The organism is Streptococcus suis (assembly GCF_046032115.1).
Lineage (GTDB): Bacteria > Bacillota > Bacilli > Lactobacillales > Streptococcaceae > Streptococcus > Streptococcus suis_AJ.
The window spans coordinates 1-199,048 of record NZ_JARQOZ010000001.1 but is presented as its reverse complement, the minus strand read 5'-3'; the positions used below and the strand labels follow the sequence as shown (position 1 = coordinate 199,048).

Sequence of the window (199,048 nt, the reverse complement as noted above, 5' to 3'; positions counted from 1 at the left end):
GACTTCCACTTTTCCGAGATGAATTTTCATCAGAATATCATTTCTGCCTTTCTTCTCAAAGCGGCGAGATAGGGGAACAGTCAATGGGACGATGGGGTGTGACATAATAAATCCTCCAGTTTTGTTTTTTATATCAGTATACAGGAGGAGGGAGTGATTAGATAGATACCTTGTTATTGGGCGGTTACGAAACAATAAGAAAAGGACCGCAATGGTCCTTTTTATCTTGACAGGATTGTCAACTTTCTCCGAAGATTTCTTGTGCCAAGCGACGTCCAGTTGGTGTGGCAGCCAGGCCTCCTTCAGCAGTTTCACGGAAGGCAGTTGGGAGGGCGGAGCCCACTTGGTACATGGCATTGATGACTTCGTCAACGGGGATTTTGGATTCGATACCTGCTAGAGCCATATCGGCAGCTACCATGGCGTAGCTGGCTCCCATAGCATTTCGTTTGACACAAGGAACTTCTACCAGACCTGCAACCGGATCGCAGATCAATCCCAGCATATTTTTAATGACAAAGCAGATAGCTTGGCTGGCTTGATAGGGAGTTCCACCTGCAGCCAGTGTCAAGGCTGCAGCAGACATAGCAGAGGCAGATCCGACTTCTGCCTGACAGCCTCCTTCTGCACCTGAGATGGAGGCGTTGTTGGCAATGACCAGACCAAAGGCTCCTGCTGTAAAGAGGAAGTCAAGTTGTTGGTTTTCGGTCAAGTTTAACTTGTCAATGGCTACTCCAAGAACGGCCGGTAAACAACCAGCTGATCCTGCTGTCGGAGTGGCACAGACTAAGCCCATTTTGGCGTTCAATTCGTTGACAGCCATAGCGTTTCTTGCTGCGGACAGGACAGCGGAATCTGACAGAGTTTTACCAGATTTCATATAGGCATCTAACTTGGCAGCATCGCCTCCTGTTAAACCAGATACGGATTTGCTTTCAGTAAGTCCATCTACGATGGAGGCTTTCATAACTGTCAAGTTTCTTGACATAATTGTCAATATTTCTTCGCGGCTACGACCGGTCAATTCAATTTCAGTAGCGATCATGAGTTCAGCTACATTACCAGAAAAGTTGTCTGCTTGCTGAACTAATTCTTCGATAGTATAAAACATGTCTTTCTCTTTCTAGTTGAAGAAGGTTACATTGTGCAGATGTGGAATTTTTTCAATTTCTGCAATAGAATTTTCACATTGGCGAGCATCCACTTCGATAATCATAATGGCTTTTTCGCCAGCTTGTTCACGTGTCACGTTCATTTGGGCGATATTGATGTCATACTTAGAAAGGACATCGGTCACTTTCGCAATCATACCAGGGACATCTTGATGAACAATAATAATAGTTGGCGTATTCATATTGAGATTGACAGAAAAACCGTTGAGTTCTGTTACTTGAATATTTCCCCCACCGATGGAAACGCCTGTGGCTGAGATGGATTTTTTATCGTTTTTTATGATGATTCTGGTGGTATTGGGATGTGGGGTATTGCTATCCTTGTTGACACGCCAGTAAACCTTAATGCCTCGTTCTCTTGCAATATCAAGAGAGTCAGGAATGCGGGGATCATCCGTATCCATGCCCAGAATACCTGCTACCAAGGCTACATCTGTACCGTGACCGCGATAGGTCTTGGCAAAGGAGTTGTAGAGTTGAAATTCAACCTCTGTCGGCTCATCGCCGAAAATTGAAGACACAATTTTCCCAATTCGGACCGCACCAGCTGTGTGACTGGAAGACGGTCCAATCATAACCGGTCCAATGATGTCAAAAACCGATTGAAATTTTAAGTTGCTCATAAACTGCCTCGCATTTTTTCTTACCCTCATTATATCAAATTTTCCAGTCAGGGAGTATGCTAAGATGAATGGGTTTTCAATGCAAAATTCCTGTAGCTTCTCCCTTTTGTGTGGTATAATACAAGTTGTTCAAAATCGACCTTCAAATCGTTTTTTGGAAAAATTTTGAAATACGACCTTCAAATCGTTATTTCTACGAAAAGATGGGAGAAGATTATGTCAATTGACAATTCTAAAACCCGTGTTGTTGTCGGTATGAGTGGCGGTGTAGATTCATCGGTTACGGCTCTCTTGCTCAAGGAGCAGGGCTACGATGTCATCGGTATCTTCATGAAAAACTGGGACGACACGGACGAAAATGGCTTCTGTACAGCAACAGAAGATTACAAAGATGTGGCTGCGGTGGCAGACCAAATCGGCATTCCTTACTACTCTGTCAACTTTGAAAAAGAGTATTGGGACCGAGTATTTGAGTACTTCTTAGCTGAGTATCGGGCGGGCCGCACGCCTAATCCAGATGTTATGTGTAACAAGGAAATCAAGTTCAAGGCCTTCTTGGATTACGCTATGAACTTGGGTGCGGACTATGTGGCGACGGGCCACTACGCTCAGGTGTCACGCGACGAGGACGGCACTGTCCATATGCTACGTGGGACAGACAATGGCAAGGACCAGACCTACTTCCTTAGCCAACTCTCACAGGAACAGCTGCAGAAAACCATGTTTCCGCTCGGCCATTTACAAAAGCCTCAGGTAAGGGAAATAGCAGAGCGAGCAGGCTTGGCGACCGCTAAAAAGAAAGACTCGACAGGCATCTGCTTTATCGGTGAAAAGAACTTCAAAGAATTTTTAGGACAGTATTTGCCAGCCCAGCCCGGTCGGATGATGACGGTTGACGGTCGTGACATGGGAGAACATACAGGCCTTATGTACTATACCATTGGTCAGCGGGGCGGGCTTGGTATCGGAGGACAAATCGGTGGGGACAATGAGCCTTGGTTTGTTGTCGGAAAAGACCTGTCAAAAAATATCCTCTATGTCGGACAGGGCTTCTACCATGAGTCCTTGATGTCAACTTCTTTACAGGCCAGTCAAGTTCACTTTACACGTGATATGCCTGAAGAATTCACGCTAGAATGCACAGCTAAATTCCGCTACCGTCAACCAGATAGTCAAGTAACTGTCAAGGTAAAAGGTGACAAGGCAGAAGTCATCTTTGCAGAGCCACAACGAGCAATCACACCAGGCCAAGCCGTTGTTTTCTACGACGGTCAAGAGTGTCTGGGCGGTGGCATGATCGACATGGCCTACAAGGACGGAGTAGCTTGTCAGTATATTTAGACAGGTCGGGAGGATATGATGAAGACTAAAAAAGCTTATGTCCAAATTGCTCTTCAAGGCTTGGTGCTCTTTTTTGTCCTTTTTATTGCCAAATTCTTATTAGCATTTATGGATCTTTCACCCTTGAGGAGTGTACTACAAGGTTTCTTGATTTTTGCATTATTTTATCTTATAAACCAGCAAATTTTGAAGGTGAAAGTGTCGTTCTATAGTCAAATACAGCCATTGAAAACTCAAATAAATGCTTTGATACCACTCTGGGTATTTATGCTTTGGGCCAATCTTCCTTTATTATTTGAAGCTAGGTTAGAGTATATTTTTGATGCTTTCGTATATTCGCTTGTTGCCGGTCTACTTGAGGAATATGTCGTTCGTGGTCTGTTTTTGGGCTATTTGGAGGAGAACATTGTTCGCGATATGAAATCACTTTGGCTCAGTCTGCTGTTGACGTCATTTATTTTTGGCTTGGCTCACACATCAAATATTTTAACGCAACCTTTAGACCATACCTTATTTCAAATTGTAACCTCTACTTTTGGTGGTTTATTTTATGGTGCTATTTACCTAAGAAGTAGATCTCTTGTTTGGGCGATGTTTGCTCATTTTTTACAAGATTTTTCTTCTTTAGCAAGTCAAGGCAATATTGAGGCAGTTCAACAAGATGTCAGTTGGTTTTTGTTATTTTTTGCTGTTATTGTTTTTGGTAGTCTTACTTGTATTCTAATTAGACCGAAGTATATGGTACCGATAATTCAAGAGAGAAATTATTGAAAAAAAGGATTTATTTTGCTAAACTAATTTTAACAAGAACTATGATGGTCAAAGCTCATGGGAATTGTAGGCTTTTTTGTCCTGCAGTTTTCGAGAGTTTTGGCTATTTTTGCTATCGAGGAGAGAATTTGGATTTTAGGACCAGAATTGACAATCAGATTTTTGGTGTTCGGGCGACTGCATTGCTTATAAAAAATAGGAAAATATTTCTCACGAGGGACTCTAAGGGGTGTTATTATACTATTGGTGGTGCGATTGCAGTCAACGAAACTGCGCAAGATGCGGTTGTTCGGGAAGTCAAAGAAGAATTAGGGGTTGACAGTTGTGTCAATCAACTAGCCTTTGTCGTTGAAAATCAGTTTACACATGAAGACATAGATTTTCACAATATAGAATTTCATTTTATCGTCGATCCTATCGGAGAAATGCCTAAGGAGATGATTGAAGATAACTTGAAACAAGCTTGTGAATGGATTGAAGTTGACAAGTTTGTCAACCTAGATATCGTACCAGCCTTTCTGGCTCAAGAATTGCCAAACTGGAATGGGCAAGTCAAACACATCATGAATATAAAGGAGAAATAAAAATGACACACACATTTGCAGAAAACTACGATGTCATCGTGATCGGTGCGGGGCACGCGGGTGTAGAAGCAGGATTGGCAGCCAGCCGGATGGGCTGTAAGACCTTGCTTGCGACGATTAACTTGGACATGGTGGCCTTTATGCCATGTAATCCCTCCATTGGTGGTTCTGCCAAGGGGATTGTGGTAAGGGAAATCGATGCCCTGGGTGGCGAAATGGGCCGCAACATTGATAAGACCTATATCCAAATGAAAATGCTTAATATGGGCAAGGGGCCAGCTGTTCGTGCCTTGCGGGCTCAGGCGGATAAGGCAGAGTATGCAGCGGAGATGAAGCGGACGGTGGAGCGTCAGGAAAATCTGACCCTGCGTCAAACCATGATTGATGAGATTTTGGTGGAAGACGGCAAGGTTATCGGTGTCCGCACGGCTACCAACCAGAAATTTTCAGCCAAGGCAGTTGTGGTGACGACGGGTACAGCTTTGCGTGGCGAGATTATCATCGGTGACCTCAAGTATTCGTCAGGCCCTAATAATAGCCTAGCTTCTATCACGCTGGCGGATAATCTGAAAGAATTAGGACTTGAAATCGGTCGTTTCAAGACAGGAACGCCACCGCGTGTTAATGCTCGTACTATAAACTACGACGAAACCGAGATTCAGCCAGGCGATGAAAAGCCAAATCATTTTTCATTCTTGTCCAAGGACGAGGATTATTTGCAGGACCAAATTCCTTGCTGGTTGACCTATACCAACGCGACCAGCCATGAGATTATCAACAGCAATCTTCACCGAGCACCTATGTTTTCAGGCATTGTCAAGGGGATTGGGCCCCGTTATTGTCCGTCAATCGAGGACAAGATTGTTCGTTTTGCGGATAAGGAACGCCACCAGCTTTTCTTAGAGCCAGAAGGTCGTAATACCGATGAAATCTATGTCCAAGGGCTGTCAACCAGTCTGCCAGAAGATGTGCAGCAGGACTTGATCCACTCCATTAAAGGCTTGGAAAATGCCCAGATGATGCGGACTGGCTATGCTATTGAGTACGATATGGTTATGCCTCATCAGTTGCGGGCAACGCTGGAAACCAAGAAGATTTCTGGGCTCTTTACAGCAGGTCAGACCAACGGAACATCAGGTTATGAAGAAGCGGCAGGTCAGGGAATTATCGCTGGTATCAATGCCGCCCTTAAGGTACAGGGTAAGCCTGAGTTGATTTTGAAACGGAGTGACGGCTACATCGGTGTTATGATTGATGACTTAGTGACCAAGGGAACGGTGGAGCCTTACCGCCTCTTGACTAGTCGGGCAGAATACCGCCTGATTCTGCGTCATGACAATGCCGATATGCGTTTGACGGAAATCGGTCGTCAGGTCGGCTTGGTGGATGATGAACGCTGGCAGGTTTTCCAGATTCACAAAAATCAATTTGACAATGAAATGAAACGCTTGGAGTCTATCAAACTCAAGCCAATCAAGGAAACCAACGAAAAAGTTGTTGCGATGGGCTTCAAGCCCTTGACAGACGCTTTGACCGCCAAGGAATTCATGCGTCGTCCAGATGTGACTTACGCAGATGTGGTAGCCTTTATCGGCCCTGCGGCAGAGGACTTGGATGCCAAGACCATTGAATTGATTGAAACAGAGGTCAAGTACGAGGGTTATATTGCCAAGGCCTTGGATCAGGTGGAGAAGATGAAACGCATGGAAGAAAAGCGTATTCCAGCCGACATCGACTGGGATGACATTGATTCCATTGCGACCGAGGCTCGCCAGAAATTCAAGCTGATTTCACCAGAAACCATTGGCCAGGCAAGTCGGATTTCAGGTGTCAATCCAGCGGATATATCCATTCTCATGGTCTACTTGGAAGGACGCAGTCGTTCCATTTCTAAAAACAAATCAAAGGACAGTCACTAAGGCTGTTCTTTTCGCTGTATGTCAGCTATATGTCAACTACTTTAAAATCATGTGAAAAGTAGCTTTTTTACTGAATTTATGGTAGAATGGCAGGCAGAGGTTAGTGATGAAAAGATTTCGATTTTCGACAATTCACTTTGTCATGATAGGTGTCATTTTATTTGGGTTGGTGGCTCTTGTCCACCGACTTTTTCCAATTGGTGCCAGTACAGTTTTTGCGCTACTCATCAGCCTATTGGTGTTGATTGCGCTGTTTATTTATCAAAAACATTCTTATGAATTTAGTGAGCTAGAACAGATTGAATATCTCAATAATCAGGCTAATTCTGGTTTGATGATGCTCTTGGATAAAATGCCAGTGGGAGTTATCAAAGTTCGACCAGATAGTAATCAGGTAGAATGGTTTAATCCTTTTGCTGAGCTGATTTTTGCTCAAGAAAATGGTGAGTTTGATCAAAAAAAACTACGTGAAATTATTGACGTTGGTCTGGATGAGGAGCGAATTTATGCGAACTTTTCAGGCAAGAGATATGCTGTTAACGTTGATTTTGATCAAGGGTTATTTTACTTTTTTGATGCGTCAACAGAGTATTCGGCGACAAATAGTTTGATCGGAAGCCGTCCTGTTATAGGGATTATTTCAGTTGATAACTATGATGAGCTTGAGGATGCTGTAACTGATTCTCAAATTAGCCAAGTCAATTCCTTCTTGGCTCAATTTGTTTCGGAATTTTGCCATGATTACGGTATCTACTACCGACGCGGCACAATGGATCGATTCTATTTCTTTACAGATTATGCTGTGTTGGAAAAATTGATAGAGAATAAGTTTTCAGTTATTGATAAGTTCCGCGAGGAGGCTAAAAAGTTAGATTTAGGTTTGACTTTGAGTATGGGATTGGCGTATGGTAATGAAAATCATCACCAAATCGGACAGGTTGCGCTCCAAAATCTCAATATGGCTGAGGTTCGTGGTGGAGACCAGGTTGTGGTCAAGGAAAATGATGAGAGTAAACAGCCACTTTTCTTTGGCGGTGGCTCAGCTTCTTCCGTTAAACGAACACGTACGCGGACTCGTGCTATGATGACTGCTGTATCAGATAAACTCAAATCGGTTGATGCTGTTTTTGTGGTGGGACATCGTAATTTAGATATGGACGCGCTTGGATCCGCGGTCGGTATGCAGTACTTTGCTCAAAATATTATGAACAATGCCTATACGGTGTATAATCCAGATGAAATGGCACCAGATATTGCACGTGCTATCAAGAAGTTGAGTGATGAAAATTGTTCTAATTTGCTAACGGTTGAGGAAGCCATGAAGATGGTCACTTTCCAGTCGTTGTTAATCATGGTAGATCATTCAAAGATTGGCTTGACTTTGGATAAGGATTTCTATGAGCAATTCAGTCAGGTTGTGATTGTGGATCATCATCGTAGGGATACAGATTTTCCAAGCAATGCAGTCTTGACTTATATAGAGAGTGGTGCTAGTTCTGCGAGTGAGTTAGTAACGGAATTAATTCAGTTCCAAAACGATAAACGTCATAAGCTCAATCGTTTGCAATCTAGTCTCTTGATGGCTGGGATAATGCTAGATACCAAGAATTTCACTTCTCGGGTAACCAGTCGGACTTTTGATGTCGCCAGCTATTTGCGGACACGCGGCAGTGATAGTCTTGAAATTCAGCAGATTTCAGCGACAGATTTCGATGCCTATCGTCAAATCAATGAGTTGATTTTGCGTGGTGAGAAGCTGGAGCCACATATCGTGATTGCCTGCGGTGATGAGGAGTTAGAGTATGATACAATCATTCCAAGTAAGGCAGCTAATACCATATTGGATATGGCGGGCATTGAGGCGGTATTTGTTATAACAAGAAATACCAAAGGGTATGTATCTATTTCTGCAAGGAGTCATAGTAAAATCAATGTTCAACGCATTATGGAGGAAATGGGTGGAGGTGGCCACTTTAACCTAGCTGCCGCTCAGGTATATGACCAGACAATCGCAGAAGTATGTGAAAAGTTGACGGATAAAATCCGCGAAGAAATAAATGGAAATTAGGAGAACAGATATGAAAGTAATCTTTTTAGCAGATGTTAAAGGTCAAGGTAAAAAGGGTGAGATTAAGGAAGTTCCAACAGGTTACGCCCAAAATTTCTTGATCAAGAAAAATTTGGCTAAGGAAGCAACAAACCAAGCGATCAGCGCCCTTCGTGGTCAGGAAAAATCTAAGGAAAAGGCTCATGCAGAGATGATTGCAGAAGCAGAGGCTATCAAGGCTAAGCTGGCTGAGGAAGCTACTTTAGTGAAATTTGTCGAAAAAGTTGGTCCAGATGGTCGTACCTTTGGTTCTATTACCAGCAAGAAAATTGCTGAAGAATTGGACAAGCAATTTGGCATCAAGATTGATAAACGCCATATTCAGCTGGATCACCCAATTCGTGCGATTGGTCTCATTGATGTACCAGTTAAAATCTATCAAGATGTAACAGGCATCATTAATTTGAGTATCAAGGAAGCTTAATTATTTATCTAGCCAGTGAGGAGGTGAGATCTTGGCAGAGTTGGATGAATTGCGGGTGCAACCGCAGGATATTCTAGCTGAACAATCGGTATTAGGAGCTATTTTCCTTGATGAAGGCAAGCTGGTCTTTGTTCGTGAATACATTGAGGCAGAGGATTTTTTCAAGCATGCTCATAAGCTGATTTTTAAAGCTATGATTGCCCTTTCTGATAAGAATGAGGCTATCGATGCGACCACCATGCGGAACTATCTGGTCAACCATGGTGACTTGGAAAATATCGGTGGTTTGGCTTACTTGGCGGAAATCATTAGTTCCGTACCGACGGCAGCCAATGCGGAATTCTATGCCAAGATTGTTGCTGAAAAGTCTAATCTCCGTAAACTGATTGCCCGTTTAACAGATGCTGTCAATCAGGCATACGAGGGGGCAGATGGCTCAGATGACATTATCGCCAATGCTGAAAAAGCCTTGATTGATGTCAGTGAGGGAGCCAGTCGAAGTGGTTTCAAGCGGATTGATGATGTCTTGAATATCAACTTTGACAACCTTGAAACTCGTGCTAAGCAGACGTCGGATATTACAGGGATTGCAACTGGTTATCCTGCTCTTGATGCCATGACAACGGGTCTGCATGAGGAAGAGTTGATTATTCTTGCGGCTCGTCCTGCGGTTGGTAAGACGGCATTTGCGCTCAATATTGCACAAAATATCGGTACAAAACTGGGTTTGACAGTTGCTATCTTCTCTTTGGAGATGGGTGCAGAAAGCTTGGTTGACCGTATGCTCGCTTCTGAGGGAGTTATCAATTCGAGGGCTATTCGTACGGGGCATTTGACACAGGAAGAATGGAATAAGTACATGGTGGCTCAAGCTAACCTGGCTCGGGCTAGTATCTATATTGATGATACACCAGGTATCAAGATTACAGAGATTCGTTCGCGTTCACGCAAGTTGGCTCAGGAAACTGGAAATCTGGGCTTGATTTTGATTGACTATCTCCAGTTGATTACAGGAACAGGTCGTGAAAACCGGCAACAAGAGGTTTCGGAGATTTCCCGTCAGTTGAAGATTTTGGCCAAGGAATTGAAAGTGCCAGTCATCGCCCTCAGTCAGTTGTCGCGTGGTGTGGAGCAACGTCAGGACAAGCGTCCCGTCTTGTCCGATATTCGTGAGTCTGGGTCTATCGAGCAGGATGCGGATATCGTTGCCTTCTTGTATCGTGATGATTATTATGAGCGCGGTGAGCAGGAAGATGGAGGCATTCCAAACAATACGGTTGAAGTTATCATCGAGAAAAACCGTTCCGGTGCGCGTGGTACCGTGGAATTGATGTTCCAAAAAGAATACAATAAATTTGCAAGTATTTCCAAGAGAGAGGATGGATAGAGAATGAGTGATGCATTTACAGATGTTGCTAAAATGAAGCAAATCAAACAAGATATTAAGGACCATGAGGGACAAATCGTTGAATTGACCCTTGAAAATGGTCGTAAGCGTGAGAAGAATAAGCAGGGGCGTATTGTGGAGGTTTATCAGTCTCTCTTTATCGTTGAATTTGAAGATCCAAACAATACCTTTGTGGAATCTTATACTTACTCAGACATTTTGACAGAAAAGATTTTGATTCATTATTTGGATTAATCGCTATATAAGGCTTTACAGAGCCTTTTTTTTGTGCTATACTAATCTTTGTGCGAAATAACAGCAGGGCAAAATGAAGCTCGTCAACAGAAGGTCAGCAAGAAGAGTAATCGTTGCTGTTTCGATGAAGGCCTCCTGCACGAATCAGGTTTGCTTAAAACGTTATTTCCTATAAACAAGTCTTTTTGTTTCCTTTTAGTACTAGGCAAGGAGGGGCAGGCTATACTGAGGTATGCCAAGCCGACTTAACGACGTAATAAAAGAGAAACGAAATGACGGAAATTTTTATTTTAGGAGGACATAACAAATGTCACGTTATACAGGACCATCTTGGAAACAAGCTCGTCGTCTTGGCTTGTCATTGACAGGTACAGGTAAAGAATTGGCACGTCGTAACTACGTACCAGGTCAACACGGACCAAACAACCGTTCTAAATTGTCAGAATACGGTTTGCAATTGGCTGAGAAACAAAAATTGCGATTCTCTTACGGTTTAGGTGAAAAACAATTCCGTAACTTGTTCGTACAAGCTACTAAAATCAAACAAGGTACTCTTGGTTTCAACTTCATGCTTCTTTTGGAGCGTCGCTTGGACAACGTCGTTTACCGTCTTGGTTTGGCAACTACCCGTCGTCAAGCACGTCAATTCGTAAACCACGGTCATATCCTTGTTGACGGCAAACGCGTTGATATTCCTTCATACCGCGTTGAAGTTGGTCAAGTGATCTCAGTTCGTGAGAAGTCAATCAAAGTTCCAGCTATCCTTGAAGCTGTTGAAGCAACTCTTGGCCGTCCAGCTTTCGTATCATTCGATGCTGAAAAGCTTGAAGGTTCATTGACTCGCTTGCCAGAACGCGACGAAATCAACCCAGAAATCAACGAAGCTCTTGTCGTAGAATTCTACAACAAAATGCTCTAATTTTAAGAAATATCTTACAGAAAGCCTACAACAGTGGGCTTTTTGCTTTGTCTTAAAATGTTGATTTCTGGGTTTGCTCCCCTTTTTGCTCCCCCTAGAGTGCTTTTAGTGCTGTTTCGTAAAACGAGACAGCTTTTTTTGCGTTCTCTTTTGAGAGATGGCTATAAATATCCATGGTCATGGATAGAGTGGAATGACCTAGACGGTGTTGCAGTTCCTTGTAAGGTATTCCAGAGTTAAGCAGTAAGCTAGCGTGAGTATGACGGAAACCGTGAAAACCAATGTTAGATACTCCGGCGCGTTTGAAGTGAGTTCTCAGCCGTGTGGCCAGAGTTTTATTATTGGGGTAGTCATGGATAAAGTCCGAAAATACAACCGTTTCAGTCTGTCCTAACTTCCAGGCTTCCTGAATTTGTCTAAGCTGGTAAGCCTTCAGCATGGCAATGGTTGCATGGTCTATGTCTATATCCCGATAGCTTGCTTTTGATTTTGGGCTATTGATTTGCCTAAGGTGGTTTAGTGTCTTGGTAATGCTAATAGTTGCATTCTCCAGATCAATATCGGACCAACTAAGGGCTAGGGATTCATTGATACGGCAACCAGTGGCCAGCAAGAACTTGTATAGGGTGACTTCATACAGATTTCTGTACTTGGCTAGGTCAAGCCCTCCCAGGTAGTCTAGAAACTTTTTTAGGTCTTGATTTTCAAAATGCTTGACCTTTTTTCTCTTAGCTTTTTGGGTGTTACGAGGTAGGACGACATCACGCGCAGGGTTGGAAGATATTGCTTGCATGGTCACGCCATACTGTAAAATACGCTTATTAAGCGCGTGGATTTTATCATAGTGCAGATAAGCCCCAGGCTCCCCCTTGTTGGTCTTGTCAGCCAGTTTGTTAACTATGCTTTGAATGAGTGGCGTAGTCAGTTTATCGAGCTTATAGACCCCAAAGAGTGGCAAAACATGGTTATCTAGTAACTTCTTAACGTTGTCTTGCGTGTTGGGCTTGACAGTATGCTTATAGCTTTCCCACCATAGGCTAGATAGTTCCTGATAACTTGCTATTGACGTAGCTTGAAACCTGGTAAATCCGTCTTGCTGGAAGGCTATTTTTTCTTGTTGGGCTTTCTGCTTAACCTCCTTATGTGTTCTACCCGTTACTTTGGTCTTTACTTTCTTACCCGTTACCTGGTCAACTCCTAGATAGACATTAGCACGGTACACGGTAGTACCGTTTTTCTTTTGTACTTCAATTATTTTCATGATCATAAACCTTTCTAAACATCAGCAGGCAGGCTGTTATTAAAAAGATTTTAGATTAAGTTTGTTTATATCATGCTAGGGCTTACGAGAATAGCCCTATTTTCGTTTGTTTTGGGTGGGGAGGGTAAATATACCAGTCAATAAGAAAATGCGAATATGGGCTTTATATGGTGTTTATCACATATCATCAAAAAGTGAAAGTTGATTTTCGTCCGGTTGTTTATCTAGTTGTTTATGCTTCCTTTTTAAATCTTGGATACTTTCTTGAGGTGTAGGAAGATTTTCTGGCATAGTTGTGCCTAGTTCCTGCATAGTTTTTCTGATTGTTCTACCTACGTTAAAGTGTGTGTCGTTAGCTAGATTTTCGTCGTATATCTGCCGATTTCTTAACACTTCATCAGTTTGAGTAGCGCGGAATAAGTTTGCAGCCAATTCAGCGCTACCCATATAATCAAGAATACTTTGTCCCTTTTCTAGTTCTTTTCTATCATGAATATCTTGCATAGACATTCCACCATAGAGACCTTTATATCCAAAATTCTGAAACTTTCCGTAGTTAGTGACACCCGACATTTTAGCAGCTTCAGCTAATGATTTATTGTGTTCCTTCATCTCTTGGCGAATTGCTAAACGTTTGTGCTCTTCATCGAGTTTGTTGAAATTATCAGCTAGCTCTTGCTGACGGGTTTTAATAGCAAAATATGATTGGCCCAATGCAATGACTTCTTTTCTAGGGTCACCATTTTGGACAATCAAATAGCAGGCATAGCGAGATAGTTTATAATCTTTAATTTCCCTATCTCCTAGAGGGAGCTGTACAATTTTGCTGACCTCGGGAAAATTCATAGCGACGGGGTTTCCAGTGTTTTCACAAGCTATTTTAGCCCGTTCAATGACATTTAAAAAATTGTCCCATTTTGCATACTCTAAAACGGTTTGTAATTCACGGGCATACCAATATTCTACCCCGTCTTCGTCTGTATGCTTTATGTTTTCAAATGCGAGTTCATCATAACGTTGTAAATCGTTCATCGTCTTCCTTTCTCAGATAATAAAATTTAGTAGTTTAGTAATCACGCGCCGACAACCAACAAAAACCAACATAAATCCGATATAGATGCTATAGTTTGCTATGGTTGCTAAAATATACAGCTTGACAAAACCTGACTTTTTTTCAGCTATTGAGAAAAGTTGAGTTTTCCAGCTTCCGACAAAATCCGACTTTCCGACAACTGATAAAACCTGACTTTTTAATGCGGACTTTTTTAAAATGGTGGAAAGATTTCAGCAAGGACATTACTAACAGTAAGGCCCACACAGCCCACTAGAACGCCCTGAGAGCGTGGAATATTGTGGTAGGGTAAATATACCTGAGGAGTGTTTGGATGTGGTGAGAAGGCTTCTAGGCGCGGGGTGTGGTTAAGGCGATTTTTTAAATAAAGAATCAATTAAGTTTAATACAATTTCTTTTTCTTGGTCATCAAGACAAAGGATTTTGTATATTTGAGAAATATCATCCTTGGTGTCATATTTTTTAAAAGTGTACACGAATTCAGAAAAAGCGACCAGAGGCACAGAATCTGTCTTGCTTATCACAAAATCAGCTTTATCCCCTAACAATTCATATAGATAATCCATGGCAAAACTCAAAGTTGCGCCGTTTTTTGTTGTATATAATTTTTTTCCAACAGAATCGGCTACCTCCTTTGGATTATCAGAAGTTACACTATACCCCAACAGATAACCAACACTTACACCAAAATGGTCAGCGAGTGCTTGGGCTTTGTCTGGTTTGATTTGGCTTTCTCCGTTTTCCCAACGTTGATAAGTTCTAAGCGGTACTTGTAATTCAAGAGCTATTTCTTTCTGAGATAGCTTTTTTTCTTGTCTTAATTCTTTCAACCTATTCATAAATTTCACGACCTTTCAAGGTTGATTATAACTAACAAAATAAAAAAAGTCAAAAAATGGCGTAAAAATTTTAAAAAAACTATTGACAACGTCATAAAACGACGTTATAATCATAATCAAGATTTGGTTGCGTCAAAAAATGACGTATAAATTCTTACCCCTCCACAACCTTTCACACTTTCAATCTATGGAGGGGGATTTTTCAAAGAAAGGAGAACGGCATGAGCAAACTCAAAGGCTATCGGGTCATGTTGGGATTGACCCAGAAGAATATGGCGGACAAGCTAGGTATTTCTTTGCAGTCGTACAACAACAAAGAAACAGGCAAGACCCCATTTACTGACCATGAACGCTTAATCATTCGTGATCTGGTTCGAGAAATCAAACCAGACATCACTATTGACGAACTATTTTACAGCTAGAAAGGAGCAAAGACTATGAAGAATAATATGCGTGTATTGCTAGCCAAACGCCGTGAGAAAGTTTCACACGTTGCAGAGGCTACAGGTATTTCAAAGAGTACGCTGACAAAATTGTATTATGAGCGTACCAAGAATCCAGATATTACAGTACTTCAAAAAGTCGCAAACTATTTGGGCGTGACGATTGACGAACTATTAACACCAGAGGAATAAGAAAGGCAGGCAAGTATGGAATTAGGTATTATTTTAAAAAATGATGAGTTGGTTGTGGACAGTTTAACTGTTGCAGAGGTATTTGAGAAAGAACACAGGAATATATTAAAGGATATTCGAAAAATTGAAGAGTATTTTGACACGGCTAATTTTAACCAGCTAAAATCTGAGCCCGTTGAATTTAACCAAGACAATTTTGACTCCGTTGATTTTGAAGACTATTTCTATCTGGAGACATACCGAGATAAAAAAGGACAAGAACGCCCAGTCTATTACATGAACCAAAAGGGCTTTACTTTATTGGTGATGGGCTACACTGGTCAGCGTGCTTTTTCTTACAAGGTGGCATATATTGAGCAATTCGAGGAAATGAAGAGACAGCTACAGGGACAGAACCGCGGGGAAATGACCCAGGCACAATTACTAGCCTATATCAAGCACTATTTGGCAGGCAGTCGGGTGATCATTCAGCCCAAAGATGAAGAAATGTACTTAGATTATTATTGTGTCGGTATATACAGCCTACTACGCTACTACGGTTTCAAAAAGTCCATTCCTTGCAGTTATATCCGTGAGTTACGCCCAAAGGTGATGGAGATTGGTTTGGCAGGGTTTGAGGAAATTGTGAACTATTGTGCTGTTAAGAATAAGCTGAAACTTGCATACGTCAAGGCGACGGCACAGGATTTCCAAGCGTCAGAGGTTGACCAGGCACAGCCCCCACTTTTCAGCATTCTTGGCTTGCTGGACTATACGGAGGAGGTGGCGACATAGGCGGATTGATATTTTTGATACTAAAAAAGACCGCTGAGAAGATAGCGGACTTACTAGAAGCATTATTTGAGTGAAGGAGTTATCAGAATGGCAAAACAGGCACATCTTTTCCCACATCCAACCATTGAAGAATTATGCGAGAGCTTGAACGAGTTACTAGCAGATAATCCTGAGTGGATTTTGACCAACGTGGATATCATGAAGCACGAAGACAGCACTTATACGGGCATTCTTGACTACTTAGAGCCGTTGGAGAGGTAACGAGAACAACAAAAAAAGGCTTACCGAAATGTTGGTAAAAGCCTTTATGGAACTACAAAACTAAAATACCGAATCAGCAGGCAAGCTATGAGGGGCTTTAGTAATATTTTATAGCTAGATTATAGCATATCTAGGGCACATTTGCAAGACAAAATAAAAAAATGAGGTAAGAACTACATGAAAGATAGTAACAGAGATACGATAATCCGTTTTGAAGCGTCTAGCAATGAATACGCACCCGTAAAGGCTGCAATATCGGAAGAGCTGGAAGTTGTTATCAGCAAAGTATATCAGCTAGATCATGACACAGGATGGACATTGCACTATCTAACCGACATCATGCTGAAACACTTTCACGAGGATGTTGTAAGAGTTCCATATGGTGATTTAACAGCGATAGAACTTGCTTTGAATGGTTTCGTTTCAAGAATCGAACGCACTAGGATGCTACTTTTAAAAGCTGGATATGTGGATAATGCAGGGACAGGTAATCCTATGTGGTACTTGAAACTAGCCTTACAAGATTTTGAGCATATGAAAAAATTGGCCAGAAAGGATGCTAAGACATGCAAGAAATGACAATCGAGACAGCTTTGACCCTGCTAGCAATATTTACCCTGCTGAACTTCGTTCTTTGGTTTGGCGTTGGTTTGGGCACTTTTCGAGCCTCTGACAATCCTAAAACAAAGCCAGAGGGTAAATATACCAGACGGCTGACAAATGCGAACTACGGGGCTTATATTCAAGCACAGGGCAGATATTACAATTAACGAATTAGACAAAACACGAAAATAAAAGAAAAAGGTAAAAAATGAAAGATAGAGCAAATGATATTTTAGTCGATTATGAGGGGCTTTGTGGACAGCTTACTGATGTACTGGAAGTGTTGGATTTTGCAACTGTAGGGCCTAGCCAGGCTATTGCATCTGCTATTGTCAATACTTCCATTCACGCATTGCGAAAGATCATCACAGATCACACAAAACTAGCTAACAATTATCGAAAGGGGGGAACGCATGACATACACAATTGACATTTTTCCGAAACCAGAGAACGCACCAGATAGACCTTATTTTACCCAAGAAATTTTCATTAGCAGTTGTCAACGTGAACTTGATAATCTGAAAAAAGTAACCAAGTTACTAAAAGCAGAACATGAAATCCATACTATTCTCAAGCGTACCCAAGAACTTTACAGAGATATGATCTACGGAGTGAAAACAAATCAAATCACATTTACTAACCAAGGACAAGAAAAGAGGGCTATTGATGACAGAAAACCAACTACCACCACACCTATACAAAGTTTTCAAGCTGTTACCACTTGGAATGGACTTGCCTATCACCGCTTCAGATATTGAACGTCTGACAGGTTTGGACATCCGAACCATTCGGGAGCATATACGTCAGCTTATAGTTGATTATGGTATTCCAGTATGTGGTGGACGAGATAACAAGCTAGGGGGCTACTATATCCCGCAGAATGAAACGGAGCGACTTGCTGGAGTGTACCCTTACAGCGACAATATGACCAGGAACACAAGCGCATTCACGCGCTTTTGACTGCTGACTTAGAAGACTGGAGGAAGTACAGAGATGTTTAGCCTAAGCAGAGAGAGCGAGCAGGATCTAACTCATGGCTTGCTGGATATGGTTGGAAAGTACCTGGATGCGCGTGAGAAAGTCAAACCAAGGACACTTGGACTAATGACCGCCGAACAGTTGAAGGATGAGCTAGGCATAAAAAATAAGACCCTGAAGCGTTGGGAAGACAACGGGCTGAGACGATACCAACCGCCAATAGAGGACACTAGGAAAATCTTTTATCGGGTCAGTGATATTCTGATATTTTTGGGGGTGGAGAAATGAGTAAATACAATACGCACCCAGCTACGAGTAAGGGCAACTGGAAAATGAAGAATGTACGTAATTCAAAAGAAAAAGATCGCCTTCCTGGTACTAATGATCAAGAACAACGGCGGTTGGCCAATAAACTTAGAAAGAAACGGAGGAAGTAATATGGGTAGTGATTTTTATACTGGAGAGCTTGAAAATCTTGTCGCAGAACTACAAGAGCGCATTGAGGCACTAGAAGAACGGGTAGAGCAATTAGAAAGAGAGCGATGACATGGTTATTTATCAAGCCAGAGGATTTCAGAGTAACCTAGTCTATCCTTATGAAAAGCTAGAACCATTTGAGTATATCGCACAATTCACCCCCTTGATGGTCCCCAATGGCGCAGATATTGACGAATACAAACGCACACTAGCCCCCTACTGCATCAGCGGAAAAATAAGAGCAGAAAAAACAGGTACATGCAGGCGCAACAACGACAGTTTAATCTATCGTGATTTGATTTTTTTGGACTATGACGAGCTAGAAGCGAGCGTAGACTTTCCCAGAATCGTTTCTGAGCGACTTTCTGAGTATTCCTACATCATTTACCCGACTATCAAACACACGGCTAAAAAGCCCCGTTACAGGCTTGTAGTGAAGCCTAGCGGAAACATGACCGAGGCGACCTATAAGCAGGTTATCCAAGAGATAGCGGACACTATCGGGTTGCCGTTTGACATAACTAGTCTAACATGGTCACAGTTGCAAGGCTTACCAGTCACGACAGGCGACCCAGCAGATTATCAGAAAACTGTAAACCGTGGACTAGACTATCCAGTACCACGTACAGCCCAAGAACGCACTGTAACCACTTCTTACACTCCACGACCTAACGGACAGCGTTCAATCACTATGAGGGTTATAGATACGCTTTTCAATGGTTTTGGTGACGAGGGAGGGCGCAATGTGGCCCTAACTCGCTTTGTCGGGCTACTCTTTAATCGGTGGGTGGATTGTGACCTAGAAACGGCTTACGAGCTGACAAAAATAGCTAATAATGTGACTAGCGAACCGCTACCGATTGAGGAGCTGGACCGCACTTTCACCAGCATAGCAAGAGCAGAATTTAGAAAGAGAGGATAGCACCATAGAACTAGATGAATTGAAAAGCCTAGAAAGCGAAATCATGGAGGCGCGTGAGAACGAGAAACCACCCAAGACAATGAAGGAACTGGAAAACTGTATCTTTCAAGCAGGGGAGGAATGGCGGGCAGAGCATACCGAAACTAAGATAAACGAAAGGACAGGCGAAACAAAAGAGGTTGTCGCACTACCTGGTACTTTCGTAGTGGCTAAGATATTGAGTGAGATTGTAACCTTTACCTTCATCAGCAAGAGCAACCTACCTGATTATAGCCTACTCTATATCTATGATCTGGATGAAGGTATCTATACCGCCAGCAACGACCTATTCAATCTATTTTGTAAAACTTTTGACGTGAGAATCAAGCCTAGAGAATGGCCCCAGATTAAGTTAATGGTCAGAACGTTGACAAAAATAAAGAAACCACTGGAGAGTGCTGACCTTATTCCTGTACAGAATGGCATAGTAAACCTGGGAACTAAGGAACTACTACCATTTAGCCCTGATTACGTGATTACAAGTAAAATCAGTACTGCTTATCACGCGCCAAAAGATATTCCAACAGACAGAGAGGGGAAAACATTTGATGATTGGTTGAACTCAATCGCCTGTAATGATGGTGAGCTGGTGACACTATTTTGGCAAATTATCCTAGAGGCTATCAACCCCAACTACACACGGAACAAGTTTGCGATATTCTACGGAGACGGCAACAACGGTAAGGGAACGTTTCAGCGGTTCCTTATCAATCTGATAGGAGAAAGTAACATATCGGCCTTGAAGCCCGCCCAGTTTGCTGAAAAACATAACCTGGAAACGCTAGTAGGTAAGGTTTGCAATATTGGCGATGAAGCACCGAACGAATACCTAAAGAATCCGTCTGACCTTATGAGTATTACCAGCGGTGACACCGTGTTGGTTAATCCGAAGGGGCGCCCAGCGTTTGAAGCAACCTTTAAACTCTTTAACATCTTTTCGGGAAACTATATCCCAAACGGTGGAAACAAAACCAAAGGTTGGTACCGTAGAATTATGATTGTACCCTTTAATGCTGACTTCAATGGGGAGAGGGAAAAACCTTGGATCAAAAACGAGTTTCTAGCTGATAAGAATGTACTAGAGTATGCGCTATATAAGGCAATCAACCAAAAGCCATTTACACACTTTATCGAACCGCAGGCGGTCAAAGGCTTGCTGGAAGAATACCAGGAGGACAACGATTACTTACTTTCATGGGTCAAAAACGAGTATATGGAAAAAGGTTGGCATGAACTGGAGGTTGTACCCGTTTTTATTGTTACTAGGTCACTAAAGCACTACGCAGAAGATATGGGCATACCTAAGCCGAATGTTTACGGAGCTGGTAAAGAGACAATTAGACATCTACAACAGTTAACGCCGAATAGGTATCAACTTAAAAAGGCAAGGGTAAAACTGGAAGATTATGATAAGTTAGACCCTTTTGAATTCGAGCGGAAAAAGCTTGGACATGTTAACCATGCGATAACCAAAGAAGAATAATGTTGACCTTCTTTTTAGCTGAAAACCCTTGATATTACTGAGTTTCTAGAAAATTTGTTGACCTTCTTGTTGACCTAGTTTCAGAGAAGAGCAACACTCAAAACCCTTGGTATATCTAGCTTTATCGCTATTATGTTGACGTTGTTACCTTCTTTTTAACTCTCTATATAAAAAAAACAGTATATTTTATATATATGAGCTAGGAGTTGAAAAGAAGGTCAACATGGTAACAAACTAGGCTGAACCCTTGGGAGAGTAAGACGGAACCACGTTACCTAGAAGGTCAACAAAAGCAACAACAAAGTCAACAATCTACAAAATTTTACATAAATTACCTTAAAATAAGAAATGGAGAATAACACAATGACAAACACATTCGCATTCAACTACACATTCAAAGACTTTGACACCGCACAAGTTGCAGGTCACGCGCTTATGGGCTATATGACAGGAACATTTGACCAACCAGCTATTGAAGTCTATTATGACAATGACAAGGCAGGCGGATACATGAACCGCTTATCAGTGGAGTATGTGGCAGATGCTGAACTTGTTGAAGTATTCAAGCGAATTTGTGACAGTTTCAAGGACTACTACAATCCTGAAGCAGAAACCGACATTGAAGATCAGTACCGCCTGGAGCGCGTGGAACAACTCAAGCAGTCAGAGAGCTTTGACAGCCTACTGGAGAAGGTAGCAAGGTTAGAGCTGGAGTTGATAGACTATGCGGAACGCTTATTAAGTGATGACCCTGTTCCAATGGATAGTGAAATGGCCTACATGACATTGAACTTGATAGGCGGTAAGGGCGTAGGGTTATTCAAGTCACTAGATGAAGCGAACGAATACAGCGGACTTGCATATTATAATGCAGATTCAAAATAGCAGAGAGAGGCACCAGCCTCTTTTTGCCGTTAAGCCAATAGTTTTGGGTTTTTACAGTATAGGGGTATTTTTTGAATGAAAGTATTGTATATAGAGATATTTACCAGAGTTATGAAAAAGAAAGGAATAACTCAGGGAAAGGCTGAATTAGACGGGTACCCCTTGACTATTGACTTAGACAACTTTTTTATTGTTATGGGTAGAGATAGCTTTGAATTGGCCAGAATACCAGGGACAAAAGGCGGTTATAGGTATTTCTTTCTTTGCCCTGATTGTGGTAGGCGGTGCAGAAAACTCTATAAGCGGTATCTGTATTTTAGTTGCGGGACGTGTCAGCAGATCCATACGCAGACATTAAACCGCAGTAAGACAGATTGTCAGTATTATTGGGAACGTGCACTAAGGGAGGCTAGGAAGGTCCAACCAGGGTGGACCCCTGAACGTGGTGGATATATGTTTGATAACTTCCCCAGTCGCCCCAAAAGAATGAAACGTGATAGATATTATAAACATTATCAAAGGTTTTTGAACTATGTTAGAAAAGGGGATAGCTATTGGTTGAGAGGGTTATCTAGGTGAAGTACTTTGGCAATTTCCAAAACGGACAAATACTACAAACGTTCGCTTTACAAAACAAATAATGGCGGAACGGTTGGGAGCTAAAAAGGCTACTACTATCAAGTGTTTACGAGGTTATAAGTTGCACCCCTAAGCGCAAAATACGGAACGTTTTTTGATTTTTTCAAAACGACGAATAACCGAACGCTATATAATACTTAAAATTTGATGGATGAAAATGATTAGGTTTAGGCTAGGTTTGATATGTAAAGACCAGGGAGGTTTAGGGGAGGTATACGGCATTTTCGGCAGTCTAAAAGAGACAAGGTTTAGACAAGGTGGCGCGTGATTGAACTCAAAGAAAACACAAAAAAAGCCAGCACGCTTGTACCGACTCTGTGAGTAAAACCTAAAACTATTATATCACATGGAGGGCGTATGTTAACTAGACAACAATTACAGGCCTTAGACGATTGGTTGCTATCTCAACAAAACATTGATAGGCAGATACGAATAAGACGGCTAGAGCTTGAAACAAAACACGCTGAGAGTAATATCAAGAGCAACAGACCAAATAGACACGTTGAAACAGTTGCTATACGTCTTGCGGATGATCAAGTACTGAAAGGGTTGGAGAACTTAAAAAACGCTATACAAGAGCTTGAGAAATTCCTGGAAGATAAGAATTATAGTGACTTGCTTGTGATATATCGACTAAGATATAAAGAGAAACTAATGTGGGAAGAAATAGAGGACAGATTAAACTTGAGTAGAAAAACGGTATATCGTAGACGAGAGAGCATTTTGAAACTTTTCGGGGAGTTTGTTGGGGTATATTATGACATCAGTTAAGCAGCTAGCAAAAAGAAAGCTGAAAGAGTTTTATAGATGGTGTAGGGTGGCAGTCCTACATCATGACCAAATACAGATAAGTGAGGACTGGACCGTAAAGCTGTTTGAGTTTGACCCTGAAGACTACAAAGGCAGGGTACACGGCTGGCAACGTGAGGCACCAAACGAGGTTAACGAGATTTTGAAAGCTATCAATGCGATAGCTGAACCAAGACATCGAGCTATATTTATCATGAGTTATATATCGCCCGACAAGATACGAACAACAGAGCAGGCACAACGACTCGGGATAGCTGAAAGCACATATTACTTGGCTAAAAATGAAGCTTTGCAAGAGTTTGCTGAACTGTATCGAGGTGGAGCGTTATTGCAGTACCTGGATAGTTAAGACTGGAAGCGTTCGGAAATACCCCCCATCTTTTTTGAACGGGGCGGGGTTTGTTCGGGGTTCTACAACGCCGGCCTCTTCCGTGCATAATTTTCCCTTTTTGAGAAATAAAAAACATTTGTTTATAATGCGTGTTATATATTGACAAATGTTTTAAACAAGTGTATAATATAATTAAAGATACGGAAAGGAGATAGCTAATGACCACAAGGCGAGAACTTGAGAAGCTAGCAAAGGCTAAAGGCTTCTACCCGACAGATAAGGGTAAAGGTTCGCACACACTTTGGGAGCATGAGGACGGGCGAACAATTCTAATCAGTAACCCGAAACAAAAAGACTACAAACCCAAAACCCTAAACAATGTTCTTAAAGTCCTAAATGAGAAATAGGGGAGCTCCTTCCCCTACTCTTTCGGGTGGTCATTGGCTAACTATCAAATTATGAAATACACTTACCTAGCACTTTTTGAAGCGGATGCAGACAACGGTGGATATACTATCACTTTCCCAGACTTTCCAGGGGCAATTAGTGAGGCAGATACCTTGAATGAGGCTATCTATAACGCCCGTGAAGTTCTTGAAATCTATACCATCATGTTTGAAGACGAGGGCAAAGAGTTTCCAGAGCCTTCTAGCTTTAAGGCTTTGGCTGGTGAGCTTTCTAGCGATGCTGACATCTTGCAGGCTATTTCAGTAGATACTGAACTTGTAAGAGAGCGGGAACGTTCTAAAGTGGTGAACAAGACGGTAACGCTACCTAGTTGGTTGGTAGAGGTTGGGAAAGAAAATAAAATCAATTTCAGCCAACTCTTGCAGAAGGCAATCCGCGAGGAATTGCAAGTATAGGCCTAGTCTTCCATACTTTCACACGCGCACCAAGAAAAACCAAGACGGCGGTGCGTGTTCCATGATATAATACACTTATCAGCAAGTAAAAAAGCGTAGCTGATCACTACGCTAGTCCTGCCTGCTGAACTCATAACTTTGAACTGTTTGGGTTATTTTTGGGGCTACTTTGGTAGCCAATTTTGCTCCCCTTTTGGCGAACTTTTAAGGAGTTTCTAAGACTTTAAAAAGTTAGGTTATTATTTATAAAACATTGTTATATCAAGGGTTTAGGAGCTTTAAAGACATATAAAGTTAAGCGTTTGTTACTATACAACAAAATGTTGTAATATTTTAATGAATAAGATAGGCTGTAAAGCCTTGATACTAAGCACTTTAGGCCTCTATCCTAGAGTGCTTTTTTTGACTTTACTGCCCCTTAGAATACTCCAATGTATAGCAAGAGAGGTAGCCTAGGTGGAAGTGCTGAACTGTGAATATAGGTTCTAATACTAAACCTCAAATATTAAACAATATTTTCATCATGTTTGTGAAAAATATTGCAAAACAGATTGAAAAACATTTCACAATCTTGTATAATGCTAATATCAGATAAAAATTGGAGGTTTATCATGAAAAAGAAAGCTTGGTTAGGCTTACTAATGAGTCTACTTGCTGTGGTATTTTTAGTAGCGTGTGGGGGTAAGTCTGAGAATACAGCGACATCCTCATCTTCAACTTCATCTTCTTCAGAAGAAGCTGTTTCAGGTGCATCTGAGAAAGTTTATACAGATCCATCTGAGTTGAAAGATAGCTATGATGTTATCGTCGTTGGTTCTGGTGGTGCAGGTATGTCGGCAGCTATTTCAGCTAAAGACGCTGGTGCTAGTGTTGTTTTATTGGAAAAAATGCCTGTTATCGGTGGTAATACGGCTAAATCATCAGCTGGTATGAATGCTTCACAGACTAAATTCCAAGAAGCGGAAGGGATTGCTGATACAAACGATAAATTCTACGAAGAAACCCTTAAAGGTGGTAAAGGAACAAATGATCCTGAATTGCTTCGTTATCTTGTAGATCACTCTGCTAGTGCAATTGACTGGTTGGACGGAATGGGGATCACTCTTAGCAATCTAACTACAACTGGTGGTATGAGTGAGAAACGTACCCACCGTCCAGCAGATGGTTCAGCTGTTGGTGGCTACTTAGTAAATGGTCTTTACCACAATCTTGTTGAACGTGAAGTACCAATTTTTGTAAATGCAGATGTTACAAAACTTCAAGATAAAGATGGAGTTGTAACAGGTGTTGAAGTGAAGATTGCTGGTGAAACTAAGAAAGTCTCTGCAAAAGCAGTTGTATTGGCTACAGGTGGTTTCGGTGCGGACTTAGATATGGTTGCTAAATTCAATCCAGCACTTGAAGGTTATGTCACTACTAACCAAGAAGGTTCAACAGGTGACGGTATTGCACTTGCTGAATCAGAAGGTGCTGCGACTGTTGATATGGAACAAATCCAAATTCACCCAACTGTTGAGCAAGAAACTTCTTACTTGATTACGGAAGCTGTTCGTGGTGAGGGTGCTATCCTTGTCAATTCAAAAGGTGAGCGTTTTGTTAACGAATTGGAAACTCGTGATAAAGTTTCTGCGGCTATCAATAGCTTAGAGCCAAACTATGCTTATGTTATCTTTGATGATGCCTTGAAAGATCGTGTGAAAGCTATTGCTCAATACGAAGAAAAAGGTCTTGTAAAAACGGGTGCTACACTTGCAGATTTGGCTAAAGAAATTGACCTACCTGCGGATACACTTCAAACAACACTTGATACTTGGAACAAGGCTGTAGCAGATAAGAATGATGCGGCATTTGGTCGTACATCAGGTATGGACCATGCTTTGAATACTGGTTCTTACCACGCGATTAAAGTTGCACCAGGTGTTCACCATACAATGGGTGGTGTGAAAATCAATACCAATACTGAAGTATTGAAAACAGATGGTTCAGCAATTTCTGGTCTCTATGCTGCTGGTGAAGTAACTGGTGGTGTTCATGGTCAAAACCGTATTGGTGGTAATGCTGTAGCAGACATCATCGTATTTGGTCGTCAGGCTGGTGAACAGGCAGCTGGATTTGCCAAAAAATAAATTTTTATATGAGGGGTTGGCCACAGTCTAACTCCTCTTTTTGTATTGTCGCCATTCATCTAAGATGATATACTTTTAAGGTATGAAGAAGAAAATAGTATTATTGTTAGGAGCTATTGTAGTTACTGTTTTGACTTGGTCTGCTATTGCTAATCAGCATCAGCAATCCTATGTCGAGGCTGAATTAAGAGACCAAGATAAAATTTGGATTATCACAGATTTGCATTATTTGTCACAGGATTTATTTGATGATGGAGAGGCTTTTTCCTATATCGAAAAAACAGCTGCTGGCAAGGATTTACGTTATGGAAAAGAGCGGATGGAGGCCTTGGTTGAGCAGGTTGAGCGTGAGCAACCGTCCTTATTACTAGTCAGTGGGGATTTGACTCTCAATGGTGAAAAGCAGAGCATGGTTGAGTTGGCGCAGTATTTTACTCAGATTGAAGAAAAAGGAACGGCGGTTTTGGTCATTCCTGGCAACCATGATATTGCCAGTGGCTGGGCTAGGGTCTTTAAGGGGGATCAGCAGATAGTGACGGATCAGGTCACCGCTCAGCAATTTTCAGATATATTTGACAATCATGGCTATCAACAAGCCAGCAGTCGTGATCAAGCCTCATTGAGCTATCTGGCCAAGCCATTTTCCAATGCTTGGTTTCTGATGCTAGACAGTAACATCTACTCTGATGGCTACGGTAAAGGAGCTCCGCCATCCAATGGACGTATCAAAAAAGAGACCTTGGATTGGATAGATGTACAACTTCAGGCAGCCAAGGAAGCTGGAGTGAGCTTGATACCTGTTGTCCATCACAATGTCTTGCAACAGCATGCTATGCTCTCAAAAGGCTATACTTTGGATAATGCTGCCGATTTGAAGACCTTGTTCAATCAATATGGCATTCAATTTGGTTTTTCAGGGCACACTCATTCTCAGAATATTGTTGAAGAAGACTTGGGACAAGTCAGCTATACTGAAGTGGTCAATGGTGCATTTTCTATTTATCCAGCAATTATCGGCCAATTGAGCATTGATGATGCAAGCATGCACTATCAAAAAACTCAACTTGATATGGCTTCGTGGGCAGAAAAGCACCAGCCTAGTGATCCAAATTTGCAGAATCACCTAAGCTACTTACAAATCGTCTTTGACAATACCAGTGACATCATGATCCACAATGTGTCGAACGATGAACGGTGGTATGATGGCGAGACAGCAGATGCAATTTCACAATTTATCATGCCGGCCAACCGTGCTTATTTTTCAGGAGAAAAATTGGACCAGACTTGGCTTGATGAGACGGTATTTCCAAGCCAAGCCTATCAGACCTTGCAAGCAGCATCACCGAGAAGTTTCTTGGCTGATTATCTTGATGTGATTATAAAACGGAGTCAAGGTCGAGATGTGGAGCAAGTGACGGTTTCTAAATGATGAATAGAAAGAAAATCCCGCTTTTAAACGGGATTTTTCTATGCTTGTAAGGGGAGAATGATTTTTAGTTGCACCCAATTATCTTCCTTGCTAAGTGTGAGACTGCCATCGTATTTATTGGCAACATACTCCATACTCTTAAGACCGAATCCATGGTAGTCCTTATTTGTTTTTGAAGTTTCAGGGAGTTGTCCTGTGGATAAGTCTAGTGAAGAAGTATCGTAGTTGTCTAATCGAATGATGAGAAATTGCTGATGGCTGGCAACCTTTAAAGTAATCAAGCGTTGTTCAGGGTTATCTATTTTTTCAACAGCCTCGATGGCATTGTCAATGGCATTTCCAAACAGAGCTGAAATATCCATTACATCCATAAAATGGAGGGGTTCTCCCTGAACAATACAGGTAAAGTTGATTCCATTTTGCAAACAGTAATAATTTTTTTGGCTGAGAATGGTATCTAGAACGGGATTTCCTGTTTCAATCTTGGCGTCAAGGGTCTGGATCACCTCGCTCATTTCCTCCAGGTATTGCTCCTTTTTTGTTTTATCCGATTCTTGCTGAATGATGGCCAGTTGATGCTTTAAATCATGGACCTTACGGTCAAGAATCTCACTGTTTTCACGATAGGCTTGGTATTGCTTGTATTGAAGTTGAAACATATTATTGATAGATGTCAATTCCTGCCGTAAATAGCGATCGTATTGTTGAGATTCTTGGGTGAATAGGAGCAGAAGACCAGAGAGATTAACGGTTGTCCGAAGAATGAAAATGCTGGTCGAGTCTTGAAATTGGCGCGTGCCTGAGAGGATGAAGCCAATATTACTGAGAACAAAGATAGATAAGGTTGTAAAGACGGCTACCGTCACATCTCGCTGCTCAATGAATTTATCCAATTCTTCTAAGTGAACCTTTTTATCTTGTAGATAGATGAGCCAGTAAGAAAGTAGAGAAGTTATCAACAGAAACAACCCCTGTGTCCACAAGTTATCCACAGGTTGTTGATAAATCGTCAAACAGTAGAGATGCCAAGTAATGGAGGCTACTAATTCGGCAATAATAAAGGCTTTTGCTGTCAAATAGAGACTAGTCCTCTTGTGGATAACTCCAAGCAATCGAATGGAAACAAACATCCAAGCTATATTGATGCCCATTCCCACAGTCCAAAAGAGCAAGGGAAGTTTGCCAGCCACAAGTTGAAGTAAGATTTGTATGAGAAAAATCAGGAGGATGCGTACCTGTTTGCGTGACCATTTTTCAGACAAAACAAGCGAGGAACAGACTAGTAGGCAGGCCAAGCTTTCTGTTAGAGCAGTATAGAAACGTGGAATATCAGGGAAGTTGATCATAGTAGGCTATCTCCGATGAAGTTGGTTAGAGCTGTCATAAATTCTTTTTTCCTTGGGCGGCTAATCGGCAAGGCTGTATTTGTGACGTAAACAAGGCTTCCTTCCACTTTTTGAACGTGGGATAGATTGATGATATAGGCTGAGTGGGCTCGTACAAACAATTTACTGTCTAACATGGCTTCGAGATTCTTGAGACTATTATGGGTAATCGTTAGGCCACCGTCAACTGTGTAGATGTGGACCTGATGTCCTTGACTTTCTAGGTAAACAATATCTTCTTGATAGAGTTTTACAGTGGATTGCTTGCTTTTTATATACAAACTTTGTTTCTCTTGGCTATCGGGTAATTTTCTAAGAATTTTTTTAAAATGTTCCTCAAAGACAAAGGAGCTCAGTGGTTTGAGAAGAAAATCAATGGCCTCAACAGAATAACCCTGAATAGCGACATGGGAATGATTGGTCACAAAGACGATGAGAACATCTTTATCCACAGATCGAATCTTTTGAGCGGTGGTCATCCCGTCCATAATCTCCATCTCGACATCTAGGTAAATCAGGTCAAATTGTTTTTGATAGTCACTAGTGATATGGAGACCGTCATTAAAACAGCTGATTTCCACTGCAATCCCAGCTTTTTGGCAGTAGGTTTTGATGTAGTTGGACAATCTTTCTTGCTCGATTTTTTGATCTTCTACAATCGCGATTTTCATAAAGTACTCCCTTTTATTTTCTATCAGTATATCAGAATTAAAATGAAATTGTTAGCTATATTTTAGAAAAATCAAATGATAAAATAGCAAGAGTAGGATTATTTTTCTCAATTTACAAATTATGAAGGTTAAATGACAGATTATGAAGAAAGGGTTTTCATTAAGTATGTTAATTGATATAGTGGACTCAAGAAAAAGAAAAGGCTTACATGAAAGCCGAAACGTTTAGGAGGAAGTCTTATGAAGGCTTGGAAAAAACTTGGTTTAGCAAGTTTAGTTACTCTGATAGGAAATGTCGGAGTAACGGTATTTGCGGAAGATTATGCTAGTTCCTATCAAGCATGGGATGCAGCAGGGATTGCAAAGATTGTTTTAATATGTGCTAGTTTAGCAGTCGTAGCTTTATTCGCATACTATATTTATAAAGGTGTGAAGAATAAGGCATTTGTTTCCAAAAAATCAAAGATCTTTACTTCACTTTTGGCATTATTAGGTGTAATAATCATTGGTGCCAACTATGCTGTCAATATGTTTGTCAATGTAATCGACACCTATTTTGCGCCATCTTATGCAGATGAGACAAAAATAGCTGAGGCAGAAGAGGTTTCTAAATCTTTGGTAACAACTATTCAAGAAGAAGGCACTGTCTTGCTTGAAAACAAAAATCAGACCCTACCGCTTGAAAAATCATCTAAGGTCAATGTCTTTGGTATTTCTTCTGTAGCCATTACTTACGGAGGATCTGGTTCAGGTGCTGCAGATGAGTCCAAAAACGTCAATCTGCAACAAGGTCTTGAAAATGCTGGTTTTGAAGTCAACAGTGAATTGACCGATTTCTATACAGAAAACCTCCCAGAAAAAGAAGGTACCAACATCTTCTCTCTCAATGGTGGAGATTACAATATCTATGAGCCAACTCAAGACAAATACACAGATGAATTGCTAACAAATGCGAAGAATTTCTCAGACACAGCTTTAGTAGTTATTTCTCGTAACGGAGGTGAGGGGGCAGACCTTCCACAAAATATGGCAGAATACCAACAAGGAGACAAGGACAAGCACTATCTTGAACTTCAAGAAGTTGAAAAAGCTATGTTGAAAACTGTAACCGAAAACTTTGACAAGGTTGTTGTCTTGGTCAACTCTTCAAATGCGATGGAACTTGGTTTCTTGGAAGAGGCAGGTGTCGATGCGGCTCTCTGGATTGGCGGACCTGGTTCAACTGGTTTGAACGGTGTAGCTAATATCTTGGCAGGAGATGTCAACCCGTCTGGTCGCTTGGTCGATACCTATGCCTATGACTTGGAAACCAACCCGACCTACTGGAATACAGGGGACTTCTCTTATACCAATATTACTTATGAGAAAACTCCATGGGGAGCAAAAGAACCTCAGACCTTTAACTACAAATTTGTCAACTACCAAGAAGGTATCTATCTAGGCTATCGTTACTATGAAACCCGCTTTGTTGACAATGCGACTGGTCAAGTAGATGAGGCAGCCTACGATGCAACTGTGCAATATCCATTTGGCTACGGTTTGAGCTATACAACATTTGACCAAGAAATCACCAGTATGAAAGAGAATGGTGATAAGATTGAGGTCAATGTCAAGGTAACCAACACTGGTGATGTAGCTGGTAAAGAAGTTGCACAAGTTTATTACACTGCTCCATATACCGAAGGAGGTATTGAAAAATCTCATGTTGTCTTGGCTGGATTTGACAAGACAGATGTACTTGAACCAGGACAAAGTGAAGAAATGACAATTTCCTTCGACCGTGATGACATGGCATCTTACGATGAAAAGACTGAAAAAGCCTACGTTTTAGAGAAAGGCGACTACCAAATCAAACTCATGAATAATGCTCATGATGTATTGGATTCAGAAACCTATGCAGTTGACAGCAAGGAAGTCTTGACGCAACGTTCATCTGATAAGGCTGAAGTAACCAATGCCTTTGAATATGCTGTAGGTGATTTCAAGTATGTAACTCGTGCGGATTGGGCAGGTACTTTGCCAACTGAACGTACAAAAGACAAAGAAGCTAGCAAGCAAATTGCTACAGAAATCAATAATTCAAACTTCCGTATTGACGAATCTTCAGAAACACCGATTGATACGGTGACAACAGAAGATAACGGACTTCGTTTGGTTGATTTGATTGGTGCAGATTATGATGACGAGCGTTGGGAACAACTCGTTGCTCAAATGTCTGTTGATGAAATGGTCAATTTGATTGGTTATGGAGGTTATGCAACAGGAGCAGTCAAATCAATTGATAAACCAGCTGTTGTTGACTTGGACGGCCCTGCCGGTATCAACGGTATCTTCCAAGGTATCAAAGGCGTTCAATATAACTCAGAAGTCGTTGTTGCTTCTACGTGGAATACCGACTTGGCTGAAGAAATGGGCGATGCTTTTGCCAAAGAGGCATTGGCACACGGTATCGTTGGTCTGTATGCACCAGCTGTGAACATCCACCGTTCACCATTCTCAGGTCGTAACTTCGAGTACTATTCAGAAGACCCACTGATTTCAGGTAAAATGGCAAGCTCACTGGTAGCAAAAGCTCTTGAAAATGGTGTCTATACCTTTACCAAACACTTTGCCTTCAATGACCAAGAAGATAACCGTGAAGGTGTGGCGACTTGGTCTAACGAACAAGCCATGCGTGAAATCTATCTGAAAGCCTTTGAAATCCCTGTCAAAGAAGGTGGAGCGACTGCTATTATGTCATCCTTTAACCGTATCGGTACCCTCTGGGCAGGTGGTAACGGCGACCTCTTGAATACTGTCCTTCGTGACGAGTGGGGCTTCAAGGGAATGGTGATCACAGACTTTGACGGTCAAGACTATATGAGTCCAGACCAGGCTATCCGCAACGGTGGCGACCTCATGTTGACACCTATGGGTGACCTTCCAACAGCCATTTCAACTGGTACTGAAGAAGGGGTTGCAGCACTTCGTCAGGCAAGCAAAAATATCTTGTACACCGTTGCTCATTCTGCAGCCTTTGACATCTACAAACCAAAAACTAAATGGTGGATTGTTGTATTGGTAGCAAGCAATATTGCCCTCATCGGCTTGACAGGTTTCGGTCTTGTCAAGTTGACAGGTAAGAAAAAAGAAGAAAAAAACGCAGCATAACAAGGGGGCCTCCCCTTGTCTTGCATAGGAGACAGTATGAAAGAATGGATTGCCAAACACCCAGACTTGTGGGAATTTATCAAGTTTAATGTGTTATCAAACATAGCGACCATTACAAATTTCTGTGTTCTTTGGTTGTCAACAAATTTTCTCTTTACAGCCTTGTCAAGTCAGCCATTTCACTGGTTCATCTTCCATTATTCCGTAGAAAATGGCGGTTTAAACGGCTTTCTCTCCTTCCTCTTGGCCTATGTAGCGGCACAGATTGTCAACTATATCGTCCAAAGGAAGTTGGTCTTTGGAGCAGAAAATGATATTTCCAAGACCCTTCATTGGTATATCTTAACTGTTCTAGTTGCAGGAATTTTGTCCATTGTGCTACCACCTTACACTACTCAACTCTTTACATCATGGGGCTTGAGTTTGGGTTGGGCACAGACAGCAGCCAACTGGGTCAATATTTTCGTTCAAGTGGCTGTCAACTATCCAATGATGAAGTTTGTAATCATGAAATAATACTCTTCGAAAATCAAACTCAGCCGTTGTTGACTTGATTTGATGAACTTTAGTTCTATCTGCATCCGCGTCGCCTAGCCTGATTTTGATTTTCATTGAGTCTAAGAAGTAATAGGAGCAATCTCCCTAGTATTTTCTGGGGAGATTTTTTATAGCAGATTATGCCTAAAATCGGACAGATTATGAAGAAAGCGTTTTAATTGTATGCTTGGTCTGATATGATAGTGGTAAAGAAATAGAATGAGGAAAAGATGATGAAGCATCAGGAGATTATTAATCGTTTAACATTGGAAGAAAAAGCAGCTCTCATGTCAGGAAAATCTGTTTGGGAAACCAAGGATTACCCTGAAAAAGGAATTCCATCTATCTTTTTGTCTGATGGGCCACATGGAATTCGCAAGCAAGAAGGTGAAGGTGATCACTTAGGGCTGAATGCCTCTGTCCCTGCAACGTGTTTTCCAACAGCTGCTACCTTGGCAAATTCTTGGGATGTGGATCTAGTTGAACGTGTCGGACAAGGTCTCGGCGCAGAAGCAAGCAGCTTGGGTGTCAATGTCATTTTGGGTCCGGGGCTTAATATCAAGCGTAGTCCCTTATGTGGTCGAAACTTTGAGTATTATTCAGAAGATCCTTATCAGGCGGGAAAACTGGCGGCCGCAATGATTCGGGGAATGCAGTCGCAAGGTGTAGCGGCAACGCCCAAGCATTTAGCTGTAAACAGTCAGGAATTGCGCCGTATGGCTTCAGACTCCATTGTAGATGAGCGTACGCTGAGAGAGCTCTATCTGACAGGATTTGAAATTGCTGTGCGTGAAGGAAATCCAAAGGCAATCATGTCTGCCTATAACAAAATAAACGGCGTCTATGCTAATGAAGACAAGCGCCTCTTGCGTGACATTCTTCGTGACGAATGGGGCTTTACAGGCTTTGTCGTATCGGATTGGGGAGGCTCCAATGACCATGTTCTCGGTGTTGAAAATGGTAGTCATTTGGAAATGCCAGGTACAAAAAAGGTCGGTCAAAAAGAAATTATTGACGCTGTTCAGTCTGGTCGTCTGTCCGAGCAGGTATTGAATGAGCGCGTGGATGAGCTACTTGATGTGGTTTTGGAGTTGGCCAATGCTGAAAAACAAACTGTAGATTATTCTGAACAACATGAATTGGCCCGTCAGGCTGCTGCTGAAAGCATTGTGTTATTAAAAAATAAGGATCAAATCTTGCCCTTATCTAACGAGATAAAAATAGCCCTCATCGGAGAATTTGCTCAAAATCCTCGCTATCAAGGAGCTGGTTCTTCTTTAATCAACACAAGACAATTAGACAAAACAGTGGATTGCATAGCGGATTATCCATTAAATGTCATTGGTTACGAACAAGGCTATCAACGTGTAGATAAAGAGGATGGGGAGTTAGTTGACAAGGCTGTCAACCTTGCTAACCAAGCAGAACTTATTCTTTACTATATGGGTCTGGATGAAATGAGTGAAAGTGAAGGCTTGGATCGTCATCATCTAAGTCTCCCTAAAAACCAGTTATCCTTACTGAATGCCCTAGTAGGGACAGGTAAAAAAATCGTTGTTGTCCTATCAGCTGGTTCGGTTGTGGATATGAATTGGGATGTGGATGTAGATGCAGTTCTTCACGGCTATCTATCAGGAGAAGCTGGCGCTAGAGCCATGTTAGATACCTTGACAGGTCGTGTCAACCCGTCAGGAAAACTAAGCGAGACTTATCCTGTTGAATTGGCAGATGTTCCGTCTTCTGAGGACTATCCTGCTGAGGGAGATTTTGCCCTCTATAAGGAAGCTCTCTATGTAGGCTACCGTTACTTTACAAGTGTTGACAAGGCTGTCAAGTACCCCTTTGGTTATGGATTGTCCTACACAGACTTTTCTTACAGTCAATTAGAACTGTCTGAATCAGGGGTTTCTGTCACTATCACCAATACAGGAATGGTAGATGGGGCTGAAATTATACAATTATACGTAGGCAAAGAAGACAGTCAGATTTACCGACCTGTAAAGGAATTAAAAGGCTTTAAAAAAGTATTTATAAAAGCAGGCGAATCCAAACAGATTTTTATTCCTTTTGAGGAGTATACGTTCCGTTATTTTAATAGAGAAACAGGGCGATTTGAAGTAGAGGCTGGAAATTACCTCTTGTATGTAGGTGCAAGTAGTCAGGATATTCGCTTAGTTGGCGAGATTACCCGACAAGGTACTGTAGACCAATTTCCTGCTTCAGAACAGCTTCCGACTTATCTGACAGCCCAAGTGCAGGCTGTTTCATCACAGGATTTTGCACAATTGCTTGGACGTCCAGTTCCAGAAGAAACCTGGAAAATTGGTCAAGAATTGAGCCTAAACGATCCAGTTTTGAAACTCCAATTTGCGAAGAGTGGGTTGGCACGTGGCGTGCATAAACTATTGGTTAGCTTACTGAAAAAAGCAGAGCAGAAAGGGATTCCTGACTTGAACCTGCTGTTCCTTTATAATATGCCATTTAGGGCGATGGCAAAGATGACAGGTGACATGGTCGATTTACCGATGGTGGAAGGGATTCTAACTATTGTCAATGGTCATTTTTTCAAGGGCTTAGGCCAACTATGGAGAGCCTATCAAGCAAAAAGAAAATATCAAAAGCAACTTTCCTGAAAATGTGATAAAATAGTAACAAATTGTGTCAAATGGAGAGAAAGATGACCTTACTAAGCATTGCCATTCCGAGTTATAATTCGGAGGCCTACCTTCATTACTGTGTTCATTCCCTTGTAATGGGTGGTGACAAGGTTGAAATTCTGATTATCAACGATGGGTCGACCGATCGGACTCAGGAGATCGCAGAGGGACTAGAGAATCAATTTTCAAATGTACGTGCCATCTATCAAGACAATAAGGGTCATGGCGGAGCTGTAAATACAGGGATACGTGAGGCCAAGGGGAAGTACTTTAAAGTTGTAGATTCAGATGACTGGGTTGATATCAGAGCCTATTTGAAGATCCTAGAGAGTTTGCAGGCTTTGGAAGATGCAAGTACGCCAGTTGATGCCTTCATTTCCAATTTTGTTTACGAAAAAGAGGGGCAATCTCGTAAAAAATCCATGTCTTATCAATCCACTCTACCTGAGAACCGTATCTTCGGTTGGGAAGATGTAGGTGCCTTTTCCAAGGGTCAATACATGATGATGCATTCCTTGATTTACAGGACAGATTTATTGCGTGAGGTTGGACTCGTTCTACCAGAGCATACTTTCTATGTGGATAATATTTTTGTGTTTACTCCTTTGCAGGCTGTGAAAACCATGTACTATCTGCCAGTAGATTTTTATCGTTACTTTATTGGTCGAAATGACCAGTCTGTCAATGAATCCGTCATGATTAAACGAATTGACCAGCAGTTGAAAGTCAATCGGATTTTGGTAGATAATTTAGACTTGGAGGCGATTGACAATCCTGATTTACGGAGTTATTTACTTAATCACGTAGAGATTACAACCATTATCTCTTGTGCCCTTCTCAATCGTGCTGGAACAGCTGAACATATGATGAAAAAGCAGGAATTATGGCACTATATTCGGGATAACAATCCAGCTCTCTTTAAAATCGTTCGAAAAGGGTTACTCGGGCAATTAACCAATCTTTACGGGTATCCAGGCCGAAAAATTTCCAATGCTGTCTATAAAATCGCGAAAAGAATTTATGGTTTTAACTAAAACTCAGTTTCGGCTGAGTTTTTCTGTTATAATGAATAGAAGAAAAACGCTTACAAGGAGAAGACATATGCAAGAATTAGGACAGACAGGTTTACAGGTTTCTCGAATTGCTTTAGGCTGTATGCGAATGGCTAGTCTGACAGAGCAGGAAACTGCTAATGTGTTAGATACAGTCGTTGGACAGGGAATTAACTTTTTCGACCATGCAGATATTTATGGTGGTGGTGAGTCAGAAATTCGCTTTGCTCAGGGCGCCAAGTTGGCAGGCCTCAAGCGTGAGGACATGATTCTCCAGTCCAAATGTGGCATTCGTAAGGGCTATTTTGATTTTTCTAAAGACTATATTTTGGAATCTGTAGATGGGATTTTGAAGCGCTTGGATACAGAATATTTAGATGTTCTCGCCTTACACCGTCCGGATACTCTAATGGAAGCAGAGGAAGTGGCAGAAGCCTTTTATCTCTTGAAAAAAGCAGGGAAGGTTCATCATTTTGGCGTCAGCAACCAAAACATTTACCAAATGGAGTTACTTCAATCCTATCTCGATCAACCGCTTGCAGTTAATCAATTGCAGCTATCTCCTGCTCACACGCCTTTGATTGATGCTGGACTCCATGTCAATATGAAAGATGATGCTGCGACTATGCGTGATGGTGGGCTGATTGATTATTGCCAGCTTAAAAAAATCACTATCCAAGCCTGGTCACCTTTCTTGATTGATTTGCAACGAGGTATTTTTGCCAACCATCCAGATTATGCTCTTTTAAACCAGACAATTGGGGAAATAGCAGAGCGATACAATGTTTCACATGAAACCATTGTGGTAGCCTGGATTTTACGACATCCAGCTAAGATTCAAACCATTGTTGGGTCCATGAATTCAGAACGTTTGACCAAGATTGCACAAGCTAGTCAGATTACCTTGACTAGACCAGAATGGTACGAGATTTACAGAAGTGCAGGCAACATCTTGCCCTAGGAGGTGCTTATGCAGTGGGAAATAAAATCATTTGACCAACTAAGTTTACAGGAGCTTTACACTATCTTGACACTGAGAGTTGATGTATTTGTTGTTGAACAGGCCTGTCCCTATCCTGAAGTTGATGGAAAGGACCCAAACTGTCTTCACCTCTTAGGAATGGATAATGGAGAGTTAGTGGCTTACTTGAGAATCTTGCCAGCTGGTCTAAGTTATGACGAAGTTTCCATCGGCCGTGTGGTTATCAAGCCAAGTCATCGTGGCAAAGGCTTAGGTCGACCAATGATGGAGCAGGCAATTCGCTATATTACAAACGAATGGAAAGAAAGTCAGATTAAAATCGGTGCCCAAGCCCATTTAGAAAAGTTCTATAGTTCGCTAGGTTTTGAGGCGGTTTCAGAAGTCTATCTAGAGGACGATATTCCGCATTTAGATATGCTTTATACTAAACCAGTCGTTTAAGGCTGGTTTTTTAAGCCTGTACTCACAAGTCAAGTTCTATAAGGGATAGTTTTTTTTAGGAATACGGACTGTATTTTGAAAAAACTAAGGCTAAGTAGTTGAATAGCTAGTCTTAGATAGGAGTGCTAGACGGTGAATGCAGGTTATTAGATTTTTCTCGGCAATTTCCCCCAAAAATCAGCCATTTTATGGTAGAATGAATAGGTATAAAATCAGTAAAAGAGGAAGAAAATGAAACGTTCTATGTACGCTGGACGTGTTCGTAAGGAACATGTCGGACAGGAAATTACTTTGAAAGGTTGGGTTGGCCGTCGTCGTGACTTGGGTGGTCTGATTTTCATCGACTTGCGTGACCGTGAAGGCATTATGCAATTGGTGATTAACCCTGAGGCAGTTGAAGCTGAAGTGATGGCAAAAGCGGAGAGTCTTCGTTCTGAATTCGTTATCGAAGTAACAGGAACGGTTGTGGAGCGTGAGCAAGCTAACGACAATATACCAACAGGAGCTGTTGAATTACAAGTAACAAACTTGACAGTGTTGAACACGGCTAAGACAACTCCGTTTGAAATCAAGGATGGCATTGAAGCTAGCGATGATACCCGTCTTCGTTACCGTTATTTGGATCTTCGCCGTCCAGAAATGCTCAATAACTTCAAATTACGTGCAGCGGTAACCCACAGCATTCGCAATTATCTGGATGAATTGGAATTTATTGATGTGGAGACGCCAATGTTGACTAAGTCAACACCAGAAGGTGCGCGCGATTACTTGGTGCCTTCTCGTGTGTCCAAAGGTCATTTCTATGCTTTGCCACAAAGTCCACAGATTACTAAGCAGCTTTTGATGAATGCTGGTTTCGACCGTTACTACCAAATCGTTAAGTGTTTCCGTGATGAGGACTTGCGTGGGGACCGTCAACCTGAGTTTACACAGGTGGACTTAGAAACCTCATTCTTGAATGAAGTTGAAATCCAAGACATCGTAGAAGGCTTGATTGCTAAGGTCTTGAAAGATACCAAAGGGATCGAGTTGACCTTGCCATTCCCTCGTATGGCCTATGACCATGCAATGAACTTCTACGGTTCAGACAAGCCAGATACTCGTTTTGAAATGCTTTTACAAGACTTGACAGAGCTTGTCAAGGAAGTTGACTTCAAGGTCTTCTCAGAAGCACCAGTTGTCAAAGCCATTGTTGTCAAGGGTGTGGCGGATAGCTACTCACGTAAAGACATTGATAAATTAACAGAATACGCAAAACAATTTGGTGCCAAGGGACTTGCTTGGGTTAAAGTAGACAAGGGAGAATTAGCGGGCCCAGTTGCTAAGTTCTTGACAGACATTACAGCAAACTTGACAGCAAGTTTACAGTTGGAAGACAAGGACCTGGTTCTCTTTGTGGCAGATGAATTGGAAGTAGCCAACAATACCCTGGGAGCTTTGCGAAACCGCTTGGCTAAGGAACAAGGCTTGATTGATGACAGCAAGTTCAACTTCCTCTGGATTGTAGACTGGCCAATGTTTGAGTGGTCTGAAGAAGAAGGGCGCTACATGAGTGCTCACCACCCATTCACTTTGCCGACGGAAGAAACAGCTCATCATTTGGATGGTGATTTGGCACAGGTTCGTGCAGTTGCCTACGATATCGTTTTGAACGGTTATGAATTAGGTGGCGGTAGCCTTCGTATCAACCAAAAAGATATGCAAGAACGGATGTTCAAGGCTCTTGGTTTTTCGGCAGAAGATGCGCATGAGCAGTTCGGTTTCTTGCTAGAAGCTATGGACTATGGTTTTCCACCACATGGTGGATTGGCTATCGGTTTGGACCGCTTTGTCATGCTCTTGGCTGGTGAAGATAATATTCGTGAAGTCATCGCCTTTCCGAAGAATAACAAGGCATCTGATCCAATGACCCAGGCGCCAAGTACGGTTGCTTCAGCTCAATTAGAGGAATTGGCTCTAGACATTACACTTGAAAATGAATAAATTTTTCAGAAAACAGCGTGTACGCTTCTTAAGAAAGGCCAGAAAGAATAAGTTTTGGTCGGTCATTTTGGGAATTTCTCAGGAAAAATATGCTGAACGGATATCGGGGTCCATTATTTATGGACTCCTATCTAGTATCGCGGTGAATTTTTTCTTTAGACCAGGGAATGTTTATTCGTCTGGAGTTACTGGTCTTGCCCAGATTGTCTCTGCTCTGGCAGCTTCTTACGCTGGTTGGAATGTACCGATTGCGGTGGTCTATTATGGTCTGAACATCCCCTTGCTTATCTTAGCTTGGTATAAAATTGGTTATAAATTTACTATCTTTACCTTTATTACGGTATCCTTCAGTTCTTTCTTTATCCAATTTATGCCGCCAGTTACCCTGACGACGGATCCATTAGTCAATGCTATTTTTGGTGGTCTCATGCTGGGAACTGGGATTGGATTTGCGCTTAGGAACAATGTATCTAGTGGTGGTACTGATATTGTCTCTATTATTATTCGCAAGAAGACGGGGCGACAAGTTGGTTCCATTTCCTTAATTGTCAACATTATGATTATGTTGATTGCAGGGATGACCTTTGGCTGGCAATATGCCCTATATTCAATGGTTGCGCTGTTCATCTCCAGTCGCATGACAGATGCGATTTTCGTGAAACAAAAACGGATGCAGGCCATGATTATTACCGATCATCCTGAACGAGTCATTAAGAAAATCCATAAGAAGCTTAATCGCGGTGTGACCATTATCAATGGTGCTGAGGGTGCTTATAACCATGAGCAAAAGACGGTTTTAATTACCATCATCACGCGAGCTGAATTCAGTGAGTTCAAGCATATTATGAAAAAGGCAGACCCCAAAGCCTTTGTATCGGTAGCTGACAACGTCAATATTATTGGTCGGTTTGTGGAAAGTGACTGATTGACAAACACTACATGTAGGAGTAAAATAGTATTTACAGTCTACATGTAGTGTTTTTATTATAAAGAGGAAATGTATGAAGAAGAAAATATATTTGGTTTACATCAGTTTGAGTGGCAATACAGAGAGTTTTGTGAAACGCCTAAAGTCTTTTTTCCAATTTCAAACTGACTGGGAGATTGAACTGGTCCATGTTAAAGATTTGGTCAAGCAGGATATTCCTTTCTATCAGCTAGATGCACCCTTTGTCGCCTTTTTACCAACCTACTTAGAAGGTGGAAATGGAGTGGACAACGGAGATGTGGAAATTCTGACCAATCCTCTTGGAGATTTTATCGCTTTTGGGACACATGCAGAGCTCTGTCTGGGTGTCGTTGGCTCAGGCAATCGGAATTTCAACAACCAATATTGTCTGACTGCTAAGCAATATGCTGAGCGATTTAATTTTCCTGTTATAGACACCTTTGAACTTAGAGGGATGCAGAATGACATTGAACGCATTGGTCGGAAGATAATGGAATTGATGTAAAGAGCCTCAACTCAGCTTTATGCTGGGTTGTTTTTTTGTCACACAAAAAAACTCACCAGCGTGACCAGTGAGTTTTAAGGAGATTATGAAAAATATTTAGGATTGACTATAGTATACCTCAGACTATATCGTGTTTCATCGGTCTAAAGTCCTATTTGTCTTCTAAAATGCAAATACTCTGTCCTGCAATCGTGATTTCTTGCTGATCACGCTCTTCGACTGGAGGATAGTTGTAGAGAACTGTCTTATTTTTTTCACGTTCATAGGTAAAGTCGCTATCCGCAAAGTTGATGATAAATTGAATGGTCTTTTCTTCACTTGTCACTTGATAGCGAAGAACATATTCAGTTAACCAGTAGAAATCACAAGTTTCTTGAATGGTTTCATAGCTATCTTGGCTGAGAATTGGATTGTTTTTACGGAAGGTAATTAATTCCTGAATGAATTCGATATGTTCCTTATAGCGAATAGCTCGTGTCCAGTCCAGACGGTTGATACGGTCAGGGACATTGTAAGTATTATCTATTTCATCTTTTGTACGGAAAAATTCCTGTCCGCTGTGAATGAAGGCCATACCCTGAGAGATTAAGATGAGCTGGAGACCAAAACTTGCAGCACGTTTTTGCTGTTGAGGTGACCAGTTTGGATTCTCAATATGGAAATAGTCAAATGCTGTAGCATTATCATGGCATTCGATGTAGTTGAGGGACTGTTGAGGCGTTAAGAAATGGCTTAATCGGCTACCAGTCAGGAGATGTTGTACCTTTTCGTGTAATTGCTTATCTACTAGACGATTTGGATTGAGCAAGAGTTTCTTAAAGGTATCACGGTAATCGTCATTGAAGAAGCTGATTTCAGGTAAATGCTCTGCATTGTACTGGTGAGCTAGCTTTTGAAATTCGAGGCCTGTTGCCATTTTCCATCCTTCACCATAGAGGTAGACATTTGGGTGAATGGCAGATAATTCAGTTTGAATCTGGTTGATTGTTTCGCTATCTAAAATACCCATAAGGTCGAAACGGAAGCCATCAAAACCATAGAGTTCTAGCCATTGGCGAAGGGATTGTTTGATGTAGTTGCGGACCATACTGCGCTCGCTGGCAACGTCGTTACCGCAGAATGTCCCGTCTGTTCGCATGCCGTGGTCATCATAGCGATAGAAGTAGCCTGGAACGATAAGCTCAAATGCGTACTTTTCAGCATGATAGACGTGGTTGTAAACTACGTCCATAATAACTGAAATATCTGCATCATGGTAGGCCTGGATAGCTTCTTGTAGCTCTAGAATACGTGCGTAAGGATCGTTTGGTTGGCTAGAATAAGAACCTTCTGGCAGATTGTATTGCATAGGGTCGTAGCCCCAGTTGTAAACAGCTTGGGGTTTATTTTCATCCACACTGCCAAAATCATAAACAGGCAATAATTGAATATGGGTAACGCCTAGTTCTCTGATGTAATCCATTCCTAGCTTCATGCCATCCATGGTAGGAGACTCTGTCAATCCGAGAAATTGACTGCGATGCTTGAAACCAGCTTCTTTTTGCCATGAGAAATCACGGACGCTCATTTCATAGATAATTGCCTGAGAGATAGGTCGTTGGGTCTTAGCACGACGGATTTTATGAAGTTTATCTGGATTGATAACGTAGCTGTCACCTGAGTTGGCTGTGGAAGACAGGGCGTAGGGATCGTGAACGGAAATCCATTCACCGTTTACTTTGTGGAGATAGTGATAGCTGTGCGCTTCTAGGTCTCCTTCAACAGTAATTTCCCAAACTCCTTTTGCTCCCTTAGTCATTGCATGTGGGTTTCCTTCTAGAACAAGAAAAACTTGCTTAGAAATAGGTGCCCATAACTTAAAGGTTGTTGCCTCTGGTCGATAGGTTGCTCCCAAGTCTTGCCCATTGTATGTATAACTTTGTTCAAAAAGTGTCGAGCGAACGATATGACCATAGCCGAGTTCAGCTTTATTACGGTCCTGGTCGTAGATGGTATAGTCCTTGTCCAATGTCAATGCATGGAGGCTGGTTAGATAATAGATAACGAGATTGTCTACTTTTAGACAGGAATGGATAAAAAGTTGAGATGTAGCATCGGATGATTCGAGAGAGAAACTCATATGCTCGGAATCAAATCGTTTTTCCATTACTAGGCGAATAGTAGCTACATCATCCAGAAATGCTTGAAATTGTCGTAATGCCATGAGCCAAAAGGCTCCTTTCTAAGTTAGAGTTCGGTAATAGTATGCGGAATGACACGGCGGTAGCAGACCTGCTTGTCTTCCTTATTGTCATTGATAATTTGGTGGAGGGTATTGAAGGCCACGCGTCCAAGTTTAATGGCATGGACATCGACGTAGGCTTCAATATCCAATTTTGGTTTGACAGAGTCAAAGGAGATGATGGGGAGTTTGGTACCAGCTTCGTTGAGGTATTTGACAATTCCTTCCGCGACCATGGTATCGGTTGTGACGATTGCGTCTATATCCTGTTTGAGTAATTTCTTGGAGATCTTATAGGCACTATCTTCCAATAGGAAACCTGATACAAACTTGACCTTGTTTTCATCCAGAGGGATGTTGTGTGATTTCAAGGCGTTCTTATAGCCTGCATAGCGGTCTTGGGATACGACCAGCTCCTTGTTACCAGCGACAAAGGCGATATTCTTGTAGCCTTTATTGATGAAGTAATTGGTCGCTTCAAATCCAGCTTGGATATTGTCATTGTCGACCAGGGAGATAAATGGAGAATCTGCCTTTCCAAGAATGAGGAAGGGAAATTTATGCTGAATGGCTAGCTGGACCAGCGGATCATCTGGCTTAGAATAAAGGAAAATCAGCCCGTCTACTCGTTTCCCGTAAACCATTTGAGAAATAGCTTCAAGACGTTGCTCTTCATTTTTACCCGTAGAGATTTGAAGGGCGTAATTGTGGTCTGCAGCCACCTGTGAAATGCCACGCAGGGCTGTTGGGAAGAAGGGGTTTTGGTAGAAGACATCGGAATCATCTGGCAAAACCAGTCCGATAACCTGTGTATAGCTAGAAACTAGGCTTCGAGCGTTGAGGTTTGGATGGTAGTTGAGATCCGCCATGGCTTTCCGCACCAAGTCTTTCGTTTTTTGGCTAATGGCAGAGCTATTTTGAATGACACGAGTAACTGTAGATGGCGAGACACCAGCTAATTTAGCCACATCTTTGATGGTTGCACGCATATAGACCTCCTAGATTTCATCTCTGAATTTTGTTTTGAAAAATACCCATAACAAGCATAGCACAAATAGGATATTTTGTATGGTTAGAAGGGTAGTCACAGGTTGACCAAATAGTCCAATTAGACAGGCTATAAGAGTAGGCAGGCCCAGACAGTTGAGAGCAAAATTATAGCACTCTGCAAACGTTTCAAAATGGAAGAAACGAGACTTTTTAGTCAAAAAGAGGAAGAAGCTGGCTCCTAGTAGGATGAAGAGTAGGTTTGTTGTTAAAATAAAGGTCGAAATAAGAGTGATGGACAGTCCGACAGCTGCTCGGTTGGCTTGATACCATTTTTTAGAGATGGCTGCAGTTAATGTCTCCTTACTAGTAAAATCGTCAGTATTCAAACCTTCATAAGTCAATTCGCTTAGAATATCACTTCCTTTACGAATAGTCAGAGACTGATTGGCGAATTGATAAGTAAAGTCAGAACTAGAGCTAACGGTATCACCAAATGTCACTTGCTCCCAGTTAGTATTTCCAGTATAGGTTAGGTGGTTGTTTTCGATGACTGCATGTTGACGGAGGTCATCTACGACCTGATCTGTCAGAGGTGCATAGATACCTTCTACGAAATTTTCTAAAGGATAGGTTTCGAGATTGACAGTCTGTAGGGAGCTCGGAATGAGCAAGAGCGCCACTAAAAAAAGCGTTGTAAACAACCGTTGCCAAAGGTTCATTAGTCTACGATTGGCAAACATATTTCTTGGAGAGAAGATACTAGAAAAATAGGAAAAAGGATATGGGAGCATTCGTTGGACCTTTCATAAATATCAATGTTTCCCCTAAAAAGGGAAAAGGTGGGACAGGGTTATCCCTTGTCGCCACCGCTTGTTAAACCAGATACAAAGTTCTTTTGTAGGAAGAAGAATAGGATACTGATAGGGAGGGCAATAAGAATAGCACCTGCCGCAAAGTAGGCAATCTTCATATTTTTCACATCACTGATGAAGGTTTGAAGGCCGACAGCTACAGTATAGAATTCTTTTTCACGAAGCAAGAATTTGGATAGGATGTAATCTCCAAAAGGTCCCATGAAGGCCCAGAGCGCTTGTACAGCAATCATTGGACGAACGAGTGGGAGGACGATTTGCCAGAAACGTCTGAAGTGACCAGCGCCGTCTAGTTTTGCAGATTCATCAAGTGAGATTGGCACCGTATCGAAGTAGCCTTTCATGAGCCAAGCGTTCATTGGGATACCACCACCGACATAAAGGAAGATGAGGAACCAGCTTTGGTTGAGCGCATTGAGCATGAGGGCCATAACGAAGAAGGCGGTAAGAGCAGCCATGGTTGGTACCATTTGGATAATCAAGAAGAAGACCAAACTCTGCTTACGAGCGATGAAGTTATAGCGACTATAAGCGTAACCCGCTAGTACCACTATACTTGTTTGAATAACCATTGTCAAGAGAGCAATGATAAGCGTATTGAGGTACCATGTTCCGTATAGAGTCTCGCTAAAGAGCTTACTGAAATTGTCTAGTGTAAAGTTGATATTGCTATCCAATTTGAAGGCAACCACGTTACCAGACTTGAAGGCAGACATGATTGTAATCAAGAGAGGATAGATGATGATAACAGACAGAACAATCAGATAGAGATAGGTTAAGGTCTGATTGATTCTACGTCTAAATTTTACAGATACTTTCATCTTATACATCCTCCATTTCAAAAGCATTTAGTTTTTTGAAGGCAATCATGGAAATACTGATGACAATCATTGAGATAATCAATGTAACTGCTGCCGCCATTGAGTATTGAGGTGATGTACCTGTGGTTAATTTATAAATCCATGAAATCAAGATGTCAGTTGAACCTGCTCCACCACCGACGCTACCAGGACCACCATTGTTGAAGAGGTAGATGATAGAGAAGTTGTTGAAGTTGAAGGTGTATTGACTGATTAGTGTTGGAGCTGCTACTGCTAAAATCATCGGAAGGGTGATGTTACGGAATTTTTGAATGGCACTTGCACCATCAATGTAAGCAGCTTCGTACAAGTCGTTTGGAATGGATTGTAAAATACCCAAGGTCAAAACATAGATATAAGGGAAACCAAGCCAAGCCTGCATCATAATGAGAGCAACTTTAGTCCAGAATGGGTCGGTCTTCCAAGGGATAAGGAAATTATCGATGAATGGTAGGAATTTGCTCAGGAATGGCAATACCTGTGTGTTAATAGCGCCGACACTATCGTTGAACATGTTACTAAAAGTCAAGATAGTTACGAAGGCAGGAACAGCCCATGGGAGCAAGAAGATAACACCGAAGATACGTTTTCCTTTGATGAATGGTTGATTTGCGATGATGGCTGTCAAGATACCGATAACAATTTGAGCTGTTGAAGCACAGAGTGCCCAGATAATTGTCCAGCCAAGTACAGAACCAAATGCGGTACGGAATGTGCTTAGTTTCCAGATGTTTGTAAAGTTGGTAATACCAATCCAATCCAACAAGGCACCTGGTGGCAGGTGTTTGAAGTCGTAGTTTGTAAAGGCGATAAACAATGTAACGACAACTGGGAAGATGATAGCAAAGGTCATCGCAATATATGATGGGATAATCAAGAGATATGGGAAACCATTCTCATAGATACCTTTTACCATTTCTTTTAATGTGGTAGCTACTGGCATCCCTGAATTCCATCGTTTCGCAGTATCACGTGCATCTTTTAGGTTGAGTGCATAGAAAGCGAGATAGACAACCGTGATAATCAAATGGAAAGAACCACGAATCAGCATGAATAGCGAATTATCTTGTCCACGAACACTACCGAGGGTAATCAAGTTGCCTAATTCACCAGCTGCAATTGCAATAAAATAAACAAGGAAGGCAAGGGTAACACCCAAAAAGATGTATCCTTTGGCTTTTTGTTTATTGTAGATTTGTCCGAGACCAGGGATCAGGGACAAAAGGAGTGCCTTACCTGGATTTTGTTTCATAGTCATAGTCTCCTTATATAGCTTCTGAATAGATGGTCGATTTTATCTATTCAGTTTATCGTTAAGTAATAAAGTAGACTGGGAGGAACTCCCAGTCCAACTTTAAACTTGACTAGTTGCTGTGTTTTTGAGCAATTTCGTCTGCAATAGCTTTCACAGCGTCTGTTGCAGCAGTTTTAGCGTCTTTTGCACCACTTGCAGCTTCGAAGAGCATGTTACCAGCTGGTGTCCAAACTGAACCCATTTCTGAGATGTTTGGCATTGGTTGAGCTGAAGCGAACTGGTTGATAACTGCAGTTGTCAATTCGTCGTTTTTGCTTACAGCATATTCACGAGCGTCAGTGTTAGCTGGAACTTCGTTTGTAGCGTCGTAAAGTGCTTTTTGTTGGTCTGTAGCAGTCAAGAAGTCAACAAATTTTTGAGCCATTTCTTGGTTTTTAGCGCCTGTAGGAACAACCCACGCTTTACCACCACCGAATGCTGAGTAGTTTTTACCGTTTACAAGAGTTGGGATTGTTGCTACACCATAGTTTACGCCAGCTTCTTTATATGAAGCTGCTTTCCAAGGTCCTTCGATAATAGCAGCTGCTTTACCATCTGTAAATTGAGTGTTAATCAAGTTGTTTGCAGCAGTACCGTCTTGAAGACCTTGAGGCCATTTTTCATACCAAGTTTTAGCGTATTCAATCGCTTTGATGGCACCTTCGTTAGCAAGTCCGATGTCTTTTGGATCAGTACCGTTTTCGCCAAATACGTAGCCACCGTAACCAGCTAGAAGTCCGTAAGTGTAGTAGAAGTTTGTCCAGTCAGCAAGGAAGGCAGTTGTTTTACCAGCTTCTCCTTCGAAGGCGTATTTGCTATCTTTAGCAAGTGTTTCAAGTTCTGCAAATGTCTTAGGAGCTTCAGTCAACAAGTCTTTGTTGTAGTAAAGAACAAGTGTTTCGATAACTGCTGGTGAACCGTAAACTTTACCACCGTTTGTTACAAGAGCAGTTGTTGTGTCATCTGCTTTGCTATCATCTGCAAGTGTCAATTCAGATAATTGACCTTCAGAACCAAGGCTACCTACACGGTCGTATGGTGCCATCATAACGTCTGGAGCTGAACCAGATTGGTTATCCAATGACAAGTTATCCAAACCAGTCAAAGCATCACCAGTTTTAACTGTAACAGTCACACCATTTTCTTTTTCGAAGTCAGCTTTGACGTCGTTGATATAAGATTCATAACCTTGGTCAACGTAGACAGTCAATTCTTTGCTACCTTCAGCAGACTTAGATGCCTCTGTTGATGAACCTGAGTTTGAGCAAGCAGCTAAAACAGCAGTTGATGCAGCTAAGAGAGCAACGCTCTTAAGAAGTTTGTGTTTCATATTCTTCCCTCCAAGAATAAATGTTTTATTGTGAAACGCTTGCTAGCGCAAACGTTTTCCTAAGATGTATTTATTATACACCAGAATGAATGCGTTTGCAAGTGTTTTTATAAAAAAATTAAAAAATTTTTTTAGGTTAATATAAAATATCGTAAAAACGATTCACTATTAATGAAGAAACTTGTAAATGCTATCGAAATTATTTGATAGAACTGTGAAAAAAGCTTGATTTGTTACCGTTTTCATTATATAATGAAACAAAGCAATCGTTTGCGTTTATAAAAAAGAATTTTTAGAAAGATATAGGGGACTATTATGAAAGAACGCCAAAGTGGTGTGCTCATGCATATCTCATCTCTACCTGGTAAATACGGCATTGGTTCTATGGGACAGGCTGCCTATGATTTTGTTGATTTTTTGGAAAGAACCAAGCAGCGCTACTGGCAGATTTTGCCTTTGGGAACAACCAGTTATGGAGATTCTCCTTACCAGTCATTTTCAGCTTTTGCAGGGAATACTCATTTTATTGATTTCGATATATTGATCGATAAAGGCTGGCTGGCAGCAGAGGATTTACAAGGTGTTGACTTTGGGCAGAATCCTACAGAGGTAGATTACGCAGCCATTTTTTATGCTCGCCGTCCATTACTGGAGAAGGTAGTTGCCAACATGAAGGCACAAGGATTGCCAGAAGATTACTGGATGTTCTTAGGGGAGAATGATTTTTGGATTCATACCTTTGCGGAGTATATGGCTATAAAAGAGCATTTTGATCTCAAACCTTGGACAGAGTGGGAAGATCAAGGGGTGCGCTTACGTTACCACGATACCTTGGAATATTATCGTCACTTGTTGGCAGATCGAATTGATTATCACCGCATTACACAATATTTATTCTTTTCACAATGGAAGGCTTTAAAGGCTTATGCCAATGCCAAAGGTGTTGAGTTTGTTGGGGATATGCCGATTTATATCGCGGCTGATTCTGCTGATATGTGGGCCAACCCTCATTTCTTTAAAACGGATGAAGAAGGCAAACCGAGTGTGGTTGCAGGATGCCCACCAGATGCCTTTTCGGAAATTGGTCAGCTTTGGGGCAATCCGATTTATGATTGGGAAGCGATGAAGCATGACGGATTTACTTGGTGGGTGGCTCGTTTACGTGAATCATTTAAGATATACGATATGGTACGTATCGACCACTTTATCGGCTTTGCTTCTTTCTGGGAAATTCCAGCAGGGGAAGAAACGGCGGTCAATGGTTACCGTGTGGAAGCACCAGGTTTCGAACTCTTTGAAACCATCAAGTACCACTTGGGCGATTTGAATATTATCGCGGAAGATTTGGGAACAGTGACAGATAAGGTCATCCAATTACGTGATACGACAGGTTTCCCAGGTATGAAAGTCTTGCAATTTGCCTTTGAACCTGAGGGCGACAGCATTGAGATGCCGCACAATCACCGCAATAATGTCGTAGCCTATACTGGTACGCATGACAATGATACGATTCTTGGTTGGTATGAAAAGGAAACGACGGAAGAATCCCGTGCATTCTTAGACAAGTACAGCAATCGTCGTGATGAAGAAACGGTTAGCCATGCTATGTTCCGCTTGCTGTTCGGCTCACCTGCCTTTATGGCTGTAGCTACTATGCAGGACTTGCTTGGTCTGGATGGATCCGCTCGTATGAATCTGCCAAATACCCTTGGTGGCAACTGGACCTGGCGGATGACTGCTGACCAGCTCACCCCTGCAATTGAGGCAGAATTGCTTGATTTGACAGTGACCTATCGCCGTGAGAATGCTATTATAAAAGCAAAAGAACAAGAAATGACAGAACCATCAGCCTAGGCTGGTGGTTTTTTGTAAAGGCTTGCAAGATATGGTATACTGTTTGGGTAAGGATGAATAGGTGAAGTAGGGGGACTAGTATGGATTTAGGACAAAAAATCGAGCAACTGAGGCTAGAAAAGGGGCTGAGCCGCCCAGATTTTTGCGGAGATGAAACCGAGTTGACAGTACGGCAATTAGCTCGGATAGAAAGTGGTCAATCGCAGCCCTCTATTCCCAAGTTAGAGTACATTGCCCAGCGTTTAGGCATTCCAGCCTATAGCCTGATGCCAGACTATAAGGAACTGCCACAAGGCTATCTGGAACTCAAGTACAAGTTGCTGCGGGAGCCGATATATAATAAAGTGGAGGTGTTGGATAAACAGGAAGGGTATATCGAAACCATATATGATACCTATTTTGAAGAACTCCCAAAATCTGAGCAAAGAATTTGTGAAGCTATGCAGGCTATGGTTGATATGGTGCGGACCAATCAACCAGATTATGCAGTAGGTTTATTGGCAGAAACAATGCCACTTCTTATGAATAAAGAAGTGTGTGATGTCAATGACTTGATTCTTATTCGGCTCTTTTTTGTCCAGCAAACAATAGGAGAGAATACAGTTAGTAGAGTTCAAAATAACTTTGAATCTATCTCGTTTTTAATGAAAAAACTAGCCAGCAGTCAGACATTTGTTCGATTAGAAGATACTTTTTATTTAAGAGATGCGATTATCTCAGGTCTAGCCTGCTTTGAACTGGTAGAATATTATGACGATGCCCCTATCTATATTGATTGTCTTCGTGGAATAATGGAAGAGACGCAAGATTATCAAAAGAAACCTCTCTTGTTTATGCTGGAATGGAAAACGGCTTTGAAATTGGAGGGGAATTATGAAAAAGCTGAAAAAGTTTACCAGTCAGCCAAATTGTTTGCTCAGGTCATTGGAAATGACTATCTGGCACAGAAATTAGCAGAGGAGTGGCAGAAAGATTTGAAAAAATATTTGTAACTATAATTTATCGGTGACATAAATGTCATCGCTGAAAGACCTAAAAGATGAGATTGTTCGTCTTTTAGGTCTTTTTTGATCTCTTGAATGCCTTTTTACGCTTTATAGATTATTTTCGATGACATTGTGGTCATTGGTGATTTTTGAAGAAGACGCTATAATCAAGCCTGTAAATAAGGTACATCAATGTTTAACTTTTTTAGCTTATTAAGTTCTTTTCGTTTTTCGGAATGGTGGGAAATGAGGTGATACCATGAGATGTATTTTTGAAAAGGTGTATATTCTGTGAAAGGAATTATACCTAAAATAAACAATAAGACAGAAACAAAAGGAGAAAATTAAAACGAAAAAAATTGGTAAATGGTTGGCACTTGGTGCTGTTGTCGCTGGTATTGCAGTAGCTCCATCAGCTTCTGCTGTTACAGTTGTAAAATCGTATCGCTATGATGTAAACAAGTATACTGGTGGTGGAAGTAATTACCATGGTTATCAATATGTAAACATTCCAAACTGGTCACGTTACGCTGGTTCTAGCCGTATCTTTGTCAGTCAAGGTTGGAACTACACAAGGTATCAACACATTAACTACTATTCAGGTAGATACTAAGATTTTCGGCAGGAGAGAAAATCTCTCCTGCACTTTTTATGAGAGGTGAGGATAATGACTTTAGAGATTAAAAACATGACCATTGCGACACGGCATCCTGTTTTGACGAATTTTTCCTATCAATTCCATAAGGGGAACTTGTACGGCATCGTCGCTACCAACGGTTCTGGAAAGACAACATTTTTCAGAACAGTGGCAGGCTTGCTAGCTCCTATGACTGGTCGGTCGAGTTGGTCTAGTACTGCTGGTCATCCAAATAGGGACTTGTTTTACTATGAAACGAGCGAATGGTTTGAGGGAAATCTTTCTGGTCTGGACTATTTACGATTTGTCAAACAAACTTGGCAGTCTTCGGTGGACATTGATGCGGTTATTTCCTATTGGGAAATGGAGGACTATATCCACCTACCTATTCGCCAGTATTCGTTGGGGATGAAACAGCGGGTCTTGATTGCCATGTATATGGTCAGCGACGCGACCTATCTGTTGATGGATGAGATTACCAACGGTTTGGATGAAGCGAGTCGAAAACTGTTCTTTAAAGCCTTGCACCAACTTTGTCAAGAAAACAAAATGATTATCTTGACCTCTCATTATAAAGAGGACATTGAAGAATATTGCCATGTGACCTTGAAACTGGTCAATGAAACCATGCAGGAGGTGGACTGATGACTTACAAGAAATTTCTATTTGCTCAATTAGTAAAAAACAAGTTGACCTATGTACCTCTAGTACTATTGTTGCTTGCTTGTTTGGGAACCTTGTTCCTCAATCATCAGGCCTCACAAGCCAATAATCTTGGGACACAAATTCGGCAGAATCAACTGACCAATGCCCAAGCTATCGAAGAAAACAAGGCTCGTTTGGAGAGTCTGGATCCAGAATCTGAGGAATATGTTTATATTTCAAAAAGTATAGAGGATGGGCAAGCGATTATTGCTTCTGATGAGGAATTTCTAAAGGCTTTTACAGCTGGTCAGTGGGATCAAGTCTATAATCGTCAGCTAGACTATCTGTCGTCTGCCAAGGCTTCCTTGGAAGCTCATAGTCCTGAAAAGGATGTTTTGGAGGCTTTGGATAGGGAGATTGCTTATTATACGGCTCTTTCTAAGATTGATCTACCTTTTGAGGATACCCACTTCCCACATACAGCCTTCCAATTTCTCCCGTCCTTGTTTACCTACATCTTCCCTGCCCTTCTTCCGGTTGGAATCGCCTTTGTCTTAACCAATGTCTATGGGGGTGCCTACGCAGGAAAGCTGGACAAGTATCGGATGTTGCCCCTGTCTCGAGGACAACGCATGGTGCAGGAATTAGGAGTTGGCTTTGTTTTTTCTCTCTTGCTGTTTAGTTTGGTTTCTCTAGTTTCCTTTCTAGCCGCAGGTTTGGCATTTGGATTTGGAAGCCTTCAGTACCCAACTCTTGCTTACAGTTTGGATCATTTCCAGCTTTCCTTTGTGACGATTGGTTCTGTCCTTCTGCCAAGTTTACTTCTCCAAATCCTCTCCCTTGTCTTTATCAGTAGTCTGGTCTATCTAATCAGCTTGGTGACTAAAAATCGGATGACAGCCCTCTTTATGTCCGCGGTTAGTTTGTTTGCGTTGGTCTGGCTACCAAGTTTGCTCAATCCTCTCTTCAAAATGGCCCATCTGCTCCCAACGACCTATATGAGAAGTTTTGAAATCACAACTGGTGTTTTCCAGAAAGGTATTGACAACCATGTATTGAGTTGGGGATTGGGTGTGCCTGTAATTTTTGTCTGGACTGCACTGGTTATTGGTTTGTCCTATGTATTTTTGGGAAGAGTAAGTAAAATGTAGGAGGAGATTGGACATGGATAAAAAATTTCATTACTATAGAGTTCCAGAATATACGATTGGACGTAGAAAGATGGATATGCTGGTCATTGAAAATTTGACGGATAACTTGATGTTGTATCAAGTTCGGGTAAATGGGTATTTGCTGGACTTTGTTAGTGCAGAGGGGCGGGTAGTCAGACACTACAGGTTGAAGGATCTGCCCTTGGATGTGGATTTGACGGTAGCGGATGTGGAGGACGATGTGGATTTGACCTTGCCGGAAAATCTGACCTACCGCCAATTTGATTTTTTCCAAAATATCGCCAATAAATAAAAGTATCTCCTCTAGGTCAGGCTTAGAGGAGATGTTCTTATTTCTTCTGCTTACGGATATAGAGCCAGTAGCTAATCCAGTAGTAGATGGTATAGAGCAGGGCGGCAACAAAGCTCCAGAAACCGATAGCAGCCAAAATATTAGTGAGGTCAGGGAAGAATAATTTTGCAAAATAATAAAAGAGTAGGTAGAGATAAAAGTATTGCCAGTAGTATTTTCTAAAATGTTTCATAGTTTCTCCTCCTTACCATTTTTCTATATTATAGCATTTTAATATATTTATTTCAACTTGTTCACAGATTCACATTGACAAAGCATGGTTTTTGGAGTAGAATAAGACTAAAATTAGGAGGTGCTTATATGAAAAGACCAATTCATTTATATATTTTTGTGATACTATCTAGCATTGCCAGTATCTTGAGGCTATTCAGTGCCTTTGTTTCGACCTTTAACGAGGAGCAGGTTCGTTCGGCTATGCAGGGTGCTGTTGGGATTAATGTGGAAGAGTATATTCTTGTTTTGCGTGAAACAGCCAATCTCCAGACCAGCATGATTCAGAAGATAGCAGCTATAGTTATGTTTGGTCTACTGATTGCAGTCATTGTTTTCCTCTTCATGAAGAAAAATGAGCTGGCTTCCTATCTTTACATTGGCTATCTATTTTTAACCTTGCTACTGAACACCTATAACTACCTAGCAGGTAAAGGTGTTGCTCAACTCTACTCAGATGCAGCCTTTCGTGATGGGACAGCAGCAACTATGTTAGGGGGCTACATCATCAATATTGTCTTATTTGCTATTTATTTTGGTGTGACGGTGTTCTTCCATTTACGTAAGCCAAAGGAACAGCCAAGTACTGCTATTAATTCCACAGATATTTAATCATCTAAAAAACTGCACGGTTAGCATGAACCGTGCAGTTTTTGTTTCTTATGGAATTGCAATATAACGACGGACACCGGAATAGCTGATATAGCTGAGCCATTGTTTGCCTTCGGCAGTGACAATGCGGTCATAGCGGACAGATGAGCCGGCGTTATAGTAAGCAACCTCGGCAGAGGATAGGCTTGGTTGATTACGGATACTAGCTCTACTACGGAAGGTGTAAGTACCTGATGCAGGAAGCTGATTGTTAGCTTGAGTAGATGGCTGTGCTACTTGAGTTGTTGTTATTTGCTTGATAGGAATATAACGACGAGCCCCTGAATAACTAAGATAGCTAATCCACTGATATCCATCTGCTGTCAGTACTTTATCATAGCGAACTGTCTCTCCAGAGTAGTAGTAATCGATAGTCGGGCTGGATTGCTTGGCTTCATTTTTAATAGGTGCTTGTTGAGTGAAGGTATAAGTTCCGCTTGAAGCTAAGCTAGAGGAATTAGAAGTGGCTGGCTTTGTTTGGGTAATGGACGAGCTAGATAGGTCTTTGAAATGAATGTAGCCACTAACAGAGTTCTTATGGATAAGGCGACGATTGTAGGAATACCGAGTACCGTAGTTGTATTCTTCGATTTCTACCATGTCACCTTGAATGCCACTGACCCAGGCCACGTGCATAGGAGAGGTCCACCAGGCTACAGCACCGACTGCAGGGGTCATGTCGACACGGTATCCTTCCTGACGGGCTCTGCTTCCCCAGACGTCCGCATTACCATAAGCAGGTGGAATTTCAAATCCATTGACTTTGCTGAGGCGGAAGGCTACGAAGGATGTACATTGACGAGTGTAGAGTTTCCAGGGGTCAACAGCATCAATGGCTGTGTAGGGATAATCGTTCCCCCGTGCAATAGATCCGGTGGTTAGGGAGCTAGTGGTTGTACTTGTAGCTCTTGCTTGATTTGTTGTAGGGCTTTGGCTGTTACGCGTCTGACTTTGGCTTGTATTTTTTTGGGAAATAGCAGAGCTACTTGCTGATGAAGTATTAGTTTGGTTTTGGTTGGTCTTTGTTTGTTTAGTCTGGCTTTGACTTTCCTGTGAAGCAGGCGTCGTTTGTTGAGAGCTTGCTGGACTAGAAGATGGAGTGGTTACTTGTGTAGACGATGTAGTTGTGCCTGCAGGGCTCTTTTCTTGATAGCTTGATGGGGTGGATTGAATGGAAGTCGTAGTACTTGTTTGGTTTGTACTAGACTGATTGCTAGTAGATTGACTGACTTGTGTTTTTATGTCCTGACCAGTCGAGCTAGTCGTCCTTGTTTGGGTGGAAGCCGGGGTTATAGCTGTACCGGTTGTCGTATTGGCAGTAGCCACTGGGCCAGCTGTTAGACAGGCGTAGGCTAGCAAAACAGAGGCGGCGCCGAGTGAATAGGTGCGGATAGAAAAACGTGGTTGGTTTGTTGTCAGTGTTCTTTGTGTCATTCAGACTCCTTTGAAAAAATGTTTTGTAGAGGTCTTAGAACCTGTATTTACAAGTATAGTACTTTTAGATAAGAAATCATTTTTCGCTCATCAAGGAAGTTTTGAGAGAATACGGACTGTATTTTGAAAAAAACGAATGATGAGTAGCTGAAAAACTAGCTTTATACTCAATAAAAATCAAAAATAGCAAGTCTAAGCTACTTATAACATGTGAAACCTTAATTTATAAGTTTGAGTTGAGGATTGTGGATTTCAAGTAGCTGTTTTCTTCTAAAAAAATAACAAAATCGAAACGCTCCATATCCACTGTGAGTGGTAGGTGGCTATTTTTGATTTTAAATGAGTATTAAATGGAAGTGCTGAACTGTGAATACAGGTTCTTATTCCCCCTCGCTAAATCTATTCGCACTTGTCTGATATTTTTTGAAATTTTTTAGTCGTTTACTGAAATTTATTGGTTGCTGGCAACGAAAAATCCTCAACCAGTAAGATTGAGGATAGGATGTAATTACATTTTTTCAGGTGCTTTTACGCCGAGAAGACGTAGAGCTTCTTTGAGGACGACACCGGTTGTGTAGGCAAGAGCCAAACGGCTGTCACGCTCTGGGCTTTCATCCAAGATTCGAGTATGTGCATAGTACTTGTTGAAGGCTTGAGCTAGGTTGATAGCATATTTAGCGATGAGAGATGGGTCAAATTTGTCACCAGCACGTTCTACAACGTTTGAGAAGTTTTGGATGTGCTTGATGATGTCCCAACTTTCTGCATCAGCCAGTTTGTAGTCATTTTCTGCGCTTGGTACAAAGTTTGCCTTGCGTAGGATAGACTGGATGCGGGCGTATGCGTATTGTACATAAGGACCTGTTTCGCCCTCGAAGGAAACCATGGCTTCTAGGTCGAAGTCGTAGCCATTGTCACGGTCGGTTTTAAGGTCGTAGAACTTAACAGCGCCGACACCAACTGCGTGTGCCACTTCTTCCTTGTTTTCAAGGTCAGGGTTTTTGGCTTCGATTTGAGTAAGGGCGCGTGAAATGGCTTCGTCAAGCGTTGGCTCGAGTAGGATGATATTTCCTTTACGAGTGGATAGCTTTTTCTTGTCCTTGGTAACCAGACCGAAGGTGATATGGGTCATATCGTCGCTCCAGTCGAAATCCATTTCTTTCAAGACAGCCTTGAGCTGTTTGAAGTGGTTGATTTGCTCCTGACCAACGACGTAGATGCTTTTCACAAAGTCGTAAGTGCGTTTGCGGTACATAGCTGTTGCCATATCGCGCGTGATATAAAGTGTTGCACCGTCTGTTTTCATGATGAGGGCTGGTGGAAGATTGTAGCTTTCAAGGTCAACGATTTTGGCCCCTTTAGATTCTTGAAGAAGTCCTTTTTCTTCTAAGATTTGGATGCCTTCGTCCATCTTATCGTTGTAGAAAGCTTCGCCGTTATAGCTGTCGAAGGTTACATCCAGCTTATCGTAGATGCGATTGAATTCAACCAAGCTTTCATCACGGAACCATTGCCATAGCTCGTGAGCTTCTGGATCGCCATCTTCCAATTTTTTGAACCATTGACGTGCTTCTTCGTCCAACTCAGGCTTTTCTTCCGCCTCAGCGTTGATACGCACATAGAGTTTGAGGAGTTCTGAAATTGGGTCTGCTTCGACCGCAGCCTTGTCACCCCAAAGTTTGTAGGCAACAATCAACATACCGAACTGTTTACCCCAGTCACCCAAGTGGTTGATACGGATTGGGTTGTAGCCAAGCTTTTCGTGGATGTTAGCAAGGGCATCACCGATAACGGTTGAGCGCAAGTGTCCAACTGAGAATGGTTTAGCAATGTTTGGACTAGACATGTCGATGGTTACATTGCGTCCTTGACCGATGTTGAGTTTACCGTATTGGTCTTTTTCCGTAATAACATCTGTTAAAACTTGGTGGGAGATAGCAGCCTTGTCCAAGAAGAAGTTGACGTAAGGACCCGTTGCAACGACTTTTTCAAAACCAGTCGTATCCAATTTTTCAACGATGTCTGCTGCGATAGCCTGTGGAGCCTTGCGTTCTACTTTTGCCAAGGAGAAGGCTGGGAAGGCAATATCGCCCATTTCTGATGATTTTGGTTTTTCTAGCAGATTGTAGATAGCTTCCACTTCCAAACTCGGAAGGATAGCAGCTAGTCTTTCTGCAATCATTTGTTTTTGATTCATATAGGATTTCCTCCAACGTTATTGATTCTATTTTATCACATTTCTAGGCTAATAGCGGGGAAAAGTGTTATAATATTTCTATAAATATACATTCTGAGGTAAAATGATGAATAAAACAGGACGACATGATTTGATTCGGGCCATGATTCGTCAGGAAAAGATTGGACGTCAAACAGATATTCAGCAGGCATTGGAGGCTCAAGGAGTAGTGGTGACCCAGACCACATTGTCACGGGACTTGCGTGAATTAGGCGTGATAAAAATTCATGAAAATGGGCATTCCTTTTATTCTTTGGCAGTGGAGGAAGACGGAGTTAACTTTATCCAACTATTGGCACAATATGCATATAAAGTCGACAGGGCTAGTTTCATCCTAGTTCTCCATTCGGAACTCGGTGAGGCAGCCTTGATGGCCAATATTATCGATGCTGAAAAGCCAAAGTCGATTTTAGGAACCTTGGCAGGCGCAGATACCTTATTGGTTATATGTCGAGATGAAGAGGCCGCCAAACAGGTTGAGGCTGAAATAAATTATTACTTGAATTAGAATTGAGAGAAAGAATGGCAACAGATAAAATTTCTCCAGGCATGCAGCAGTATCTGGATATCAAAGCAAACTATCCAGATGCTTTTTTGCTGTTTCGCATGGGTGACTTTTACGAATTATTTTATGAAGATGCAGTAGAGGCTGCACAGATTTTGGAATTGTCCTTGACCTGTCGGAATAAAAATGCGGAAAATCCCATTCCTATGGCTGGTGTTCCCTATCATGCGGCCCAGCAGTACATTGATACATTAGTTGAGCTGGGGCACAAGGTGGCGATTGCCGAGCAGATGGAGGATCCTAAGCAGGCAGTCGGTGTGGTTAAGCGGGAAGTGGTGCAGGTCATCACACCGGGTACAGTCATGGATTCCACCAAAATGGGAGCTGACAGCAACTACCTGGTCACCATTGACCGTCAGGGCGTACAATTTGCTCTTTCATACATGGATGTGTCAACAGGCCAGTTTTTCGTGACTAGCCTAGACGATTTTACCAGTCTTTGCGGTGAGATTCGCAACCTGCGAGCACGGGAATTGGTCATTGGCTATGCGCTGTCGGAGGAAGAAGAGCAGGTCTTTTCTAACCAGATGAACCTGTTGCTGTCTTTTGAAGATGAGGTGATAGAGGATGTTCAGCTGATTGATAATTCGCTGACAGACTTGGAAAAGGCTGCGGCGGGCAAACTCCTCAGCTACCTACACCGGACACAGATGCGGGACTTGAGTCATTTGCAGAAGGTGGTCCACTATGAAATTAAGGACTATCTGCAAATGGACTATGCGACCAAGTCCAGTCTAGACCTGCTTGAAAACGGTCGGACAGGTAAGAAGCATGGTAGTTTGTACTGGTTGCTAGACGAAACAAAGACAGCCATGGGTATGCGACTATTGCGGACATGGATTGATCGTCCCTTGATTGACCTTAAGCGGATTGAGAATCGTCAGGCTGTCGTTCAGGTTTTTCTGGATTACTTCTTTGAACGGAGTGACTTGGTCGAGGCTTTAAAAGGTGTCTATGACATCGAACGTTTGGCTAGTCGGGTGTCTTTTGGAAAAACCATGCCCAAGGATCTCTTGCAGCTCTCCCAGACTTTGGGAAATATCCCAGCAATCAAGAATATCTTGCAACAAATCAATGAGCCAGCTCTAGGCAATCTGGTAGCTGGATTGGACCCAATCCCAGAACTGCACGCTCTGATCAGCTCTGCTATTGACCCAGAAGCCCAAGGGACCATCACAGATGGAAACATCATCCGTACGGGCTTTGATGAAACGCTGGATCAGTACCGTCTGGTCATGCGTGAGGGAGCGGGTTGGATTGCGGAGCTTGAGGCCAAGGAGCGTGAAGCGTCTGGTATCAACAATCTTAAGATTGATTACAATAAAAAAGACGGTTACTATTTCCATGTGACCAATTCCAATCTGGGCAATGTGCCAGACCATTTCTTCCGCAAGGCGACCTTGAAAAACTCGGAACGCTATGGTACGGAAGAGTTGGCTAAGATCGAAGGGCAGATGTTGGAGGCGCGTGATAAGTCTGCTAATTTGGAGTACGAGATTTTCATGCGGATTCGCCAAGAGGTTGAGAAGTATATCGGTCGCTTGCAGAAGTTGGCTCGGACCATTGCAACCATCGATGTTTTGCAGGCCTTTGCAGTTGTGGCGGAGCAGCAACATTTGGTTTGTCCATGCTTTACAGATCAAAGAGAACTGACCATTGACCGTGGTCGTCATGCGGTGGTGGAGAAGGTTATGGGCAAACAGACCTACATTCCCAACTCTATTCACTTGAATACCGATACGCATATGCAATTGATTACTGGTCCAAACATGAGTGGTAAGTCTACCTATATGCGACAGTTGGCGGTTATCGTCATCATGGCGCAGATGGGTTCCTATGTGCCTGCTGATCAGGCTGTATTGCCGATTTTCGATGCTATTTTTACCCGTATTGGGGCAGCAGATGACCTGGTCAGCGGTCAATCGACCTTCATGGTCGAAATGATGGAGGCCAATAAGGCGGTCCGTCTGGCGACAGATCGGTCGCTCATCCTCTTTGACGAGCTTGGACGGGGAACGGCCACCTATGACGGTATGGCTCTGGCCCAGTCTATCATCGAGTACATTCACGACAAGATTGGTGCCAAGACTCTCTTTGCCACCCACTACCATGAGTTGACAGACCTTAGCCAGACCTTGGAACACTTAGAGAATGTCCATGTCTCGACCTTGGAGAAGGATGGCCAAGTCACTTTCCTCCACAAGATTGCACAAGGTCCAGCTGACAAGTCCTACGGGATTCATGTGGCTAAGATTGCTGGAATGCCAGAGGAGCTATTGGAGCGGGCGGATAGGATTTTGCAGACGCTTGAAAACCAAGCCCCTACTGCACCAACACACCCAGTTCCGACAGTTGTAGAAGAGCCGTCTGGTCAAATCGACCTCTTTGCAGACACGCCTTCTCACCCAGTCCTCGATGAACTGGCAAAACTGGACATCTACAATATGACCCCGATGGAAGTCATGATGAGGGTGGCAGAATTGAAGAAAAAAATATAAGGTAATGAAAGTCAGGACAGCTGTTCTGGCTTTTTTGGTCAAAAAACGAACGATTGGAGATGTCTTTTGAAAATATCTTGTTGTTTTTGATGTACATAGGCTATACTGATGAAAGATAAACATAAAGAATGGGAGATGACTGGCTATGCAACATAATCAGGACCTGCGTGTGAAACTGTTTCAATTGGAGCAATTGGTTTTGGATATATATGCTGAACTAGAAAGGCAAAATCCGCAATTTGCCCCAATCAGCTGGTATGTGTATCATCTGGGTTTGGATGATGAGCAGACTAGCGACATCATGCAGTATTTTCTCTTCCAACAGGACAAACCTCTTAATGAGTTGACAACTTGGTTGGAAGAGTGGGTTGCGACCAATCGTTACCCTTATCCTCGTGATTTTATTGAAAAGATGGCTCGTCGCTACTATGAAGAAGTCACACGGGCAGTTGATAGGTCGGATGCCAGTCTGTCCTTAGAAGATTTGGAGCAGTTGAAGGCAAGCGGAGCCTTTGATGGGTTAGATGAGTTTGAAGAGTAAAGCTCCAGAGGTTTCTAGTTCCTCGCATAAAAAATGTTGATATAACAGACTAAGTCAGGACAGCTGTTCTGGCTTTTTTGCGATAAAAAAACTGCTTCTGTAAAAAAGCAGGAGTGGATTGGCTATCAGTTTAAATAGTCTTGTAAGCTGTTGATGAGCTCTTGATTAGACTGGATATAGGCTTGTTTTTTTTCCATGGTCAAGCCGTCAAGTTGACGAAAACAAGAAAGCAGTTTATCTTCAAGGCTTACTTGGAGTTTTTGACCCTCTTCGGTAAGGTAGATGAGGAGTTGTCGCTTATCTTCCTTAGGAATCATGCGGCGGATAAAGCCTTTTTCTTCTAGGCGTTTGACAAGAGGGGTCAAGGTGTTGCTGGAAAGGTCTAGCTTTTTACCAATTTCCTTGAGGGATAGGGGAGAGTTTTCCCACAGAACAACCAGTACGAGATATTGGGTATAGGTCAAGTCAAATTCCTTGAGATTTTTCAAGTAAAATTGATTAAAGAGTTTATTGACTTGGTAGAAGGAATGGCAGAGCTGTTTTGAAAAATGATAATCGGACATGGTTTCTCGTCTTTCTAATCGTTTGCGATAAAAATATCTTATCAAAATTCTTTTGTCTTGACAAATCAAATGAATAAGCATAGACTATACACATATCAAAAAATAATCGCACGCGATTAAATAAAAGGTGAAAAAATGAAAAAAGTATTGATTGTCTTAACAAATGTCCAACAGTATGGTGAGCATGAGCGACTTACAGGCCTTTGGCTCAGTGAATTGACTCAGTTTTATGATGAGTTGGTCAAGGCAGGATATGAGGCGGATTTTGTTAGTCCAAAGGGTGGTTACATACCATTGGATCCACATAGCCTGACCATGATGGATGCTGTGGACCGCACTTACTACACGGACGCTGATTTTCGCAATCGTGCCCTGGGTCAAACGCTTCGACCAGATCAGGTTAAGGCAGCTGACTACGATGTGATTTTCTACACAGGTGGTCATGGGGTTATGTGGGATTTTCCACAGTCAATGGAAATAGCAGAGCTGGCCAGCCAGATTTACCAAAATGGAGGCCTTGTAACAGCAGTTTGTCACGGTGTGGCAGGACTCTTGCCTATTAAAGATGAGGCAGGTCAGGCCTTGATTGAAGGGAAAGCTATTACTGGTTTTACCAATCAAGAAGAAGAACTAAACGGGACTACCGATTTAGTACCATTTTTAACGGAAACTGCTCTTCTTGAAAAAGGAGCTAAGGTTGAGATTGGAACAGCCTTTACACCGGTAGTTCGCCAAGATAGTCGTGTCTTGACAGGTCAAAATCCTCAATCTGCTCGTGCCCTGGGTCAGATGGTCGTTGCTGTGTTAGCAAAAGAAGGAGAGAAATAATGTACCAATACGATGTTACTTTTATCGGCTCTGGTCATGCTAACTGGCATGCTGCTGTTGACTTGGCCAAGGCAGGTAAAAAAGTTGCCATTGTCGAAAAAGATATTATAGCTGGAACCTGTACAAACTATGGTTGTAACGCTAAGTTCTTGCTAGAAAGTCCGTTTGAATTTATGGACGGCTTGGCTCGGTATGAAAAGGCAGGGATTGCCAAAACAGGTGAGATTTCTTGGGAGAAGCTCATGGCTTACAAAAAAGAGGAAATCCCGACCTACTCTCCTATGCTAGAAGGCATGTTTGCCCATCTATCGATTTACGTCTTAAAAGGTCACGGACAGTTAAAAGATGCTCATACTGTCTTGGTTGATGACAAGGAAATTTCGACAGACTATGTCGTCATCGGAACAGGTCAACGTCCAGCACGCCTCAATGTTTCTGGTAATGAATGGTTCCAAGATAGCCGTGCCTTTCTTGATATGGACCATCTGCCTGAGAGACTGGTCTTTATCGGTGCTGGGATTATTTCACTAGAATTTGCGACAATGGCATCACTGCTGGGTTCAGAAGTCCATATCATCGAGTTTGCCGATCGGGCATTGGCAGCTTATCCTGAAAAAATGGTAGCCACTGTGGTTGAAAAAATGACAGCTGATGGTGTTAACTTCCATTTTAATCAAGCGGTTTCTTCCGCTGAAAAAACTGCAAGTGGCCTTCTTGTCAAGACGGCTCAAGGATTAGAAATCGAAACAGATACGATTATTGATGCGACAGGCCGCGTGTCAAACGTAGAAGGTCTTGGCTTGGAAACTGTGGGAGTGGATTTTGACCGAACAGGTATCAAGGTAAATGAGTTTATGCAGACATCTCTATCCAATATCTACGCATCTGGAGATGTGGTTTCAAAAACCATTCCTCGCTTAACACCGACTGCCAGCTTTGAGTCTAGCTACATTGCAGAGCACATTTTGGGAAATCCAGATCCAATTGACTATCCAGTAGTTCCAAACGTTGTTTTCACTCTGCCGCGTCTGGCACAAGTCGGTGTCACTGTGGCAGAAGCCGAGGCCAATCCGGAACAATATCAGATTATCGAGGTTCCCTTTGGTCAACGATTGAAATTCCAAACGAAGTTAGAAGCGGAGGCTCGTTTTACGCTGATTGTTGGTAAGGATAAAACCTTGAAAGGGGCAGCTTTGTTGGGACATGAAGCAGGAGAGATGGTAAACTTGCTGACTTTGATTCTCAATCAGAAGTTAACCGCAAAAGACTTAAATCGTATGATTTTTGCCTTTCCTGCAACGACCTACGCCCTACTTTCTAATGTCATAACAGCACTATCGTAAGGGGGGATAAATCAGTATGCAAACGAATGATTTTAATGAGATTATGTTTGGTCGCCGTTCGGTCAAAGTTTATGATGAAACGGTGACAATCGACCAGAAAGAAATGCTCGACATGCTGAACAAAGCAATCACAGCTCCATCTTCTGTCAATTTACAGCCTTGGCGGTTTGTAGTTGTGGAAAGCGAGGCTGCTAAGGCCAAGTTGCGTCCTATGGTACGTTTTAACACCAAGCAAGTAGACACTGCTTCAGCTGTCGTTTTAATCTTTGCAGATATGCAGCCGCAGGAACACACAGAAGCTATCTACGATCGTGCTGTGACTGAAGGCAAGATACCTCAAGAAGTACGAGATTATCAGGTGCCAGCTATTAAGAACATGTATGATGCCTTGTCGCCAGCCACGATGAGAGAAGTCGTGAAAATGGATGCTAGTCTAGCTGCTATGCAGTTGATGTTGGTAGCTCGTTCTCACGGCTACGATACTAATCCTATGTCAGGGTTTGACCCTGAGGAGATGGCAGCAACCTTTGACTTGGATCCAGAGAGAGATATTCCTGTGTTGATGGTTTCAATTGGGAAAGCCAAGGAACCAGGCTTTGACTCTGTTCGTATAGAGGCAGAAAAGAAAACAGTCTTTAAATAATTCTGTCAGTAAACACAAAGAGAAAGTTGAGTAAGGAAATGGTGAGAGAAAGTCATCTACAAAAATGGGGAGCGATTGGTTTTCTGATCAATGCCAGTATCTACTTAGGGACAGAATTGATTGCTGCGATTGGAACTGGTTACCCACTTGGTTATGTTTATAGTCGGCAATTTATTTCGGCGCTTGGAGTCTATAATGGTCAGCAGGTCGCAGGTGTGCCAGAGAATTTTTCGAATTGGGCCATTGTCATGAATCTAGGCTTCATCCTGACTGCGATTGGCTTTGTTCTCTCCTACGCTCTGCTTATTTTTCCAAAAATAAGGCAGAGACATCCCCTTGTGGCAATGTTCTTATTATTCATTGTCACTCTATTTGGGCTGGGGAGCTTGTTAGTTGGTTTCTTCCAAGGTGGGGTGCCTGGTCAGGATGGTCTTCATGGACTTGGGGCTAGGCTGTCATTTATGATGGGAAATGCTACCTTGATCTTAACAGGTGTTTTCCTGACAGAGTCTAAAATAACCTATCGTTCATTGAGCGTCCTCCTTGGAGTATGTGGTTTTATTGCAGCAGGCTTTTTACAGATGGCGATTTCAGAAAATCAAGTGACTGTAATGGCGATCTATGAGCGCCTGACTGTTTACCCAATCACTGCTTGGCAGATAGTAACTGGTTTAACACATATGAAGCAATGAAAGTCAGGACAGTTGTTCTGGCTTTTTTGCCGTTTAGCTTAGGAATATGACCACATAGTCAAAAGCCCTTGAAACCAGTTAAGAAATGGTGTTTAATAGGGACAGAAGGGAGAGAATATGAAAGTAAAACTAGCTATATCACCAGAAATTTTGGAAGACTTAGTGACTATTGAAGCACAGGCTATGTCTGAGCAGATTACACAGTTGGTGGCCTATGTTCAAAACCTAGACAAGCAGACATCTAGGCTGACAGTCAAAAAAGGGGAGCAGATATATCTTTTGGAGCATGATGAGATTGTCAGGCTCTACTTGGAAGACAAGGTTTTACAAGTGGAAACAGTGGGAGATTCCTTTACTTCCAACCTACGCTTGTATCAGGTTAAGGAGGAGTTGCCTGTCAACTTTTTGCAGATTTCCCAGTCGGAAATCATTCACATCAAGCAATTGGACCACCTCAAGTTGACAGCCAATGGTTTGGTCAAATTGGTCATGAAAAACGGCTCTGTCACCTACTCGTCTCGACGTTATTTAAAATCCATCAAAGAAAGGTTAGGACTATGAAAAAATACATCTTATCAGCCAGTTTAGGCGTTACAATTGGAACAATGATTTCTATCATCACATCGGCTGTCTTTGGACAGGGAGCTTATCTTCCGCTCAATCCTTTTTCAACCATTGGGGCTTACTACCTAAGCAATTTTAATCAGGTAACCGTTATGTTGATTTGTGTGCTGATTTGGGCGGCAATTGGTCTTTTGTTTCAACTGGCAGACAAGATTTTTGAACAGGATTGGAGCCTTTTACGAATGACTGCAACACATTTTTGCATCACAGCTTTAGGTTTCACACCGCTGAGCATTTTGGCTGGCTGGTTTCCCGTGAAACTAGGTGCTCTCCTCTTCTTCTGGTTTATCTTTGTCTTGGTCTACGCTCTGCTATTCTTCCTAAACTATCGAAAAATGGAGCGGCAGATTAAGGACATCAACGGTCGTTTGTAGTATAATAGCACTATCATTTAGTTGGAGTGTTTTATGAAAATTATACTGACGATTGTCTATAGTTTGGGAGTGGTGTGGAATCTCCTCATTCTTGCTGTGAATATTGGAAAAGTTCCCCTCTTAAATTTGCTTTGGCCTACTGTGATTTTAGTGGCCTGTGCTATCAATTTGTACTTCTTATGGACCAGAAAGCAAGAGTCAGAATAGGCTCTTGTTTTCATTTGCTTTTCAGAAAGAAAAACTACATTTAGTGTAAAATGATAGAATTTATATTTTTTAACACAAGATATTGATTTTTGATTTGTGAAATGTTACACTAGTAGCAGTGAAAAAATGGAGGCCAGTCAGATGAAGGTGCGAGAAAATGATGTAGAAAAACTGAATTTAGACGTCTTGAAACGGGACGGTCGGACGGTGTCCTTTGATGAGCAAAAGATTTTTTCTGCTCTTTCGCGGGCCAATCAGGAGTTAGAACACCCAGTGTCAGAGGCTGGTTTGCAGCTGGTTTTAGAGGCAAGCTTGCAAGAGATTGGACGCCGTTTTACAGGCGACATCCAGATTTATGAAATCCAGACCATTGTGGAGCAGGAGTTGCTCAAGGCTCATTTGTATGAGTTAGCAGAGCGGTATATCCAGTACCGGACTCAGAGGGATTTCCGTCGGCATCAGGCGACCGATATTAACTTTGAAATTCACAAGTTGCTGAGCAAGGATCAGGCCTTGGTCAATGAAAATGCCAACAAGGACGCCGATGTTTTCAATACCCAGCGGGATTTGACAGCGGGGATTGTCGGAAAATCCATTGGCCTCAAACTCTTGCCTGCCCATGTAGCCAATGCCCACCAAAAAGGTGATATTCATTATCATGACTTGGATTACAGTCCTTATACTCCTATGACCAACTGTTGCTTGATTGACTTCAAGGGGATGTTGGCTCAGGGCTTTAAGATTGGGAATGCGGATGTGGAGAGTCCCAAGTCGATTCAGACGGCTACGGCACAGATTTCGCAAATCATTGCTAATGTGGCCTCAAGTCAGTACGGGGGTTGCTCGGCTGACCGCATTGATGAGGTGCTAGCTCCCTATGCGGAACTCAATTACCAGAAGCATTTGAAGGAGGCTGAGGACTGGGTTGTGCCAGACAAGCGGGAAGATTATGCCCGTGCCAAGACCCAAAAGGATATCTATGATGCCATGCAGTCTTTGGAGTATGAAATCAATACCCTTTTTACTTCCAATGGACAAACACCCTTTACCTCGCTCGGTTTTGGCCTCGGAACTTCCTGGTTTGAACGGGAAATTCAAAAGGCCATTCTCAACATTCGTATCAAGGGTCTGGGACGGGAAGGTCGGACAGCCATCTTTCCTAAGTTGATTTTCACAGTCAAGCGGGGCTTGAACTTGGAGCCTGATTCGCCCAACTACGACATCAAGCAATTGGCGATTGAATGTGCAACCAAGCGGATGTATCCAGATATGCTGTCTTATGACAAGATTGTCGAGCTGACAGGTTCCTTCAAGGTGCCAATGGGCTGCCGTTCTTTCCTTCAAGGTTGGAAGGATGAAAATGGGCAGGATGTGACGTCTGGTCGGATGAACTTGGGTGTCGTGACCGTCAATCTGCCACGGATTGCCATGGAGTCTGCAGGAGATATAAATAAGTTCTGGGAAATTTTTGCAGAACGGATGTCCATTGCCAAGGATGCCTTGGTCTATCGAGTGGAGCGGGTCAAGGAGGCGACACCTGCCAATGCTCCGATTTTGTATCAGTATGGGGCATTCGGCAAGCGACTGGTCAAGACCGATGCGGTGGATGAGGTGTTCAAAAATCGCAGAGCGACCATTTCGTTGGGCTATATCGGGCTCTATGAAGTGGCAGCTGTTTTCTACGGTGGCCAGTGGGAGGATAATCCAGAAGCCAAGGACTTTACGATTGCCATTATTAAGCGGATGAAGGAATTGACAGAGGCTTGGTCGGACCAATACGGCTATCATTTCTCAGTATATTCGACACCATCTGAAAGCCTGACAGACCGCTTCTGCCGGTTGGATACGGAGAAGTTTGGTCTGGTTGAAAACATCACCGACAAGCAGTATTACACCAACTCTTTCCACTATGATGTACGGAAAAATCCGACTCCCTTTGAAAAACTGGACTTTGAAAAGGTCTATGTGGAGGCAGGTGCTAGCGGTGGCTTTATCCACTACTGTGAATACCCTGTACTGCAACAAAATCCAAAGGCCTTGGAGGCTGTTTGGGACTATGCCTATGACCGTGTGGGCTATCTGGGGACCAATACTCCGATTGATCATTGCTATGCCTGTGATTTTGAGGGGGACTTCGAGCCGACAGAGCGTGGTTTCAAGTGCCCAAACTGTGGCAATAGCGACCCCAAAACAGTTGACGTGGTCAAGCGGACCTGTGGCTATTTAGGCAATCCGCAGGCCAGACCTATGGTCAATGGTCGCCACAAGGAAATTTCGGCGCGTGTCAAACACATGAATGGGTCTAGTTTATAAAGAATGGACATGAGGGCTTCCGTGGTTTTGAGGAACTACGGAAGTTTGTTATAATAGTGGAAACACTTAATAGCTCTGCTATTTCATCGTCATCCAGTTTATCTTTTATTACGTCGTTAACTCGCTTTCGCAAGTCTCATTTCCGGCTGTCTGCAGCTTTTGAGGCGAACGCGGTTCGCCCTATTTCCAGCCTTCAAAGGTTCCCTAAACCTTTGAAGCGAGTACTAAAAGTAAACTGAACGACTACATAAAAAGGAGAAAATAATGGGAAAATACCAATTAGACGACAAGGGCAAGGCCTTGGTGGCACGTTATCATGAGAAGAATTCTAATGTGAAACAAGACAAGAAGGCGCGTGTGCAGGAATTGCTCAAGCAAGCAAAGAATAAGAAAAAGTAATATGGATTGAGAGACGAGAGTATGGAACTAAGAAGACCAACTGTGGCGGATAAGGAAACGATTTTGGATATGCTGGCAGAGTTTGAAGCAGCAGGTTCAGCTATGGACGGAGGCTTTATTTCCAAAGATGTGGATTTTGCGGACTGGATTTTGCGAAACCAAGATTATGAAGCAGGCCTAAACCTGCCAGACGGTTTTGTCCCTTCCATTCAATATGTGTCGTTTGACCAAACAGGTCGAGCCCTTGGTTTTCTCAGTCTACGCCTACGTCTCAACGATTTCCTGCTCAATAAAGGCGGTCATATTGGCTATTCCATTCGACCGTCCGAGCGTGGCAAGGGCTATGCCAAGGAACAACTGCGACTTGGTTTGCAGGAAGCTGCAACCAAAAACATTTCTAAAGTCCTTGTGACTTGCTCGACAGACAATCAAGCCAGTCGCCGCACGATTGTGGCTTGTGGCGGTAGCCTAGAAGACGTCCGCGAAGGAGTAGAACGTTACTGGATTGGCTAAGAGAAGGAGGCAGCTATGACGGAGCAGACCTGGAACAATCCCAAACCAGGCGAGTGGAAGAGTGAGGAACTCAGTCAGGGACGGATTATGGACTACAAGGCCTTTAATTTTGTGGACGGCGAAGGCGTGCGGTGCTCCCTCTATGTCAGCGGCTGCCTCTTTCACTGTCCTGGTTGCTACAACGTGGCCACCTGGTCCTTCAAGGCCGGCATTCCCTACACCAAGGAGCTGGAAGACCGCATCTTAGCAGACTTGGCCCAGCCCTATGTACAGGGCCTGACCCTCTTGGGTGGCGAGCCCTTTCTTAATACAGGTACGGTCCTCCCACTCGTCAAGCGAGTTCGGGAGGAATTGCCAGACAAGGACATTTGGTCCTGGACAGGTTACACATGGGAAGAATTGATGCAGGAAACGCCAGACAAACTGGAGCTGCTCAACCATTTGGACATTCTCGTAGACGGTCGCTATGACAAAAGCAAACGTAATCTCATGTTGCAGTTTAGAGGCTCTTCCAACCAACGCATCATTGATGTGCAGAGGTCCCTCAAACAAGGACAGGTAGTTATTTGGGAGAGCTTGGAGAAATGATGGGTATTCCTTTCATTTATTTCCCAGATACTTGGAGTGAGTAGCAAAATTAAGGTAAATAAAAGCATAGTTCTAGGGAGGCAGTTGCCTCTTTTTACTTGCCTTCCTGCAAAAAAAAAAGATTATAATAATATTCAAAATAAATTATATTGAGAAAGTGAGGCAATCTATGTTAGTGGCGAAAATTGACCAGTTTTCTTACGGTAAAAAGCTCATTTTCAAAGATATCCATATGGAAGTCCCGTCCTCGAAAATCATCGGTCTGGTTGCACCTAACGGGACAGGGAAGTCAACCTTGGTTCGAATTATTTCTGGGCATATTACTGGATCAGGGATAGAGGTGAACTATCATGGAAAGAGCTATCAAAAGGACAAGCAATATATGCGTCAACAAATTGTAAAAATGCCTGACCAGGCAGATTTGTACGACGAACTAACTGGCTTACAGCACTTGGAATTTTACGCTGCTATGTGGGGAGTAGATGTCACTTATCCACAAGAAATAGTGACGGTCTTAAATATGGGGACCTATATTCATAAAAAAGTTGGGACCTATTCATTGGGAATGCGTCAGCGCTTGTGTTTTGCTTTGGTAGTAGTGACTCAGGCTAGCTACATGCTCTTAGATGAAGTCATGAATGGTTTGGACCCAGACAATGTAGAAATGATTTCAAGTTTATTGAAAGACTTGCGGGCCCAGGGAAAGACCATGCTTATTGCTTCTCACTTGTTAGATAATTTAGACAGTATTGCTGACAGTATTTACTTTATCAAGGATGGTCATTTTTCAGTTGTCTACCACCCCCAGGAGCAGGCTTTGGAAACCGTATTGCTTTCCTTTTCATCTAAAAATGCAGTGCAGGAATTTTTAGCCTTAAAGCCACACTTTACTTGTGTGAATAATGAGGAATGTCAAGCCACTATTCAACTGGATGAGCTGGGGGAAAGTCTTTCTGATTTTTTGGATTGGGCAAGTCGCAACCTAGATGATGTGAGAGAGATAAAGGTCGGTCGAAAAGGTAGTTATCTCATATATAAGGAATTATATGGGACCGAGGAGGAGGGAGACTAGTGGTGCGGACTTTGAAAACACAATTCCTGCTCATCATCAACAATCGTTTATTGAAGATGCAGGCTATCGGAATGCTTCTCTGCTTGCCAATGTTGATTTTGTTCCTTTTTAGCTCTTTGGAACATCAGTCGATTCAGTATGCTGAAGATGTAGCTAGACAGAGTGAATATGCGCAAGAAGATATGGAGTTTATGAAAACGACCTTTGATGCGTCCTTGCAAGAAAAACATGCAAGAGAAATCCAGTTAGATAGTATGGTGGTACAAAAGGCAGAGTATTTTGCAAAGGGACAGTATGTCAGTTATCTACAAGAAGCAGTCAATAGCTGGAAATTATATTTCTCCCTCCAGAAGGTGAGAGGCTACAATATAACGGAAAGTCAATTTCCTGCACTTCATTATGGAACAAATATGGCCTTTGATGATGTTAAGCGAGCTACTTTAAACATCAATTTTGCTAGGCAAAGAGTGGCCATGTTCGAAGGAATGCTAGCTTCTACCAAGGAGGTTACAATCAATGAACTTGTTGGTATTACTGCCAGAGGGCAATTTTATCGCTGGTTGGGTCACGCAGGCCCTGAGGTTTTGTATCTGCCCCTATTTTTCCTGCTGACACTTTTGTTTTCAAGTCCCATTTTTTTAGATGATAAGCAACATGAGAGCCTCTTGGAAGTAAAACCGATTAGTCACTTGAAGTATTTATTGGATAAAATCATTAGTTACTGGTTGCTGATCAGCGGTTTTGAAATCTTCTTGCTAGCCATCATTCTTTTTGCTATCAGTAGCAGGTTTGGAGCTGGCGATTGGACGCTAGGCATTTTGACCTTCGTGGGGCAAGAAGAAGCGCAGATTTCTTCAATGGAGTTTTATGGAAAAGCAGTTCTATTTTTCCTTTTAATCAATTTTTTTCTGATTACATGTTTGGCTTCTTGCAATAAGATTTTCTCCAACAAGCCCCTGACGATCTGTCTAAGTGGACTTGTCCTATTTTTAGAACCACTTTTGCGTTTTTTGCAGATAAACTTTTTGGGGCAAGATCTTCTCCCTAGTTATTACATTAGTTTTGGTCCAGTCTTACATGGTGTGAAAGATTATTTTTTCTATAGAGGAGATTTTTCGGTTGAAAAAGGATGGATTGTTCTATCTCTTTGGACGCTAGTTCTATTTACAATGATGTATCTTAGTGTTCTTGTAAGGGAAAGGTTTCGACAGGAAAGAGGGAGAATATGGGGATAACAAAGATAGATTGGAATTTCTTGTGTTCAAAAAATTTTATTTTAAAGGCAATGTTATCAATCGGCTTCTTATTTTTGCTATTTGTAGGCTATAGTCTTTTTTTCCCAAGTCCAAGTCCTCGAGACTTAGTTGATCGCCAATTCCAAGTAATGGATAGTTTAGTGACCATTTATAAAAGCGACACGGAGCTGACTGCTGAAAGAAAGGAAGAAATAAGAGAACAAACCAACCGTATTTTTCAAAATTATGCCCAAGAAGATATGGTATATGTTTCAAATGATTCGGTTGAAAAATTAGTCCCAATCTTTGAAGAGCGCCTGACATTACTGGAGGAGTATGAACAACTATTTCCAGAATATTATCAAGAATATTTGCCAGATAAGAAATATGTAGAGCAAGAATTTATGGTGGTGCAATTTCTTGTTAAGCGTCATCAAGATTATACAATTTATAAGCTCTATGGTTCCTTCTTTGAAAAACTCTTGATCTTTTTGGGTTATGGGGGCAGTCTGCTGATTTTTACTTTATTGACTGGCTCCTATTTTCAGAGAAAATATGCTCATTATACTTTGTTGGAAATTCTTCCTGTCACGAGAAAAAGAGAAGTTCTTATAGAACTCCCCTACACAATCGTATTGTTTTATCTATTTCCGACATCCTTAATTTTTTTGTATGCTGGGCTGTACTCCATTTTCATAGCTAAGACCAATCTGTTTACCTATCCCGTCTATCAAATGAGGACCGAAGGACAAGTATTATTGTCCATGGCTGAACTTTCTATCACCTATCTCTTATTTCCATTTCTATCTTGTTTATTGATTTATATTTTACAAGATTATTTAATCGGGTGGATGAAAGATAGTACGGTGACTACCATTCTAATTTATGCTATTTCACTACTGTCCATATGGAATAAACACTTTTGGTCACCCTTGTTCCACATGTTTCCCTTGCCGATTTTACAGTCGGATACAAATATATGGCTAAGCCTTGTAATTCTTTTGATAACGACTCTTGTTTTGCTTATAGGGAGAGAATATTTGTCGGTTAGGTCATTCCTCTTTCCAAACTAGTATAGTCTTTTAGTTTACTTTTAGTACTAGGCAACGAGCCGCAGGCATAACTGGAGTTAGGCAAGGCGAGTTAACGAAGTAATAAAAGAAAAACTAAATGACGATATAGCGTCTAGGCTATTCTAGCGGGAGTACTTTGACTGCACTGTTTCTAACCTCCAGCGATCTCCCAGATAGTTGGAGTTAAAAGCAAACAATAATAACCAGTTGTCCTCTTTGCATGGATAGCTGGTATTTTTTAACCAAGTGAAGAACAAATGTAGAACAAATTCACTCAAAAAACGAGAAAAAGCCTTGATAAATCAAGACTTTCCTCATATCAACCAATCCTCCCTGTAGGGATCGAACCTACGACCCACGGATTAAGAGTCCGCTGCTCTGCCAGCTGAGCTAAGGAAGGGCAAAATAAAAATGCTGTATTGGTACCGGTTATTCATGAATTGTATTGATCCCGCACGCTAGAAGCAGGTGGGTGACGTGTTTTTGACTTAGTTGCTTCTGGGTGTACCAGCCTGCATACTGCCAAAAGATCTTTGTCTCCCTAGTAATACAAAAATAGTCGGTCAACACATAGGTATGAATTCGTATACCACAGCAGTTCTTATTTATGATTTAATATTACCACATTTTTTAAAAAAATCAAGAGAAAATCGGTAAAAAATGAAAACGTTATCAACTTTTTTTCTTATTTTGTTTTAGCTGCTTGATTTTTTCTTGGGTCATGCCCAAGGCACGCTCGTATTTGCCGGTGTCGTTGGCGGTGAAGTAGTCCGCATTCAGTAACTTATCGGGCAGGTATTGCTGGTCCACCCATTTTTCAGGATAGGCATGCGGATACTGGTAGCCAATAGCATTTCCCAGCTCCTTACTACCAGCATAATGACCGTCTCGCAGGTGATTTGGAATAGGCAGATGACCGTTTTTCCGTAAATCAGCCAGAGCTGCATCCATAGCCAGATAGGCAGAATTGGACTTGGGTGAAAGGGCCAAATCGACCACCACATTGGCAATCAAAATCCGTGCTTCTGGAAAGCCGATTTTCTGGGCAGCTTCAAGTGCAGTCACCGTATGAATCTGTGCCTCTGGATTGGCCAAGCCGATGTCTTCGTAGGCGATGACCGTCAAGCGACGAGCCAGGCTAGGCAGGTCTTCCGCCTCAATCAAACGAGCGGCGTAGTGGAGGCTGGCATTGACATCGCTGCCCCGAATGGATTTTTGCAGGGCGGAGAGGATATCGTAGTGGGCATCGCCGTTCTTGTCCATGCTGATGTAGGACTTTTGCAGGCTATTTTCCACAGCGTCCAGATCAATGTGGCGGCTACCGTCGTTGCTTTCCTTGGTCGAAAGCACAGCTAGTTCTAGTGAATTATAGGCGGCACGAAGGTCACCGTTGGTAGCATTAGCTAGGAAGTCCAGAGCCTCAGGCTCAATGGTAATGGGAAAATCAAAACCACGTTCGCTGTCTGTCAGAGCCAGTTCTAAGGCCTGTCGGATGTGGCTGGTTTGCAAAGGCTGCAATTCAAAAATCTGCACCCGACTACGAATGGCAGGCAGAATTGAGAAGAAGGGATTTTCCGTTGTTGCCCCAATCATGATGATATTGCCATTTTCCAAGAGAGGAAGCAGAAAGTCCTGTTTGGTCTTGTTGAGGCGGTGAATCTCATCGAGCATGAGGACCAGGCCACCAGAAAACTTGGCCTCTTCAGCGATTTCCTGCAGGCGTTTTTGGTTGTCGGTCGTGGCATTAAAGGTCCGAAAGGCATACTTGGTTGTGCCAGCAATGGCGGACGCAATCGAGGTTTTGCCAATCCCTGGCGGACCGTAGAGAATCATGGACGACAGCATATTGGCATCAATCATGCGGCGGATAATCTTTCCAGGACCGACCAGGTGTTCCTGACCGATGACGTCATCAATGGATTTTGGCCGCATACGAAGGGCGAGATTGGCTGGCATAGGCTTCCTTTCAGTGCATTTATGGTATAATCATTATACTACAATTTTAGGATTTGGAGAGAAACGAAGATGGCGGAGTTGACGGTGGGGGTTTTGGAAGAATACTTGCGTGACCACTATGGGACGACAGTTCCAGAGCAAAGTCTCTTTATGAAATTAGTGGAAGAAATTGGTGAAGTGGCAGAGCTACTGAATCAACGTGCAGGCCGCAAGATGATGGATGGCGAAGACGATAGCTCTGCTCGTCTAGCAGAAGAATTAGCTGATGTTATTCACTATGCTGTAGCCTTGGCAGCGATGAATCAACTAGATTTAACCAAGTCCATTTTGGAGAAAGACAAGCGGGCTTCCGTCAAATATGGTCGAGAAATAAATTTATTGGAATTTATAGAAAAGAGGAAATAGAATGGCAAAACATGGCTTTTTAGATGTGCTGGAAGCGGCACTGGACAAACATTTTACTTACGATTACGAGCTTAATTGGGACAAGAAAAACCACGCAGTTGAGCTGGCTTTCATATTGGAAGCACGGAACGTGGCTGGGATTGAAACGGTGGACGACGAAGGTAATGCCTCTGCGGAGGATATTTTCCTGGAGGAGTATGTTCTTTTCTACAACCAGGACAAGTCTCGCTTTGACGAGGAAGACTACCTGGTCGCTCTGCCGTTTGACGCCAAGAAGGGCTTTTCAGCAGAGTTTCTGACCTATTTCGCAGGCTTTCTCAAGGACACCGCCGACCAAGGTTTAGATGACCTCATGGACTTTTTGGCGGACCCAGAAGCCCAAGAATTTGCCATTGCTTGGGACGGAGAGGCTTTTGAAAAAGGCAGAGCAGACTTGGTGGAAGGGGAGTTCTACCCATATCCGAGGTATTAGGAAGATATGAAATTAGAAACATTTACATTTAAAGATTTAAGAAAAAAAGAAAGTTATAAAGAAGTAGAAATTAGGTCAATAAATACTGTAGATGATTCAAATTATTACACTGTTTTTATTGGTGAAAACGGTGTTGGTAAAACTAGAATATTTGAGGGAATAATAAAAAACATTCTTGCAGAAGGCTCATTGTTTCGATCTGAGGAATGTATTCAAAATGTTAATTACTCTGGTAAAATTAAGAAAATAATTTTTTCAACCTATACTTTATTTAATCGGGAATTATCAGTTTTTAGTGAAAAATATGATTATTATAGGACGAATTTTAACTCCAAAAGCATTGTAAAACAGGTATCACAGATCTATTTTGAACAAAAATTAAATAACGGTGAAGAACAAAAAATTCTAGAGGTTTTGAAACATGTTGGAAAGATACTTGGTTTAGAATCAGAACCAAGAATAAGTGTTAGAGGGATTACTAGCCTTAAGTATGATATTTTAATAAAAAGAGTAACGAGCTCGGATTTTAAATTAGATAGACCTTCTGTGTTACGGACCAACATTCAAAAACGAAAGAAAATATTACCACTAGAGAATATTGAAATTTTTGAGAAAAAATTGACTAATTTTAACAAATTGTCTGTATATAGTCAGTTTCAAAAATATAAGAATAAGTTTGATCATTTAGACTCTATTGACAGAAAATATTGCTACTTATCACTGTTGACAGTTAAGTCTATGCTAATTTACCATCGACAAAAGTACCAATACTCCATGAAAAATCAAAATATATATAATATCAGCGAATTAATTGATATTTATAAACAGTACTTTGAAGTGGATTTTGAAACTGCTGAGGAATTGTTAAGAATCGACTATGCTATAGCTAAGGAGTTGAAAATAGAATTTGTTGATGATTTGGCATTTTTTAACGGTAACGATAGTAAATTGATAACACAATTTAGTTCAGGAGAGTTTGCCTTCTTTACAAGATTGTTAGAATTAGCGGTCAATATCACCGATAATTCATTGGTTTTAATAGATGAACCAGAAACATTTTTGAATCCTAAGTGGGTTTTTGAATTTGTAAGTTTATTAAAAAATCTTTTTAAAAACAAGAGTTGTCACTTTATAATTGCTTCGCAATCTCCTTTTGTTGTGGGAAGCGTGAAAAAGGAAGATATAGTAAAAGTAAGGAGAGATGGATCTGGTAATATTTACTTTAAAAATGAAGAGAAGCAGACGCTAGGTGCAAGATTTGATACTCTACTCACTGACATCTTTGGGCTTAATTTAGATGATAATAAGGTTGCTGAGGAGTTTATTTATAAAATCAGAGAAGTAGCGAGGACGGATATTATTAAATCAATAGAAATGTTGCCAGATTTGGCTGGGTCGCAAAGAAAAATGGACCTTATATTAGAGCTGTCTTCTGAAGAAAACATACGATGCATCGAACAACGAATTGCAGCTCTTGAGGAAGAATATTTGGATGAACAAGGAAGATAAATTTATAAAAGAACTTCTTTATGTTGGACTTGGAGAAGAGGCTTTAGAAGAAACAACATATCTAAAAAATATAGTTACCAAAAGTGATATTGTCAAAAATTTATTAAATGAATTAAAAAGTATTTCAACTCAAGGTGTAGTATTTCTTTTATTTTTAGTCCATTGTGAACAACTAAATTTGAATTATAAATCTTTCTTGTATGAACAATCTTTTGATAATCGATTGCTAGATTTGTCAGTTTCTTTGAGGAAATTGTATGATAAAAAAAATAAAGATGAGAAAAAAACAAGCAGTTTGAATACCTTTTACGAATCGATATATAATCTTTACGACAGTCAAGAAACCAAATGGTTGAAAGAAATTATTGACTTAAAAAGTATATTAAGTGAGATGAACAGGAATAAATATAATTTTTTATGTCCGATTTGTCAGTCTCAACTTGATGAGAGCTTTGAAAAAGATCACTTTTTACCACGTTCAATTTTCCCTACGCTAACAATTTCGTCAGAGAATTTTACTCCAATTTGTAAGAGATGTAATAGTGCAGAATATAAGTCTAACAATATTCCAAAGTTACCGGTTCTACTTCCCAATATGTGTAATCCTGTTGAAGAATATATTGATTTTATTTTTGTTGAGCACAATGTCTCGACTACTAGTCTATTCTCCAAAGAATTGACAGAAACTGGGATTAATGTTTCTTCATTGAGCTTTTTTTGTGATGTAATCCCTGAGGAAAAATTGAGTCCAGAGGATAAGGATAGAACGAGCAATCTAATTGATTTATTTAAATTAAGAAAGAGATTTAATCAAGAGTCTTTTAAATATTATTTATCCAATGATATTGATTCAGTAATTAGAGAAGTAAAGTTTGAAGTGAAAGAAAAACAAGTGGGAAAAACTAGGAATGCTATTGAGGCGGTTATGACAAACCAATTAAACACATTCATTCGAAGATTAGAACAGGATGGAAATGCAATGTATAGAAAATACCGTATGAAGATGCTCCCTGGTTATTTTAAGCAGTCTAAAGAAACTTATATTTTGAAAATTATGGAGGCAATGGACTGAAAATTTCGTATAGTAGAAAAGGAACAAGAAACATGAACTCATGGCAAGAATTAACGATTCACGTGCATCGTGATGCAGAAGAAGCAGTTTCAAATCTGATGATTGAAACGGGCAGTCAGGGGGTAGCCATTAGCGACTCGGCTGACTATGTGGGACAGGAGGACCGTTTTGGTGAACTCTATCCCGAGGTGGAGCAGTCGGATATGATTGCCATTACAGCCTACTATCCTGACACTGTGGATATTGAGGAAGTTAAGGCAGACTTGGCGACTCAATTGGCGGATTTGACAGGCTTTGGCTTGGAAACGGGTCAGGTCAGCCTAGAAAGTCAGGAGTTGGCAGAGGAAGACTGGGCGGACAACTGGAAGAAATACTATGAGCCAGCCCGCATTACCCACGATTTGACCATTGTACCGTCTTGGACCGACTACGAGGCGACTGCTGGTGAGAAGATTATCCGCCTGGATCCAGGCATGGCTTTCGGTACGGGAACCCACCCGACGACCAAGATGAGCCTCTTTGCCTTGGAGCAGGTCCTGCGTGGTGGCGAAACGGTTATCGATGTTGGTACAGGCTCAGGCGTCCTCTCCATTGCCAGCTCTCTCTTGGGTGCCAAGAAGATTTACGCCTATGACTTGGATGAAGTGGCGGTGCGTGTGGCCCAGGAAAACATTGACCTCAATGCCCATACTAGCAATATTCATGTCGCGGCAGGTGATCTCCTTCGTGGTGTTGACATTGAAGCAGAAGTTATCGTTGCCAACATCTTGGCGGATATTCTCATCCATCTGACGGACGATGCCTACCGTCTGGTCAAGGACGAGGGCTACCTGATTATGAGCGGTATCATCGCGGACAAGTGGGACATGGTGCGAGCATCTGCGGAGGTGGCTGGCTTCTTCCTTGAGACCCACATGATTCAGGGCGAGTGGAATTGCTGTATCTTCAAGAAAACCGCTGACCGCTCAGGTGTGATTGGAGGCTAGGATGCAGCAGTATTTTGTCAATGGCAGAGCACCGCAGGGCATTTTCCAGATTAAGGATAAGGACACTGCCAAGCATATGTTTTCTGTCATGCGGTTGCAGGCAGATGACCAGATTATCCTAGTCTTTGATGACGGTATCAAACGCATGGCACGAGTAGTAGACAGCCAGAGCCAATCTGTTGAAGTCATCGAAGAACTGGCAGACAATGTCGAATTACCCGTTTCCGTGACCATTGCCATGGGCTTCCCCAAGGGAGATAAGCTCGAATTTGTCGCTCAAAAGGCAACAGAATTGGGCATGGCAGCCCTCTGGGCCTTTCCGGCGGATTGGTCTGTGGTCAAATGGGACGGTAAAAAGTTAGCCAAAAAAGCAGAAAAGTTGGAAAAAATTGCCCAAGGCGCAGCCGAGCAAAGCAAACGCAATCGCATTCCAGCTGTTCGCTTGTTTGAGAAAAAATCGGATTTTCTAGATCAGTTGGCAGGATTTGACCAGATTATCTTAGCCTATGAAGAGGCTGCCAAAGAAGGCGAACAAGCTAATCTAGTAAAAATCTTGTCTGGTTTAGAAGCCGAGCAATCGGTCTTGGTCCTCGTCGGTCCAGAAGGGGGCGTGTCGCCTGAGGAAGTAGCCACTTTTGAAGGAGCAGGAGCGGTCAAGACAGGTCTTGGTCCTCGTATCTTACGAGCGGAGACGGCTCCACTCTACGCCCTTTCTGCCATTAGTTACGCGACGGAATTGTTGAGGTAGTCCATGTTTGCCTTAGGTACGATTATCAATACTGTGGCCATTGCCCTAGCAGGTTTGCTAGGGGCTTGGTTTGGACATTTACTGAAAGAACGGCATCAGTCTGGCTTAACCCTGGCTAGCGGTGTTGCCATTCTCTTTTTAGGGATTTCTGAAACGCTGACAGGTCTTTTAAGAGTGGAAAATGGTCAACTGGTCACCCAGAACACCCTGCTCTTTGTACTCAGTTTGGCTTTCGGTACTTTCTTAGGAGAAGTACTTCATATCGAAGGTTGGTTTGAGCGCTTGGGTATCTGGCTGCGTGAAAAGTCTGGCAATGGTCAGGACTCTCAGTTTTTAGATGCATTTCTAACCGCATCCCTGACGGTCTGTATCGGTGCCATGGCCATTATTGGCTCAATCCAAGACGGCTTGACGGGAGATTATACCCTCCTCGCCATTAAGAGCATTCTGGATTTTATCATCATCTTTATCATGACGGCCAGCTTGGGCAAGGGGGCAGGATTTTCCGCAGTACCGGTCTTGATTTTTCAAGGCTCTGTGACTCTTTTGGCGCGCATGATTGAGCCTCTGATGACGGCTCAAGCCCTTGCCAATCTCTCCTTTATCGGCTCCGCTCTCATCTTCTGTGTCGGTTTCAATATCGTTTGGGACAAAAAGATTCGCGTGGCCAACATGCTGCCAGCCATCGTGATTGCAGTTATTTGGTCATATTTTACATGATTTGGTTTACATTTACATACTTGATTAGTTGTTTTTTAAAAAATATGTTGATATACTATAAATTGTGATAAAGATGAATGATCTGTCGTTTTAAGAAAGAAGTTTGTCCCGAAAACACGTTAGCAAATAGTGAATGTATCGATCCGAACGATTCGAACAAACAGGATCATGATGGATTCGTTCATAGCTCAATGGTCGTTGCAATTAGCGAAGATTGAGGAGATATGTGATGGAGATTGCCCATGAAAAGATTGAGTACCCCTATTTTTGCTGCTCTTGGATTTTTCTTGATAGTCTTTGTTGCTCTTAATCAATTTGGTAGAGTTTCAGGGACTAGCTATCAGATTATCTCGGAATTGGTTTTGTATAATCAAGCAACAGAGCAGACCTATGAGTTTGAAAATCATGAAGTGAGAAAGGCTTTTATTCGTCAATTATCGAGTACGTCTAGTCGAGGTTTTCAAGCGTCTGATAGTCGTACTTATCTCGAAGCAACCTATCATGAAACCATTATGAGTGAAAATCTGATTTCTTCGATTTACGGTGGAGAGAATTATGGAGTTTAGTCGTCCTAGAAAAACGGCTTTGGGGAATCTCGTTTTTGCTTCAGAAAGCGTTTCTTACCCTGTTTTTGCAAGGAAGTATGGAAACATTCGCCTAGAAAAAACGATACTTTGTCAGGAGTTTAGAGTAGAACAGCGGTTAGCGAATTAATCAAACTGGGTAGATTTGGGAACCTATACAGTAAAAAGTCCCAAAGAAACCCGCTATGTACCGATTTATTGGGAGTAGCGATATAAATATAAAAACGGCTCGAGTACGTCTTCGAGCTATTTTTATATGCTTTGATTAATTCATCTAGAGAGTATATGAGGGTAAAAAAAGAGCTTGAAAAAAACAAGCTCTTGATTATTGCCCTGTTTTTTACTGTCTTCGTTCAAACCTTAAAAGGTTAACTTGTCCCAATCCCTTCCAGTCTTCCTCAACTCGCCCGATTTGTTGGAAGCTATTCTTTATCAGTACCTTTTGTGAGGCTTGGTTTTCGGGTAGGACGAGGGCGACGATTGCTTTTATTTGGCATTCTTCTATCAAGTAATGGCAGAGCAGGCTAACTGCTTGGCTAGCCAGACCTTGATTCCAGAAGGCGTGGTGAATCCGATAACCAATGGTCACCGACGCAGACCGTTTCTTGTGGTCAAAAACTTCCAAAACGCCAATCAATTTCCTCCCGCATTCTACTCCTAGAAACAGGCGTTTTTTCTTGTCAAAATCTCTTTGGAAATGACCGATACGCTTGCGGAGAGTTTCTTTATTTTGTGTGGAGGTGTTGGGAGTCATCTGAAAGTGAATGGGGTTGGAATAGATTTCCCAGAGGTCTTCCAAATCGTTTTCTCGGATGAGGCGTAGGCATAAGGTTGCGCTAGTAAGGCGTGGAATGTTTTGGAACATAATTTCTCCTTTATAAAACAGAAGAGTTTGGGCTCCCAAACTCTTGCTGATTATTTTAATGTTCTTTTTTCTTAGTCCATGCGCCGACAAAACCAATCAAAGTGAGGCCAAGCAGACTAAGCATAGAGGTAGCTTCTCCTGTTGCAGGGAGTGTCTTGGTGCTCGCTTGTGAATGTGGACTAGCCAATTTATGTTGTGGAGCAGGAGCTGGTGGATTTACCGCTGGAAGAGTAATTCGTTGACCAGATTCGAGTACAATATCTTGACCTGTATTACCTTGCTCTGACTGCTGTTCATCTGGAGTTACTACTTTAGGTTCAGTATAGACAAATTTGAACTCACCGAACCCTTCGCTGGCAGTTGAAGCCTGTAGGTAGACAATATCTTCTTGGTCAGCAACTAGAGCTTTCGCACGATCTGCTGTCAAGAAGCGGAGGTCGAGTCCCTTGATGCTATCTGTAAAGGTCCAGTTTTTGTCTGCTGTAGGGTTGATAACTTTCTCAGCGATAATATAATTGATGATGGCTTGGCGGTTTTCCAGGTTGAGCAAGTAGTTGACAGAAGCTTCGCGGACCCCAGGGAAAGTACCGTTTGCACGGTAGTTGTTGGTCACGACGATGAATTCTTGATCAGCCGTCACATCTTGCCCATTGTATTGCAGATTCCGAACTCTGCTGGCAGTTTCGTTGACTACCTTACCATTACGATCGTATTTATTTGGTTGCGTAATATCGTACTGATAAGTTACTCCGTCAATAACGTCAAAATTGTAAGTGCGGAAATCTGTGTTGACTAGGTTTTGTGGCTCTGTTGAGCTTGGATCAACTTTGTTGAATTGCCCTGCGGACATTTCCAACCATTCTTTGAGTTGGGCACCGTTGACTTTTAAGATAGCTACAACGTTGTCGTAGAGGTAAAGGTCTGCTACGTTCTTGATGGCGATTGGGCCAGCAGGAATGTCTGTATAGGCTGAAGCATCGCCTCGAGTACCAGCCTTAAATGGTGCAGCCGCAGATAGGATTGGTAGATTAGCTTCTGAAGTACCCGCCAACTGTTGTTTTGCATACCAAATCTGTGCATTGTTAACAATCTGTACAGAAGGATCATCTTGAACAAGGGCAAAGAAGCTGTTGATTGGAGCAGTTGTTTCACCGACTTGTTGGCGCACATAGTTGATGGTTTCGTTATGGGCTTCTTTAGCAAGGTCGATGATGCGACCATCTGCTACAGATGATTTTGTATCGATTTTACGAATAGCCGCTTTGCTAGAAGTAGTTGTCCATTTGCCATCTTTAAAGACCAGATTGAGGTCGATGACGCCGAGGTGATCACCGTATTTACCCGCCATGGTGACAGGAGTGCCGTTGATTTTACCATTTGTATCATCCACGCCAGAGTATTTAGCATAGAAGCTTGGTTTTTCGGCAGTTCCTGGGAATTCTGCGTGGGAGTGACCTGTGATGACCGCATCAACTCCTGACAGGCTGGCGATTTGGTAACCGACATTTTCCTCGCCGACTTCATATTGATCATCGCCGATACCTGAGTGTGAAAGGACCAGAACGATGTCTGCGCCATTTTCTCGCATGGTTGGGATAATATTGCGAACAGCTTCAACTGCATCACGGACAATCACTTTTCCTTCTAGATAAGCTTTGTCCCAGTTGAGAATTTGAGGGGGAACAATCCCTGTAACACCGACATTTAGTGTAACCTTTTTACCCTCGGTGTCTGTGAACGTCTTTTTCACAATGGTATAAGGGGTGTAGAGAAAGTCTTTCGTAGTCGGATCGAGGACATTGGCATTGACTAGAGGCATGTTGGCTGTACGAATTACTTTTTCGAGGTAGGCAAGACCGTAGTTAAATTCGTGGTTGCCAAGTGTGCCGACATCAAATCCCAGCGTCTCTAAGGCGGCGTACATAGGATGTTGTTCGCCTTCTTCAATAGGATCAACGATAGACTTGTAATTTCCAAGAGGAGTACCTTGAATGGTGTCTCCATTATCTACCAATACAACATTTGGATTTTCTTTTTTTGCCTCTTCGATAAGAACAGCTGTTTTTGCCAGACCCAGCGTTTCCACTGGTTTATCTTGGTAATAGTCATAGTTGACCAAGTTCGTATGGAGGTCAGTTGTTGCGAGAATGCGAACATCAACAGTTTGTCCTTCAACAGGCTGACTAGTTTCAGTTGCAGCAGGAGTGACCGTGCGTGCCTCTGAAGCAGTTGCGGCAGTTGTCTCGCTCGTAGGATCACTGGTTTCAGCTGTCTCGGAAGAGCTTGGATTTTCAGCTTCGGTAGTGGCTGGAGCAGGAGATTCTGTACTATCAGCTTTTTCTGTGGTGTCAGTTTCAACTGGTACAGCCTGACTTGCTTCTGTTGAAGAAGCTGGAGTTGTATTGAGAATCTCTTCGGCTTGAGCTAATTTTGGATTGCTTGCAGCTAAGAGAGCTAGTGTGAGTGCTACGGCACACTTACTGAAACGAAAATTCATAAGAATCCTCCATTTTCTTTTTTATAATAATCTTCTACAATCATTATACAGCTAAGAAATATAAAATTCAAGACTAATTCTGAACGTTCGTTTGAAAAATGAGTGAAAATAACAAGAAAACGAAAGAAAACAAGAACGTTCGCTGAATCTGAACTTGGTTTAGATTGTTTGTAATTAGTAGTCTTATGTTAGATCCCTTTTTCTTTTTTCATGAAAATGGTAGAATAGGAGGAAACGGGAAGAGGAAGAAAAAATGAAAGAAATCAATTACACTGGCGAGGAAGTTGTTGCACTGACAGCAAGCTATCTTCCAGCTGATGATGTAGCCTTTATTGAGAAAGCATTGAACTATGCTACTGAGGCTCATAAACTTCAATTTCGTAAATCAGGAGAACCTTATATTGTTCATCCCATCCAAGTAGCGGGAATTTTGGCAGGGCTTAAGCTTGATGCAGTAACTGTAGCTTGTGGCTTCTTGCATGATGTGGTCGAAGATACCGATGTGACACTGGACGATATGGAAGCTGAATTTGGTCCAGAGGTTCGCCATATTGTCGGTGGTGTGACCAAGCTGGGTAAGGTCGAGTACAAGTCTCATGAGGAGCAGTTGGCTGAAAACCACCGCAACATGCTGATTGCCATGTCCCAAGACATGCGAGTGATTTTGGTGAAGCTGGCAGACCGTCTCCACAATATGCGGACCCTCAAGCACTTGCGCAAGGACAAACAAGAACGGATTTCACGTGAAACAATGGAAATCTATGCACCGCTTGCCCACCGTCTAGGTATTTCTTCTATCAAGTGGGAATTGGAAGATATGTCTTTCCGCTACTTGAATGAAGTTGAGTTTTACAAGATTACCCACATGATGAGGGAAAAGCGTCGTGAGCGGGAAGAATTGGTCAATGAAGTTGTTGACAAGTTGCGAGAATATACAGAGGAACGCCATCTACATGGTCAGATTTACGGTAGACCCAAGCACATCTACTCTATCTATCGCAAAATGCACGACAAGAAAAAACGCTTTGATGAGCTGTATGACTTGACTGCTATTCGCTGCTTGATGGATACTCCAAGCGATGTCTATGCTATGCTTGGCTACATCCATGAACTATGGAAACCTATGCCAGGTCGGTTCAAGGACTACATTGCCAGTCCAAAAGCCAATGGCTACCAATCCATCCATACGACAGTCTATGGACCAAAGGGACCGATTGAGTTTCAAATCCGGACAGTGGAAATGCACCAGGTTGCAGAGTACGGGGTTGCGGCTCACTGGGCCTACAAGCGTGGTGGCAAGGCAACTGCTTCTGAAAAAGAGCTGCGTTGGATCAACAATCTGATTGAACTTCAAGAAGGGGCAGGAGATGCCCAATCCTTCGTTGATTCGGTCAAAGAGGACATCTTCACCGAGCGGATTTACGTCTTTACGCCAGATGGTGCGGTGCGTGAATTGCCTAAGGATTCTGTGCCCATTGATTTCGCCTATGAAATTCATACCAAGGTCGGCGAGCGGGCGACAGGTGCCAAGGTTAACGGCCGTATGGTGCCTCTGACGACCAAGCTTAAGACAGGCGATCAGGTGGAAATCATCACCTCTGCCAACTCTTTCGGGCCAAGTCGTGACTGGGTCAACCTGGTTAAAACCCACAAGGCCCGCAACAAAATCAAGCAGTTCTTCAAGAATCAGGACAAGGAACTTTCCGTCTCCAAGGGGCGTGAAATGCTCCAGAATCTCCTCCAAGAAAACGGCTACGTTCCCAACCAATATCTGGACCGTCGCCACATGGATGAGGTCCTGCAAAAGACCAGCTACAAGACCGACGAATCCCTTTTTGCGGCAGTTGGTTTTGGGGAAATATCTGCCGTGTCCGTCTTTAACCGTCTGACAGAGAAAGAGCGTCGCGAAGCTGAGCGGGCTAAGGCAAAGGCTGCCGCGGACGAATTGGTCAACGGTGGCGAAGTCAAACACGACAACAAAGATAGTCTGAAAATCCGTCACGAAGGTGGCGTGGTCATTGAAGGAGCGTCAGGCTTGCTGATACGGATTGCCAAATGTTGTAATCCAGTACCTGGCGATGAGATTGTCGGCTACATCACCAAGGGGCGTGGGGTTGCAGTTCACCGTGTGGACTGTATGAACCTCAAGAGCCAGGAAAACTACGATGTCCGCCTGATTGATGTCGGTTGGGAGGATGAAAATTCGACCAAGGAATACATGGCAAATATTGATATTTACGGTCTTAACCGCTCAGGACTGCTCAACGATGTCCTTAAGGTCTTGACCAATGCCAGCAAGAACATTTCCTCGGTCAATGCCCAGCCAACCAAGGATATGAAGTTTGCGACCATCCACGTCTCCTTTGGTATTTCCAACCTGGCAACCTTGACCAGTCTGGTGGATAAGATCAAGTCTGTGCCAGAAGTTTACTCAGTGAAAAGGACCAACGGATAAGATGAAAATTGTACTACAACGTGTATCACAGGCCAGTGTGACCATCGAAGGAAGTATCCATGGGCAAATTGATCAGGGGCTCTTGCTCCTAGTCGGTGTAGGGCCAGATGACACACAGGAAGACCTGGACTATGCTGTTCGGAAAATTGTCAATATGCGGATTTTTTCAGATGAGGCAGGCAAGATGAACAAGTCTGTTCAAGATGTGGCGGGCAAGATTTTATCCATTTCCCAATTTACCCTTTTTGCGGACACCAAAAAAGGTAATCGCCCTGCTTTTACAGGAGCGGCAGCTCCTGCCCTAGCCAGCCAACTCTATGATGCTTTTAACCAGGCCTTGTCAGCCTTTGTGCCGGTTGAAGTGGGCATTTTTGGGGCGGACATGGCGGTCAGCCTGGTCAATGATGGTCCGGTGACCATTGTGTTAGATACCAAAAATCGCTAGACCTCTATACTTTTTGTGTCTATTTTGATATACTAAAAGTGAATTAGATGTGGAGGTGTCGGATGAAAAAGTTATTAACCAATCATTTCTTTTATTTGTTTCTTGCCTTTCTTTTGATGGTGGTAATTTATTTTAGTGGCATAGACAAACGCTGGATTATTCTAGCAAGTCTTCTCTATTTTATCCCTTCGCATATTTTATACCGTCGTCGCCTTAAAGAGCGACTACAAGAAGACCAGCCCAAGTAGGCTGGTTTTTTGATGTATAAATTGGACTACAATTCTTTATTAAATATGCTATAATAGTTTTTGCAGAAAAGTAAAGACGGTGGCTCTAATTTCTGAAAGGTAGGTGGGAGCGGTACAGAACTCAACTAGTAGAAGATGAGTTCGTCTTACCGCCCCCGCACAGTTGATTAGGTCAGATTTGGAGTGCGAAGCACGAACAAATCTGCCAATCAACCACTGCGCTGAGATGTTGACGCGAATTAAGAGAAGTGGAATGGAACTTTTTGTTCTACTCTGAAAATCATCAAAATCTAACAGAAAGGAGAAGCTATCTTTGTCAACCTTTGAGTGGCTAACACTCATTTTTGTAGCTGGTACAGTCATCCAGTTTTTCTTTTATTACTTCGTTAACTCGCTTTGCCGTACTCCAGTACTGTCTGCAGCTCGTTGCCTAGTACTAAAAGTAAACTGAATGACTATTTTCTTTTATCGCTCTCGTGATGTTAGTTCTTGAATTGGTAAAAACGACAAAAAAATAACCGTCTATAACTTTGGCAGGTTAACGGTTATTTTTTAAATAATTTGTAAACAGCCACCGTCTTAAACGGTTCTGCAAGGGGTAGTTGTTTCTGACAACTCCCTTTTTCTATGTTTATTATACATCGGTGGGTCTATCAAGTCAAGTTGGACATTTAACTATTATTCCCTTGTTTATACTATTAATGATGGGAATACTAAACTTGTTTCGAGTGACAGACTACTTGCAGTATATTCTAAATATACTGGGGTTAGTAGGAATATTAACTCTGAGTTATCATACATATAAAAATGAAACTCGGAATTAGTTGTAATAGATAAAAAATAAGTAGAATATGAAAATAATAAAATCAATCGGTTTAGCTGTGGGTACCTTGCTACTCACTTTGCTCATTCAATTTCCGGCTTATGTGGGGATAACAGCCTTTCAAGAGAGTATGCTTTTAAAACTTGCAGTCATGATAGGGCTTGGTCTTGCAATATTGGCACTACTTTCTGTCATCAGACGAGGAATGGTGAAGAATCAAGAATTTTCAAGAGAGAAGCTGAATATTTTTAAAATAGTCGGTATGACAGCGTTGGTATTTACTGGACAAACTTTTCTAAACCTCCTTTGGCAGTATTTGGGTCTTAGCCTTAGTGATTCTAACGCCTTAGATACAGTCAATCAGTTAAATTCGGACAATTTTTGGGTGATGGCTCTCTCAGTTGTCTTGTTTGCTCCAGTTTTAGAAGAATTTCTTTACAGAGGGATTTTGTTAGAAAAGACAGCCCAGTATTTTCCTAAGCATCCTCAAATGGTCATTGTATTTTCTGCCCTTCTATTTGCCTATTGTCATACTTGGAGCTTTTCAGTAGCATTTTTAGGGCACTTTATAACAGGGTCTTATCTGGGCTATCTGTATATGTGCAATAGACGAATGACGGATACTATCCTTGCACATAGCTTCTATAATGCCTCCATTTTACTCCTCCAAATTTTATTTGGCTTGGTGCGGATTGGTGGATAAAAATTGACAGTAGACATTTTTGGGAAATGCCTGTATACTAAGAGGAAGTTAGCAATTTTATAAGTGCCAAATAGTAAGTGCAGGGGGGATTAAGAATATGAGAAAATTTTTTCAGGACCTTAATCAAGAATATCTGGACACCAGAAGTTCAACTAGAGAAGATTGGCTGGAGTGGATTATCCAGAGAAAGATGACCTGGGGTATGCGATGGGGTTTGGTAGGGATTCTCATGTTTGTCATCCAACCCTTAACCTATAATCCTTTCTTTCTCTTGGCTTGTTTTTATATCGGTTTCCTACTTTGGTTAGTGTATGTATGTGGGCAACTGTTTTTTAAAACTAGATCCATTTTTCGTAATGTGAAGAAAAAATAATCGCTCAGCTTGTTTAGGCTGGGCGATTGGTTTTTTCTACGAATAAATCATGGGCGATGGTAGTAGGAATAGCCAGTTCTTTGTCCTTGTACTGGATGGTAATGGTCTGGGCAAAATGGTCGAAGTCCGTTACAAGTAATTGGTCTCCGAGGGCTAACTCGTGCTGCTCCAGATATTGGAGGAGCTGGTAGAAATCATGGATTCGAACCAGTTGGTAGGAGCCTGTTTCTGTCAGTTGGGAAAGTCGGGTTTGATAGCGTTCCGCGAGCAACTGGTTCTCTTTGGGAATGCTGCCGCCGTGTGGACAGGTTTGGGGATAACCTAGGAGTTTATCCAGTCGGTTGATAAAATGGTCTGAAACGGTGTGTTCCAAAATTTCAGCTTCTTCATGGACTTGTTCAGGGGAATAGCCCAGCTGTTCGACCAAAAAGACTTCGATCAGGCGGTGCTTGCGGTAGAGATTGGCTACCATTTCCAAGGCAGCTTGGCTAAGGAGATAGCCGGCTGTCTTGTCTTTTTCAATCAGTTCCTCATTCACCATTTTTTTAAGCATTTCCGAAACGGCTGGGGCAGAAAAATTCATCTTTTCAGCAATTTGCTTATTGGTGATTTTTTGGTCAGTCTGTCCGAGTTCGTAAATGACTTTCAGGTAGTCTTCTTTGTTTGGTGTCATAGTCTCTCACTTTCTAGTTAAGAATAGTATACCAAAATTTTATAAAAATGATTGACAGAAAGAATTTTTTAATATATATTAAAATCAAAATTAAGTATACCTAACAAAATTAAAAGGAGAACCTATATGAAAAAACTACTTCTTAGTTTCGCTCTGCTATTGTCCCTCATCGGACTAGGAGCCTGTCGTTCAACGCCAAGTCAAGAGGCTTCCAGCAAGCCGCGAGTGGCGGTCACAACCTCTTTCCTCAATGATATGGTCTACCAGCTGGCAGGCGATGAGGTGGAGCGGGCTCTGCTGATTCCAGCAGGAGAAGACCCTCATTTGTACGTAGCCAAATCTAGTGATTTATCAAAATTACAAAAGGCTGACCTTGTTCTCTACCACGGTTTGCACTTTGAAGGTAAAATGGTTGAAGCTTTGGAGAAGACCGGAGTAGCTGTTTCTAAAAACTTTAATGCAAAAGACTTGAATACGATGGATGAGGACGGCGAGCAGATTGTGGACCCTCACTTCTGGTTTTCTATTCCGCTCTATCAATCAGCGGTAGCGGTGGCTTCAGAGGAGTTACAAAAGCTTCTTCCGGAAAAAGCAGAGCTGATTCAGAAGAATACAAAAGACTACCAGGCTCAGTTGGATGACTTGCATGCTTGGGTAGAAAAAGAATTAAGTGTGATTCCAAAAGAAAGTCGCTATTTGGTAACACCGCATGATGCCTTTAATTACTTTGCTGCTAGTTATGACTTCACTCTCTATGCTCCTCAAGGAGTGAGCACCGACTCAGAAGTGGCTAATAGTGATATGATTGAGACAGTTAACCTAATCATTGACCATAATATTAAGGCTATCTTTACAGAGTCTACAACTAATCCAGAACGCATGGAGAAATTGCAAGAGGCAGTAAAAGCCAAAGGCGGTCAGGTTGAAGTTGTTACTGGCGAAGGTAGGGAGTTGTTCTCAGATTCCTTGGCACCAGAAGGGGAAGACGGGGCGACATTTATTGAGATGTACAAGCACAATGTCAAGTTGATTGTGGAGCATTTGCAGTAGAAAGGTTGGGAAAATGGAAGAAATTCTGAGAGTGGAGAACCTGTCCTTGCACTATGGTGCTGGACAAGTCAAGGCTCTAGATCAGGTCAGTTTTCAGCTACCCAAGGGTTGTCGTGCAGCCTTGGTCGGACCAAATGGTGCAGGGAAATCTAGCTTGTTCAAGGCCATCTTGGGCTTAGAAAAAGGGGTGACTGGCAAGGTCTCGCTACTGGGTCAGTCAGAGCAGTTGGACCAGGTCATTCAGAAAAAGGTTGCCTATATTCCCCAAGCCAGTCAGGTCAACTGGCAGTTTCCAGCAAGGGTCCTTGATATTGTCCTGATGGGACGCTTTGCCCACACCAGTGGTTTCTTCCGTCGACCAAGTTCTTTGGATAAGGAAAAGGCAGAGCAGGCTCTGGAAGAGATGAAGATCAGCGAGTTACGCAATCGGCAGATTGACCAGTTGTCAGGAGGTCAACGGCAACGAGTCTTTCTAGCCAGAGCCTTGGCTAAAGAAGCCGAACTCTATATGATGGATGAGCCCTTGGCGGGAATTGATCAAGCGACGGAGCAAATTATCATGGACTGTTTGAAGAAGTTTCAGCAGGAAGGCAAGACCTCTCTGGTCATCCACCATGACCTCCTGACCTTGGAAAAGTACTTTGACCATGTCATCTGGCTCAATGGTCGCTTGGTAGCGGAGGGACCAATGGATCAGGTGGATCAGCTGCAAGCCTATCAAGCTGCTTATGGCCAGGAACCAGCCTTCTTTCTAAAGGAGGGGCTTGGTCATGCTTGAACTCTTACGGGATTATTCTTTTTGGACGGTGGCACTGGGAACTCTAGTCTTGGCTCTGGCGGCTAGTCAGATCGGGACCATCAGTGTCTTGACCAGGCAAAGTTTAATCGGAGATAGCTTGGGGCATGCGGCCTATCCTGGCATTATCCTGTCCTATATGGTCTTTCAATCACGCAAGCCCTTGCTTCTGTTGCTTGGAGCGGTGGGTTCAGGCTATCTGTCCTACGGTTTGGTTGGCTGGCTCTGCCGAAGGGGGCGGACCAGTCGGGTCAATGCCTTGGCTCTGGTTTCAGCGGCCTTCTTTGGACTGGGCTTGGTTCTCAAGCAGTATGTTCAGGGCAATGCTGCCTTTCAAGGAGCAGCCCAAGCAGGTTTGGAAAACTATGTCTTTGGTCAGGCAGCCTTTATGCAGTTGGACGATGTCCTGCTCATCTGTTTGGTTGCTTTGCTTGGCCTGTTCTTATTTGGCTGGTATTACCAGTCGCTCAAACTCTATCTATTTGACAGACAATTTGCCAAGCTAGTGGGAATTCCTGTGGAAAAGATTGACCGCCTAACCCTGTTTTTGCTGCTGAGTTTGATTGCGGTTGGTTTGAAGGTGGTCGGGGCTATCCTGATGAGTAGTTTCTTGATAGCACCAGCCGTCTTTGGCTTGCTCCTGGGAAAATCTTATGCCCAAACCTTGGCCTTGGCGGCTGGAATTGCCAGCTTTTCAGCTCTTGTCGGAACCTATTTGAGTTCTGTTGTGACGGGATTATCGACTGGGCCTACCATTATCGTTTGTTTGAGTGTGTCGTCCCTAGTAGCCTTTGCCTATGTGACCTATATCAGAAAGGAGAATGTCCATGCTTGAGGTCTTCTTGATTTTACTGGCTGTTGGTTCTTCTTGTGGTTTGATTGGGTCTGTCTTGGTGGTGCGTAATCAGGCCATGTTGGCAGATGCCTTGTCCCACTCAGTTCTCTTGGGCATTGTGTTTGGCTTTTTTGTCAGTCAAAACCTAGACTCTCCCCTGCTCTTGCTTGGGGCGGCGGTCTTTGGCTTACTGACAGTCCTAGCGATTGAAGGACTAGACAGTCGCAAGCTGGCTCAGGATGCGGCGACGGGCTTGCTCTTCACCTTTTTCTTCGCCCTAGCGGTTATTCTCATCTCCCTTTTTGCCCGTAATGTCCATCTGGACTTGGACATGGTCCTGATGGGCGAGGTGCTCTTTGCTCCGCTCAATCGGCTGGACCTCTATGGTCTATCTATGCCGCTAGCCTTGGTCAAATCTGTCGGTCTCCTGCTGGTCTTACTGCTCTTCTTTTTCCTCAACTTTCAAGCACTCAAGCTTTATCTGTTGGACAAGGAGCAGGCCAAACTACAGGGGATTACCACCCAAAGACTGGAATGGAGCCTTCTCTTTCTGGTTTCTTTGACAACGGTTTTCTCCTTTGAGGCGGTTGGCTCTATGGCGGTCATTGTTTTTCTAGTAGCACCCAGCATGGCGGTCTTGCCTTGGTCTAGGCATTTCTTCCAGTTTTTAGTTTTGGGGCAATGCTGCGCCATTCTGATGATTTGTCTAGGCTTCGGGCTTGCCAGCTGGCTTGATCTGACCATGTCTGGCACCTGTTCGGTCATGGGGCTTCTGACAGTCTGCGTCAGCTTTTTCCTAAAAAATGCCCTAAAACTTTAGTTTGGCAAATGAAATTGTCAGACTTTTTTGTTATTATAGTAAGTAATCATATAGACAAAGGAGAATAGAATGACACGTTTACAAGATGATTTTTACGAATACGTCAATGGTGAATGGGCAAAAACAGCCGTGATTCCAGACGATAAGCCAAGAACAGGTGGTTTCTCAGACCTGGCGGACGAGATTGAAAAGCTCATGATTGATACGACTAACGAATGGTTGGCGGGAGAAAATGTCCCAGAAGATAGCGTTTTGCAAAACTTCGTGGCCTTCCACAAACAAGTAGCCGACTATGAAACCCGTGACCGTTTGGGTGCAGAACCAGCACAAGCTTTGATTGCAGAGTACAAGGCTCTCAACTCTTTCGAAGAATTTACTAGCAAATTGGCAGAATACGAATTGGCAGGCAAGCCAAACCTCATGCCTTTTGGTGTGGCACCTGACTTTATGGATGCGACAACCAATGTCCTCTGGGCAGATTCTCTAGGCATTATCTTGCCAGATACGACCTACTATGAAGAAGGCCATGAAAAAGGAGCAGAATTGCTCAAAATCTGGCGTGAAAGTCAAGAGGCCCTCTTGCCTAAGTTCGGTTTCAGCGATGAGGAAATCAAGGCCCTCCTAGATAAACGTTTGGAATTGGATGCTAAGATTGCCAAGTATGTCTTGTCAAATGAAGAGGGTTCAGAGTATGTCAAACTCTATCATCCGTATGAGTGGGCAGATTTTACTGCTTTGGCACCAGAGTTGCCTTTGGATGATTTCTTTACAGCGATTTTAGGCCAAAAACCAGACAAGATTATCGTGCCTGAGGAACGCTTCTGGCAGGTTGCTAAGGACATTTACAGTGCGGATAATTGGGAGCTTTTGAAGGCGACCTTGATTTTGAAAGCGGCAGGAGCTTATACAGCCTTCCTGTCGGATGAAATCCGCATCCTAGCAGGAGCCTACAGCCGTGCCCTTTCTGGTACACCGCAGGCTCAAAACCAAGAAAAAGCAGCCTACAATCTGGCACAAGGCTACTTTAACCAAGCCCTCGGTCTTTGGTATGCTGGAGAGAAATTCTCACCAGAAGCAAAAGCAGATGTGGAAGCAAAAGTTGCCAAGATGATTGAGGTCTACAAGTCTCGTTTGGAAACGGCAGACTGGTTGGCTCAGGAAACGCGTGATAAGGCCATTGTCAAACTCAATGTTATCAAGCCTTACATCGGCTACCCAGAAGCCTTGCCAGAGCGTTATTATAAGAAGATTGTTGACCCAAGCAAGTCCTTGGTGGAAAATGCTATCGAACTAAACAAGATTGACATTGCTCATGGTTGGAGCAAGTGGAACAAGCCTGTGGACATTAAGGAATGGGGCATGCCAGCTCACATGGTCAATGCCTACTACAACCCACAGAAAAACTTGATCGTCTTTCCAGCAGCCATTTTGCAGGCGCCTTTCTACTCGCTGGAGCAGTCTTCATCAGCTAACTACGGCGGTATCGGTGCGGTTATTGCCCACGAGATTTCCCATGCCTTTGACTCCAACGGTGCTTCCTTTGATGAGCATGGTAGCCTTAATAACTGGTGGACAGAGGAAGATTATGCAGCCTTTGAAGCTCGTACTCAGCAGGTCATTGACCAGTTTGAGGGTCAGGATTCTTACGGTGCCAAAATCAATGGAAAGTTGACCGTGTCAGAAAACATTGCCGACCTTGGTGGGATTGCAGCAGCCTTAGAGGCAGCCAAGTCAGAAGATGACTTCTCCGCAGAGGAATTCTTCACCAACTTTGCTCGCATCTGGCGAATGAAGGCCCGTCCTGAGTTCATGCAGATGTTGGCTAGTGTGGATGTCCATGCACCAGGTCATCTGCGTACTAACATCCAGTTGCCAAACTTCGACGAATTCCATGAAACCTTTGGCGTTCAAGAAGGCGACGGCATGTGGCGTGCAAAAGAAGACCGTGTGATTATTTGGTAAAAATGGGAAAACAGCTAGTGAAAACTGGCTGTTTTTGTCTTTCCCAATTCCCCAAAAACGTGATATAATAGTAAAGATAATTTATTGACATGGAGAAATGACATGAGCTTCTACAATCACAAGGAAATCGAGCCCAAATGGCAGGAGTTTTGGGCAAAAAATCATACCTTTAAGACAGGAACAGATGCGGATAAACCAAACTTTTATGCCCTAGATATGTTCCCTTATCCCTCTGGTGCGGGCTTGCACGTTGGTCACCCTGAGGGTTATACGGCGACGGACATTCTCAGCCGTTACAAGCGTGCCCAAGGTTACAACGTCCTTCACCCAATGGGTTGGGATGCCTTTGGTCTGCCAGCGGAGCAATACGCTATGGATACGGGAAATGACCCAGCTGACTTTACAGCAGAAAATATTGCCAACTTCAAACGTCAGATTAACGCCCTTGGTTTTTCTTACGATTGGGACCGTGAGGTTAATACAACAGATCCTAACTACTACAAGTGGACCCAGTGGATTTTTACGAAGTTGTATGAAAAAGGCCTAGCCTACGAGGCAGAAGTGCCTGTAAACTGGGTAGAAGAATTGGGAACAGCTATCGCCAACGAAGAGGTCCTTCCTGACGGAACATCTGAGCGTGGTGGCTACCCAGTTGTTCGCAAGCCAATGCGTCAATGGATGTTGAAAATCACTGCATACGCAGAGCGTTTGCTCAGTGACCTGGAAGAAGTTGATTGGCCAGAGTCTATCAAGGATATGCAACGCAACTGGATCGGCAAGTCAACAGGTGCCAATGTGACCTTCAAAATCAAGGACACAGACAAGGACTTCACTGTTTTCACAACTCGTCCAGACACTCTATTTGGTGCGACTTATGCTGTCCTTGCCCCTGAGCATGACTTGGTGGATAGCATTACATCGCCTGAGCAGGCAGAAGCTGTGGCAGAGTACAAACGCCAAGCTTCTCTCAAATCAGACCTTGCCCGTACAGACCTTGCCAAAGACAAGACAGGTGTCTGGACAGGTGCCTACGCGATTAACCCAGCCAATGGTCGTGAAATTCCAATCTGGATTGCTGATTATGTCCTTGCAAGCTACGGAACAGGTGCCATCATGGCCGTTCCTGCCCACGACGAGCGTGACTGGGAATTTGCCAAACAATTTGGTTTGGACATCGTTCCAGTTCTGGAAGGTGGCAATGTAGAAGAAGCACCTTACACAGAAGATGGTGCCCACATCAACTCTGATTTCCTAGACGGTCTTAACAAGGAAGAAGCTATTGCCAAAATGGTGGCTTGGTTGGAAGAAAATGGTCTCGGTCAGGAGAAAATTTCCTATCGCCTCCGTGACTGGCTCTTCAGCCGTCAACGTTATTGGGGTGAGCCGATTCCAATCATCCACTGGGAAGACGGTACTTCCACAGCAGTCCCAGAAAATGAGTTACCTCTGGTATTGCCAAAAACCTCAGACATCAAGCCTTCAGGTACAGGTGAATCACCACTTGCTAACTTGACAGACTGGTTGGAAGTGGTGCGTGAAGACGGTGTCAAAGGTCGCCGTGAGACCAACACCATGCCACAATGGGCGGGTTCTAGCTGGTACTACCTCCGCTATATCGACCCACACAACGATGAGAAATTGGCAGACGAGGAGCTTCTCAAGGCTTGGTTGCCAGTGGACATCTACATCGGTGGTGCTGAGCACGCGGTCCTTCACCTGCTTTATGCTCGCTTCTGGCACAAGTTCCTCTATGACCTTGGTGTTGTACCGACCAAAGAGCCATTCCAAAAACTCTTTAACCAGGGTATGATTTTGGGAACTAGCTACCGCGACAGCCGTGGGGCACTTGTAGCGACCGACAAGGTGGAAAAACGTGATGGTTCCTTCTTCCACATCGAAACTGGTGAGGAGTTGGAGCAGGCACCTGCTAAGATGTCTAAGTCCCTTAAAAACGTGGTCAACCCAGACGATGTGGTCGAGCAATTCGGTGCGGACACCCTCCGTGTCTACGAGATGTTCATGGGCCCACTTGATGCTTCGATTGCCTGGTCAGAAGAAGGCCTCGAGGGCAGCCGTAAGTTCCTTGACCGTGTTTATCGCCTCTTGACTACCAAAGAGATTGTGGCGGAAAATAGCGGAGCGCTTGATAAAGTCTACAATGAAACTGTGAAGACGGTGACAGAGCATATCGAAGATCTGAAATTCAACACAGCTATCGCTCAGCTCATGATTTTTGTCAACGCAGCCAACAAAGAAGACAAGCTCTATGTCGAATACGCCAAAGGCTTTGTCCAATTGATCGCCCCATTTGCACCACACTTGGCAGAAGAACTCTGGCAGGGTCTTACAAACACTGGCCAGTCAATCAGCTATGTCGCATGGCCAACATATGATGAAAGCAAGCTGGTGGAAAGCGAAGTGGAAATCGTTGTCCAAATCAAGGGCAAAGTAAAAGCTCGCTTGACCGTAGCCAAAGACCTGTCACCAGCTGAACTTGAAAAAGTTGCCCTTGCAGACGAAAAAGTCCAAGCTGAAATCGCTGGGCAAACAGTGGTGAAGGTGATTGTTGTTGCAAACAAACTCGTCAATATCGTTACCAAGTAACGATTGCCTCGTTTGTTTGTCCATTTCCAACCTCCAACAGCCTATCCGTAGACTGTTGGAGCCAACTAAATTGGTGAATATTGTTGTGAAGTAACCAAACTAGTGACTATCCTAGCGAGATAAATGTAAATAATAAGAAAACGACTTCCGTATTGGAGGTCGTTTTTGGCTGTCTTGAAGGGAGTTTCCTTTATATTACGGAAAAAGACAGGAAGTGTACACGTTTACAAACGTTAGAAACAGGAATATAATAAGAATATATGAACAAAAAGGAGAAAAGGTCGTGAAATCAATCAAACTAGTGACAATCGGTGGTGGTTCAAGTTACACTCCAGAATTGGTTGAAGGAATGATTCTTCGTTCACATCAATTACCTATTCGAGAATGGTGGTTCGTTGATGTTGAAGTCGGGGCCGAGAAGCAGAAGATAGTTGTTGATTTGGCACGGCGAATGGTCGAAAAAGCAGGCCTGGACTGGAAGATAGAATCAACCTTAAACCGAAGAGAAGCATTGATAGAGGCTGATTTTGTAACGTCTCAGTTCCGAGTTGGTCAACTACCTGCGAGATACTTAGATGAGACCATTCCCTTGAGTTATGGGATGCTGGGGCAAGAAACCAATGGGGCTGGAGGAATCTTTAAAGCTTTTAGGACCATTGAAGCATATAAAGGGATTATCAAGGATATGAAAGACTTGTGTCCGAATGCTTGGTTGATTAATTTTACGAATCCTGCTGGTATCGTAACGGAAGCCATTGCTAATGAACTCCACTGGAAGAAAGTAATTGGTCTGTGTAATATCCCTATTGGTCAAAAGAAACTTGCTGCTCAGATTTTAGGTCAATCAGAAGGAGACCTAAGTACGCGCCATGTTGGGTTAAATCATTTTCACTTTCATGAAGTTTGGGATAAGTATGGGGAAAATCGTACGCAAATAGTCTTAGAAACATTGTATGGGGATTTGAGAGAGGAGACGCCAGAAGTAGTCAAAAATATTACCAATCTAGAGTATCTTATTCAATTGCTTCGGACGATTGGAATGTTGCCTTGTGATTACCATCGTTATTATTTTTTGGAACAAGAAATGTTAAAGGATGCTTTGGAGCAGTATCGTCAGGGAAATGTACGAGCCAAGGTTGTGCAAGAAGTAGAGACAGAATTGTTTGAGCTTTACAAAGACCCACAATTGAAAGACAAACCAAAACAGCTGGAACTACGTGGGGGTGCTTATTATAGTGATGTTGCCTGTCAAATCATTTGTGCTATCCATAATGATAGTAAAGAAGAATTGACCGTATCTACTGTAAATAGAGGAGTTATTCCCTATCTACCTGAAAATTGTGTGGTAGAAGTCACCTCGATTATCTCTGCGCAAGGAGCAACTCCACTAGCTTGTCCACCAACTCCGCCCATTGTAACCGGCTATTTACAACTGATGAAGCAAATGGAGCTTGTCACTGTTCAGGCAGCAATGACAGGTGATTATTCACTGGCTTTACAAGCTTTTACACTCAACCCGCTTATTTCAAATGGACCACAAGCTGAAGCGCTATTACAAGATATGTTACTTGCACATGAGGACTATTTGCCACAATTTGCACCAGCTATACAACACATAAAAGAGAGAAGGAACAATCAATGACTAAAGACAAGGTATTTTATCAATTTCCAACAAATTTTTTGTGGGGTTCTTCTACATCAGGACCTCAAAGTGAGGGAATTGAGCCAGGTGATGGAAAAGGACAGAACAACTGGGATTATTGGTATAGTATTGAGCCTGAACGATTTCATAACAAAATTGGCCCTAGTCAAACATCAACATTCTACAAACATTATGAAAAAGATATTGATTTATTAGTTGAAACTGGGCACACTGTATTTCGGACTTCCATTCAATGGTCGCGTCTTATACCAACAGGTACTGGAGAAATCAATCAAGAAGCGGTGTCCTTCTATCGTTCAGTTTTTTCTTTGGTAAGAGCAAAGGGAATTCAACTCTTTGTCAATCTTTATCACTTTGATCTTCCCTATTGTTTACAAGAAAAAGGTGGTTGGGAAAATAAGGAAATTGTCCGAGCTTATGAAGCCTATGCACGTACATGTTTTGAATTGTTTGATGACTTAGTCGATCGTTGGATTACCTTTAATGAGCCGATTGTTCCAGTAGAGTGTGGTTATCTAGGAAATTATCATTATCCATGTAAGGTTGATGCAAAAGCGGCAGTTGCGGTGGCTTATCATACACAGTTGGCAAGTTCTTTAGCTGTGAAGGCATGCCACGAAGTAAATCCTCATAAAAAAATCGCTATTGTCCTGAATCTAACTCCGGCCTACTCTCGTAGTGAGCAAGCAGAGGATATAAAAGCAGCTCGAATTGCAGAATTGTTTCAAACAAAGAGCTTTCTGGATCCGTCTGTGTTAGGAGAATATCCCGATGAATTAGTCGAGCTGATTGATGAATATGATCTAATGCCAGAGGTCAGCGATGAGGAACTAGCCATTATTAAGGAAAATCGTGTGGACTTCCTAGGGGTGAATTATTATCAACCCCTTCGGGTACAAGCTCCAACCAATAGTTGGAAAGAGGGAGAGCCTCTTACTCCGGAACATTTCTTTGCCCCATATGATATGCCAGGTAAAAAAGTGAATCCGCATAGAGGTTGGGAGATTTATGAAAAAGGGATATATGATATTGCGATAAATATTAAGGAAAATTACCATAATATCGAATGGTTTGTAACAGAAAATGGTATGGGAGTTGAAGGAGAGAGCGCGTTTAAAGACAATGGACTCATTCAAGATGATTACCGGATTGAATTTATCGAAGATCATTTAGTTGAATTGCATCGAGCTATCCAAGAAGGAGCGAATTGTAAGGGATACATGTTATGGACCTTTATTGATTGCTGGTCTTGGTTAAATGCATACAAGAATCGCTATGGATTAGTTGAACTGGATCTAGACACGCAGGAAAGAATTGTTAAGAAATCAGGCAAGTGGTTCAAGAAATTGAGCGATGCCAATGGTTTTCATCGCTAGGAGGGAATGATGGTGGAACTGGGCTTTTCAATTTATCCTGAAAATTATTCACTAGAAGAGAGTCAAGCTTACATTAAACTCCTGCACCGATATGGAGCAAGGCGCCTATTTATGAGTTTATTGCAACTTGAAAATGGAGACCGAACAGTTTTCGAATTGTATCGAAAACTCATTGAGTATGCTAACCAATTAGAGATAACCGTCATTACAGATATCAGTCCCCATTTTATCGCAGCCCAAGGTTGGGATGGGGCATTGATGGAGCGTGCAGCTGAACTGGGGTTGGCAGGGATTCGTCTTGATGAAGCTCTTCCTTTGGAAGAAATCATTGAGATGACACATAATCCATACGACATAAAAGTTGAATTAAATTTAAGTACAGATAAGACCTTGCTGTCTAATCTTTTGGCTAGTGATGCAAACAGGAATAATATTATTGCCTGCCATAATTTTTATCCTCATGCTTTTACAGGTTTATCCGAGGAGCACTTCTTAGAGATGTCATCTTTTTATCATCAATCCGGTATAAGAACGGCGGCATTTGTCAGTGCACAAACAGCTTCTGAAGGACCGTGGCCGTTATCTGAAGGTCTACCAACTTTAGAAGAACATCGGTTCTGGCCACTTCCCTTGCAAATTGCTTGGATGAAGGCAACGGGTATTATTGATTCTATTTTGATCTCAAACCAATTTATCTCGGAGGAGGAACTACAATCCATTCAAACAGTTTTAAGTGAAGATACAATCAGCCTCATGGTTGATGTCGAGGAAGGTTTGACTCCCGTTGAAAGAGAGATTGTAGCGTTTGATCATGTTTATAGAGGTGATATTTCTGCTTATGTTCTGCGTTCAACCATGCCTCGTGTGGTGTATAAGGACGCCTCTGTACCGGCTCGGTCAGACCAATCAATTCCTGTTGGACGAGGGGATATCCTAATTGATAATGATTTATATGGTCGCTACAAGGGTGAATTGCAAATTGCACTCAAAGAATTTACCATCAGTCCAAAGGTAAATAAGGTCGGACGAATCAGCCCAGACTATCTTCCCTTGTTAGGCTTTATTAAACCCTGGCAAGCGTTTAAGCTGGTCATAGCTTCCGAGCGCTTTCATTAATGATACGGAAAAAGTAGGGACCTCTAGAAAACGCTCCCATGTTATAATGTACATATAAGAAATCAAAGACTGTTGGAGGAAAGGAGGGAGCATGTTATCTAAAAAAGAAGTACGCTTGTTAGAGGTTTTACTTGCAAAACAGGAGACATTCGTACCAAGCATAGAGCTAGCTAAGGTGTTATCAGTGAGTGATCGAACGGTAAGAACGTATATTCATCAATTGACATCTTCTTTAGAAAATAGCGGTGCTCTTATCCTTTCAAAACAAGGTAGTGGTTATTGTTTACAGATTGAACGGCCAGTTGAGTTTGAAATGTTTTGGCAGGAGCAATTACTCCTAAAAAAGCGGTTAACCGATTTAACCCAACTAGAAGAAGCGGGGGATCGGCAACGGTATATTCTCAATAAGCTCTTGTTTGAGGATCCGATTCAGTCACCAGATTGTTTACAAAGAGAGCTATTCATTGGAAAGACTACGCTTCATTCCATTTTGGCGGATATTCGAAAACTGTTCACACCCTATCAACTAGAACTCCTTGTGACACGTAAAGGAATTGAACTAAGAGGGGATGAACCTGCTATCCGTCACTTTATTATGGATTACTTTTTTGATGAGGGAAGTGTTCAATCTGTTTATGGAGTTGTCGAAACCAATCTATTGCCAGATATACGGTTCACAGACTTAATGTTAATCGTTTTAGACGAGTGTCGGGATGCTACATTACGTTTATCGGATTTTGTCATGCAGAATCTAGTGCTCCATATTGCTCTTCTTTTACAACGGATGAAAATCGGGTCTGGTCTAGACCGATTCCCGATATCGGAGCGTATTCAGTCGTCTCAAGAGTATCTTGTAGCACAGCGGATTATTGAACGAATCGAAGAAACGTTTCAAGTGACGATACCGTCAGAGGAAGCCAATTATATTGCTTTGCACCTTAAGGTGAAACTAACGGGGAATCCAAATCAAGATGGTGAGGTGGAAGAGCGATTTAGACAGAATGTGGAGAATTGCCTTCTGCATTTATCACAATTAACAGGCTTAGAGTTGTCAAAGGATCAGCAACTATTCAAAGGAGTTTTGGCCCATTTGATACCATTACGTATTCGTTTGGAGAATACTATTCAGTTGGGAAATCCCCTAACTGCTGATATTAAAGACCAATATTTTGAGGCTTTTGAATTAACAAAAATGGCATTTTCAGCGATACCAGAATTAATGGGCTATTCGATTTCGGATGATGAGTGGGCGTATCTTACTTTACATGTGATGGCGGCCATAGAACGTTATCAAGGATTTAAGAAGACCAGAGTATTGGTAGTCTGTGCTACCGGAATTGGAAGCGCATTGATGTTAAAGAATCGCTTGGAGAAAGAATTTTCATCCAGCTTAGAAATTCTTGATACGGTCAGCTATTATGAAGTGACAGAGGAACGACTGAAGGATGTTGATTTGATTATTTCATCCATTAGCTTGTCGAATCTAATGTTTATGACACCAGTCATCAATGTCAGCGTCTTCTTGTCAGCGAAGGACATTGAGGCTATTCGTTCTCATTTACAGCAAACAATACCTGTCATCCCTGACCAAGGGGAACATGTGCTAATGGAAGTAGGTCAGGCTAAGCAAATAGCGGAAGCAGTTTTTGCTCCACATAGAATAATCTATCTTGAGGAGGATTGTGATCGAGAAGTGGCCTTGAAGCAATTAGTAGCATTATTGAACGAGTCCAATGAGTCTGATTTTGTTGATCGCTTTATAGAACAAGTGAATTTGCGGGAATCTTACAGCCCAGTTGTCTTTGGGGATCGGTTAGCCTTCCCTCATCCAGCCTTGCCGATGAGCTATTCAGAGCAAATTGTTGTGGGGATATATAAGAATGCTGTGGATTGGGGACATAGGAAGCGAGTTCACTTCATCTTCTTATTGTCACCGTCAAAGGGGCGAAATACCTATCTAAGGCATATTTCACCTTGTCTGGTTGATTTTGTGCAAGATAGAGTTCTCCAAGAACGTTTGTTGGAACATCCCAATTATAGTGAATTAATGAATATTTTTATTGCCCTCATTCAAAGAAAGGGGTAGGAGGAGTTTTTTATGAAACACATTATGTTAGTTTGTAACGCAGGTATGTCTACAAGTATGCTTGTAACTAAGATGCAAAAAGCAGCAGAAGAAACAGGAGTTGAAGCAACTATTTGGGCGGTGCCAGTATCTGAAGCAGACAATGAAGTGGCCCAAAAAGAGATTGATGTACTGCTCTTAGGTCCCCAAGTAAAATTCTTATTGAACGACTATAAGGCAAAATTTGAGCCAGCTATCAAGGTAGATGCTATCAATATGATGGATTACGGAGTAATGAATGGGGCTAAAGTTCTAGAAGCAGCTTTAAAATTGATGGAGGCCTAGTATGAGTTCTCCAGAGTATCTTGAAGCCATCATGGGGCTGATCATGTACGGTGGTGAAGCGAAGGGATTTGCTAGTCAGGCGATTCGAGTGGCCAAAGAAGGTCGTATTGACGAAGCCGAACAGCTGCTCCAAGACGCAATTGCTTCATTGAATATTGCCCATAAATCACAAACACAATTATTAGCAAAAGAAGCAGGTGGAGAGTCTGTAGAATTATCTTTGTTAATGGTACATGGACAAGATCACTTGATGAATGCTTTGACATTTATTGATTTAGCGAAAGAATTCGTAGATCTTTATAAACAGATTGGATAATAGGAGGATTGGGTTATGAAGATATCCAAAATAGGTCAAGTTCCAATTGAGCGACTTTTTGCTACGATTCGCCAATCATTAAAAGATGATTTTCAGCAAAATACGGGTTCCACTTTGCAAGATCAAGATATCATCCAAGGGCTTACTTATACAAAGGTTTTTGGTGATAAAGGTCAGCACAGTGTCAAAGTGATCATCGAAGAGTTTTCAGCACCCAATTGCTATGCAGTTTGTTTTCACTCGAATCGGGGCAAAGAACATGTTCGCTACCAGTTAGAGGATTTAGGGAACGCTCAAACCAAGATAGAGTATTCTTGTGAGATGGAAGCTGATGATATTTTTGTAAAAGGCAACTATTTTCTCATGGAAAAACTTTTTTCAAAAAGTATAAAACGCCAGACAGAGGCACAATTAGAAGCCCTTATTCGCCATTCTGTAGACGGGGCTTCAGCTTAATATTCAGATTATATACAATAAAAAAATAGAAAAGGAGACAGATTATGTCAAATATTTCTGAAAAGTTTATGGAAATATCTGGTAAGATTGGTTCGCAACGTCACTTGATTGCGATTCGTGATTCCTTTATTTCCATGATGCCGATTACCATGGCGGGTACGGTGGCCGTTCTTTTGAATGTCTTTCTGAGGGATATTCCAAACAATATGGGCTGGACAGGTTTTGCAGAGGCCATGCAGCCTGTTATTAACATCAATGGCTATGTTTATTTTGGAACCATTGGAATCATGGCACTCGTTTTTGCCTTTGCCTTTGGTTACAATTTGTCGCTCATGTATAAGGTCAATCCACTGGCAGGCGGTTTGATTTCCTTCGCCTCCTTCATTTCAACCATTCCTCAAAGCCTTACCATTTCAACTGCTTTAGAAGGAGTGGATAAACCAGTTATCACTGCCTTGGAAGAACTTGGTTTGACCATTGTTACCACTGATGGTGTTTCTGTATTGGAAACCAGTGAGTGGGGAGCAATTGCCTTGAAATATGGCGGCGCAACTGGTCTCTTCACTGCCATGTTTATTGGTTTCTTGGCAACCTTTGTTTATGCAAGTTTGGTGAAACGCAATATCATCATCAAGCTACCAGACTCTGTTCCACCTGCAGTTAACAAGGCTTTTGCAGCGATTATCCCAGGAACGGCAGCGATTTATGTTTCTTCTATCGTGGCTTACCTCGTATTTTCTGTATCTGGTCAGTCCCTGAGTGATGTGGTATCGACCTATATTCAGATGCCTTTACTTGGGCTCTCTCAAGGTCTTGGCTCAGTAGTGCTTTTAACCTTCCTTGTCCAGCTCTTCTGGTTCTTTGGACTACATGGTCATAACGTATTGGCACCAATCATGGATGGTATTTATGGCATTGCTTTGAATGAAAATACAGCTGTTTATGAGGCAACTAGAAGTGTTGCAGACCTACCTTGGCTATGGACACGCGGTTCCTTTGATGCCTACGCTCAGATGGGTGGTTCAGGTGTCACCCTCGCGTTGATTATTGCAATTTTCATCTTCTCTAAACGGGAAGAATACAAGATGGTCGCTAAGCTATCAGCTCCGATGGGAGTCTTTAATATCAATGAACCGATTACCTTTGGTATTCCGATGGTATTGAATCCACTCTTTGTTATTCCATGGTTGATTGTGCCTCCAGTTTGTGCTGCTATTGCTTATTTAGCGACTGCTGCTGGACTCATTCCTCCTGTCTTTCTAGCTGTACCTTGGATTACCCCGCCAGGTCTCTATGCTTATCTGGCAACAGGTGGTAACATTATGGCGGCTCTGGTTTCACTCTTCAACCTCTTTGTTGCCTTCTTGATTTGGACTCCATTTGTCATTGCGGCCAACAAGGTGAAGGCTGGTGAGGACTAATGTTTTCCAAAAATAAATCCCCCTTCTTACTAGCACTAGGTTTTTTTCTGATTGCGATTAGTCCGCTGTATGGCAATAAGTATCTCAATATTATTTCTGGTTTGGTGCTCATCTTACTCAGTGTACTTAGAAGTAGGAGAAAATAAATTGTAAACAACAAGAAACGACTTCCGTATTGGAGGTCGTTTTCGTCTGTCTATAGATACGCTTTCTCATTTAACCAAGCGTAGATAACAGATAGGGTTTTGTCTTGGAACTTACCAGACTCATACATGTGGTCTGCTCCTGTTAAGGAAACGAGGACAGAGTCCTTGTAGTTTTTAGCTGTTTTTCGGGCAATGGCAGAAACGGTCATCTTATCTTCGCTTCCTGTGATAACGAGGCCAGGTTCTGTAATCTTACTGAAATCGACGTGTCCAGCTCTGCTTTTGTCAAAGCATGGAAAGGCCATCTGAGTATAGACCTTGCCAGACTCGGGCACTAGGGTCTTGAAAATCTCTTCTTTGAGGGCAGGGTCTTGAACGTTGAGGCAGTAGCGGAAGAACTCGTCCTTGTACGGTGGCATGGGCTTTTTCCAAAATCCCCAGCGCAAGAAGTGGCGGATAAAGCAACGAATCATGGTTGGATAGAAAGCGAAGATATCAGCTGTTGGAGCAGGTCCCATGAGAATCATACCAGCTACCTGCGTGCGTTCTGCGACCATTTGGGCTAGTAGGCAGCCTAGAGAATGTCCTAAGAGTAGCGGTGGTTCTTCTAGGCTCTCAATTAGGGCGACCAAATCATCAGCATAGTCTGTCAGGCTGACGGCACCGACCTTTTCCATAACTTCATCATAAGGTAGGTCGTGGTAGCGTAGGCTAGGTGTGTGGACCCGCAAGCCCATGTTTTCTAATTTATGGGCAAAATCTCCCCAGACGGAGCCATCACACCAAGTTCCGTGAATTAACACAATATTTTTCATTTCTCTCCTTCTCATTAAAAATTAAAATTTATTTTTTCTATAAAAAAACTGATTCATTTCTCTTGCAAATTATTTACAAATTCTATATATAAATTACTTAATCCATTCTTTAAAAGATATCATTGTATCAAATTTAAAAATGTCTTTTGTTTTATATAATAACCTGCTGTTTTTAAGATGGATAGAAATCATTTCAAAGCCATTTTTGATACAATCCTTTTCCAAATATTGTTCAGAAACATAAATATCTAAACGTCCATACTTACTATCTATGTAAATAAATTCGAAAGCAGGATTATAAATAGCTAGACAAGAACCATCATCATAAAACATTCGCAAATAATTAGTATCAAACAATTTATAAATTTCTAATACATCACAATTTTGGTCTAAGGGCATCTTGTCCTCTGAAAAAATCATTTCAAGTGTAGAGAGTAAACCTCTATATCTCGACAATTCATTTTATAGATTTCCATTTTAATAGTTTCTTCTTCCTGACTTTTTTACATTATAGCATGCTGAAAGCTAAATGTTAATTATTTGAAAACTGGTTGTCATACTTGTTACATTTCTTTAAGCTCTCTGCAAGGATTATCCCTTAGGATAGATAGGGCAGAAAAAACACGAAGGAATCAAATATTATGAATTATCAAATGATTAAAAAACAATTTAAATCAGGACTATTTACAGTTCTTATAGGAAATCTTTTATGGTCGGGATCGGTAAATGTTAGTGCAGATGACACAGTTATAAGCGATAGTCCGACGGTATCAGCATTAACGAAAAAGGTTGAAGCTGTAAAAATAGCAGCCAAAGCAGCAGCCCAGGCAGCACTAGCAACAAATATGGTATCTGAGGTTGCTGTCGAATACACAGCTAATACCTATCCAGCAGGTCAATGTACGTGGGGTGCAAAAGAAATGGCTCCTTGGGTCGGAAATTATTGGGGAAATGGTGGCGACTGGGCAGCCAGTGCTGCAGCGCTAGGATATGAAGTTGGAACGACTCCAAAAGTTGGTGCCATTGCTGTGTGGACAGACGGTGGATATGGTCACGTTGCCTACGTTACGGATGTAGCAGCTGATGGAACAATTCAAGTAATGGAATCAAACTATGGAGGAGCTTACTACCCAAGTAATGTACGTGGATTCTTTGATCCGACAACGACCAGTGAAGGAACGGTTAGCTACATTTACCCACCAGCTGGTGTATAATCATTTAAGAAAGGTCTTCTAGGCCTTTTTCTTATTACTAAGACTTGATTAAAAAATTTAATAGCCTTGATAGAAAAATTTATATTGGTTATACACTTCATTTAGAGTGTATTTATAATGGAAAAATTAGCTTTATTTGCAACAACAGCCCTAGCAGCTTTTACCTTAGCAGCTTGCAGTTCGTCAACATCAACGAGCTCATCAAGCAGTACAGACCAAACCCTTTTGGCACAAATTAAGGAAGAAGGCCTTATTCAAATCGGTACTGAAGGTGCCTATGCTCCTTATTCTTACCACGACGAGAGCGGAAAGTTGGTCGGTTATGATGTAGAAGTAGCTGAAGCCGTTGCTGAGAAATTAGGTGTTAAGGTAGAATTTGTTGAAACAGAATGGGATTCCATGATTGCAGGTTTGGATGCAGCCCGTTTTGATACTATCGCTAACCAAGTCGGTATTACAGATGAGCGTAAGGCAAAATACGATTTTTCAACACCATATACATACATCTATGGAGCCTTGGTAACACAGAAGGATAATACTGACATTACAAACTTTGCAGATTTGTCAGGTAAAAAGTCAGCCAACAGCTTGACAAGTAACTGGGCAGATTTGGCGCGTGAAAATGGTGCAGAAGTTGTCGGTGTGGATGGATTCTCTCAGGCAGTTGAATTGTTGAACACAGGGCGTGTGGATGCTACCATCAATGACAACTTGGTGTACTTAGACTATGTGAAACAGCATGCTGATGCACCGATTAAGGTTGTGACCTTGACGGATGACGTGTCAACAACAGCCTTCCCAGTTGCAAAAGGAAATGAAGACCTTGTGAAAGAGATTGATGTAGCCTTGGCAGAATTGGCTAGTGAAGGAAAATTAGCTGAAATCTCAAACAAATACTTTGGTGAGGATGTATCTAAAGCCAAATAAAGAATAAATAGGAGAAACGATGACAGATAGAGTTTGGCAATTATTAATTGATTCATTTACGCAAATCCTTGTCCCAGGATTATTGGTGACGATTCCACTGACCATCTTGTCTTTTGTCTTTGGTCTAATCATTGCTATTGGGACAGCCTTGGTGCAAATTGCTCAGATTCCCATTCTCAAACAAGTGGCTCGTTTCTATATTTGGGTTGTTCGAGGGACACCACTCTTGGTTCAGCTCTATGTGATATTCTTTGGGCTACCAAGTCTAGGAATTGTCTTGGATGCCTTTCCGTCGGCGGTTTTGGTTTTTTCTGTCAATACAGGTGCCTACGCCGCGGAAACCATACGGGCTTCTATCGAGTCCGTGCCTAAGGGGCAGTTGGAGGCTGGCTATTCTGTCGGGATGAGTTTTGCCCAGACCATGCGTCGGATTATTCTCCCACAGGCCTTTCGAGTGGCCTTTCCGCCCTTATCGAATACCTTGATTGGATTGGTCAAGGACACATCTTTAGCGGCTAATATCACGGTCTTGGAGATGTTTATGGCGACTCAGCAGATTGCGGCAAGGACCTATGAGCCATTTGCCCTCTATTGTGAAGTTGCTCTCATTTATCTATTCTTTTCAACTATTTTGACCAAGCTTCAAGCCTATGGCGAGAAGAAGTTGGCAGTTTATTAGGAGGTTCAGATGATTCAAGCAAATGGAGTAAAGCTGGCCTTCCATGGTCAAGAGGTATTAAAAGGCATTGATGTAGAGGTCAATCCAGGAGAGGTGGTTGTAATTTTGGGACCATCTGGCTCTGGAAAAACAACCCTTCTTCGTTCATTGAACTTTTTGGAAAAAGCTGACGCGGGTCACCTAGTCTTCGGTGAGGACAGCTATGATTTGGCTCAGATGACAAAGAAGGAAATTGCAGGCATCCGCAAGCGAACAGCCTTCGTTTTTCAAAACTACAATCTCTTTGCTAATAAGACTGCCCTGCAAAATGTGACAGAAGGCTTAATTGTAGCTCGGAAAGTACCCAAGCAAGAGGCTGAAAGAATTGGTAAGGCAGCCTTGGACAAGGTTGGCTTGTCGGACAAATATGATTCTTATCCGAGCCAGCTATCAGGAGGTCAGCAGCAACGAGTTGGCATTGCCAGAGCCATTGCAACTAGTCCCGAGGTCATCTATTTTGATGAGCCAACCTCGGCCTTGGATCCTGAGTTAATCGGTGAGGTCTTGGCTGTCATGATGCAGTTGGCCAAAGAAGGGATGACCATGGTGGTTGTGACGCACGAGATGGGCTTTGCGCGTGCAGTAGCCGACCGTGTGATTTTCATGGATGGAGGCCAAATTATTGAAGAAGGCCGACCAGAAGATATTTTTGACCGTCCACAAGAAGAACGAACCAAGCAATTCTTGGCTCGGATTCAGAAAGAAGAACTATAGAAGGAAAACACTGGCAATGCTGGTGTTTTTCTCATACCTAAAGAAATAGATGTTATAACCTTCAAAACACTTTTGCATTTTTTACTAGAATTGGATATAATAGAACGAGGAAAACGTTTGCACAAAATATGAGAAAATATGAATAAGAAAAGTAGGAGGGCTTATGACAACTTTAGCAGATGTAGCTAGGTTAGCTAATGTTTCAAAGATGACAGTGTCGCGTGTTATCAATCATCCAGAGCAGGTGACACGCGAACTGCGACTGTTGGTGACGAAAGCCATGGAAGAATTAAATTATAAGCCAAATGTTGTCGCCAAGGCCTTGGCCCAGCAACGGACCTTGATTGTCCAGGTGGTCATCCTTGAAAAAATGGATGTCGTTGAGCCGTATTATATCGATTTACTGCGAGGTATTGCGGCAGAATTGAATCAACGAAATTATACCTTGCAATTGGTAACCGATGCGAAGTTAGTGACGGATCAGTGTGATGGCTATATTATCACAGGTGCCAGAAAGTCAGATTTTCCATGGTTGAAAAGCTTAGGTAAACCTCTCATATTATTTGGAGAGAATAGTGAAGGGTTACCGTTTGTGGACTCAGATAACAAGGAAGCCACTCGATTAGCGACAGAATTTGCCCTATCAAAAGGATATGAACAGGTTTTCTTTGTGGGTATTGATCTACCAGAGTCATTTGAAGAAAGGCGAGAAGAAGGCTATAAAAAGGCTATGAAAGACCGAGAAAGTCGCCTGTATCGCTTGGCCAATCATTCTCACGTCGCAGAAGACTTTATCAGAAATCTAGACGATTTACCAGATAAGACTTGTTTTGTCTGTGCTTCGGACCGCCTAGCACTGGGAATTACAAGGGGGCTACAAGCGATTGGAAAATCGATTCCACAGGATGTTGGCGTGATTGGATTTGACGGATTTTTTATCGATAGGATTTCAAATCCGAGGTTGACGACCATGAAGCAACCCATTCAAAAAATGGGGGCAATTAGTGTAAAGCGATTGATGGATATGCTGGACGGAAAACCATTGACCAGCTTGGACCATTTCGACCGTGCTGAATTGATTGAACGAGAGACTACGCCATAGTAGTTTCTTTTTTGATGATTTTTGTTACCGATAACAGTCAAGAAAACGTTTGCAAAGACTAGGTGCGATTGTATATACTTATACTATAAAAATCAATTGACGTGGAGGAGCCTATGAAAAAGAAATCCATTCGTGAGATGAAATCAAGAGGAATGTTTGAGAAAAAACAATTTTTTAGCATTCGTAAATTTAATGTCGGCGTTGCATCCGTCGGTATTGCGACAGCTTTTCTGATGTCTGGAGTCGGTCAAGTAGTTCATGCTGAGGAAGTGGCTACTCTTTCGGAAACTACCATAACTAGTGTTTCGGAACAGTCTGGAGGAGCATCGACAAGTGAAACCAATACAAATCCTACTGGAGTATCAGAAACAGTTGAGACACCAGCAGTAACTGAGGTTGTTGAAACAGTAGATAATGCTTCAGCTGCTCCGCTGGCAACTACTGAAACACCTGTGGCAGAAAGAGCTGCAGCAGAAACCCCTATCGAAGAAGGCAGCATTCGTCTGCACTTTGAAAATGTAGATGAAACGGCACCAGAAAGTCAAGGACTTTGGACTTGGGGAGGAGTGGCAGAGCCGTCCGATGGTAATCAGTGGCCAAGGGATACAGCGAATTTTTCAAGCAGTCAGGTAGATGACTACGGTCATTACGTTGATATTAAAAAATCTGAGACACCAGGAACGATTGGCTATCTGGTCCTCAAGAATGGAGAAAAAATAACAGAATCGGACCAAAAAGTGGAGCTACTGGTCCCTGAGCAGAATGAAGCCTGGATCGCTAGTGACTACAGCGTGTCTAGCTATGAGCCGCTCAAAGATGAGAATGTCCTCCGCATCAATTACACCCGTGAAGACAAGAATTATGAAGGTTGGGGTGTTTGGACTTGGGGCGATACGACTGAAGCGAGTGATGGCTGGCCAACAGGTGCCGTTGATTTTAAACTTGGCAAATACGGAGCTTATGTTGACATTCCCCTCTCGAACGGTTTAGATTCTAAGCTTGGATTTCTGCTAATCAATCAGAACAATCCAGATCTTGCAGGCAATAAAACCATTGATTTAGCCTTTGCAGATCGTAAACGGCATAGCCAAATTTTCCTTCGAAATGGTGACGACAAACTCTATACCAATCCATATTTTATCGAAGAGAAAGTAGAACTCGATACCAGTAAGGCGACTCCGGGTACAAAAAATGTGACTGTTGAGGCTAGTAGCAAAGCACCATTCAACTACAATGAAAGCGGCTTGGTATCTGTAACTGTCACCAACCCTGAAAATGCTGAGATTGTCAAAATGGAAGTCGATACAAGTGCCATCGGCGGAGGTCTTGTGCCAATCTCTACTGAGCTCAATCGTGTGACCATTAAAGCGACGTCTAGCACAGCGCCAGGGACCTATAGTCTTCCTGTAAAAGTCTATGACAAGGACAACGGTTACTACGAAACCAGCCTAGATGTGACCATTACAGAGCGTATCAAGGCAGATGGTGAAAAAGACTGGGACGAGCAAGTCATCTACTTCATGATGACAGACCGTTTCTACAATGGAGACACCAGCAATGATAAGCTGGTGGAAGGAACGGTCTCCAACCCACGCGGTCTTTACCAAGGCGGTGACTTCAAAGGAGTGACAGCCAAGCTGGATTACTTGAAAGAATTGGGTGTGGACTCTATCTGGTTGACTCCGATTGTGGAAAATATTCCACAGAATGTCGGTAGCGTAACAGATGGAGAGTACTATGCTTACCATGGTTATTGGGCATCTAATTTTGAGAAATTAAATCCGCATTTAGGAAGTTTAGCTGATTTCCATGAATTGATTGATGCCGCGGCGGAAAAAGGTATAAACATTGTTGTTGACGTGGTGCTTAACCATGCTGGCTATGGTACAGAAGAAACCTTTGCAGGTATGGTACGGACTAAGGAAGAAGATAAGCAGGGAGATGACCAGCTCGGTTCGCTTGCAGGATTGCCTGACTTCAAGACAGAAGAAGCAGCTGTTCGCAATCAGTTGGTTGCTTGGCAGGCATCTTGGTTGGAACGCTCAACAACTGCCAAGGGCAATTCTATCTATGCTTTCCGTGTCGATACAGTCAAACACGTTGACGATACCACATGGCAACATTTCAAAAATGAATTGGTGGATAGAGATCCTGACTTCCACTTGATTGGGGAAACTTGGGGAGCTAACTATAAAGATACCAAGGGTGATCTGGGTATCGGTACTATGGACAGTCTGTTGGACTTTGGCTTCAAGGATATTGCCAAATATCTGGTCAATGGTCAACTAAAAGCAGCTGGGAAAGAGCTGGAAGAACGTAGCAAGGTTCTGACTAGTGCAGCTTCTCTGGGTCAATTCTTGGGTAGTCACGACGAAGATGGTTTCCTCTACAGTCTCGGTGGGGCAGAAAAAGAAGGAAATCTGGATAAACTGAAATTGGCTGCTAGTCTCTTGATTACTGCTAAAGGTCAGCCAGTCATCTACTACGGTGAAGAATTAGGTCAATCTGGACAAAACAACTGGCCAGTTTATGACAACCGGTACGATTTCGATTGGAGCAAGGTAGAGACGAGCGACATCACAGACCACTATCAGAAATTATTGGCTTTCCGCAATGCCAATTCAACATTGCTCTCACGTGGTGATACAAGCACCCTTGCTGGAAATGATAGCCAAGGTTGGCTTATTAGCAAACGCAGTTACCAAGATCAAGCTGCCTATCTTGTCTTCTCAACTAATACCGAGAACAAGGAAATGGCGCTTGAAGTATCTGGTCAGGATGTAGTGGTCACAGATGCTTACACAGGAAAATCTTATCAAGCTATCGAGAAAGACGGTAAATGGGTTGTTCAAGTCGAACTGCCAACAATCGGTCAAGGTGGCACCATGCTCCTTCAGACAGAAGCAGGCGACATCGTCAATGCAAGTGTGCAAGGAGCGACTGAAGAACCAATTGAAGCAGGCTACTTCCGTGTTCACTTTAAAACTCTACCATCTGATAATGTATCTAGCTTAGGTTTATGGACATGGGATGATGTCGAAAAACCATCGTCAGATCTTGGTGCTTGGCCAACAGGTGCAACCAATTTCAGCACGGCTAAGCAGGATGATTATGGCTATTATCTTGATATCAAGATGAAAGATGAAACAGCCAGCAAGATTAGTCTGTTGATTAATAACACTTCTGGTGATAACATCACAGGTGACAAGACTATTGAACGGATTAGCACCAAGATGAATGAAGCTTGGTTTGATGAGAATTATCAACTCAGCCTCTATCAACCTCTAAAAGAAGGCTACATCCGTATCAATTACTTCCGTACCGATGGCAATTATGACCAAAAAGGTCTCTGGATTTGGGGAGATGTGACTGACCTTACCTTGGGTGACTGGCCAAATGGTATTGATTTTGAAAACCAAGGCAAGTACGGTGCCTATATTGATGTCAAATTGACAGATTTACCAAGTTCCATTGGTTTCTTGCTATTGGATGAAAGCAAGTCAGGAGACGATGTGAAGATTCAACAGAAAGATTATAGCTTTAAAGATTTGAAAAATCAGACACAAATCTTCCTCAAGGATGATGATGCGACTATTTACACCAACCCTTATTTTGTCAATAATGTCCGTGTGACAGGTGTTTCTCACCTTAGCCTAACAGCCTTAGAAGCAGCCTTTACAACGCTGGAAGGTGCGGATAAGGATAGCATCTTGGAGAAATTGTCTGTAACAGATAAGAATGGTCAGACAGTTGCAGTGACGGACCTTGTCTTGGACCTTACCAGCAACAAGGTGCGAGTCCTCGGGGATTTCAACCAAGAAAATGCGGGCTATACCCTCAAATATGGCAATGATAACTTCACAACAACTATGAGTTGGCAGTTGAAGGATGAGCTCTATGCTTACGATGGGGAGCTTGGTGCGCGTGTGAGTCAGGCTGGTAGTGTCGTTGATATGACTCTCTGGTCTCCAAGTGCAGACAGTGTAGCAGTTGTTCTTTACGATAAAGATGACCAATCTAAGGTGGTCGGTAAATTAGCCATGACCAAGGGCGATAAGGGACAATGGGACCTCGAATTGAACAGTCAATCAGGTCTTGGTATTGCGGACTATCGTGGTTACTACTACCATTATGAAATCACTCGTGGGGGTCAATCTGTTCTTGTTTTAGACCCATATGCTAAATCTTTAGCGGAGTGGAATAGTGATTTGGCAGATACAGATCCATCTTATCGGATTGCAAAAGCTGCGATTGTGGATCCATCAGAAGTTGGTCCAAGTGATTTGAACTATGCCACAATTCCTAACTTCAATCAGCGTGAAGATGCTATTATCTATGAGGCTCATGTCCGTGACTTCACATCCGATCCTGCTATTTCTGATGAATTGACAGCTCAGTTCGGTACCTTTGCGGCCTTTGCAGAACGTCTTAGCTACCTCAAGGAATTGGGCGTGACCCATATTCAGCTGCTCCCAGTTATGAGCTACTATTATGTCAATGAATTGAAAAATGCAGAGCGGATGAGCGAGTACGCTTCTAGCAACAGCAACTACAACTGGGGCTATGATCCACAGAACTACTTTGCCTTTACAGGTATGTATTCTACAGATCCGACCGATCCAATGAAACGCATCGAGGAATTCAAAAACCTGGTCAATGAAATCCACAAACAAGGCATGGGGGTGATTTTGGATGTGGTCTATAACCACACTTCTAAGACCTTCTTGTTTGAAGATTTGGAGCCAAACTATTACCACTTCATGGAGGCAGATGGTACGGCTAAATCAAGCTTTGGTGGTGGTCGTCTGGGAACTACTCACTACATGAGCCGTCGTGTCTTAGTTGATTCCATCAAGTATCTTGTGGATGAGTTTAAGGTAGATGGTTTCCGCTTCGATATGATGGGGGACCATGATGCCGAAGCAATTGAGCTGGCCTTTACTGAAGCTCAAAAACTCAATCCAAACATTATTATGCTTGGTGAAGGATGGAGAACCTTTACAGGTGATGCCAATCAGCCTGTTCAGCCAGCGGACCAAGACTGGATGAGCTCAACAGATACGGTTGCGGTATTCTCAGATGAGATTCGTAACACACTTAAATCTGGTTATCCAAACGAAGGTCAGCCAGCCTTTATCACAGGCGGTGCTAAGAGTGTTGAGTCTGTCTTTAATAACATCAAGGCACAGCCAGGCAACTTCTTGGCAGATGATCCAGGTGATGTGATCCAGTATATTGCTGCGCATGATAACTTGACCCTCTTTGATATTATCGCTCAGTCCATCAAGAAGGATCCATCAATCGCTGAAAACTATACTGAAATTCACCAACGTCAACGCTTGGGTAATTTGCTAGTCTTGACTGCTCAAGGGACACCGTTTATCCATTCTGGTCAGGAGTATGGACGGACCAAACAGTTCCGCCATCCTGATTACAAGGAGCCAGTTACAGAGGACAAGGTACCAAACAAGGCGCATTTGTTGACCAATGCAGATGGTACACCATTTGACTATCCATACTACATTCATGATTCTTACGATTCATCGGATGCGGTCAACAAGTTTGACTGGACCAAAGCGACAGATGAGGCGCTCTATCCAGAGAATACCCGTACTCAGGCCTTTACAAAAGGATTGATTGCCTTGCGCAAATCAACAGATGCCTTCCGTTTGGGAACAAAAGAAGAAGTTGAACAGAAGGTTAGCTTGATTTCAATTCCAGGTCAAAATGGCATTGCCAAAAATGATGTGGTCATTGCCTATCAAACCATTGCAAGCAATGGAGACCGCTATGCTGTCTTTGTCAACGCAGACAGCAAGGAGCGCAGTTTTGTTCTTTCTGATAGTTACAAAGAATTATTTAAGGGTCAAGTGCTGGTCGATGGTGAACGTGCAGGTGTAGAAGCATTGTCTGATTTAGTGGGTGTTGAGTTGACTGATAGCACAGTTGTGCTTGCACCTTTGACTGCAACGGTGATTCGTTTGGAGTCAGAACAGGTAAACGAGGTCCCAGATACAGCACCTACTGCTGAAGAAAAACCAACCCTAGACTTTACTAGGAAAGAACGTACAGAAGAATCTGTCCTTCCAATTGCAGAGGAAGTTCGCTATGATGCAACTCTCGCAAAAGGTCAATCTTATGTGCTTCAAGAAGGTAAGGCAGGTAAGAGAGTCTTGGTTTACCAAGATGTCTTGGTTGATGGCAAGGTGATTGCTACTAACTTGTTATCAGAAACAGTTGTAGATGGTGAGCCACGTATCCTTGTCCATGGTAGCAAGGAAGTGGTAAAAGAAGTAGCGAAATCAGACGCAGTTGTGAAGCAAGAAGAATTAAAACCAAGTCTTTCTACTACTGCTCAAGCATCTAGACAAGCGACAAGTGGTGCAAGCAAGGCGAGTCTGCCGATTACGGGTGACCGACAAAGCGATTTGGCACTTCTAGGTCTCGGACTTGCTGGACTTGGTTTGACAGTTGCTGCGCAAGGAAGAACTAAAAAATCAGAAGAATAGTAATATTTTGCTCTCCTGTGGAGCACTACTCAAAACCTTGTAAATCTCTTATAAATACAAGGATTGAGAGTATCACTTCCCTCTAGAAGAGGTTGGTTTAAAACTAACCTCTTCTTTTATTTTTTTTTGAAGTTCTTCTAATTTTTTAGGCAAAATAACGTCTATTTATTGATTATTAGAATAAATGAGCTGGTGAACTATAGGGAGGAATTCTGATTAAATCAGCCATTAAAGTTCGGAAATAGTCCAATAGTGAACACAAGCCTGTGCTTTATTTGGTCTTTTTGTTTCCGCTTACATAAATTATAATAAAACCATAAAAATCATTTCAAAAAAGGAGAATGAAAAATGGATTTCCTTCAAACCCCATTAAACTGGTTCTCACAGAATATCCTGCAGAATCCAGCCTTCTTCGTAGGTCTTTTAGTATTGGTGGGCTATGCCCTTCTCAAGAAAAAGCCTCATGATGTTTTTGCAGGGTTTATCAAAGCGACAGTCGGCTATATGATTTTGAACGTAGCAGCCGGTGGTTTGGTAACAACCTTCCGTCCGATTTTGGCGGCTTTGAACTATAAGTTCCAAATTGATGCGGCAGTTATCGACCCTTACTTCGGTCTTGCAGCAGCAAACGGCAAAATTGCTGAAGAGTTTCCTGATTTCGTGTCGGCAGCTACTACAGCACTTTTGATTGGTTTCGGTGTCAACATCCTTTTGGTGGCACTACGTAAGGTTACCAAAGTACGTACTCTGTTCATCACTGGACACATCATGGTACAACAAGCAGCAACAATCTCATTGATGGTGCTCTTCCTTATCCCAGGTCTTCGCAACCAATTCGGTACAGCAGCGATCGGTATCATCTGTGGTATCTACTGGGCAGTCAGCTCAAACATGACTGTTGAAGCAACGCAACGCTTGACAGGTGGTGGTGGATTTGCCATCGGTCACCAACAACAATTCGCTATCTGGTTTGTAGATAAGATTGCACCAAAACTTGGTAAAAAAGAAGAAAATTTGGATAACTTGAAGTTGCCTAGCTTCCTCAACATCTTCCACGATACAGTTGTTGCTTCAGCAACATTGATGCTTGTGTTCTTCGGTGTGATTTTGTTCATCTTGGGTCCAGAAATCATGGCAAATCCAGAAGTTATCACTTCAGGTGCGCCATACAACCCAGCTAAACAAGATTTCTTCATGTATGTTTTACAAACAGCCTTCACCTTCTCAGTATATCTTTTCATTTTGATGCAAGGTGTCCGCATGTTCGTAGCAGAATTGACAAATGCCTTCCAAGGTATCTCAAGCAAGCTACTTCCTGGTTCATTCCCAGCGGTGGACGTTGCAGCTTCTTACGGCTTCGGCTCATCTAACGCAGTTCTTTCAGGCTTTGCCTTCGGTTTGATCGGTCAATTGATTACCATCGTTCTCTTGATTGTCTTCAAGAGTCCAATCCTCATCATCACTGGTTTCGTACCTGTATTCTTCGATAACGCAGCGATCGCAGTGTACGCTGACAAACGTGGTGGTTGGAAAGCCGCAGCAATTCTTTCCTTCCTGTCAGGTGTCCTTCAAGTTGCTCTTGGTGCAGTCTGCGTTGGCTTGCTTGAATTGAGCGGTGGTTACCACGGAAACATCGACTTCGAAATCCCATGGTTGCCATTTGGATATGCCTTCAAATACCTTGGTGTTGCTGGTTATGTTCTTGTCTGCCTCTTCTTATTGGCTATTCCGCAACTTCAATTTGCGAAAGCAAAAGATAAGGAAGCTTATTATCGCGGTGAGGCACAAGCAGACTAACACTCTTCGAAAATCAAACGGATACTTGGTCCAACTAGGTTTTCTAGTCTAGAGATGATTCCTAGGTGGTTGAAGGATGAAGTTCACTGGAGAGTTATTTATTAAGTAGTGTAAAACAACAAAATATATTTTATAAAAAAACAAGGAGAAAACAATATGGTTAAGGTATTAACAGCGTGTGGTAATGGCATGGGTTCATCCATGGTTATCAAGATGAAGGTTGAAAATGCTCTTCGTCAACTTGGTGTAACAGATTTCCAATCTGCTTCTTGCTCAGTAGGTGAAGCAAAAGGCTTGGCAGCAGGTTATGACATTGTGGTTGCTTCTAATCACTTAATCGCAGAATTGGAAGGTCGTACAAATGGTCATTTGGTTGGTCTTGACAACCTCATGGACGACAACGAAATCAAGACTAAACTTAGTCAGGTATTGTAATTGAAAAGGGGGCGGGATTTCTTCCCATCCCCTTTCACATAGAGAGGAGAACAACATGAATTTACAGAAAGCATTTATTGAAAACAATTCTATCCGCTTGGGCTTGACAGCAGAGACTTGGCAGGAAGCTGTTCACTTGGCTGTTGAGCCTTTGATTGAAAGCGGTGCAGCGACTGAGGAATACTACGATGCCATCATCGCTTCAACCGAAGAATACGGTCCATATTACATCCTTATGCCAGGTATGGCTATGCCTCATGCTCAGGCTGGTGTCGGTGTCTTGAAGGACTCTTTTGCCTTGATTACCTTGACAAAACCAGTAGCCTTTTCAGACGGTAAGGAAGTTTCCGTTCTGTTGACCTTGGCTGCGACAGATCCAAAGATTCACACATCAGTAGCTATTCCACAGATTATTGCCCTCTTTGAATTGGAAAATTCCATTGAGCGTCTGGTAGCTTGTCAGACACCAGAAGAGGTTTTGGCAATGGTTGAAGAGTCTAAAAATAGCCCATACTTAGAAGGCTTAGACTTGGAAAGCTAATCTGACGACAAGAAATTGACATAGACAAAAATGAAAGGAATTGAAGTAGAGTAGCAAGGTCTGACAGTCTGGAGACACTAGACTGTTCAGTCTTCTATTCCTTCTTGGTAATAGTATTATGACAAAACATATCCCAAATTTACAGGTTGCCCTTGACCATTCAGACTTGCAAGGTGCGATTAAAGCTGCTGTCTCCGTTGGTCATGAAGTGGATGTTATTGAAGCAGGTACAGTTTGCTTGCTCCAAGTTGGTAGCGAATTGGTAGAAGTGCTGCGCAGCCTCTTCCCAGACAAAATCATCGTTGCGGATACCAAGTGTGCGGATGCTGGTGGTACGGTTGCTAAAAACAATGCCGTTCGTGGTGCGGACTGGATGACTTGTATCTGTTCTGCAACCATTCCAACCATGGAAGCAGCTTTGAAGGCTATCAAGGAAGTGCGTGGTGATAAGGGTGAAATCCAAATCGAACTCTACGGTGATTGGACTTTTGAACAAGCTCAACTCTGGTTGGACGCAGGTATTTCCCAAGCGATCTACCACCAATCACGCGATGCTCTCCTTGCTGGCGAAACTTGGGGCGAAAAAGATCTCAACAAAGTGAAAAAATTGGTTGATATGGGCTTCCGTGTTTCTGTAACAGGTGGTTTGGATGTTGATACGCTAAAACTCTTTGAGGGTGTAGATGTTTTCACCTTTATCGCAGGCCGCGGTATTACAGAAGCAGCAGATCCAGCAGCTGCAGCACGTGAATTCAAAGACGAAATCCGTCGTATTTGGGGGTAAGGCCCATGGTACGACCAATCGGAATATATGAAAAGGCAACACCCAAGCACTTCACATGGAAGGAACGCTTGGAGTTTGCCAAAGAATTAGGTTTCGACTTTGTGGAAATGTCGGTGGATGAGAGCGATGCACGTTTGGCTCGTTTGGAGTGGACTAAGGAAGAGCGTTTGGAGCTGGTCAAGGCTATCTATGAAACAGGTGTCCGTATTCCGACCATTTGCTTCTCTGGTCACCGTCGCTACCCGCTAGGTTCCAATGACCCTGCTCTTGAAGCTAAGTCCTTGGAAACCATGAAACAGTGTATCGAACTGGCTCAGGACCTTGGTGTTCGTGTCATCCAGTTGGCTGGCTATGACGTCTACTATGAGGAAAAATCACCTGAAACCAGAGAGCGTTTCATAAAGAATCTTCGTAAGGCCTGCGACTGGGCTGAACAAGCTCAAGTCATGTTGGCTATTGAGATTATGGATGATCCATTTATCAACTCTATTGAAAAATACCTAGCTGTTGAGAAAGAAATCGACTCGCCTTATCTCTTTGTTTATCCAGATACTGGAAACGTGTCTGCTTGGCACAATGACATTTACAGCGAATTTTACTTGGGTCACCGTTCCATTGCAGCCCTTCACTTGAAAGATACCTATGCGGTAACGGAAACTTCTAAAGGTCAATTCCGTGATGTCCCATTCGGTCAGGGCTGTGTGGATTGGGATAATATGTTTGCGGTCTTGAAAAAGACCAATTATCAAGGTCCATTCTTGATTGAGATGTGGTCTGAAAACTGCGAAACGGTTGAGGAAACACGAGCTGCTATCAAGGAAGCACAAGATTTCCTCTATCCATTGATTGAGAAAGCGGGGTTGAACTAATGCCAAAAGATTTACAGGAAATGCGTCAACGGGTTTATGAGGCCAATATCGCCCTACCTGCCCACGGACTTGTTAAATTCACTTGGGGCAACGTATCAGAAGTCTGCCGAGAACTTGGTCGCATTGTCATCAAGCCTTCTGGTGTGGACTATGAAAAATTGTCCCCAGAAAATATGGTCGTTACGGACTTGGATGGAAATGTGGTAGAAGGTGACCTTAATCCTTCGTCTGATTTGGCGACTCACGTTGCACTCTACAAGGCTTGGCCAAATGTCCATGCCGTTGTCCATACACATTCGACAGAGGCAGTTGGTTGGGCTCAGGCAGGTCGAGATATTCCATTCTATGGAACCACTCATGCGGACTATTTCTACGGTCCAGTACCATGTGCCCGTTCTTTGACAGCTGAGGAAGTGAACTCGGCTTATGAAAAAGAAACAGGTTCAGTCATCATCGAGGAATTCGAGCGTCGCGGCATTGACCCAGTTGCCGTTCCAGGAATAGTTGTCCGTAACCATGGACCATTTACCTGGGGCAAGGATCCTGCTCAGGCAGTCTACCACAGTGTTGTCCTTGAGGAAGTGGCTCGGATGAACCGCTACACCGAACAAATCAATCCACGGGTGGAGCCAGCGCCAAGCTATATCATGGATAAGCATTACCTCCGTAAGCATGGTCCAAATGCCTACTACGGCCAAAAGGGCGATGCTCACTAAACTTGGTTTCTAGAAAAAGGATTAGAAGAATGAGAAAAGAGCTCTCCTCATTCTTCTTTTTTTGAAAGGAGAGGACATGAGAAAGTTTTTACAAGATTGTCTGACAGAGATTGCCTACTATCTGGAATTGATTTTATCTGCTATTTTAGGACTAGCCCTCTTAGCTCTATCAGGCTTGTTGTTGGCGGATTTACTGGGGTCCTTGACGGGTGGCATTCAAGATGACACCTTTATCCAGAGTTTTTTGAGCAAGGCCATGACCCTGGCAGTCGGGGTCGAGTTTATCAAAATGCTCTGCAAACAATCGCCCAGCACGGTGATTGAGGTACTCTTGGTTGCTATTGCTCGCCAATTGATTGTGGAACATGGTTCCAGTATGGATTACCTGATTGGTATTGTGTCGGTTGCTATCTTATTTGCGGTACGAAAATACCTCTTTACTCAGTTTGATGATTCTAATAATATCATCATGCGGGCCAGTCAAAAGGTCAAGGTTGCCAATATTATTGCCCGGGTAAAAATCCCTAGCGAAGGAACAGAAACCTTGCGTGATTTTGTGACTCGTAAGCTGAAAGAAGAAGAAAAAACCATTGCCATTGGTGCCTGTGTCTATCTGAAAAATGTGGCCTTACGAATTGACAATATGCATGGGGATTTGATTACAAGAGTGGAAATTATAAAAAGCGTCTATTGAATGCTGTAGAGAACTTCGTACGATAAGATAACTGGTAATAGTACTCAGAACATGATACAATGGAAACGGTGACATGAAAAGGAGGACCAGATGTTATTAGATAAGAGTAGCTGTGATTTGTTACACTACCTCATTCGCTTGCAGGAGCCAGCGACGGTAATGGAGATATCACGTGAATTGGGACAATCACGGCGTAAGATTTACTATCATCTCGAGAAAATCAATGCTTCCTTGCCGGCTCATCTAGATATGATTGAAAGTCAGCCTAGGATTGGTCTGCTGCTAACGCCAGAGCAGAAAGAAGCCTGTCAGGTTCTCTTGGAAGGTCTGGATTCCTATAGCTATATTCTCAATATGACTGAGCGGATGCAGTTGATGCTGATCTATATCTGCATTGCACAAGAGCGAGTGACCATTGAAAAACTAATGGAGTTGACAGAGGTTTCTCGGAATACCATCCTGAATGACTTGAATGAAATCAGGGGCAAGCTAGCTCAGGAACAATACCAGATGACCTTGTATGTATCTAAGGCCCATGGCTATGATTTGGACTGCCACCCTCTCAATAAGATTCAGTATATGCACTCCTTGCTCTATAATCTCTACGCCGAGGCCAATGAAGGTTTTATACAGGTATTAGAAGGCAAGGTCGGTGATTTTTCAGGTTGTCAGGAGTTCTTCTCGGACCAACTTTCTCAATTTTTGACCAAACAAGTATCGGTCATTGAGCGGGAACTGGGGAAAAAGATTAATCGATCTGAAATCGAGTTTATGTTGAAAATCTTGCCTTATATCTTGCTCAGCTATCGCAATATGGACTTGACGGCTGAGGATAAGGAGGCAATTGCCCGCGAATTTACCTTGGTCTATGAGCGGATTGAGTATACGGTCGCTCATCATTTTCAACAAGCCTTAGAAACTGCTTTTGATATTGAGCTAGATGATATTGAGGTTTCTTTGATAGCGGTCTTGCTCTTGTCTTATCGGAAGGACCGCGATGCCCATGTGACCAGTCAGGATTTTGTAGAACTTAAAAAAGTAGTTGATAAATTTATTCGTTATTTCGAGATTCATTCTTCCTTTGAGCTTGAGAATAAGGAGGAACTTTCTCATCATCTCTTGGCTCACTGTAAAGCTCTGCTATTTCGCAAAACCTACGGGATTTTATCGCGTAATCCCTTGGCAGAACAGATTCGCTACAAGTACGATACGCTTTTTCGGGTGACGAAAACGGCGGGACATATCTTGGAAGAGGTCTGGCAGATTGTGCTGACCGATGAAGATGTGGCCTACCTGACCATTCATTTGGGAGGTGCCCTCCGTCGAAGTGGTAGTCGGAAGGTCAGCAGTCCGACTGTTTATCTGATTTGTGATGAAGGGGTTTCGGTCCAGAGGCTCTTACTCAAGCAATGCCAGCATCATTTGCCGGATAAGACGATTTCTGCTGTCTTTACAACAGAGCAGTTTAAGAGCGTGGAAGACCTCTTGGATATTGATTTTCTGGTGTCGACCAATGAGGCTCTGGAAACTGACTTGCCCTTGATACAGGTGCATCCGATTCTAGATTTTGATGATGTTTTGAAATTGATTCATTTTGCCAAATACCGTACCTTGACGGACAGTCAGAAAGGCTTTGCAATGGAGCTAGACAAGCTTCTGGGAAATTATGTTTCCGACGAGAAACAGGCGATAGAACTAAAACAACGCTTGCAAGGCTTGATTGCCAATGAATTGCTGACCAGTCTGTCGGGGCAAGAAATCGAAACAGATTTATATTAAAGTCCAAATGTGAACACAAGCCTGTGTTTTATTTGGTCTTTTTTTTGTGACCTTTTGCGCATATACTAGAAACATAGAAATACAATCAGCCTTATAGGAGGAATGGAAAATGGCTAAAGTTCAAGATATTACAAGAGAATCCTGGATTCTTTCAACCTTCCCAGAGTGGGGAACTTGGCTCAATGAAGAAATTGAAGAAGAAGTAGTGCCAGAAGGCAACTTTGCTATGTGGTGGCTTGGAAACTGTGGTGTCTGGATTAAAACACCAGGTGGAGCTAACGTGGTCATGGACCTCTGGTCATCACGTGGAAAATCCACTAAAAAAGTGAAAGATATGGTTTGGGGACACCAAATGGCCAACATGGCCGGCGTCCGTAAATTGCAACCAAACTTGCGTGTGCAGCCTATGGTTATCGACCCATTTGCTATCAATGAATTGGACTACTACCTAGTATCGCACGTCCACAGTGACCACATGGACATCAGCACAGCCGCTGCCATCATCAACAATCCAAAGTTGGACCACGTCAAATTTGTCGGTCCAGTTGAAAGTGGCGATATCTGGGAAAAATGGGGCGTTCCAGCTGATCGTATCATCCGTATCGCACCAGGCGATAGCTTTGAGTTCAAAGACATCAAGGTCCACGCTGTAGAATCCTTCGACCGTACTTGTTTGGTAACTCTTCCAATCGAAGGCTACGAAGAAAACGGTGGCAAACTAGCAGGACTTCCTGTGACAGATGAACTCATGGCTCGCAAGGCAGTCAACTATGTCTTTGAAACACCAGGTGGAACCATCTACCACGGTGCAGACTCCCACTTCTCAAACTACTTTGCAAAACACGGTCGTGACTTTAACATCGACGTTGCTATCAACAACTACGGTGACAACCCAATCGGTATCCAAGACAAGATGACATCGATTGACCTTCTTCGTATGGCAGAAAACTTGCGTGCTAAGGTAATCATCCCTGTTCACTATGACATCTGGTCTAACTTCATGGCGTCAACAGATGAAATCTTGCAGCTCTGGAAAATGCGTAAGGAACGCTTGCAATACGATTTCCATCCATTCATTTGGGAAGTTGGTGGCAAGTATACTTATCCACTTGACAAAGACCGCATTGAGTACCATCATCCACGTGGCTTTGACGATTGCTTCTTGGAAGATTCGAACATTCAATTCAAGGCCTTGCTATAAGAAGACAAGAGGGGCGGGACGAAAGTCCTGCCTTTTGAAACAGACATAGAAAACGCTTTATGGTATAATGAAACCATGACTTTATTAAAGGAGAATAAGATGTCACAACTTTCAGTAAACGCAATTCGTTTCCTTGGTATCGACGCCATTGAAAAATCAAAATCAGGTCACCCAGGTGTTGTTATGGGTGCAGCTCCAATGGCTTACAGCCTCTTTACCAAAGAGCTCCGCATCAACCCAGATCAACCAAACTGGATTAACCGTGACCGCTTTATCTTGTCAGCAGGACACGGCTCTATGTTGCTTTACGGACTTCTTCACCTTTCAGGTTTTGAAGAAGTAAGCATGGACGAAATCAAGAACTTCCGTCAATGGGGTTCAAAAACACCAGGTCACCCAGAATTTGGTCATACAGCAGGTGTAGATGCAACAACAGGCCCTCTAGGACAAGGTATCTCAACTGCGACAGGTTTTGCACAAGCAGAGCGTTTCCTTGCAGCTAAGTACAACCGCGACGGCTTCCCAATCTTCGACCACTATACTTATGTCATCTGTGGCGATGGCGATTTGATGGAGGGTGTTTCTGCAGAAGCGGCTTCTTACGCAGGTCTTCAAAAATTAGAAAAACTCATCGTTCTTTACGATTCAAATGACATCAACTTGGATGGCGAAACAAAAGACTCCTTCACAGAAGATGTACGTGCCCGTTACAATGCTTATGGCTGGCATACAGACCTCGTAACAGACGGTACAGATGTAGATGCCATCTTTGCTGCTATTGAAAAGGCAAAAGCAGCTGGTAAGCCATCTCTTATCGAAATCAAGACTGTTATCGGTCATGGTTCACCAAACAAACAAGGTACAAACGCAGTCCATGGTGCGCCGCTTGGTGCGGAAGAAGCAGAAGCAACTCGTAAGGCACTTGACTGGAACCATGCTCCATTTGAAATCCCAGCAGAAGTTTATGCTGACTTCAAGGAAAATGTCGCAGACCGTGGTGTTGCAGCCTACGATGCTTGGGTCAAATTGGTAGAAGACTACAAGCAAGCTCATCCAGAATTAGCAGCTGAAGTAACAGCTATCTTGGAAGGTCGCGACGTAGTTGAAATCAAGCCAGAAGACTTCCCAGTTTACGAAAATGGCTTCTCACAAGCAACTCGTAACTCATCACAAGATGCCCTCAACGCAGCGGCTAAAGTTTTGCCAACCTTCTTAGGTGGTTCAGCTGACTTGGCTCACTCAAACATGACCTATATCAAGGAAGATGGTTTGCAAGATTCAGTAAATCCACTCAACCGCAATATCCAGTTTGGTGTGCGTGAATTTGCTATGGGTACTATCTTGAACGGTATGGCAGCCCACGGTGGACTTCGTGTCTATGGTGGTACCTTCTTCGTCTTCTCAGACTATGTGAAAGCAGCAGTTCGTTTGTCAGCCCTTCAAGGACTTCCAGTGACCTATGTCTTCACACACGACTCTATCGCGGTTGGTGAAGATGGACCAACTCACGAGCCAATCGAGCACTTGGCAGGACTTCGTGCTATGCCAAACCTCAATGTCTTCCGTCCAGCAGATGCACGTGAAACACAGGCTGCATGGTACTTGTCATTGACCAGCAAGTCTACACCATCAGCTCTTGTCCTCACTCGTCAAAACTTGACAGTTGAAGAAGGAACCGACTTTAACAAGGTTGCCAAAGGTGCCTATGTGGTTTATGAAGCAGAAGGCTTTGATATCATCCTTCTTGCATCTGGTTCAGAGGTTAACTTGGCTGTTAAAGCTGCTAAAGAACTAGAAGCTGCTGGTACAAAAGTGCGTGTGGTTTCTGTACCATCAACTGAGCTATTTGATGCCCAAGATGCAGCTTATAAGGAAGAAATCCTTCCGAATGCTATCCGTCGTCGTTTGGCGATTGAAATGGGTGCGACTCAAGGTTGGTACAAGTATGTCGGTCTTGACGGTAAAGTTCTCGGTATCGACACATTTGGTGCATCAGCTCCAGCCCAAACCGTTATTGACAACTACGGCTTCACAGTAGAAAACGTAGTGAAATTGGTTGGCGAATTGCAATAATCAGTATAGAGACAGCCTTTCGGGGCTGTTTTCTGTTATAATAATTCTATGAACTATACCTTAGAAGAAAAAGAATATTTTATGAAACAAGCCTTGGCAGAGGCTGAAAAATCACTGGACAAGGAAGAAATTCCTATCGGCTGTGTCATTGTTAAGGATGGACAGATTATTGGTCGTGGGCATAATGCCCGTGAGGAACTCAATCAGGCAATCATGCACGCCGAAGTCATGGCCATCCAAGAAGCCAATCGAGTGGAAGGGAATTGGCGACTGCTGGATACGGCCCTTTTTGTCACCATTGAACCCTGTGTCATGTGTAGTGGTGCAATCGGCTTGGCCCGTATTCCCCAGGTGGTCTATGGGGCTGCCAATCAGAAGTTTGGGGCTGCAGGCAGTCTCTATGACATTTTGACTGACCAACGGCTCAATCACCGTGTGGAGGTTGAAACGGGGATCTTGGAAGAGGCTTGCGCTCAGATTATGCAAGATTTTTTCAGACAGAGAAGAGAAAAGCAAAAAGCTGAGAAAGAAGCTTTGAAGGCGCAAGAGGAAGCCGCTTCGGATAGTTAGTTTGTACTCCAAACTTGCACTTTCATCAATTTGTGTTATAATAATAAACGGAGCAACATTCGAGCGTGAAGCGGGTCAGGGGAGGAATCCAGCAGCCCTAAGCGAAGTCGGGTGTGTGCTCTTTTTGCGTACAGTCTAAAAAACCTTTGAAATCAAGCTTTCAGAGGGTTTTCCTTTTCTTATTTTTAGAAATAGGGGCAAAATAGGGGCAACTTCAAAAAAACTTTACTTCATCCAACTTATGAGATAGATCCAACGTCATCTGCATGGTAACATGGTTGTAGATTTCCAAGGTTGTTTTTGAGTCAGAATGACCGACACGTTCCATAATGGCTCGCAGTGGAATTCCCATTTCAGCCAGTAATGAGATATGCGAATGTCGAAATGTGTGTGTGGTAATATTTTTTTCGATGCCTGCTTTCTCGCCATGTCTTTTCATCGCTCCTATTACACGTTCTGGAGTAATCGGTCGTCCCTTTGTGTTAATAAACAAATAATCAGTACCAAATCCATTCTTCACATTTTCAGCTATTTGCTCTTTAATGATTTTTATAACCACCTTAGGTACATCAATAGTCCTATCAGAAGTCATTGTTTTAGGGATTGTACGCTCTCGACTTCTAAAGTCATAATTATAGCGAATATGTATTTTTCGATTTTTGAAGTCAATATCTGTTTCAGGGTCGATGCCCGAAAGTTCACCGTATCTCATACCAGTCATATAAAGTATTATTGCAATCCTTAGGTATTTCTTAACACGATAATCACAATATGTTTCTTCCCTCAAGTTTTGGATAAACAACTGAAATTCTTTCTTATCCAAGAATTTTGTTTTCTTTTTTTGGATCTTTTCGGGCGTTAAGATTTCCTTGGGAATCTCAACACTAATCATCTCGTTGGTGCTAACATAATCCATCCTAAGAGCATACTTGAAGATTTGATTTAATTTCCACTTTACTTTTTTTACATAGTTATGTGACCGTCCATCTGTCAGCAACTGGTTGAACAGTTTTTGCAAGAATCGCCTATCAATTTTTACAATTAGATAATCGGCTGGAATCTTCTCACAAATTAGTTTATCAATGTGAGAAGTCGAGTATGCAGTTGACTTTTTAACACCCAGCGTCCATTCGTCATAAAAATCTTTGTAAACTTCCCCAAAGGTGATTTTATCATTTACGGGCTTTGTATTGAGTATATCGTTGATTTGCATTTGCAATGCAACAGCTGCTTTCTTTCTGGCTTGCGGTGTATTTTTTTCTATCTGCTCATAGACTCTTCTTTTTTTGCCTGTATATGGATCTTTAATCCGTTCAACATATCTTAATCTTCCATTACTTTGTTCCTCTATCCACATTGAAATTTACCTCATTTTCTGATAAAATGGGTATAGTAAAGAGACCTACTGCAAAGCAGGTTTTTACTATACTTGATTCGCCTTACGCTCTCCTCGACCAAAATTTGAGCGTAGGGCTTTTTTTTATTCTACAATCAATTCACCAACTGGAATGATGTCTTGCGTTTTTGATGATTTTGCAATCAAGTCATACTGATCAGCAGAGACTTCATATCCAAAATTTATCACCGTTGTATCGTCTGGCAACTTTTTAGCCAGTTCGGAGATAGTCATACGGAGCAATGTGATAGCATTGCTTTGTTCTGTTGTTGCGGTATTTGAATAGACTGCATCCAGAGCTTCTTTAGCTGATTTTTGTGACTCACCTGTCAGTAAGACTTTGATAATGTTATGTCCGTCTGGATATTCAGAATCAATGACATTATTTTCAATTTCAACTGTGACTTCTCCAGTATTATTTGGATCCAAAGCTGTCTTGATTTCAGCTACAATGCTGTCATATTGGCTGTTATCAACCTTTTCTTGTGTGGTTGTCTCTGATTGTGTTGTTTGTGCTTTACTGGTTGATGTAGTAGTCTCTTTATTTGATTGAGAACACGCTATAAGTGTTACAACAGATAATAGAGTAATTGTTCCTGTCAGTAATTTTTTCATTAAGTGCTCCTTCATTATATGATTGGTATCAAATTTCCACCTAATTGATTATATATAAAATCTTTGTCTGTTGGGTAGAGTTTAAGATAGTTGTTGATAGCTTCTTGTATTTTAAAATTGAGTATCGTGACTACCTGGTAAACTTCTCCAGTTGTTGAAAACCAAGATAAGGCTGATACAAGGGTTGCTAGACCAAATTGTCCTTTTCCTTGCTTGTATTCAGATTCGGTAATTTTCATCCTATCATGGAATAATTTGTTGTAGTGAATCTTATTTTTGGTTGTTTCAAAATTAAAGACTCTTCCGAGGTGTGCACAACGATTTCGGTAAGCTAAAAGGAAGTACAGAATGTTAATAATAAGGGACTTGAAATCGTCAGAAACTAATTCAACTGGGATACCTGTTAATTCACTGACTATTTCTGATTTCACTTGGCTTTTTTGAAGCTTGTAGAATGCTATCAAGTTCCCAAATGTCATTCCTTTTACGAGAATCCATGGCGGAACGTTTCCGTGTTTTTCTCGGTAATGTTTATAGGGATGAGAATCATCGTTGATGATCTTATGACATTTCTTTAATAACTTGTCTCGTTGAGAAGTTTGAAATTTATCATCCCCTCTTTCGTAGTTTTCTCTGTTCAGATAGATATTCTGGTCTGCGGTGTAGTGTTTGGCTACAGTATAGGATAGGGCGGTTCTTAGATGAGCTTCTATTTCAAGTATGGCGGCATTGACTGCTGAGCGGATTTCTTTGTCCATATTAAAAACATGGAAAAGTTGTTCGAATGTAAATCCGTCTTTGAAAGTCTCACCCGTCTGAATACCAATATCCTTGTAACCGTTGATAAGTTCGTAGTAACCAACAGTAGCCAATATCCTTTTGGCTGAAGGCTCATGCAGGAAAGTGAGGTTTCTGGACTTTAGAATCTCAATCTGTTCATCAATAGTTTTGAATGGTTTAGTCAGCATATTTACCTCAAAATCAAAAAGAGCTACTGTGCGGACACAATAGCTCTTTAGGGCTCCCAGGGGGGAGCATTCACTTCGATTGTCTCTATTGTATCATGGTGTGTTTCAATTGTCAAGCTTATTGTTTCACATTATCCCCACCAACCCATTAAACTCCTCAATCACCATGGTCTCATTGACCGTGGTTTTTAAGTCGTATTTTTCCATAAAACGGACATAATTAAATTCGCTAATATCGTCCATCAGGGCTAGTTCTTCTTTGACCAGATAATGGATCATATTTCTGTCCGCTTGTAGTTCATACTGCTCACGCCTGCGGCCGTACTGTAAAGGGTCGTGGTCTTGATGTCCAATTTCGTGGTAGATTGTTTTCTTTTTTTCGATTTCATCAAGATATGTATCCACAGCAATTAGGTTGTGCTTTTTATTATAGATGCCCTTATTGCCTGTATCCCTACCGTCAAAATAGACCAAATCAATACCACGCTCTGCGCAGACCGATTCTGGTGTCATCATCATAAGCAAGACTCCTTACTTTCTGTTTTTTATGCGAGTTTCCAGGATTGATGCAATAAGGTCCAAATCTTCTTCGTTGAGCTCGTGTCCGTCGTAAAAGAAGCTTTCTGCTGCGTCCTTTTTTAAATCAATCTCTGACATATCGTTGTCAGAAGCAATCCGTGGGTTGTCGGTCCGTCCGAGCAGGTAGTCTGTCGATACGTTGAAGTAGTCGGCGATTTCTTGCAAACGTTCAGCAGATGGTTGGTTTCTTTTTAAACCATACAATGAGTTTTTTCCTAGTCCAAGTTTCTCTTCTAATTGATTTAGCGAAATTCCTTGTTTTTTACAAAGTTCTTTGACTATTTCAAATGTTGAAAACATTGATTTATCAACCTTTCTAAAGGATGACAAAAAATATTTTATAAAATACGCTAAAAATACTTGACATAAATTTGCGTATACGCTAAAATAGTTTTTGTAAAGTTAAAGAGTTAGTGAAAACGCAAGTTAAAACTAATTCAAAAAATAAAAGCTTTGGCGAGCAGAATGTATTGATTGAACTGGGTTTTATCAAGTATTTTCTTTATATCCTCATTTTAGCGTATATGCAAAATATTGTCAAGGTTTTTACTAACTTTTTAACTAATTTTATAGAAAGGAGGGGGGATATGAACCTTCAAAAACAAAAACCAGACACTATTGATTCTCTCTTGGAAAGCATCAATGCTGTAATCTATGGAATCGAACACATTGGCGGATACAATTCTCTCAATGATTATGGTCGTGGCCAGTATGACATGATGACCCGAATGAAGCGGAAGCTTGATAACATTCAAAAAGCGTCCGAAGACGCTCGTGACGATGACAATCTAGAAGCCTAGTTTTTCATCTGGTGAACCATCAGCGATGGTGGCAATTTGGTCAGGTGCGATATACATCTCTTCACCGTTTGCAAGAGTGTAGATGTTATCCACGACAGCTGTCACTTTCAAGGTTTTGTCATTTTTCAATGTGACAGCTGCCACCTTACCAGAGTCAGTAAGTTTTTTTAGAAACTTATCCATGACTTATCTCCTTTCCGTTATGATAAGTCAATTATACCAAAAATAGAAAGGGAAAATATGAGCCAACAACATCAAAAATGGATTGATTTGGTTAAAAAGCGACTACACGAACGTGGTTGGTCGCAGTCAGATTTTGCGATTGTGCTTGGTGTTTCACCAGCCATGGTCACTCGTTTGCTGAAAGAGGGGCATGGTAGCGATGACCTAAAACTGAAAGTAAACAAGAAACTTAGAATTTCTGAGAGTTGGACGAGGTTGGAGGAAGATTGATGAACTTTATCAGAGACATGACAGAAATTGAAATCAAGGTACTCAATGCTATCAAAAACGGAGCTAACTTTGACTTGCCGATTCAAGCAAGGGAGCTGAGACAGGATTTAGGATTAAGCAAGCGAAAACTTGAGGAAATAATCGAAAGCCTGAGAGTTACCTTTCGTCAGCCTATCGTGGCTAAAAAGTATAAGCCGAATGGATATTATATACCACGGAACAAGGAAGAACGTGATGCAGGTCTGGCACCGTACCGAGCACAAATCCGAACAGAACAGAAAAATCTGGCAGCAGTAATGTCCGTTAACTTGGACGAATACTGGAGCAACGCAAAAAAGCCTGACGGCAATCAGGCTCTTACTTAAATAAACAATTGAATTATATCATATTACGGAGGAATTTTCCATGAGTGCAACAGAAGTTATCAGAATCAAGGATGTCATCATTGAAAAAATCTCTGCGAATGATGCCGAATTGGCACACATTTTTGGATATACCGAAAGACAAGCTGCCGAACGTCGTAGAGAGATGCAAAAGTTACCCAGTCAACAGAACGCTCTGCGTGATGGAGGTATGTTGGTTACCATCACAGGATTTGACGAGTACTTGCAGTATCGCAACACACCAGCTTGGAAAAAAGAGATGGATAAGATGAAAAAGATAGGGTGAAAAAATGGATGAACTACTACTAACAACCGAACAAGCATTACTTGCTATTGCTATTTTGACCCCAATCTTAATCTGGCTGATCCGTAAGCCTGTTGAGATTGAAATAGAGGTCAAGAAGCCTGTGATTGAAGAAAAGCAACCAGAACGAAATCTGCGTTACTTGCAGATTCATAGATACTACGGAGGATGATATGAAATTTTGGAACATGATGAAGAAGTTTTTGAGTGTGGATGAAGAGGATTACATTCCTCAAAGCCAGTATGAACTTGAACGGGAGCTTGCATATGAAAGATACAGGGTCAAGGAATTTAAGAAGTTGGCTGATCTAAAAACACAGGAGTGTGTTGGTAAGGCTAGGCTAATCAAAGAACTAAATAGACGGATTGAACATTTAGAAAAAGTTAACAAGTGCCAGGCAGAATCACTGGCAAATCGTGAGGTCTAGCTATGGTCTGGGTTGTGGCAAAGAAAAACAAATGTGGTCGCAGGAAGTACCACTACAAGAAATACTTTGATAGCTGGCAGGTGGCTAGGGTTTATCAACAGGACCTATGGAATAAGGGTATCAATGCTGAGATGTGGGAGGAGAAATTTAATGGCTAAAGATTTTATGTTTCAATTGGCACTTGAAAGTCTGTCTAAGTGCCTGAGTGAAGAGTGGAGAGAGTCGGACGAAGTGATTCTTTTCAGCTTCGCAAATAAGGAACAGATAACACAAGATGAGCGGTACAGAGAAACCGAAAAATGTAACTACTTTGGTAAGCGTATTTGTATTTTCGCAAGCCAAATCAAGAAAAATAACTATATCACTCTACACAAAAGTATGCTGACAAAGATTGTTGAGAAAATGGAGGAAAACTCAAATAAGAAAGCAGAGGGAGACAATGAATGATCTACACAGTCCACCTCAAGATATTTTAGCTGAGCAAGCAGTCCTTGGGTCTATCTTTATTGATCCAGACAAAATTGTATTAGTCGCTGAACATCTAAAACCAGAAGATTTTTACAGACCTGGTCATCAGATCATCTTTCGGACTATGCAGACCTTGTCAGACAAGGGGCAGGCGATTGATGCCGTCACGATGAAGACCGCTCTGGAAGACCAGGGAGACTTGAGTGGCATTGGAGGATTGGCTTACATTGCTGAAATTGTCAACGCTGTGCCAACCAGTACCAATGCCGAATTTTACGCTAAGACAGTTGCTGAGAAGGCTCTGTTGAGGAAAGTCATTGCTAATCTTTCGGATACGGTTTCTGGTGCCTATACTGGCGAAATGTCTGCCAATGACCTGATTGCAAGAGCTGAACAAGCCTTGGTCAATGCAAGCAATTCTAATCACAACACAGGTTTCAGACCAATCTATGATGTGATTTTGGACAGTCATAGCAAGATTGAGCAACGCTCAAATGTGTCAAGCGATGTGACGGGAATTGCTACTGGATTTACTGATTTTGACAAGCTGACAACAGGATTGCACGAGGACCAGTTGATTATCTTAGCGGCTAGACCTGCAATGGGTAAGACGGCATTTGCCCTCAACATTGCCCAGAATGTCGCCTGCAAATCCAATAAGCCTGTGGCCATATTCTCTTTGGAAATGGGTGCAGAGAGCTTGGTGGAGCGTATGCTTGCAGCCGAAGGCACCATCAAGAGTTATCATATCAGGACAGGGAAGCTGACACCGATTGAATGGCAACGGTTGATTTATGCTCAAGGGCAACTAGCAGAAGCACCAATCTACATTGATGATACGGCTGGCATCAGAATAGCTGAAATCAGATCACGAGCTAGAAAGCTAGCTCAAGCAACAGGAGGGCTAGGCCTGATAGTCATTGACTATCTGCAATTGATACAAGGGTCACGGTCAGACAATAGACAACAGGAAGTGTCTGAGATTTCCCGTCAGTTGAAGATTATCGCCAAGGAATTGAAAGTGCCTGTCATTGCTCTGTCACAGCTTTCTCGTAGCGTTGAACAAAGGCAGGATAAACGACCAATCATGAGCGATTTGAGAGAGTCGGGCAGTATTGAGCAAGATGCTGATATTGTAGCCTTTCTCTATCGTGATGATTATTACCAGGACAAAAAGGACGATCAGCCAGAAAAGAACTTAACTGAGCTGATTATCAAGAAGAACAGGCATGGTGACCTTGGAACAGTCAAGATGTACTTCCACAAGGAATACACCAAATTTACAAATGCGGAGGAATGAGATGGCTGAGACGTATTATCAAAGTGAGGTTGAGAAGTATCAATTCTTTAAAATACCTAAATGGCTTTTTAAAGAGCCGTACAGAGCACTATCAAGCAACGCTAAGCTCATGTACGCTTTACTTTATGATCGCTTAGATTTATCTTTGGATAATTCGTGGCATGATAAAAATGGGAAAGTTTTTATGTACTTCACTAATAACGAATTTTGCGAGGAATTAGGGTGCTCAGAAAAAACTGTTACTAAGACTAAGAAAGAATTGAGAGAGGCTAAACTCTTACACGAAGAAAGACAAGGGTTGAATAAACCAAATCGTCTTTACATCATGGGTCCTGTTGTGGAACGGGGAAAAATACCGTCCAGAACAGTAGAAACTACTGTTCAAGAGGAGCAAGAAGTTCAGACAATCAAGACTGATAATATCAAGACTGATATAACAAATAATATAGATATTGTTTCAGAAGTGATTATCTACCTTAATCAAGTTGCTGGGACTAGATTTACTGCTGGCTCACAAGCTACACAGAAACATATCAATGCCAGGTTGAAAGAAGGCTACACGCTTGAAGACTTCAAACAAGTTATTGATACCAAGACGAGCGAATGGAAAGGAACGGAATTTGCCAAGTTCTTGAGACCTGTTACTTTGTTTGGGACGAAGTTTGAAAACTACATCAATCAGCAACCACCCAGAAGTAGAAATAACAATGCTACAGAAGTTGACGAAAGGTTGGGCTTTTAGATGAATCCATTCAATAATTTTCAGACAAGGCAAGTCTTGGACGAAACCTGTGAGGTCCACGGTTGTCAGCTTTGGTTGACTAAGGTACCAATTAAGGGACAGTTGGAAGAACTCAAGCAATGTCCAGAATGCACTAAGGCAGCAATCCAGACCTTTGAAAACAAACTGAACAGTCAGAGCAAGGTCAACAATAAGCTTGCTGATACCTACGCAGTCTTTGAGAGAGACAGCCTGGTATCTGACAAGCTGAAAAGCAAGAGCCTTGATAACTATGAGATTAAAGCTGACATTGACCAGAAAGCTATCAATTTTGCCAAGAGGATTGAGCAATTTTATCGGCATGAGGGCTTTGGCAATGCCATTGTGACAGGTCCTTCAGGAGTTGGCAAGAGTCATCTGACATACGGATTGGCCAAGTACATGAATGAGCAATTCAAGGCATACGGACATCCGAGGTCGGTGCTCTTTGTATCACTGGTCACTCTCTTTACCAAAATCAAGGAGAGCTTCCACACAGACAACGGCTACTCACAGGCTGAGATGATTGAGCTACTCAGCAAGGTTGACTTTCTCTTTTTGGACGACCTTGGAAAAGAGAGTCGGAAGGCTGACACTCGCAACAACGAGTGGACACATCAGATTCTCTACGAAATTTTGGACAAACGGAGCAACACGATCATCAACACGAATCTGACCAGCAAGGAAATCAAAACCTTGTATGCAGATGATTATGGCAACGGTGCTTTGTCTAGTCGGATTTTGGAAGGTGTGGTTGGAAACAGCTTTGTATATCCGAAGGATATGGATGATAGGAGGTATTGATGAAATTTAAAAATAATATCAAAAATGTCAGAAAACAACATGCAACTACTCAACAAGAGCTTGCTGACGAACTGGGAGTCAACAAAAGAACACTTCAAAAATGGGAGGCAGGCGAGCATGAAATAAAGCTTACAAAAGCAACTCAAATTGCTGACTATTTCGATGTACCGGTTTCTGAAATTGTTAACTATAACGTACCAGAGGATTCAGTAATAATCACTAAAGATACGTATGATCTTTTGGTAGATGGATTCAACAAATACGAAGCAATAAAATCATCCATAAGAAATCTACTGGATTTGTAGAGAGACCATGATTGTACTATATTTTATCTTCAATGGACATCGCAGATATTATCTTGGAAACTTTGTTCAGGTCCAGGATGCTATCGATGCACTTAAAGCACACCAAAAAACATCATCAGCTATTAACAATCCACGTTTTCGCAAAAGTATGAGCGGAAATGCTATCAGGATTGATTATGGAGCAGTTGATTGTTATTACTTGATTACAGTTTCAAAAGAAAAGGAGAAAGAATAATGACCAAAACACTTGATGAAAAAGTCCAGCAATGGTTTATTGACCGCAACTTACACGAGGCTAACCCAGTCAAGCAATTTGAAAAACTCATGGAAGAGGCTGGAGAACTCTTTGAAGGAGTTGCCAAGGGCAAGTCTGACTTGATTAAGGATGCCCTGGGTGACATGCAGGTTGTCTTGACAGGTCTTGAATTGCAGATTAAAAATGGTGCTGACATTCAAGCAACACCAGAGGAAATGGAACTGTTGCTGATGGTTGCCAGTCTTGGAAATATTGCTGACAGATTACACAAGCATATTTATCATAACGAAACCATGGCACCATTAATCAAGCCAGCTTTGATTATGCTACATAGCAACATCCACTCAATCGCAATCCATAATTGCACCACGGCCGACACATGCTTAAAAATCGCGTATGACGAAATTAAGGACCGTAAGGGCAAGATGATTGACGGAGTATTCGTGAAGGAGGCGGACTTGGTACAGCAACAAGATTCTAAGTTTAATTACACTGATGAATTACAAACGATATATTCAAACATTGAAGAATTAAGCAAAGAACATCAATTCAACCCACAAGAAGATGAGTTTACAATCGTTCAACCATACAATAATGGGCAAGCTATTCTAATCAAGGCTATAAACGAAGAAGAACGCAGGATAAAAGTTGAGATTTCAGATACTGTTTTTGTTCTTCAACAAAAACAAGGGACACTCGATATATACAGTGGGGATGAAGAATAATGAAAAAGACTTTGACAGGTATCGGTAACTTTTGCATTTTACTGTCAATCCTTGTGACACCTTTGCTGATCATCTACAAGATTGACAAGCTAGATGCCAAGATTGAGCAACCAAAAATCATTGTCTATCAAGTGGACAATGCGGGAGCTGAAATGGTTGGTACTGTGACGGACAAGGAGATTATCCAAAGCAGATACATTGTGACGGTTGGAGCCTATGGGAAATTTATGGTCACTAAAGAGCAATATGACCAAATCAACATAGGCGATCCAATACCAGAATTTTTGAAAGGACGTGGGAGTTGATGACACATTGTGATTTTACGACTAAGCGATTAAATATGCCGACTGATGCAGGTCAGTTTACTGGTTTCAGGGTTATTCATGACAACGTGAACAATCCAAGCCATTATCAAGGAAACTATGGTATGGAGTCAATTGATGTGCTTAGAAACTTCATGACACCAGAGCAGCTGAAAGGTTTTCATCTCGGTAATGCCTTGAAGTATCAGCTACGCTATCAAAAGAAAAATGGTCTGGAAGACCTGAAAAAAGCAAGAAAGAACCTTGATTGGTTGATTGAGGAAGAGGAAAAGAAATGCACAGAACAGTAGGTATCCTTGAATTTAAAGAATTTATGGCACTTGAAGATGGTCAAGCTGTGCCAGTATATCTGCACAGTGCAAATCCGAATGTGCCAACGACCAACAAAGACGATGCAATACGAGTGACCAAATGTCGCTACAAGAAAGAATTTGCTGATAAATATATTTTTAGGAAGGTTGAGGCGGAGTGATGGTCAAAACACTAGAGCAGACATTAAAAGATGATTCTAAGAGCTTCAAAGTACCAACTAGCATTAGACCATATGATATTGGTTATAGAGTTATCTCCGAAAACGGTAACATACTCAGTTTGAGAAATGGTGCCAGTGTATTCTCCTTGCCTTCAGAAGCTAGAAAATCAATCCAAAAAGAATTTGGAAAAGACGACCCGAATTTCGATATTGGAAGATATAGGGTCGTAGAAGTAGCTATTGTAAACTTTGAAAAATTAAAGGATTTTCTGCAGGAGGTGGATTGATGTTTATTGAACGACTATGGGGATTTCCATCCAAAAACACCTTTTCAATAAAACCCATTGCTGAATTACTGAACCAGGAAGTTGACGAAGGTTTATGGATTGATCCTTTTGCGAACAATTCAAAACTTGCAACAATCACAAATGACCTAAGCGAAGAATTTGATACAGATTATCATTTGGATGCTTTAGATTTTTTAAAAATGTTTGAAGATGAGTCTGTTGATGGCGTGCTATATGACCCGCCCTACTCCACCAGACAAATTTCCGAAGTTTATAAAGGCGTTGGTTTGCCTGTCAAAAAGGAAACTACTCAATCCACTTTTTGGACAAAACAAAAGGAAGAGATTGCCAGGATATTAAAACCAGGAGGAAAAGCTATTAGTTTTGGTTGGAATAGTTGCGGAGTAGGAAAAAAGCATAATTTTGAGATAGTGAGAATTTTGCTTGTCTCACATGGTGGTCATCACAACGATACAATAGTCACAGTCGAGGTTAAAAAGGAGGCAGAAAATGATACCGAAAATTGAGACCTGTGAAGAATGTGGGTGTAAGTACATAGATGGGACGACAGACCATAACAGTATCTTCCAGACAGGTTACTGTGGCGATTGTCTGGTCGAGCGTGTAGAAAGAGGAGAAGAATGGTAGTATTGGAGGAATTACATGATCAATAATGTTGTTTTGGTTGGTCGCTTGACCAGAGATGTTGAGCTACGCTACACACCTAACAATGTGGCAGTAGGTGCCTTCACTTTGGCAGTCAATCGTAATTTTAAGAATGCAGCTGGTGACCGTGAAGCTGATTTTGTCAATTGCGTCATTTGGAACAAGCAAGCTGAAAACTTGGCAAACTGGACTAAGAAAGGTCACTTGATTGGTATTACTGGTCGAATTCAGACCAGAAGCTATGAAAATCAGCAAGGGCAACGGGTTTATGTAACCGAAGTAGTTGCCGAAAGTTTCCAGGTGCTTGAGAAGCGTGACAATAGTGCTAATTATTCCAGTATGGAAGAGCAGATACCACCGAATTTCAGCGGTCAGCCGATGGATATTACAGATGACGACTTGCCGTTTTAGTAGGAGAACATTATGAATAAACCTAACCGCTATCCCTACTCTCAGGATCCATGGGTAATTGAAAAGACTAGGACTTTTTCAATTGTCAATGGAAAGTATGGTACACACACGAAAGTCACGATGTATCGAAACCTATTTACAGGCAAAATCAAACATGATTGGATTGAATGGAGGACAGGATTTAATGACTAAAATTATTGGATTTGGCCGATGTTTCGGCAAAACTACAATGGCTATTTTGGAAAGTCATGCGACAGGCAATCAGATTATCTGTGCAAACAACAAAATGGCAAAAGCCGTTTTTCAGCAAGCTGAGCAATTGGGCTACACGATACCTCATCCAATATCAATCAATAACCGTAACTCAAAAGAAGTCACCAGCAATCTCAATAGAGCAGGTCTTGGAGTTGTAGTCGATGATGTTGAAATGGTCTTGCGAGCATTTTTGGGTTGTCAGATTGACACTATTACATTTAACAGCTCGAATGTGATTAGCTCGGAAGACCGCTATGCTGAAGAAATAGCTGAGCTTAAGAAGGAGTTGGCGGCATGCTACCGAGAAAAGGATGAGGACCAAGTTGCCATTGAGACTCTTAAAGACAAATGTGTGGACCTCATGCTTGAAAATGCCGATTATGTCTGGGATGAAATAGCTAGAGAAACAGCTAAGCAACGGGCAAACAAAAGAAAATGGAGGGCGAAATGATTACAATTCAGCTTGATGAAGAGTTATTGACAGCACTTGTTTTTGCAGCAGCTCAAAGCTCATGCGGTTTCAATCGAAACTCTTTGCAGGAGAACCAGTTGTGGCATCTACATTGCTGTGATTATAACGAACCAGTATATGAAGTGGCAAAGCAAATCAACCTTGATGACATTCAAGACGAAAGTTACAGAGCCTATTTTCATGAAGTAAAGGCGAAAGGTGATAAATATTATTCGGAGGTAGAAGAGAATGAAAAACAAAATTAAATTAGTATTAATAACTATTGGAGTAATTGGAGTGTTAGCTGGATGTTCTGACCAAGCTGATGTTGTTCGACATAACTTATCGGAAGAGGCAGACAATTTCAACGTAGTACGAAAGGTTACAGTATTGAATGCTATCACAAATGATGTGATGTTTGAGATGAGTGGTCGAATGTCGATTGTAGCAGATACGACAGATAATCAACTGGAAATTTTGGTTGAGACAGCTGATGAAGAATATCAGAAGCACATCATTGGATTGTCTGATAATGTATCCTATGTGGTTCAGGATGTGAAGACAAAGGATGTGTCGAATTACGACTACACTATCAACTTCAATCCGAAGATGTGGTTACCACTGGAAGTCAAGGCTGTGGATTAGGAGGAACTATGATTTTACTTGAAATTATTAAATTTTTATCAGCAATGATTGTGATTGCGTTTCTGTTGGTTGTACTAATCGCTATCATCATGGGAGCTTGGGGGACTTATAAGAAACATGAACAAAAGAATCAAGAAAAAGAAAGCTAAGCAGGCACGTCAGCGGGAACTGGAGCAGTTGGAACAGGAACTGGCCAAACTAAGTCCAGAACAACTTGAGGATGTCATGGCAGTAATCAAACAGGCATTTTCGGAAATTGCTAAAGCCATAGGTTATGTCTTTAATGGCTTGGTTGAAGTAATTAAAAAAATGGAGGTGGAACTTGAAGGCATTGAACAACAGAGAGCTGTACAACTTAGACCAAGAACTGTTCAAGTTCAGAAATATCGAAAGGGCTATCTGGGCAAGAAGGGCAGAGCTGATGTCCAGCAATGGAGAGGACATTGTCGGAAGTCGGGCAGGCGGTATCAGCAAACCGACAGAAAGCACCGTCATCAAACTAAGCACAGATGTCCCATTAAGAAACCTTGAGCTTTTCAAAGAAACTGTTGAATCTTTTCTTGAAAGATTGACCGATGAACAGCGTGATATCTTTGATATGCGATGGGGGCAGGCTGAGTTAGACTGGGAAGACATCGCTGACAAGCTATACTTCAGCAATGCCAAAATATATCGAAAACGCAAAACCATTCTCGAAACATATGCTAGGACCAAAGGGATTTTGTAAAATGAGAATACAAAGCCTTGTATTCTCATAAAAATCTATTTATTATGATAGCATGAGCTTCTGAAAACAAAACACAATCAGTTTGTGGGAATTATCCTTAATATTTTACAAAAGAGTTGTTTCAACAGAAGTCATATAAAGTCAGTCTCGCACTGGCTTTTTTGCTTTGTAGAAAGGAGGAAAATATGGAAGAGGTCTCACCAATAAAAGACAATGACGATATCCAGGCCATGAAAGACTATCTTAGGGAATGGAATGAAATGTATTACATGCTATTCATTACAGGACTAAACACTGGATTGAGGGTTGGGGATATTCTCACACTCAAGGTCAAAGATGTCCAGGGTTGGCACATTAAACTAAGGGAAAGAAAGACTGGTAAGCAGATTACTAGACGGATGACAAAGGAACTAAAAAAAGAAATGAGGCGGTATGTCGAAGATAAACCATTTCACCACTTTCTATTCAAAAGCCGTCAAGGGAAGAACAAGCCTATCACTCGTGAGAGAGCTTATCAGATCATTCATGAAGCAGCTGAGGAACTTGGCATAGATAACGTAGGCACTCACACCATGAGAAAAACCTTTGGCTACAAATATTACAACAAGACAAAGGACGTAGGAACATTGCAAAAGATGTTCAACCATTCATCACCAGCAATCACTCTCAGATATATTGGGATTGAACAAGCTGAGTTAGATGATGCACTACGGAACTTTGTTATTTAATTTTTAGTTATCACTTTCACATATTGAGTTAATAATAAACTGGTAAAATCAAAAGTCTGAAAAGCCGTGTTTATCAATGGTTTCAGAAATCGTCTGAGTTTAACAAAATATAAGATATGTGAAACTGAGTGATGGAATTGGTCTATTTTTTACGAGGTTAAGGAAATAATTTCAAAGAGCCAAAGTGAGAAAATAAACTCTTGCTTTCTCACGAAAAAGGATTTATTATGATAGCATGATTTCTTTGTAAGAGTAGGGATAGGTTTCTGACCTGTCCCTTTTGTGTTGAGAAGGGAGAGTTATATGGCATATTACAAACCAGTTCGACAAACACTGAGAACAAAGAAGTGGGAAAAGTTCAGGGACAAAGTTATGAGGGAACACGATTACCTTTGTCAGGAAAGTTTGAGATATGGTTTGTCGGTACCAGCTGAAATGATTCATCATATCTTTCCTGTGTCTGAATATCCTGAGCTTGAATTCGTAGAATGGAATTGTTTAGCGTTAACCAATCGCAAGCATAATACTTTTCATGACAGGGTTAATGACAAAGTTGTCGGTCAGGGAATTTATTGGCAAAAGAAGAGAAAGAAGGATTTTCAGAAATTTTATGGATACCCCCCCACTTTTTGAAATATTCTTGAGCGTCCTGGGAACCGGTGAAGGGAACTTTTTCCAAGTCGGGAGCCGTCAGACAAAAAGGGGGTAAAAACTCAGCGATTTTGTAGAAAGGGGGTTAGTTTTTGGCTAAACCAATTACAGTGAAGTCAATCAAGTCAAAAGTGGTCAAGCAGATGAAAGACTTGGGCACCTATCGAAAAGAATTTGAAATGATCATTGATATATTTGCTGGGATGTTGTTTCAGTACCAGAAACTAGCTCAAGACTATGCTGACATGGGCTATCCTGTCACAGATGTCTATGTTAACAAGGCTGGTGCTGAGAATGAGCGTAAAGTTCCAATCTTGACAGCAATGGAAATACTCAGAAAAGACATCTTGAGCTATTCGAACCAGCTTATGCTTAACCCAAAATCACTGGGTGAGGTTGTCGAGCAGGACCAAGGTTCACCACTCAAAGAAGTTATGAAGTTCAAGGATGAACTGAAAAAGAAGCGGGTGAAAGATGGATAAAGACTTTGAAAAACGTTTTGCCGATTTTCGCCACGCTACAACCAATCTTGGAAAAGCTAAAGCCTATGTTGATTATGTCCTGAACTATCAAGAGGAACATAACGAAGAACGGATTTTGGCTGCTGAACGCTTTTTGAGGGATTTGGAAAATCCAGCCTATGAACTTGATGAGGATATAGTGGATTTTGCTGTTCACTTCATCGAGAACTCAATTGTTCATCAGCAAGGAGATGACATGTTTGCCATGTCTATCCGTAACAAGCCTTTGATTTTGCAACCGTGGCAACATTTCACAGTTGTTAATCTATTTGGGTTCTATCACGCTGGCACAAATGAGCGTAGATTTAAGGAAGCGTTGATAATGCTGGCACGGAAAAACGGTAAGACCAGTTTTACTGCTGCTATTGCTCTGCTTTATCAGATTTTGGATGCTGATAGTGGTTCGAAATGTTACATCGTAGCAAACTCAGTCAAGCAGGCATTGGAAGCTTTCAACTTCATCAAGTTCAATGTGGAACGGTGGAATGATAAGTCTATCCGTATCAAGGACAACAATCAGGAACACTCTATCACAGCAAATTTTGGAGATGATGGTTCGTTTTATATACAGGCATTGGCCAATGATGAGAGCCGTTTGGACTCTCTGAATGGTAATGTTACTGTTATTGACGAAGCTCACACCATGCGAAATTCCAAGAAGTATGGTCTCATGAAGAAAACAATGTCGGCATACCGTAACAGTATGCTTTTTGTTATCTCCACAGCTGGGGATATTCCGACAGGATTCCTAGCTAACAGGCTGAAATACTGTCAGAAGGTGCTCAAGCAGTTAATCACTGATGAATCGCTGTTCATTTTTATCTGCAAGGCTAACCAGACGACGGACGGCGATGTTGGAGACTATCTGGATGACAATGTTTTGAAGATGGCCAATCCGTCTTGGGGTGTCACGGTGTCCATGCCAGCCTTGAGAGCAGAAGCTGAGCAAGCTATGAACGATCCACAGACAAGGAATGAGTTCTTCAATAAGACTTTGAATGTCTTCACTAACTCTATGAATGCTTATTTCAATCCTGATGAGTTCATAGCTTCGGATGACTGTTATGATTGGAGCTTGGAAGAGCTGGCACGCTTGCCGATTAAGTGGTATGGTGGGGCGGACTTGTCACGCTTGCATGACTTGACAGCTGCTGCACTCTATGGCATCTACAATGACGGTGAAAAAGACATTGACATCTGTATCACCCACGCTTTCTTCCCTCGTGTCAACGCTCAGAAGAAAGCCAATGATGACGGCATCCCACTTTTCGGATGGCAGTCGGACGGTTGGTTGACAATGAGCAACACTCCAACGGTACTCTATGATGATATCGTCAAGTGGTTTATCGAGATGAGGCAGAAAGGCTTCAAGATTGCTGCTGTCGGTATGGATAGAAAGTTTGGTCGTGAGTTTTTGAGCAAGATGAAAAAGGCTAAGTTCAAGATGATTGACCAGCCACAGCTTTTTTACTTGAAATCAGAAGGTTTCAGGCGGATTGAGTTCAAGGTCAAGAATAGGGAGTTTTATTATCTGCATTCTGAGGCCTATGAATACTGTGTCAGCAATGTCAGAGCAATCGAAAAGGTGGACGATGCGGTGCAGTATGAAAAACTAGACGGTGACGGTGGTACGGCAAGGATTGACTTGTTTGATGCCAGCGTCTTTGCATGTATCCAGGCTCTTGCTAATCTTGGTAAGAACCAGAATGTGCTGCAATTCTTTGATTGATTTTTTTCAAAAACCTCTTGACTTTTTGGGTGAACAGTTATAAAATAATTGTACACCCAAAAAGGAGGTGATGAAATGGGTAAAACCATTGGAAGACCTAAAAGTGAAAATCCAAAAAACAAGCAAATCAAGATAAGGATGACAGAACAGCAGTTCCAAGACTTAGAAGACGTTGCAGAGCAAAAAAACATGACCAAAACAGAAGTGGTCATGCGTGGGATTGAACTTGTTAAGTCTGAGAAATCAAAATAGCCTAGAACCCACGTCGCCAAACAATTGGTTCTAAGCTATCACCCGAAAGAAACTCTTTCTGAAATCATTATATCAGAAACGAGCTTCTTTGTCATACCCAAAGGAGTTTTTATTATGGCAAAAATTGATGTTTTAAGTGAGTACGAAGAATTGTTGAATTTTACTGCTGAAATTCGTGAGAGTTTAAATATTATTCATAACTGGTTGTCACGAGAACCGAAATTCGACAAGCCAGAAACTTATTACGATATTATTGTGGCTCATGGCTCACATTTTGCTTTACTGAATTTAATTATGCACCGTTTAGACAGCTTAGAGGCTGAACATAGAACAATTATCGAAAATGCAATGAAAGGAAACTAATATGGAACTACAAATTATCAATCAACAGGAAGTACTGGGGAAGAACTTTACGATTTATGGGACGGCGGACGAGCCTTTGTTCCTGGCTAAGGATGTGGCTGAATGGATTGAGCATAGTCGAGCGTCTGAAATGCTAAAAACAATTGACGAAGATGAAAAGCTGATGCAAACAATCCTTGCATCAGGTCAGAAACGTGAAATGTGGTTTGTGACCGAGGACGGTTTGTATGAAGTTCTTATGCAGTCACGCAAGCCGATTGCCAAACAGTTCAAGAAGAAGGTCAAGGCGATTTTGAAGTCTATCCGTCGGACTGGTGGTTATACGGTATCGCCTGAAACTGTAAACGAGGACGCTCTTATCTATGTCTTGGAAACTCAGAAGAGTATGCGTCAGCGTCAAGATGTATTTGAGGCGGATTTGAACTACTTGAAGGCTGAACAGCCTATCAACCCTGATGTACGTTTGGACTTGGAAAAGACTAGAAAAAAGCGTGTGGTAGCTTGTATGGGTGGGATGGATAGCCCTGCCTATATGGACAAATCTTTAGCAAAACGTGTCTTCCAACAGGCGATGAATGATTTCAAGGAGCATTTCCGTGTTTCTCGCTATGACTTGCTACCGAAAAAGGCGATTGAGGCTGCCTATGCTTACTGGAAGAACTGGGAGCCGTCCACAAACTTGAAAATGGAAATCCAGGCTTGTAACAGCCAGATGAGTTTTGATTTTATGGAGTAGGAGGAAGTGATGACTGAAAAGCAAGCTACATTATTGGCAGATATTGTCAAGGCTAAACTTGATTTTGTCGAGGAAATGGATGACTTGATGAGCCTAAATCGTTCGGGAAAGTTGAGTAATAAGATTTTTCTATTCAATCTTAGAACGAAACGTGATTTGTTGTCTGAAAAAATTGAAGCTCTAAAAAAATCTTCTGGCCTGACGTACCTTGAACTAATAGAAATTGGTCATTAAGTCTAACGATAAGCATTCGAGAAATCGGGTGCTTTTCTTATGCCTAGAAAGGAGGTGAGAAAGAATGGGTTTCTTTGATAGGTTCCGTAAGAGGAGTAAGCCACAGTCAACTGTGAGTATGCTTAGTCATTCGGATTTTGGAATTATCTTTGAGGGTGATGGTTATGTGCCGCTTGCTAGGAATCCTGATGTGATATTGGCTGTCAATAAGATTGCTGATATGGTGTCGAATATGACCATACATCTGATGGAAAATACAGACAAGGGTGATATTCGTATCAAGGACGGATTGGCTCGGAAGATTGACATCAATCCTTGTGCACACATGACCAGGAAGACTTGGATTTTCAAGATTGTGCGTGATTTGTTGCTATACGGCGACGGTAATTCCGTCCTTCATGTCGAATATGATCCTGTGACAGACTATATTTTGAACTTGAGACCCTTCCCGATGGATGAGGTCTCTTTTAAGTCCAATGATTTAGACTATGTGATTTGCTACAAGGGTAGGGAATACGAGCCTGATGATGTTGTCCACTTTGCAATCAATCCTGATCCAGATAGTCCTTATGTCGGAACAGGGTATCGGCTGGCTTTGAAGGACATTGTCCGCAACCTAAACTTGGCTACTCAGACTAAAAAAGGCTTCATGAGTGGCAAGAATGTTCCGAGCTTAATTGTCAAGGTCGATTCATCCAGTGATGAGTTGGGAAGTCAAGAGGGCCGTGACAGGATTGCTAAGAAGTATCTATCCACAAGCCAGTCAGGAGAGCCGTGGATAATACCAGATGCCCTTATGGAAGTTGAGCAAGTTAAACCATTGAATCTGAATGACATTGCTTTGAATGAATCGGTTGAGATTGACAAGAAAACAGTGGCTGGGCTTTTGGGAGTGCCAGCTTTTATCTTGGGGGTTGGAGACTTCAACAAAGAAGAATACAACAACTTTGTCAATACAACGGTCATGAGCATTGCTACAACGATCACTCAGACATTGACAAGGGATTTGCTGGTATCTAGCAATCGTTATTTCAAGTTCAATCCACGTTCACTCTATTCTTACGACATCACAGAGCTGTCAACAGTTGCTCAACAAATGACAAACAGTGCTGCTATGCGTCGGAACGAGTGGAGAGATTGGGTTGGCATGACTCCTGATCCTGAAATGGATGACATCATTGTTCTTGAAAACTATCTGCCGCAGGGTGAGTTAGGCAATCAGAGCAAATTAAACAAGGAAGGAGGAAATACCGATGCAGAAACGTAAGGCTTACATGGCCACACAATTTCAAACTCGCGAGGAACAAGAGTCTGGCGATTTGATTTTGAGTGGCTACTTTATCAAGTTTGATGAAGAGACTGAACTTTGGTCTGGTTATTTTGAAGTGATTAAGCGTGAGGGTGTTGAGAAGGCTATTAAAGATGCCGACATCCGTGCCTTATTTAATCATGACCATAGTTTGGTGCTTGGTCGGACTGGAAATGACACAGTGCGGCTCGGTGTTGATGATGTTGGTCTGTTTGGCGATATTATCATCAACAAGGATGACCCACAAGCGGTCGGTGCTTATGCTCGTGTTCAGCGTGGGGATGTGATTGGTTGTAGTTTTGGCTTCTTCCCAATCAAAATCAGCACGGAAGAGCGTGATGACGGTTCTTACCTGGACACTATCTTGGAACTTGAAATCTTTGAAGTTAGTCCTTGTACTTTCCCAGCATATCCACAGACGGAAATTGCTGCACGTCAGAAGGACTTTGAATGTCAACTACGTGCAAATCGTGAAATGCTTGATAAGCGTAAAAAAGAAATTAAGGAGAAATTTAAGCTATGAATAAAGCTCTAATTTTTGGTGCTCGTATGCGAGCTAAAGCTACGAAAGTAGTTGAACTTGAAGAGTCCATCAAGGACTTGCAGAAACGTACTGCTCTTGAAGCAGATAAGTTGGAACGTGCTGAGACTGAGGAAGAAGTGTCAGCTGTTGAGAAAACTCTTGAAGAACTTCAAGCAGAACTGGAATCTAAAGAAGCTGAAAAAGCTGAATTGGAGAAGGAAATTGAGGACCTTCAAAAGCAAATCGATGAACAAAACCGCAAAGCCCCTACTTACGAAGGGGGCGAAGACCGTGGAGGTAAGAAGAAAATGGAAAAACGCGAAGCAGTTGTCGCTTATGTCCGCTCTATTGGGCAGAAGCGTGAGGGAGTTAAGACAACAGATGTAGGTGCTATCATCCCTAAAGAAGTCTTGCAACCACAAAAAGAACCTGAGCGTCAGAATCCATTGCTCAATCTCATCCATGTGGTGAAAGTATCAAGTGGATCTGGGTCATATCCGGTTATTAAGAAGTCTAATCGTAAAATGACTGAAGTTGGTGAGCTTGCAGAAAACCCAGAACTTGGTAAGTCTAAAATCACTGAAGTTGATTACAAAATCAAGACTTACCGTGGCGAACTACCAATCTCTCGTGAAGCTATCGACGATGCTCAATATGACCTTATCGGCATCATGCAGGATGATATCCAAGACCAGGACGAACAAACAAAATTGGCCCTTGTTGCAGACATCTTGAAAACTGCTACCGTTGTCAACGCTTCTGGATATGACGGCTTAAAAGACATTTTGAATGTCAAAATCAAATCAGTCTACAATAAAGTCCTTGTTGTTACAGACTCAATGTTCAATGCTTTGGATAAAGTCAAAGACAAAGAAGGTCGCTATATGTTGCAACCAGACATCACATCACCTACAGGCTACTCATTCTCAGGCAAGCCTATCTATCCTATCGCTGACGAGCTGTTCGGTTCAGAAGGCGATATGAAATACTTTATCGGGGATATTCATTACTTCTTGACCTTGTTTGATCGTATGGAACTCTCAGTTCAGTGGGAAGACAATCATCGCTTTGGTAAGAACCTTGCTTCATACCTACGTTTTGATGTTAAGAAGACTGATGCTGATGCAGGTGTATTTGGTACTTACACCGATGCCGTTCAGTAAGGAGATAGTCAATGGCATACAAAGTTATCCGTCCCTTCAAGGACTTGACAGACCCAAACAAACATGATTACGCTTTGGACGAAACCTACCCTCGTGCTGGTCACAAACCTTCGGATGATTTCATCCAAGGTTTGCTGACTGGCTCAAATTCAGCTGGGTCAATCTTTTTGACTACGGTTGATGAGGCTCCAGAACTTCCAGAAGATGACAAATCTACTGAAGAAGAGCCAGAGCTTCCAGAAGATGACAAATCTACTGAAGAAGAGCCAGAGCTTCTAGAAGGTGACAAGCCCGCTGATGAACCAGTAGAAAAACCAAAGCGGAAGCGTACCACTAAGAAAGCAGAGGAATAGTCATGGACACTGATCAGCTATTAGAACTGCTTAAACTGAAGCTAGGCATTTCAACCACTCTCAGGGATAAGCCGTTGAAGAAAATTCTTGATGCCGTCATTTCTGAATTGTCGCAGACTTTCGGTGTTGAATTGGATTCTGCTAGAGCTGATCATGAGATGTTTGTGGTTGATTTTGCTGCTTATCGTTATGAAGGTGGTGTGGATATGCCACGTCACCTTCAATGGCGATTACATAATCTGCAAGTTTCGTCAAAAGGAGTGACAAGCAATGTGGAATCATGAAATCACTCTGATAGCAAAGAACATCACTGGGAAAGACAAGTTGAAACAGAACATCACTGAGGAAGTCAAAACTGTCCTACTGTGTCGCAAGAAGTCAATTACCAGGTCAGAGTTTTACCAAGCCAATCAAGCAGGCATTCGTCCAAGTCTAGTAGTTGATATTCATAGTTTTGAATACGACAATCAAGAATTGGCCGAATTCGAAGGGAAAAGATACCGCATCCTCAAGACCTATCCTGTTGACCTTGAAACTCTTGAATTGACCATGACGGAGAAATTATCATGAGTAAAGACTTAGCCAATGAGATTGCTAAAGCTTTAGCTGAGTATTCGTCTGAGATAGAAGATGAAGTTGATCTTATTGCTGAAGATGTGGCCAGTGAAGCCGTGGACGAACTGAAAGTGACTAGTCCTAAAAGGTATGGAAAGTATGCTAGGAATTGGCGGTTTAAGAAGAACGCTAAGGGGTCGTATGTGGTCCATAATGCTGCACCAACTTACCGACTTACTCACTTACTAGAGAACAATCATTTGTTACGAAACGGTGGACGTAGTAAAGCACAACCTCATATCAAACCTGTTGAGGAAAAGGTCAAAGAAAACTTTGAAAAACGGATTAAGGAGCTTGGTCGATGAAGCTATCAGAATTTGCAGATATCTTAGAACAGGCTGGGTTGCCTGTAACCTATCGAGCATATCAAGAAGGGAACGTCCCTGATATGCCTTACCTTGTGTATTTCGAATCTAATCCTATTGTCAATTCTGCTGACAATACAAGGAACCATGAGATTAAGTCAGTGGTTGTTGAGTTGGCATTTGAGAGAAAGGATGAGGATTTGGAGGAGCGTTTGGAAGAGCTATGGTCTAACCATGAGCTCTTTTTTGAAGCTCAAGAAGAAACTTTTATTGAGACGGAAAGGCTTTATGTCAAGCCTTATACAGTCTATCTCTACTAGAGGAGGAATGACATGGAAAATAAAGTGACCTATGGTCTGAAAAATGTACACGTTGCACCCGTTACTAGCATCAGTGCTGAGACAGGGGTGCTAACTTACGGAGAGATTTTCCGTTTTCCTGGGGCAATGGAAATCACTCTTGAACCGAAAGGGGAATCAGGTGCTATTCAAGCAGATGATATTGATTATCACTTCATGAATGCCAATGAAGGTTATGAGGGCAAATGGAAAGTACCTCACATCATTGATCAATTTGCCACAAAAATTCTCGGTGAGATTAAAGATACCGAGACAGGTGTATTGACAGAAAAAGGCGATGCCGAGCCAACACCGTTTGCCTTAATGTTTGAATTTTCAGGGGACAAGAACAAGACCCGACATGTGTTCTACTACTGTTCTGCTAGCCGTCCAGCAACTGGCTCTAAGACAAAGAGCGGTACAAGTGTCAATGAGCGAGAATTGACTTTCAATGCTAGCCCACGTCCGCTTGATACTGTAGTGAAACGCTCGGTCACATCGGCAGACAAGAAGGAAGTCTATGACAATTGGTTCAAGAAAGTCTATGAGCCAGCCGCTGTTGGTGGATAAGGAGGTCTTAGATGCGTAAAATCATTCCGATTGGTGATCAGGAGTATGAATTGGCCACAAATGGCTACACTCCGATTGCTTACAAGGAAGAGTTTGGTAAGGACTATTTCCAGGATCTATTTTCAATGTTGAACAGTCAAGCCCTCTTGTCTAAACTTGATAAGTTGGAACCTGGTCAGGAATTACAAGCAAGTGACATTGATATGTCGGCCCTTGCTGACTTTGATATGACTTTCTTCAACCGTCTTTTCTGGACCTTTGCCAAGTCTGCCAACCCTCGTATCAAGCCTTATGCTCAATTCTTCATGGAAATGGAAGAATTTCCTGTCCAAGAAATCGGACAAGATTTGATGGAAATGTTGAGTGCGAGTATGCAGACAAAAAAGAAACAGACTCGTCAGAATCTGCAAGCGATGAAATCTTTACAGTAGAATCCTATCTCTCTTGTTGCAAGGAGACAGGTTTATCCATTGATGATTTGAAGCATATTTCAATCGGAATGGCTCTGGATTATCAGACGGATTATGTGAATTTACGCAGTAAAGATAAGGGTGGCGAAAGAAAAGCTACTCAAGAGGATTTTGACAATTTTTAAGAAATTAGCAGTGCTGAGAGAGTGATTCTAAGGCCAAGTTCCCTGTAATAAGTGGACTTTCGGTCATAGATGAGCTTGTAAGCTCTGCTATTTTTCGTTTGAGGTGGGTGGGTCGGCAATCTTCAAAAAGAAAGGAGGAAACAAATGGCAAGTAACATCAAAGGGATTAAGATTGAAATTGATGGCGACACGCAACCCTTGCAGAAGGCTCTGAAAGATGTCAACAAAAATGCTACTGAAGCAACCAAGGAACTGAGACAGATTGATAAGGCCTTGAAGTTTGATACTGGCAATGTAACCTTGCTGACCCAGAAACAGGAAGTCTTACAACAGCAGGTGTCCAATACCAAGGAGAAGCTTGAAACTCTGAGACAAGCTCAAGCACAGGTTGAGAAGCAATTTCAGAATGGAGATATCGGAGCTGATCAGTACCGTGCTTTCCAACGTGAACTGGAAACGACTCAAAATGTCCTCAAGGGTTATGAGAATAAGCTTGAAAATGTCAATAGAGCTCTGGCCAATAATGGTCAAGCTGTAGAAACTAATGTCAGCCAACTGAACAACCTACAGAGTGAGCAGAGTCAGTTAGCATCCGAAATGGACAAAGTGACTAGTGCTTTCAAACTACAAGAGAGTGAGCTCGGTCAGAACGCTTCTGAATCTGAAAAAGTCGCCCTGGCTCAGAAGAAGATTGCTGCTCAATCCGAGATTGTGGAAAAACAGATCTCGAATCTTGAGCGACAGTTGGAACTGACAAAGAGGGAGTACGGTGAGAACTCCACTGAAGCAAACAAACTAGAGAAATCCTTGAACGAAACCAAGGCAGCATTCAATGGGTTGCAGTCTGAAATGAATGGAATGACTGGTGCTAGTGCTAGTGTTAAGTCAGACTTATCAGAAACAAACCAACTACTCAAAGCTGACTTACTCATGGACTTCAGTGATAAGCTCAGTCAAGTCAGTGACAAGTTGATAGAGCTTGGGCAGAATGCACTGGAAGCTTTCAGAGAAGTCGATGCTGGTATGGACACTATCATCACTAAGACTGGCACAACAGGACAGGCTCTGGATGAGATGATTGGGATAGCTGAAAATATAGCGACCTCAATTCCTACGGATTTTGAAACTGCTGGCAGTGCTGTTGGTGAAGTCAATACTCAATTTCAGTTGATGGGTGAAGCTCTGCAATTAACGGCAGAGGATATGATTAAATTTGCTGAAATCAATGGTACTGATGTTGCAGCAAGCACGGTCAATTCTAAGCGAGCCTTAGAAGCCTACGGGCTTTCGGTTGATTGGTTGAGCGATGTCCTAGACTCTACAACGTATGTTGCTCAGTTGACGGGTGTATCAGTTGATGACTTGATGAAGAAAGCGACTGATGGAGCACCACAAATCAAAGCTCTTGGACTGGAATTTGATGAGGGTGTTGCTCTGATTGGGCAATTTGAGCAAGCTGGTGTGGATTCGTCCGCTGCATTAGGTACTCTATCGAAAGCAGCAGTCAATTATGCCAAAGACGGCAAGACCATGAAAGAGGGACTTGCTGAAACCATTGATAAAATCAAATCCAGTACATCTGAAACAGATGCTCTTACAATAGCTTCAGAAGTGTTTGGTACGAAAGCTGCACCTAGAATGGTTGATGCCATTAAACGTGGGGCTTTTTCTTTTGAAAACTTGGCAGGAACAGCTGATAATGCTGCTGGAGTTGTCAGTACAACGTACGAAGCAACATTGGATCCGATAGATAGATTCACCACAGCTCAAAATGAAGCGAAACTGGCCATGGCTGATATTGGGAACGCTATATCAGAAGTGTTAGCTCCAATCATGGAAGTGTTAGTTGATGTATTGAAGAGCGTGGTTGAATGGTTTAATGGGTTAGCAGAGCCGATTAAACAAGCTGTTGTAGTGTTTGGTTTAGTAATGACCGCAATTGGAATATTACTACCAATTTTTCTAGCACTACAAGCGGCGGCAATGGCAGCTCAAACAACGATACTTGGACTAATAGCATCATTCTTACCTATTGTCGCTGTGGTTGTTGGAGTAGCAGCCGCAATAGCAATATTTATCATTGCTATTAAAGAGCTATGGACACATAACGAAGGTTTCAGAACTGCTGTTACAGAGATATGGAATGCCATTATGTCTGTCATCAATACGATTGTTCAGCAAATATCTGATTTTGTGATGTCTATCTGGGGAACCTTATCTGCCTGGTGGACAGAGAATCAGGAATTGATTCGAGCCACCGCTGAGACAATTTGGAATGCTATTCAATCCGTCATTCAGACTGTCATGAGCATACTTGGTCCGCTTATTGAAGCTAGTTGGAACAACATTCAATTGGTCATCTCAACTGTTTGGGAAGTTATCAAGACTGTTGTTGAAACAGCCATTAACGTTGTCCTGGGCATTATCACAGCAGTCATGCAGATCATCAATGGGAACTGGTCAGGTGCTTGGGAAACGATAAAAGGTGTATTCTCAACCGTCTGGAATGGCATTCAGAGCATTGTCCAGACAATCCTATCCGCTATTCAATCTTATATCGGAAATGTGATGAGTGGTATATCTGGAACGATTTCAAACATTTGGAATGCTATTTCAGGCACTGTAAGTAATATCCTCAACGGGATATCAAGTACAGTTTCTAACATCTGGAACGGTATCAAGAATAGTATTTCCAATGCCATCAACGGTGCAAGAGATGCCGTCTCAAATGCTATCAATGCTATCAAGGGCTTGTTCAACTTTCAAATCCGTTGGCCACACATTCCTTTGCCACATTTTAGTATCTCTGGCTCAGCTAACCCTTTGGATTGGTTGAAAGGTGGGGTGCCAAAAATCGGTATTGAATGGTATGCAAAGGGTGGTATTTTAACCAAGCCGACAGCATTCGGCATGAACGGTAGTAATCTCATGGTTGGTGGTGAAGCAGGCAATGAAGCTATCTTACCGCTTAATGATAAGACGCTCGGAGCCATTGGTCGTGGTATCGCTCAGACAATGGGAGGTAGCACACCAACCATCAATATCACTATCACAGGCAATGTTGTCCGTGAAGAAGCTGATATCACGAAGATTGCCAATCAAGTCGCTCAGCGTATTGCAGATGAGCTACAACGTAAAACACAATTGAGAGGAGGGTAAACATGATTAGACATAATGAATTGGTGATTGACGGTGTGAAGACATCGTCTTTTCCTTTCAAAGTGATTGTGCATGAGCCCCCTTCTGTCACGTTGGGAGACAGCAAGACTAACCTGTTGGAGCATGATGGCATCAGCGGAGCGATTGTGCAGACCAACAAGCACCGTAGGTTGATTGAAAAATCCTACACAATCTATCTTGTTAAGCCAACAGAGGAGCAGTTAAATAAGTTCATGAGCTTATTTATCCGTGAAAAATTTTGGCTTGAGAATGAGCGTGTGAAGACTACTAAGTTTTGGTGCTACAAGGTCAGTGTCACGGATGTCGAACAAGAGAAACCTGGTCTTTATGTGACCAAGGCAACTTTCACTTGTCACCCTACTAAGTTTTTTAAGACCACAGACACCCAGACTGTGACTGGGAATGGGGTTTTGAGGGTGCAAGGGTCTGCTTTGGCATTTCCGAAGATAACAGTGGTCGGTCAGAGTGCTGCTGAGACATCGTTTACGATTGGCAGTCAAGTCATTAAGCTTGAAAAGCTCTCAGAATCGCTTGTGATGGTCAATGATCCTGACAATCCTAGCTTTAAGACGGTTACTGGAAAGCTCATTAAGTGGTCTGGCGATTTTATCACAATTGACACAGCTAAGGGACAGAATGTTGGTGTGGTTTTGGGACCAGGCATAACATCATTAAAATTTGAAACAGTTTGGGGGTGGGCATAGTTGCTTTATTTACTTGATAAGGATGTCAAGACAGTAAAATGGAATGGTATTCCATTGCATGAAGCGAGCTCTGCTATTGTCAAAGAAGAAATCAACGGTGATTTTACTTTGACTGTCCGCTATCCTATCACGGACACAGGTATCTATCAGCTTATCAAGGAAGATATGCTGATAAAGACTCCAACCCCTGTCCTCGGTCCACAGCTTTTTAGGATAAAAAAGCCTGTAGAAAATGATGATAGTCTGGACATCACTGCCTACCATATTACTGACGATGTCATGCAACGGTCAATCAAGCCTGTGAGTGTGGTTGGCCAAGGCTGTGCTATGGCTCTGTCTCAAATGGTCCAAAATGCCAAGACGGATCTTGGGGCTTTTTCGTTTACAAGCGACATCATGGATAGTCGGACCTTTAATACGACTGAAACAGAGACTCTTTACTCAGTCCTACTGGACGGCAAGCACAGCATTGTTGGTACATGGGAAGGCGAGCTTGTCCGTGATAACTTTGCCATGTCAATTAAGCGTAGCCGTGGGGCTGATCGTGGGGTAGTTATCACAACACATAAAAACCTCAAGTCTTATCAACGGACCAAGAACTCTCAAAGCGTGGTCACTAGGATACACGCTAAGTCAACTTTTAAGGCTGACGGTGCTGAGGAAGAAACAACCATCACCGTGACAGTTGATAGTCCACTTATTGGAAGTTATCCATATATCAACGAAAAAGATTATGAGAATAATAACGCTAAGACAGTGGATGAGCTGAGAAAATGGGCTGAAGCTAAGTTTAAGAATGAGGGTATTGATAAGATATCCGATGCCATTGAGATTGAAGCCTATGAGCTTGATGGTCAAGTTATCCATCTGGGCGACACGGTCAACATCAAGAGCAGGAAGCACAGCGTTGATATTAACAAGAAGGCCATTGCTTACGAATACAACGCTTTGACAGAAGAGTACATCTCTATCACATTTGATGACAAATCTAGTGTTGGTGGTTCTGGTGCATCTAGTGGCGTGTCTAATGCTGCTGATGTGATTTTGGGAGTAAATGCAAACGCTCAAGAAGTTGCCATTGAACGAGCTGTCAGAAATGCCAACCAAGCCTTTGACGCTGAGTTTGAAAGGCGAGTTGAGGAAATCAACGACGGTATCGAGCAGTCGAAGGCAGTGGCTGAACGCTATGCGGATCAGATAAAGACTGAGATTAGTCAGGAATTTGATACTTTTGAACACGAGTATCAGGCAACTAAACAAAGTCAGAGTCAGCAGATAGCTGATATCTTGGCCAAGGCTCAATCTGTCGAAGCCCTTGCCAACCAAGCCAAATCGGATGCAGCAAACGCAATTGCTAGAGCTAATCAAGTCAAGACTGAAGCTATTGCAGATGCACGGGCTCAGATTGCAACGGTTAGTCAAGCGTTAAATACTGCTAAGTCCGAGCTACAGACGGCAATAGCAAATGCTGACCAGAAAGCTAGAGATAGCCAAGCGAGTGCTACAGCATTGCGAAATGACCTCAACTTACAAGCAAGCAAGATTTTGGCACAAGCCCAAGCACAGACAGCATTGACTAGCCGTGTGACGACTGTAGAGACTCTGGCAGATGGTACGAGGTCGACAGTCACAGAACTATCTAAAACCGTCGACAAGGCAACTGGAGACATCGCTAGTGTTACCAGTCGGACCAAGACTGTTGAGGACACTCTAAGCCAAACGAGGACCCAATACGAGGCTCTAACCCAAACTGTCAATGCTCAGACTGGACAGATTGATAGTATCAATCGTAAGACCGCTGACTTGCAAAGCGGGATTGATGGTGTAACAGAGCGGTTTGAGAGTTTGCGGATAGAAGACAACCTTCTTCTCAATAGTTCATTCAATGAAAACTTGGACCAATGGCAAGGAAACGGAGTGACTATAGTTGATGGTAAAGCACGAATTATAGGAGAGTTTAATAAAGCTAAGCTTGTTTACCAAAGTATAAAATCTCAGACAGCTAATGACGACGTCAATCAAGTATATATCGCGTCCATTTCAGTTAAAGTTACCAATTTTGTAGCTGGTTCTAGAAATCCATATCTAGCAATTTATATAGATGGTAGAAAGAATGATAGTGCGAATACATGGTTTGGTTCAACATACTTGACAACCAGTCGTTTGGACACAGTAAATAATAGGGGAATTGTACAGTTTACCACTACTTTCAAAGTAAATGTGCCACGAAGCCAGATAGGTGCTCTTAACTTTCATGTCTATGCAAGAGATTTCACCGGGGAAGTGGAATTTGAAAAAGTGTCGCTCAGACGTGGAAATATCGATTTGGGTTGGCAGGCTTCTCCAGAAGACCTCCGCTCCGAAATCGCAACCTACAAGCGTACTGCTGAGGAATCTAGTGCAGAGCTATCTCGTCAAATCCAGCTAGCAGATAGCAAGGCTGTGGACGCTAAGTCATACGCCCAGCAGACGGCTGATGCAATCAAGACAAGGATGGAAAGTTTAGAAATCTATAAGAATGCGGAAGGGGATAGAGCTGAGCAGTATCTGACGGCTAGTCGGGAGGAGACAGCGAGACAGTTAACTGCCGAGCGTACCGCGATTGCTACTAACTACGTTGTCAAGTCTACCTATGACGAAAATGTCCGCGGAACAACGTTGAAACTCAATGATATTAAGACGACCGCTGACACTGCCAAGCAAAATCTAGCGACTTATCAAAATACAGTTGACCGCAAATTGACCGAGCTAACATCAACCACGCAGACGCTTGACGGGAAAATCAATACTGCAAGTGCAAAAATCACTCAAAATGCTAACGAAATAAGCAAACGTCTGACAAGTACACAAGTCGATAAAGCAATCACAGATAAAGGGTATCAAACGAAAACTCAGGTAGACAACAACATCACAGGTCGAGGCTACATTACTGATAGCGCCCTTCAGCCTTATGCATTATCAACGACTGTGCAGAATCTTGTGCAAGAGACAGCTGGTAGCTTTGAGCGTCAGATTACAGAAACAAGAGGTCTGATACCGACGGAAGTCAATCAAAATCTTTTTGATGTTGTTTTTAGTGATTTAATAGCAACTGGAGGTGCTAGCTTTGTACAATCTGATGATGGTTGGATTGAGGTTACAATTAAAAATAAGTGGTCTGGCTTCCATTGGCTTTATTCGGATAATATAAAACCGTCAGAAAAACAATATGTGTTGAGCTATGAGGCTTACCTAGTGGATACAGTCGCAAATACTGCCTATCTTGAGACGGACTTTGGCAGACCAGACCAGTCTTTACTTATCAACAAAACACCGAAGCGTTATACAGTTGTATTAAATAGACCTGCTAATATCCTTAATTACATCAATTTTGTGTGTAATTCCTCAGAAACTGGTAAAAAATTTAGAATTCGAAATATTAAGCTTGAGGAAGGGATTGTTGCGACTCCTTACATTGCGCCATTTCCAACAACAGTATTGTTTAATACAGTCAAAGACACCGTAGACGCTCATAAGCAGCTTATTGGCAATGGCGATAGCATATCGCAAGCAATCCAATCTGCAAGCAAATTTGAGCGGTATATTTCAAGCGGTGGTGACATTTATCAAGCGATTGAGACGGCTAAAGGACTAGTCACAGAAGTGTCTGGTACTAATGGTCTCAAGACACAGGTCAGTACGCTTGCTGGGTCTTATGCTGTTAAGAACCTGAACAGTTCTGGTGATATCTTATCTCAAGCCAACCTGTCATCTGATTTATTCTTGCTTGAAGCGGCTAAAATACGTTTGAAGGGCAAGACCTTGGCTGATGAAATTCGAGCGATTGACGGCAAATTTGGAACGCTCTTTGTTGCAGATGGTACCTTTGCTAAATTAAATGCAAACGTTATTGACTCTCAAGCAATCACAGCAGACAAGTTAAAGGTTGACCAAGCTTTCTTTACTAAGTTCATGGCCAATGACGCTTATCTAAAACAACTCTTTACCAAGTCAGCTTTCATCACCCAGGTTCAAGCAGTGACCATGTCTGCTAGTCAGATTTCAGGCGGAATCCTGACGGCAACAAACGGAGCAATGCAAGTCAACCTAAATGCTGGTCAAATTATGTACTACACAGACCAAGCAGCACTCAAGCGTGTTTTAACTGGCTATCCTACCCAGTTTGTTAAGTTTGCAACAGGTACGGTTTCTGGCAAAGGGAATGCAGGAGTGACCGTAATTGGATCCAACCGTTGGAATTCTGAATCGTCAAATGACGGTGGATTTGTCGGTATTCGTGCTTGGAATGGTGCAAATATAGATTCATTGGACTTAGTTGGAGATGAAATCAGATTGGCAAGCTCTGCTTTTGATAACCCTGATGGTTGGGATGTGAGAACTCTTGATTCTGGTCTGAGAATTGCACCTCACAATAGAGCAGCAGAGCGGAACAGTCGAATTGAGGTTGGAGATGTGTGGATTATGAAAGGAAATGGAACCTATTCATCATTACGTGACATTCTCAATGCTTTCAATGGAAACTTCTCAAAAGGTCCAAATGCTGATTCTTATACTTACTACCCTAATGGATTCTAAACTAGAAAGGAATACTATGACTCAAGAACAACAACTCATCCAAGCTCTACGCTTGACGATCGATGAATTAACAAGCAAGCTAGCAGAGGAGTCAACGACTAAGAATCTGCTAGCTGTCCAGTTGACAGCTGCTGAACAAGATAAACAGGTCTTGTCTCAGCAAAACAATCAATTGCAAGAACGAGTATCCGAATTGGAAGCTCTACTTGACGAACAAACTAAACCAGAAATCATTGAAGGAGAATAATCATGACTGAAACTACAAACAACACATTGCTTAACCTCGAAGAAACTACTCAACCATTTGACCTCGCTACTGCATTGCAGTACATGAAGGACAATGGGGAATTTATTCGCTGCAAGAATGCGACAAATGATTTTTATATGTACCGTGATGTCCAACGTCGACCAGGTATTGTCAATGGCCGTCGTCAATTTGTGGAAGTTGAAACTGTATGGGCCTTTAACCAATGGGGCGGGACTACAACAACAATCAACGTTGCTGATCTCTTCAATGAGGAGTTCTATATTATGCAGTTTGACGAAAACGGCAACCCAGACTGGACAGATCCAACATTGCCAAAAGAATAGGAGGAATTCTATTGCCTATTGAACACGCAGAACGAATAGCTCAAAGCCAAGTGGCTTGGGCTATTTTGTTTATTATCTTATTTTTCCTTGTTGTTAGTTATCTGATTAAGACATCCAACAGACGTGAAGCTAAACTAATGGAATTTTACGACCAATCCAAAGCTGACTCTAAAATGAGGGAAGAGCGATTGCTGGCTCACTTAGATGCAACTAACACACAATTTGGTAGAATTTCGGACACTTTGGTAGATGTGCAAAAAGAGTTGGTCCGAATGAACGATCGCATGGACAATTTTGAAAGAGGAGAATAACCATGACAAACATTTCAGAAATCATTATCAGTGCTGCCCTCGGAATTTTGACAATTTTGGGAGGTACGCTTATTAGTGCTATCAAGAGCTATATTGTGGCGAAGGGTGGCGAGAAGGCTATCAAAATCGTTGAAATTTTGGCTTATAATGCAGTCAATGCGGTCGAACAGGTTTCTACAGAAACTGGTTTTAAGGGCAAAGACAAACTTGCTGAAGCTAAAAAAGCTATTTTAAATGAACTAACCAAATACAACATCCACATGACGGATGAAGATTTGACCGTCTTTGTAGAGTCTGCTGTTAAGCAAATGAACAATGCCTGGAAGGAGTAACTATGGGAGTGAATATTGAAACTGCTCTACGTTGGATGAGTGATCGCAAAGGACGTGTGACCTACTCAATGGATTATCGGAACGGTCCGAACTCTTTTGACTGCTCTAGCTCTGTTTATTACGCTTTGATGTCCGCTGGAGCTATCTCAGCAGGTTGGGCGGTCAATACTGAATATGAGCATGATTGGCTAGTCAAAAATGGTTACAAACTAATTGCAGAAAATACTGACTGGGATGCCAAGCGTGGTGATATCTTCATCTGGGGCCGACGTGGTCAGTCTGCTGGTGCTGGCGGTCATACTGGTATCTTTATTGACCCTGACAACATTATCCACTGCAACTACGCTCGCAATGGCATTACGGTTGATAACTACAATCAGACGGCTGCTGCTAGTGGTTGGATGTATTGCTACGTGTACCGCTTGGCAAATCAAACCAGTACATCGGGTAAAAGCCTTGAAACCTTGGTGCAGGAAACATTGGCTGGAAAATACGGAAACGGAGATCAGCGGAAAGCAGCTCTTGGCAATCAATATGAGGCTGTCATGGCAGTCATCAATGGCAAAGCTACGACTAATCAAAAGAATGTTGATCAACTGGCTCAAGAGGTAATCGCTGGTAAACATGGCAACGGTGAAGCTCGTAAAAAGTCACTCGGTAGTCAATATGAGGCAGTTCAAAAACGAGTGACGGAATTGCTCAAAAAACAGCCTTCTGAGCCGTCTAAGGTTCAAGAGGTAAAACAGCCCACGACAACCAAAACAAGCCAAACTGAGCCAACTGGGAAAGCTACAGTAAGCAAAGAAGAGGGTGACCTCTCTTTCAATGGGGCTATCTTGAAAAAAGCGGTGCTGGACAAGATTTTGGACAACTGTAAAAAGCATGACATCTTGCCAAGCTATGCCCTGACTATTTTGCACTATGAGGGCCTTTGGGGAACTTCAGCAGTTGGTAAAGCTGACAACAACTGGGGCGGCATGACCTGGACAGGTCAAGGCAACCGTCCAAGCGGTGTTACAGTCACACAAGGCTCTGCCCGTCCATCAAATGAGGGCGGTCACTATATGCACTATGCCAGCGTAGATGACTTCCTGACAGACTGGTTCTATTTACTTAGAGCTGGTGGCTCTTACAAAGTATCAGGAGCCAAGACTTTCTCAGAAGCCGTCAAAGGAATGTTTAAAGTTGGTGGTGCAGTCTATGATTATGCTGCTAGCGGATTTGACAGCTACATTGTCGGAGCGTCAAGCCGATTGAAAGCCATTGAGTCGGAAAATGGATCACTGTCCAAGTATGATACTGCTATCGTCACAGATATCAATCAATCTGACGATATCGAAATCAATGTCGAAGGTATCGAAGTCATTATCAATGGCGAAACTTACAAACTGGAGAAGAAACCAATCTAATACGCAAACAAAGCCCTCAGCGATTGCTGGGGGCTATTTTCTATTGTGACGGACATTTTTTAAAATGTCTGTTGTAGCGGAATTTACTTATTTCAAACTCTGATAATATGCAGTAATCTTTATCACTTTATCAAAAGACATGCCGCCAATGTCAGTTCGACCTTTGACATAGTTTGCCAATGTCTGCTCTGATATGCCTGTGGCTTGTGCAATTTGATAGCGTGAATGTGTTTGGAAGAAGTTCATCATTTCTTCCTTGGATAATACCCTAATCATAAATACTCCTTATTTGAAAACCAACCAGAGTATCAATGCAATGAGCAATGACCACACTAGGAAGGCTTTCCAGTCAAAACTGTGTTTATTTACTTTGTATTTTACTTTCATAGCATTTTTTGATAACATTTAAGTACACCCCCGAAGGGGTGGATAGTGATTACTCACTATCCAATTCGAAGTGCCATTCAAGAGTTAGAATGATAAGATTGAGTTTGACGACTACTTTATTATTCTTTATCTTGATTGGCTTTTTTAAGTACCTAAACATTTATTACTCCTTTCTGTTAGTTTCCTTGTCTAAGGTAACCTCCCCTTACCTTATGTATCTATTATACTATTAATTATAATAGTAGTCAAGCGTTTTTACAAACTTTTTTAAAATAATTTGATAACAAGCCTATATAGGGGCAAAATAGGGGCAGAACACTTGTAGAATTATGCTTAATTCTGTATATTTTGGTAATGAAGCTACTTGAAAAACCTTTATTCAGTAATGTTTTGCTGAGTTTTGTAATTATATGTAATCAATAACGATTGTTGTGTGCTCTTTTTGTGTGCAGTCTAAAAACCCTTTGAAATCAAGCTTTCAGAGGGTTTTCCTTTTCTTATTTTTAGAAATAGGGGCAAAATAGGGGCAACTGCCTGAACAGGTACTTTTATCTCCGTCTAGGGACTGATTTTTGAAAGTTTCTATTGATATATTTGGAAAAAGGAGTAAAATAGATTTCCTCTTAAGAAAACTTTTTGTTAGCTCTGCTATTCTATAGAGGAAAAGGAGGAAAGCCTATGTTTGTATTTGCTTTTCCAGGTATGGGGAAAACGACACTTGCCAAACAATCTTCACAAATTGTAGATTTAGAAATGTCGGATATCAAATATGATAATTCTAGTGTTCGTCATTTGAATAAAGAAGAAAGAAAATCAACTCCACGACCGATTAAAGATAAGAATTATAAAAACATCTACGTGGACAAAGCCTATGCTTTACATGAGGAGGGGAAGACGGTCCTTGTCGCGATGAATTTTCTAGTAAGGATGCTGTTGGTTATGCTTGTACGTGGCGCTGTCCCGTTTCATATCTACATTCCGCACCCATCTTTAAAAGAAGAATACAGACAACGTTATATTCAACGAGGTAATAATAGTAAGTTTATTTTTGAAGTCATGACGATCTGGTATATTACCCTGGTGCCATTGTACTTATTATCAAAAATCTTGCCAAATCTGATGACAGTGACGGGTTCAGGTCAGTTTTTAGCAGACTATGAAACGCCTCAGAATTTCACTATTTTTGCAAAAAATAAACAAGTTACGCAAACCATTTCATGAAAATAAATGAAAATTCACAAATCCCTTGAAAAAAAACTGATAAAGCGTTATCATATTATGGTACATAAATGGAGGAAAAACATGACACATATTACATTTGATTATTCAAAAGTCTTGGGCCAATTCGTTGGAGCTCAAGAAGTAGACTACATGCAACCACAAGTTACCCTAGCTGACCAAATGCTTCGTCAAGGAACAGGTCCTGGTAACGACTTTATCGGCTGGTTGGATTTGCCAGAAAACTACGACAAAGAAGAGTTTGCTCGTATCAAGGAAGCTGCAGCTAAAATCCAAAAGGAAAGTGAAGTTTTGGTAGTTATCGGTATCGGTGGTTCTTACCTCGGTGCTAAGGCAGCTATTGATTTCTTGAGCAATGCCTTTGTAAACTTGCAAACACGTGAAGAGCGCAAAGCTCCACAAATCCTTTACGCTGGAAACTCAATCTCATCAAGCTACCTTGCTGACTTGGTAGACTACGTGGCAGACAAGGATTTCTCAGTTAACGTGATTTCTAAATCAGGTACAACAACGGAGCCTGCCATTGCTTTCCGCGTCTTCAAAGAATTGCTTGTGAAGAAATACGGTCAAGAAGAAGCTAATAAGCGTATCTATGCGACAACTGACAAGGCAAAAGGTGCTGTTAAGGTTGAAGCGGACGCAAATGGTTGGGAAACCTTTGTTGTTCCTGATGATGTCGGTGGCCGTTTCTCAGTCTTGACTGCAGTTGGTCTTTTGCCAATCGCGGCAGCTGGTGCGGACATTGATGCCCTTATGGAAGGTGCAAACGCAGCTCGTACGACATTTACATCTGATAAAATTGCTGAAAACCAAGCATACCAATATGCAGCTGTTCGTAACATCCTTTACAGAAAAGGCTATGTAACAGAAATCTTGGCTAACTACGAGCCATCACTGCAATACTTCAGCGAGTGGTGGAAACAATTGGCAGGTGAGTCAGAAGGTAAGGACCAAAAAGGTATCAACCCAACATCTGCTAACTTCTCAACAGACTTGCACTCTCTTGGACAATTCATCCAAGAAGGAAACCGCAACATCTTTGAGACAGTGGTTCGTGTTGACAAACCAAGAAAAAATATCTTGATTCCTGAAATGGCAGAAGACCTTGATGGCCTTGGTTACTTGCAAGGTAAGGATGTTGACTTTGTAAACAAAAAGGCAACGGACGGCGTACTTCTTGCCCACACAGACGGTGGCGTACCAAACATGTTTGTGACCCTTCCACAACAAGATGAGTTCACACTTGGTTATACCTTCTACTTCTTCGAGTTGGCGATTGCGATCTCTGGTTACCTCAATGCAATCAACCCATTTGACCAACCAGGTGTAGAAGCCTACAAGAAAAATATGTTCGCTCTTCTTGGCAAACCAGGATTTGAAGAACTCGGTGCTGAATTGAACGCACGTTTGTAATGTAATAGAATGAAACTGACCGGAAACGGCCAGTTTTTCTTTCCTTTAGAAATATGGTAGAATATTCTATATGAAAAAAGAATTTTTTGTAGTAGGAGATGTCCATGGTAAGTTTGAACTCCTGCTTGATATTTTAAAGAAATGGAACGAGAATCGACAACAGTTGATTTTTCTGGGTGATTTGATTGATCGCGGGGAAAATTCCAAAGCTTGTTTGGAGTTGGTTTGGCAATTGGTGCGGGAAAAGGGTGCGATTTGCTTAATGGGCAATCATGAACGGATGTTTCTGGCCTGGTTGCGTGATCCGGTTGACCGCTACGACCACTATCGGAGAAATGGTGGGGATACGACCATCAATTCCTTACTGGGGCGTCCCTTGGATGCACCGGTAGATGGCCTGGTGGATGCCAATGCAGTGATGGAACAATATGAGGACCTGATTGATTTTGTCAAATCTTGCCCCTATCATATGGAGACCGAATACTATATTTTTGTTCATGCGGGTGTGGATCTAACCTTACCAGATTGGCGTGAAACCAATAATCATGATAAGGTTTGGTTACGTACCCCTTTCCATGAGGCTGAAAATACCACAGGGAAAATGATTGTCTTTGGGCATACCCCTGTTTATAACCTCTACCAAACTAAGCTCCGTATCAGCCAAATCTGGACCAGTCCAGATGGGAAAATGGGGATTGACGGAGGAGCTGTTTACGGCGGAGTTTTACATGGGATTGTGCTGGATGATACAGGTTTAGTTCAAGATTACATCGTCGGAGCTGTTAATCCCAGAAAAGAAATTGAAGATTAAGATAATACATGAAAATTAGGAGGTAAAACTTCTAATTTTTTTATTTTTCTACTTGACAACCGATATATATATATATATAATGGAATTGTAAAATTTTTTGGAGGATTATATGAAAAAAATTACATTCCTAGCAGTAACTGCCTTATCGGTGCTAACCCTTGCTGCATGTTCAACTACAGAACCAAGTAAAAAAGAAACTACCGATACCTCTAGTAGTGTTGCACAGTCAAGCTCTGAACAAGCATCCGATACAAGCTATAAGGTGGGAGATACCATTGTCTTTAAAGATGTAGCGGAAATTACAATTACGAATATTGCATGGACTGACGAACGAAATACAGTAAGTGATATTGTTGCCAATAAGGTACTTTTAGTAACTTATAATGTGACAAACTTAACAGATAAAGATTATGTTGTCGGTGAAGATATGGATTTGTATGTAAACAATAAAGTGACTGAAAGCTACCCAGTTGGAACAATACTCGAAACAATCGCACCTGGTAGAAGTATAGAAGGTGCAACAACCGCCTTTGCAGTAAATGAAGAGGGAACTTCTGAGTTAGAGGTTAAACCAGGGTTCCAGTTTAGTACAGATATAAAACCAGCAATTGTAAAATTTGATTTACCACAATAAATTTAGGAGGCTAACTTAGCCTCTTTTTCAATTTTTTTATATTTCATCATCAAATTTTCAGAAAATTTTGATATAATAGAAAAAATATTATTTTATAGATTGGAAATATTATGACTGCACAAAAAATGACTGCCCAAGAAATCATTGCCTTTATCGGTAATGCTGTGAAAAAAACGAATGTTAAAGTGACTTTTGAAGGTGAATTGGCTGGCCCTGTGCCTGCTGAGGTGACAAAACTTGGCAATGTCCTCTTCGGTGACTGGAAGGATGTCGAGCCACTTTTGGCAAACTTGACTGAAAATGTAGACTTCGTGGTTGAGCAAGACGGCCGCAATTCGGCTGTGCCTTTGCTAGACAAACGTAACATCAATGCCCGTATCGAGCCAGGTGCCATTATCCGTGACCAAGTGACAATCGGTGATAATGCCGTTATCATGATGGGTGCGGTCATCAACATCGGTGCGGAAATCGGTCCAGGTACCATGATTGACATGGGTGCTATCCTTGGTGGTCGTGCGACGGTTGGTAAAAACAGCCACATCGGTGCAGGTGCGGTTCTTGCAGGTGTCATCGAGCCAGCTTCGGCTGAGCCAGTGCGTGTTGGCGACAATGTTTTGGTCGGTGCCAATGCCGTTGTTATCGAGGGCGTGCAAATCGGTAGTGGCTCTGTTGTCGCAGCGGGTGCTATTGTGACCCAAGACGTCCCTGAAAATGTCGTGGTGGCAGGTGTGCCAGCCCGCATCATCAAGGAAATCGACGCTCAAACCCAACAAAAAACAGCCTTGGAAGAGGCTTTGCGGACACTCTAAGAGGTAGCTATGCTAGATTTAATCGCGACACGCCGGGCCCTCCACCAGATTCCAGAGCTGGGCATGGAGGAATTCAAGACCCACGCCTTTCTTATGGAAACTATTGAGAACTTGCTGGAAGATTGCTCTTTTGCCCAAGTCCGTACCTGGAAGACAGGTATCCTGGTCTATCTGACAGGTTCTGCACCTGAAAAGACCATTGGCTGGCGGGCAGATATTGACGGCCTGCCTATCGTGGAAGAAACGGACCTGGACTTCAAGTCCCTCCACCCAGACAGGATGCACGCCTGTGGACATGATTTCCACATGACCATTGCCTTGGGGCTTTTGGAGAAAATGGCAGAGCAGCAACCGAAAAATAATCTTCTCTTCTTGTTTCAGCCTGCGGAGGAGAATCTAGCAGGTGGTATGCTTATGTATGAAGCGGGTGCCTTTGGGGATTGGTTGCCCGATGAATTTTATGGGCTCCATGTCCGACCAGACCTCAAAGTCGGTCAAATGGCCACCAACCGTGCGACCCTCTTTGCTGGGACCTGTGAAGTTAAGATACGGTTTACAGGAAAGGGTGGCCACGCAGCATTTCCCCATACTGCCAATGACGCCTTGGTGGCGGCCAGTTACTTTGTGACTCAGGTGCAGTCGGTGGTCAGCCGTAACGTCGACCCTATTGAGGGGGCTGTGGTGACCTTCGGGTCTATGCATGCTGGAACAACCAATAATGTTATCGCAGAAACTGCCTTCTTGCATGGGACTATTCGAGCTTTAACCCAGAGCATGAGTCTTTTGGTGCAAAAACGGGTGCGGGAAGTGGCAGAAGGGATTGCCCAGTCCTTTGGAGTGGACCTGGAGATTGAACTCAATCCGAGCGGCTATCTGCCTGTGGAGAACAATCCCCAGCTGGCTGATGAACTGATGACCTACTTTGATGGTATTGACGGAGTGGAGATGATTGACTGTCCACCTGCCATGACGGGTGAGGACTTCGGCTACCTGCTCAACAAGGTTCCAGGTGTTATGTTCTGGTTGGGTGTGGATACGCCTTATCCCCTTCACAATCCACGTCTCAGCCCCAAAGAGGAAGTGCTTCCCTTTGCTGTGGATAAGTTGAGCGATTTTTTGAAAACGAAAGCGAACTAGACTGGGTTTTCCAGTCTTTTTCTGAAAGAAAAGGAGTTTCTGTGGATAAAAAAGAAATTCGGCAAGAGGTCTTGCAGAGTTTGAAAGACCTGACTAGTAGCCAGCGAGCAAGATGGAGTCAGCAACTAACAGAAAGGCTCCTTGCTTCTGAGGTCTATCAAGGCACAAAGTCGCTGGGGACCTACCTTTCCATGCCCCATGAGTTTGACACTTCTTACCTGATTGAGCAGGCTCAAAAGGATGGCAAGCAGATTTTCATCCCTAAGACCTATTCACAAGGGCGTATGGATTTTGTAGAATATAATCCTGATGATTTGGTGAAATCCAGGTTTGGAGTTTGGGAACCTGGGACTTATTCACAACCTGTGGATAAGTCTGTGGTTAAGTTGATCCATGTTCCTGGTTTGGCTTGGAATCAAGCGGGTTTTCGAGTGGGCTATGGAGGCGGTTTTTATGATCGCTACCTAGCAGATTATCAGGGGAAAACGGTGTCGATCTTGGCAGACTTTCAAGTCTATGATTTCGAACCAGATGTATTTGATATTCCAGTAAAGGAGTTGTTGATTTTTGAAGAACTTTTTTGATAAGCGCTATCCTGTGACCAATGGCTTGTTGGCTGTCACGGCATTTGTGTTTCTATTGATACAAGTATTTCGCTTTGGGCAGACCACCACAGCCTATACGATTTTTGAATTTGGTGGCATGTACGGTGAAATGGTACGATACGATCCGAGTCAGTTGTGGCGCTTGATTTCCCCTATCTTTGTCCACATTGGTTGGGAGCATTTCTTGTTTAACAGTATTACCTTGCTTGGTTTGGGTTATCAATTAGAAGGCCTGTTTGGCTCAAGGCGCTTCTTTCTCCTCTATCTCTTGTCTGGGATCATGGGCAACCTTTTTGTTCTCTTTTTTACGCCAGATGTGGTTGGTGCAGGTGCATCGACCTCGCTCTTTGGTCTTTTTGCGGCTATGGCACTCTTGAGGAAATTTAGTCGCAGCCCTTATCTACAGGTTCTTGGTCAACGCTACATGGTCCTTTTGGGATTGAACTTGGTCTTAGGACTTTTCAATCCAACCATTAGTATGGCAGGACATATTGGAGGCGCTATTGGAGGTTGTTTGGTTGTGATTTTCCTTCCACCTCTTGTGGAAAAGGATCTCTTTACAGGAAAACAGATTTTTTTCAGTTTCATTGGATATTTGGGCTTGCTTACCTTGCTATTAGGAATATTTTATTTGATATAAGAAAAAAACTAGCGATTGCTAGTTTTTCTTTGTATCTAATTTTTTACCAAGATCGATTAAGTATTGTTTCAAATCATCTTTTACTTGAGGGTGTTGGAGGGCGTAGTCGATAGAAGTTTTCATGAAACCGAACTTATCCCCAACATCGTAACGGTTGCCTTTGAATTCACGAGCGAAAACACGTTGCGTTTTGTTCAGAGTATCAATGGCATCTGTCAATTGAATCTCGTTCCCGGCACCTGGTTTTTGATTTTCTAAAATCTCAAAGATTTCAGGAGTGAGTAAGTAGCGTCCGATAATAGCAAGGTCAGAAGGAGCATCTTCTGGTTTTGGTTTTTCCACAAAGGTTTCCACACTATAGAGACCGTTGACACCTTCACCTTGTGGAGCGATAACACCGTATGCAGAAACTTCTTCATGAGGAACTGGCATAACAGCAATGGTTGAAGCATGTGTTTTTTCATAGTCGTTCATGAGTTGCTTGGTCAATGGGACAGCTTTTGTATCTGTGATGTCCATGAGGTCATCGCCGAGCATGACAACAAAAGGCTCGTTCCCGACAAATGCTTTAGCTTGAAGAACGGCATCACCAAGTCCACGTGGATGGCTTTGACGAATGAAGTGTAGTCGAATGCCTGTTGTCTCATCAACCAGTTTCAACAAATCATTTTTGCCTTTTTCTTTGAGGTTGTATTCCAATTCAAAGTTTGAATCAAAGTGATCTTCGATAGAACGTTTTGACTTACCAGTGACCACCAAAATATCTTCAATACCTGAACGGAGGGCTTCTTCAACGATAAATTGGATGGTTGGCTTGTCAACGATTGGCAACATTTCTTTGGCAAGAGCCTTAGTAGCAGGCAAGAAACGTGTTCCCAAACCTGCAGCTGGGATAACGGCTTTTCTAACTTTTTTCATAAGTATGTAATCCTTTATAATTTATTTTTTGTGTTTAATAAGAATCAATGCCATTCATTTTCATGGCGGAATTCACCCGTCATGATTTCTTTGATGGCATCTTCAATACCTGCACCTTGGTAGATGACCTTGTAGATTGCTTGGGTAATAGGCATGTAAACATCTAATTCTTGAGCCAACTCATAGGCTGCCTTAGTTGTCGAAATACCTTCAATCACCATTCCCATATTGCGTTCTACATCTTCGAGTTTTTCACCGCGACCGAGCTGATCTCCAGCTCTCCAGTTGCGGGAGTGGACAGATGTACCGGTAACAATCAAATCACCAACACCAGAAAGACCGCTGTAAGTCAGAGGATTTGCGCCCATAGCAACGCCTAGACGTGTGATTTCTGTCAAACCGCGAGCGATAATAGCTGCCTTGGCATTATCACCATAACCAAGTCCGTGTAAAGCGCCAGCGCCGACAGCAATAATATTTTTAAGGGCACCTGCTGTTTCTACACCGATGACATCATTATTTGTATAAAGTCGGAAGTAGTGGTTGCTGAAAAGATTTTGGACGTAGCTGGCTGTTTCCAAGTCTTTTGAAGCTGCAGAAATCAAGGTCAAATCACGGACGATAGTCTCTTCTGCATGACTTGGCCCTGAAACCACGACGATTTCAGAACGGAGTTCAGCAGGAATTTCTTCCTCCAGTACCTCAGACAAGCGCTTGTGACTATCAGGCTCTAAGCCTTTTGAAGCGTGCATGACAACTACCTTGTGTTTGAGAGCTTGTGCGACTTGCTTGGCAACTAGGCGTGTTACCTTGGTTGGCACAACGAAAAGAACCGCGTCAACACCGTCCAAGGCTTCAGTCAAATCCTTATATCCTTTGATGTTTTCATCTAGGATAACATCCTTGAAATAGCGCTTATTTGTATGTTCTTTATTGATTTCGTCGATTTGTTCGGGGACATTGCCCCAAATACGGACAGTATGACCGTTATCGTTGAGAACTTGAGCCAATGCAGTTCCCCATGAACCGGGTCCCAAGATGGCAATGGTTTGTTTGGTCATAAAAAATCCTTTCTAGTTGGTGTAATTTAGATATATTATACCATAATTGATACATAAAATCTTATATAAGTTATACAGTATATATATTATAGTTTTTGAGTAAGTAATGGTGCTGAAACAACAAAATATTTTCAGAAAAGAGCAAACGAAATAATTGACAATAGTTCCTAAGAGAACTATAATAGTTCTCATGGTAATTATTTCGTAGAAAGGAGCTATCATGGGACATACTATTGCAGATTTTCGGAATCTATTAAATCAGATTGAACAAATCAGTGAAACGATTGCAAAGGAATACGATGTGGAGCACTTAGCTGGGCCACAGGGTTGGGTCTTGCTCTTTATGTCGGAGCGGGTAGACGGTGAGACCTTTGTCAAAGACATAGAAGCAGAGCTTTGTATTTGCAAATCAGTGGCCAGTAACCTGGTCAAGCGAATGGAGAAAAACGGCTTTATCCAGGTCATACCTTCACAAGTTGACAAACGCTATAAGCAGTTGGTTTTGACAGAGAAGGGGCGGAGCAAGATTGAGCCATTAAAAGATTTCCATGAGGAGATGGATCGTTCTCTATTTTTAGGTATTCAAAAGGAAGAATTTGATTTGATCAGACAGGTGGCCAATCAATTAAAAGAAAATATTAGAAATTATAAGGAGAAAAAACATGTTTAAAGAAGCCATTTTACGTTATAAATGGTATGCCTTGGCATCAGTCTTGCTGACTTCTATTGTTGTAGCGACGACTTTGATGCAGCCAAGTTATTTGCAGGATGTATTGACGGCTGTTTTGGCTAATGATAAGGATGAGATTGTCCGTGTCGGTAAGTTCCTCTTGCTGATTGCGGGAATTGGTCTCTTGGCTGGTCTGGCCAATACCATCATGGCGGCTAAGATTTCTCAGGGAGTATCTGCGGATATTCGTGAGAAGACCTTTCGGAAAATTCAGAGCTTTTCTTATGCCAATGTAGAGGAATTTAATGCAGGGAATTTGGTGGTTCGTATGACCAACGACGTCAATCAAATCCAAAACCTTGTTATGATGCTCTTTACGATCTTGATGCGGGTACCTCTGCTCTTTGTTGGTGCCTTTATCATGGCGGTGCGCACTTTGCCAGAACTTTGGTGGATTATCGTGCTCATGGTCATCATCATCATGGGAATCATGGCAGTCGTGATGGGCTTGATGGGACCGCGCTTTGGTAAATTCCAGTCCCTCATGGACAGGATGAACAGTATTGCCAAGGAGAACCTGCGTGGGATTCGTGTGGTTAAGTCCTTTGTACAGGAGAAGAATCAATACGCTAAATTTAAAGAAGTATCCAATGAGCTTTTGGATCTTAACCTCTTTATTGGTTATGGTTTTTCTATCTTGCAACCTTTGATGATGTTTATCTCCTACATGGCGATTTTTGTGTCGCTTTATCTCGTTTCAGGGATGTTAGACACTAATATCGAAGCAGTTGGGGGCTTTACTTCCTTTATGAGTTACCTCATGCAAATCATGTTTGCCATTATCATGACTAGCTTTATGGGGATGCAGGCTTCACGTGCTGCTATTTCCATTAAACGTTTGAGTGAGGTTTTAGATACAGAGCCAGCGATGTCCTTTAAAGATGGTGCAAAAGAGGACTTGGATGGTCGGATTGTTTTTGACAATGTCAGCTTTACCTATCCGCATGACACTGAGCCAACCTTGAAAAATATCTCCTTTGAGATTGAGTCTGGTCAGATGGTCGGTGTGGTCGGTGCAACGGGTGCGGGTAAATCAACACTAGCTCAGCTCATTCCGCGTTTGTTTGATCCACAGGAAGGGACTGTGTCAATTGGTGGACGTGATTTGAAAGACATCAGTCAGGAAACCTTGAGAGATACAGTGTCTATCGTTTTGCAAAAAGCTATTCTCTTCTCAGGGACCATTGCAGACAACCTGCGTCAAGGTGCACCTGGTGCTGATTTGCAACGTCTGGAGCGGGCCGCAGGTATTGCCCAAGCCAAAGAATTTATCGACCGCTTGGATGATACCTATGAGAGTCAAGTAGAAGAACGTGGAAATAACTTCTCAGGTGGTCAGAAACAGCGGATGTCCATTGCGCGTGGGGTGATTAGTGATCCTAAAGTCTTGGTGCTAGATGATTCGACCTCAGCCTTGGATGCCAAATCAGAGAAGTTGGTACAAGAAGCCCTCAACCATGATTTGAAGGGGACAACGACGGTCATCGTTGCTCAGAAGATTTCTTCTGTTGTCAAAGCTGATAAGATCTTGGTTCTTGATGAAGGTCGCTTGATTGGTCAAGGAACACACGCAGAATTGGTAGCGACAAATGACGTCTACCGAGAAATTTACGAAACACAGAAAGGGAAGGATGAATAAATGAAGACTTTACGTTTTTTCTGGTTTTATTTTAAACGCTATAAGCTGTCCTTTGCTGTGATTTTTCTAGCTATTGTGACGGCGACTTATTTGCAGGTTAAGACACCTGTTTTCCTTGGAGATGCGATTGCAGAGATGGGGAAAATTGGTCAGGCTTATTTTGCTTCGGTGCAAATGGGTCAGTCAGATTTCAAGCCCGACCTAGCTGATTTTAATGGGGTTATGCTCAATCTCTTGTTGGCCTATGTGGCGACTGTGGTATCAACCTTGATTTACACCCTCCTTTTCACGCGTATCGTGGCTCATTCGACCAACCGGATGCGAAAAGGTTTGTTTGGCAAGTTGGAACGCTTGACAGTTGCCTTCTTTGACAGCCACAAGGATGGGGATATTCTTTCTCGTTTTACCAGTGATTTGGACAATATCCAAAATGCTTTTAACCAGTCCTTGACTCAGGTAGTGACCAATATTGCTCTTTACATCGGTATGGTTATCATGATGTTCCGTCAGGATACTCGCTTGGCTTTGGTAACTATCGCATCTACGCCAGTTGCCTTGATTGCCCTAGTGATTATCATTCGCCTGTCACGGAAATATACTGATAAGCAACAGGCTGCGGTGTCTAAACTCAATGCCTACATGGATGAGAAGATTTCAGGGCAAAAAGCGATTATTGTACAGGGTGTGCAGGAAGAGACGATTGATGGTTTCTTGGAGCTCAATGAAGAAGTTCGTCGCACAACTTTCAAGGGACGTTTGTTTGGTGGGATTCTCTTTCCATTTATGAACGGAATGAGCTTGGTTAATACTGCCATTGTTATCTTTGCAGGCTCCAGCATTGTCCTAAATGATAGCTCGCTGGAAACAGCTGCCGCACTTGGTCTGGTCGTGACTTTTGTTCAATATTCGCAACAGTATTACCAGCCAATCATGCAGATTGCATCTAGCTGGGCAGAATTGCAGTTGGCTTTCACAGGTGCTCATCGTATCCAGGAAATGTTTGATGAGCCTGAGGAAGTCCGCCCGCAAAACGCTCCGCTATTTACCGAATTAAAAGAAGGTGTTGAAATTAAGGACATCGACTTTGGCTACCTGCCAGGTCAGAAGGTCTTGGACAAGGTATCCATTTCAGCTCCTAAGGGCAAAATGGTGGCGGTCGTTGGGCCGACGGGGTCTGGTAAGACTACCATTATGAACTTGATCAACCGCTTCTACGATGTCAATGGTGGTAGCGTGGCCTTTGACGGTCGCGATATTCGGGAATATGATTTGGATAGTTTGCGGGATAAGGTCGGTATTGTCTTGCAGGAGTCAGTCCTCTTCTCTGGTACCATTGCGGACAATATCCGCTTTGGCGATGAGAGCATTTCGCAGGAAATGGTGGAAACCGCAGCTCGTGCCACCCGTATTCACGACTTTATCATGAGCTTGCCAGAGGGTTATGAAACCTATGTGACCGATGATGAGAATGTCTTCTCCACAGGTCAGAAACAGCTGATTTCTATTGCTCGTACGCTCTTGACAGATCCACAGGTCTTGATTTTGGACGAAGCAACGTCAAACGTCGATACCGTAACGGAAGCCAAAATCCAAAAGGCCATGGAGGCTATTATCGCAGGACGGACCAGCTTCGTCATTGCCCACCGTCTCAAAACCATTCTCAATGCGGATGAAATCATCGTCCTCAAAGACGGAAAGGTCATCGAGCAGGGCAACCACAGCCAACTCCTTAAACAGGGCGGCTTCTACGCCGAACTCTACCACAACCAGTTTGTGTTTGAATAGTAAAAAATAACAGCCAAGATAAGCAGGCCACAATCCTTAAACTTTTAGGATGTGGTTTATCTTGGCTGTTTTTGTAGTATCATTACTGTTCAAGGTGGTTGGTTTTAGTCTGATTGAGCCAAGCATAAGCAATTCCAATAAAGAGTCCGGCTCCAAGCCAATTTCCAAAGAAAACAACAATCCACTGACGAAGAATATTCACGATGGTAAAGGTATCTACATTTGTACGAGCAGCGTTGAAGGCTAAGAGCATGAATGATGCGAAATTAGCAACTAAGTGTTCGTTGATAAGGAAAACAAACATAAAAATAGCAGATACAATAACAAAGAATTTGGCGGATTGTTCCTTGAGTAGCATATACCCAAGGATAGCCATATTCACAAACATATTGGCAGTAATTCCCTCAAAGAAGTTACTCCAGTCGGATTTTCCTAGTTTGATGGTGACAGCGTTGACAACAAAACTTTCGTTAGATAAGTTAAGGTAGGAGAAGGACTGATTGAAAAGCCAAGCCAGAATGGTAGCACCTACAAAGTTGAAGAAGGTGCAGTAAAGTAACATCAGCGTTACTTTTTTCCAAGTAATTTGCTTATAATAGGCACCAGTCGTTAGATACATCATATTAGATGTAGCCAATTCGCCACCAAAAATAAGAACAAAAATCAGTCCGATAGCAAAGATAAAGGTAAAAACAAAACGCGATAGACTTGGGAATTGACTGGAGATGACATCAGCTCCAATAATACCAACAGCTGTTGACATGGTCAAATAAGCTCCTGCATACATGGAGCGTAAGGCGTAACGGCTTAGACTTTCATCAAAAAGGGATTCTTTTTTTGAAACTGCAACCGAAATTTTTTCTTGAAATGGGGACATGGGGCCTCCTTGTGATATAATCATCAAAAATTTATTGAAAAAATATAGTGGAAAGGGAGCCCCTTCCCACTAGTTTTTATTTGTTAGTGAGCAGATGCACCAGAATTGGCATCTGTCGGTGTGGAAGCTGTAGGGGTACTACCTGTATCTGAAGCGCCAGAGGTTGCATCAACATGGGCAGGAGATGCGGTGTTTCCTGCACCCCCCACCAAGCGTTGTCCAGTGGTTTCAAGATACCAATCTAACCATGGCTTAAAATTAAAGATAATTTCATTGATGCCAGCGTAGGACCCGTCAGGATAGTACATAGCTTGGTAGTTATGAGTATTGATAATTTCAGGTGGTGTGCCTGGGACGATTGTTCGAACGTACTCTTGGTTACCATTACGTAAGGTTCCAACAACCCATTCGACATTTTTCATACGAGCAGGTGGTAAAGTGCCGTGAACGGTTGACAAACGGTTTCCTACTTGCTCTGGGACCCGCTTACCTAACATAGTATCAGGCTCTTGGTGGCTATTGTTGTAATAGAGGAACTGATTGTTATCATCTGCATAGGTCAACTCAAATGGCATGGCGTTGAGGAACATATTGAGTTGGTTAACTGTTAAAAGACCGTTATCTAATTTTACATACGTATCTCCCTCGACAGCGTTGACCAATTTAGAAGCCTTATCCAGCCAGTCTGGGTCATCTGGGTCCACACCTGTGATGGTCGTTGCGATTGGATGGGTACAGTCTAAATCTTCGGGTGCAATTGGCTTGGGTTGTTTCAATTTAGATACAACGCCGACATACTTGATAAAGTTGTCTAGACAGCTTTCCAAGAATTTCACAGTCCCTTCATTGATAATGTTCCCTTTATCATCAAAAGCTTCTTTCGCTTTACCAAGGAGGAATTCATTACCTGGTAACGTGTAAGCATTGACGCCTGGAGCGTCCAAAATTTTTCTCAAGTGGACTTGAGCACGAGACGTTCCTTGGTCGTAGTAAGAAGCCCCGATAATCATAACTGGTTTATTTTCAAATGGATGTAAATTGAAACTTAGCCACTCTAGAGTACTCTTAAGAGCAGGTGTGATGGTGTGGTTGTGCTCAGGTGTAGCAATGATGACACCATCAGCACGTGTGATTTTGTTGTAAAGGTATTGGATCGCAAAGCTATTAGACTGGTCTTCGTCCTGATTGAACATTGGGACATCTTTGATTTCCAAAAGCTCTAATTCAAATTTTACTTTAAAGTGGCGTTGAATAAATTGCAATAGCATGCGGTTATAAGATTGGTCTGCATTAGACCCGACAATTCCGACAAATTTCATGATTGTTATCCTCTCTTACAAGTTTTCCCAGTCAAAGTTTTCAGCTTCTTTTTGAAGTAACTCTTTGGCGCTAGACAGTTTACTTGTCATCTTGACAAAGAGACGGAAGTCATCAAAGATGGCATCCAGTTTTTGACTGATTTCTAAATCAATGAGCTCACCGTTTGTATCAAAGGCTTTCATGGAATGAGATAGTAAGAACTCATCTGGTAAAACAGTAGCTTTGAGTTCAGGAGCATTGAGAATTTGGCGTAGTTGCAATTGAGCACGGGAAGAACCGAGTGTTCCGTATGAGGCACCTGTAATCATAACCGGCTTGTTAAGCATAGGGTAGACTCCATATGATACCCAAGCTAGTGCATTCATAAGAACAGCGGGGATCGAGTGGTCATACTCAGGTGTTCCGATGATGACACCATCAGCACTTTCAATCTTTGCAACTAATTCTTTAACACTTTCTGGCAGTTCACGATTAGCCGGTTTATTGAAGACTGGAAGGTCCTTGATTTCAACCAATTCAATATCTGCCTTGTCAGCAAAATGCTGTTTGATGTACTGCAAGAGTTTGCGGTTGGTTGAGCGAGCGGAGTTGGTTCCGACAAGTCCTAGAAGTTTCATAGCATCTTCTCTCTTTTCTAAATGTAATATCCTTATCATACCAATTTACAGGGTGAAAAGCAAGCGTTTTCCTAAACTATACAGAAAATATTCAAAAAATCACGAACTCTTTTGGTATAATAGTATTATGAAAAAAATCGTTTATCTAGTAGCTGGTTTTGTTAGTCTTGCTATTGGCATGATTGGGATTGTTCTACCTATCATTCCAACAACGCCTCTTTTACTTTTGGCTGGATTTTGTTTTGCTAGAAGCTCTAAAAATTTTGAAAAATGGCTACGCAATACAAAAATTTATCAATTTTACGTAGCGGATTATGCTGAAACCAAAGCCATTTCCCGTAAACGGAAAAAACAAATTATCTGGCAAATCTACATACTCATGGGGATTTCCATTTGGTTGGCTCCTGTACTATTTGTCAAAATTGGACTTGGCTTGCTGACAGTCTTTATTACTTACTATCTTTTTTGGGTTATACCAGAGAAATAGATCCAGACTTGCGGATGAAATCATCGTCCTCAAAGACGGAAAGGTCATCGAGCAAGGCAACCACAGCCAGCTTCTTAAACTCAACGGCTTCTACGCAGAACTCTACCAGAACCAGTTTGTGTTTGAGTAATATCCTTCGAAAATCAGAGCCAGACTTTGTTGATGGAACGGCTTCAATGCAGGTTTTCAGTCTGTTCTCTTGCGATATATAGGGAATAGAGCTTTACCTAACTCTGCGTCGATAGTCTGATTTTCATTGAGTAAGAACGTGAACAGCAAAAACCAGTCAATCTATATCTGTGATTGACTGGTTTTTAAGTATGTGTTCTACAAGACTTCAAGATTAAGATAGGTAACTTGATACATTCAGTCTTGTATAGATTTTCTTGGAATGTTTTCATGTTCATCTGATGTAGTTTATTAGTGATTTTTTTGTATGACTAGGTGTCATTTTTTGTTACTAAGAGATAAGCAACTGAAAAACCGACACTAATCCCTAGGGTAATCCACCATTTGAAGGGTTGGTGCAACATCCAAGAGCGAAGTCCACTAAGTAGGAAAACAACTAAGTGGAGGCCAATCAGAGTGAAAACGGTCGATTTTTTATGAAAGAGATTGGTTCGTTTCATAACTGTTCTTCTTTCCAAAATACTCTATATGGGATTAAAATAGAAAAGAAAGTGAACTTGCCAGAGCAACAAGTAGGAAAATCCCTTTCCAAATTGGGAAATCTTTCTGAATGAACTTGTCCCCGTACAATGCAAGGGCTAGAGAAAACCAGAGAATGATTATTTTAAAGTAAACCATGGTGAGCACCTCCTAAGAAAGGGGTTGGATTTATTGAGAAGCAATCCAGTGGGGTTTAGCGTCGCCCAAATAACCTATGAAAGCGATGATGATACCACGGCCAGCAGCGTTATTCCATCCCACTAATCCTGCGGCAGCTCCTAAAGCGATAGCTAGGGCTTTTGATAGCGTTGGGTCAGGTACTAGTGCGGCGGCGACTGCACCGAGACCTAAACCAGCAGCTAATCGATTAGCATTCGTGCTATCTAGATAAACATCAAACCCCTTCCAAGTATAAACTATTTTGTTAACACCTGTAAAGGCTCGTTCTTGGATATGTGGAACAATTGTGACAGAGTTTTCAGTGAATTCGACATGATATTGTGTTAAATCTACGGACGATAATACTTCTTGTTTGTATTTTTCTGTTAATTTAACATTTTTTGAAGAATCATCAATTTCTAAGTAACCTTTTTCTTCCAGAGTGTTTAACAAGCTTCTTGTTGAGGTAGTTGTGACTATCTCGTTAGCATAAACGGAATTAGATTGCATCAGAACTGAAGTACTAGGAATTAATGAAATAGATAGTAGACCGAGAGCTATATATTTTTGAACTTTCGTGATAATTCTCCTTTCTAAGTGTATTTTTATTTTTAAGATTAGCTTTCCTATCCTCTCCACCTAACATATAGTTTCCAGTTATTATCCTCCTTTCCAGAGTGGTGAGATGGTAGTAGCTTATTTATTTGTTGATAACTGGCCAAATGATAGCCCATCCACCCCCTAAAAGTTGAGGCGCTAGTAGGATGGCTGAGTAAGTTAAAAGCAAGAGATAGTTTTTCCAATTTTTCATAAGAGTGCCTCCTATTATTTTGTTTGTTTTTCTTTACTATTATGATATCATAGAATACATGCAAAAGATGAAAACGTAAACATTTCTCACATTTTTTGGAGGTCTTGTATGAAATGGGATTTTGGGACAGTCTTAAAAGAGATTCGCAAGTCAAAGGGACTTAGCCAGCAGGAAGTTTGTGGAGATGCCTTGTCACGGACGACCCTATCAAAAATTGAAAACAACAAAGAGTACCCGACCATTGCTCACTTTTCACATATCCTCCGTCAGTTGGATATGACTTTTGCAGAGTTTGACTATATCTGCCATGCCTATCAGCCTTCGGAGCGATCTTCTATCATCCATCGCTTTGAAAATCTGAGAGGACATTTTTTTTCTGAATTAGGTTGTCAAGATTTTTTGTACCAAATAGAGCAGTATTTGAAGAGGCAGGAAGATATACGGGTTCAGCGAATCGAACAACTGATACGGTTAGCTCTCTCTATCTATCAAACAGGAGATGGGGAGCGGACCAGACAGTTGGGGCAAGCACTCTGGAAGGAATTGGAGAAGTCAGATACTTGGTATTTAGCTGACTTTCGTAAGTTAGGGTTGGTGCTTCCGATTATTCCTGTATCCCATTTGAAAGGCTTTGTAGATAAAATCTTGCTTTCCTTGGACAAATATAAGGACTTCAGAGATGTACAGGTTAGCCAGTTTGCTTTTCTCTACAACCTATCAACCGTTTTGCTGAAAAATGGGGAGTATCAACTTTGTGTTTCAGTAATGGAAAGAGTTTATGCCATGGCTCAGGAAAGTATGCGGATTGATTATGTAGGTATGGCTAATGTCCGTATGGGTATCTTTCAGCAGGATAGAGGGATGGTGGACAAGGGGCTTGCTATTCTCCGAGCTGCAGACTTGCTAGAGATGGTTGAACAGTTGGAGCAAGAAGTCGAGGAGTATTGGGAGATTTTTGGCTCGGAAAAGGATTGAATTGCTTGAGCTAGTTTATATTAGTAGCACCTGTAGGTCAGGTGTTTTTTTGCTGAAAATCGCAGGCTTTGACGAATTAGTGTATAATAGACCTATGGTTGGGATATGAATTCACCTTCTCTCGCAGTGTCTATCTCCGTAAGGTTGACCAAGACTTGTGGCTACGTGCGGCTCGCTTTGATGACGAGTACGCCTTTCCCTTAACCACACTTTTTGCATTTGTGACGAAAAATGCGAATGAATTTGTAGTGGGGAGTGAGCTCTAAATAATTAAAGAGGCAAATATGAAGGAATTACAATTTTTAATTTACCGAGCAGAAAATGACCAAGAAAAGGCTAGTGTCATTGTCAGTGACGAGACGATTTGGGCTAGTCAGAAGGAAATGGCAAGATTGTTTGATGTTGGTGTACCAGCTATCAGCAAACATTTGAAAAATATTTTTGAAGAAGGTGAGTTGGATGAGGGAGCAACTATTTCCAAAATGGAAACAGTTCAAATAGAGGGGACTCGTGAGGTCATCAGGCAGGTTGATTATTACAATCTGGATGCTATCATCTCCGTCAGTTATCGTGTCAATTCTCAAAAGGCTACTAAGTTTAGACAGTGGGCAACGACTGTGCTTCGAGAATACATGATTAAAGGCTTTGCCATGGATGATGAGCGTTTGAAGCAAGGCGAGAACCTGTTGGAAAAAGATTATTTCCGTGAGCTCTTAGAACGAGTTCGTTCTATCCGTGCTAGTGAACGACGAATTTGGTTACAAATCACAGATATTTTTGCAGAGATTGCGATTGATTATGACGCTAATAGCTTGATGACTAAGCAATTCTATGCTCATGTGCAAAATAAATTTCATTATGCGATTACAGGTAAAACAGCTGCCGAAATTATTTATGAAAAGGCAGACCACACCAAAGCGAACATGGGGTTGGTAACCTGGAAGCACTCCCCTGACGGACGTATTTTGCAATCTGATGCTCTTATTGCTAAAAATTATCTGAACGAAAAGGAGATTCGTTCGCTGGAACGTAGTATTTCGGGCTACTTTGACTATCTGGAGCGACAAATTGAGCAAGGAAAAACTCAGACCATGCAAGATTTGGCAGATAGTATTGACCGATTTTTAGCCTTTCAAGATTATGAACTTTTAGAGGGGTATGGTCAAATTACAAGGCAGTCAGCCAAGGAGAAAGCTCGGTCAGAATATGCAATTTTTAATAAGACCCAAAAGATAAATTCTGATTTTGAAAAATTACTAGAAGATTTATCTTCAAAATAAGTACTCGAAAGGAAAAAACATGAAAATCCGTGGATTCGAACTGGTCAGCCAGTTTACAGATGAAAACTTATTGCCAAGACGTGAGACAGCCCACGCAGCAGGTTACGACCTGAAAGCTGCGGAGACGGTCAGCTTGGAGCCAGGCGAAATTAAGCTAGTGCCGACAGGAGTTAAGGCCTATATGCAGGCCAACGAGGTCCTCTATCTTTACGACCGTTCGTCCAATCCTCGCAAGAAGGGGCTGGTCCTGATTAACTCGGTTGGAGTTATTGACGGCGACTACTATGGCAATCCAGCCAACGAAGGCCACATCTTTGCCCAGATGCGAAACATCACCGAGGAAACTGTCGTGGTGGAAGCTGGCGAGCGAATTGTGCAGGCTGTTTTTGCCCCCTTCCTCTTGGCTGACGGTGACCAGGCCGACGGCGTTCGGACAGGTGGATTTGGCTCAACAGGGAAATAGACTATTATGCAGATTTTCTTTGTGCGGCATTCCGAGCCCGACTACAGCATGTTTGACCAGCATGATAACCCTCGGCTGTACGCAGGTTTTGGACGGGATCTGGCTCCCCTGACTGAAAAGGGAAGGGCTTTGGCCCAGAAAGTTGCCAGCAGTTCTGTTTTTGCTCATGCTCAGGTGGTTATCGCTTCAAGCGTCACGCGGGCCTTGGAGACTGCAACTTACATTGCTCATGTCCACCAACTGCCTCTTCTGGTTGAGCCCTTTTTTCATGAGTGGCGACCAGACCTGACGGGACAAAATGCCAGTCAAGATGAGGCTATCTTAGCTCATCGATTATTTTTGGAAAATGGCGGAGCGGTGCCTGAGTCTTCTCCTGTTCGTTATGAGACTGCTGCGGAGATGAAAGAGCGATTTTTACAGGCCCTTGAAAAATACAAAGCCTATGACCGAATCGTTATCGTCTGTCACGGTATGCTGATACGCCAGTTTGTCCCAAAAGAAACCATAGCCTACTGCGAAATCCTAGAATACAATCTATAGGAGGAAATCATCATCGCTAAGAAAAAAACAACCTTTGTCTGTCAATCCTGCGAGTACCACTCGCCCAAGTATCTGGGCCGTTGCCCCAACTGCGGCTCCTGGTCTAGCTTTGTCGAGGAAGTGGAAGTCGCCGAAGTCAAGAACGAGCGGGTTAGCCTGACAGGTGAGAAGACCCGACCAATGAAGCTCAATGAAGTTTCCTCCATTCAAGTGGCCCGCACCAAGACCAACATGGAAGAGTTCAACCGCGTCCTCGGTGGCGGCGTGGTGCCGGGTAGTCTGGTCCTGATCGGAGGCGATCCAGGGATTGGCAAATCCACCCTGCTCTTGCAGGTTTCTACCCAGCTGTCCACCATTGGCACCGTCCTCTATGTGTCGGGGGAAGAGTCTGCCCAGCAGATTAAGTTGCGGGCGGAGCGTTTGGGCGACATCGACAGCGAGTTCTATCTCTATGCGGAGACCAATATGCAGAGCATTCGGACTGAGATTGAGAAGATAAAACCAGATTTCCTGATTATCGACTCTATCCAGACCATTATGAGCCCTGACATCTCCAGCGTACAAGGCTCTGTCAGTCAGGTCCGTGAAGTGACCAATGAACTCATGCAGATTGCCAAAACCAACAACATCGCAACCTTTATCGTCGGCCACATGACCAAGGAGGGAACCCTGGCTGGACCGCGGACCTTGGAGCACATGGTGGATACAGTCCTCTATTTTGAGGGCGAGCGGCAACATACCTTCCGTATCTTGCGGGCGGTCAAAAACCGTTTTGGCTCCACCAACGAAATCGGTATTTTTGAAATGCAGTCGCAGGGCCTGGTCGAAGTCCTCAATCCTAGTGAAGTCTTTCTGGAAGAGCGTTTGGACGGGGCGACAGGCTCTGCGATTGTCGTGACCATGGAGGGCACCCGCCCGATCCTTGCCGAAGTGCAGGCTCTGGTGACCCCGACCATGTTTGGCAATGCCAAGCGGACCACGACAGGATTGGACTTCAACCGTGCCAGCTTGATTATGGCGGTTTTGGAAAAACGGGCAGGCCTGCTCCTCCAAAACCAAGATGCCTACCTCAAGTCAGCAGGCGGTGTCAAACTGGATGAGCCAGCTATTGACTTGGCGGTCGCAGTTGCCCTTGCCTCCAGTTACAAGGATAAGCCAACCAACCCACAAGAGTGCTTTATAGGCGAAATCGGTCTGACAGGTGAAATCCGCCGCGTCAATCGGATTGAGCAACGGATTAACGAAGCCGCTAAATTAGGTTTTACCAAGGTCTATGCCCCCAAAAATTCTCTGACAGGTATCAAGGTGCCCAAGGAAATCACCGTTATCGGCGTGACAACCATTGGCGAAGTCTTGCAGAAAGTATTCAACTGATGAAATCATTCGGGAGTGACAGCTAGTCGCTCCTCTTTTTGCGACAAATGGTCGGGAATATGATAAGCTAGGACTAACCTATTTCTGAAACTTTCAGAAATTCTCATCAGACAAGGAGGTCCTATGTCTTATTTTCAAAACTTTATGAAGGCCAACAAGGCCTATGTTGACCTGCATGGTGATTACCATTTGCCCCTTCGTCCAAAGACCAAGGTGGCTATCGTGACCTGTATGGACTCACGACTTCACGTGGCGCAGGCCTTGGGCTTGGCTCTGGGTGATGCCCACATTTTGCGGAATGCGGGTGGGCGCGTGACGGAGGACATGATTCGCTCGCTGGTCATTTCCCAGCAGCAGCTTGGCACAAGGGAAATCGTTGTCCTCCACCATACAGACTGCGGTGCACAGACCTTTACCAATGAGGACTTTGCGGCCCAACTCAAGCGGGACTTGCAGGTCGATGTCAGCGGTCAGGATTTCCTACCTTTTACCGATGTTGAGGAAAGTGTGCGGGAGGATATAGCTCTCTTGAAACAATCTCCGCTCATACCTGACGACGTTGAAATTTTCGGTGCGGTTTATGATGTGGATACGGGTCGTATGACAGAAGTTATATAGGAATGCTCAGGAAGTTCGGTTTTTCCTGTAAATTTTATCTGAATAGCCGAGAAATCCTTGACAAGTTTTTTTGAATAGGATAAAATTGTATTATCACAACAGAACAAACAAAGAGATAAATGATACTTGGTTTATTTTAGCTTGTTCTAAGTTTATTATGGCTATCCTGTGGTTAACAGGACCTTTCGTAAAAAATAGGAGTCAACTATGTCAGACAATCGGATGAAATATACTATCGATAGTAATATGCAGTTTCCTTTGGTGGAAATCGCTTTGGAAGCTGGGGAAACGGCTTATATTCAACAAGGGAGCATGGTCTACCATACACCGAGTGTGACCTTGAATACCAAGCTCAATGCCCGTGGTGGCTCTGGTCTTGGAAAACTGGTCGGAGCGATTGGTCGTTCTATGGTTTCAGGCGAATCCATGTTTATCACGCAAGCTATTTCCAATAACGACGACGGGAAAATCGCCCTTGCGCCTTCAACGCCAGGTCAGGTTATTGCCTTGGAACTTGGTGCAGAGCAATATCGACTAAATGATGGTGCCTTCCTTGCCCTCGATGGTTCTGCCCAGTATAAAATGGAACGCCAGAGTGTTGGGAAAGCTTTCTTTGGTGGTCAGGGTGGTCTCTTTGTGATGACTACGGAGGGACATGGCACACTTTTGGCGAATGCGTTTGGTTCTATTAAGAAGCTAACTTTGGATGGTGGAAGTATCACCATTGACAATGCTCATGTGGTTGCTTGGAGTCGTGATTTGGACTACAATATCCATATGGAAAATGGTTTCCTCCAATCTATCGGTACAGGTGAAGGAATCGTTAATACCTTTACAGGTTATGGAGAAATCTATGTACAGAGCTTGAACATTGAGACCTTTGCTCAGGTCATTGGCAATCATATTGTCGGTGCAGGTGGTGACGGTGGTGGTGGAAGCACATCATTGCTGGATGCGATTTTTTAAGAAAAAAACTCTGCAATTTTCAAAATCATATAATAAAAATTAGGTCCCTCGCGTAATTGCAAGGGACTTTTCTTAGTTTATTTCTACCACTTACCTGTCTAATTTTGCCACTTACTGAAATGCCCTTGTAATTGGATGTCGAACTGGTATAATAGAGCTATCAAAAAGGAGGGAGCTATGAAAGTTAGGATTGAATTTGATGACAGCTTAGATCAGGTTGAAGTTGTTATCCGAACCAGTCAGCTGGGACCAGAGATTGAACAGATTCAGCAAGCTTTGCAACAAGTTAGTCGTCCCTCGCTTGTTTTTTACAAGGGGAGCAGCGAGTATTTTCTTTCATTGGGTGACATACTTTTCTTTGAAACGGACGGAACCAAGATTTTTGCTCATACAGGCGATGATGCCTACGAGGTTAAGATGAAACTCTATGAACTTGAGGAGTATTTGCCTATCTACTTTTGTCGGGTAGCTAAGTCAACCATTGTCAATAGCAAGGTAGTTTATTCGCTAGATAAGTCCTTCTCAGGCACCAGTCGGATTTCCTTCTATAAGACTCACAAGGAAGTTCACGTGTCGCGACATTATTACCATTTATTAAAAGAAAAGTTACAGGAAATGAGGTAGGAAGATGAAACGTTTTATGATAGGTTGTTTAGTGATTGGATTAGCGGTCTTGGTATTGCTAAGGGATTCCTTAGGCTTACATCTGGCCATGCCGTTTTGGACAACTGTTTGGTTTGTTTTAACCTTTGTGACGGGTTTTCACCGTTTGGTGAAGCTGGATTGGCTTGCCAGTATCTTTTGTTTCGGTCTGGCTTTTATAGCGGTGAACTCAGTTTATGATTGGGTGAAGTTTGGGACTTGGAATATGGTTCTATCGCTTGTTCTTCTTTGCCTTGGCTTGAAACTGATGCTTAAGCCGAAGAAGCGTAGACTGGCTCATGGAGTTGTCACAGGGGTGATTGGCGATAAGAGACGCGATACAGCTTTTGGCTCTTCAACCCGCTACATTCATGACGATAATTTTCTCCATGATAGTGTGGAAGTAGCCTTCGGATCTAGTACAGTTTACTTTGATCAGGCGGTTATTTTAGGCAATAAGGCTGAATTCCATATCGATGCTGCCTTCTCAAATGTTACACTCTATCTGCCGGCCAACTGGCGAGCAGTGGTGGAACTTGACAGTGCTATGTCAACAACCAATAACTATGCGACTGAGCAGGGAGAAAAGGCCCTCCTTGTTACAGGTGACCTAGCCTTCTCAAACCTAACGATTTATTCTGCATAAAGTGGCAAGAGGAAAGTCTATTCAGGCTCCTCTGCAGACTAAATAGTCTGAATATTCTGAAAACTATATAAAAGAAAGGGATTATCATGAAAAAGATTTTGAAAAATGCGACTTACCTATGGGTACTGACGGCGGATATGCTGTCCAATTTTGGCGATGTTGTCTATTATCTGGCCTTGATGAACTATGTCTTGCTGGTACCCAACAGCCGTCTGGCGCTGGCGATTGTGACCTTCTCAGAAATCTTTCCTAGCTTTATGGGCCTCTTTACAGGCTATCTGGCAGATAAGACGGTCAACAAAATCAGCACTATCAAGCTGACTCTCCTCTTCCGTGTGGCCCTCTACCTCATCCTCGGATTCTGCATGGGCTTTGAGCCAGCCCTCTGGATTGTCGTGGTGGCTGCAAGTTTCAATGTCTTTGCAGACTTCGCTGGCTTCTATGAAAACGGCCTCTATGCACCTCTGGGATTACGCATAGCGCCCAAAGAAGAGCGGGAGCAGTACTCGGCCTTTCGCCAGACCGTGACCAGCCTCCTCAACATCGCCTCTCAGGCCCTCTCTGCCTTCTTGGTCGGCCTCCTCTCCTACCAAAACCTGGCCTTTCTCAACGCCGGCACCTTTTTGGCCGCACTCCTCATCATGCAGCTGCTGACGCCAGCCTTTCGCAAACTCCTGACGGAGCAGCCTTTGAAAATAGCAGAGCAACCGAGCCAGTCCGAGCTAGAAACCAAGGGTCCAGGCATTCTAGCTTCTTTCAAGCAAGCCATCGTGGAGCTTCGCAAGATTCCCGAGTTCCGCCTGGTCCTGATTACCAGCCCCATTATCAATGCCTGCGGAGCGATTCTCTATCCTATTCTGGTCCTGCTGATTAGCGAAGACCCAGACCTCGTCTTCCTCAATGTTGAAACAACCCTTGCCCTGACCATTCTGATTTTCTTTGTCGGAAATATCTTGGGCTCGACCTTGGTCTTTACCCTTTTCAAAAAGACCAGCATGGTGACGCTTGAAGTGGCCGCCACTTTCTCTCTACTTGGCGTGTTTGTCGGAATGTTGCTGCATCAACTGCCAATTATTTTCTTCTTCCTTACAACTATGGGGATTAGCTTTGGTGCCAGCGGTCCGAAGTTTAATGCCAAGTTTGTCAATTCTATGCCAGAGGAGCAGCTGGCAACTATCGGTGGAGCAGTATCTACCTACTTCATGCTGGGTCAAGCCTTTGTCCGACTACTTGTTTCAGGTCTGGTCTTGGTACTGACTGTCAATCAGATTAGCGGACTTTTCCTAGCGGCAACTGGATTGTTGGTCCTCTATGTCCTCTACTGGCTGGCACGTAATCAAAAAACACCTCAAAATCAGTCTCTCTAGGCAAATCATTCCCGTAGTTCGTATTTTATCCAATTTGTTATCATCCAAAAGAAGATTCTAACGACTTTCCTTATCTCACAATTGGTCTACAATATTCGCTGGTGCCCTTTTTTCCAATAAAAGGCAAAAAAAGGGCGCAATAACCCCTTGTTTGTGTGGTGATTTTTTTGAACCAATTAAACTACCCAGCTCGCAAGCTGAATCCTTGTCCCAGACTTGGCTTTCCTTAAAGCAAAGCCGATCATGACTAAAAAGCTCATGGCAACAGCTAAACTCATCTTCTTTAACCCTCGAATAGTATGGGTCTCAAACCTAAAGTCTCTGTCTAAGCGTCCATTCACCCGCTCCACAGCGGTTCGCTTCTTGTATAGTCTCTTGAATTTCTTACTATCTCGCGCTACTTGGTTAAAGATAATCGGTTCAACACATCGTTTTAAACGGAAGATACGGTTGTCCTGATAATGAGGATGAAAGCCATACCGCAAACTGTCACAAGACTTATCGTATCCCTTATAGATAAGCTGGATCGCTTTACCCTTGTC

General features: G+C 42.4%; 222 protein-coding genes, 1 tRNA gene and 2 other RNA genes. 184 read left to right on the top strand and 41 right to left on the bottom strand.

Annotated elements, in window-relative coordinates; translation table 11 throughout:
- Positions 1–238: 238 nt before the first annotated feature.
- Both sdaAA and sdaAB read right to left on the bottom strand, forming a co-directional pair.
- A complete protein-coding gene (sdaAA, locus tag P7J36_RS01125; protein ID WP_205030891.1) occupies positions 239–1,111 on the bottom strand; it encodes an L-serine ammonia-lyase, iron-sulfur-dependent, subunit alpha in 873 nt (290 codons plus the stop codon).
- A 12-nt stretch (positions 1,112–1,123) separates the two neighbouring features.
- Positions 1,124–1,795, bottom strand: a complete 672-nt coding sequence (sdaAB, locus tag P7J36_RS01120) for an L-serine ammonia-lyase, iron-sulfur-dependent subunit beta (RefSeq protein ID WP_044760162.1) — start codon at positions 1,793–1,795, stop codon at positions 1,124–1,126.
- Between the two features lie 216 nt (positions 1,796–2,011).
- Between sdaAB and mnmA the strand changes: the two genes are divergently transcribed.
- The 9 genes from mnmA to rpsD all read left to right on the top strand — a co-directional run bounded on the left by mnmA (position 2,012) and on the right by rpsD (position 11,502).
- Positions 2,012–3,136: a tRNA 2-thiouridine(34) synthase MnmA gene (gene mnmA, locus P7J36_RS01115; protein WP_408550774.1), complete on the top strand. Its 1,125-nt coding sequence runs from the start codon at positions 2,012–2,014 to the stop codon at positions 3,134–3,136.
- An 18-nt stretch (positions 3,137–3,154) separates the two neighbouring features.
- The gene (locus P7J36_RS01110; RefSeq protein ID WP_408550775.1) at positions 3,155–3,907 is read left to right on the top strand and encodes a CPBP family intramembrane glutamic endopeptidase; all 753 of its coding nucleotides are present in this window, start codon (positions 3,155–3,157) and stop codon (positions 3,905–3,907) included.
- Positions 3,908–4,035: 128 nt separating this feature from the next.
- Positions 4,036–4,491, top strand: coding sequence for an NUDIX hydrolase (locus P7J36_RS01105; RefSeq protein WP_408550776.1), 456 nt, complete (start codon positions 4,036–4,038; stop codon positions 4,489–4,491).
- A gap of 2 nt (positions 4,492–4,493) precedes the next feature.
- The gene (mnmG, locus tag P7J36_RS01100; RefSeq protein WP_172030102.1) at positions 4,494–6,410 is read left to right on the top strand and encodes a tRNA uridine-5-carboxymethylaminomethyl(34) synthesis enzyme MnmG; all 1,917 of its coding nucleotides are present in this window, start codon (positions 4,494–4,496) and stop codon (positions 6,408–6,410) included.
- Between the two features lie 106 nt (positions 6,411–6,516).
- A complete protein-coding gene (locus tag P7J36_RS01095; RefSeq protein ID WP_408550777.1) occupies positions 6,517–8,478 on the top strand; it encodes a GGDEF domain-containing protein in 1,962 nt (653 codons plus the stop codon).
- 10 nt (positions 8,479–8,488) lie between these two features.
- Positions 8,489–8,941, top strand: coding sequence for a 50S ribosomal protein L9 (rplI, locus tag P7J36_RS01090; protein WP_012775408.1), 453 nt, complete (start codon positions 8,489–8,491; stop codon positions 8,939–8,941).
- Positions 8,942–8,972: 31 nt separating this feature from the next.
- Positions 8,973–10,328: a replicative DNA helicase gene (dnaB, locus tag P7J36_RS01085; protein ID WP_100881838.1), complete on the top strand. Its 1,356-nt coding sequence runs from the start codon at positions 8,973–8,975 to the stop codon at positions 10,326–10,328.
- 3 nt (positions 10,329–10,331) lie between these two features.
- The gene (locus tag P7J36_RS01080; protein WP_002938218.1) at positions 10,332–10,583 is read left to right on the top strand and encodes a Veg family protein; all 252 of its coding nucleotides are present in this window, start codon (positions 10,332–10,334) and stop codon (positions 10,581–10,583) included.
- A gap of 307 nt (positions 10,584–10,890) precedes the next feature.
- A complete protein-coding gene (gene rpsD / locus P7J36_RS01075; protein ID WP_002938227.1) occupies positions 10,891–11,502 on the top strand; it encodes a 30S ribosomal protein S4 in 612 nt (203 codons plus the stop codon).
- A 94-nt stretch (positions 11,503–11,596) separates the two neighbouring features.
- Here rpsD and P7J36_RS01070 read toward each other — a convergent pair whose 3' ends face one another.
- The 3 genes from P7J36_RS01070 to P7J36_RS01060 all read right to left on the bottom strand — a co-directional run bounded on the left by P7J36_RS01070 (position 11,597) and on the right by P7J36_RS01060 (position 14,674).
- Positions 11,597–12,763 (bottom strand): tyrosine-type recombinase/integrase, encoded by a 1,167-nt coding sequence (locus P7J36_RS01070; protein WP_408550778.1) that lies wholly within the window; start codon positions 12,761–12,763, stop codon positions 11,597–11,599.
- 177 nt (positions 12,764–12,940) lie between these two features.
- Complete coding sequence (gene dinD / locus P7J36_RS01065) at positions 12,941–13,795, bottom strand: DNA damage-inducible protein D (RefSeq protein WP_408550779.1); 855 nt, start codon at positions 13,793–13,795, stop codon at positions 12,941–12,943.
- Positions 13,796–14,182: 387 nt separating this feature from the next.
- A complete protein-coding gene (locus P7J36_RS01060; RefSeq protein ID WP_408550780.1) occupies positions 14,183–14,674 on the bottom strand; it encodes a helix-turn-helix domain-containing protein in 492 nt (163 codons plus the stop codon).
- A 221-nt stretch (positions 14,675–14,895) separates the two neighbouring features.
- Between P7J36_RS01060 and P7J36_RS01055 the strand changes: the two genes are divergently transcribed.
- The 21 genes from P7J36_RS01055 (at position 14,896) to P7J36_RS00955 (ending at position 27,929) form a co-directional block, all read left to right on the top strand.
- Complete coding sequence (locus P7J36_RS01055; RefSeq protein ID WP_105182164.1) at positions 14,896–15,096, top strand: helix-turn-helix transcriptional regulator; 201 nt, start codon at positions 14,896–14,898, stop codon at positions 15,094–15,096.
- A gap of 15 nt (positions 15,097–15,111) precedes the next feature.
- The gene (locus tag P7J36_RS01050) at positions 15,112–15,309 is read left to right on the top strand and encodes a helix-turn-helix domain-containing protein (RefSeq protein ID WP_105182163.1); all 198 of its coding nucleotides are present in this window, start codon (positions 15,112–15,114) and stop codon (positions 15,307–15,309) included.
- Positions 15,310–15,324: 15 nt separating this feature from the next.
- A complete protein-coding gene (locus P7J36_RS01045) occupies positions 15,325–16,083 on the top strand; it encodes a Rha family transcriptional regulator (protein WP_408550781.1) in 759 nt (252 codons plus the stop codon).
- 87 nt (positions 16,084–16,170) lie between these two features.
- A complete protein-coding gene (locus P7J36_RS01040) occupies positions 16,171–16,344 on the top strand; it encodes a hypothetical protein (RefSeq protein WP_408550782.1) in 174 nt (57 codons plus the stop codon).
- Positions 16,345–16,521: 177 nt separating this feature from the next.
- The gene (locus P7J36_RS01035) at positions 16,522–16,923 is read left to right on the top strand and encodes a hypothetical protein (protein WP_408550783.1); all 402 of its coding nucleotides are present in this window, start codon (positions 16,522–16,524) and stop codon (positions 16,921–16,923) included.
- Positions 16,911–17,114, top strand: coding sequence for a hypothetical protein (locus P7J36_RS01030; RefSeq protein WP_408550784.1), 204 nt, complete (start codon positions 16,911–16,913; stop codon positions 17,112–17,114). The genes P7J36_RS01035 and P7J36_RS01030 overlap by 13 nt, the downstream gene beginning before the upstream one ends.
- 41 nt (positions 17,115–17,155) lie before the next feature.
- The gene (locus P7J36_RS01025; RefSeq protein ID WP_408550785.1) at positions 17,156–17,377 is read left to right on the top strand and encodes a hypothetical protein; all 222 of its coding nucleotides are present in this window, start codon (positions 17,156–17,158) and stop codon (positions 17,375–17,377) included.
- Positions 17,361–17,705, top strand: coding sequence for a hypothetical protein (locus P7J36_RS01020; RefSeq protein ID WP_408550786.1), 345 nt, complete (start codon positions 17,361–17,363; stop codon positions 17,703–17,705). Before P7J36_RS01025 ends, P7J36_RS01020 begins: the two co-directional genes overlap by 17 nt.
- The gene (locus P7J36_RS01015) at positions 17,674–17,907 is read left to right on the top strand and encodes a hypothetical protein (RefSeq protein ID WP_408550787.1); all 234 of its coding nucleotides are present in this window, start codon (positions 17,674–17,676) and stop codon (positions 17,905–17,907) included. The genes P7J36_RS01020 and P7J36_RS01015 overlap by 32 nt, the downstream gene beginning before the upstream one ends.
- Positions 17,908–17,940: 33 nt before the next feature.
- Positions 17,941–18,213, top strand: coding sequence for an XRE family transcriptional regulator (locus P7J36_RS01010; protein WP_408550788.1), 273 nt, complete (start codon positions 17,941–17,943; stop codon positions 18,211–18,213).
- Between the two features lie 51 nt (positions 18,214–18,264).
- Positions 18,265–18,471: a hypothetical protein gene (locus P7J36_RS01005; RefSeq protein WP_408550789.1), complete on the top strand. Its 207-nt coding sequence runs from the start codon at positions 18,265–18,267 to the stop codon at positions 18,469–18,471.
- 1 nt (position 18,472) lies between these two features.
- Positions 18,473–19,324, top strand: coding sequence for a primase alpha helix C-terminal domain-containing protein (locus P7J36_RS01000; protein ID WP_408550790.1), 852 nt, complete (start codon positions 18,473–18,475; stop codon positions 19,322–19,324).
- 19 nt (positions 19,325–19,343) lie between these two features.
- Positions 19,344–20,846, top strand: coding sequence for a DNA primase family protein (locus tag P7J36_RS00995; protein WP_408550791.1), 1,503 nt, complete (start codon positions 19,344–19,346; stop codon positions 20,844–20,846).
- A gap of 363 nt (positions 20,847–21,209) precedes the next feature.
- Positions 21,210–21,731, top strand: coding sequence for a hypothetical protein (locus tag P7J36_RS00990; protein ID WP_408550792.1), 522 nt, complete (start codon positions 21,210–21,212; stop codon positions 21,729–21,731).
- Positions 21,732–21,806: 75 nt separating this feature from the next.
- Positions 21,807–22,310: a hypothetical protein gene (locus tag P7J36_RS00985; protein ID WP_408550793.1), complete on the top strand. Its 504-nt coding sequence runs from the start codon at positions 21,807–21,809 to the stop codon at positions 22,308–22,310.
- A gap of 417 nt (positions 22,311–22,727) precedes the next feature.
- Entirely contained in the window at positions 22,728–23,141 is a 414-nt protein-coding gene (locus tag P7J36_RS00980) for a hypothetical protein (protein WP_408550794.1), read from the top strand.
- Complete coding sequence (locus tag P7J36_RS00975) at positions 23,128–23,529, top strand: DUF1492 domain-containing protein (RefSeq protein ID WP_408550795.1); 402 nt, start codon at positions 23,128–23,130, stop codon at positions 23,527–23,529. Before P7J36_RS00980 ends, P7J36_RS00975 begins: the two co-directional genes overlap by 14 nt.
- Positions 23,530–23,729: 200 nt before the next feature.
- On the top strand, positions 23,730–23,918 hold the full coding sequence (locus P7J36_RS00970; protein WP_318818795.1) for a type II toxin-antitoxin system HicA family toxin: 189 nt from the start codon (positions 23,730–23,732) through the stop codon (positions 23,916–23,918).
- Positions 23,919–23,969: 51 nt separating this feature from the next.
- On the top strand, positions 23,970–24,374 hold the full coding sequence (locus P7J36_RS00965) for a type II toxin-antitoxin system HicB family antitoxin (RefSeq protein WP_398581538.1): 405 nt from the start codon (positions 23,970–23,972) through the stop codon (positions 24,372–24,374).
- A gap of 611 nt (positions 24,375–24,985) precedes the next feature.
- Entirely contained in the window at positions 24,986–26,500 is a 1,515-nt protein-coding gene (locus tag P7J36_RS00960; RefSeq protein ID WP_408550796.1) for a flavocytochrome c, read from the top strand.
- Positions 26,501–26,582: 82 nt separating this feature from the next.
- Positions 26,583–27,929 (top strand): metallophosphoesterase, encoded by a 1,347-nt coding sequence (locus P7J36_RS00955; protein ID WP_408550797.1) that lies wholly within the window; start codon positions 26,583–26,585, stop codon positions 27,927–27,929.
- Between the two features lie 38 nt (positions 27,930–27,967).
- Here the strand turns inward: P7J36_RS00955 and P7J36_RS00950 are convergent, their stop codons facing one another.
- Together P7J36_RS00950 and P7J36_RS00945 are read right to left on the bottom strand one after the other, a co-directional pair.
- On the bottom strand, positions 27,968–29,275 hold the full coding sequence (locus P7J36_RS00950; protein ID WP_408550798.1) for a GHKL domain-containing protein: 1,308 nt from the start codon (positions 29,273–29,275) through the stop codon (positions 27,968–27,970).
- Positions 29,272–29,985 carry a LytR/AlgR family response regulator transcription factor gene (locus tag P7J36_RS00945; protein ID WP_024407731.1) on the bottom strand — a complete coding sequence of 238 codons (714 nt, stop codon included), beginning with the start codon at positions 29,983–29,985 and terminating at the stop codon, positions 29,272–29,274. Before P7J36_RS00945 ends, P7J36_RS00950 begins: the two co-directional genes overlap by 4 nt.
- Positions 29,986–30,225: 240 nt before the next feature.
- On the opposite strand from P7J36_RS00945, the gene P7J36_RS00940 reads away from it, so the two are divergent.
- The 9 genes from P7J36_RS00940 to nrdI all read left to right on the top strand — a co-directional run bounded on the left by P7J36_RS00940 (position 30,226) and on the right by nrdI (position 42,241).
- The gene (locus P7J36_RS00940) at positions 30,226–33,135 is read left to right on the top strand and encodes a glycoside hydrolase family 3 C-terminal domain-containing protein (protein ID WP_408550799.1); all 2,910 of its coding nucleotides are present in this window, start codon (positions 30,226–30,228) and stop codon (positions 33,133–33,135) included.
- A gap of 36 nt (positions 33,136–33,171) precedes the next feature.
- Positions 33,172–33,651: a GtrA family protein gene (locus P7J36_RS00935; RefSeq protein ID WP_105121910.1), complete on the top strand. Its 480-nt coding sequence runs from the start codon at positions 33,172–33,174 to the stop codon at positions 33,649–33,651.
- Positions 33,652–33,905: 254 nt separating this feature from the next.
- On the top strand, positions 33,906–36,305 hold the full coding sequence (locus tag P7J36_RS00930; RefSeq protein ID WP_408550924.1) for a glycoside hydrolase family 3 C-terminal domain-containing protein: 2,400 nt from the start codon (positions 33,906–33,908) through the stop codon (positions 36,303–36,305).
- A 44-nt stretch (positions 36,306–36,349) separates the two neighbouring features.
- Positions 36,350–37,363, top strand: coding sequence for a glycosyltransferase family 2 protein (locus P7J36_RS00925; RefSeq protein ID WP_408550800.1), 1,014 nt, complete (start codon positions 36,350–36,352; stop codon positions 37,361–37,363).
- A gap of 67 nt (positions 37,364–37,430) precedes the next feature.
- Complete coding sequence (locus P7J36_RS00920) at positions 37,431–38,342, top strand: aldo/keto reductase (protein ID WP_408550801.1); 912 nt, start codon at positions 37,431–37,433, stop codon at positions 38,340–38,342.
- 9 nt (positions 38,343–38,351) lie between these two features.
- Positions 38,352–38,804, top strand: coding sequence for a GNAT family N-acetyltransferase (locus P7J36_RS00915; RefSeq protein WP_408550802.1), 453 nt, complete (start codon positions 38,352–38,354; stop codon positions 38,802–38,804).
- A gap of 231 nt (positions 38,805–39,035) precedes the next feature.
- A complete protein-coding gene (gene aspS, locus P7J36_RS00910; protein WP_408550803.1) occupies positions 39,036–40,787 on the top strand; it encodes an aspartate--tRNA ligase in 1,752 nt (583 codons plus the stop codon).
- Complete coding sequence (locus P7J36_RS00905; RefSeq protein ID WP_408550804.1) at positions 40,774–41,712, top strand: YitT family protein; 939 nt, start codon at positions 40,774–40,776, stop codon at positions 41,710–41,712. The genes aspS and P7J36_RS00905 overlap by 14 nt, the downstream gene beginning before the upstream one ends.
- A 76-nt stretch (positions 41,713–41,788) precedes the next feature.
- A complete protein-coding gene (gene nrdI / locus P7J36_RS00900; RefSeq protein ID WP_029179695.1) occupies positions 41,789–42,241 on the top strand; it encodes a class Ib ribonucleoside-diphosphate reductase assembly flavoprotein NrdI in 453 nt (150 codons plus the stop codon).
- 151 nt (positions 42,242–42,392) lie between these two features.
- Here nrdI and pulA read toward each other — a convergent pair whose 3' ends face one another.
- The 6 genes from pulA to P7J36_RS00870 all read right to left on the bottom strand — a co-directional run bounded on the left by pulA (position 42,393) and on the right by P7J36_RS00870 (position 49,808).
- Positions 42,393–44,444 carry a type I pullulanase gene (gene pulA / locus P7J36_RS00895; protein WP_408550805.1) on the bottom strand — a complete coding sequence of 684 codons (2,052 nt, stop codon included), beginning with the start codon at positions 44,442–44,444 and terminating at the stop codon, positions 42,393–42,395.
- Between the two features lie 23 nt (positions 44,445–44,467).
- Positions 44,468–45,451 (bottom strand): LacI family DNA-binding transcriptional regulator, encoded by a 984-nt coding sequence (locus P7J36_RS00890; protein ID WP_408550806.1) that lies wholly within the window; start codon positions 45,449–45,451, stop codon positions 44,468–44,470.
- Positions 45,452–45,460: 9 nt separating this feature from the next.
- Positions 45,461–46,171, bottom strand: coding sequence for a hypothetical protein (locus P7J36_RS00885; RefSeq protein ID WP_238137273.1), 711 nt, complete (start codon positions 46,169–46,171; stop codon positions 45,461–45,463).
- Between the two features lie 131 nt (positions 46,172–46,302).
- Entirely contained in the window at positions 46,303–47,145 is an 843-nt protein-coding gene (locus tag P7J36_RS00880; protein WP_024384271.1) for a sugar ABC transporter permease, read from the bottom strand.
- Between the two features lies 1 nt (position 47,146).
- A complete protein-coding gene (locus tag P7J36_RS00875; protein ID WP_024376014.1) occupies positions 47,147–48,442 on the bottom strand; it encodes a sugar ABC transporter permease in 1,296 nt (431 codons plus the stop codon).
- Between the two features lie 106 nt (positions 48,443–48,548).
- On the bottom strand, positions 48,549–49,808 hold the full coding sequence (locus P7J36_RS00870) for an extracellular solute-binding protein (protein WP_408550807.1): 1,260 nt from the start codon (positions 49,806–49,808) through the stop codon (positions 48,549–48,551).
- A 315-nt stretch (positions 49,809–50,123) separates the two neighbouring features.
- On the opposite strand from P7J36_RS00870, the gene malQ reads away from it, so the two are divergent.
- The 6 genes from malQ to P7J36_RS00840 all read left to right on the top strand — a co-directional run bounded on the left by malQ (position 50,124) and on the right by P7J36_RS00840 (position 55,394).
- Entirely contained in the window at positions 50,124–51,662 is a 1,539-nt protein-coding gene (malQ, locus tag P7J36_RS00865) for a 4-alpha-glucanotransferase (protein WP_408550808.1), read from the top strand.
- 80 nt (positions 51,663–51,742) lie between these two features.
- A complete protein-coding gene (locus tag P7J36_RS00860; RefSeq protein ID WP_398581599.1) occupies positions 51,743–52,654 on the top strand; it encodes a helix-turn-helix domain-containing protein in 912 nt (303 codons plus the stop codon).
- Positions 52,655–53,018: 364 nt separating this feature from the next.
- A complete protein-coding gene (locus P7J36_RS00855) occupies positions 53,019–53,261 on the top strand; it encodes a hypothetical protein (protein WP_408550809.1) in 243 nt (80 codons plus the stop codon).
- A gap of 54 nt (positions 53,262–53,315) precedes the next feature.
- Positions 53,316–53,930, top strand: coding sequence for an ABC transporter ATP-binding protein (locus P7J36_RS00850; RefSeq protein ID WP_408550810.1), 615 nt, complete (start codon positions 53,316–53,318; stop codon positions 53,928–53,930).
- Entirely contained in the window at positions 53,930–55,081 is a 1,152-nt protein-coding gene (locus tag P7J36_RS00845; RefSeq protein WP_408550811.1) for a hypothetical protein, read from the top strand. Before P7J36_RS00850 ends, P7J36_RS00845 begins: the two co-directional genes overlap by 1 nt.
- 13 nt (positions 55,082–55,094) lie before the next feature.
- Positions 55,095–55,394 (top strand): hypothetical protein, encoded by a 300-nt coding sequence (locus tag P7J36_RS00840; RefSeq protein WP_408550812.1) that lies wholly within the window; start codon positions 55,095–55,097, stop codon positions 55,392–55,394.
- A gap of 37 nt (positions 55,395–55,431) precedes the next feature.
- Here the strand turns inward: P7J36_RS00840 and P7J36_RS00835 are convergent, their stop codons facing one another.
- The gene (locus P7J36_RS00835; protein WP_408550813.1) at positions 55,432–55,626 is read right to left on the bottom strand and encodes a hypothetical protein; all 195 of its coding nucleotides are present in this window, start codon (positions 55,624–55,626) and stop codon (positions 55,432–55,434) included.
- Positions 55,627–55,754: 128 nt separating this feature from the next.
- On the opposite strand from P7J36_RS00835, the gene P7J36_RS00830 reads away from it, so the two are divergent.
- Complete coding sequence (locus P7J36_RS00830) at positions 55,755–56,276, top strand: ABC transporter permease (RefSeq protein WP_408550814.1); 522 nt, start codon at positions 55,755–55,757, stop codon at positions 56,274–56,276.
- A gap of 48 nt (positions 56,277–56,324) precedes the next feature.
- Here the strand turns inward: P7J36_RS00830 and P7J36_RS00825 are convergent, their stop codons facing one another.
- Positions 56,325–57,749: an SH3 domain-containing protein gene (locus P7J36_RS00825; protein WP_408550815.1), complete on the bottom strand. Its 1,425-nt coding sequence runs from the start codon at positions 57,747–57,749 to the stop codon at positions 56,325–56,327.
- A gap of 508 nt (positions 57,750–58,257) precedes the next feature.
- Positions 58,258–59,946: an arginine--tRNA ligase gene (argS, locus tag P7J36_RS00820; protein WP_408550816.1), complete on the bottom strand. Its 1,689-nt coding sequence runs from the start codon at positions 59,944–59,946 to the stop codon at positions 58,258–58,260.
- Between the two features lie 106 nt (positions 59,947–60,052).
- On the opposite strand from argS, the gene argR reads away from it, so the two are divergent.
- From argR to P7J36_RS00805, 3 genes are all read left to right on the top strand, one after another.
- A complete protein-coding gene (gene argR, locus P7J36_RS00815; protein WP_202105943.1) occupies positions 60,053–60,493 on the top strand; it encodes an arginine repressor in 441 nt (146 codons plus the stop codon).
- A 14-nt stretch (positions 60,494–60,507) separates the two neighbouring features.
- Entirely contained in the window at positions 60,508–63,048 is a 2,541-nt protein-coding gene (mutS, locus tag P7J36_RS00810) for a DNA mismatch repair protein MutS (RefSeq protein WP_408550817.1), read from the top strand.
- A gap of 145 nt (positions 63,049–63,193) precedes the next feature.
- Positions 63,194–63,589, top strand: coding sequence for a hypothetical protein (locus P7J36_RS00805; protein WP_029186006.1), 396 nt, complete (start codon positions 63,194–63,196; stop codon positions 63,587–63,589).
- Positions 63,590–63,714: 125 nt separating this feature from the next.
- Here P7J36_RS00805 and P7J36_RS00800 read toward each other — a convergent pair whose 3' ends face one another.
- On the bottom strand, positions 63,715–64,152 hold the full coding sequence (locus P7J36_RS00800; protein ID WP_408550818.1) for a MarR family winged helix-turn-helix transcriptional regulator: 438 nt from the start codon (positions 64,150–64,152) through the stop codon (positions 63,715–63,717).
- 135 nt (positions 64,153–64,287) lie between these two features.
- On the opposite strand from P7J36_RS00800, the gene P7J36_RS00795 reads away from it, so the two are divergent.
- The 14 genes from P7J36_RS00795 to P7J36_RS00730 all read left to right on the top strand — a co-directional run bounded on the left by P7J36_RS00795 (position 64,288) and on the right by P7J36_RS00730 (position 76,056).
- A complete protein-coding gene (locus P7J36_RS00795) occupies positions 64,288–64,980 on the top strand; it encodes a type 1 glutamine amidotransferase domain-containing protein (RefSeq protein WP_408550819.1) in 693 nt (230 codons plus the stop codon).
- Positions 64,980–66,323, top strand: a complete 1,344-nt coding sequence (locus P7J36_RS00790) for a dihydrolipoyl dehydrogenase family protein (RefSeq protein WP_408550820.1) — start codon at positions 64,980–64,982, stop codon at positions 66,321–66,323. Before P7J36_RS00795 ends, P7J36_RS00790 begins: the two co-directional genes overlap by 1 nt.
- A 16-nt stretch (positions 66,324–66,339) precedes the next feature.
- Positions 66,340–66,966, top strand: a complete 627-nt coding sequence (locus P7J36_RS00785) for a nitroreductase family protein (protein WP_408550821.1) — start codon at positions 66,340–66,342, stop codon at positions 66,964–66,966.
- Positions 66,967–66,992: 26 nt separating this feature from the next.
- Positions 66,993–67,658 (top strand): DUF998 domain-containing protein, encoded by a 666-nt coding sequence (locus tag P7J36_RS00780; RefSeq protein ID WP_408550822.1) that lies wholly within the window; start codon positions 66,993–66,995, stop codon positions 67,656–67,658.
- Between the two features lie 117 nt (positions 67,659–67,775).
- On the top strand, positions 67,776–68,219 hold the full coding sequence (locus P7J36_RS00775; RefSeq protein WP_408550823.1) for a LytTR family DNA-binding domain-containing protein: 444 nt from the start codon (positions 67,776–67,778) through the stop codon (positions 68,217–68,219).
- Positions 68,216–68,656, top strand: a complete 441-nt coding sequence (locus P7J36_RS00770) for a DUF3021 domain-containing protein (protein WP_408550824.1) — start codon at positions 68,216–68,218, stop codon at positions 68,654–68,656. Before P7J36_RS00775 ends, P7J36_RS00770 begins: the two co-directional genes overlap by 4 nt.
- 33 nt (positions 68,657–68,689) lie before the next feature.
- Positions 68,690–68,863 carry a hypothetical protein gene (locus P7J36_RS00765; RefSeq protein WP_408550825.1) on the top strand — a complete coding sequence of 58 codons (174 nt, stop codon included), beginning with the start codon at positions 68,690–68,692 and terminating at the stop codon, positions 68,861–68,863.
- A gap of 141 nt (positions 68,864–69,004) precedes the next feature.
- The gene (gene nrdD / locus P7J36_RS00760; protein WP_408550826.1) at positions 69,005–71,176 is read left to right on the top strand and encodes an anaerobic ribonucleoside-triphosphate reductase; all 2,172 of its coding nucleotides are present in this window, start codon (positions 69,005–69,007) and stop codon (positions 71,174–71,176) included.
- 264 nt (positions 71,177–71,440) lie between these two features.
- Positions 71,441–71,575 (top strand): hypothetical protein, encoded by a 135-nt coding sequence (locus P7J36_RS00755; protein ID WP_014638808.1) that lies wholly within the window; start codon positions 71,441–71,443, stop codon positions 71,573–71,575.
- 21 nt (positions 71,576–71,596) lie between these two features.
- On the top strand, positions 71,597–72,088 hold the full coding sequence (locus tag P7J36_RS00750) for a GNAT family N-acetyltransferase (protein ID WP_398581589.1): 492 nt from the start codon (positions 71,597–71,599) through the stop codon (positions 72,086–72,088).
- 15 nt (positions 72,089–72,103) lie between these two features.
- Positions 72,104–72,676, top strand: a complete 573-nt coding sequence (gene nrdG, locus P7J36_RS00745) for an anaerobic ribonucleoside-triphosphate reductase activating protein (protein WP_408550827.1) — start codon at positions 72,104–72,106, stop codon at positions 72,674–72,676.
- 169 nt (positions 72,677–72,845) lie between these two features.
- The gene (locus P7J36_RS00740; RefSeq protein WP_408550828.1) at positions 72,846–73,748 is read left to right on the top strand and encodes an ABC transporter ATP-binding protein; all 903 of its coding nucleotides are present in this window, start codon (positions 72,846–72,848) and stop codon (positions 73,746–73,748) included.
- 2 nt (positions 73,749–73,750) lie between these two features.
- Entirely contained in the window at positions 73,751–74,983 is a 1,233-nt protein-coding gene (locus P7J36_RS00735) for a hypothetical protein (RefSeq protein WP_408550829.1), read from the top strand.
- A 149-nt stretch (positions 74,984–75,132) separates the two neighbouring features.
- Complete coding sequence (locus tag P7J36_RS00730; RefSeq protein WP_408550830.1) at positions 75,133–76,056, top strand: hypothetical protein; 924 nt, start codon at positions 75,133–75,135, stop codon at positions 76,054–76,056.
- A 327-nt stretch (positions 76,057–76,383) separates the two neighbouring features.
- Here P7J36_RS00730 and P7J36_RS00725 read toward each other — a convergent pair.
- The 3 genes from P7J36_RS00725 to P7J36_RS00715 form a co-directional block, all read right to left on the bottom strand.
- Positions 76,384–76,456, bottom strand: a tRNA-Lys gene (locus P7J36_RS00725).
- A 7-nt stretch (positions 76,457–76,463) separates the two neighbouring features.
- Positions 76,464–76,657: non-coding RNA, 6S RNA (gene ssrS / locus P7J36_RS00720), on the bottom strand.
- A gap of 71 nt (positions 76,658–76,728) precedes the next feature.
- On the bottom strand, positions 76,729–78,012 hold the full coding sequence (locus tag P7J36_RS00715) for a replication-associated recombination protein A (protein WP_408550831.1): 1,284 nt from the start codon (positions 78,010–78,012) through the stop codon (positions 76,729–76,731).
- Positions 78,013–78,081: 69 nt separating this feature from the next.
- Between P7J36_RS00715 and P7J36_RS00710 the strand changes: the two genes are divergently transcribed.
- The 8 genes from P7J36_RS00710 to P7J36_RS00675 all read left to right on the top strand — a co-directional run bounded on the left by P7J36_RS00710 (position 78,082) and on the right by P7J36_RS00675 (position 84,490).
- On the top strand, positions 78,082–78,417 hold the full coding sequence (locus P7J36_RS00710) for a MazG nucleotide pyrophosphohydrolase domain-containing protein (RefSeq protein ID WP_408550832.1): 336 nt from the start codon (positions 78,082–78,084) through the stop codon (positions 78,415–78,417).
- A 1-nt stretch (position 78,418) separates the two neighbouring features.
- Entirely contained in the window at positions 78,419–78,889 is a 471-nt protein-coding gene (locus P7J36_RS00705; RefSeq protein WP_408550833.1) for a DUF3013 family protein, read from the top strand.
- A gap of 6 nt (positions 78,890–78,895) precedes the next feature.
- Positions 78,896–80,398 carry an AAA family ATPase gene (locus tag P7J36_RS00700; RefSeq protein WP_408550834.1) on the top strand — a complete coding sequence of 501 codons (1,503 nt, stop codon included), beginning with the start codon at positions 78,896–78,898 and terminating at the stop codon, positions 80,396–80,398.
- Positions 80,382–81,470, top strand: coding sequence for an HNH endonuclease (locus P7J36_RS00695; RefSeq protein WP_408550835.1), 1,089 nt, complete (start codon positions 80,382–80,384; stop codon positions 81,468–81,470). The genes P7J36_RS00700 and P7J36_RS00695 overlap by 17 nt, the downstream gene beginning before the upstream one ends.
- Before the next feature lie 32 nt (positions 81,471–81,502).
- A complete protein-coding gene (gene prmA, locus P7J36_RS00690; protein ID WP_408550836.1) occupies positions 81,503–82,456 on the top strand; it encodes a 50S ribosomal protein L11 methyltransferase in 954 nt (317 codons plus the stop codon).
- Position 82,457: 1 nt separating this feature from the next.
- Positions 82,458–83,204: a 16S rRNA (uracil(1498)-N(3))-methyltransferase gene (locus P7J36_RS00685; RefSeq protein WP_408550837.1), complete on the top strand. Its 747-nt coding sequence runs from the start codon at positions 82,458–82,460 to the stop codon at positions 83,202–83,204.
- Positions 83,205–83,207: 3 nt separating this feature from the next.
- Positions 83,208–83,924: a DUF554 domain-containing protein gene (locus P7J36_RS00680; protein ID WP_408550838.1), complete on the top strand. Its 717-nt coding sequence runs from the start codon at positions 83,208–83,210 to the stop codon at positions 83,922–83,924.
- A gap of 242 nt (positions 83,925–84,166) precedes the next feature.
- Positions 84,167–84,490, top strand: a complete 324-nt coding sequence (locus tag P7J36_RS00675) for a hypothetical protein (protein ID WP_398581579.1) — start codon at positions 84,167–84,169, stop codon at positions 84,488–84,490.
- Between the two features lie 358 nt (positions 84,491–84,848).
- Here the strand turns inward: P7J36_RS00675 and P7J36_RS00670 are convergent, their stop codons facing one another.
- Entirely contained in the window at positions 84,849–85,373 is a 525-nt protein-coding gene (locus P7J36_RS00670) for a GNAT family N-acetyltransferase (protein WP_029187102.1), read from the bottom strand.
- Between the two features lie 55 nt (positions 85,374–85,428).
- On the bottom strand, positions 85,429–87,870 hold the full coding sequence (sntA, locus tag P7J36_RS00665) for a heme-binding protein SntA (protein ID WP_408550839.1): 2,442 nt from the start codon (positions 87,868–87,870) through the stop codon (positions 85,429–85,431).
- Between the two features lie 253 nt (positions 87,871–88,123).
- Between sntA and P7J36_RS00660 the strand changes: the two genes are divergently transcribed.
- From P7J36_RS00660 to P7J36_RS00640, 5 genes are all read left to right on the top strand, one after another.
- Positions 88,124–90,325, top strand: coding sequence for a RelA/SpoT family protein (locus P7J36_RS00660; RefSeq protein ID WP_408550840.1), 2,202 nt, complete (start codon positions 88,124–88,126; stop codon positions 90,323–90,325).
- A gap of 1 nt (position 90,326) precedes the next feature.
- Positions 90,327–90,770 (top strand): D-aminoacyl-tRNA deacylase, encoded by a 444-nt coding sequence (gene dtd, locus P7J36_RS00655; protein WP_002941990.1) that lies wholly within the window; start codon positions 90,327–90,329, stop codon positions 90,768–90,770.
- Between the two features lie 62 nt (positions 90,771–90,832).
- Positions 90,833–91,018, top strand: coding sequence for a hypothetical protein (locus P7J36_RS00650; protein WP_029179635.1), 186 nt, complete (start codon positions 90,833–90,835; stop codon positions 91,016–91,018).
- An 851-nt stretch (positions 91,019–91,869) separates the two neighbouring features.
- Complete coding sequence (locus P7J36_RS00645; protein WP_408550841.1) at positions 91,870–92,544, top strand: CPBP family intramembrane glutamic endopeptidase; 675 nt, start codon at positions 91,870–91,872, stop codon at positions 92,542–92,544.
- A 97-nt stretch (positions 92,545–92,641) separates the two neighbouring features.
- Positions 92,642–92,917, top strand: a complete 276-nt coding sequence (locus P7J36_RS00640) for a hypothetical protein (protein WP_408550842.1) — start codon at positions 92,642–92,644, stop codon at positions 92,915–92,917.
- 13 nt (positions 92,918–92,930) lie between these two features.
- On the opposite strand, the gene P7J36_RS00635 is transcribed toward P7J36_RS00640, so the two are convergent.
- On the bottom strand, positions 92,931–93,590 hold the full coding sequence (locus P7J36_RS00635; protein WP_408550843.1) for a metal-dependent transcriptional regulator: 660 nt from the start codon (positions 93,588–93,590) through the stop codon (positions 92,931–92,933).
- Positions 93,591–93,716: 126 nt separating this feature from the next.
- On the opposite strand from P7J36_RS00635, the gene P7J36_RS00630 reads away from it, so the two are divergent.
- From P7J36_RS00630 to P7J36_RS00565, 14 genes are all read left to right on the top strand, one after another.
- A complete protein-coding gene (locus P7J36_RS00630) occupies positions 93,717–94,640 on the top strand; it encodes a metal ABC transporter solute-binding protein, Zn/Mn family (RefSeq protein WP_408550844.1) in 924 nt (307 codons plus the stop codon).
- Positions 94,641–94,653: 13 nt separating this feature from the next.
- Positions 94,654–95,418, top strand: a complete 765-nt coding sequence (locus P7J36_RS00625) for a metal ABC transporter ATP-binding protein (RefSeq protein ID WP_408550845.1) — start codon at positions 94,654–94,656, stop codon at positions 95,416–95,418.
- Complete coding sequence (locus P7J36_RS00620) at positions 95,411–96,271, top strand: metal ABC transporter permease (RefSeq protein ID WP_408550846.1); 861 nt, start codon at positions 95,411–95,413, stop codon at positions 96,269–96,271. The genes P7J36_RS00625 and P7J36_RS00620 overlap by 8 nt, the downstream gene beginning before the upstream one ends.
- On the top strand, positions 96,264–97,091 hold the full coding sequence (locus P7J36_RS00615) for a metal ABC transporter permease (protein WP_408550847.1): 828 nt from the start codon (positions 96,264–96,266) through the stop codon (positions 97,089–97,091). The genes P7J36_RS00620 and P7J36_RS00615 overlap by 8 nt, the downstream gene beginning before the upstream one ends.
- A 69-nt stretch (positions 97,092–97,160) precedes the next feature.
- On the top strand, positions 97,161–99,053 hold the full coding sequence (locus P7J36_RS00610; RefSeq protein WP_408550848.1) for a M13 family metallopeptidase: 1,893 nt from the start codon (positions 97,161–97,163) through the stop codon (positions 99,051–99,053).
- 102 nt (positions 99,054–99,155) lie between these two features.
- Positions 99,156–101,657 carry a leucine--tRNA ligase gene (gene leuS, locus P7J36_RS00605; protein ID WP_408550849.1) on the top strand — a complete coding sequence of 834 codons (2,502 nt, stop codon included), beginning with the start codon at positions 99,156–99,158 and terminating at the stop codon, positions 101,655–101,657.
- 283 nt (positions 101,658–101,940) lie between these two features.
- The gene (locus P7J36_RS00600; protein WP_408550850.1) at positions 101,941–103,299 is read left to right on the top strand and encodes a 6-phospho-beta-glucosidase; all 1,359 of its coding nucleotides are present in this window, start codon (positions 101,941–101,943) and stop codon (positions 103,297–103,299) included.
- Complete coding sequence (locus tag P7J36_RS00595) at positions 103,296–104,696, top strand: glycoside hydrolase family 1 protein (protein ID WP_408550851.1); 1,401 nt, start codon at positions 103,296–103,298, stop codon at positions 104,694–104,696. The genes P7J36_RS00600 and P7J36_RS00595 overlap by 4 nt, the downstream gene beginning before the upstream one ends.
- A gap of 9 nt (positions 104,697–104,705) precedes the next feature.
- Complete coding sequence (locus tag P7J36_RS00590; RefSeq protein WP_408550925.1) at positions 104,706–105,812, top strand: DUF871 domain-containing protein; 1,107 nt, start codon at positions 104,706–104,708, stop codon at positions 105,810–105,812.
- Positions 105,813–105,903: 91 nt separating this feature from the next.
- Positions 105,904–107,898, top strand: coding sequence for a BglG family transcription antiterminator (locus tag P7J36_RS00585; RefSeq protein ID WP_408550852.1), 1,995 nt, complete (start codon positions 105,904–105,906; stop codon positions 107,896–107,898).
- Between the two features lie 12 nt (positions 107,899–107,910).
- On the top strand, positions 107,911–108,222 hold the full coding sequence (locus tag P7J36_RS00580) for a PTS sugar transporter subunit IIB (RefSeq protein WP_105113470.1): 312 nt from the start codon (positions 107,911–107,913) through the stop codon (positions 108,220–108,222).
- A gap of 1 nt (position 108,223) precedes the next feature.
- Positions 108,224–108,538 carry a PTS lactose/cellobiose transporter subunit IIA gene (locus tag P7J36_RS00575; RefSeq protein ID WP_408550853.1) on the top strand — a complete coding sequence of 105 codons (315 nt, stop codon included), beginning with the start codon at positions 108,224–108,226 and terminating at the stop codon, positions 108,536–108,538.
- A 15-nt stretch (positions 108,539–108,553) separates the two neighbouring features.
- Positions 108,554–108,994 (top strand): DUF3284 domain-containing protein, encoded by a 441-nt coding sequence (locus P7J36_RS00570; RefSeq protein ID WP_408550854.1) that lies wholly within the window; start codon positions 108,554–108,556, stop codon positions 108,992–108,994.
- Between the two features lie 44 nt (positions 108,995–109,038).
- Positions 109,039–110,415: a PTS sugar transporter subunit IIC gene (locus P7J36_RS00565; RefSeq protein ID WP_408550855.1), complete on the top strand. Its 1,377-nt coding sequence runs from the start codon at positions 109,039–109,041 to the stop codon at positions 110,413–110,415.
- A gap of 196 nt (positions 110,416–110,611) precedes the next feature.
- On the opposite strand, the gene P7J36_RS00560 is transcribed toward P7J36_RS00565, so the two are convergent.
- Entirely contained in the window at positions 110,612–111,376 is a 765-nt protein-coding gene (locus P7J36_RS00560; RefSeq protein WP_408550856.1) for an alpha/beta fold hydrolase, read from the bottom strand.
- Between the two features lie 93 nt (positions 111,377–111,469).
- A complete protein-coding gene (locus P7J36_RS00555) occupies positions 111,470–111,775 on the bottom strand; it encodes a hypothetical protein (RefSeq protein ID WP_408550857.1) in 306 nt (101 codons plus the stop codon).
- A gap of 242 nt (positions 111,776–112,017) precedes the next feature.
- Between P7J36_RS00555 and P7J36_RS00550 the strand changes: the two genes are divergently transcribed.
- The 18 genes from P7J36_RS00550 to ffs all read left to right on the top strand — a co-directional run bounded on the left by P7J36_RS00550 (position 112,018) and on the right by ffs (position 134,151).
- Entirely contained in the window at positions 112,018–112,590 is a 573-nt protein-coding gene (locus P7J36_RS00550; RefSeq protein ID WP_408550858.1) for a CHAP domain-containing protein, read from the top strand.
- 117 nt (positions 112,591–112,707) lie between these two features.
- Positions 112,708–113,517: an amino acid ABC transporter substrate-binding protein gene (locus P7J36_RS00545; protein ID WP_408550859.1), complete on the top strand. Its 810-nt coding sequence runs from the start codon at positions 112,708–112,710 to the stop codon at positions 113,515–113,517.
- A gap of 19 nt (positions 113,518–113,536) precedes the next feature.
- Positions 113,537–114,196, top strand: a complete 660-nt coding sequence (locus P7J36_RS00540; protein WP_024376150.1) for an amino acid ABC transporter permease — start codon at positions 113,537–113,539, stop codon at positions 114,194–114,196.
- A 9-nt stretch (positions 114,197–114,205) separates the two neighbouring features.
- Positions 114,206–114,949, top strand: coding sequence for an amino acid ABC transporter ATP-binding protein (locus tag P7J36_RS00535; protein ID WP_408550860.1), 744 nt, complete (start codon positions 114,206–114,208; stop codon positions 114,947–114,949).
- A gap of 163 nt (positions 114,950–115,112) precedes the next feature.
- Entirely contained in the window at positions 115,113–116,051 is a 939-nt protein-coding gene (locus P7J36_RS00530) for a LacI family DNA-binding transcriptional regulator (RefSeq protein ID WP_408550861.1), read from the top strand.
- Between the two features lie 113 nt (positions 116,052–116,164).
- Complete coding sequence (locus P7J36_RS00525; protein WP_408550862.1) at positions 116,165–122,560, top strand: pullulanase; 6,396 nt, start codon at positions 116,165–116,167, stop codon at positions 122,558–122,560.
- 348 nt (positions 122,561–122,908) lie between these two features.
- A complete protein-coding gene (locus tag P7J36_RS00520) occupies positions 122,909–124,357 on the top strand; it encodes a PTS sugar transporter subunit IIC (RefSeq protein WP_408550863.1) in 1,449 nt (482 codons plus the stop codon).
- Positions 124,358–124,513: 156 nt separating this feature from the next.
- The gene (locus P7J36_RS00515) at positions 124,514–124,792 is read left to right on the top strand and encodes a PTS sugar transporter subunit IIB (protein WP_029179495.1); all 279 of its coding nucleotides are present in this window, start codon (positions 124,514–124,516) and stop codon (positions 124,790–124,792) included.
- 55 nt (positions 124,793–124,847) lie between these two features.
- The gene (locus P7J36_RS00510; RefSeq protein WP_408550864.1) at positions 124,848–125,333 is read left to right on the top strand and encodes a PTS sugar transporter subunit IIA; all 486 of its coding nucleotides are present in this window, start codon (positions 124,848–124,850) and stop codon (positions 125,331–125,333) included.
- Between the two features lie 118 nt (positions 125,334–125,451).
- Positions 125,452–126,117 carry a 3-keto-L-gulonate-6-phosphate decarboxylase UlaD gene (locus P7J36_RS00505; RefSeq protein WP_105144050.1) on the top strand — a complete coding sequence of 222 codons (666 nt, stop codon included), beginning with the start codon at positions 125,452–125,454 and terminating at the stop codon, positions 126,115–126,117.
- A gap of 5 nt (positions 126,118–126,122) precedes the next feature.
- Complete coding sequence (locus tag P7J36_RS00500) at positions 126,123–126,986, top strand: L-ribulose-5-phosphate 3-epimerase (protein ID WP_408550865.1); 864 nt, start codon at positions 126,123–126,125, stop codon at positions 126,984–126,986.
- Positions 126,986–127,702, top strand: a complete 717-nt coding sequence (locus P7J36_RS00495; RefSeq protein ID WP_029188852.1) for an L-ribulose-5-phosphate 4-epimerase — start codon at positions 126,986–126,988, stop codon at positions 127,700–127,702. The genes P7J36_RS00500 and P7J36_RS00495 overlap by 1 nt, the downstream gene beginning before the upstream one ends.
- 76 nt (positions 127,703–127,778) lie before the next feature.
- On the top strand, positions 127,779–128,396 hold the full coding sequence (locus P7J36_RS00490; RefSeq protein WP_408550866.1) for a phosphate-starvation-inducible PsiE family protein: 618 nt from the start codon (positions 127,779–127,781) through the stop codon (positions 128,394–128,396).
- Positions 128,397–128,486: 90 nt separating this feature from the next.
- Complete coding sequence (locus P7J36_RS00485; RefSeq protein ID WP_408550867.1) at positions 128,487–130,175, top strand: BglG family transcription antiterminator; 1,689 nt, start codon at positions 128,487–128,489, stop codon at positions 130,173–130,175.
- A gap of 109 nt (positions 130,176–130,284) precedes the next feature.
- Positions 130,285–131,376: an L-ascorbate 6-phosphate lactonase gene (ulaG, locus tag P7J36_RS00480; protein WP_024376139.1), complete on the top strand. Its 1,092-nt coding sequence runs from the start codon at positions 130,285–130,287 to the stop codon at positions 131,374–131,376.
- 99 nt (positions 131,377–131,475) lie between these two features.
- On the top strand, positions 131,476–133,449 hold the full coding sequence (gene tkt, locus P7J36_RS00475) for a transketolase (RefSeq protein WP_408550868.1): 1,974 nt from the start codon (positions 131,476–131,478) through the stop codon (positions 133,447–133,449).
- A 48-nt stretch (positions 133,450–133,497) separates the two neighbouring features.
- The gene (tadA, locus tag P7J36_RS00470; RefSeq protein ID WP_408550869.1) at positions 133,498–134,019 is read left to right on the top strand and encodes a tRNA adenosine(34) deaminase TadA; all 522 of its coding nucleotides are present in this window, start codon (positions 133,498–133,500) and stop codon (positions 134,017–134,019) included.
- 42 nt (positions 134,020–134,061) lie between these two features.
- An RNA gene (gene ffs, locus P7J36_RS00465) (signal recognition particle sRNA small type) lies at positions 134,062–134,151 on the top strand.
- Between the two features lie 82 nt (positions 134,152–134,233).
- Here the strand turns inward: ffs and P7J36_RS00460 are convergent.
- From P7J36_RS00460 to P7J36_RS00440, 5 genes are all read right to left on the bottom strand, one after another.
- Entirely contained in the window at positions 134,234–135,376 is a 1,143-nt protein-coding gene (locus P7J36_RS00460) for a tyrosine-type recombinase/integrase (RefSeq protein ID WP_105140588.1), read from the bottom strand.
- A 123-nt stretch (positions 135,377–135,499) separates the two neighbouring features.
- On the bottom strand, positions 135,500–136,030 hold the full coding sequence (locus P7J36_RS00455) for a hypothetical protein (protein ID WP_408562421.1): 531 nt from the start codon (positions 136,028–136,030) through the stop codon (positions 135,500–135,502).
- A 14-nt stretch (positions 136,031–136,044) separates the two neighbouring features.
- The gene (locus P7J36_RS00450) at positions 136,045–136,998 is read right to left on the bottom strand and encodes an Abi family protein (RefSeq protein WP_408562420.1); all 954 of its coding nucleotides are present in this window, start codon (positions 136,996–136,998) and stop codon (positions 136,045–136,047) included.
- 126 nt (positions 136,999–137,124) lie between these two features.
- Positions 137,125–137,514: an ImmA/IrrE family metallo-endopeptidase gene (locus P7J36_RS00445; protein ID WP_408557941.1), complete on the bottom strand. Its 390-nt coding sequence runs from the start codon at positions 137,512–137,514 to the stop codon at positions 137,125–137,127.
- 15 nt (positions 137,515–137,529) lie between these two features.
- Positions 137,530–137,877: a helix-turn-helix domain-containing protein gene (locus P7J36_RS00440; RefSeq protein ID WP_408562419.1), complete on the bottom strand. Its 348-nt coding sequence runs from the start codon at positions 137,875–137,877 to the stop codon at positions 137,530–137,532.
- Between the two features lie 287 nt (positions 137,878–138,164).
- Here P7J36_RS00440 and P7J36_RS00435 point away from each other — a divergent pair, with 287 nt between their 5' ends.
- The gene (locus P7J36_RS00435) at positions 138,165–138,377 is read left to right on the top strand and encodes a hypothetical protein (protein ID WP_408562418.1); all 213 of its coding nucleotides are present in this window, start codon (positions 138,165–138,167) and stop codon (positions 138,375–138,377) included.
- On the opposite strand, the gene P7J36_RS00430 is transcribed toward P7J36_RS00435, so the two are convergent.
- Positions 138,366–138,560, bottom strand: coding sequence for a hypothetical protein (locus P7J36_RS00430; protein WP_105242820.1), 195 nt, complete (start codon positions 138,558–138,560; stop codon positions 138,366–138,368). The two genes, P7J36_RS00435 and P7J36_RS00430, sit on opposite strands and share 12 nt — an antisense overlap.
- Before the next feature lie 57 nt (positions 138,561–138,617).
- Here P7J36_RS00430 and P7J36_RS00425 point away from each other — a divergent pair, with 57 nt between their 5' ends.
- The 52 genes from P7J36_RS00425 (at position 138,618) to P7J36_RS00170 (ending at position 170,887) form a co-directional block, all read left to right on the top strand.
- Positions 138,618–138,830 carry a transcriptional regulator gene (locus tag P7J36_RS00425; RefSeq protein ID WP_238712725.1) on the top strand — a complete coding sequence of 71 codons (213 nt, stop codon included), beginning with the start codon at positions 138,618–138,620 and terminating at the stop codon, positions 138,828–138,830.
- Positions 138,830–139,195, top strand: a complete 366-nt coding sequence (locus P7J36_RS00420; RefSeq protein ID WP_408562417.1) for a hypothetical protein — start codon at positions 138,830–138,832, stop codon at positions 139,193–139,195. Before P7J36_RS00425 ends, P7J36_RS00420 begins: the two co-directional genes overlap by 1 nt.
- 40 nt (positions 139,196–139,235) lie before the next feature.
- Complete coding sequence (locus P7J36_RS00415; protein WP_099776300.1) at positions 139,236–139,499, top strand: hypothetical protein; 264 nt, start codon at positions 139,236–139,238, stop codon at positions 139,497–139,499.
- 4 nt (positions 139,500–139,503) lie between these two features.
- The gene (locus tag P7J36_RS00410; RefSeq protein WP_408562416.1) at positions 139,504–139,689 is read left to right on the top strand and encodes a hypothetical protein; all 186 of its coding nucleotides are present in this window, start codon (positions 139,504–139,506) and stop codon (positions 139,687–139,689) included.
- 1 nt (position 139,690) lies between these two features.
- Complete coding sequence (locus P7J36_RS00405; protein WP_408562415.1) at positions 139,691–139,945, top strand: hypothetical protein; 255 nt, start codon at positions 139,691–139,693, stop codon at positions 139,943–139,945.
- 2 nt (positions 139,946–139,947) lie between these two features.
- Positions 139,948–140,103, top strand: a complete 156-nt coding sequence (locus P7J36_RS00400; RefSeq protein ID WP_408562414.1) for a hypothetical protein — start codon at positions 139,948–139,950, stop codon at positions 140,101–140,103.
- Complete coding sequence (locus P7J36_RS00395) at positions 140,096–140,392, top strand: hypothetical protein (protein WP_408562413.1); 297 nt, start codon at positions 140,096–140,098, stop codon at positions 140,390–140,392. Before P7J36_RS00400 ends, P7J36_RS00395 begins: the two co-directional genes overlap by 8 nt.
- Positions 140,385–141,713, top strand: a complete 1,329-nt coding sequence (gene dnaB, locus P7J36_RS00390) for a replicative DNA helicase (RefSeq protein WP_408562412.1) — start codon at positions 140,385–140,387, stop codon at positions 141,711–141,713. Before P7J36_RS00395 ends, dnaB (P7J36_RS00390) begins: the two co-directional genes overlap by 8 nt.
- Position 141,714: 1 nt before the next feature.
- On the top strand, positions 141,715–142,455 hold the full coding sequence (locus tag P7J36_RS00385) for a conserved phage C-terminal domain-containing protein (protein WP_408562411.1): 741 nt from the start codon (positions 141,715–141,717) through the stop codon (positions 142,453–142,455).
- Positions 142,456–143,277, top strand: coding sequence for an ATP-binding protein (locus P7J36_RS00380; protein ID WP_408562410.1), 822 nt, complete (start codon positions 142,456–142,458; stop codon positions 143,275–143,277).
- Positions 143,277–143,582 carry a helix-turn-helix transcriptional regulator gene (locus tag P7J36_RS00375; RefSeq protein ID WP_408562409.1) on the top strand — a complete coding sequence of 102 codons (306 nt, stop codon included), beginning with the start codon at positions 143,277–143,279 and terminating at the stop codon, positions 143,580–143,582. Before P7J36_RS00380 ends, P7J36_RS00375 begins: the two co-directional genes overlap by 1 nt.
- A 7-nt stretch (positions 143,583–143,589) precedes the next feature.
- On the top strand, positions 143,590–143,817 hold the full coding sequence (locus P7J36_RS00370) for a hypothetical protein (RefSeq protein ID WP_408562408.1): 228 nt from the start codon (positions 143,590–143,592) through the stop codon (positions 143,815–143,817).
- Complete coding sequence (locus tag P7J36_RS00365; RefSeq protein ID WP_408562407.1) at positions 143,817–144,563, top strand: MazG-like family protein; 747 nt, start codon at positions 143,817–143,819, stop codon at positions 144,561–144,563. Before P7J36_RS00370 ends, P7J36_RS00365 begins: the two co-directional genes overlap by 1 nt.
- Complete coding sequence (locus P7J36_RS00360) at positions 144,563–144,868, top strand: DUF1372 family protein (RefSeq protein ID WP_408562406.1); 306 nt, start codon at positions 144,563–144,565, stop codon at positions 144,866–144,868. The genes P7J36_RS00365 and P7J36_RS00360 overlap by 1 nt, the downstream gene beginning before the upstream one ends.
- The gene (locus P7J36_RS00355; protein ID WP_079395343.1) at positions 144,868–145,176 is read left to right on the top strand and encodes a DUF3310 domain-containing protein; all 309 of its coding nucleotides are present in this window, start codon (positions 144,868–144,870) and stop codon (positions 145,174–145,176) included. Before P7J36_RS00360 ends, P7J36_RS00355 begins: the two co-directional genes overlap by 1 nt.
- On the top strand, positions 145,161–145,358 hold the full coding sequence (locus tag P7J36_RS00350) for a hypothetical protein (protein WP_408550886.1): 198 nt from the start codon (positions 145,161–145,163) through the stop codon (positions 145,356–145,358). Before P7J36_RS00355 ends, P7J36_RS00350 begins: the two co-directional genes overlap by 16 nt.
- Positions 145,358–145,645: a hypothetical protein gene (locus tag P7J36_RS00345; RefSeq protein ID WP_277842616.1), complete on the top strand. Its 288-nt coding sequence runs from the start codon at positions 145,358–145,360 to the stop codon at positions 145,643–145,645. The genes P7J36_RS00350 and P7J36_RS00345 overlap by 1 nt, the downstream gene beginning before the upstream one ends.
- The gene (locus P7J36_RS00340; protein ID WP_044685844.1) at positions 145,645–146,172 is read left to right on the top strand and encodes a class I SAM-dependent methyltransferase; all 528 of its coding nucleotides are present in this window, start codon (positions 145,645–145,647) and stop codon (positions 146,170–146,172) included. The genes P7J36_RS00345 and P7J36_RS00340 overlap by 1 nt, the downstream gene beginning before the upstream one ends.
- On the top strand, positions 146,156–146,293 hold the full coding sequence (locus P7J36_RS00335) for a hypothetical protein (protein ID WP_277842615.1): 138 nt from the start codon (positions 146,156–146,158) through the stop codon (positions 146,291–146,293). The genes P7J36_RS00340 and P7J36_RS00335 overlap by 17 nt, the downstream gene beginning before the upstream one ends.
- Before the next feature lie 15 nt (positions 146,294–146,308).
- Entirely contained in the window at positions 146,309–146,722 is a 414-nt protein-coding gene (gene ssb, locus P7J36_RS00330; RefSeq protein ID WP_277842614.1) for a single-stranded DNA-binding protein, read from the top strand.
- Between the two features lie 12 nt (positions 146,723–146,734).
- On the top strand, positions 146,735–146,914 hold the full coding sequence (locus tag P7J36_RS00325; RefSeq protein ID WP_105242830.1) for a hypothetical protein: 180 nt from the start codon (positions 146,735–146,737) through the stop codon (positions 146,912–146,914).
- Positions 146,907–147,428, top strand: coding sequence for a hypothetical protein (locus tag P7J36_RS00320; protein WP_408550887.1), 522 nt, complete (start codon positions 146,907–146,909; stop codon positions 147,426–147,428). Before P7J36_RS00325 ends, P7J36_RS00320 begins: the two co-directional genes overlap by 8 nt.
- A complete protein-coding gene (locus P7J36_RS00315; protein WP_277842612.1) occupies positions 147,425–147,694 on the top strand; it encodes a hypothetical protein in 270 nt (89 codons plus the stop codon). Before P7J36_RS00320 ends, P7J36_RS00315 begins: the two co-directional genes overlap by 4 nt.
- The gene (locus P7J36_RS00310) at positions 147,678–148,073 is read left to right on the top strand and encodes a beta-sandwich lipoprotein (RefSeq protein ID WP_408550888.1); all 396 of its coding nucleotides are present in this window, start codon (positions 147,678–147,680) and stop codon (positions 148,071–148,073) included. The genes P7J36_RS00315 and P7J36_RS00310 overlap by 17 nt, the downstream gene beginning before the upstream one ends.
- A gap of 8 nt (positions 148,074–148,081) precedes the next feature.
- On the top strand, positions 148,082–148,222 hold the full coding sequence (locus tag P7J36_RS00305; protein WP_277842610.1) for a hypothetical protein: 141 nt from the start codon (positions 148,082–148,084) through the stop codon (positions 148,220–148,222).
- A 173-nt stretch (positions 148,223–148,395) separates the two neighbouring features.
- Positions 148,396–148,800, top strand: coding sequence for a transcriptional regulator (locus P7J36_RS00300; RefSeq protein ID WP_074415281.1), 405 nt, complete (start codon positions 148,396–148,398; stop codon positions 148,798–148,800).
- Between the two features lie 185 nt (positions 148,801–148,985).
- Entirely contained in the window at positions 148,986–149,528 is a 543-nt protein-coding gene (locus P7J36_RS00295) for a site-specific integrase (protein WP_016356231.1), read from the top strand.
- Positions 149,529–149,831: 303 nt separating this feature from the next.
- Entirely contained in the window at positions 149,832–150,161 is a 330-nt protein-coding gene (locus P7J36_RS00290; RefSeq protein ID WP_408550889.1) for an HNH endonuclease, read from the top strand.
- Positions 150,162–150,271: 110 nt separating this feature from the next.
- Positions 150,272–150,661, top strand: coding sequence for a P27 family phage terminase small subunit (locus P7J36_RS00285; protein ID WP_044475319.1), 390 nt, complete (start codon positions 150,272–150,274; stop codon positions 150,659–150,661).
- A complete protein-coding gene (locus P7J36_RS00280; protein WP_408550890.1) occupies positions 150,654–152,429 on the top strand; it encodes a terminase large subunit in 1,776 nt (591 codons plus the stop codon). The genes P7J36_RS00285 and P7J36_RS00280 overlap by 8 nt, the downstream gene beginning before the upstream one ends.
- A gap of 75 nt (positions 152,430–152,504) precedes the next feature.
- Complete coding sequence (locus P7J36_RS00275) at positions 152,505–152,681, top strand: hypothetical protein (RefSeq protein WP_172075982.1); 177 nt, start codon at positions 152,505–152,507, stop codon at positions 152,679–152,681.
- A gap of 114 nt (positions 152,682–152,795) precedes the next feature.
- The gene (locus tag P7J36_RS00270; protein ID WP_248020275.1) at positions 152,796–153,044 is read left to right on the top strand and encodes a hypothetical protein; all 249 of its coding nucleotides are present in this window, start codon (positions 152,796–152,798) and stop codon (positions 153,042–153,044) included.
- A 1-nt stretch (position 153,045) separates the two neighbouring features.
- Positions 153,046–153,780, top strand: a complete 735-nt coding sequence (locus P7J36_RS00265; RefSeq protein ID WP_172075978.1) for an ORF6C domain-containing protein — start codon at positions 153,046–153,048, stop codon at positions 153,778–153,780.
- Between the two features lie 9 nt (positions 153,781–153,789).
- Positions 153,790–154,014: a hypothetical protein gene (locus tag P7J36_RS00260; RefSeq protein ID WP_024376867.1), complete on the top strand. Its 225-nt coding sequence runs from the start codon at positions 153,790–153,792 to the stop codon at positions 154,012–154,014.
- A gap of 64 nt (positions 154,015–154,078) precedes the next feature.
- Positions 154,079–155,281, top strand: a complete 1,203-nt coding sequence (locus tag P7J36_RS00255) for a phage portal protein (protein WP_044760611.1) — start codon at positions 154,079–154,081, stop codon at positions 155,279–155,281.
- Positions 155,268–155,846 (top strand): HK97 family phage prohead protease, encoded by a 579-nt coding sequence (locus P7J36_RS00250; protein WP_408550891.1) that lies wholly within the window; start codon positions 155,268–155,270, stop codon positions 155,844–155,846. Before P7J36_RS00255 ends, P7J36_RS00250 begins: the two co-directional genes overlap by 14 nt.
- Entirely contained in the window at positions 155,843–157,009 is a 1,167-nt protein-coding gene (locus tag P7J36_RS00245) for a phage major capsid protein (RefSeq protein WP_408550892.1), read from the top strand. Before P7J36_RS00250 ends, P7J36_RS00245 begins: the two co-directional genes overlap by 4 nt.
- Before the next feature lie 11 nt (positions 157,010–157,020).
- Positions 157,021–157,362, top strand: a complete 342-nt coding sequence (locus tag P7J36_RS00240; RefSeq protein ID WP_238716099.1) for a hypothetical protein — start codon at positions 157,021–157,023, stop codon at positions 157,360–157,362.
- 2 nt (positions 157,363–157,364) lie between these two features.
- Positions 157,365–157,646, top strand: a complete 282-nt coding sequence (locus tag P7J36_RS00235) for a hypothetical protein (RefSeq protein ID WP_043033219.1) — start codon at positions 157,365–157,367, stop codon at positions 157,644–157,646.
- Positions 157,633–157,932 (top strand): phage head closure protein, encoded by a 300-nt coding sequence (locus tag P7J36_RS00230; protein ID WP_044770626.1) that lies wholly within the window; start codon positions 157,633–157,635, stop codon positions 157,930–157,932. Before P7J36_RS00235 ends, P7J36_RS00230 begins: the two co-directional genes overlap by 14 nt.
- Complete coding sequence (locus P7J36_RS00225; protein WP_408550893.1) at positions 157,929–158,282, top strand: HK97 gp10 family phage protein; 354 nt, start codon at positions 157,929–157,931, stop codon at positions 158,280–158,282. The genes P7J36_RS00230 and P7J36_RS00225 overlap by 4 nt, the downstream gene beginning before the upstream one ends.
- Complete coding sequence (locus P7J36_RS00220; protein WP_024402334.1) at positions 158,279–158,602, top strand: hypothetical protein; 324 nt, start codon at positions 158,279–158,281, stop codon at positions 158,600–158,602. The genes P7J36_RS00225 and P7J36_RS00220 overlap by 4 nt, the downstream gene beginning before the upstream one ends.
- A gap of 12 nt (positions 158,603–158,614) precedes the next feature.
- Positions 158,615–159,190 (top strand): major tail protein, encoded by a 576-nt coding sequence (locus tag P7J36_RS00215; RefSeq protein ID WP_044682835.1) that lies wholly within the window; start codon positions 158,615–158,617, stop codon positions 159,188–159,190.
- Between the two features lie 11 nt (positions 159,191–159,201).
- The gene (locus P7J36_RS00210) at positions 159,202–159,621 is read left to right on the top strand and encodes a hypothetical protein (RefSeq protein WP_408550894.1); all 420 of its coding nucleotides are present in this window, start codon (positions 159,202–159,204) and stop codon (positions 159,619–159,621) included.
- Between the two features lie 308 nt (positions 159,622–159,929).
- Positions 159,930–162,944, top strand: a complete 3,015-nt coding sequence (locus P7J36_RS00205) for a phage tail tape measure protein (protein WP_408550895.1) — start codon at positions 159,930–159,932, stop codon at positions 162,942–162,944.
- A gap of 2 nt (positions 162,945–162,946) precedes the next feature.
- Positions 162,947–163,669 carry a phage tail protein gene (locus tag P7J36_RS00200; RefSeq protein WP_408550896.1) on the top strand — a complete coding sequence of 241 codons (723 nt, stop codon included), beginning with the start codon at positions 162,947–162,949 and terminating at the stop codon, positions 163,667–163,669.
- Entirely contained in the window at positions 163,670–168,244 is a 4,575-nt protein-coding gene (locus P7J36_RS00195) for a phage tail spike protein (protein WP_408550897.1), read from the top strand. It abuts the gene before it with no gap.
- 16 nt (positions 168,245–168,260) lie between these two features.
- The gene (locus P7J36_RS00190) at positions 168,261–168,491 is read left to right on the top strand and encodes a hypothetical protein (RefSeq protein WP_277847869.1); all 231 of its coding nucleotides are present in this window, start codon (positions 168,261–168,263) and stop codon (positions 168,489–168,491) included.
- Between the two features lie 2 nt (positions 168,492–168,493).
- Positions 168,494–168,835 carry a hypothetical protein gene (locus tag P7J36_RS00185; RefSeq protein WP_024402340.1) on the top strand — a complete coding sequence of 114 codons (342 nt, stop codon included), beginning with the start codon at positions 168,494–168,496 and terminating at the stop codon, positions 168,833–168,835.
- An 11-nt stretch (positions 168,836–168,846) separates the two neighbouring features.
- Entirely contained in the window at positions 168,847–169,146 is a 300-nt protein-coding gene (locus P7J36_RS00180) for a hypothetical protein (RefSeq protein WP_029171103.1), read from the top strand.
- 2 nt (positions 169,147–169,148) lie between these two features.
- Positions 169,149–169,478, top strand: coding sequence for a phage holin (locus P7J36_RS00175; protein WP_024402342.1), 330 nt, complete (start codon positions 169,149–169,151; stop codon positions 169,476–169,478).
- A gap of 2 nt (positions 169,479–169,480) precedes the next feature.
- Positions 169,481–170,887, top strand: coding sequence for a peptidoglycan amidohydrolase family protein (locus P7J36_RS00170; protein WP_408550898.1), 1,407 nt, complete (start codon positions 169,481–169,483; stop codon positions 170,885–170,887).
- An 87-nt stretch (positions 170,888–170,974) separates the two neighbouring features.
- Here the strand turns inward: P7J36_RS00170 and P7J36_RS00165 are convergent, their stop codons facing one another.
- Complete coding sequence (locus tag P7J36_RS00165; RefSeq protein WP_408550899.1) at positions 170,975–171,163, bottom strand: helix-turn-helix domain-containing protein; 189 nt, start codon at positions 171,161–171,163, stop codon at positions 170,975–170,977.
- 789 nt (positions 171,164–171,952) lie between these two features.
- Here P7J36_RS00165 and P7J36_RS00160 point away from each other — a divergent pair.
- From P7J36_RS00160 to P7J36_RS00125, 8 genes are all read left to right on the top strand, one after another.
- A complete protein-coding gene (locus P7J36_RS00160) occupies positions 171,953–172,495 on the top strand; it encodes a hypothetical protein (RefSeq protein WP_408550900.1) in 543 nt (180 codons plus the stop codon).
- A gap of 81 nt (positions 172,496–172,576) precedes the next feature.
- On the top strand, positions 172,577–173,926 hold the full coding sequence (locus P7J36_RS00155; RefSeq protein WP_408550901.1) for a glucose-6-phosphate isomerase: 1,350 nt from the start codon (positions 172,577–172,579) through the stop codon (positions 173,924–173,926).
- 70 nt (positions 173,927–173,996) lie between these two features.
- Positions 173,997–174,737 (top strand): metallophosphoesterase, encoded by a 741-nt coding sequence (locus P7J36_RS00150; protein WP_408550902.1) that lies wholly within the window; start codon positions 173,997–173,999, stop codon positions 174,735–174,737.
- 109 nt (positions 174,738–174,846) lie between these two features.
- Positions 174,847–175,371, top strand: a complete 525-nt coding sequence (locus tag P7J36_RS00145; protein WP_408550903.1) for a hypothetical protein — start codon at positions 174,847–174,849, stop codon at positions 175,369–175,371.
- Positions 175,372–175,481: 110 nt separating this feature from the next.
- Positions 175,482–176,180: a 2,3,4,5-tetrahydropyridine-2,6-dicarboxylate N-acetyltransferase gene (dapD, locus tag P7J36_RS00140; protein ID WP_408550904.1), complete on the top strand. Its 699-nt coding sequence runs from the start codon at positions 175,482–175,484 to the stop codon at positions 176,178–176,180.
- A 9-nt stretch (positions 176,181–176,189) separates the two neighbouring features.
- Positions 176,190–177,317: an N-acetyldiaminopimelate deacetylase gene (locus P7J36_RS00135; protein ID WP_408550905.1), complete on the top strand. Its 1,128-nt coding sequence runs from the start codon at positions 176,190–176,192 to the stop codon at positions 177,315–177,317.
- Between the two features lie 41 nt (positions 177,318–177,358).
- Positions 177,359–177,901: a 5-formyltetrahydrofolate cyclo-ligase gene (locus P7J36_RS00130; protein WP_408550906.1), complete on the top strand. Its 543-nt coding sequence runs from the start codon at positions 177,359–177,361 to the stop codon at positions 177,899–177,901.
- Positions 177,885–178,562 carry a rhomboid family intramembrane serine protease gene (locus P7J36_RS00125; protein ID WP_408550907.1) on the top strand — a complete coding sequence of 226 codons (678 nt, stop codon included), beginning with the start codon at positions 177,885–177,887 and terminating at the stop codon, positions 178,560–178,562. The genes P7J36_RS00130 and P7J36_RS00125 overlap by 17 nt, the downstream gene beginning before the upstream one ends.
- Before the next feature lie 18 nt (positions 178,563–178,580).
- Here P7J36_RS00125 and galU read toward each other — a convergent pair whose 3' ends face one another.
- Positions 178,581–179,480 (bottom strand): UTP--glucose-1-phosphate uridylyltransferase GalU, encoded by a 900-nt coding sequence (galU, locus tag P7J36_RS00120; RefSeq protein WP_004298345.1) that lies wholly within the window; start codon positions 179,478–179,480, stop codon positions 178,581–178,583.
- 44 nt (positions 179,481–179,524) lie between these two features.
- Positions 179,525–180,541 (bottom strand): NAD(P)H-dependent glycerol-3-phosphate dehydrogenase, encoded by a 1,017-nt coding sequence (locus P7J36_RS00115; RefSeq protein WP_408550908.1) that lies wholly within the window; start codon positions 180,539–180,541, stop codon positions 179,525–179,527.
- A 220-nt stretch (positions 180,542–180,761) separates the two neighbouring features.
- Between P7J36_RS00115 and P7J36_RS00110 the strand changes: the two genes are divergently transcribed.
- From P7J36_RS00110 to P7J36_RS00100, 3 genes are read left to right on the top strand one after another with little or no spacing between them, the layout of a single operon-like run.
- Complete coding sequence (locus tag P7J36_RS00110) at positions 180,762–181,211, top strand: MarR family winged helix-turn-helix transcriptional regulator (RefSeq protein ID WP_398581547.1); 450 nt, start codon at positions 180,762–180,764, stop codon at positions 181,209–181,211.
- Positions 181,204–182,910 carry an ABC transporter ATP-binding protein gene (locus P7J36_RS00105; RefSeq protein ID WP_408550909.1) on the top strand — a complete coding sequence of 569 codons (1,707 nt, stop codon included), beginning with the start codon at positions 181,204–181,206 and terminating at the stop codon, positions 182,908–182,910. Before P7J36_RS00110 ends, P7J36_RS00105 begins: the two co-directional genes overlap by 8 nt.
- Positions 182,911–184,695: an ABC transporter ATP-binding protein gene (locus P7J36_RS00100; protein ID WP_408550910.1), complete on the top strand. Its 1,785-nt coding sequence runs from the start codon at positions 182,911–182,913 to the stop codon at positions 184,693–184,695.
- 82 nt (positions 184,696–184,777) lie between these two features.
- Here the strand turns inward: P7J36_RS00100 and P7J36_RS00095 are convergent, their stop codons facing one another.
- From P7J36_RS00095 to P7J36_RS00085, 3 genes are all read right to left on the bottom strand, one after another.
- Positions 184,778–185,572: a formate/nitrite transporter family protein gene (locus tag P7J36_RS00095; RefSeq protein WP_105134312.1), complete on the bottom strand. Its 795-nt coding sequence runs from the start codon at positions 185,570–185,572 to the stop codon at positions 184,778–184,780.
- Between the two features lie 83 nt (positions 185,573–185,655).
- Positions 185,656–186,891, bottom strand: a complete 1,236-nt coding sequence (locus P7J36_RS00090; protein ID WP_408550911.1) for an NAD(P)H-dependent oxidoreductase — start codon at positions 186,889–186,891, stop codon at positions 185,656–185,658.
- Positions 186,892–186,906: 15 nt separating this feature from the next.
- The gene (locus P7J36_RS00085) at positions 186,907–187,509 is read right to left on the bottom strand and encodes an NADPH-dependent FMN reductase (RefSeq protein WP_024384178.1); all 603 of its coding nucleotides are present in this window, start codon (positions 187,507–187,509) and stop codon (positions 186,907–186,909) included.
- A gap of 127 nt (positions 187,510–187,636) precedes the next feature.
- Between P7J36_RS00085 and P7J36_RS00080 the strand changes: the two genes are divergently transcribed.
- Entirely contained in the window at positions 187,637–187,996 is a 360-nt protein-coding gene (locus P7J36_RS00080; RefSeq protein ID WP_024384177.1) for a YbaN family protein, read from the top strand.
- A gap of 440 nt (positions 187,997–188,436) precedes the next feature.
- Here the strand turns inward: P7J36_RS00080 and P7J36_RS00075 are convergent, their stop codons facing one another.
- From P7J36_RS00075 to P7J36_RS00065, 3 genes are read right to left on the bottom strand one after another with little or no spacing between them, the layout of a single operon-like run.
- The gene (locus tag P7J36_RS00075) at positions 188,437–188,625 is read right to left on the bottom strand and encodes a hypothetical protein (protein ID WP_408550912.1); all 189 of its coding nucleotides are present in this window, start codon (positions 188,623–188,625) and stop codon (positions 188,437–188,439) included.
- A 34-nt stretch (positions 188,626–188,659) separates the two neighbouring features.
- Positions 188,660–188,803, bottom strand: a complete 144-nt coding sequence (locus tag P7J36_RS00070; protein ID WP_408550913.1) for a hypothetical protein — start codon at positions 188,801–188,803, stop codon at positions 188,660–188,662.
- A 30-nt stretch (positions 188,804–188,833) separates the two neighbouring features.
- The gene (locus tag P7J36_RS00065; RefSeq protein WP_408550914.1) at positions 188,834–189,463 is read right to left on the bottom strand and encodes an ABC transporter ATP-binding protein; all 630 of its coding nucleotides are present in this window, start codon (positions 189,461–189,463) and stop codon (positions 188,834–188,836) included.
- A 280-nt stretch (positions 189,464–189,743) separates the two neighbouring features.
- Between P7J36_RS00065 and P7J36_RS00060 the strand changes: the two genes are divergently transcribed.
- From P7J36_RS00060 to P7J36_RS00010, 11 genes are all read left to right on the top strand, one after another.
- Positions 189,744–190,610 carry a helix-turn-helix domain-containing protein gene (locus P7J36_RS00060; protein WP_408550915.1) on the top strand — a complete coding sequence of 289 codons (867 nt, stop codon included), beginning with the start codon at positions 189,744–189,746 and terminating at the stop codon, positions 190,608–190,610.
- A gap of 98 nt (positions 190,611–190,708) precedes the next feature.
- Entirely contained in the window at positions 190,709–190,876 is a 168-nt protein-coding gene (locus P7J36_RS00055) for a hypothetical protein (RefSeq protein WP_408550916.1), read from the top strand.
- An 18-nt stretch (positions 190,877–190,894) separates the two neighbouring features.
- Positions 190,895–191,890, top strand: coding sequence for a virulence RhuM family protein (locus tag P7J36_RS00050; RefSeq protein ID WP_408550917.1), 996 nt, complete (start codon positions 190,895–190,897; stop codon positions 191,888–191,890).
- 19 nt (positions 191,891–191,909) lie between these two features.
- Positions 191,910–192,353, top strand: a complete 444-nt coding sequence (locus tag P7J36_RS00045; protein ID WP_029943939.1) for a dUTP diphosphatase — start codon at positions 191,910–191,912, stop codon at positions 192,351–192,353.
- Between the two features lie 6 nt (positions 192,354–192,359).
- The gene (locus P7J36_RS00040) at positions 192,360–192,893 is read left to right on the top strand and encodes a histidine phosphatase family protein (protein WP_408550918.1); all 534 of its coding nucleotides are present in this window, start codon (positions 192,360–192,362) and stop codon (positions 192,891–192,893) included.
- Positions 192,894–192,899: 6 nt separating this feature from the next.
- Entirely contained in the window at positions 192,900–194,267 is a 1,368-nt protein-coding gene (gene radA, locus P7J36_RS00035; protein WP_024404944.1) for a DNA repair protein RadA, read from the top strand.
- Between the two features lie 123 nt (positions 194,268–194,390).
- Complete coding sequence (locus tag P7J36_RS00030) at positions 194,391–194,885, top strand: beta-class carbonic anhydrase (RefSeq protein ID WP_408550919.1); 495 nt, start codon at positions 194,391–194,393, stop codon at positions 194,883–194,885.
- A gap of 207 nt (positions 194,886–195,092) precedes the next feature.
- The gene (locus tag P7J36_RS00025) at positions 195,093–195,851 is read left to right on the top strand and encodes a TIGR00266 family protein (RefSeq protein ID WP_408550920.1); all 759 of its coding nucleotides are present in this window, start codon (positions 195,093–195,095) and stop codon (positions 195,849–195,851) included.
- A 177-nt stretch (positions 195,852–196,028) separates the two neighbouring features.
- The gene (locus tag P7J36_RS00020) at positions 196,029–196,475 is read left to right on the top strand and encodes a LytTR family DNA-binding domain-containing protein (protein ID WP_024407334.1); all 447 of its coding nucleotides are present in this window, start codon (positions 196,029–196,031) and stop codon (positions 196,473–196,475) included.
- A gap of 4 nt (positions 196,476–196,479) precedes the next feature.
- On the top strand, positions 196,480–197,139 hold the full coding sequence (locus P7J36_RS00015) for a LiaF transmembrane domain-containing protein (RefSeq protein WP_408550921.1): 660 nt from the start codon (positions 196,480–196,482) through the stop codon (positions 197,137–197,139).
- An 86-nt stretch (positions 197,140–197,225) separates the two neighbouring features.
- Entirely contained in the window at positions 197,226–198,506 is a 1,281-nt protein-coding gene (locus P7J36_RS00010; protein ID WP_408550922.1) for an MFS transporter, read from the top strand.
- 176 nt (positions 198,507–198,682) lie between these two features.
- Here the strand turns inward: P7J36_RS00010 and P7J36_RS00005 are convergent.
- Positions 198,683–199,048 (bottom strand): transposase (locus tag P7J36_RS00005; RefSeq protein ID WP_408562405.1); only part of this gene is annotated, 366 nt, incomplete at its 5' end.

Excerpts from the sequence above, each read along its gene's own strand:
- sdaAA (WP_205030891.1), bottom strand. The coding sequence starts at position 1,111 with ATGTTTTATACTATCGAAGAATTAGTTCAGCAAGCAGACAACTTTTCT.
- sdaAB (WP_044760162.1), bottom strand. The coding sequence starts at position 1,795 with ATGAGCAACTTAAAATTTCAATCGGTTTTTGACATCATTGGACCGGTT.
- mnmA (WP_408550774.1), top strand. The coding sequence starts at position 2,012 with ATGTCAATTGACAATTCTAAAACCCGTGTTGTTGTCGGTATGAGTGGC.
- P7J36_RS01110 (WP_408550775.1), top strand. The coding sequence starts at position 3,155 with ATGAAGACTAAAAAAGCTTATGTCCAAATTGCTCTTCAAGGCTTGGTG.
- mnmG (WP_172030102.1), top strand. The coding sequence starts at position 4,494 with ATGACACACACATTTGCAGAAAACTACGATGTCATCGTGATCGGTGCG.
- P7J36_RS01095 (WP_408550777.1), top strand. The coding sequence starts at position 6,517 with ATGAAAAGATTTCGATTTTCGACAATTCACTTTGTCATGATAGGTGTC.
- rplI (WP_012775408.1), top strand. The coding sequence starts at position 8,489 with ATGAAAGTAATCTTTTTAGCAGATGTTAAAGGTCAAGGTAAAAAGGGT.
- P7J36_RS01080 (WP_002938218.1), top strand. The coding sequence starts at position 10,332 with ATGAGTGATGCATTTACAGATGTTGCTAAAATGAAGCAAATCAAACAA.
- rpsD (WP_002938227.1), top strand. The coding sequence starts at position 10,891 with ATGTCACGTTATACAGGACCATCTTGGAAACAAGCTCGTCGTCTTGGC.
- P7J36_RS01070 (WP_408550778.1), bottom strand. The coding sequence starts at position 12,763 with ATGAAAATAATTGAAGTACAAAAGAAAAACGGTACTACCGTGTACCGT.
- dinD (WP_408550779.1), bottom strand. The coding sequence starts at position 13,795 with ATGAACGATTTACAACGTTATGATGAACTCGCATTTGAAAACATAAAG.
- P7J36_RS01060 (WP_408550780.1), bottom strand. The coding sequence starts at position 14,674 with ATGAATAGGTTGAAAGAATTAAGACAAGAAAAAAAGCTATCTCAGAAA.
- P7J36_RS01055 (WP_105182164.1), top strand. The coding sequence starts at position 14,896 with ATGAGCAAACTCAAAGGCTATCGGGTCATGTTGGGATTGACCCAGAAG.
- P7J36_RS01050 (WP_105182163.1), top strand. The coding sequence starts at position 15,112 with ATGAAGAATAATATGCGTGTATTGCTAGCCAAACGCCGTGAGAAAGTT.
- P7J36_RS01045 (WP_408550781.1), top strand. The coding sequence starts at position 15,325 with ATGGAATTAGGTATTATTTTAAAAAATGATGAGTTGGTTGTGGACAGT.
- P7J36_RS01040 (WP_408550782.1), top strand. The coding sequence starts at position 16,171 with ATGGCAAAACAGGCACATCTTTTCCCACATCCAACCATTGAAGAATTA.
- P7J36_RS01035 (WP_408550783.1), top strand. The coding sequence starts at position 16,522 with ATGAAAGATAGTAACAGAGATACGATAATCCGTTTTGAAGCGTCTAGC.
- P7J36_RS01030 (WP_408550784.1), top strand. The coding sequence starts at position 16,911 with ATGCAAGAAATGACAATCGAGACAGCTTTGACCCTGCTAGCAATATTT.
- P7J36_RS01025 (WP_408550785.1), top strand. The coding sequence starts at position 17,156 with ATGAAAGATAGAGCAAATGATATTTTAGTCGATTATGAGGGGCTTTGT.
- P7J36_RS01020 (WP_408550786.1), top strand. The coding sequence starts at position 17,361 with ATGACATACACAATTGACATTTTTCCGAAACCAGAGAACGCACCAGAT.
- P7J36_RS01015 (WP_408550787.1), top strand. The coding sequence starts at position 17,674 with ATGGACTTGCCTATCACCGCTTCAGATATTGAACGTCTGACAGGTTTG.
- P7J36_RS01010 (WP_408550788.1), top strand. The coding sequence starts at position 17,941 with ATGTTTAGCCTAAGCAGAGAGAGCGAGCAGGATCTAACTCATGGCTTG.
- P7J36_RS01005 (WP_408550789.1), top strand. The coding sequence starts at position 18,265 with ATGTACGTAATTCAAAAGAAAAAGATCGCCTTCCTGGTACTAATGATC.
- P7J36_RS01000 (WP_408550790.1), top strand. The coding sequence starts at position 18,473 with ATGGTTATTTATCAAGCCAGAGGATTTCAGAGTAACCTAGTCTATCCT.
- P7J36_RS00990 (WP_408550792.1), top strand. The coding sequence starts at position 21,210 with ATGACAAACACATTCGCATTCAACTACACATTCAAAGACTTTGACACC.
- P7J36_RS00985 (WP_408550793.1), top strand. The coding sequence starts at position 21,807 with ATGAAAGTATTGTATATAGAGATATTTACCAGAGTTATGAAAAAGAAA.
- P7J36_RS00980 (WP_408550794.1), top strand. The coding sequence starts at position 22,728 with ATGTTAACTAGACAACAATTACAGGCCTTAGACGATTGGTTGCTATCT.
- P7J36_RS00975 (WP_408550795.1), top strand. The coding sequence starts at position 23,128 with ATGACATCAGTTAAGCAGCTAGCAAAAAGAAAGCTGAAAGAGTTTTAT.
- P7J36_RS00970 (WP_318818795.1), top strand. The coding sequence starts at position 23,730 with ATGACCACAAGGCGAGAACTTGAGAAGCTAGCAAAGGCTAAAGGCTTC.
- P7J36_RS00965 (WP_398581538.1), top strand. The coding sequence starts at position 23,970 with ATGAAATACACTTACCTAGCACTTTTTGAAGCGGATGCAGACAACGGT.
- P7J36_RS00960 (WP_408550796.1), top strand. The coding sequence starts at position 24,986 with ATGAAAAAGAAAGCTTGGTTAGGCTTACTAATGAGTCTACTTGCTGTG.
- P7J36_RS00955 (WP_408550797.1), top strand. The coding sequence starts at position 26,583 with ATGAAGAAGAAAATAGTATTATTGTTAGGAGCTATTGTAGTTACTGTT.
- P7J36_RS00950 (WP_408550798.1), bottom strand. The coding sequence starts at position 29,275 with ATGATCAACTTCCCTGATATTCCACGTTTCTATACTGCTCTAACAGAA.
- P7J36_RS00945 (WP_024407731.1), bottom strand. The coding sequence starts at position 29,985 with ATGAAAATCGCGATTGTAGAAGATCAAAAAATCGAGCAAGAAAGATTG.
- P7J36_RS00940 (WP_408550799.1), top strand. The coding sequence starts at position 30,226 with ATGAAGGCTTGGAAAAAACTTGGTTTAGCAAGTTTAGTTACTCTGATA.
- P7J36_RS00935 (WP_105121910.1), top strand. The coding sequence starts at position 33,172 with ATGAAAGAATGGATTGCCAAACACCCAGACTTGTGGGAATTTATCAAG.
- P7J36_RS00930 (WP_408550924.1), top strand. The coding sequence starts at position 33,906 with ATGAAGCATCAGGAGATTATTAATCGTTTAACATTGGAAGAAAAAGCA.
- P7J36_RS00925 (WP_408550800.1), top strand. The coding sequence starts at position 36,350 with ATGACCTTACTAAGCATTGCCATTCCGAGTTATAATTCGGAGGCCTAC.
- P7J36_RS00920 (WP_408550801.1), top strand. The coding sequence starts at position 37,431 with ATGCAAGAATTAGGACAGACAGGTTTACAGGTTTCTCGAATTGCTTTA.
- P7J36_RS00915 (WP_408550802.1), top strand. The coding sequence starts at position 38,352 with ATGCAGTGGGAAATAAAATCATTTGACCAACTAAGTTTACAGGAGCTT.
- aspS (WP_408550803.1), top strand. The coding sequence starts at position 39,036 with ATGAAACGTTCTATGTACGCTGGACGTGTTCGTAAGGAACATGTCGGA.
- nrdI (WP_029179695.1), top strand. The coding sequence starts at position 41,789 with ATGAAGAAGAAAATATATTTGGTTTACATCAGTTTGAGTGGCAATACA.
- pulA (WP_408550805.1), bottom strand. The coding sequence starts at position 44,444 with ATGGCATTACGACAATTTCAAGCATTTCTGGATGATGTAGCTACTATT.
- P7J36_RS00890 (WP_408550806.1), bottom strand. The coding sequence starts at position 45,451 with ATGCGTGCAACCATCAAAGATGTGGCTAAATTAGCTGGTGTCTCGCCA.
- P7J36_RS00885 (WP_238137273.1), bottom strand. The coding sequence starts at position 46,171 with ATGAACCTTTGGCAACGGTTGTTTACAACGCTTTTTTTAGTGGCGCTC.
- P7J36_RS00880 (WP_024384271.1), bottom strand. The coding sequence starts at position 47,145 with ATGAAAGTATCTGTAAAATTTAGACGTAGAATCAATCAGACCTTAACC.
- P7J36_RS00875 (WP_024376014.1), bottom strand. The coding sequence starts at position 48,442 with ATGACTATGAAACAAAATCCAGGTAAGGCACTCCTTTTGTCCCTGATC.
- P7J36_RS00870 (WP_408550807.1), bottom strand. The coding sequence starts at position 49,808 with ATGAAACACAAACTTCTTAAGAGCGTTGCTCTCTTAGCTGCATCAACT.
- malQ (WP_408550808.1), top strand. The coding sequence starts at position 50,124 with ATGAAAGAACGCCAAAGTGGTGTGCTCATGCATATCTCATCTCTACCT.
- P7J36_RS00860 (WP_398581599.1), top strand. The coding sequence starts at position 51,743 with ATGGATTTAGGACAAAAAATCGAGCAACTGAGGCTAGAAAAGGGGCTG.
- P7J36_RS00850 (WP_408550810.1), top strand. The coding sequence starts at position 53,316 with ATGACTTTAGAGATTAAAAACATGACCATTGCGACACGGCATCCTGTT.
- P7J36_RS00845 (WP_408550811.1), top strand. The coding sequence starts at position 53,930 with ATGACTTACAAGAAATTTCTATTTGCTCAATTAGTAAAAAACAAGTTG.
- P7J36_RS00840 (WP_408550812.1), top strand. The coding sequence starts at position 55,095 with ATGGATAAAAAATTTCATTACTATAGAGTTCCAGAATATACGATTGGA.
- P7J36_RS00835 (WP_408550813.1), bottom strand. The coding sequence starts at position 55,626 with ATGAAACATTTTAGAAAATACTACTGGCAATACTTTTATCTCTACCTA.
- P7J36_RS00830 (WP_408550814.1), top strand. The coding sequence starts at position 55,755 with ATGAAAAGACCAATTCATTTATATATTTTTGTGATACTATCTAGCATT.
- P7J36_RS00825 (WP_408550815.1), bottom strand. The coding sequence starts at position 57,749 with ATGACACAAAGAACACTGACAACAAACCAACCACGTTTTTCTATCCGC.
- argS (WP_408550816.1), bottom strand. The coding sequence starts at position 59,946 with ATGAATCAAAAACAAATGATTGCAGAAAGACTAGCTGCTATCCTTCCG.
- argR (WP_202105943.1), top strand. The coding sequence starts at position 60,053 with ATGAATAAAACAGGACGACATGATTTGATTCGGGCCATGATTCGTCAG.
- mutS (WP_408550817.1), top strand. The coding sequence starts at position 60,508 with ATGGCAACAGATAAAATTTCTCCAGGCATGCAGCAGTATCTGGATATC.
- P7J36_RS00805 (WP_029186006.1), top strand. The coding sequence starts at position 63,194 with ATGCAACATAATCAGGACCTGCGTGTGAAACTGTTTCAATTGGAGCAA.
- P7J36_RS00800 (WP_408550818.1), bottom strand. The coding sequence starts at position 64,152 with ATGTCCGATTATCATTTTTCAAAACAGCTCTGCCATTCCTTCTACCAA.
- P7J36_RS00795 (WP_408550819.1), top strand. The coding sequence starts at position 64,288 with ATGAAAAAAGTATTGATTGTCTTAACAAATGTCCAACAGTATGGTGAG.
- P7J36_RS00790 (WP_408550820.1), top strand. The coding sequence starts at position 64,980 with ATGTACCAATACGATGTTACTTTTATCGGCTCTGGTCATGCTAACTGG.
- P7J36_RS00785 (WP_408550821.1), top strand. The coding sequence starts at position 66,340 with ATGCAAACGAATGATTTTAATGAGATTATGTTTGGTCGCCGTTCGGTC.
- P7J36_RS00775 (WP_408550823.1), top strand. The coding sequence starts at position 67,776 with ATGAAAGTAAAACTAGCTATATCACCAGAAATTTTGGAAGACTTAGTG.
- P7J36_RS00770 (WP_408550824.1), top strand. The coding sequence starts at position 68,216 with ATGAAAAAATACATCTTATCAGCCAGTTTAGGCGTTACAATTGGAACA.
- P7J36_RS00765 (WP_408550825.1), top strand. The coding sequence starts at position 68,690 with ATGAAAATTATACTGACGATTGTCTATAGTTTGGGAGTGGTGTGGAAT.
- nrdD (WP_408550826.1), top strand. The coding sequence starts at position 69,005 with ATGAAGGTGCGAGAAAATGATGTAGAAAAACTGAATTTAGACGTCTTG.
- P7J36_RS00755 (WP_014638808.1), top strand. The coding sequence starts at position 71,441 with ATGGGAAAATACCAATTAGACGACAAGGGCAAGGCCTTGGTGGCACGT.
- P7J36_RS00750 (WP_398581589.1), top strand. The coding sequence starts at position 71,597 with ATGGAACTAAGAAGACCAACTGTGGCGGATAAGGAAACGATTTTGGAT.
- nrdG (WP_408550827.1), top strand. The coding sequence starts at position 72,104 with ATGACGGAGCAGACCTGGAACAATCCCAAACCAGGCGAGTGGAAGAGT.
- P7J36_RS00740 (WP_408550828.1), top strand. The coding sequence starts at position 72,846 with ATGTTAGTGGCGAAAATTGACCAGTTTTCTTACGGTAAAAAGCTCATT.
- P7J36_RS00730 (WP_408550830.1), top strand. The coding sequence starts at position 75,133 with ATGGATAGTTTAGTGACCATTTATAAAAGCGACACGGAGCTGACTGCT.
- P7J36_RS00715 (WP_408550831.1), bottom strand. The coding sequence starts at position 78,012 with ATGCCAGCCAATCTCGCCCTTCGTATGCGGCCAAAATCCATTGATGAC.
- P7J36_RS00710 (WP_408550832.1), top strand. The coding sequence starts at position 78,082 with ATGGCGGAGTTGACGGTGGGGGTTTTGGAAGAATACTTGCGTGACCAC.
- P7J36_RS00705 (WP_408550833.1), top strand. The coding sequence starts at position 78,419 with ATGGCAAAACATGGCTTTTTAGATGTGCTGGAAGCGGCACTGGACAAA.
- P7J36_RS00700 (WP_408550834.1), top strand. The coding sequence starts at position 78,896 with ATGAAATTAGAAACATTTACATTTAAAGATTTAAGAAAAAAAGAAAGT.
- P7J36_RS00695 (WP_408550835.1), top strand. The coding sequence starts at position 80,382 with ATGAACAAGGAAGATAAATTTATAAAAGAACTTCTTTATGTTGGACTT.
- prmA (WP_408550836.1), top strand. The coding sequence starts at position 81,503 with ATGAACTCATGGCAAGAATTAACGATTCACGTGCATCGTGATGCAGAA.
- P7J36_RS00685 (WP_408550837.1), top strand. The coding sequence starts at position 82,458 with ATGCAGCAGTATTTTGTCAATGGCAGAGCACCGCAGGGCATTTTCCAG.
- P7J36_RS00680 (WP_408550838.1), top strand. The coding sequence starts at position 83,208 with ATGTTTGCCTTAGGTACGATTATCAATACTGTGGCCATTGCCCTAGCA.
- P7J36_RS00675 (WP_398581579.1), top strand. The coding sequence starts at position 84,167 with ATGAAAAGATTGAGTACCCCTATTTTTGCTGCTCTTGGATTTTTCTTG.
- P7J36_RS00670 (WP_029187102.1), bottom strand. The coding sequence starts at position 85,373 with ATGTTCCAAAACATTCCACGCCTTACTAGCGCAACCTTATGCCTACGC.
- sntA (WP_408550839.1), bottom strand. The coding sequence starts at position 87,870 with ATGAATTTTCGTTTCAGTAAGTGTGCCGTAGCACTCACACTAGCTCTC.
- P7J36_RS00660 (WP_408550840.1), top strand. The coding sequence starts at position 88,124 with ATGAAAGAAATCAATTACACTGGCGAGGAAGTTGTTGCACTGACAGCA.
- dtd (WP_002941990.1), top strand. The coding sequence starts at position 90,327 with ATGAAAATTGTACTACAACGTGTATCACAGGCCAGTGTGACCATCGAA.
- P7J36_RS00650 (WP_029179635.1), top strand. The coding sequence starts at position 90,833 with ATGAAAAAGTTATTAACCAATCATTTCTTTTATTTGTTTCTTGCCTTT.
- P7J36_RS00645 (WP_408550841.1), top strand. The coding sequence starts at position 91,870 with ATGAAAATAATAAAATCAATCGGTTTAGCTGTGGGTACCTTGCTACTC.
- P7J36_RS00640 (WP_408550842.1), top strand. The coding sequence starts at position 92,642 with ATGAGAAAATTTTTTCAGGACCTTAATCAAGAATATCTGGACACCAGA.
- P7J36_RS00635 (WP_408550843.1), bottom strand. The coding sequence starts at position 93,590 with ATGACACCAAACAAAGAAGACTACCTGAAAGTCATTTACGAACTCGGA.
- P7J36_RS00630 (WP_408550844.1), top strand. The coding sequence starts at position 93,717 with ATGAAAAAACTACTTCTTAGTTTCGCTCTGCTATTGTCCCTCATCGGA.
- P7J36_RS00625 (WP_408550845.1), top strand. The coding sequence starts at position 94,654 with ATGGAAGAAATTCTGAGAGTGGAGAACCTGTCCTTGCACTATGGTGCT.
- P7J36_RS00620 (WP_408550846.1), top strand. The coding sequence starts at position 95,411 with ATGCTTGAACTCTTACGGGATTATTCTTTTTGGACGGTGGCACTGGGA.
- P7J36_RS00615 (WP_408550847.1), top strand. The coding sequence starts at position 96,264 with ATGCTTGAGGTCTTCTTGATTTTACTGGCTGTTGGTTCTTCTTGTGGT.
- P7J36_RS00610 (WP_408550848.1), top strand. The coding sequence starts at position 97,161 with ATGACACGTTTACAAGATGATTTTTACGAATACGTCAATGGTGAATGG.
- leuS (WP_408550849.1), top strand. The coding sequence starts at position 99,156 with ATGAGCTTCTACAATCACAAGGAAATCGAGCCCAAATGGCAGGAGTTT.
- P7J36_RS00595 (WP_408550851.1), top strand. The coding sequence starts at position 103,296 with ATGACTAAAGACAAGGTATTTTATCAATTTCCAACAAATTTTTTGTGG.
- P7J36_RS00590 (WP_408550925.1), top strand. The coding sequence starts at position 104,706 with ATGGTGGAACTGGGCTTTTCAATTTATCCTGAAAATTATTCACTAGAA.
- P7J36_RS00585 (WP_408550852.1), top strand. The coding sequence starts at position 105,904 with ATGTTATCTAAAAAAGAAGTACGCTTGTTAGAGGTTTTACTTGCAAAA.
- P7J36_RS00580 (WP_105113470.1), top strand. The coding sequence starts at position 107,911 with ATGAAACACATTATGTTAGTTTGTAACGCAGGTATGTCTACAAGTATG.
- P7J36_RS00575 (WP_408550853.1), top strand. The coding sequence starts at position 108,224 with ATGAGTTCTCCAGAGTATCTTGAAGCCATCATGGGGCTGATCATGTAC.
- P7J36_RS00570 (WP_408550854.1), top strand. The coding sequence starts at position 108,554 with ATGAAGATATCCAAAATAGGTCAAGTTCCAATTGAGCGACTTTTTGCT.
- P7J36_RS00565 (WP_408550855.1), top strand. The coding sequence starts at position 109,039 with ATGTCAAATATTTCTGAAAAGTTTATGGAAATATCTGGTAAGATTGGT.
- P7J36_RS00560 (WP_408550856.1), bottom strand. The coding sequence starts at position 111,376 with ATGAAAAATATTGTGTTAATTCACGGAACTTGGTGTGATGGCTCCGTC.
- P7J36_RS00555 (WP_408550857.1), bottom strand. The coding sequence starts at position 111,775 with ATGCCCTTAGACCAAAATTGTGATGTATTAGAAATTTATAAATTGTTT.
- P7J36_RS00550 (WP_408550858.1), top strand. The coding sequence starts at position 112,018 with ATGAATTATCAAATGATTAAAAAACAATTTAAATCAGGACTATTTACA.
- P7J36_RS00545 (WP_408550859.1), top strand. The coding sequence starts at position 112,708 with ATGGAAAAATTAGCTTTATTTGCAACAACAGCCCTAGCAGCTTTTACC.
- P7J36_RS00540 (WP_024376150.1), top strand. The coding sequence starts at position 113,537 with ATGACAGATAGAGTTTGGCAATTATTAATTGATTCATTTACGCAAATC.
- P7J36_RS00535 (WP_408550860.1), top strand. The coding sequence starts at position 114,206 with ATGATTCAAGCAAATGGAGTAAAGCTGGCCTTCCATGGTCAAGAGGTA.
- P7J36_RS00530 (WP_408550861.1), top strand. The coding sequence starts at position 115,113 with ATGACAACTTTAGCAGATGTAGCTAGGTTAGCTAATGTTTCAAAGATG.
- P7J36_RS00525 (WP_408550862.1), top strand. The coding sequence starts at position 116,165 with ATGAAAAAGAAATCCATTCGTGAGATGAAATCAAGAGGAATGTTTGAG.
- P7J36_RS00520 (WP_408550863.1), top strand. The coding sequence starts at position 122,909 with ATGGATTTCCTTCAAACCCCATTAAACTGGTTCTCACAGAATATCCTG.
- P7J36_RS00515 (WP_029179495.1), top strand. The coding sequence starts at position 124,514 with ATGGTTAAGGTATTAACAGCGTGTGGTAATGGCATGGGTTCATCCATG.
- P7J36_RS00510 (WP_408550864.1), top strand. The coding sequence starts at position 124,848 with ATGAATTTACAGAAAGCATTTATTGAAAACAATTCTATCCGCTTGGGC.
- P7J36_RS00505 (WP_105144050.1), top strand. The coding sequence starts at position 125,452 with ATGACAAAACATATCCCAAATTTACAGGTTGCCCTTGACCATTCAGAC.
- P7J36_RS00500 (WP_408550865.1), top strand. The coding sequence starts at position 126,123 with ATGGTACGACCAATCGGAATATATGAAAAGGCAACACCCAAGCACTTC.
- P7J36_RS00495 (WP_029188852.1), top strand. The coding sequence starts at position 126,986 with ATGCCAAAAGATTTACAGGAAATGCGTCAACGGGTTTATGAGGCCAAT.
- P7J36_RS00490 (WP_408550866.1), top strand. The coding sequence starts at position 127,779 with ATGAGAAAGTTTTTACAAGATTGTCTGACAGAGATTGCCTACTATCTG.
- P7J36_RS00485 (WP_408550867.1), top strand. The coding sequence starts at position 128,487 with ATGTTATTAGATAAGAGTAGCTGTGATTTGTTACACTACCTCATTCGC.
- ulaG (WP_024376139.1), top strand. The coding sequence starts at position 130,285 with ATGGCTAAAGTTCAAGATATTACAAGAGAATCCTGGATTCTTTCAACC.
- tkt (WP_408550868.1), top strand. The coding sequence starts at position 131,476 with ATGTCACAACTTTCAGTAAACGCAATTCGTTTCCTTGGTATCGACGCC.
- tadA (WP_408550869.1), top strand. The coding sequence starts at position 133,498 with ATGAACTATACCTTAGAAGAAAAAGAATATTTTATGAAACAAGCCTTG.
- P7J36_RS00460 (WP_105140588.1), bottom strand. The coding sequence starts at position 135,376 with ATGTGGATAGAGGAACAAAGTAATGGAAGATTAAGATATGTTGAACGG.
- P7J36_RS00455 (WP_408562421.1), bottom strand. The coding sequence starts at position 136,030 with ATGAAAAAATTACTGACAGGAACAATTACTCTATTATCTGTTGTAACA.
- P7J36_RS00450 (WP_408562420.1), bottom strand. The coding sequence starts at position 136,998 with ATGCTGACTAAACCATTCAAAACTATTGATGAACAGATTGAGATTCTA.
- P7J36_RS00445 (WP_408557941.1), bottom strand. The coding sequence starts at position 137,514 with ATGATGACACCAGAATCGGTCTGCGCAGAGCGTGGTATTGATTTGGTC.
- P7J36_RS00440 (WP_408562419.1), bottom strand. The coding sequence starts at position 137,877 with ATGTTTTCAACATTTGAAATAGTCAAAGAACTTTGTAAAAAACAAGGA.
- P7J36_RS00435 (WP_408562418.1), top strand. The coding sequence starts at position 138,165 with ATGAACCTTCAAAAACAAAAACCAGACACTATTGATTCTCTCTTGGAA.
- P7J36_RS00430 (WP_105242820.1), bottom strand. The coding sequence starts at position 138,560 with ATGGATAAGTTTCTAAAAAAACTTACTGACTCTGGTAAGGTGGCAGCT.
- P7J36_RS00425 (WP_238712725.1), top strand. The coding sequence starts at position 138,618 with ATGAGCCAACAACATCAAAAATGGATTGATTTGGTTAAAAAGCGACTA.
- P7J36_RS00420 (WP_408562417.1), top strand. The coding sequence starts at position 138,830 with ATGAACTTTATCAGAGACATGACAGAAATTGAAATCAAGGTACTCAAT.
- P7J36_RS00415 (WP_099776300.1), top strand. The coding sequence starts at position 139,236 with ATGAGTGCAACAGAAGTTATCAGAATCAAGGATGTCATCATTGAAAAA.
- P7J36_RS00410 (WP_408562416.1), top strand. The coding sequence starts at position 139,504 with ATGGATGAACTACTACTAACAACCGAACAAGCATTACTTGCTATTGCT.
- P7J36_RS00405 (WP_408562415.1), top strand. The coding sequence starts at position 139,691 with ATGAAATTTTGGAACATGATGAAGAAGTTTTTGAGTGTGGATGAAGAG.
- P7J36_RS00400 (WP_408562414.1), top strand. The coding sequence starts at position 139,948 with ATGGTCTGGGTTGTGGCAAAGAAAAACAAATGTGGTCGCAGGAAGTAC.
- P7J36_RS00395 (WP_408562413.1), top strand. The coding sequence starts at position 140,096 with ATGGCTAAAGATTTTATGTTTCAATTGGCACTTGAAAGTCTGTCTAAG.
- dnaB (WP_408562412.1), top strand. The coding sequence starts at position 140,385 with ATGAATGATCTACACAGTCCACCTCAAGATATTTTAGCTGAGCAAGCA.
- P7J36_RS00385 (WP_408562411.1), top strand. The coding sequence starts at position 141,715 with ATGGCTGAGACGTATTATCAAAGTGAGGTTGAGAAGTATCAATTCTTT.
- P7J36_RS00380 (WP_408562410.1), top strand. The coding sequence starts at position 142,456 with ATGAATCCATTCAATAATTTTCAGACAAGGCAAGTCTTGGACGAAACC.
- P7J36_RS00375 (WP_408562409.1), top strand. The coding sequence starts at position 143,277 with ATGAAATTTAAAAATAATATCAAAAATGTCAGAAAACAACATGCAACT.
- P7J36_RS00370 (WP_408562408.1), top strand. The coding sequence starts at position 143,590 with ATGATTGTACTATATTTTATCTTCAATGGACATCGCAGATATTATCTT.
- P7J36_RS00365 (WP_408562407.1), top strand. The coding sequence starts at position 143,817 with ATGACCAAAACACTTGATGAAAAAGTCCAGCAATGGTTTATTGACCGC.
- P7J36_RS00360 (WP_408562406.1), top strand. The coding sequence starts at position 144,563 with ATGAAAAAGACTTTGACAGGTATCGGTAACTTTTGCATTTTACTGTCA.
- P7J36_RS00355 (WP_079395343.1), top strand. The coding sequence starts at position 144,868 with ATGACACATTGTGATTTTACGACTAAGCGATTAAATATGCCGACTGAT.
- P7J36_RS00350 (WP_408550886.1), top strand. The coding sequence starts at position 145,161 with ATGCACAGAACAGTAGGTATCCTTGAATTTAAAGAATTTATGGCACTT.
- P7J36_RS00345 (WP_277842616.1), top strand. The coding sequence starts at position 145,358 with ATGGTCAAAACACTAGAGCAGACATTAAAAGATGATTCTAAGAGCTTC.
- P7J36_RS00340 (WP_044685844.1), top strand. The coding sequence starts at position 145,645 with ATGTTTATTGAACGACTATGGGGATTTCCATCCAAAAACACCTTTTCA.
- P7J36_RS00335 (WP_277842615.1), top strand. The coding sequence starts at position 146,156 with ATGATACCGAAAATTGAGACCTGTGAAGAATGTGGGTGTAAGTACATA.
- ssb (WP_277842614.1), top strand. The coding sequence starts at position 146,309 with ATGATCAATAATGTTGTTTTGGTTGGTCGCTTGACCAGAGATGTTGAG.
- P7J36_RS00325 (WP_105242830.1), top strand. The coding sequence starts at position 146,735 with ATGAATAAACCTAACCGCTATCCCTACTCTCAGGATCCATGGGTAATT.
- P7J36_RS00320 (WP_408550887.1), top strand. The coding sequence starts at position 146,907 with ATGACTAAAATTATTGGATTTGGCCGATGTTTCGGCAAAACTACAATG.
- P7J36_RS00315 (WP_277842612.1), top strand. The coding sequence starts at position 147,425 with ATGATTACAATTCAGCTTGATGAAGAGTTATTGACAGCACTTGTTTTT.
- P7J36_RS00310 (WP_408550888.1), top strand. The coding sequence starts at position 147,678 with ATGAAAAACAAAATTAAATTAGTATTAATAACTATTGGAGTAATTGGA.
- P7J36_RS00305 (WP_277842610.1), top strand. The coding sequence starts at position 148,082 with ATGATTTTACTTGAAATTATTAAATTTTTATCAGCAATGATTGTGATT.
- P7J36_RS00295 (WP_016356231.1), top strand. The coding sequence starts at position 148,986 with ATGGAAGAGGTCTCACCAATAAAAGACAATGACGATATCCAGGCCATG.
- P7J36_RS00290 (WP_408550889.1), top strand. The coding sequence starts at position 149,832 with ATGGCATATTACAAACCAGTTCGACAAACACTGAGAACAAAGAAGTGG.
- P7J36_RS00280 (WP_408550890.1), top strand. The coding sequence starts at position 150,654 with ATGGATAAAGACTTTGAAAAACGTTTTGCCGATTTTCGCCACGCTACA.
- P7J36_RS00275 (WP_172075982.1), top strand. The coding sequence starts at position 152,505 with ATGGGTAAAACCATTGGAAGACCTAAAAGTGAAAATCCAAAAAACAAG.
- P7J36_RS00270 (WP_248020275.1), top strand. The coding sequence starts at position 152,796 with ATGGCAAAAATTGATGTTTTAAGTGAGTACGAAGAATTGTTGAATTTT.
- P7J36_RS00265 (WP_172075978.1), top strand. The coding sequence starts at position 153,046 with ATGGAACTACAAATTATCAATCAACAGGAAGTACTGGGGAAGAACTTT.
- P7J36_RS00260 (WP_024376867.1), top strand. The coding sequence starts at position 153,790 with ATGACTGAAAAGCAAGCTACATTATTGGCAGATATTGTCAAGGCTAAA.
- P7J36_RS00255 (WP_044760611.1), top strand. The coding sequence starts at position 154,079 with ATGGGTTTCTTTGATAGGTTCCGTAAGAGGAGTAAGCCACAGTCAACT.
- P7J36_RS00250 (WP_408550891.1), top strand. The coding sequence starts at position 155,268 with ATGCAGAAACGTAAGGCTTACATGGCCACACAATTTCAAACTCGCGAG.
- P7J36_RS00245 (WP_408550892.1), top strand. The coding sequence starts at position 155,843 with ATGAATAAAGCTCTAATTTTTGGTGCTCGTATGCGAGCTAAAGCTACG.
- P7J36_RS00240 (WP_238716099.1), top strand. The coding sequence starts at position 157,021 with ATGGCATACAAAGTTATCCGTCCCTTCAAGGACTTGACAGACCCAAAC.
- P7J36_RS00235 (WP_043033219.1), top strand. The coding sequence starts at position 157,365 with ATGGACACTGATCAGCTATTAGAACTGCTTAAACTGAAGCTAGGCATT.
- P7J36_RS00230 (WP_044770626.1), top strand. The coding sequence starts at position 157,633 with ATGTGGAATCATGAAATCACTCTGATAGCAAAGAACATCACTGGGAAA.
- P7J36_RS00225 (WP_408550893.1), top strand. The coding sequence starts at position 157,929 with ATGAGTAAAGACTTAGCCAATGAGATTGCTAAAGCTTTAGCTGAGTAT.
- P7J36_RS00220 (WP_024402334.1), top strand. The coding sequence starts at position 158,279 with ATGAAGCTATCAGAATTTGCAGATATCTTAGAACAGGCTGGGTTGCCT.
- P7J36_RS00215 (WP_044682835.1), top strand. The coding sequence starts at position 158,615 with ATGGAAAATAAAGTGACCTATGGTCTGAAAAATGTACACGTTGCACCC.
- P7J36_RS00210 (WP_408550894.1), top strand. The coding sequence starts at position 159,202 with ATGCGTAAAATCATTCCGATTGGTGATCAGGAGTATGAATTGGCCACA.
- P7J36_RS00205 (WP_408550895.1), top strand. The coding sequence starts at position 159,930 with ATGGCAAGTAACATCAAAGGGATTAAGATTGAAATTGATGGCGACACG.
- P7J36_RS00200 (WP_408550896.1), top strand. The coding sequence starts at position 162,947 with ATGATTAGACATAATGAATTGGTGATTGACGGTGTGAAGACATCGTCT.
- P7J36_RS00190 (WP_277847869.1), top strand. The coding sequence starts at position 168,261 with ATGACTCAAGAACAACAACTCATCCAAGCTCTACGCTTGACGATCGAT.
- P7J36_RS00185 (WP_024402340.1), top strand. The coding sequence starts at position 168,494 with ATGACTGAAACTACAAACAACACATTGCTTAACCTCGAAGAAACTACT.
- P7J36_RS00175 (WP_024402342.1), top strand. The coding sequence starts at position 169,149 with ATGACAAACATTTCAGAAATCATTATCAGTGCTGCCCTCGGAATTTTG.
- P7J36_RS00170 (WP_408550898.1), top strand. The coding sequence starts at position 169,481 with ATGGGAGTGAATATTGAAACTGCTCTACGTTGGATGAGTGATCGCAAA.
- P7J36_RS00165 (WP_408550899.1), bottom strand. The coding sequence starts at position 171,163 with ATGATTAGGGTATTATCCAAGGAAGAAATGATGAACTTCTTCCAAACA.
- P7J36_RS00160 (WP_408550900.1), top strand. The coding sequence starts at position 171,953 with ATGTTTGTATTTGCTTTTCCAGGTATGGGGAAAACGACACTTGCCAAA.
- P7J36_RS00155 (WP_408550901.1), top strand. The coding sequence starts at position 172,577 with ATGACACATATTACATTTGATTATTCAAAAGTCTTGGGCCAATTCGTT.
- P7J36_RS00150 (WP_408550902.1), top strand. The coding sequence starts at position 173,997 with ATGAAAAAAGAATTTTTTGTAGTAGGAGATGTCCATGGTAAGTTTGAA.
- P7J36_RS00145 (WP_408550903.1), top strand. The coding sequence starts at position 174,847 with ATGAAAAAAATTACATTCCTAGCAGTAACTGCCTTATCGGTGCTAACC.
- dapD (WP_408550904.1), top strand. The coding sequence starts at position 175,482 with ATGACTGCACAAAAAATGACTGCCCAAGAAATCATTGCCTTTATCGGT.
- P7J36_RS00135 (WP_408550905.1), top strand. The coding sequence starts at position 176,190 with ATGCTAGATTTAATCGCGACACGCCGGGCCCTCCACCAGATTCCAGAG.
- galU (WP_004298345.1), bottom strand. The coding sequence starts at position 179,480 with ATGAAAAAAGTTAGAAAAGCCGTTATCCCAGCTGCAGGTTTGGGAACA.
- P7J36_RS00115 (WP_408550908.1), bottom strand. The coding sequence starts at position 180,541 with ATGACCAAACAAACCATTGCCATCTTGGGACCCGGTTCATGGGGAACT.
- P7J36_RS00110 (WP_398581547.1), top strand. The coding sequence starts at position 180,762 with ATGGGACATACTATTGCAGATTTTCGGAATCTATTAAATCAGATTGAA.
- P7J36_RS00105 (WP_408550909.1), top strand. The coding sequence starts at position 181,204 with ATGTTTAAAGAAGCCATTTTACGTTATAAATGGTATGCCTTGGCATCA.
- P7J36_RS00100 (WP_408550910.1), top strand. The coding sequence starts at position 182,911 with ATGAAGACTTTACGTTTTTTCTGGTTTTATTTTAAACGCTATAAGCTG.
- P7J36_RS00095 (WP_105134312.1), bottom strand. The coding sequence starts at position 185,572 with ATGTCCCCATTTCAAGAAAAAATTTCGGTTGCAGTTTCAAAAAAAGAA.
- P7J36_RS00090 (WP_408550911.1), bottom strand. The coding sequence starts at position 186,891 with ATGAAATTTGTCGGAATTGTCGGGTCTAATGCAGACCAATCTTATAAC.
- P7J36_RS00085 (WP_024384178.1), bottom strand. The coding sequence starts at position 187,509 with ATGAAACTTCTAGGACTTGTCGGAACCAACTCCGCTCGCTCAACCAAC.
- P7J36_RS00080 (WP_024384177.1), top strand. The coding sequence starts at position 187,637 with ATGAAAAAAATCGTTTATCTAGTAGCTGGTTTTGTTAGTCTTGCTATT.
- P7J36_RS00075 (WP_408550912.1), bottom strand. The coding sequence starts at position 188,625 with ATGAAACGAACCAATCTCTTTCATAAAAAATCGACCGTTTTCACTCTG.
- P7J36_RS00070 (WP_408550913.1), bottom strand. The coding sequence starts at position 188,803 with ATGGTTTACTTTAAAATAATCATTCTCTGGTTTTCTCTAGCCCTTGCA.
- P7J36_RS00060 (WP_408550915.1), top strand. The coding sequence starts at position 189,744 with ATGAAATGGGATTTTGGGACAGTCTTAAAAGAGATTCGCAAGTCAAAG.
- P7J36_RS00050 (WP_408550917.1), top strand. The coding sequence starts at position 190,895 with ATGAAGGAATTACAATTTTTAATTTACCGAGCAGAAAATGACCAAGAA.
- P7J36_RS00045 (WP_029943939.1), top strand. The coding sequence starts at position 191,910 with ATGAAAATCCGTGGATTCGAACTGGTCAGCCAGTTTACAGATGAAAAC.
- P7J36_RS00040 (WP_408550918.1), top strand. The coding sequence starts at position 192,360 with ATGCAGATTTTCTTTGTGCGGCATTCCGAGCCCGACTACAGCATGTTT.
- P7J36_RS00030 (WP_408550919.1), top strand. The coding sequence starts at position 194,391 with ATGTCTTATTTTCAAAACTTTATGAAGGCCAACAAGGCCTATGTTGAC.
- P7J36_RS00025 (WP_408550920.1), top strand. The coding sequence starts at position 195,093 with ATGTCAGACAATCGGATGAAATATACTATCGATAGTAATATGCAGTTT.
- P7J36_RS00020 (WP_024407334.1), top strand. The coding sequence starts at position 196,029 with ATGAAAGTTAGGATTGAATTTGATGACAGCTTAGATCAGGTTGAAGTT.
- P7J36_RS00015 (WP_408550921.1), top strand. The coding sequence starts at position 196,480 with ATGAAACGTTTTATGATAGGTTGTTTAGTGATTGGATTAGCGGTCTTG.
- P7J36_RS00010 (WP_408550922.1), top strand. The coding sequence starts at position 197,226 with ATGAAAAAGATTTTGAAAAATGCGACTTACCTATGGGTACTGACGGCG.